Annotated in this window: 222 protein-coding genes, 4 tRNA genes, 1 rRNA gene, 2 pseudogenes and 1 riboswitch (2 of these 230 cut by a window edge); of the genes and pseudogenes, 152 read left to right on the top strand and 77 right to left on the bottom strand. The window is 64.2% G+C overall.

Translation table 11 applies throughout. The features are described from left to right. Positions 1–341 carry the 5' portion of an LLM class flavin-dependent oxidoreductase gene (locus tag ABIB90_RS01520; RefSeq protein ID WP_354200006.1) on the bottom strand. 682 nt of this gene lie to the left of the window's left edge, so the window shows 341 of its 1,023 coding nt (coding positions 1–341); it begins with the start codon at positions 339–341; its stop codon lies beyond the left edge, outside the window. Positions 342–616: 275 nt separating this feature from the next. Here ABIB90_RS01520 and ABIB90_RS01515 point away from each other — a divergent pair, with 275 nt between their 5' ends. Next, on the top strand, positions 617–1,126 hold the full coding sequence (locus ABIB90_RS01515; RefSeq protein WP_354200005.1) for a DUF2867 domain-containing protein: 510 nt from the start codon (positions 617–619) through the stop codon (positions 1,124–1,126). 765 nt (positions 1,127–1,891) lie between these two features. Here the strand turns inward: ABIB90_RS01515 and ABIB90_RS01510 are convergent. Next, positions 1,892–2,575, bottom strand: a complete 684-nt coding sequence (locus tag ABIB90_RS01510) for a class I SAM-dependent methyltransferase (protein ID WP_354200004.1) — start codon at positions 2,573–2,575, stop codon at positions 1,892–1,894. Between the two features lie 27 nt (positions 2,576–2,602). Then, positions 2,603–3,061 carry an Rrf2 family transcriptional regulator gene (locus ABIB90_RS01505; RefSeq protein ID WP_007597663.1) on the bottom strand — a complete coding sequence of 153 codons (459 nt, stop codon included), beginning with the start codon at positions 3,059–3,061 and terminating at the stop codon, positions 2,603–2,605. Between the two features lie 141 nt (positions 3,062–3,202). Here ABIB90_RS01505 and ABIB90_RS01500 point away from each other — a divergent pair, with 141 nt between their 5' ends. Both ABIB90_RS01500 and ABIB90_RS01495 read left to right on the top strand, forming a co-directional pair. Then, positions 3,203–3,544, top strand: coding sequence for an MFS transporter (locus ABIB90_RS01500; RefSeq protein ID WP_354200003.1), 342 nt, complete (start codon positions 3,203–3,205; stop codon positions 3,542–3,544). Positions 3,545–3,546: 2 nt separating this feature from the next. Continuing rightward, positions 3,547–4,452: an MFS transporter gene (locus tag ABIB90_RS01495; RefSeq protein ID WP_354200002.1), complete on the top strand. Its 906-nt coding sequence runs from the start codon at positions 3,547–3,549 to the stop codon at positions 4,450–4,452. A gap of 91 nt (positions 4,453–4,543) precedes the next feature. On the opposite strand, the gene ABIB90_RS01490 is transcribed toward ABIB90_RS01495, so the two are convergent. The 3 genes from ABIB90_RS01490 to ABIB90_RS01480 form a co-directional block, all read right to left on the bottom strand. Next, entirely contained in the window at positions 4,544–4,924 is a 381-nt protein-coding gene (locus tag ABIB90_RS01490) for a helix-turn-helix domain-containing protein (RefSeq protein ID WP_007597661.1), read from the bottom strand. Continuing rightward, on the bottom strand, positions 4,911–5,126 hold the full coding sequence (locus ABIB90_RS01485; RefSeq protein WP_007597659.1) for a type II toxin-antitoxin system HigB family toxin: 216 nt from the start codon (positions 5,124–5,126) through the stop codon (positions 4,911–4,913). The genes ABIB90_RS01490 and ABIB90_RS01485 overlap by 14 nt, the downstream gene beginning before the upstream one ends. Before the next feature lie 87 nt (positions 5,127–5,213). Continuing rightward, on the bottom strand, positions 5,214–7,235 hold the full coding sequence (locus ABIB90_RS01480; protein WP_354200001.1) for a YgiQ family radical SAM protein: 2,022 nt from the start codon (positions 7,233–7,235) through the stop codon (positions 5,214–5,216). 266 nt (positions 7,236–7,501) lie between these two features. On the opposite strand from ABIB90_RS01480, the gene ABIB90_RS01475 reads away from it, so the two are divergent. Beyond that, positions 7,502–7,666, top strand: coding sequence for a hypothetical protein (locus ABIB90_RS01475; protein ID WP_007597654.1), 165 nt, complete (start codon positions 7,502–7,504; stop codon positions 7,664–7,666). 6 nt (positions 7,667–7,672) lie between these two features. Here the strand turns inward: ABIB90_RS01475 and ABIB90_RS01470 are convergent, their stop codons facing one another. Together ABIB90_RS01470 and ABIB90_RS01465 are read right to left on the bottom strand one after the other, a co-directional pair. Next, positions 7,673–8,338: a GntR family transcriptional regulator gene (locus tag ABIB90_RS01470; RefSeq protein WP_354200000.1), complete on the bottom strand. Its 666-nt coding sequence runs from the start codon at positions 8,336–8,338 to the stop codon at positions 7,673–7,675. An 8-nt stretch (positions 8,339–8,346) separates the two neighbouring features. Next, positions 8,347–9,759 carry an FAD-binding oxidoreductase gene (locus ABIB90_RS01465; protein WP_354199999.1) on the bottom strand — a complete coding sequence of 471 codons (1,413 nt, stop codon included), beginning with the start codon at positions 9,757–9,759 and terminating at the stop codon, positions 8,347–8,349. Positions 9,760–9,939: 180 nt separating this feature from the next. Here ABIB90_RS01465 and ABIB90_RS01460 point away from each other — a divergent pair, with 180 nt between their 5' ends. The 3 genes from ABIB90_RS01460 (at position 9,940) to ABIB90_RS01450 (ending at position 14,612) form a co-directional block, all read left to right on the top strand. Then, complete coding sequence (locus ABIB90_RS01460) at positions 9,940–10,824, top strand: dihydrodipicolinate synthase family protein (RefSeq protein WP_354199998.1); 885 nt, start codon at positions 9,940–9,942, stop codon at positions 10,822–10,824. 206 nt (positions 10,825–11,030) lie between these two features. Continuing rightward, on the top strand, positions 11,031–13,355 hold the full coding sequence (locus ABIB90_RS01455) for a TonB-dependent siderophore receptor (RefSeq protein WP_354199997.1): 2,325 nt from the start codon (positions 11,031–11,033) through the stop codon (positions 13,353–13,355). A gap of 63 nt (positions 13,356–13,418) precedes the next feature. Further along, positions 13,419–14,612 (top strand): PepSY-associated TM helix domain-containing protein, encoded by a 1,194-nt coding sequence (locus ABIB90_RS01450; RefSeq protein WP_354199996.1) that lies wholly within the window; start codon positions 13,419–13,421, stop codon positions 14,610–14,612. A 57-nt stretch (positions 14,613–14,669) separates the two neighbouring features. Here ABIB90_RS01450 and ABIB90_RS01445 read toward each other — a convergent pair whose 3' ends face one another. Then, on the bottom strand, positions 14,670–15,338 hold the full coding sequence (locus ABIB90_RS01445; protein ID WP_354199995.1) for a hypothetical protein: 669 nt from the start codon (positions 15,336–15,338) through the stop codon (positions 14,670–14,672). 182 nt (positions 15,339–15,520) lie between these two features. On the opposite strand from ABIB90_RS01445, the gene ABIB90_RS01440 reads away from it, so the two are divergent. The 3 genes from ABIB90_RS01440 (at position 15,521) to ABIB90_RS01430 (ending at position 19,836) form a co-directional block, all read left to right on the top strand. After that, entirely contained in the window at positions 15,521–16,753 is a 1,233-nt protein-coding gene (locus ABIB90_RS01440) for a rhodanese-like domain-containing protein (protein WP_354199994.1), read from the top strand. Between the two features lie 99 nt (positions 16,754–16,852). After that, positions 16,853–18,097, top strand: coding sequence for a phosphoglycerate dehydrogenase (serA, locus tag ABIB90_RS01435; RefSeq protein WP_007597639.1), 1,245 nt, complete (start codon positions 16,853–16,855; stop codon positions 18,095–18,097). Between the two features lie 77 nt (positions 18,098–18,174). Beyond that, a complete protein-coding gene (locus ABIB90_RS01430; RefSeq protein ID WP_354199993.1) occupies positions 18,175–19,836 on the top strand; it encodes a tannase/feruloyl esterase family alpha/beta hydrolase in 1,662 nt (553 codons plus the stop codon). Between the two features lie 25 nt (positions 19,837–19,861). Here the strand turns inward: ABIB90_RS01430 and ABIB90_RS01425 are convergent, their stop codons facing one another. Beyond that, entirely contained in the window at positions 19,862–21,580 is a 1,719-nt protein-coding gene (locus ABIB90_RS01425) for an ATP-dependent Clp protease adaptor ClpS (RefSeq protein ID WP_354200372.1), read from the bottom strand. A gap of 154 nt (positions 21,581–21,734) precedes the next feature. On the opposite strand from ABIB90_RS01425, the gene ABIB90_RS01420 reads away from it, so the two are divergent. The 6 genes from ABIB90_RS01420 to ABIB90_RS01395 all read left to right on the top strand — a co-directional run bounded on the left by ABIB90_RS01420 (position 21,735) and on the right by ABIB90_RS01395 (position 28,646). Continuing rightward, positions 21,735–22,208 carry a MarR family winged helix-turn-helix transcriptional regulator gene (locus tag ABIB90_RS01420; RefSeq protein WP_354199992.1) on the top strand — a complete coding sequence of 158 codons (474 nt, stop codon included), beginning with the start codon at positions 21,735–21,737 and terminating at the stop codon, positions 22,206–22,208. Positions 22,209–22,219: 11 nt separating this feature from the next. Next, on the top strand, positions 22,220–22,990 hold the full coding sequence (locus ABIB90_RS01415; RefSeq protein WP_354199991.1) for an enoyl-CoA hydratase: 771 nt from the start codon (positions 22,220–22,222) through the stop codon (positions 22,988–22,990). A gap of 129 nt (positions 22,991–23,119) precedes the next feature. After that, positions 23,120–25,201, top strand: coding sequence for a methyl-accepting chemotaxis protein (locus tag ABIB90_RS01410; RefSeq protein WP_219682487.1), 2,082 nt, complete (start codon positions 23,120–23,122; stop codon positions 25,199–25,201). Between the two features lie 124 nt (positions 25,202–25,325). Beyond that, the gene (locus tag ABIB90_RS01405) at positions 25,326–26,267 is read left to right on the top strand and encodes a dihydrodipicolinate synthase family protein (protein ID WP_354162617.1); all 942 of its coding nucleotides are present in this window, start codon (positions 25,326–25,328) and stop codon (positions 26,265–26,267) included. A 307-nt stretch (positions 26,268–26,574) separates the two neighbouring features. Continuing rightward, positions 26,575–27,975: a selenium-binding protein SBP56-related protein gene (locus ABIB90_RS01400; protein ID WP_354162620.1), complete on the top strand. Its 1,401-nt coding sequence runs from the start codon at positions 26,575–26,577 to the stop codon at positions 27,973–27,975. Positions 27,976–28,052: 77 nt separating this feature from the next. Next, entirely contained in the window at positions 28,053–28,646 is a 594-nt protein-coding gene (locus ABIB90_RS01395) for a hypothetical protein (RefSeq protein ID WP_354200371.1), read from the top strand. A gap of 3 nt (positions 28,647–28,649) precedes the next feature. Here ABIB90_RS01395 and ABIB90_RS01390 read toward each other — a convergent pair whose 3' ends face one another. From ABIB90_RS01390 to ABIB90_RS01380, 3 genes are read right to left on the bottom strand one after another with little or no spacing between them, the layout of a single operon-like run. After that, the gene (locus tag ABIB90_RS01390) at positions 28,650–29,348 is read right to left on the bottom strand and encodes a DUF1045 domain-containing protein (protein ID WP_354199990.1); all 699 of its coding nucleotides are present in this window, start codon (positions 29,346–29,348) and stop codon (positions 28,650–28,652) included. Positions 29,349–29,366: 18 nt separating this feature from the next. Further along, positions 29,367–30,560 (bottom strand): alpha-D-ribose 1-methylphosphonate 5-triphosphate diphosphatase, encoded by a 1,194-nt coding sequence (locus tag ABIB90_RS01385; protein WP_354199989.1) that lies wholly within the window; start codon positions 30,558–30,560, stop codon positions 29,367–29,369. Then, complete coding sequence (locus ABIB90_RS01380; RefSeq protein ID WP_354199988.1) at positions 30,557–31,216, bottom strand: LbetaH domain-containing protein; 660 nt, start codon at positions 31,214–31,216, stop codon at positions 30,557–30,559. Before ABIB90_RS01380 ends, ABIB90_RS01385 begins: the two co-directional genes overlap by 4 nt. A 183-nt stretch (positions 31,217–31,399) precedes the next feature. Between ABIB90_RS01380 and phnC the strand changes: the two genes are divergently transcribed. From phnC to phnE (ABIB90_RS01360), 4 genes are all read left to right on the top strand, one after another. Then, a complete protein-coding gene (gene phnC / locus ABIB90_RS01375; protein ID WP_007597623.1) occupies positions 31,400–32,209 on the top strand; it encodes a phosphonate ABC transporter ATP-binding protein in 810 nt (269 codons plus the stop codon). 63 nt (positions 32,210–32,272) lie between these two features. Next, complete coding sequence (phnD, locus tag ABIB90_RS01370; RefSeq protein WP_354199987.1) at positions 32,273–33,208, top strand: phosphonate ABC transporter substrate-binding protein; 936 nt, start codon at positions 32,273–32,275, stop codon at positions 33,206–33,208. Positions 33,209–33,283: 75 nt separating this feature from the next. Beyond that, positions 33,284–34,168 (top strand): phosphonate ABC transporter, permease protein PhnE, encoded by an 885-nt coding sequence (phnE, locus tag ABIB90_RS01365; protein ID WP_007597621.1) that lies wholly within the window; start codon positions 33,284–33,286, stop codon positions 34,166–34,168. After that, on the top strand, positions 34,165–35,013 hold the full coding sequence (gene phnE / locus ABIB90_RS01360) for a phosphonate ABC transporter, permease protein PhnE (RefSeq protein WP_007597620.1): 849 nt from the start codon (positions 34,165–34,167) through the stop codon (positions 35,011–35,013). Before phnE (ABIB90_RS01365) ends, phnE (ABIB90_RS01360) begins: the two co-directional genes overlap by 4 nt. Positions 35,014–35,122: 109 nt before the next feature. Here the strand turns inward: phnE (ABIB90_RS01360) and phnF are convergent, their stop codons facing one another. Next, complete coding sequence (phnF, locus tag ABIB90_RS01355; protein WP_035993736.1) at positions 35,123–35,854, bottom strand: phosphonate metabolism transcriptional regulator PhnF; 732 nt, start codon at positions 35,852–35,854, stop codon at positions 35,123–35,125. Between the two features lie 170 nt (positions 35,855–36,024). On the opposite strand from phnF, the gene phnG reads away from it, so the two are divergent. From phnG to ABIB90_RS01300, 11 genes are all read left to right on the top strand, one after another. Next, positions 36,025–36,438, top strand: coding sequence for a phosphonate C-P lyase system protein PhnG (gene phnG / locus ABIB90_RS01350; protein ID WP_007597616.1), 414 nt, complete (start codon positions 36,025–36,027; stop codon positions 36,436–36,438). A 4-nt stretch (positions 36,439–36,442) separates the two neighbouring features. Next, positions 36,443–37,051 carry a phosphonate C-P lyase system protein PhnH gene (gene phnH / locus ABIB90_RS01345; RefSeq protein ID WP_007597614.1) on the top strand — a complete coding sequence of 203 codons (609 nt, stop codon included), beginning with the start codon at positions 36,443–36,445 and terminating at the stop codon, positions 37,049–37,051. Positions 37,052–37,053: 2 nt separating this feature from the next. Further along, a complete protein-coding gene (locus ABIB90_RS01340) occupies positions 37,054–38,157 on the top strand; it encodes a carbon-phosphorus lyase complex subunit (RefSeq protein ID WP_354126931.1) in 1,104 nt (367 codons plus the stop codon). Next, on the top strand, positions 38,154–39,050 hold the full coding sequence (locus tag ABIB90_RS01335) for an alpha-D-ribose 1-methylphosphonate 5-phosphate C-P-lyase PhnJ (RefSeq protein WP_354126930.1): 897 nt from the start codon (positions 38,154–38,156) through the stop codon (positions 39,048–39,050). The genes ABIB90_RS01340 and ABIB90_RS01335 overlap by 4 nt, the downstream gene beginning before the upstream one ends. Then, positions 39,043–39,840: a phosphonate C-P lyase system protein PhnK gene (phnK, locus tag ABIB90_RS01330; RefSeq protein ID WP_007597609.1), complete on the top strand. Its 798-nt coding sequence runs from the start codon at positions 39,043–39,045 to the stop codon at positions 39,838–39,840. Before ABIB90_RS01335 ends, phnK begins: the two co-directional genes overlap by 8 nt. 22 nt (positions 39,841–39,862) lie before the next feature. Continuing rightward, a complete protein-coding gene (gene phnL, locus ABIB90_RS01325; protein WP_007597608.1) occupies positions 39,863–40,561 on the top strand; it encodes a phosphonate C-P lyase system protein PhnL in 699 nt (232 codons plus the stop codon). An 11-nt stretch (positions 40,562–40,572) separates the two neighbouring features. After that, positions 40,573–41,727 (top strand): alpha-D-ribose 1-methylphosphonate 5-triphosphate diphosphatase, encoded by a 1,155-nt coding sequence (locus ABIB90_RS01320; RefSeq protein ID WP_354199986.1) that lies wholly within the window; start codon positions 40,573–40,575, stop codon positions 41,725–41,727. Further along, a complete protein-coding gene (phnN, locus tag ABIB90_RS01315) occupies positions 41,724–42,320 on the top strand; it encodes a phosphonate metabolism protein/1,5-bisphosphokinase (PRPP-forming) PhnN (protein WP_354126929.1) in 597 nt (198 codons plus the stop codon). The genes ABIB90_RS01320 and phnN overlap by 4 nt, the downstream gene beginning before the upstream one ends. 22 nt (positions 42,321–42,342) lie before the next feature. Continuing rightward, on the top strand, positions 42,343–42,954 hold the full coding sequence (locus tag ABIB90_RS01310) for a pyridoxamine 5'-phosphate oxidase family protein (RefSeq protein WP_007597605.1): 612 nt from the start codon (positions 42,343–42,345) through the stop codon (positions 42,952–42,954). Positions 42,955–43,434: 480 nt separating this feature from the next. Then, a complete protein-coding gene (locus tag ABIB90_RS01305) occupies positions 43,435–43,656 on the top strand; it encodes a hypothetical protein (RefSeq protein ID WP_354126928.1) in 222 nt (73 codons plus the stop codon). 21 nt (positions 43,657–43,677) lie between these two features. After that, on the top strand, positions 43,678–44,631 hold the full coding sequence (locus ABIB90_RS01300) for an aliphatic sulfonate ABC transporter substrate-binding protein (protein ID WP_007597603.1): 954 nt from the start codon (positions 43,678–43,680) through the stop codon (positions 44,629–44,631). A gap of 11 nt (positions 44,632–44,642) precedes the next feature. On the opposite strand, the gene ABIB90_RS01295 is transcribed toward ABIB90_RS01300, so the two are convergent. The 4 genes from ABIB90_RS01295 to ABIB90_RS01280 all read right to left on the bottom strand — a co-directional run bounded on the left by ABIB90_RS01295 (position 44,643) and on the right by ABIB90_RS01280 (position 48,181). Beyond that, on the bottom strand, positions 44,643–45,146 hold the full coding sequence (locus tag ABIB90_RS01295; RefSeq protein WP_354126927.1) for a DUF6496 domain-containing protein: 504 nt from the start codon (positions 45,144–45,146) through the stop codon (positions 44,643–44,645). Positions 45,147–45,215: 69 nt separating this feature from the next. Further along, positions 45,216–45,998: an alpha/beta fold hydrolase gene (locus ABIB90_RS01290; protein ID WP_354126926.1), complete on the bottom strand. Its 783-nt coding sequence runs from the start codon at positions 45,996–45,998 to the stop codon at positions 45,216–45,218. Between the two features lie 4 nt (positions 45,999–46,002). Then, the gene (locus ABIB90_RS01285; RefSeq protein ID WP_354126925.1) at positions 46,003–47,298 is read right to left on the bottom strand and encodes an O-acetylhomoserine aminocarboxypropyltransferase; all 1,296 of its coding nucleotides are present in this window, start codon (positions 47,296–47,298) and stop codon (positions 46,003–46,005) included. Positions 47,299–47,380: 82 nt separating this feature from the next. After that, on the bottom strand, positions 47,381–48,181 hold the full coding sequence (locus tag ABIB90_RS01280; protein ID WP_007597598.1) for an IclR family transcriptional regulator: 801 nt from the start codon (positions 48,179–48,181) through the stop codon (positions 47,381–47,383). Between the two features lie 131 nt (positions 48,182–48,312). On the opposite strand from ABIB90_RS01280, the gene ABIB90_RS01275 reads away from it, so the two are divergent. The 6 genes from ABIB90_RS01275 to ABIB90_RS01250 are packed head-to-tail and all read left to right on the top strand — an operon-like array spanning position 48,313 to position 52,915. After that, positions 48,313–49,278 carry a Bug family tripartite tricarboxylate transporter substrate binding protein gene (locus ABIB90_RS01275; RefSeq protein ID WP_354199985.1) on the top strand — a complete coding sequence of 322 codons (966 nt, stop codon included), beginning with the start codon at positions 48,313–48,315 and terminating at the stop codon, positions 49,276–49,278. Between the two features lie 3 nt (positions 49,279–49,281). After that, positions 49,282–49,899: a flavin reductase family protein gene (locus ABIB90_RS01270; RefSeq protein WP_354199984.1), complete on the top strand. Its 618-nt coding sequence runs from the start codon at positions 49,282–49,284 to the stop codon at positions 49,897–49,899. Positions 49,900–49,942: 43 nt separating this feature from the next. Then, positions 49,943–50,803, top strand: coding sequence for a fumarylacetoacetate hydrolase family protein (locus ABIB90_RS01265; protein ID WP_354199983.1), 861 nt, complete (start codon positions 49,943–49,945; stop codon positions 50,801–50,803). A 3-nt stretch (positions 50,804–50,806) separates the two neighbouring features. Beyond that, positions 50,807–51,610, top strand: coding sequence for a 2-oxo-hept-4-ene-1,7-dioate hydratase (hpaH, locus tag ABIB90_RS01260; protein ID WP_219682466.1), 804 nt, complete (start codon positions 50,807–50,809; stop codon positions 51,608–51,610). Between the two features lie 24 nt (positions 51,611–51,634). Next, the gene (locus tag ABIB90_RS01255; protein WP_007597590.1) at positions 51,635–52,027 is read left to right on the top strand and encodes a RidA family protein; all 393 of its coding nucleotides are present in this window, start codon (positions 51,635–51,637) and stop codon (positions 52,025–52,027) included. 12 nt (positions 52,028–52,039) lie between these two features. Then, positions 52,040–52,915, top strand: coding sequence for an amidohydrolase family protein (locus ABIB90_RS01250; protein WP_354199982.1), 876 nt, complete (start codon positions 52,040–52,042; stop codon positions 52,913–52,915). 234 nt (positions 52,916–53,149) lie between these two features. Here ABIB90_RS01250 and ABIB90_RS01245 read toward each other — a convergent pair whose 3' ends face one another. Next, entirely contained in the window at positions 53,150–54,145 is a 996-nt protein-coding gene (locus ABIB90_RS01245) for an LLM class flavin-dependent oxidoreductase (protein WP_354199981.1), read from the bottom strand. Positions 54,146–54,428: 283 nt separating this feature from the next. Here ABIB90_RS01245 and ABIB90_RS01240 point away from each other — a divergent pair, with 283 nt between their 5' ends. The 4 genes from ABIB90_RS01240 (at position 54,429) to ABIB90_RS01225 (ending at position 56,610) form a co-directional block, all read left to right on the top strand. Then, positions 54,429–54,932, top strand: a complete 504-nt coding sequence (locus tag ABIB90_RS01240; RefSeq protein ID WP_354126920.1) for a peptidase associated/transthyretin-like domain-containing protein — start codon at positions 54,429–54,431, stop codon at positions 54,930–54,932. 11 nt (positions 54,933–54,943) lie between these two features. After that, positions 54,944–55,582, top strand: a complete 639-nt coding sequence (locus ABIB90_RS01235) for a ferric reductase-like transmembrane domain-containing protein (RefSeq protein WP_354199980.1) — start codon at positions 54,944–54,946, stop codon at positions 55,580–55,582. Between the two features lie 172 nt (positions 55,583–55,754). Next, complete coding sequence (locus ABIB90_RS01230) at positions 55,755–56,219, top strand: Crp/Fnr family transcriptional regulator (protein ID WP_219682461.1); 465 nt, start codon at positions 55,755–55,757, stop codon at positions 56,217–56,219. A 100-nt stretch (positions 56,220–56,319) separates the two neighbouring features. Beyond that, positions 56,320–56,610, top strand: a complete 291-nt coding sequence (locus tag ABIB90_RS01225) for a hypothetical protein (RefSeq protein ID WP_007597584.1) — start codon at positions 56,320–56,322, stop codon at positions 56,608–56,610. Positions 56,611–57,337: 727 nt separating this feature from the next. Here the strand turns inward: ABIB90_RS01225 and ABIB90_RS01220 are convergent. Further along, positions 57,338–57,412, bottom strand: a tRNA-Thr gene (locus ABIB90_RS01220). A gap of 315 nt (positions 57,413–57,727) precedes the next feature. On the opposite strand from ABIB90_RS01220, the gene ABIB90_RS01215 reads away from it, so the two are divergent. The 5 genes from ABIB90_RS01215 to ABIB90_RS01195 all read left to right on the top strand — a co-directional run bounded on the left by ABIB90_RS01215 (position 57,728) and on the right by ABIB90_RS01195 (position 61,737). After that, positions 57,728–57,940, top strand: coding sequence for a hypothetical protein (locus ABIB90_RS01215; protein ID WP_354126892.1), 213 nt, complete (start codon positions 57,728–57,730; stop codon positions 57,938–57,940). Between the two features lie 27 nt (positions 57,941–57,967). After that, the gene (locus ABIB90_RS01210; protein ID WP_354200370.1) at positions 57,968–59,674 is read left to right on the top strand and encodes an FAD-dependent oxidoreductase; all 1,707 of its coding nucleotides are present in this window, start codon (positions 57,968–57,970) and stop codon (positions 59,672–59,674) included. 216 nt (positions 59,675–59,890) lie between these two features. Continuing rightward, entirely contained in the window at positions 59,891–60,199 is a 309-nt protein-coding gene (locus ABIB90_RS01205) for an EthD family reductase (RefSeq protein ID WP_354126891.1), read from the top strand. A 184-nt stretch (positions 60,200–60,383) separates the two neighbouring features. Beyond that, on the top strand, positions 60,384–60,893 hold the full coding sequence (locus tag ABIB90_RS01200) for a hypothetical protein (protein ID WP_354126890.1): 510 nt from the start codon (positions 60,384–60,386) through the stop codon (positions 60,891–60,893). Positions 60,894–60,912: 19 nt separating this feature from the next. Next, a complete protein-coding gene (locus ABIB90_RS01195; RefSeq protein WP_007597570.1) occupies positions 60,913–61,737 on the top strand; it encodes an alpha/beta fold hydrolase in 825 nt (274 codons plus the stop codon). A gap of 6 nt (positions 61,738–61,743) precedes the next feature. Here ABIB90_RS01195 and ABIB90_RS01190 read toward each other — a convergent pair whose 3' ends face one another. Continuing rightward, positions 61,744–62,397 carry a TetR/AcrR family transcriptional regulator gene (locus ABIB90_RS01190; RefSeq protein WP_354199979.1) on the bottom strand — a complete coding sequence of 218 codons (654 nt, stop codon included), beginning with the start codon at positions 62,395–62,397 and terminating at the stop codon, positions 61,744–61,746. 83 nt (positions 62,398–62,480) lie between these two features. Here ABIB90_RS01190 and ABIB90_RS01185 point away from each other — a divergent pair, with 83 nt between their 5' ends. The 10 genes from ABIB90_RS01185 to ABIB90_RS01140 all read left to right on the top strand — a co-directional run bounded on the left by ABIB90_RS01185 (position 62,481) and on the right by ABIB90_RS01140 (position 68,845). Beyond that, on the top strand, positions 62,481–63,419 hold the full coding sequence (locus tag ABIB90_RS01185; protein WP_354199978.1) for an SDR family oxidoreductase: 939 nt from the start codon (positions 62,481–62,483) through the stop codon (positions 63,417–63,419). A 26-nt stretch (positions 63,420–63,445) separates the two neighbouring features. Beyond that, positions 63,446–64,105 carry an NAD(P)H-binding protein gene (locus ABIB90_RS01180; protein WP_007597567.1) on the top strand — a complete coding sequence of 220 codons (660 nt, stop codon included), beginning with the start codon at positions 63,446–63,448 and terminating at the stop codon, positions 64,103–64,105. A gap of 81 nt (positions 64,106–64,186) precedes the next feature. After that, a complete protein-coding gene (locus ABIB90_RS01175; protein WP_007597561.1) occupies positions 64,187–64,624 on the top strand; it encodes a DUF2948 family protein in 438 nt (145 codons plus the stop codon). Between the two features lie 152 nt (positions 64,625–64,776). Continuing rightward, the gene (gene hisD, locus ABIB90_RS01170) at positions 64,777–66,072 is read left to right on the top strand and encodes a histidinol dehydrogenase (RefSeq protein ID WP_035993721.1); all 1,296 of its coding nucleotides are present in this window, start codon (positions 64,777–64,779) and stop codon (positions 66,070–66,072) included. Next, positions 66,069–66,566 carry a UPF0262 family protein gene (locus ABIB90_RS01165; protein WP_354199977.1) on the top strand — a complete coding sequence of 166 codons (498 nt, stop codon included), beginning with the start codon at positions 66,069–66,071 and terminating at the stop codon, positions 66,564–66,566. The genes hisD and ABIB90_RS01165 overlap by 4 nt, the downstream gene beginning before the upstream one ends. Positions 66,567–66,571: 5 nt before the next feature. Further along, complete coding sequence (locus ABIB90_RS01160; RefSeq protein WP_007597558.1) at positions 66,572–67,039, top strand: arsenate-mycothiol transferase ArsC; 468 nt, start codon at positions 66,572–66,574, stop codon at positions 67,037–67,039. A 156-nt stretch (positions 67,040–67,195) separates the two neighbouring features. Then, on the top strand, positions 67,196–67,825 hold the full coding sequence (locus ABIB90_RS01155) for a Maf-like protein (protein WP_007597557.1): 630 nt from the start codon (positions 67,196–67,198) through the stop codon (positions 67,823–67,825). Between the two features lie 155 nt (positions 67,826–67,980). Then, positions 67,981–68,163 carry a DNA gyrase inhibitor YacG gene (gene yacG / locus ABIB90_RS01150; protein ID WP_007597555.1) on the top strand — a complete coding sequence of 61 codons (183 nt, stop codon included), beginning with the start codon at positions 67,981–67,983 and terminating at the stop codon, positions 68,161–68,163. Positions 68,164–68,348: 185 nt separating this feature from the next. Beyond that, positions 68,349–68,424, top strand: a tRNA-Phe gene (locus ABIB90_RS01145). Positions 68,425–68,596: 172 nt separating this feature from the next. Beyond that, complete coding sequence (locus ABIB90_RS01140) at positions 68,597–68,845, top strand: hypothetical protein (RefSeq protein WP_354127099.1); 249 nt, start codon at positions 68,597–68,599, stop codon at positions 68,843–68,845. Positions 68,846–68,858: 13 nt separating this feature from the next. On the opposite strand, the gene ABIB90_RS01135 is transcribed toward ABIB90_RS01140, so the two are convergent. Further along, positions 68,859–70,001 carry a helix-turn-helix transcriptional regulator gene (locus tag ABIB90_RS01135; protein WP_354199976.1) on the bottom strand — a complete coding sequence of 381 codons (1,143 nt, stop codon included), beginning with the start codon at positions 69,999–70,001 and terminating at the stop codon, positions 68,859–68,861. A 377-nt stretch (positions 70,002–70,378) separates the two neighbouring features. On the opposite strand from ABIB90_RS01135, the gene ABIB90_RS01130 reads away from it, so the two are divergent. From ABIB90_RS01130 to ABIB90_RS01115, 4 genes are all read left to right on the top strand, one after another. Continuing rightward, entirely contained in the window at positions 70,379–70,879 is a 501-nt protein-coding gene (locus tag ABIB90_RS01130) for a hypothetical protein (protein ID WP_007597540.1), read from the top strand. A gap of 236 nt (positions 70,880–71,115) precedes the next feature. Next, positions 71,116–71,787, top strand: coding sequence for an FABP family protein (locus tag ABIB90_RS01125; protein WP_354199975.1), 672 nt, complete (start codon positions 71,116–71,118; stop codon positions 71,785–71,787). 19 nt (positions 71,788–71,806) lie between these two features. After that, positions 71,807–72,517 carry a RibD family protein gene (locus tag ABIB90_RS01120; RefSeq protein WP_354199974.1) on the top strand — a complete coding sequence of 237 codons (711 nt, stop codon included), beginning with the start codon at positions 71,807–71,809 and terminating at the stop codon, positions 72,515–72,517. Between the two features lie 8 nt (positions 72,518–72,525). Continuing rightward, complete coding sequence (locus ABIB90_RS01115) at positions 72,526–73,797, top strand: flavin monoamine oxidase family protein (RefSeq protein ID WP_354199973.1); 1,272 nt, start codon at positions 72,526–72,528, stop codon at positions 73,795–73,797. 57 nt (positions 73,798–73,854) lie between these two features. On the opposite strand, the gene ABIB90_RS01110 is transcribed toward ABIB90_RS01115, so the two are convergent. After that, positions 73,855–74,175: a hypothetical protein gene (locus ABIB90_RS01110; protein WP_219682448.1), complete on the bottom strand. Its 321-nt coding sequence runs from the start codon at positions 74,173–74,175 to the stop codon at positions 73,855–73,857. Positions 74,176–74,533: 358 nt separating this feature from the next. On the opposite strand from ABIB90_RS01110, the gene ABIB90_RS01105 reads away from it, so the two are divergent. Then, positions 74,534–76,093 carry an oleate hydratase gene (locus tag ABIB90_RS01105; protein WP_354199972.1) on the top strand — a complete coding sequence of 520 codons (1,560 nt, stop codon included), beginning with the start codon at positions 74,534–74,536 and terminating at the stop codon, positions 76,091–76,093. Positions 76,094–76,102: 9 nt separating this feature from the next. Here ABIB90_RS01105 and ABIB90_RS01100 read toward each other — a convergent pair whose 3' ends face one another. From ABIB90_RS01100 to ABIB90_RS01085, 4 genes are all read right to left on the bottom strand, one after another. Next, complete coding sequence (locus ABIB90_RS01100) at positions 76,103–76,678, bottom strand: hypothetical protein (RefSeq protein WP_007597530.1); 576 nt, start codon at positions 76,676–76,678, stop codon at positions 76,103–76,105. Positions 76,679–76,874: 196 nt separating this feature from the next. Next, positions 76,875–78,188, bottom strand: a complete 1,314-nt coding sequence (locus tag ABIB90_RS01095) for a tetratricopeptide repeat protein (RefSeq protein WP_354199971.1) — start codon at positions 78,186–78,188, stop codon at positions 76,875–76,877. Between the two features lie 13 nt (positions 78,189–78,201). Then, positions 78,202–79,212, bottom strand: a complete 1,011-nt coding sequence (locus ABIB90_RS01090; RefSeq protein ID WP_007597527.1) for an aldo/keto reductase — start codon at positions 79,210–79,212, stop codon at positions 78,202–78,204. Positions 79,213–79,490: 278 nt separating this feature from the next. Continuing rightward, positions 79,491–79,916: a PaaI family thioesterase gene (locus ABIB90_RS01085; RefSeq protein WP_354126879.1), complete on the bottom strand. Its 426-nt coding sequence runs from the start codon at positions 79,914–79,916 to the stop codon at positions 79,491–79,493. 67 nt (positions 79,917–79,983) lie between these two features. Here ABIB90_RS01085 and ABIB90_RS01080 point away from each other — a divergent pair, with 67 nt between their 5' ends. After that, on the top strand, positions 79,984–80,613 hold the full coding sequence (locus tag ABIB90_RS01080; RefSeq protein ID WP_376707503.1) for an NUDIX hydrolase: 630 nt from the start codon (positions 79,984–79,986) through the stop codon (positions 80,611–80,613). A gap of 70 nt (positions 80,614–80,683) precedes the next feature. Continuing rightward, positions 80,684–81,898, top strand: coding sequence for a hypothetical protein (locus ABIB90_RS01075; protein ID WP_354199970.1), 1,215 nt, complete (start codon positions 80,684–80,686; stop codon positions 81,896–81,898). Positions 81,899–82,065: 167 nt separating this feature from the next. On the opposite strand, the gene ABIB90_RS01070 is transcribed toward ABIB90_RS01075, so the two are convergent. Further along, on the bottom strand, positions 82,066–82,368 hold the full coding sequence (locus ABIB90_RS01070; protein ID WP_007597523.1) for a hypothetical protein: 303 nt from the start codon (positions 82,366–82,368) through the stop codon (positions 82,066–82,068). Between the two features lie 195 nt (positions 82,369–82,563). Between ABIB90_RS01070 and ABIB90_RS01065 the strand changes: the two genes are divergently transcribed. The 5 genes from ABIB90_RS01065 (at position 82,564) to ABIB90_RS01045 (ending at position 87,692) form a co-directional block, all read left to right on the top strand. Continuing rightward, the gene (locus ABIB90_RS01065; protein ID WP_354126877.1) at positions 82,564–83,043 is read left to right on the top strand and encodes a hypothetical protein; all 480 of its coding nucleotides are present in this window, start codon (positions 82,564–82,566) and stop codon (positions 83,041–83,043) included. A gap of 163 nt (positions 83,044–83,206) precedes the next feature. Next, positions 83,207–84,154 (top strand): TAXI family TRAP transporter solute-binding subunit, encoded by a 948-nt coding sequence (locus ABIB90_RS01060; RefSeq protein ID WP_007597521.1) that lies wholly within the window; start codon positions 83,207–83,209, stop codon positions 84,152–84,154. Positions 84,155–84,314: 160 nt separating this feature from the next. Next, positions 84,315–86,423: a TRAP transporter permease gene (locus ABIB90_RS01055; RefSeq protein ID WP_354199969.1), complete on the top strand. Its 2,109-nt coding sequence runs from the start codon at positions 84,315–84,317 to the stop codon at positions 86,421–86,423. After that, positions 86,384–86,797, top strand: a complete 414-nt coding sequence (locus ABIB90_RS01050) for a DUF1850 domain-containing protein (protein ID WP_473366877.1) — start codon at positions 86,384–86,386, stop codon at positions 86,795–86,797. The genes ABIB90_RS01055 and ABIB90_RS01050 overlap by 40 nt, the downstream gene beginning before the upstream one ends. A gap of 88 nt (positions 86,798–86,885) precedes the next feature. Beyond that, positions 86,886–87,692, top strand: coding sequence for an SDR family NAD(P)-dependent oxidoreductase (locus tag ABIB90_RS01045; protein WP_219682439.1), 807 nt, complete (start codon positions 86,886–86,888; stop codon positions 87,690–87,692). A 130-nt stretch (positions 87,693–87,822) separates the two neighbouring features. Here ABIB90_RS01045 and ABIB90_RS01040 read toward each other — a convergent pair whose 3' ends face one another. After that, complete coding sequence (locus tag ABIB90_RS01040) at positions 87,823–88,593, bottom strand: hypothetical protein (RefSeq protein WP_007597515.1); 771 nt, start codon at positions 88,591–88,593, stop codon at positions 87,823–87,825. Between the two features lie 214 nt (positions 88,594–88,807). Further along, positions 88,808–90,385 carry a cation:proton antiporter gene (locus ABIB90_RS01035; RefSeq protein WP_354199968.1) on the bottom strand — a complete coding sequence of 526 codons (1,578 nt, stop codon included), beginning with the start codon at positions 90,383–90,385 and terminating at the stop codon, positions 88,808–88,810. A gap of 95 nt (positions 90,386–90,480) precedes the next feature. Between ABIB90_RS01035 and ABIB90_RS01030 the strand changes: the two genes are divergently transcribed. The 5 genes from ABIB90_RS01030 to ABIB90_RS01010 all read left to right on the top strand — a co-directional run bounded on the left by ABIB90_RS01030 (position 90,481) and on the right by ABIB90_RS01010 (position 96,176). Continuing rightward, complete coding sequence (locus ABIB90_RS01030; RefSeq protein WP_007597512.1) at positions 90,481–91,239, top strand: tetratricopeptide repeat protein; 759 nt, start codon at positions 90,481–90,483, stop codon at positions 91,237–91,239. A gap of 132 nt (positions 91,240–91,371) precedes the next feature. Next, a complete protein-coding gene (locus ABIB90_RS01025; RefSeq protein ID WP_354199967.1) occupies positions 91,372–92,757 on the top strand; it encodes a tetratricopeptide repeat protein in 1,386 nt (461 codons plus the stop codon). A gap of 145 nt (positions 92,758–92,902) precedes the next feature. Next, positions 92,903–94,837, top strand: coding sequence for a propionyl-CoA synthetase (locus ABIB90_RS01020; RefSeq protein WP_007597510.1), 1,935 nt, complete (start codon positions 92,903–92,905; stop codon positions 94,835–94,837). A gap of 169 nt (positions 94,838–95,006) precedes the next feature. Then, the gene (locus ABIB90_RS01015; RefSeq protein ID WP_007597509.1) at positions 95,007–95,267 is read left to right on the top strand and encodes a hypothetical protein; all 261 of its coding nucleotides are present in this window, start codon (positions 95,007–95,009) and stop codon (positions 95,265–95,267) included. A 162-nt stretch (positions 95,268–95,429) separates the two neighbouring features. Beyond that, complete coding sequence (locus tag ABIB90_RS01010; RefSeq protein ID WP_354200369.1) at positions 95,430–96,176, top strand: OmpW/AlkL family protein; 747 nt, start codon at positions 95,430–95,432, stop codon at positions 96,174–96,176. Positions 96,177–96,444: 268 nt separating this feature from the next. Here the strand turns inward: ABIB90_RS01010 and ABIB90_RS01005 are convergent, their stop codons facing one another. Next, entirely contained in the window at positions 96,445–97,140 is a 696-nt protein-coding gene (locus ABIB90_RS01005) for a DUF1013 domain-containing protein (RefSeq protein WP_007597507.1), read from the bottom strand. A gap of 253 nt (positions 97,141–97,393) precedes the next feature. Between ABIB90_RS01005 and ispH the strand changes: the two genes are divergently transcribed. From ispH to rnhA, 3 genes are read left to right on the top strand one after another with little or no spacing between them, the layout of a single operon-like run. Next, a complete protein-coding gene (gene ispH, locus ABIB90_RS01000; protein ID WP_007597506.1) occupies positions 97,394–98,362 on the top strand; it encodes a 4-hydroxy-3-methylbut-2-enyl diphosphate reductase in 969 nt (322 codons plus the stop codon). 6 nt (positions 98,363–98,368) lie between these two features. After that, positions 98,369–99,352 (top strand): homoserine kinase, encoded by a 984-nt coding sequence (locus tag ABIB90_RS00995; RefSeq protein ID WP_007597504.1) that lies wholly within the window; start codon positions 98,369–98,371, stop codon positions 99,350–99,352. Then, complete coding sequence (rnhA, locus tag ABIB90_RS00990; RefSeq protein WP_007597503.1) at positions 99,349–99,813, top strand: ribonuclease HI; 465 nt, start codon at positions 99,349–99,351, stop codon at positions 99,811–99,813. The genes ABIB90_RS00995 and rnhA overlap by 4 nt, the downstream gene beginning before the upstream one ends. A gap of 165 nt (positions 99,814–99,978) precedes the next feature. Here the strand turns inward: rnhA and ABIB90_RS00985 are convergent, their stop codons facing one another. From ABIB90_RS00985 to ABIB90_RS00960, 6 genes are all read right to left on the bottom strand, one after another. Next, on the bottom strand, positions 99,979–100,464 hold the full coding sequence (locus ABIB90_RS00985; RefSeq protein WP_007597501.1) for a peroxiredoxin: 486 nt from the start codon (positions 100,462–100,464) through the stop codon (positions 99,979–99,981). 107 nt (positions 100,465–100,571) lie between these two features. Then, entirely contained in the window at positions 100,572–101,126 is a 555-nt protein-coding gene (locus tag ABIB90_RS00980; RefSeq protein WP_354199966.1) for a DUF924 family protein, read from the bottom strand. A 15-nt stretch (positions 101,127–101,141) separates the two neighbouring features. Beyond that, a complete protein-coding gene (locus ABIB90_RS00975; protein WP_354199965.1) occupies positions 101,142–102,827 on the bottom strand; it encodes a long-chain fatty acid--CoA ligase in 1,686 nt (561 codons plus the stop codon). Positions 102,828–103,017: 190 nt separating this feature from the next. Beyond that, positions 103,018–104,487 carry a D-alanyl-D-alanine carboxypeptidase family protein gene (locus ABIB90_RS00970; protein WP_354199964.1) on the bottom strand — a complete coding sequence of 490 codons (1,470 nt, stop codon included), beginning with the start codon at positions 104,485–104,487 and terminating at the stop codon, positions 103,018–103,020. Positions 104,488–104,686: 199 nt separating this feature from the next. Further along, on the bottom strand, positions 104,687–106,483 hold the full coding sequence (locus ABIB90_RS00965) for a glucan ABC transporter ATP-binding protein/ permease (RefSeq protein ID WP_354126866.1): 1,797 nt from the start codon (positions 106,481–106,483) through the stop codon (positions 104,687–104,689). A gap of 84 nt (positions 106,484–106,567) precedes the next feature. After that, entirely contained in the window at positions 106,568–107,614 is a 1,047-nt protein-coding gene (locus tag ABIB90_RS00960) for an ABC transporter substrate-binding protein (RefSeq protein WP_219680602.1), read from the bottom strand. A 224-nt stretch (positions 107,615–107,838) separates the two neighbouring features. Here ABIB90_RS00960 and ABIB90_RS00955 point away from each other — a divergent pair, with 224 nt between their 5' ends. From ABIB90_RS00955 to ABIB90_RS00925, 7 genes are all read left to right on the top strand, one after another. Beyond that, positions 107,839–108,210 carry a hypothetical protein gene (locus tag ABIB90_RS00955; RefSeq protein ID WP_007597488.1) on the top strand — a complete coding sequence of 124 codons (372 nt, stop codon included), beginning with the start codon at positions 107,839–107,841 and terminating at the stop codon, positions 108,208–108,210. A gap of 119 nt (positions 108,211–108,329) precedes the next feature. Next, the gene (gene hisE, locus ABIB90_RS00950) at positions 108,330–108,734 is read left to right on the top strand and encodes a phosphoribosyl-ATP diphosphatase (RefSeq protein WP_219680599.1); all 405 of its coding nucleotides are present in this window, start codon (positions 108,330–108,332) and stop codon (positions 108,732–108,734) included. A 45-nt stretch (positions 108,735–108,779) separates the two neighbouring features. Further along, positions 108,780–109,382 (top strand): YqaA family protein, encoded by a 603-nt coding sequence (locus ABIB90_RS00945; RefSeq protein ID WP_219680596.1) that lies wholly within the window; start codon positions 108,780–108,782, stop codon positions 109,380–109,382. A 47-nt stretch (positions 109,383–109,429) separates the two neighbouring features. Next, the gene (locus ABIB90_RS00940) at positions 109,430–109,966 is read left to right on the top strand and encodes a hypothetical protein (RefSeq protein WP_007597483.1); all 537 of its coding nucleotides are present in this window, start codon (positions 109,430–109,432) and stop codon (positions 109,964–109,966) included. A 30-nt stretch (positions 109,967–109,996) separates the two neighbouring features. After that, positions 109,997–111,397, top strand: coding sequence for an aspartate ammonia-lyase (locus ABIB90_RS00935; RefSeq protein WP_007597482.1), 1,401 nt, complete (start codon positions 109,997–109,999; stop codon positions 111,395–111,397). A 150-nt stretch (positions 111,398–111,547) separates the two neighbouring features. Continuing rightward, on the top strand, positions 111,548–112,516 hold the full coding sequence (locus ABIB90_RS00930) for an NAD(P)H-dependent flavin oxidoreductase (protein ID WP_354199963.1): 969 nt from the start codon (positions 111,548–111,550) through the stop codon (positions 112,514–112,516). Between the two features lie 11 nt (positions 112,517–112,527). Further along, positions 112,528–113,301 (top strand): thioesterase family protein, encoded by a 774-nt coding sequence (locus tag ABIB90_RS00925; protein WP_354199962.1) that lies wholly within the window; start codon positions 112,528–112,530, stop codon positions 113,299–113,301. Positions 113,302–113,337: 36 nt separating this feature from the next. Here ABIB90_RS00925 and ABIB90_RS00920 read toward each other — a convergent pair whose 3' ends face one another. Beyond that, positions 113,338–114,900: an AMP-binding protein gene (locus ABIB90_RS00920; RefSeq protein WP_354199961.1), complete on the bottom strand. Its 1,563-nt coding sequence runs from the start codon at positions 114,898–114,900 to the stop codon at positions 113,338–113,340. Between the two features lie 108 nt (positions 114,901–115,008). On the opposite strand from ABIB90_RS00920, the gene ABIB90_RS00915 reads away from it, so the two are divergent. The 4 genes from ABIB90_RS00915 to ABIB90_RS00900 all read left to right on the top strand — a co-directional run bounded on the left by ABIB90_RS00915 (position 115,009) and on the right by ABIB90_RS00900 (position 118,035). After that, positions 115,009–115,974, top strand: coding sequence for an NAD(P)H-dependent flavin oxidoreductase (locus ABIB90_RS00915; RefSeq protein WP_007597476.1), 966 nt, complete (start codon positions 115,009–115,011; stop codon positions 115,972–115,974). A 163-nt stretch (positions 115,975–116,137) separates the two neighbouring features. Next, a complete protein-coding gene (locus tag ABIB90_RS00910; RefSeq protein WP_007597474.1) occupies positions 116,138–116,386 on the top strand; it encodes a hypothetical protein in 249 nt (82 codons plus the stop codon). A 132-nt stretch (positions 116,387–116,518) separates the two neighbouring features. Beyond that, positions 116,519–117,229 carry a hypothetical protein gene (locus ABIB90_RS00905; RefSeq protein WP_354199960.1) on the top strand — a complete coding sequence of 237 codons (711 nt, stop codon included), beginning with the start codon at positions 116,519–116,521 and terminating at the stop codon, positions 117,227–117,229. Positions 117,230–117,315: 86 nt separating this feature from the next. Beyond that, positions 117,316–118,035, top strand: coding sequence for a hypothetical protein (locus tag ABIB90_RS00900; RefSeq protein ID WP_354169229.1), 720 nt, complete (start codon positions 117,316–117,318; stop codon positions 118,033–118,035). Positions 118,036–118,120: 85 nt separating this feature from the next. Here the strand turns inward: ABIB90_RS00900 and ABIB90_RS00895 are convergent, their stop codons facing one another. Further along, on the bottom strand, positions 118,121–118,345 hold the full coding sequence (locus ABIB90_RS00895; RefSeq protein WP_007597470.1) for a cysteine rich repeat-containing protein: 225 nt from the start codon (positions 118,343–118,345) through the stop codon (positions 118,121–118,123). A 235-nt stretch (positions 118,346–118,580) separates the two neighbouring features. Here ABIB90_RS00895 and ABIB90_RS00890 point away from each other — a divergent pair, with 235 nt between their 5' ends. Continuing rightward, on the top strand, positions 118,581–118,862 hold the full coding sequence (locus ABIB90_RS00890) for a hypothetical protein (RefSeq protein WP_007597469.1): 282 nt from the start codon (positions 118,581–118,583) through the stop codon (positions 118,860–118,862). A gap of 115 nt (positions 118,863–118,977) precedes the next feature. Here the strand turns inward: ABIB90_RS00890 and ABIB90_RS00885 are convergent, their stop codons facing one another. The 4 genes from ABIB90_RS00885 to ABIB90_RS00870 all read right to left on the bottom strand — a co-directional run bounded on the left by ABIB90_RS00885 (position 118,978) and on the right by ABIB90_RS00870 (position 122,539). Continuing rightward, positions 118,978–120,915 (bottom strand): ATP-binding protein, encoded by a 1,938-nt coding sequence (locus ABIB90_RS00885; protein WP_354199959.1) that lies wholly within the window; start codon positions 120,913–120,915, stop codon positions 118,978–118,980. After that, positions 120,912–121,595: a response regulator gene (locus ABIB90_RS00880; protein WP_219680579.1), complete on the bottom strand. Its 684-nt coding sequence runs from the start codon at positions 121,593–121,595 to the stop codon at positions 120,912–120,914. The genes ABIB90_RS00885 and ABIB90_RS00880 overlap by 4 nt, the downstream gene beginning before the upstream one ends. Before the next feature lie 253 nt (positions 121,596–121,848). Next, positions 121,849–122,082, bottom strand: a complete 234-nt coding sequence (locus ABIB90_RS00875) for a hypothetical protein (protein ID WP_354126860.1) — start codon at positions 122,080–122,082, stop codon at positions 121,849–121,851. 154 nt (positions 122,083–122,236) lie between these two features. Further along, on the bottom strand, positions 122,237–122,539 hold the full coding sequence (locus tag ABIB90_RS00870; protein WP_354126859.1) for a hypothetical protein: 303 nt from the start codon (positions 122,537–122,539) through the stop codon (positions 122,237–122,239). A gap of 203 nt (positions 122,540–122,742) precedes the next feature. Here ABIB90_RS00870 and ABIB90_RS00865 point away from each other — a divergent pair, with 203 nt between their 5' ends. The 20 genes and pseudogenes from ABIB90_RS00865 to ABIB90_RS00770 form a co-directional block, all read left to right on the top strand. Further along, positions 122,743–123,405, top strand: a complete 663-nt coding sequence (locus ABIB90_RS00865; protein ID WP_007597464.1) for a response regulator transcription factor — start codon at positions 122,743–122,745, stop codon at positions 123,403–123,405. Continuing rightward, complete coding sequence (locus ABIB90_RS00860) at positions 123,405–124,826, top strand: sensor histidine kinase (protein WP_007597459.1); 1,422 nt, start codon at positions 123,405–123,407, stop codon at positions 124,824–124,826. The genes ABIB90_RS00865 and ABIB90_RS00860 overlap by 1 nt, the downstream gene beginning before the upstream one ends. Positions 124,827–124,913: 87 nt before the next feature. Beyond that, positions 124,914–125,990 (top strand): ABC transporter substrate-binding protein, encoded by a 1,077-nt coding sequence (locus ABIB90_RS00855; protein WP_007597457.1) that lies wholly within the window; start codon positions 124,914–124,916, stop codon positions 125,988–125,990. Between the two features lie 278 nt (positions 125,991–126,268). Next, the gene (locus ABIB90_RS00850) at positions 126,269–127,576 is read left to right on the top strand and encodes an MFS transporter (protein ID WP_354200368.1); all 1,308 of its coding nucleotides are present in this window, start codon (positions 126,269–126,271) and stop codon (positions 127,574–127,576) included. 77 nt (positions 127,577–127,653) lie between these two features. Beyond that, complete coding sequence (locus ABIB90_RS00845; RefSeq protein ID WP_354199958.1) at positions 127,654–128,451, top strand: substrate-binding domain-containing protein; 798 nt, start codon at positions 127,654–127,656, stop codon at positions 128,449–128,451. A gap of 54 nt (positions 128,452–128,505) precedes the next feature. Beyond that, on the top strand, positions 128,506–128,766 hold the full coding sequence (locus ABIB90_RS00840; RefSeq protein WP_007597450.1) for a hypothetical protein: 261 nt from the start codon (positions 128,506–128,508) through the stop codon (positions 128,764–128,766). Positions 128,767–128,790: 24 nt separating this feature from the next. Beyond that, positions 128,791–130,110 carry an MFS transporter gene (locus ABIB90_RS00835; RefSeq protein WP_354199957.1) on the top strand — a complete coding sequence of 440 codons (1,320 nt, stop codon included), beginning with the start codon at positions 128,791–128,793 and terminating at the stop codon, positions 130,108–130,110. Between the two features lie 58 nt (positions 130,111–130,168). Continuing rightward, on the top strand, positions 130,169–131,206 hold the full coding sequence (locus tag ABIB90_RS00830; RefSeq protein WP_007597446.1) for an isocitrate/isopropylmalate dehydrogenase family protein: 1,038 nt from the start codon (positions 130,169–130,171) through the stop codon (positions 131,204–131,206). A gap of 3 nt (positions 131,207–131,209) precedes the next feature. After that, entirely contained in the window at positions 131,210–132,532 is a 1,323-nt protein-coding gene (locus ABIB90_RS00825; protein WP_007597444.1) for an MFS family transporter, read from the top strand. A 74-nt stretch (positions 132,533–132,606) separates the two neighbouring features. Beyond that, positions 132,607–134,265 (top strand): acetolactate synthase large subunit, encoded by a 1,659-nt coding sequence (locus ABIB90_RS00820; protein WP_354199956.1) that lies wholly within the window; start codon positions 132,607–132,609, stop codon positions 134,263–134,265. A gap of 72 nt (positions 134,266–134,337) precedes the next feature. Further along, the gene (locus ABIB90_RS00815; protein WP_007597440.1) at positions 134,338–134,706 is read left to right on the top strand and encodes a phasin family protein; all 369 of its coding nucleotides are present in this window, start codon (positions 134,338–134,340) and stop codon (positions 134,704–134,706) included. Positions 134,707–134,855: 149 nt separating this feature from the next. After that, positions 134,856–135,752: pseudogene (locus tag ABIB90_RS00810) on the top strand (AMP-binding enzyme); the annotation flags it as partial. After that, positions 135,749–136,276: an inorganic diphosphatase gene (gene ppa, locus ABIB90_RS00805; RefSeq protein WP_354169193.1), complete on the top strand. Its 528-nt coding sequence runs from the start codon at positions 135,749–135,751 to the stop codon at positions 136,274–136,276. The pseudogene ABIB90_RS00810 and the gene ppa, both read left to right, overlap by 4 nt. A gap of 21 nt (positions 136,277–136,297) precedes the next feature. After that, positions 136,298–136,912: an adenylate kinase gene (locus ABIB90_RS00800; protein ID WP_354199955.1), complete on the top strand. Its 615-nt coding sequence runs from the start codon at positions 136,298–136,300 to the stop codon at positions 136,910–136,912. After that, on the top strand, positions 136,909–138,081 hold the full coding sequence (locus ABIB90_RS00795) for an iron-containing alcohol dehydrogenase (protein WP_354199954.1): 1,173 nt from the start codon (positions 136,909–136,911) through the stop codon (positions 138,079–138,081). Before ABIB90_RS00800 ends, ABIB90_RS00795 begins: the two co-directional genes overlap by 4 nt. Before the next feature lie 22 nt (positions 138,082–138,103). After that, positions 138,104–138,778, top strand: coding sequence for a poly(R)-hydroxyalkanoic acid synthase subunit PhaE (locus tag ABIB90_RS00790; protein ID WP_007597435.1), 675 nt, complete (start codon positions 138,104–138,106; stop codon positions 138,776–138,778). Next, positions 138,775–139,896, top strand: a complete 1,122-nt coding sequence (phaC, locus tag ABIB90_RS00785) for a class III poly(R)-hydroxyalkanoic acid synthase subunit PhaC (RefSeq protein WP_007597434.1) — start codon at positions 138,775–138,777, stop codon at positions 139,894–139,896. Before ABIB90_RS00790 ends, phaC begins: the two co-directional genes overlap by 4 nt. Next, a complete protein-coding gene (locus ABIB90_RS00780; RefSeq protein WP_219680556.1) occupies positions 139,896–141,818 on the top strand; it encodes an acyl CoA:acetate/3-ketoacid CoA transferase in 1,923 nt (640 codons plus the stop codon). Before phaC ends, ABIB90_RS00780 begins: the two co-directional genes overlap by 1 nt. A gap of 148 nt (positions 141,819–141,966) precedes the next feature. After that, positions 141,967–142,749 carry an alpha/beta fold hydrolase gene (locus ABIB90_RS00775; protein ID WP_354199953.1) on the top strand — a complete coding sequence of 261 codons (783 nt, stop codon included), beginning with the start codon at positions 141,967–141,969 and terminating at the stop codon, positions 142,747–142,749. Between the two features lie 15 nt (positions 142,750–142,764). Next, positions 142,765–143,115: pseudogene (locus tag ABIB90_RS00770) on the top strand (aldehyde dehydrogenase family protein); the annotation flags it as partial. A gap of 215 nt (positions 143,116–143,330) precedes the next feature. Here the strand turns inward: ABIB90_RS00770 and ABIB90_RS00765 are convergent. Then, positions 143,331–143,415, bottom strand: a tRNA-Leu gene (locus ABIB90_RS00765). Between the two features lie 154 nt (positions 143,416–143,569). Here ABIB90_RS00765 and ABIB90_RS00760 point away from each other — a divergent pair. After that, on the top strand, positions 143,570–144,109 hold the full coding sequence (locus ABIB90_RS00760) for a disulfide bond formation protein B (protein WP_354199952.1): 540 nt from the start codon (positions 143,570–143,572) through the stop codon (positions 144,107–144,109). A gap of 3 nt (positions 144,110–144,112) precedes the next feature. Here the strand turns inward: ABIB90_RS00760 and ABIB90_RS00755 are convergent, their stop codons facing one another. Next, entirely contained in the window at positions 144,113–145,198 is a 1,086-nt protein-coding gene (locus tag ABIB90_RS00755) for an AbrB family transcriptional regulator (RefSeq protein ID WP_007597426.1), read from the bottom strand. A gap of 98 nt (positions 145,199–145,296) precedes the next feature. Continuing rightward, complete coding sequence (locus ABIB90_RS00750) at positions 145,297–145,581, bottom strand: PsiF family protein (RefSeq protein ID WP_007597424.1); 285 nt, start codon at positions 145,579–145,581, stop codon at positions 145,297–145,299. A 201-nt stretch (positions 145,582–145,782) separates the two neighbouring features. On the opposite strand from ABIB90_RS00750, the gene ABIB90_RS00745 reads away from it, so the two are divergent. Further along, positions 145,783–146,274, top strand: a complete 492-nt coding sequence (locus ABIB90_RS00745; protein WP_354199951.1) for a hypothetical protein — start codon at positions 145,783–145,785, stop codon at positions 146,272–146,274. A gap of 46 nt (positions 146,275–146,320) precedes the next feature. On the opposite strand, the gene ABIB90_RS00740 is transcribed toward ABIB90_RS00745, so the two are convergent. Continuing rightward, on the bottom strand, positions 146,321–146,869 hold the full coding sequence (locus tag ABIB90_RS00740) for a TetR/AcrR family transcriptional regulator (RefSeq protein ID WP_007597422.1): 549 nt from the start codon (positions 146,867–146,869) through the stop codon (positions 146,321–146,323). 110 nt (positions 146,870–146,979) lie between these two features. Here ABIB90_RS00740 and ABIB90_RS00735 point away from each other — a divergent pair, with 110 nt between their 5' ends. The 5 genes from ABIB90_RS00735 to ABIB90_RS00715 all read left to right on the top strand — a co-directional run bounded on the left by ABIB90_RS00735 (position 146,980) and on the right by ABIB90_RS00715 (position 149,782). Further along, positions 146,980–147,408 (top strand): acyl-CoA thioesterase, encoded by a 429-nt coding sequence (locus ABIB90_RS00735; RefSeq protein ID WP_007597421.1) that lies wholly within the window; start codon positions 146,980–146,982, stop codon positions 147,406–147,408. Between the two features lie 3 nt (positions 147,409–147,411). Further along, entirely contained in the window at positions 147,412–147,888 is a 477-nt protein-coding gene (locus ABIB90_RS00730) for a PaaI family thioesterase (protein ID WP_354199950.1), read from the top strand. A 44-nt stretch (positions 147,889–147,932) separates the two neighbouring features. Beyond that, positions 147,933–148,316: a CidA/LrgA family protein gene (locus tag ABIB90_RS00725; RefSeq protein WP_354199949.1), complete on the top strand. Its 384-nt coding sequence runs from the start codon at positions 147,933–147,935 to the stop codon at positions 148,314–148,316. Beyond that, positions 148,313–149,035, top strand: coding sequence for an LrgB family protein (locus ABIB90_RS00720; protein WP_007597415.1), 723 nt, complete (start codon positions 148,313–148,315; stop codon positions 149,033–149,035). The genes ABIB90_RS00725 and ABIB90_RS00720 overlap by 4 nt, the downstream gene beginning before the upstream one ends. An 87-nt stretch (positions 149,036–149,122) precedes the next feature. Then, positions 149,123–149,782, top strand: coding sequence for a DsbA family protein (locus ABIB90_RS00715; RefSeq protein ID WP_219680537.1), 660 nt, complete (start codon positions 149,123–149,125; stop codon positions 149,780–149,782). A 79-nt stretch (positions 149,783–149,861) separates the two neighbouring features. On the opposite strand, the gene ABIB90_RS00710 is transcribed toward ABIB90_RS00715, so the two are convergent. The 3 genes from ABIB90_RS00710 to ABIB90_RS00700 all read right to left on the bottom strand — a co-directional run bounded on the left by ABIB90_RS00710 (position 149,862) and on the right by ABIB90_RS00700 (position 152,221). After that, positions 149,862–150,068 carry a hypothetical protein gene (locus tag ABIB90_RS00710; RefSeq protein WP_007597407.1) on the bottom strand — a complete coding sequence of 69 codons (207 nt, stop codon included), beginning with the start codon at positions 150,066–150,068 and terminating at the stop codon, positions 149,862–149,864. 82 nt (positions 150,069–150,150) lie between these two features. After that, entirely contained in the window at positions 150,151–151,221 is a 1,071-nt protein-coding gene (locus ABIB90_RS00705) for a phospholipase (RefSeq protein WP_354199948.1), read from the bottom strand. A gap of 28 nt (positions 151,222–151,249) precedes the next feature. Then, positions 151,250–152,221 carry a S1C family serine protease gene (locus ABIB90_RS00700; RefSeq protein WP_007597405.1) on the bottom strand — a complete coding sequence of 324 codons (972 nt, stop codon included), beginning with the start codon at positions 152,219–152,221 and terminating at the stop codon, positions 151,250–151,252. Between the two features lie 285 nt (positions 152,222–152,506). Here ABIB90_RS00700 and ABIB90_RS00695 point away from each other — a divergent pair, with 285 nt between their 5' ends. The 6 genes from ABIB90_RS00695 (at position 152,507) to ABIB90_RS00670 (ending at position 159,808) form a co-directional block, all read left to right on the top strand. Beyond that, on the top strand, positions 152,507–153,925 hold the full coding sequence (locus ABIB90_RS00695) for a M20 family metallopeptidase (RefSeq protein WP_035993690.1): 1,419 nt from the start codon (positions 152,507–152,509) through the stop codon (positions 153,923–153,925). Positions 153,926–154,186: 261 nt separating this feature from the next. Then, the gene (locus ABIB90_RS00690) at positions 154,187–155,977 is read left to right on the top strand and encodes a peptide ABC transporter substrate-binding protein (RefSeq protein ID WP_354199947.1); all 1,791 of its coding nucleotides are present in this window, start codon (positions 154,187–154,189) and stop codon (positions 155,975–155,977) included. A gap of 28 nt (positions 155,978–156,005) precedes the next feature. Next, on the top strand, positions 156,006–156,965 hold the full coding sequence (locus ABIB90_RS00685) for an ABC transporter permease (RefSeq protein ID WP_007597394.1): 960 nt from the start codon (positions 156,006–156,008) through the stop codon (positions 156,963–156,965). Beyond that, the gene (locus tag ABIB90_RS00680; RefSeq protein WP_007597392.1) at positions 156,931–157,848 is read left to right on the top strand and encodes an ABC transporter permease; all 918 of its coding nucleotides are present in this window, start codon (positions 156,931–156,933) and stop codon (positions 157,846–157,848) included. The genes ABIB90_RS00685 and ABIB90_RS00680 overlap by 35 nt, the downstream gene beginning before the upstream one ends. Beyond that, positions 157,848–158,843, top strand: coding sequence for an ABC transporter ATP-binding protein (locus tag ABIB90_RS00675; RefSeq protein WP_007597391.1), 996 nt, complete (start codon positions 157,848–157,850; stop codon positions 158,841–158,843). Before ABIB90_RS00680 ends, ABIB90_RS00675 begins: the two co-directional genes overlap by 1 nt. After that, positions 158,840–159,808: an ABC transporter ATP-binding protein gene (locus ABIB90_RS00670; RefSeq protein WP_007597389.1), complete on the top strand. Its 969-nt coding sequence runs from the start codon at positions 158,840–158,842 to the stop codon at positions 159,806–159,808. The genes ABIB90_RS00675 and ABIB90_RS00670 overlap by 4 nt, the downstream gene beginning before the upstream one ends. A 31-nt stretch (positions 159,809–159,839) precedes the next feature. Here ABIB90_RS00670 and ABIB90_RS00665 read toward each other — a convergent pair whose 3' ends face one another. The 3 genes from ABIB90_RS00665 to ABIB90_RS00655 all read right to left on the bottom strand — a co-directional run bounded on the left by ABIB90_RS00665 (position 159,840) and on the right by ABIB90_RS00655 (position 162,847). Next, positions 159,840–160,487 (bottom strand): HAD family hydrolase, encoded by a 648-nt coding sequence (locus ABIB90_RS00665; protein WP_007597385.1) that lies wholly within the window; start codon positions 160,485–160,487, stop codon positions 159,840–159,842. 66 nt (positions 160,488–160,553) lie between these two features. Further along, complete coding sequence (locus tag ABIB90_RS00660; RefSeq protein ID WP_007597384.1) at positions 160,554–162,458, bottom strand: sensor domain-containing diguanylate cyclase; 1,905 nt, start codon at positions 162,456–162,458, stop codon at positions 160,554–160,556. Between the two features lie 167 nt (positions 162,459–162,625). After that, positions 162,626–162,847 carry a dodecin gene (locus ABIB90_RS00655; RefSeq protein WP_018453224.1) on the bottom strand — a complete coding sequence of 74 codons (222 nt, stop codon included), beginning with the start codon at positions 162,845–162,847 and terminating at the stop codon, positions 162,626–162,628. Between the two features lie 301 nt (positions 162,848–163,148). Between ABIB90_RS00655 and ABIB90_RS00650 the strand changes: the two genes are divergently transcribed. Next, on the top strand, positions 163,149–164,150 hold the full coding sequence (locus ABIB90_RS00650) for a glycoside hydrolase family 16 protein (RefSeq protein WP_354199946.1): 1,002 nt from the start codon (positions 163,149–163,151) through the stop codon (positions 164,148–164,150). Between the two features lie 74 nt (positions 164,151–164,224). Here ABIB90_RS00650 and ABIB90_RS00645 read toward each other — a convergent pair whose 3' ends face one another. From ABIB90_RS00645 to ABIB90_RS00610, 8 genes are all read right to left on the bottom strand, one after another. After that, positions 164,225–164,782, bottom strand: coding sequence for an HNH endonuclease (locus tag ABIB90_RS00645; RefSeq protein WP_354199945.1), 558 nt, complete (start codon positions 164,780–164,782; stop codon positions 164,225–164,227). A gap of 213 nt (positions 164,783–164,995) precedes the next feature. After that, positions 164,996–165,973, bottom strand: coding sequence for a peptidyl-alpha-hydroxyglycine alpha-amidating lyase family protein (locus ABIB90_RS00640; protein ID WP_219680518.1), 978 nt, complete (start codon positions 165,971–165,973; stop codon positions 164,996–164,998). A 126-nt stretch (positions 165,974–166,099) separates the two neighbouring features. Further along, the gene (locus ABIB90_RS00635) at positions 166,100–167,863 is read right to left on the bottom strand and encodes an NAD(P)/FAD-dependent oxidoreductase (RefSeq protein ID WP_354199944.1); all 1,764 of its coding nucleotides are present in this window, start codon (positions 167,861–167,863) and stop codon (positions 166,100–166,102) included. Between the two features lie 252 nt (positions 167,864–168,115). Further along, entirely contained in the window at positions 168,116–168,745 is a 630-nt protein-coding gene (locus tag ABIB90_RS00630) for a general stress protein (protein WP_007597374.1), read from the bottom strand. Positions 168,746–168,757: 12 nt separating this feature from the next. Beyond that, positions 168,758–169,078 (bottom strand): PepSY domain-containing protein, encoded by a 321-nt coding sequence (locus ABIB90_RS00625; RefSeq protein WP_007597366.1) that lies wholly within the window; start codon positions 169,076–169,078, stop codon positions 168,758–168,760. Between the two features lie 177 nt (positions 169,079–169,255). After that, positions 169,256–170,764, bottom strand: a complete 1,509-nt coding sequence (locus ABIB90_RS00620) for an acyl-CoA synthetase (RefSeq protein WP_354199943.1) — start codon at positions 170,762–170,764, stop codon at positions 169,256–169,258. A 22-nt stretch (positions 170,765–170,786) separates the two neighbouring features. After that, a complete protein-coding gene (locus tag ABIB90_RS00615) occupies positions 170,787–171,971 on the bottom strand; it encodes an ABC transporter substrate-binding protein (protein WP_007597363.1) in 1,185 nt (394 codons plus the stop codon). Between the two features lie 33 nt (positions 171,972–172,004). After that, complete coding sequence (locus ABIB90_RS00610) at positions 172,005–172,979, bottom strand: NAD(P)H-dependent flavin oxidoreductase (protein WP_354199942.1); 975 nt, start codon at positions 172,977–172,979, stop codon at positions 172,005–172,007. Between the two features lie 176 nt (positions 172,980–173,155). On the opposite strand from ABIB90_RS00610, the gene ABIB90_RS00605 reads away from it, so the two are divergent. Next, positions 173,156–174,043, top strand: coding sequence for a LysR family transcriptional regulator (locus tag ABIB90_RS00605; RefSeq protein ID WP_007597361.1), 888 nt, complete (start codon positions 173,156–173,158; stop codon positions 174,041–174,043). On the opposite strand, the gene ABIB90_RS00600 is transcribed toward ABIB90_RS00605, so the two are convergent. Next, the gene (locus ABIB90_RS00600) at positions 174,040–174,693 is read right to left on the bottom strand and encodes a DNA-3-methyladenine glycosylase family protein (protein WP_354199941.1); all 654 of its coding nucleotides are present in this window, start codon (positions 174,691–174,693) and stop codon (positions 174,040–174,042) included. The genes ABIB90_RS00605 and ABIB90_RS00600 overlap by 4 nt on opposite strands. A gap of 175 nt (positions 174,694–174,868) precedes the next feature. Here ABIB90_RS00600 and gluQRS point away from each other — a divergent pair, with 175 nt between their 5' ends. Further along, positions 174,869–175,741: a tRNA glutamyl-Q(34) synthetase GluQRS gene (gluQRS, locus tag ABIB90_RS00595; RefSeq protein ID WP_354199940.1), complete on the top strand. Its 873-nt coding sequence runs from the start codon at positions 174,869–174,871 to the stop codon at positions 175,739–175,741. A gap of 104 nt (positions 175,742–175,845) precedes the next feature. Then, positions 175,846–177,141, top strand: coding sequence for an ATP-binding protein (locus tag ABIB90_RS00590; RefSeq protein WP_007597358.1), 1,296 nt, complete (start codon positions 175,846–175,848; stop codon positions 177,139–177,141). On the opposite strand, the gene ABIB90_RS00585 is transcribed toward ABIB90_RS00590, so the two are convergent. Then, positions 177,068–177,961 (bottom strand): YihY/virulence factor BrkB family protein, encoded by an 894-nt coding sequence (locus ABIB90_RS00585; RefSeq protein WP_007597357.1) that lies wholly within the window; start codon positions 177,959–177,961, stop codon positions 177,068–177,070. The genes ABIB90_RS00590 and ABIB90_RS00585 overlap by 74 nt on opposite strands. A 282-nt stretch (positions 177,962–178,243) precedes the next feature. Between ABIB90_RS00585 and ABIB90_RS00580 the strand changes: the two genes are divergently transcribed. The 6 genes from ABIB90_RS00580 to ABIB90_RS00555 all read left to right on the top strand — a co-directional run bounded on the left by ABIB90_RS00580 (position 178,244) and on the right by ABIB90_RS00555 (position 182,244). Further along, positions 178,244–178,438: a twin transmembrane helix small protein gene (locus ABIB90_RS00580; protein WP_027514161.1), complete on the top strand. Its 195-nt coding sequence runs from the start codon at positions 178,244–178,246 to the stop codon at positions 178,436–178,438. Between the two features lies 1 nt (position 178,439). Then, positions 178,440–179,012, top strand: a complete 573-nt coding sequence (locus ABIB90_RS00575; RefSeq protein ID WP_354199939.1) for a cob(I)yrinic acid a,c-diamide adenosyltransferase — start codon at positions 178,440–178,442, stop codon at positions 179,010–179,012. Between the two features lie 124 nt (positions 179,013–179,136). Next, the gene (locus ABIB90_RS00570) at positions 179,137–179,886 is read left to right on the top strand and encodes an electron transfer flavoprotein subunit beta/FixA family protein (RefSeq protein ID WP_354169110.1); all 750 of its coding nucleotides are present in this window, start codon (positions 179,137–179,139) and stop codon (positions 179,884–179,886) included. Further along, entirely contained in the window at positions 179,886–180,830 is a 945-nt protein-coding gene (locus ABIB90_RS00565; protein WP_007597340.1) for an electron transfer flavoprotein subunit alpha/FixB family protein, read from the top strand. Before ABIB90_RS00570 ends, ABIB90_RS00565 begins: the two co-directional genes overlap by 1 nt. Positions 180,831–181,022: 192 nt before the next feature. After that, the gene (locus tag ABIB90_RS00560) at positions 181,023–181,904 is read left to right on the top strand and encodes a 3-hydroxybutyryl-CoA dehydrogenase (protein ID WP_007597339.1); all 882 of its coding nucleotides are present in this window, start codon (positions 181,023–181,025) and stop codon (positions 181,902–181,904) included. 145 nt (positions 181,905–182,049) lie between these two features. After that, positions 182,050–182,244: a putative motility protein gene (locus ABIB90_RS00555; protein WP_007597338.1), complete on the top strand. Its 195-nt coding sequence runs from the start codon at positions 182,050–182,052 to the stop codon at positions 182,242–182,244. Between the two features lie 10 nt (positions 182,245–182,254). On the opposite strand, the gene tlpA is transcribed toward ABIB90_RS00555, so the two are convergent. Continuing rightward, positions 182,255–182,944 (bottom strand): thiol:disulfide interchange protein TlpA, encoded by a 690-nt coding sequence (gene tlpA / locus ABIB90_RS00550; RefSeq protein ID WP_354126839.1) that lies wholly within the window; start codon positions 182,942–182,944, stop codon positions 182,255–182,257. A gap of 106 nt (positions 182,945–183,050) precedes the next feature. Here tlpA and argH point away from each other — a divergent pair, with 106 nt between their 5' ends. The 3 genes from argH (at position 183,051) to lysA (ending at position 186,122) form a co-directional block, all read left to right on the top strand. Continuing rightward, the gene (gene argH / locus ABIB90_RS00545; RefSeq protein WP_219680488.1) at positions 183,051–184,448 is read left to right on the top strand and encodes an argininosuccinate lyase; all 1,398 of its coding nucleotides are present in this window, start codon (positions 183,051–183,053) and stop codon (positions 184,446–184,448) included. Between the two features lie 94 nt (positions 184,449–184,542). Then, positions 184,543–184,833 (top strand): LPS translocon maturation chaperone LptM, encoded by a 291-nt coding sequence (lptM, locus tag ABIB90_RS00540; RefSeq protein WP_007597331.1) that lies wholly within the window; start codon positions 184,543–184,545, stop codon positions 184,831–184,833. A gap of 23 nt (positions 184,834–184,856) precedes the next feature. Beyond that, complete coding sequence (gene lysA, locus ABIB90_RS00535) at positions 184,857–186,122, top strand: diaminopimelate decarboxylase (protein ID WP_354126838.1); 1,266 nt, start codon at positions 184,857–184,859, stop codon at positions 186,120–186,122. Between the two features lie 57 nt (positions 186,123–186,179). Here the strand turns inward: lysA and ABIB90_RS00530 are convergent, their stop codons facing one another. Continuing rightward, complete coding sequence (locus tag ABIB90_RS00530; RefSeq protein WP_354126837.1) at positions 186,180–186,698, bottom strand: SRPBCC family protein; 519 nt, start codon at positions 186,696–186,698, stop codon at positions 186,180–186,182. A 182-nt stretch (positions 186,699–186,880) separates the two neighbouring features. Between ABIB90_RS00530 and ABIB90_RS00525 the strand changes: the two genes are divergently transcribed. Together ABIB90_RS00525 and ABIB90_RS00520 are read left to right on the top strand one after the other, a co-directional pair. Then, positions 186,881–187,579 (top strand): winged helix-turn-helix transcriptional regulator, encoded by a 699-nt coding sequence (locus ABIB90_RS00525; protein ID WP_007597325.1) that lies wholly within the window; start codon positions 186,881–186,883, stop codon positions 187,577–187,579. Between the two features lie 134 nt (positions 187,580–187,713). After that, positions 187,714–188,040, top strand: coding sequence for a DUF1330 domain-containing protein (locus ABIB90_RS00520; protein WP_219680482.1), 327 nt, complete (start codon positions 187,714–187,716; stop codon positions 188,038–188,040). Positions 188,041–188,441: 401 nt separating this feature from the next. On the opposite strand, the gene ABIB90_RS00515 is transcribed toward ABIB90_RS00520, so the two are convergent. Then, entirely contained in the window at positions 188,442–189,338 is an 897-nt protein-coding gene (locus ABIB90_RS00515) for an NAD(P)-dependent oxidoreductase (RefSeq protein WP_354126835.1), read from the bottom strand. A gap of 222 nt (positions 189,339–189,560) precedes the next feature. After that, the gene (locus ABIB90_RS00510; protein WP_007597318.1) at positions 189,561–189,944 is read right to left on the bottom strand and encodes a carboxymuconolactone decarboxylase family protein; all 384 of its coding nucleotides are present in this window, start codon (positions 189,942–189,944) and stop codon (positions 189,561–189,563) included. 177 nt (positions 189,945–190,121) lie between these two features. Between ABIB90_RS00510 and ABIB90_RS00505 the strand changes: the two genes are divergently transcribed. Both ABIB90_RS00505 and ABIB90_RS00500 read left to right on the top strand, forming a co-directional pair. Beyond that, positions 190,122–192,068: a TIGR02302 family protein gene (locus ABIB90_RS00505; RefSeq protein ID WP_219680475.1), complete on the top strand. Its 1,947-nt coding sequence runs from the start codon at positions 190,122–190,124 to the stop codon at positions 192,066–192,068. Next, on the top strand, positions 192,056–193,216 hold the full coding sequence (locus ABIB90_RS00500) for a DUF4175 family protein (RefSeq protein ID WP_007597314.1): 1,161 nt from the start codon (positions 192,056–192,058) through the stop codon (positions 193,214–193,216). The genes ABIB90_RS00505 and ABIB90_RS00500 overlap by 13 nt, the downstream gene beginning before the upstream one ends. A gap of 103 nt (positions 193,217–193,319) precedes the next feature. Here the strand turns inward: ABIB90_RS00500 and ABIB90_RS00495 are convergent, their stop codons facing one another. Further along, positions 193,320–193,694, bottom strand: coding sequence for a response regulator (locus tag ABIB90_RS00495; protein WP_007597312.1), 375 nt, complete (start codon positions 193,692–193,694; stop codon positions 193,320–193,322). A 27-nt stretch (positions 193,695–193,721) separates the two neighbouring features. Next, the gene (locus tag ABIB90_RS00490; protein ID WP_007597311.1) at positions 193,722–194,603 is read right to left on the bottom strand and encodes an MJ0042-type zinc finger domain-containing protein; all 882 of its coding nucleotides are present in this window, start codon (positions 194,601–194,603) and stop codon (positions 193,722–193,724) included. Between the two features lie 191 nt (positions 194,604–194,794). Here ABIB90_RS00490 and ftsE point away from each other — a divergent pair, with 191 nt between their 5' ends. From ftsE to ABIB90_RS00470, 4 genes are all read left to right on the top strand, one after another. Next, positions 194,795–195,454, top strand: a complete 660-nt coding sequence (gene ftsE, locus ABIB90_RS00485) for a cell division ATP-binding protein FtsE (protein ID WP_007597309.1) — start codon at positions 194,795–194,797, stop codon at positions 195,452–195,454. Next, positions 195,447–196,415: a cell division protein FtsX gene (locus tag ABIB90_RS00480; RefSeq protein WP_354199938.1), complete on the top strand. Its 969-nt coding sequence runs from the start codon at positions 195,447–195,449 to the stop codon at positions 196,413–196,415. Before ftsE ends, ABIB90_RS00480 begins: the two co-directional genes overlap by 8 nt. 277 nt (positions 196,416–196,692) lie before the next feature. After that, positions 196,693–197,397 carry a YdcF family protein gene (locus ABIB90_RS00475; RefSeq protein WP_354199937.1) on the top strand — a complete coding sequence of 235 codons (705 nt, stop codon included), beginning with the start codon at positions 196,693–196,695 and terminating at the stop codon, positions 197,395–197,397. A 33-nt stretch (positions 197,398–197,430) separates the two neighbouring features. Continuing rightward, entirely contained in the window at positions 197,431–198,204 is a 774-nt protein-coding gene (locus ABIB90_RS00470) for a lysophospholipid acyltransferase family protein (RefSeq protein WP_007597306.1), read from the top strand. Here ABIB90_RS00470 and ABIB90_RS00465 read toward each other — a convergent pair. After that, complete coding sequence (locus ABIB90_RS00465) at positions 198,201–198,812, bottom strand: gamma-glutamylcyclotransferase (protein ID WP_007597305.1); 612 nt, start codon at positions 198,810–198,812, stop codon at positions 198,201–198,203. The genes ABIB90_RS00470 and ABIB90_RS00465 overlap by 4 nt on opposite strands. Before the next feature lie 110 nt (positions 198,813–198,922). Here ABIB90_RS00465 and ABIB90_RS00460 point away from each other — a divergent pair, with 110 nt between their 5' ends. From ABIB90_RS00460 to ABIB90_RS00445, 4 genes are all read left to right on the top strand, one after another. Continuing rightward, complete coding sequence (locus ABIB90_RS00460; protein ID WP_354199936.1) at positions 198,923–200,107, top strand: DUF2125 domain-containing protein; 1,185 nt, start codon at positions 198,923–198,925, stop codon at positions 200,105–200,107. A 239-nt stretch (positions 200,108–200,346) separates the two neighbouring features. Continuing rightward, positions 200,347–201,690 carry a GDSL-type esterase/lipase family protein gene (locus ABIB90_RS00455; protein ID WP_354199935.1) on the top strand — a complete coding sequence of 448 codons (1,344 nt, stop codon included), beginning with the start codon at positions 200,347–200,349 and terminating at the stop codon, positions 201,688–201,690. Between the two features lie 190 nt (positions 201,691–201,880). After that, positions 201,881–202,108: a hypothetical protein gene (locus tag ABIB90_RS00450; protein WP_354199934.1), complete on the top strand. Its 228-nt coding sequence runs from the start codon at positions 201,881–201,883 to the stop codon at positions 202,106–202,108. A 286-nt stretch (positions 202,109–202,394) separates the two neighbouring features. Further along, positions 202,395–203,963, top strand: a complete 1,569-nt coding sequence (locus ABIB90_RS00445) for a hypothetical protein (RefSeq protein WP_354199933.1) — start codon at positions 202,395–202,397, stop codon at positions 203,961–203,963. A gap of 114 nt (positions 203,964–204,077) precedes the next feature. Here the strand turns inward: ABIB90_RS00445 and ABIB90_RS00440 are convergent, their stop codons facing one another. From ABIB90_RS00440 to ABIB90_RS00430, 3 genes are read right to left on the bottom strand one after another with little or no spacing between them, the layout of a single operon-like run. Continuing rightward, complete coding sequence (locus ABIB90_RS00440; RefSeq protein ID WP_007597298.1) at positions 204,078–205,016, bottom strand: prephenate/arogenate dehydrogenase family protein; 939 nt, start codon at positions 205,014–205,016, stop codon at positions 204,078–204,080. Continuing rightward, positions 205,013–206,107, bottom strand: coding sequence for a histidinol-phosphate transaminase (hisC, locus tag ABIB90_RS00435; protein WP_219680453.1), 1,095 nt, complete (start codon positions 206,105–206,107; stop codon positions 205,013–205,015). The genes ABIB90_RS00440 and hisC overlap by 4 nt, the downstream gene beginning before the upstream one ends. Before the next feature lie 34 nt (positions 206,108–206,141). Next, complete coding sequence (locus ABIB90_RS00430; RefSeq protein WP_354169066.1) at positions 206,142–206,990, bottom strand: chorismate mutase; 849 nt, start codon at positions 206,988–206,990, stop codon at positions 206,142–206,144. 204 nt (positions 206,991–207,194) lie between these two features. Then, positions 207,195–207,274, top strand: a riboswitch (SAM riboswitch). 90 nt (positions 207,275–207,364) lie between these two features. On the opposite strand from ABIB90_RS00430, the gene metX reads away from it, so the two are divergent. Beyond that, a complete protein-coding gene (gene metX, locus ABIB90_RS00425) occupies positions 207,365–208,567 on the top strand; it encodes a homoserine O-acetyltransferase MetX (RefSeq protein ID WP_007597295.1) in 1,203 nt (400 codons plus the stop codon). Positions 208,568–208,582: 15 nt separating this feature from the next. Beyond that, entirely contained in the window at positions 208,583–209,245 is a 663-nt protein-coding gene (gene metW, locus ABIB90_RS00420) for a methionine biosynthesis protein MetW (RefSeq protein ID WP_007597293.1), read from the top strand. A gap of 122 nt (positions 209,246–209,367) precedes the next feature. Here the strand turns inward: metW and ABIB90_RS00415 are convergent, their stop codons facing one another. Beyond that, positions 209,368–210,231, bottom strand: coding sequence for an alpha/beta fold hydrolase (locus ABIB90_RS00415; RefSeq protein ID WP_354169061.1), 864 nt, complete (start codon positions 210,229–210,231; stop codon positions 209,368–209,370). A gap of 209 nt (positions 210,232–210,440) precedes the next feature. Here ABIB90_RS00415 and ABIB90_RS00410 point away from each other — a divergent pair, with 209 nt between their 5' ends. Then, entirely contained in the window at positions 210,441–211,262 is an 822-nt protein-coding gene (locus tag ABIB90_RS00410) for a TIGR02594 family protein (protein ID WP_354199932.1), read from the top strand. A gap of 112 nt (positions 211,263–211,374) precedes the next feature. Here ABIB90_RS00410 and ABIB90_RS00405 read toward each other — a convergent pair whose 3' ends face one another. Beyond that, positions 211,375–212,163 carry an MOSC domain-containing protein gene (locus tag ABIB90_RS00405; protein WP_088941036.1) on the bottom strand — a complete coding sequence of 263 codons (789 nt, stop codon included), beginning with the start codon at positions 212,161–212,163 and terminating at the stop codon, positions 211,375–211,377. Between the two features lie 256 nt (positions 212,164–212,419). Here ABIB90_RS00405 and clpB point away from each other — a divergent pair, with 256 nt between their 5' ends. Next, positions 212,420–215,059, top strand: a complete 2,640-nt coding sequence (gene clpB / locus ABIB90_RS00400) for an ATP-dependent chaperone ClpB (RefSeq protein WP_354199931.1) — start codon at positions 212,420–212,422, stop codon at positions 215,057–215,059. Positions 215,060–215,243: 184 nt separating this feature from the next. Here clpB and ABIB90_RS00395 read toward each other — a convergent pair whose 3' ends face one another. Further along, positions 215,244–216,863 (bottom strand): NHL repeat-containing protein, encoded by a 1,620-nt coding sequence (locus ABIB90_RS00395; RefSeq protein ID WP_007597283.1) that lies wholly within the window; start codon positions 216,861–216,863, stop codon positions 215,244–215,246. A gap of 156 nt (positions 216,864–217,019) precedes the next feature. Beyond that, positions 217,020–219,083, bottom strand: a complete 2,064-nt coding sequence (locus ABIB90_RS00390; protein WP_007597282.1) for a M23 family metallopeptidase — start codon at positions 219,081–219,083, stop codon at positions 217,020–217,022. Positions 219,084–220,154: 1,071 nt separating this feature from the next. Between ABIB90_RS00390 and ABIB90_RS00385 the strand changes: the two genes are divergently transcribed. Both ABIB90_RS00385 and ABIB90_RS00380 read left to right on the top strand, forming a co-directional pair. After that, a 16S ribosomal RNA gene (locus tag ABIB90_RS00385) occupies positions 220,155–221,643 on the top strand. A gap of 188 nt (positions 221,644–221,831) precedes the next feature. Further along, positions 221,832–221,870: transfer RNA gene (locus ABIB90_RS00380), tRNA-Ile, on the top strand (it continues 38 nt past the right edge of the window).

Below are 221,870 nucleotides of genomic sequence, written 5' to 3'. Positions count from 1 at the left end.
GGCGAGCCGCGGCTGATGCCGAGCTGGAGGCGCCCGCCGGCGATGAGATCGGCAGAGCCGGCGTCCTCCGCCATGTAGAGCGGATTCTCGTAGCGCATGTCGATCACGGCCGTGCCGATCTCGATCTTGCTGGTCTTGGCGCCGACCGCGGCGAGCAGCGGAAAGGGCGAGGCGAGCTGCCGCGCGAAATGGTGCACGCGAAAATAGGCGCCGTCGGCGCCGAGCTCTTCCGCCGCAACCGCAAGCTCGATCGATTGCAGCAGCGTGTCCGCGGCCGAGCGGGTCTGCGATTGCGGCGAGGGCGTCCAGTGCCCGAAGGAGAGGAATCCGATCTTTTTCATGGAGGCAACATATGGATGATGAGAACAGTTTGCGACACCTCGGATCGAGGAAAAAAATGGCAACATGGGCAGGCGTGTACGCGTAAGTGCCGTTCCTCGAGGGGGAAGCGGACCGAAGCAGGCAACGCTGCAAGCGCCCCTTTTCACCCAACTGAGACAGGTGCGCCGCAGGATTGTTGCGATGCAGAGCGCGGGGATGTAAAAGGACTGCGGCGGCAAGATCGTCTGAAACGCCAGCTGCGCTAAGCCCTCTCCAGCATGCGGTACCTGATCCCATGACAAAAGCGCGCGCCGTACCCATGCCCAGCAGCAGCGTGCTTGCGCCGCTTTACGCGGGCGCGGACCTTTTGGACGCCTTTGCAATTCAACTGCCGGCGGGCGCCAGCGATGACGTAGAGGTGCTGGCACGCGCCGCGCTTGAGCGACAGGCGTGGTGGATCCGTGCGCTCACGCGTGTCCGCGATGTGGTGATGGCGGCAGTCGCCGTCAAATCGTCGCGCGCCGTCGGTCTCGCCGCGGCGGCACGTGGGCCGGTTATCGGCTTCTTCCCGGTGCTGTCAAAGACTGCGACGGAGTTGGTCGTGGGCGCGGATGACCGGCATCTCGACTTCCGCGTCACCATTCAACTTCGCGCCGATGCAGCAAATGGGCGCGAGCTGGTCGCGGGGACCGTGGTGCATTGCCATAACCGACTGGGGCGCATCTATCTTGCGACGATAGCACCGTTTCATCGCGTGATTGTCCCGGCCAGTTTGGAGCAGGCGGCAAGAGCAACGAAGAATTGAGCATGCTTTGGTGGTCGTGACTGGCTGCGGTCGACGAACGAGCCGGCTTCTGGCCCATCAGCAAAATAGCGGCGCATCGCGTTGAGGTCCGCTTGGTGAGGCAAGGCGGACTGGATCTGCTCAGGTTCAATTCTTCGCATTTTGACCCAAGGCAGACATTCAGGATTCTTTAGTCGTCGTGCGCTCTCGGTGGCTGACCTATTCCTCGCAAATCGGGTGGTTGTCCGTAATTGCCCGATGAGCGTTGGTGCAAAGTAAAGCTGGGCCTAGTTCGATCTCGGCGGATTGAACTTTATCGCGGGGCCGATCTGAACGTTCTCTTCACGAACGAGAGCACCTCCAACATTCACCACGCACCCGGCCTGCCAGTCCCAATAAGCCTTCTGTTTCATCGGCTCCCATCGTTTTCTACATTGATCATCTGACACATAAGGAATGACGACAAATGTGAGAGCGGCGATAAGTCCGCATCCAATCCAAAACATGCGCATCTTCCTTTTCTCAGCGACAGTGAGGAAGGACCCCTGACTGGCCGCTTCTTTCCATATAGTGTTGTGGCCGTCAAAGGTTGCATAAAAATGTCGCGCAACCAGTTCGATCCCGCCAACGTCGCTTTTGCCCCCGTGCTGACTCGCAAAGGCGAACTGCCATGTCCGGTTTCGCGAGAGAACGGATACCGCCGACTTCGCGAGCTATCGGGTTTATGACTACGCTCCCTGGCGCATCCGGCGTCGTATTGACGCCGGCCCGTGTTGCCGTGACGCCTCAGGCGTAGGCGACCCAGCCGCGGAAAGTGAAGCCGGTATAGAACAGCGTCGGGTCGGAGAATCCGGCCCGCCGCAAAATCGCTTCATCCTGCGCAGGCGCGAGGATTTCCAGATGGTTAGTGACGGCGTTCCGCGCGGCGGCCGCCTGGTCCGGCTCGACGCCGGACGCGGCGAGGTACGCGGAGTATCGCGAGAGCCACAGCGGGCGTTCCTCCTCGCCATTGGGCGCGCTCAAATGCGCGACCACGAAGGGCGCGCGCGGCTTGAGCCGGCGGCGGATCTCCGAGGCGATACGGCGTCGCTCCTCGACATCGACGAAGTGCAGGGTCAACAGGCAGGTGGCGCCGTCGAACGGGCCTTCCGGAGCATCGTCGATGTAGCCTTGATGAAGACGCGCGCGTGGCGCGAACGATCCGAGGGTTTGCCTCGCTAGCCCCAGCATGGCCGCGGACGGATCGACGCCATCGAAGCTCCAGCCTCCATGCGCTTGCGCAAAAGCCTTCAGCTCCAGGCCGCCGCCGGCTCCGAGAACGAGAATCCGTGCATCGTCACGCGCGCGCTCGGCCAGTAGGATCGCCGCCATGGACAGCATGGCATTGTAGCCGGGGACGAACCGTGGCGGTCCTTCGGTGTATCTCGCCACCGCTTGCGGATCGGAAAACACGTTCTGAACGTCGGTCATGATGTCGTCCTTGCTGAAATGGGCCAATCACGCGCCATGCGCGCTCATGCCCTGAAGCTTTCGCGAGCCGAGGCGCTTGCGCAGATCGTCGCCCAGCATCGCCAGCGTTACCTCGCCAAAGCGCGACAGCAGCAGCGCCTGCGCATCGCCAAACGCCTGATCGAGGGCGGCATTGACGGACTGTTCGACGAGGCAGCCCGGCGCCTCCGTCCGGTTACCAATCGCCAGAAGCGAGGGACTGCCGAGCGCGATGTAGACGTCGCGCAGCGTCACCTTCGCGAGGTCGCAAGCCAACGTCCAGCCGCCGCCGTGGCCTTTTTCGGAGCGGACGTAACCAAGGTCCCGAAGCCCGGCCATGATCCGCCGGATCACCACCGGGTTGGTATCCATTGCTTTTGCCAGGGTCTCGGACGTGAAGGGACCAGGCTGCTGTGCCATGTGCAGCAGGACGTGCAGCACGCCCGATAATCGACTGTCTCGTTTCATGTAACTTTATATGTTACATGATTTCATTCAAGTCAAGCGATTTCGGCGCGAGCCTTCCGATCTCACGCTTCGACCGGAAGCGAACTGCGCGCCGCCAGGTCTGTGCAGAATCTCGTCGCAAAGCTCAGGCGGCTGACGACGATGCGAAGCGGAACGTTCTATGGATGGCGCGTTGTCGCCGCGGCGTTCGGTCTCGCCGTTCTCGGCCTGGGGTTCGGCTTCTATGGGCCGCCGATCTTCCTGAGTGCCATTCGCGAAGCCCACGGATGGCCGCTGGCCCTGGTCTCGACGGCCGTCACCGTGCACTTCCTGGCGGGATCGATCGTGACGGCCAATCTGCCGACGCTCTATCGGCGCTTCGGCATTCCGGCTGTGACGAAGGCCGGGGCGCTGTCGCTGGCCGTCGGCGTCTTTGGATGGGCGATAGCAGCGACGCCGTGGCAATTGTTCGGCGCGACGGTGTTGAGTGGTGCAGGTGGGTGACGATGGGCGTGGCCGCGGTCAACGCCATCGTGTCGCCCTGGTTCGTCCGTCGTCGTCCCGCGGCACTCGCGGTCGCCTATAACGGCGCAAATGTCGGCGGGATCATCTTTTCGCCGCTCTGGGCTGCGGCCATTGCCAAGCTTGGGTTTGCCGTTGCAGCAGCAGCCATCGGCCTGATCTTGGTCGTGGTAGTGTGGCTGCTTGCGAGCACTGTGCTGTCGCGCGCGCCGGAGCAGACCGGATCGATGCCGGACGGCGCGGCCCCGGCCGAAGAGACTGTCTCGGCGAAGTGCGCACGGCCGCTGCCGGGATCGCCGCTCTGGCGGGACCGCAAATTCCTGACGCTCGCGGCTGGCATGAGCCTGGGGCTGTTCGCACAGATCGGCCTGACCGCACATCTCTTCTCGCTGCTGCTGCCTGCGCTCGGTGCGCAATGGACTGGGCCGGTGGTGGGACTGATCGGCGTCATGGCGATCGCCGGCCGGACGCTGCTGGGCTGGCTCATGCCTGAAAGCATCGACTGGCGGCTGGTTGCCTGCGCCAGCTACGCCGTTCAAATCGCCGGCACGATCACATTCATTGCCGCGGCCGGAACGAACATTCCGCTGTTGATCCTCGGTGTTGTCTTGTTCGGCCTCGGGTTCGGCAACGGGACGTTCCTTCCGCCGCTGATTGCGCAGCTCGAATTCGCTCCGGACGACGTGCCGCGTGTGGTCGCGCTGATCGTTGCGATGTCGCAAGGCGCCTATTCATTTGCGCCGGCGGTCTTTGGTTTGATCCGGGAATGGCTTCCGGCCGGTACGGGCGCCACGCCCGGCTTTTATGTTGCCGCGGCGCTGGTGCAGGGATTGGCGATCTGCGCATTTTGGGCGGGGCGCCAGTCGCGCCTCCGAGCCGATGCGGCTTGAAACGCCGCGCAATGGCCAATGCGTTCGATGATGCCGTTCTGCGCCTGTTTTGCCCGACGGGCCAAGAACGCGTCTTAAAATCCGCAAGTCGTCACGCCGCCTTTTTACGGCTCGGTCGGATCAGAACGTCTGCGGAAATTCCAAGACGTTCATGGAGGCGGCGGATCATCGTGATCGACAGCCCGCGCTTTCGGTTCAGAACCTCGGCGATGCGGGTGCGTGTCCCGATGATCTCTTCCAGGTCCCGCCGGGTCAGCCCTTGCTGCTCCATGCGAAACTTGATGGCCTCGATAGGATCGGGCGGATCCATCGGATCATGCTCGGCCTCGTATGCATCGATCAGCGTCGCGAGCACATCCAGACGGTCGCCTTCGGGTGTGCCGGACTTCGCGCCCCAGAGGCGCTCCACCTCCTTGAGTGCGCCATCATAGTCTTGCTTCGTCCGAATTGGCCTAATCTCAGTCGCCGCCATGCCGAACCTCCCTTACATCGACCTTGTCGTAGTCCCGGTGCGTGCCGATCCACTTGATCCACACGATGCTCTTCTCGAAATCGACTGCAACGATGGGTGCAATCCGGACGTTCGCGACGAATTCCCCGTAGCTGTGGTGTCGTCGTTGTTCTGGTCGCCGGATCAATGCTTCGTAACCGTCTAAGTCATTGATCCCGCTCATGCCGGTTACTGTGCATGGGGTTGTTTTTCGACTTTTTTGGTTTGAGGGCACGACGGTGCGAGGATGAACCGGACATCATCCGGTCCGCTACTTCATCACCCGCAGATTCTTGGTCGTGAACCGCTGCGTCTTGTCGCCGGGACGAACCGGCCGCCGTGTGCCGGCGGCCTTGCCGGTGCCGGGTGGCTGGTGCGCGGGGACCAGCTGGTCGGGGCGGGAGCCGATCAGATCGGCGCGGCCCATCTCTTTCAGAGCCTCGCGCAGCACCGGCCAATTGTCGGGGTCGTGATAGCGCAGGAACGCCTTGTGCAGGCGGCGCTGGCGCAGGCCCTTGATGGCCTCGACCTTGTCGCTGCCGCCGCGCCGCACGCCGCGCAGCGGGTTGACGCCGGTGTGGTACATCGCAGTTGCGGTCGCCATCGGCGAGGGCAGGAAGGTCTGCACTTGATCCGCGCGATAGCGGTTCTTCTTCAGCCACAGCGCGAGGTTCATCATGTCCTCGTTGGTCGTGCCCGGATGCGCCGCGATGAAATACGGGATCAGATAGTATTTCTTGCCGGCCTGTTCGGCCGCCGCATCGAACATCCGCTTGAACTGGTTGTAGGCGCCGATGCCGGGCTTCATCATCTTGTCGAGCGGCCCGCGCTCGGTATGTTCGGGCGCGATCTTGAGATAACCACCGACGTGATGGGTGACGAGCTCCTTGATGTATTCGGGGCTCTCGACCGCGAGGTCGTAGCGCACGCCGGAGGCCACCATCACCTTCTTGATGCCCTTGGTCTCGCGCACCTTGCGATAAAGCCGGATCAGATCGTCGTGCGAGGTGTTGAGGTTCGGGCAGATCTCGGGGAAGACGCAGGACGGCCGCCGGCACGCGGCCTCGACCTTCGGGTCCTTGCACGCCATCCGGTACATGTTGGCGGTGGGACCGCCGATGTCCGAGATGACGCCGGTGAAGCCGGGCGTCTTGTCGCGGATCTTTTCGATCTCGCGCAGGATCGAGCCCTCGGAGCGGTTCTGGATGATGCGGCCCTCGTGCTCGGTGATCGAGCAGAAGGTGCAGCCGCCAAAACAGCCGCGCATGATCGTTACCGAGAATTTGATCATGTCCCACGCCGGGATCTTTGCGTCACCGTAGGACGGATGCGGAGCGCGCGCGTAGGGAAGATCGTAGACCGCGTCCATCTCGTCGCTGGTCAGCGGGATCGGCGGCGGGTTGAGCCAGAGGTCGCGATCGCCGTGGCGCTGCACCAGCGGTCGCGCATTGCCGGGATTGCTCTCCCGGTGCAGCACGCGTGACGCGCGCGCATAGGCTTCCTTGTCCTGCTCGACTTGCTCCAGCGCCGGCAGCCGGATCACGGTCAAGCCTTTCGTCCGCGAAGCGCCCTCGTCGGCGGAATCGAGATCGTCGGCGTGCAGTTCGACATAGTCCTCAGGCACGCGGCGGAACAGCGCGACGCCCCTGATGTCGTCGAGCTCGCGCGGCGCCTCGCCGGCGGCAAGACGGTTGGCCACTTCGACCACGGCGCGCTCGGCATTGCCGTAGAGAAGCAGGTCCGCCTTGGCGTCGGCCAGCACCGAGCGGCGCACCTTGTCGGACCAGTAATCGTAATGCGCGATCCGGCGCAGCGAGGCCTCGATGCCGCCGAGCACGACCGGGACGCCCTTGAACGCCTCGCGGCAACGCTGCGCATAGACGACGGTGCAGCGGTCCGGCCGCTTGCCGCCTTCGCCGCCCGCGGTATAGGCGTCGTCGCTGCGTATGCGGCGGTCCGCGGTGTAGCGGTTCACCATGGAGTCCATGTTGCCGCCGGTGACGCCGAAGAACACCTTTGGCTTGCCCAGTGCCTTGAACGGCTCGGCCGAATGCCAGTCCGGCTGCGAGATGATGCCGACCCGAAAGCCCTGCGCCTCCAGCAGGCGGCCGATGATGGCCATGCCGAAGCTGGGATGGTCGACATAGGCATCGCCCGTCACCAGCACGATGTCGCAGGCATCCCAGCCGAGCGCATCCATCTCGGCGCGGCTCATGGGGAGGAACGGCGCCGGCTTGCGCGGGCGTGCCTGCGCCATCAGGGGTTTTTCGGCGGCGATGATCTGGATGTCCATGGCGCATACGCATAGGACTCCGGGACGGCGAATACAACCGACGGGCACGTGAAAGATCCGGTTCCGTGGCCGGCAGCCCAGGCGTGCGACCGCGTTAACCGTTCGCGAACGCAGCCATCAGCTGTGTGCACCTTCTCGGGTCACACGCAGGAACCAACTGCCCTCGCGAACATTCTGATGCAGGGTTTGCGCCGGCCCGGCTGGCGCGCGCTCGCGCCCGGGATCTAGTATCGCCTCGATGTTCGCCTCGGGCGGATGGGGGAGCCGTGAGTACAGTCATAGAGAACTTGCTGCTCCGAAAGCAGAAGCTCGTTGAGCAGCTCGAGAAGGCGCCCACGGTCGAGGACCGCGACAAAATCGAGCACCAGCTCGAACAGATCAACACCGCGCTGGATTTTCTGGACAGGCCCGGCACGAAAGGTGCGCGGTAGCAGCGCTCAATCCACCTGCAGTGCTCTTGCGTAGACCACGCCCGAATTGGTGACGTGCGTGGTCATCAGCGTCGCGAAGGCGGCAAACTCGCCGCGCGCGAACAGATCGAGCAGCTTGCGATGCTCGTCGAAGGACGTGCGGGTGCGCACGTCGATCGGCGAAGTCAAATTGGTGCGGAGTGCAGCGACGCGGCTGGATGCGAGCTGATAGGATTCGGCGAGATAGCGGTTGCCGCAATGGGCGAACAGCGCCTCGTGGAAAGCGGCATCGGCGCGCCCGTAGGCGATATTGTCCCGGGCTGCAATCGCCGGCTCCATCGCCGTGATCGCCTCGCTCATCGTCGCGGTCGCACCCTCGCGATCATGGTGGAAGGCGAGCTCGGCGGCCTTGGGCTCCAGCGCGATCCTGAAAGTGCAGAGCGCGGTGATGTCTTCGGCGCTTGGCGTGAAGACAAAACTGCCGACCTGCGGCCGGATCACGACGAGGCCCTGCGCCTGCAGCTGGCCCATCGCCTCGCGCACCGGGGTGCGGCTGACGCCGAAGGAGTTGGCCACCATCTCCTCGGAGATGGCGGCGCCGAGCGCGAACTCGCCGTCGATGATGGCTTGGCGCAGCCGCTGCATCACCCGCTGCGACAGCGATTTCGGTGCATCGAGCTTCAGCGATCGCATCGGCTCTCTCAGATCACCTTGCCGGGGTTGAGCAGATGATCGGGATCGAGCGCGGCCTTCAGCGTCCGCATCAGCGCGATCTCGGCCTCGCTCCTGGCATGACCCAGCCACTTCTTCTTCAAGGTGCCGATACCGTGCTCGGCGGAGACGCTGCCGCCCATCTCGCGCACGAGACCGTAGATGATCGCGTCCATCGCTTCCTTCGGCTGCTGCTCGACGGCAAGGCCGGTCACCCAGGAGACGAGATGCAGATTGCCGTCGCCGATATGGCCGTAATAGACGCTCTCGCATCCGTCGATGCCGTCCGCCAGCGCGGCCTTGCAGCGCGTGACGAACTCGTCCATCCGCGCCACGGCGAGCCCGATATCGTAGGAGATGTGCGGCCCCAGCACTTGGCCGAACTCGGCGCAGATGTCGCGCACGCGCCAGAAGCTCTGCGTCTGCCCCAGCGATTGCGCCACGGCAGCGTCGGCGAGCAGGCCGCGCTCCATCAGCTCTTCGAGCCAGCTTTGGAACCGCGGTGCGTCGAGGCTCTCGTCGGTGCCTTGCGCTTCGACTAGCACGTAGAGGCCGTGGCCTGTGGCGACCGGCGGCTTGATGCCGGCGCGAGTCGTAATGACGTCCCAATAGTCCGGCCACATCACCTCGAATGCCGACAGCAGCGGGCCGAGCCCGCTTCGCGCGGCGCCGAGCAGCGCGATCACCGCGGCATAGTCCTCGAGCGCGCAGAGCGCGGCCATGGTCGAGCGCGGTTTTGGAAACAGCCGCAGCACCACGCGGGTGATGATGCCGAGCGTGCCTTCCGAGCCGATGAACAGATGCTTCAGGTCATAGCCGGCATTGTTCTTCATCAGCTTGTTGAGGCTGGTGATGATGGTGCCGTCGGGCAGCACGACTTGGAGCCCGAGCACCAGCTCGCGCGTCATGCCGTAGCGGATCACGCGGTTGCCGCCGGCATTGGTCGAGAGGTTGCCGCCGATCGCGCAGGAGCCGCGCGAGCCGAGATCGAGCGGAAAGAAGAAGCCGGCTTCGTCGGCCGCCTGCTGGATCGTCTGAAGCGGCGTGCCTGCTTTCACCGTCATCGTCATCGAGGCGTGATCGATCTCCTCGATGCCGCTCATGCGCTCCAGCGAGATCGCGACCCAGCCTGCCTCAGGCGATGCGCCGCGGCACAGCCCGGTCAATCCGCCCTGCGGCACGAACGGCAGATGTGCCTGCCGGCAAGTCGCGATCGCATCCGCAACGCCTTGCGCGTCGACCGGGCGGATTACCGCGAGCGGCGTTTGCGGCAGGCTCGCGCTCCAGTCGTTGCAATTGCGCGCGGGCACGTCGGTGCCGACAAGCACAGCAGCCGCGCCGAGCCTGTCGCGCAAGGCGCCGAGCAACTGGGCGGGCCGCTCGACGGGGGTCACCATGTCCATGCGAGACCTCCTCGGAATCTGGCTGCGTGTCATGCGCGCCATGACGATGGAAAGGATTTGCGCCTTTGTTGTATGTAAGGTACAAGACGGAAAGTAAAGCAAAAACAAGGCTTGCCAAGCCCCTGGTTCGATCGTCCGAGATCAGAGGCGTGGTCCGAAGCCACAGCACCGGATGGTGTGATGACGGAGGCAATTCGCGGGTTCTGGGTGGCGTCGGCGACGCCGCTTGCCGCCGACGGCAGCGTGGACTCCGCCAAGCTCGCGGCCCACGCCAAGCAACTCTTCGGCAAGGGCGTCGACGGTGTCGTGCTGTTCGGCACCACCGGCGAGGGTACCTCGTTCAATGTCGCCGAGCGGGTCGCGACCATCGAGGCCGTGCTCAAGGCCGGCGTCGCGCCGGACCGAATTGGAATCGGCGGCGGCTTCCCCGCGATCAGCGACAGCATCGCACTGACGCGCGCCGTGCTCGGCCTCGGTCTGCGTCACGCGCTGTATCTGCCGCCTTACTTCGACCGCAGCGTCACCCCTGAAGGCATCGAGGATGCCTTTGCGGCGATCCTCGACGGCGTCGCCGACGATCGCCTGCGCGCCTATCTCTATCATATCCCGCAGATCTCGGGTGTCGCGATCCCGACGAGCGTCGCCGCGAATTTGCGCAAGCGCCACGGCAAGGTCGTTGCAGGCCTGAAAGACTCCAGCGGCGACTTCAAGCAGTTCCAGGCGTTCCGCGCCGCCGCTCCCGAGCTCGCCATCACCGTCGGCAACGAGGTTGACATCACCCGCGCGATCGCCGCCGGCGGGGCCGGCACCATCTGCGGCATGGCCAACATCGCGCCGGAGCTGGTCAAGGCCATGATCGACGGCAAGGATGTCGAAGCACGCATGCAGGCTGCCGTGGACATCGTGGTGAAATCGCCATCCTTCCTCACGACGCTGAAAGCCATCCTCGCGGCACAGACGGGCGATGCGAGCTGGCTGCGTGTGCGGCCGCCGCTCCGGGCCTTATCCGACGGCACCGCGCTCAAGCGGAAGCTCGACGAGCTGACGGCTCCCGCCATCGCGTGAGATCGCGCAAAACCGCGACACGTTGCCGCAAATTCGCGCGCTGCGTGTCGCGCTCGCTGCGCAATCAATCGAAGATTGCCGAACAGCGGGATCGGAATCTAGAACCCTTCAACACTAGAGCGATTCAAGTTCGCTTGCGGTTCTTTTCACGAACAGCGGCTGTTAGACGCGCCAGCTTCTGCGTCTGACTTGGAAGTGAATCGAAAGTGCGTGTCTATCTGGACGGCCAGCGCGTCAGCGGCCGTCGAACGCTTGCCGGCGAGAGCCGCGCGGGTCTTCTCATTGGAGCGGCCGTGCTGCTCGCCGAATTTCTCTCCAGCTCGGCGACCGCGCAGGCCCAATCCGCACTGCCGCCGGTGACGGTGGAAGCGCCGGCTCCGCGGCCGAAAGCGGCGCGTGCATCGGACCAGTCTCCGCGCCGCACGCAAACCGCCGCGCGCCAGCGCAATCACAATCCAGCACCCGCAGCGCCGACGCTCTCGGAGCGCGCCGCCGCGGAAGCCGCCGCGCAACAGGCCGCCAAGCTCGGCTACCGCGCGATGCCGAGCGCAACCACGTTGCGCAGCGGCGCCTCGCCGCTCGACACCTCGCAGGCCGTCAACGTCGTCCCTGCGCAAGTGTTGAAGGACCAGCTTCCGCGCAACATCGACGATGCGCTCGTCAATATCTCCGGCATCACCCAGACCAACACGCTCGCCGGCACCCAGGACGCCGTGATCCGTCGCGGATTCGGCGACAACCGCGACGGCTCGATCATGCGCAACGGCATGCCCCTGGTGCAGGGGCGCAGCCTGAATGCAGCCGTCGACAGCGTCGAGGTGCTGAAGGGGCCCGCCTCGCTGCTTTACGGCATCATGGATCCCGGCGGCATCGTCAACACCATCAGCAAGCGTCCGGAGCTCTATCAGCACGGCTCGGTCACGCTGCTCGGCTCGACCTTCGCGAACAACCGCAGCGGCGCTGACGGCACGCTCGACATCACCGGTCCGATCGGCGACGGCGGTCTCGCCTATCGTTTCATCGGCTACGGCGTCAGCGAGGACTATTGGCGCAATTTCGGCCGCCACAGGGAAATGCTGGTCAACCCGTCGCTCGCCTGGTACGGCGACACCACGACGGTCCAGCTCACCTATGAGCACCGCGAATTCATCACTCCGTTCGACCGCGGCACCGCGTTCGTCAACGGCGCTCCGCTGGCGATCCCGAAGACGCGCCGGCTCGACGAGCCCTTCAACAACATGTGGGGCACCTCCGACCTGGTGCAGGCCTCGGTCGAGCAGAAGCTCGACGACAATTGGAAGGTCACGGCGGCCTATAGCTACAACACCGAAACATATAGCGCCAATCAGCTTCGCATCACCGGCGTCAACGCCAAGAGCGGTGTGGAGACCCGCAGCAATGACGGCACCCAGAACTCGCTGAGCAACGCCAGTTACGGCACCTCCTATTTACAGGGTGACGTCTGGGTGGGCGGCTTCCGCAACGAGATCCTGTTCGGTGGCGAGGCGCTGTATCGCACGATCGATCGCCACGATTTGATCCGTCAGGCGACGGCGAGCTTCAATTTCTACAACCCGGTCTACGGACTGATCTCGCCGGGCACGGCTGTTTCGCCAACGGACAGCGAACAGACCGACAAGCTCGGCACCCGCGGCTTCTTCGCTCAGGACACCTTCCATCTGGCCCACTGGCTGTCCGTGGTCGGAGGCGTGCGCTGGATGGAATACGAGCAGCTCGCCGGAAAAGGCCGGCCGAACTTCATCACAAACACTAATTTGGCGGGTGACAAGGTGCTGCCGCTCGGCGGCGTCATCTTCAAGCTGAACGATCAGCTCTCCTACTACGTGAGCTATACGCAGTCGTTGAAGCCGACATCGGTCATCGCGGCGTTCACCTCCGGCTTTGTCGTCGACTCCACCATCGCGCCCGAAGAAGGAACGCAATGGGAGACCGGTCTGAAGTTCGATGTCAACAAGCGGCTATCGGGCACCCTGGCCGTCTACGACATCCAGAAGAAGAATGTCCTGGTGCTGGATGACATCGGCGGAGGCAAGTCGGCGGCGCGCGCCTCCGGCGCGGCCAAGTCGCGCGGCGTCGAATTGGACGTGACCGGCAAACTGACTGATCAATGGAGCCTGATCGGAAGTTATGGGTATACCGATGCCCGGCTGATCAATGATCCCGCTGTCGGTAACGCCAAGCTCCTGAACGCCGCCATGAACACGGCTTCGCTCTATCTCGTCTACGATTTCGGCGATGCGCTGCCCGGACGTCTGCGGCTCGGCGGCGGCGCGCACTATGTCGGTGACCGACCGGGCGACTCCCTCAACACGTTCTTCCTGCCGGCCTATACCGTCGCGGACATCTTTGCGACTTACGACACCAAGATCGACAATCTGCCGGTGACCTATCAATTCAACGTCAAGAACCTGTTCGACAAGGTCTACTATACGTCCACCACCGGAAACGCTCTGAACGTCGCGATCGGCGACGCGCGCAGGATATCCCTGTCGGCGACGGTGAAGTTCTAGCGATGACGGTGTGGCGCGAGGAAGCCGATTTCCCGGTCGTGCAGACCAGAAGGGCCGGCGCCGATGCATGAGTGCTGGCGCGCGATCAAGGCCGTTCTGCTTCAGGTCCATTCCATCGCGGGCCTCGCGCTCGCGCTGCTACTCGCTGTGATCGCGCTGACCGGTGCGATCATGAGTTTCGAGGACGAGATCGGCGACTATCTGAACCGCGGCATCATGCAGGTCGCGCCGCGCCAGGCAGCGGCGCTGATGCCGGACGAACTGGTTGCGCGCCTGACTGCGGCGCAGGATGTCGGCAAGGTCTCCGCCGTGACGCTAGCAAGTGATCCGTCCGCCGCGGTGCATGTGCGCTTCGCCCGCGACGAACGAGGCGCGCGGCCGTCCTCGCTCTATGTCGATCCCTATGACGCGCGCGTGTTGGGCGCACCGCGCGGCGAAGAGTTTTTCGCGACCGTGCGCAAGCTGCATCGCTGGCTGTTGATTCCCGGCGACGCCAAGGGCTGGGGGCGTCAGATCACGGGCGTGGCCGCGCTCGGCTTGATCGTGATGCTCATCTCGGGACTGGTGCTGCGCTGGCCGCGGCGTGCAGGCAGCGTGAAGATGTGGCTGAAGCCCAATGTCCGGCTCAGCGGGCGCGGGCTGCATCGGTCGCTGCATGCGGTGATCGGCACCTGGGTCCTGCCGGTCTATCTGGTGATGACGCTCACCGGGCTCTGGTACTCGTTCGACTGGTACAAGGATGGCGTCGTCTGGTTGCTGTCGCGGCCGCAAGTCGCCGCCGCTAAGATGCAGCCCAAGATGCCCACAAAGGCGTCGCGTGCCACCGGCGCCGGCGAGACGGCGCAGCCGATCTGCTTTGATCGCGCGTGGGCCGCCTTCCTGCACGAAGAGGGCAGCCGCTTCTCCAAGGCGTTACTGACGCTGCCCGCCGGTCCGGGCACGGTGATACGGATCCGGTCCTGGGGGAAAGACTCCACCCTCGATACTACCCGCGACGAACTCCGCATCGACGCCGTGACCGGTCAGTTGGTCTCTGCGGAACGCTACGCCGACAAGACGTTCGGCGAGAAGATCATCGCGAATGTGCTCGACATCCACCGCGGTGCGATTCTGGGTTGGCCCGGCAAGCTCGCGTTCATGGTCGCGGCTGCGCTGATGCCGCTGTTCGCGGTCACCGGCGTCCTGCTCTATTTGTCGCGCCGCAGGATGCGGCGCCCCGCCCAGCCACCGCTCGGGCGGCTCGTGCCGGGCGAGTGAACGGACGAACTGCTTCGACACGGCTTGGGGTCGCCCGGCTGACCTGCCGCCCTCATGTCACTTCGCCTGCATGCGCCGTTCGTCAATGACGATGTCGTTGTTGATGGCGTAGACGAAGCAGCCGCCATCTCGGCCGTTCCGCGCGGGATCGCTGTTGCATTTCGCCAACGCGGAGGTCTGGGCGTCTTTCAGGCTGGGATCCCCTGCCGAGATGAATAGTTTGCCCCAGGGATGGATCGCGATCGCCTTGGTCTCCATGGCCTTGTCGTAGTTCTGCACGTCAGGGCGCTGTCGCGTGATCCGCCGGATGATCGGAATCTGCGACAAGTCGTACTTGCCTGCATAGTGCAGCCGCGGCATGTCTCTCGACGCGAGCTCGCCTTCGGCGACGATTTCCTCGTTGACGGCCAGCAGGGCGCATGGCTTGCCGTAGCGGAGCTGACACGCTTCGAGCGAGCGGTCGCCGGTGACAGACGGGTCTTCATGCTCGCAGGAGCGAAAATAGCTTGCGCGGATGAGCTCCACGGCCTGTCCCTTGTTGGGTTTGCAGGCGAGATAGTCCTTGATCAGCGTGTCGCGAAGCGTTGGGTGTACGGCCGGCGTCGCTGCGGCCATGATCGAGGCCATTGCCCGCTCGAATTGCGATTTGCGTTCGGCATTGGTGAGCGCGGCCATGGCGACGCCCGGAAGCGCCAGAAATATCACCAGGAATTTCAACATTTTCATATTGCGCCCCCCAGACGATTTGGAAACTCTAGCCCCCAAGCGCGGCATACGAAACGATTTTTCAGCGAGGGGCCAGGGCGGGCGCGCCGCCGGGCGGGGCCATGCCCCGGATCGGGCTGGCCAACCGGCCGGCAATCATTCAAGAACCAGTCCCGTTCAAGTCTCCCAAGGTTGCCTACCCCATGAAGCTCACCACCGTCACCCCCGCCGACATTCGCCGCGCGCTGCTGCTTCGCGAGGAGATCGCGCTGCTCGATCTCAGGCACGAGGCTGGTTTCGCGACGGGACATCCATTGTTCGCCGCCAATTTGGCCGCCGATCGGATCGAGATCGAAGCCGAGGTCAGGCTGCCGCGCAAAAATGTGCCGATCGTGCTCTATGACGACGGCGAGGGATTGGTCACTGCCGGCGCCGAGCGGCTGGCCGCGCTCGGCTATACCAACGTCCGCGCGCTCGATGGCGGGCTGAAGGCCTGGCGCGACGCGGGCTATCAGGTGTTCGAGGACGTCAACTCCTACTCAAAAGCCTTTGGCGAGCTGGTCGAATCGCGCAGGCACACGCCGTCGTTCAGTGCCGACGAGGTGGCAAAACTCATCGCGGACAAGGCCAACATCGCCATCATCGACGTTCGCCGCTTCGACGAATATGCCACCATGAACATCCCGGGCTCGGTCAGCGTGCCCGGCGCGGAGCTGGTGCTGCGGGCAGGGCAGGCGGCACCCGATGCCGAGACCACCATCATCGTCAATTGCGCCGGCCGCACCCGCTCGATCATCGGCACCCAATCGCTGATCAATGCCGGCGTGCCGAACAAAGTCCGGGCTCTGCGCAACGGCACCATCGGCTGGACGTTGGCGCGGCATACGCTCGACCATGGTGCCGACCGGCGTGGCGCAATCGGACCGTTCGAGGGCGGCCCGGCCAATGCGCGCGACGTCGCCTATCGCGCCGGTGTCCGCCATATCGGCGCGAGCGAGATGACTTCGCTTGTCGCGCAGGCCGATCGCACGCTCTATCGCTTCGACGTGCGTGACGCGGAGGAATATGCCGCAGGTCATCTCCCGGGGTTTCGCCACTATCCTGGCGGCCAGCTCGTCCAGGAGACCGATATGGCAGCACCAGTGCGCGGCGCGCGCATCGTGCTGACCGACGACAGGGGCGTCCGCGCCGACATGACGGCGTCCTGGCTCGCGCAGATGGGCTGGGAGGTCTATGTGCGGGAAGGCGGCTATGACGGCGCACTCGAAATCGGTCCGCCGCACGTCCTGCCCAAGCCCGACCCAGCCCACCGCTACCGCCGCCCCTATGAGGGCACCGGCGTCGACGAGCGCGCGATGCAGGCCTATCTCGACTGGGAGTATGGTCTGGTCGATCAGTTGCGGCTTGACGGAACGCACGGGTTTTATGTGATCTGACGACCGCTCCGCCATCTTCTCCCCGTATCCGAACCCTATTGTGCTGCGCATCCCCCGCGGTCTATGAGCTGCGGCGAAGCTGTGACCCACGGAGATTTCATGCCAGTCCCAGGCCAAAGCCCTGAGCGGAGCGCGAAGGCGCTGCTGCTCGAAGGCGTCAACGACAGCGCCGTGGACCTGTTCAGAACGGCGGGTTTCACCAATGTCGAGCGCCTGACCAAGGCGCTGGACGGCGAGGATTTGCGGCGGGCGCTCAAGGGCGTGTCGCTGCTCGGCATTCGCTCGCGCACCCAGATCACCGATGAGGTGCTGGAAGCAGCCGACCAGCTTCTCGCCGTCGGCTGCTTCAGCGTCGGTACCAACCAGGTCGATCTGCTGGCGGCGCGCAAGCGCGGCATTCCGGTGTTCAACGCGCCGTTCTCGAACACGCGGAGCGTCGCCGAGCTCGTGATCGGCGAGATCGTGATGCTGCTGCGGCGCATCTTCCCGCGCTCGGTGTCGGCCCATGAGGGCGGCTGGGACAAGTCGGCGACCGGTAGCCGCGAAGTGCGCGGCCGCACCCTTGGCATCATCGGCTACGGCAATATCGGCTCGCAGCTCTCGACGCTGGCCGAAGCGATCGGCATGCGCGTGATCTATTTCGACCGCACCGACAAGCTCCGCCACGGCAACACCGAGCCGGTCGAGAAGCTGGAAGAGCTGCTGGCGCAGAGCGACGTCGTCAGCCTGCACGTGCCGGAGACGCCGGAGACCGCCGGGATGATCGGTGAGAAGGAGCTGCGGGCGATGAAGCCCGGCTCCCTCCTGATCAACAACAGCCGCGGCACCGTCGTCGATCTCGATGCGCTGGCGGGGGCTCTGCGCGACGGTCATCTCGCGGGTGCCGCCATCGACGTGTTTCCGGTCGAGCCGTCCTCGAATTCGGACCGCTTCAAGAGCCCGGTGCAGGGCCTCGGCAATGTCATCCTCACGCCGCATATCGGCGGCTCGACCGAGGAGGCGCAGGAGCGCATCGGCGGCGAGGTGGCGCGCAAGCTGGTTGACTTTTTCATCACCGGCTCGACCACGGGGGCGGTGAATTTTCCGGAGGTGCAGTTGCATCTGCGTCCCTCCGGCGCGCGCTTCAGCCACGTCCATCGCAACGTGCCCGGCATGCTGCGCCGGCTCAACGAGGTCTTCCTCCAGCGCGACATCAACATCGCCGCGCAGTATCTGGAGACCTCGGGCGACCTCGGTTACGTCGTGCTCGATGCCGACCTCGGCGGCCAGGATTCAGGCGCGCTGCTGCAGCAGATCCGCAGCCTCGAGGGGACCGTCGGCGCGCGGCTGGTGTTTGAGCACTAGCACTGCATTGACGACCGGCCGCAGGGCGCCTTGAATGCGGCCTTCTGGCGGAACGAACAGAAACTCAGGGGGAAACGATGGCGCAAATCCATGTGACACTGTGCGCATTGCTGGTGGGCGCAGCGGGCGTGCTCGGCGCGAATTCGGCTTCAGCGGCGACGCTGGCCGAGGATGCGGACACCGTCTGCAAGGGCCTCGTCGGCGGCATCGACGCCGTGAAGATCGATTCGGCGACGTTGCTGGCGCCGTCGCAGCTTGCCGTCGCCGAACGCGGCCCGACGCCGTCGCAGCGCGTCACGCCCGCCAATCCCGGCTTCTGCAAGCTGCTCGGCCATATCGATCCCAGCGATCCCAAGGCGCCGCCGATCAAATTTCAGGTCAATCTGCCCGTCGAATGGAACGGCCGCTCGCTGCAATATGGCGGCGGCGGATTCAACGGCGTGCTGATCACGGGCCTGACGCTGCCGCCGGCCTATCCCTTCGACAAGCCGTCGCCGCTCGCGCGCGGCTTCGTCACCTACGGCACCGATTCCGGTCATGAGTCCAAGCCGGGCGAACCGCCGCAGCTGTTCGCGCTCAACGACGAAGCCTTCGAGAATTTCGCCCATCGCGCCTTCAAGAAGGTGCGCGATGCCGCCGTCACGCTGATGCAGCGCGCCTACGGCAAGAGACCTGAGAAGATGTACTTCATGGGTTCGTCCGAAGGCGGCCGCGAAGGCCTCACCATGGCACAGCGCTATCCTGACGATTTCGACGGCATCTTTGCTCGCGTGCCTGTCATCAACTGGGTCGGCCTTCAGCATGCCGGCACGCGTTCCGGGCTCGTGACCATGGGTGACGGCTGGATCAACCCGGCGCAGGTGAAGCTTGTGGGCGATGCCGTGCGCGCGGCTTGCGACAAGGCCGATGGCTCCGATGACGCGCTGGTGCAGGATCCCGTTTCATGCAAGGCGGCATTCAAGGCGGAGACGCTGCGTTGCGCGAGCGGCAAGACCGGCGATCAGTGCCTCACCGACGCACAGATCAAGGCAATCGAGACCCTGCATGCGACCTACAAATTCCCGTTCGCGCTTGCCAATGGCCTCGACGACTATCCGGGCTGGGGCGTGTCGGGCGAGGACACGCCGGCGGTTGGCCCGACCGGCGGCTGGGTCGCGTGGTGGCTCGGCACGGCGCCCCCGGCGCAGCCACCCACGCCCAATAACGGCATCGCCTGGATTTACGGCGCCGGCGGCATCCAATATGTGTTCGCGCGCGATCCCAAGCTCGACGTGACGACCTATAAGCCCGAACAGCACAAGGCGCGGCTGCTCGAGGTCTCCAGCCTGATGGATTCCACCGACCCCGACCTCAGCCGCTTCCGCGCTCGCGGCGGCCGGCTGATCATGCTCGAGCACATGGCGGACTATGCGCAGAGCCCCTATGCCGGCATCCGCTATTTCGAGAACGTCGAACGCAAGCTCGGCAAGGCCGAGACGGCCGAGTTCGCGCGGCTCTACGCCGCGCCCGGCGTCGACCATGTCGGCTCCGGCGCGCCGGCCAATGTCGACATGCTGAGCGCGCTGGTCGACTGGGTCGAAAAGGGCAAGGCGCCCGGCGATTTGGAAGTCGCCGAGCAGAAGGTCGAGGCGCCGTCGTTTGCGACGCTTCGCGCGCTGCCGCTGTGCCGCTGGCCGGCCTGGCCGCACTACAAGAGCGGTCCGGTGACGGAGGCGTCGAGCTTCACCTGCGCGCCGTAACAGGCGCGCCACGTCGGAGGAAGCGTCACCCGGTGGCCATTGCCTGCGCGCCGCCGAGCAGCTGCGCGTTAAGCCGGCCGCCGGAGAACAGCATGTCGTCGAGGGCTTCGTCGATATCGGCGGAGACCACGGTGTTGCCGCCGTCCCGCGCAATGCTTCCTTGCGCCAGCCGCCGCATCAGCTCCTTGATGAAGGCGCAACTCGTGCCGTCGCTACGCCGGGCAGCCTCTGCGATGACCGCCTCGTCGAGCGGCAGTCCCTTGCCGTAGAGCCGGACCAGCTTGCCGCGGCCGGTCTCGTTGGGTAGCGGCACTTCGATGGCTTGGTCGATGCGGCCGGGGCGACCCGCGAGAGCACCTTCGAGGTCCTCCGGCCGGTTGGTGGTCAGGACGAACAGGATGTCGGCATCTTCCTTCAGCCCGTCCATCTCGTTGAGCAGCTTGTTCAGCATGGATTCCTCACACGGCCCCATGTCATCGCGGTCACGGGCGATGAGATCGACATCCTCGATCACCACCATCGACGGCTGGAGCAGCCGTGCCAGGCTCATATAGGCGCCGAGCAGACCGATCTGTTCGGCCGTGATGATCAGCGTCGTATGCCCGGGCAAATGCGTTGCGAGATAGCGGATCGTGTGGGTCTTGCCGGTGCCCGGCGGGCCGTACAGCAAGATGCCTTTGCGGGTCGATTGGCCCAACCGGCGCAATTGGTCTCGGGTGTTGACGAAGGTCAGAACGTTGCGATCGAGCAGCCGCAGGGTCTGCTCCGGCAGGATCACCTCGTCGCGCGACACCTGCGGCAAGCGATGCACCGTGATGCCGCGCGAGCGACCGCGATAGTCGGAGTCCGCATCGAGCGACAGGATCTTGCCGCGATAGGTCCGCGCAGCCTGTACGGCTTCTTCCAATTCACTGAAGCATTGCTGGACCAGAGCCGCGCCTGCGGAACCTGAAGACACCAGGATCTCGATCCGAATTCCGGGCTCGCGACTGTATTCGCGGTGTGCGCAGAGCAAAACCGCATAGCGGAGATGATCCTGCTCACACAGCCATAGTCCGTTATCCAGACACTTGACCGGGCTCTTCTCGCCTACGTCGACGTCGGAATATTGCAGCGGGGCGATCGCGATCGCATAGCGGCCCTCCTTGAGCAGCCGTGGAATCGACAGCGTTTCGTAGCGCTGCTCCTCGTTCAATCCCACCAGCCGGATGGCCTTGCCGAAGAGCCGGTCGACTGCGGCCTGGAGATCGACGCGCATGTGGCCGGGAAATTGGCGGATCGTGGTCACGAGTTTGCTGCGCGCGGTGCTGGCAAGGTGCCAATCGAGAACGTCGCAAGCAAAGTCGAAATCTTCCTCTTGTTCGTTCGAGGGCTCATCCGCCGCACGCATGCAGTCGCTGCACAGCCAGACCGTGCGGTCGCCGATACGCACGTCCATCTGTCCCTCAGGCTTCCCGCAGAGTTCGCAAGGAGTTTTGACCGCCTCAAGCGTGACCTGCAGTCGATGGCCGGCCAAGCCGATGGATTGTTGCGCAGATTTGAAAAGGGCTTCGGCAACCGATTGAGGGTAAGGTCCGCAAACCGCCTTTTCCTTCTGCTCGATCTGGGTGATCAGCGCGGTCGCTTCACGGTCTGATTTGCCGAAGACCTGCCGAAGCAGATCCATCACGAATTGGTCCGGCGTATCATCGTCATTATGAATTACGAGCTGGGTCGGCTGGTTCTCGCCACGCACACTGTTCATCACGAAAGACCTCCGGGACAATCTATGATTGAAGAGAACGAATAGGGAACATAAAAGGAGGCGACCGTCAAGCGTGTTCCTCGACGCCTGCCGCGGCACATCGACCTCACCGCTGTCCTTTGACATTTCGAACCGCTTCGATTATCTATTTCGCATGCGAAATAAAGCAGCCGGCGCGGGGCATCATCGGCTGATCTACCTGCTGAGCGTTGCGCAGCGGCGCTTGCAGCGCTGGATGGCGGCGCAGCCTTCGAGCGAGGTCACGCCGGCGCAGGCAGGGCTTCTGTTCATCCTCGGCAAGCAGGACGGCGTCCTGATGGGCGAGGCGGGCACGGCGCTCGATCTGGGGCCGGCCGGCATCTCCGGCCTCGTCGACCGCACGGCAGCTGCAAAATTGATCGAGCGGCGGGCCGATCGCGAGGACGGGCGCGCCTGGCGCGTATGGCTGACGCCGAGGGGTCGTGCAGCGCTCGCACAGGCAAAGGCCAACGCGGCACAGGTCAACGCTGCCTTGACGGACGGATTCACCAGTGCGGAGATCGATATCGTCGCGCGCTGGCTGACCAGCATTCAGGACAAGTTTCCAAGAGAACTTCCAACAGAGCCTTTGAGAGATACAGAGGAATAGAGGAGAGACCCATGACCGAGCACGTCCGGATCGAGAACGACGGCGGAATTCTTACGCTCACGCTGGCGCGCCCCGACAAGAAGAACGCACTGACGGATGCGATGTACGGCAAGCTTGCCGATGCCATCGAATCCGCCGAGTCCGATGCGTTGGCCCGCGTGATCCTGATCCGCGGCGAAGGCGACATGTTCACTGCCGGCAACGACGTCGGCGAATTCGCCGCAGTCGCAGCGGGCAAGTCGGAAGGAAGCCGCAACGTGGTGCGCTTCATCCAGTCGCTGGCGCGCTGCACCCGGCCCTTGGTTGCCGCGGTGCAGGGCCGCGCCGTCGGCGTCGGCGCCACGATGCTGCTGCATTGCGACCTCGTCGTACTCGCCGACGACGCGCAATTGTCGACTCCCTTCGTCAGCCTGGCGCTGGTGCCGGAAGCCGCCTCCAGTCTGCTGATGCCGGCCCGCATCGGCTATGCGCGGGCTTACGAGATGTTCGCGCTGGGCGAGACGGTGCCGGCCAAATCCGCGCTGGAATGGGGGCTCGCCAACCGCGTGGTGCCGCTCGACAAGCTCGATGCCGAGGCGCTCGCGCTGGCGCAGCGTCTTGCCCGTCAGCCGGCCGGCGCGCTCACCGCCACCAAGAAGCTGATGCGCAATGGCGAGGCGCTGGTCGCGCAGATGAATGCCGAAGGCGAGCAGTTCGGACTGCGCCTGCGCACCGCCGAGGCGCGCGAGGCCTTCACGGCGTTCGCGGAACGCCGCCCGCCGGATTTCACCAAGGTTGCGTGATGGCCGGGGCCGGGGCTCCTTGGGCCGGAAACTCACGCCCATTCGATTAAAACCTTAACGGAACATTGGCATGTCGCGGGGCAAGGTGGTGCCCGAAGAATAGGCCCCCGACCTCAGGCCCCCGACACCATGGCAATGTTTAAGAAATCGGTAAGTTCGCTTCTCCTGACCTTGATGGCCCTGCTGGCCGCGGGTGCGCTGGCCTCTACGGCGATCCAGATGGTTGGGGCGTTCGGCCGCTATAGCGACAGCCTGGAGACCGCGCGGCTCGCCGCCGCCGACAAGGCGATCTTCCAGGGCGTGCTGGCGCTGCGCCACAATCGCGGCGATGCGCAGAGCGCAATCCTCGGCGAGGACGACCCGCGGGCAAAACTTGGCGAGGTGGAAAAGGCTGAGCAGGGAGGTTACGACGCGATTGGCGCTGCGCTCGCCACCGTCGATTTCGCCCGCCGAGACGAACTCGCTGGCACATTGAAGCAGGGCTGGAGCGCCGCCTCGCCGCAATTCCAGCTGTTCTACGATGAAGCCAAGCGCCCGCGCGCGGAGCGCAAGATCGAGCGCACCAACTCCTGGTATGATGCCGTCACCAAGGTGATCGACACGGCCAATCTCGCCTCCACCGCGGTCTCGAACCGTGCCTGGATGAACGACCCCTTCATCGCCCGCATGATCCAGGTTCGGCGCTTCGCCTGGCAGGTGCGCGATCGTTATGGAATCCATTGTTCGTCCCTTCGCTCCAACGTCAACGCCAGCAAGCCGCTCGATGACGCTCAGAAGCGGTCAGTGGCGCAATGGGATGGCACGATCGCCTCCGGCTGGGCGGGCATGGCCGAGTTGCTGGCTGCGCCGGACGTGGCGGCAGAGCTGGTGACGGCAGCGACGGACGCAAAGGCCACGACCGACGGTGCCCTCAAGCAGATCGGCGACCTCACGAAAAATTTTGACGGCAGCGGCAAGCCCGCGATGCCCGCCGCGGAATGGAATACGCTGTGTCAGTCACCCTTCGCGTCCATCGTCGCGGTGGCGAACAAGGCGCTCGACCAGTCGATCGTCCGGGCGGAAACGGTGCAGGCCAAGGCGCTCACCAATCTCGTCGTACAGTCGCTCGCGTTCCTGCTCGCGCTGGCCGTGACCCTGGCCGGCGTGTACGTGGTCCGCAACCGCCTCATGCGCCCGGTGCGCGCCATTGTGGACGCCATCGCCAAGATCAGCGCCCGCGACTACGCAACGCCCGTCCCGCAATCCAGGTATCCCGACGAGTTCGGCACCATGGCGGCCGCACTCGAAAGCCTGCGCGAGAGCGCGGCGACCGCGGAACGCCTGGGCCGGGAGCGCGAAGCGCAGCAGGCGCTCCAGCTCGCCCGCTCCGGCACCGTCGATGCGGCTTGCCGCAGTTTCGACGACACCGTGCAAGCCGTCATTCACAGCGTTGCGGCCTCGACGAAGGAACTCGATGCCACCGCGACCGACGTGCGCTCGCTGGTTACGGAATCGAGCAGCCAGACCGCGGCGGTCTCGTCCTCCGCCGAACAGGCCACCAACAATCTCGAGACCATCGCGGCCGCGACCGAAGAACTCTCGGCGTCCGTCGGCGAGATCTCCGCGCAGGTGCAGGCCAGCGCCCGCGAGGCCCGCGAGGCCGTGTCGCAAGCAGCGCAGACCAATGCGACGGTCGAGATCCTCGATCAGACCGCTGGCCGCATCGGCGAGGTCGTGAAGATGATCAACGCCATCGCAGGGCAGACCAATCTCCTGGCGTTGAACGCCACCATCGAAGCCGCGCGCGCGGGCGAGGCCGGCCGCGGCTTCGCCGTGGTTGCCGGCGAGGTCAAGAGCCTCGCCTCGCAGACGGCGACGGCGACGGAAGAGATCTCCCGCCAGGTCGCGGAGATCCAGGGCGCGACGGGCCTGGCGGTCACTGCCATCCGCGCGATCGGCGGCGCGATCAGCGGCATCGACGAGAAGATGACGGCGATCGCCGCCGCCGTCGAACAGCAGCGCGCGGCCACCACCGAGATCTCCCGCAACTTCCAGCAGGCCGCGCAGGGAACCCGCGAGGTCACCGACACCATCGGCAGCGTCGCCAGGCTCAACCAGGAGACAGGCAATGCCGGTTCGGTCCTGTCGGTGTCCGTGACGAAAATGTCCGCCGATGCCGATCGTCTCCGCGTCGCGGTCGAGGGCTTTTTGGGCGCGGTGAGGACCGCATAGCTTCGACAATCTTCCGTCCCTACGTCGCGCGATCGGCATTGCCGCCGATGCGCGCGGCGGGTACATCTGTGACGCTGCGCGAGCGTCGCGGCAGATGTAAGAGATATCAGGGATGGAGAGTTCGATGCCGGTCACGCCTCAACACAAGGCCCAGCGCCCCTATCGCGGCGTGTTCCCGGTCGCGCCCACCATCTTCGACGAGCGCGGCGAGCTCGACCTCGAAGGACAGCGCCGCTGCATCGATTTCATGATCGACGCAGGCTCGAACGGTCTGTGCATTCTCGCCAATTTTTCCGAGCAGTTCGTGCTCACGGACGCCGAGCGCGAGACCGTGATGCATGCAGTGCTGGAGCATGTCGCGGGCCGGGTTCCCGTGATCGTCACCACCACGCATTTCAGCTCGGCCGTCTGCGCCGCGCGGAGCCAGCAGGCCGAGGCGGCCGGTGCCGCCATGGTGATGGTCATGCCGCCCTATCACGGCGCGACCTTCCGCGTGCCCGAGAAAGGCGTGGTCGAATTCTTCAAGGTGCTGTCGGGCGCAATCAAGATTCCGATCATGATCCAGGACGCGCCCGTCGCCGGCACCCCGCTGTCGGTCGAGCTGCTCGCGCGGTTGGCGCGCGACTTCTCCAACATCCGCTATTTCAAGATCGAGGTGCCGGGCGCGGCTGCAAAGCTGCGTAGCCTGATCGAGGCGGGCGGCAGCGATATCGAAGGTCCCTGGGACGGCGAGGAAGCGATCACGCTGCTCGCCGATCTCGATGCAGGCGCCACCGGCGCGATGACCGGCGGCGGCTATCCCGACGGCATCCGCCAGATTGTCGATCCCTACTTCGCCGGCAAGCGTGAAGAGGCCAAAGCCGCCTACGAACGCTGGCTGCCGCTGATCAACTACGAAAACCGCCAATGCGGCCTGATCGCCTGCAAGGCGATGATGCAGGCCGGCGGCGTGATCAAGTCGGACACGGTGCGGCATCCGCTCCAGCCGCTGCACCCCGCGACGCGGGCCGGGCTGCTGGAGCTCGCGAAAGAACGGGATGCGCTGGCGCTGCGGTGGGGGAAGTAGCCTCTGCCGGCGTCCTGGACAAGCGCGCCCGAAGGTTATGTGTTCCGCCTCCCGTGCGCGATTGCGCACTAGGCCGGGACGACACTGAGTGTGAGGCGCGCTGTGAGGTGCGCGCCCTGGCCTGATCCCGCCGGCTGAAAGCGTCGAATTAACGCGGTTCGGGCGGTTTCGCGCAGCCCGGCGATGACATATTGTTCGCTCGCCAACCAGGCCCGCGGAGCATATCAAGACATCGCGCAACAACTCTTCATTATGCCGCTATTCCGAACCAGGTTGGTGCGAACCAACGAGACAGGGAGGCAGTGCCATGACGATGAGGCCGGATCCCACCTTTCACGCATCGCCCAAGCTTGCGATGGAAGCTCCTGCGGAGAACTTTGCCTACACGTTGCTGCTCAGTCCGGATTTCTCAAAACCGGATGCTCTCGCGGTCATCGACGTCAAGCCGGGATCGCCGACCTACAGCCAGATCGTCCACACCGTGACGATGCCCAACAAGGGCGATGAGTTTCATCACTTCGGCTGGAATGCCTGCTCCTCCGCCTTGTCGCCGCTCACTGGGCATGCCTTCATCGAGCGGCGCTATCTCATCATCCCCGGGCTGCGCTCGTCGCGGATCTACATCATCGATACCAAGCCCGATCCGACCAAAGCCAAAATCCATAAAATCATCGAGCCCGAGGAAGTTTTCAAAAAGACCGGCTATTCGCGGCCGCATACCATCCATTGCGGGCCGGACGGCGTCTATGTGAGCACGCTCGGCGGCGGCGGCAAGGACGGCACCAACGGGCCTCCAGGCGTCTTCATCATGGATTGCGAGACGTTCGAGGTCCTTGGACGATGGGAGATCGACCGCGGTCCGCAGACGCTGCACTATGATTTCTGGTGGAACCTGCCGCGCGACTACATGGTGACGAGTGAATGGGCGTTGCCGCCGCAGTTCGAGAACGGAATCGTCGCGGAAGATCTGCTGGCGAACAAATATGGCCATCGTCTCCACTTTTGGGATCTTCGCGCCCGTCGCAACGTGCAGACCATCGACCTCGGCGCCAATCATCAGATGGCGCTGGAGGTACGGCCGGCGCACGATCCGGTTCGCGAATACGGCTTCGTAGGCGTTGTGGTCGACACCACGAATCTCGAAGCCTCGATCTGGACTTGGTGGCGCGAAGGCGGAAAATTCCATGCGGAGAAGACGGCGACGATCCCGTCCGAGCCTGCGCCAAAGGAGAAGCTCCCGCCGCTGCTTCAGGGCTTTGGCGCCGTGCCGCCGCTGGTGACCGACATCGACCTGTCGATGGATGATCGTTTTCTCTACGTCTCGTGCTGGGGCACGGGTGAGATGCGCCAGTACGACGTGAGTGATCCGCGAAAGCCGAAGCTTGCGGGCTCGGTTCACATCGGCGGCATCGCGCGCCGCACCCGTCATCCGAACGGCAAGGCATTTGCGGCCGGCCCGCAGATGGTCGAGATCAGCCGCGACGGCAGGCGGGTGTACTGGACCAATTCGCTCTATTCCACCTGGGATGACCAGTTCTATCCCGATGGCGTTCCGGGTGTGGAAGTCATGGCCAATGTCGGTCGCAATGGCGGCCTTGAGCTCGACAAGAACTACTTCGTGAGCTTCCCCGACGGATATCGTGCGCACCAGATCAGGCTGGAGGGCGGTGATTGTTCGACGGACTCCTTTTGCTACCCGTCGGCCTAGATTGGGCACACGCGAGCCTCGGCTGGCTGTGGCTCGCTCTTGTTGCGAGCGGTCTCTATCACGGGGTCAATCCGGGAATGGGCTGGCCGCTCGCCGTTTCGGCCGGGCTCATGGACAAGAGCCCGCGCGCGCTCTTTCGTGCTTTGTGGGCTCTGGCGGCCGGGCATCTCCTGGCAACGCTTCTCGTGCTGCTGCCATTCGCGTTCCTTCTCGTGCTGGCCGAGTGGCAGCGTTCGATCCAGCTCGGCGCGAGCCTTCTCGTCATCGGCTTCGGCGTCTATCGGCTGGTCGAGCGGCGCCATCCGCGCGCGCTGGCACGAATTCCGCCGACGCAATTGGCGCTCTGGTCATTTGCCGTTGCCATTGCTCATGGCGCCGCCTTGATGCTCGTGCCGATCTATCTCGGGCTCTGCCAGGCCTTCGAACTCGATGCCGGCCATGAGGCCGCCGGCGCGCTGATGAAGGCGAGTCTCGGGATGGCGGTGCTGGTGTCTTTGGTGCACGTTGCCGCCATGGTCAGCGTCGGCGGATGCCTGGCATGGCTGGTCTACCGCCATCTGGGATTGAGATTCGTCTCGCGAAGCTGGTTCAATCTGGATGTAATCTGGGCGACCAGCCTCATTCTGGTTGGCGTTGTGGCGCTCGGCTTCAATCTCGCGAGCTGGCACTGACGCTTACTGCGTCAAGGCCCACTCGCCGATGATGCGGAAGCGAGCTTTGGCGTCATCCTGCTTGAACAGCGCGACGCGATCGATCGCAAGCGTCTTGAGACCGAGCGCAGCAAACCTTCCCCGCAGCATGTCCAGAATCGGCCCGCGCCGCTCCGCGTCGAGCCGGCCCGTCAGCGTCATGTGGAAGCGGAATTCCTCCATCACGTAAGGATAGCCCCAGCGGTCGAGATAGTCGCGTTGCCGTTCGCTCAGCTTCTCCGGCTTGCGCCGCGCGCGGTCTTCCGCGCTCAGCGGCGCGCGGAAGGAATCGAAGTCGCGCGCGCAATCGGCGGCGAGCTGCTGGAGTTCGCCGACCGGCTCCGCCGGAATGACGGCGATGAAGCCGCTGATGGAATCGACGACCGGGCGGATCACCGGAATTGCGCGTGCCCTGCCGGCGAATGTCGCGCAGGCCGCAACAAGCTCGACCTCGCGCCTGTCGGACGCCAGCGCCATCGGCGCCTTCAGCGTGGCGTGAAAGCCGTATTTGCGGGGATCGGCGGTGACATCACGCCAGTCCGGAGCCGTGCGCAGCGCCTCGTCCGGGAACGGCAGCTCTCGGCCGGTATGCGCATCATAGCCGAGCAGTTCGGCGCCGAAGCGCGAGACGGCGCTGTCGGCACTGGCGGCATGATAGATCGCGTAGCGGGGGAAACTTGTCATCGTTCGAGCATAGCGGGTTTATGCCGCGACGACAGCTTCGCGCGGGGCAGCTGCCATGCCAAGCAACCGCGTCGCGTCGGTGAGATGCACGAGCTTGCCGCCTGATATCACGGCCATCAGCCGCGGCCGCAGCAGCACGCTGTCGTCGACGAGCAGAATGTCCGCGCGCCGGCCTTCCGCGAGCACGCCGCGATCTGCAAGACCGGTCGCGCGCGCGGGCGCGGCGGAGACCAGATTCCAGGCCTCGTTCAGCGGCAGCACGCCATCGGCGGCGAGGCGGAACGCAGCGAGCAGCTGCGCGGGATAGTAGTAGTCCGAGGCCAGCACCGAGCAGAGCCCTTTGGCGATCATGTCGGATGCCTTGGTCCAGCCGGTGTGGCTGCCGCCGCGCACGACGTTCGGCGCGCCGTAGACGATGGCGTCACCATGGCTTGCCGCCGCCCGCGCCGTCTCCTCGTTGATCGGAAATTCCGCGATCGCCACGCCCATGGCGCGAAAGCCCTGGCGCATCGCCGGTGTCGCATCGTCATGTGAGAGCATTCGCACCTCGGCGGCGCGGGCTGTCGCGGCGAGCCGCGACACGGAAGCCGGCACGTCACTGGCGCGGGAGAGCACACGCCCGACCAGCCGGTCGAAATCTTCGCTCGACAGGCCGGTACGCTCCACCATGCGGTTGCGCTTGCGGGGCTTGGCCATGTCCCCCACCGTGCCGTCCATGTGGTCGTTGAAGGCGAACAGGTCGACGCGGCCCTCAGCGAGCCACTGGCTGATCTCGGTTTCGGCATCGAGATTGTAGGTCTCGTGGCGCAGGTGAAAGCGGGTGTCGGCCGCAAATTGCGGGCGCTGCCGTTCGATCGCCTCCATCAGGCCGCGCGCATTGTCGGCGCTGCGCAGGCCCGGCTCCCACGAACAGGTCGTGGCGTGAAACACCGTGGTGATGCCGTTGCCAATCGCCTGGCGGTCGCTGTCGGCGAGCGCGACGTCGATCGGGAAATCGACCCCGGCGCGCGGCATCATCTGTCGCTCGAAGGCATCGCCATGCAGATCGACGATGCCCGGCAGGACCAGCAGATCGCGCGCGTTGATCGCCAGCCGCGCCCGGCTGCGCGAGGCATTGATCTCTGCGATGTCCGTTCCGGACACGAGAAGCGACGTTTCGGCGAACTCGGAGCCGATCAGGGCCCGCCCGCCCTCGAGGAATATGTCTGTCACGCGACCGCGCTTCGTTTGCTGGCAGAAGAGGGTGCCCCTGCTTCGTATGCCGTGAGGAAATCCTCAATCCCGAGCTTGCGGAAATTGGGCAGGGCTTCACGCAACTTGTCGTGATCCCAGTCCCACCAAGCGAGCCTCGCAAGCCGCCCCGCAACCTCTTCCGAGAACCGCCGGCGAACGATGCGCGCCGGATTGCCGGCAACGATGGTGTAGGCCGGCACGTCCTTGGTGACGATGGCGCCGGCCGCGATCACCGCGCCGGTGCCGACGTTGCGGCCCGGCAGCACGATCGCGCCATGGCCGATCCAGACGTCATGGCCGATATGGACGTGATGCTGGCGCCGCCAGTCGAAGAACTCGGTGTCGTCGCTCTCGCCTTCGAAATAGGCGCTCGAACGATAGGTGAAGTGCGCCTGCGTGGCGCGGTGCATCGGGTGATTGCCCGGATTGATCCGCGTCATCGCCGCGATCGAGCAGAATTTTCCGATGGTGGTGTAGGTGATCTGGGCGTCGTTCACGACATAGGAGTAATCGCCCATCGTCACTTCGTGCAGCATCGTGCGGGCACCGACCTCTGTGTAGGCCCCAAGCCTGGTGTCGTGCAGCTTCGCCGAGGGATCGATGGTCGGCTGGACCGAAAGAGCTTTGGCGGCCATGTTGCATCCGAACGAGAGGGCGAGCGTTTCTCTTCGAGCGGCTTGATGACAATGTCATGACGACGCGATGACAGGGGATGAACAGGGGATGAGGTGTGTAGGATCGCCGCAGCGCAACGTCCGTGTCACACAAGTGTCAAGCGCCGGCGTTAGCGGTGGGTCCCAGCTACTCTGGAGCCCTGCATGCTGGTGGTTGAAGGTCTGACGTGTCGCTTCGGCGTGAAAGCCGCGGTGGACGACGCTTCGTTTCAAGTCTCTCCCGGCGGTTTCGTCGGCGTGATCGGACGGTCCGGCGCCGGCAAGTCGACCCTGCTGCGGACCATCAACCGTCTCGCGACGCCTTCGCAGGGACGCATCCTGTTCGACGGACTCGACGTCACCGCGCTGCGCGGCAAGGAGCTGCGGCAGTGGCGGGCGCGCTCGGCGATGATCTTTCAGCAGTTCAACCTGGTCGGCCGGCTCGATGTTCTCACCAACGTCCTGATGGGACGGCTCGCGACGATGCCGGCCTGGCGCTCGCTGTCGCAGACATGGCCCGAGCAGGACAAGGCGCTGGCGATGTCCGCGCTCGAGCAGTTCGATATCGCCCCGCTCGCAGCCCAGCGCGCCGATCAGCTCTCCGGCGGCCAGCAGCAGCGCGTGGCGATCGCCCGCGCCCTGGTGCAGCAGCCCGACATCATTCTCGCCGACGAGCCTATCGCCTCGCTCGACCCGCGCAACACCAAGATCGTGATGGATGCGCTGCTGCGCATCAACAAGCATTTCGGCATCACCGTGCTCTGCAACCTGCATTCGCTCGATCTGGCGCGCAGCTATTGCGACCGGCTGATCGGCATGGCGCAGGGTCGCGTGGTGTTCGACGGCGCGCCGGCCGAGTTGACCGAGCACGTTGCGCGCGAGCTCTACGATCTCGAAGCCGCCGATGTCATGGGCGGCACGCCTGCACCGGTGCGACAGGGCATTCCGGCGCTTGGAACGGCGGCCGCCGCCTGAGCTGCGCCGCTTCAGGACTCACCAGTTTTGCGTCAACCGACCTCAACCAATGAAGAGGCTATCATGATTACTCGCAGATTGATTCTTGCCGGCGCCGCCGCGCTCGCGTTCACGACTTCCGCGTCCGCCGAAGACTGGAAGGCCAAATATCCCGAGCTGACCTTCGCGGTCATTCCGGCGGAAAACGCCTCGGGCGTCACCGAGCGCTGGGCGCCGTTCATGAGCTATCTCTCCAAGGAACTGGGCGTGAAAGTCACGCTGCGCATCGCCAACGACTACGCTGCCGTGATCGAAGGCCAGCGCGCCGGCAACATCCACATCGCGAGCTACGGCTCTGCCTCGTTCGCCCGCGCCCGCCTGACCGGCGTCAAGACCGACGCCTTCGCCAACGACATCAATTCCGACGGCTCGACCGGCTACTACTCGGTGTTCTTCGTCAAGACGAGCAGCCCCTACAAGAGCATCGACCAGCTCAAAGGCAAGAACCTCGGCCTGGTCGACCCGAACTCGACCTCCGGCAACAACGTGCCGCGCTTCGAGCTCGACAAGATGGGCATCGCGGATGCCGACACCTATTTCAGCAAGGTCGTCTTCACCGGCAGCCATGAGAACGCGATCCTGGCGCTGGCGCAGGGCACTGTCGACGTTGCCGCCAACCAGTGGACCAGCGATGACGATTCGACGCTGGCGCAGATGCTGACCAAGGGCATGCTGAAGAATGCCGACGGTTCGGCGATGAAGAAGGACGATTTCCGTATCATCCACAAATCGGCGCCGATCATCAACGGTCCCTATGCCTACAATTCCGACCTGCCGGAAGAGGCCAAGGCCGCCATCGCCAAGGCGTTCTTCGACGCGCCGGTCAAGGACAAGGCGGCTTTCGATCGCCTCCAGGACGGCCAGAAGAAGGGTTTTCATCCCGCGACCACCAAGGATTGGGATGGCACGATCGAGCTGATCAAGTTCGTCGATGCGCTGCGTAAGAAGAAGGCGTCCTGAGTTTCGGACGATGCCACTGGAGCCGGGTCGATGGACCCGGCTCTTTCTCTTTGATCGACCACCTTTCCTGATCAGATGACCGTCGCGGTTTCGATCCTTCCCGAGCAGCAGCTCGCCGTGCTCAACGCCGCCTATCGCCAGGCGGTCGCGCGCAGGCGGCTCCGACTCCTGTTTGGAGCCGTGATCTTCGCCGCTGCACTGTGTCTGGCCGCGTTCGGCGCCGAAGTGAATCTGCGCACGCTGTTCACCCATTACGGCAACTTCATCAGCTATTTCGACCGCATCCTTACACTCGACAACGGACAGCGGGTCTGGACCGATGTCGGCGAGTGGCTGTGGGGCTGGCGCAAATGGCTGAAGATGCTGGGCGAGACCGTGCTGATCTCCTATGTCGGCACGTTGATCGGCGCGGTTTTTGCATTTTGCCTCAACTTCTTCGCTGCTGAAAACACCTCGCCCGCGCCCTGGCTGCGTTTCACGGTGCGGCGCCTGCTCGAATTCGCCCGCACGGTGCCCGGCATCGTGTTTGCGCTGATCTTCGTGATCGCCTTCGGTCTCGGTCCGATGGCGGGTGTGCTCGCAATTGCGATTCACTCCACCGGCGCGCTCGGCAAGCTGTTCTCGGAGATCGTCGAGAACGCCGACATGAAGCCGGTCGAAGGCGTTCGCTCGACCGGCGCAAGCTGGCTCTCCTGTATGCGCTTCGCCATCCTGCCGCAGGTCACGGCAGGCTATGCCAGCTACGCGCTGCTGCGTTTCGAGATCAACGTCCGCGAGGCCTCCGTGATGGGCTTTGTCGGTGCCGGTGGCATCGGCCAGGAGCTCGTCGTCGCCATCCGCAAGTTCTACTACTCCGACGTCAGCGCGATCCTGCTCACCATCATCGTCACGGTCTTCATCATCGACATCAGCACCGGCTGGCTGCGCGGCCGCCTGTTCGGCAAGGAGGCGCGGACGTGACGGGACCGCAGGAGATCGACACCGCGGCGCTTCGCGCGCGCTATCCTGACGTGTTCGACCGGCCGGCCTCGGCGCGGCTCGCGATGCCGGCGATGATCGTTGCGGCGCTCGCGATCCTGATTTATGGCCTCGTCGATCTCGACTTCTCGCCCTCGCGCTTCGTCGCCGGGCTCAGCCAGCTCGGCTGGATCAGCCTGATGATGATTCCGCCGGATCCCGGCTCGTCGCTGCCGGTCTATCTGAAGGCGCTGGGCGAGACGCTGTCGATCGCGCTGCTCGGCACGACGCTGGCCGCACTGTTCGCGCTGCCGGTCAGTCTTCTTGCCGCGCGTAACGTCGTGCCGTCGAGCATTTTGCGCTTCCCGATTCGACGTTTCCTGGATTCGATCCGCGGCGTCGACACGCTGATCTGGGCGCTGGTGTGGATCAACGTGGTCGGGCTCGGCCCGTTTGCCGGCGTGCTCGCCATTGCCGTGTCCGATTTCGGCGCGTTTGGAAAACTGTTCTCGGAAGCGATCGAGGGCGCCGACCAGAAGCAGGTCGAGGGCATCCGCGCCTCCGGCGGCAGCGCGCTGCACGAGATCCGCTTCGGTCTGCTGCCGCAGGTTTTGCCCGTGATCGCCGGGCAGGTGCTCTATTTCATCGAGTCGAATACGCGCTCGGCCACCATCATCGGCATCGTCGGCGCCGGCGGCATCGGCCTCCAGCTCGCCGAGCAGATCCGCGTACTGGAATGGCAGAAGGTGTCGTTCCTGATCCTGATGATCCTGGTCGCCGTCGCCGCGATCGATTTCGTCTCGGGAAAATTGCGGTTTGCGATTATTGGGCGAAGGGCGGTGGCCTGATCACCGATTTCGTAGGGTGGGCAAAGCGAAGCGTGCCCACCACTTCAATCGCGACGTTGGATAGATGGTGGGCAGGGCGCAAGCGCGCCTTTGCCCACCCTACGATTCTTCACCCGTTCTCCACCAGAAATTCCACCCGCTCCGCGGCAAAGCGCGAATGCTTGGTCACCAGCGGCTTGCCGTCGAGATCGTGGTCGGTGGCATCGACCACCAGGATCGGTCGTCCCAGCGCCAGATCGAGCCGCGCGGCGTCGGTGGCGTCGACAATGCCGGCGGTGATCCGGGTCGCGCCGCGGCGATAGTCGCGGACGCCGTAATGTTCGAGCAATTTCGTCATCGAGCGGGTGGCAGCAAAGACGTCGCCCGCACCCGGGAACAGCTGCGCCGACAGCCACGTCGTGGAGACGCAGATCGGCGTGCGGTCGGCGAGGCGCATCGCCTCGATCCGCACCAACGGTGCGCCGGCCTTCAATCCAAGTTCCCGCGCGAGTTCGCGGGTCGCGACATCATCGGACGCCTCGATCAGCCGGCCATGCGGTTCGCGGCCGTCGGCGCCGACGATCTCGGAGAAGCGGGTCCGCGAGCGCAGTGGATAAGCGAGCTTCTGCGCCTCGACATAGGTTCCGCTGCCGCGTTCGGCCCGCACGATGCCGCGCTCGGCAAGCGCGGCCAGCGCGCGTCGCACGGTGTGGCGGTTCACGCGATAGGTTTCGGCGATCTCCACCTCGCCCGGCAGCTTGTCGCCGGCCGCAAAGCGGCCGTCGGCGATGCCGCGCTCGATGCCGTCGGCAACGAGGCGCCACAACGCCACGCCGGAGGAGGCTGTGTCCTGCATGCTCATGTGGCTCGGAAGCTACTCCAGAAATCACGCCTTTGTCACGAAACAGTCATGGCGCTCCCGTATGAAGTTGTCTAGTATCATAGACAACTTGGATTCGGCAAGTTCTGCAGAAAGTTTCGGTGGATCTGGTGACCCAGCACAACAATCAGCAAGCCCAGCGCAAGGCCGCAATGGCCGTGCTGGCGCACGCGGAGGCGGGCGAGATCGCCGCTCGCCTCCGCGCTCTCGCTTTGCCGGCGCATCAGGATCTGCGCGCGCCGGAAAACGGCCTCGTCATGCTGCGCGGCCGGGTCGGCGGCGACGGTGCGCCATTCAATCTCGGCGAAGCGACGGTGTCGCGGGCTGCGGTGCGGCTTGCGAGCGGCGAGGTCGGTTTCGGTTACACGCTCGGTCGCGACGGTGAGAAGGCGCGGCTGATTGCGCTGTGCGATGCGCTGGTGCAGTCCAGCGATTTCAGTGGCGCGGTGGAGCGGGACATCATCGCGCCGTTGCGTGAGCAGCTTATGGTCAGGCGCAAGCAAGCGGCGGCCGAGACCGCTGCGACGAAGGTTGATTTCTACACCATGGTGCGCGGTGAGGGGTGAGATCATGACCACGATTGCGGAACTGCCGCCGGGGTTCGCCGATAAGGTGCTGTCGGCGCAATCGACCTTTCGCTCGGTCATGGACGCGATGGCGCGGCCGGGGTCGGTCCAGCGCATCGTGCCGACATCAGGCGCGCCTCATGTGATGATGCGCGGCACGGCCGCGATCGCGCTGACGCTGTTCGATCACGACACGCCGCTCTGGCTCGATGCGCGCATGTCGGAAAGCACCGACGTGACAAAATGGCTGAAGTTCCACACGGGCGCGCCGGTGGTGCAGGATTCCTCGATCGTCAGCTTCGCGCTGATCAGCGAAGGCGGGGCGCTGCCTTCGCTCGAGCGCTTCGCGCTCGGCACCAGCGAATATCCGGACCGGTCGACCACGCTGATCCTTCAGGTCGAGAGCCTGCATTCGGGGCGCAGCTTCGAGCTGCGCGGTCCCGGCATCGACGGCGTCGCGACGCTCAAGGCCTCGATCAAGCCGTTCGACCTGTTCGAGCGACTTCGTATTAACGAAGCGCTGTTTCCGCGCGGCATCGATGTGGTCCTGGTCGCGGATGATGCCGTGGTTGCGGTCCCGCGCACCACGCGCGTCGTGAGCAAGGGAAGCTAAGCATGTATGTCGCAGTCAAAGGCGGCGAACGCGCCATCGAGAACGCCCATCGCCTGCTCGCCAGTGCGCGGCGCGGCGATCAAGGCGTGCCGGAAATTTCCCTCGACCAGATTTCGGAGCAGCTTGGCCTCGCCGTGGACCGCGTCATGAGCGAAGGCTCGCTCTATGACCGCGAGCTCGCGGCGCTCGCGATCAAGCAGGCGCGCGGCGATTTGATCGAGGCGATCTTCCTGATCCGCGCCTTCCGCGCCACGCTGCCGCGCTTCGGCGCGAGCGAGCCGGTCGAGACCGGCGCGATGCGGGTGCAGCGGCGGGTGTCCTCGACCTTCAAGGACATTCCCGGCGGCCAGATTCTCGGCCCGACCTTCGACTATACCCACCGCCTGCTCGATCCCTCGCTCGCCGAAGGTTTTGTGCCGGAGGCGCCGGCGACGGCCGAAGCCTCCACGGTGCCCACGCCGCGGGTGACGGATATTCTCGGCCGCGACGGCCTGATCGAGCCCTCGCCGCAGGCCGAAGAGGGCGTCAACGTCGGCGACCTCACCCGCGAGCCGCTGAATTTCCCGGCGGACCGCGACCTGCGCCTGCAAAATCTCGCGCGTGGCGACGAAGGGTTTCTGCTGGCGATGGGCTATTCCACCCAGCGCGGCTACGGCCGCAACCATCCCTTCGCCGGCGAAATCCGCTTCGGCGAGGTCGATGTCGAATTTTCGGCGGAAGACGTCGGCTTCGCCGTGCCGCTCGGCTCGATCGAGCTCACCGAGTGTCAGATGGTCAACCAGTTCAAGGGCTCCGCGACGGAGGCGCCGTGCTTCACCCGCGGCTATGGCCTCGCCTTTGGCCAGAGCGAGCGCAAGACCATGTCGATGGCGCTGGTCGACCGCGCGTTGCGCGCGCGCGAGCTCGGCGAAGAGGCACTCGCACCCGCGCAAGACGAAGAATTCGTGATGTCGCATTCGGACAACGTCCAGGCGACCGGCTTCGTCGAGCACCTGAAGCTGCCGCATTACGTCGACTTCCAGTCCGAGCTCGGCCTGTTGCGCAAGCTGCGCAAGGAATTCGCTGATGCCAATGCGCCCGACGCCATGAAGGAGGCCGCGGAATGAACGCGCCGGCCTACAATTTCGCCTATCTCGACGAACAGACCAAGCGGATGATCCGCCGGGCGATCCTCAAGGCGATCGCGATCCCCGGCTATCAGGTGCCGTTCGCCAGCCGTGAAATGCCGATGCCCTATGGCTGGGGCACCGGCGGCGTCCAGGTCACCGCTGCGATCCTCGGGCCACAGGACGTGCTGAAGGTGATCGACCAGGGGTCTGACGACACCACCAACGCGATCTCGATCCGCAAATTCTTCGCCAAGACCGCCGGCGTCGCCACGACAACCGCGACTGAAGATGCGACCGTGATCCAGACCCGTCACCGCATCCCGGAGACGTCGCTGCACGCAAATCAGGTGCTGGTCTATCAGGTGCCGATCCCCGAGCCTTTACGTTTCCTCGAGCCGCGCGAGACGGAGACGCGGCGCATGCATGCGCTCGCCGAATACGGCCTGATGCATGTCAAGCTCTACGAGGACATCGCCCGCTTCGGCCACATCGCGACGGCTTACGCCTATCCGGTGAAGGTCAATGCGCGCTACGTGATGGACCCCTCGCCGACGCCGAAATTCGATAATCCCAAGATGGACAATTGCCCGGCGCTGCAATTGTTCGGCGCCGGCCGCGAAAAGCGCATCTACGCGATCCCGCCCTATACGCAAGTCGTGTCGCTCGACTTCGAAGACCATCCCTTCGAGCCGTATCGCTTTAATGCGCCTTGCGCGCTATGCGCCGCGGAAAATTCCTATCTCGACGAGATCGTCACCGACGACAAGGGCGGCCGCATGTTCGTCTGCTCCGACACCGATTATTGCGAGGGCCGCCAGGCCGCCGGCCACCACGGCAGCATGAGCGCTGCGCCGTACAAGGAGAAGGCGCAGGGAGGCTCACATGGTTGATCAAGATATGCTCGAACACGATCAGCCGCTGCTGGTTGCGGAGTCTCTCAGCAAATCCTACGGCCGTATCGCCGCGTGCCGCGACGTGTCCTTTGCGCTCTATCCCGGCGAGGTGCTGGCGATCGTCGGCGAATCCGGCTCGGGCAAATCGACGCTGCTTCAGCTCCTGTCAGGTCAGCTCGCGGCCAGCGGCGGCCAGGTGTCCTACCGGATGCGCGACGGCGTCGCCCGCGATCTTGCCACGCTGGGCGAAGCCGAGCGGCGGTTTCTGTTTCGCACCGATTGGGGTTTCGTCCACCAGGATCCCGCGCAGGGTCTGCGCATGGCGGTCTCGGCCGGCGCCAATGTCGGCGAGCGGCTGATGGCAGTGGGCTGGAATCATTACGGCCGCATCCGTGATACCGCGTCGGACTGGCTGACCCGCGTCGAGATCGACATCGCACGCATCGACGATGCACCGCGCACCTATTCCGGCGGCATGCGCCAGCGCCTCCAGATTGCCCGCAACCTCGTCACCGAGCCGCGGCTGGTGTTCATGGACGAGCCGACTGGCGGCCTCGACGTTTCCGTGCAGGCCCGCCTGCTCGACCTCGTGCGCAGTCTCGTCGCCGAGCTGCACCTCGCGGTCATCATCGTCACCCATGATCTCGCGGTCGCGCGCCTGCTGTCGCATCGCGTGATGGTGATGAAGGGCGGCCGCGTCATCGAGACCGGCCTCACCGACCAGGTGCTCGACGATCCCCGCGAGCCCTACACCCAGCTCCTCGTCTCCTCGATTCTGCCGCCATGAGCCTTCCCGGAAGAGTTTTTCAATGATCGCCATGATTGACGTCGCCAACACCAACAAGACCTTTACGATGCACCTGCAGGGCGGCATCGAATTGCCAGTCGTCAGCGGCGTGACCTTCCACGTCAATCCTGGCGAATGCGTCGTGCTGTCGGGGCCGTCAGGCGCCGGAAAATCGTCGATCCTGAAGATGATCTTCGGTAACTACCGCTGCGACTCCGGCCGCATCGGCATCCGCCATCGCGGCGCGCTGGTCGATCTTGCCACTGCCGAGCCGCGGCAGGTCCTCAACATTCGCCGCGCGACCATCGGCTATGTCAGCCAGTTCCTGCGCGCGGTGCCACGCGTCGCCACTGTCGACGTGGTCGCCGAGCCGCTGATCGTCAACGGCCTGGCTCGTGTCGACGCACAGACGCGCGCGGGCGAGTTGTTGCATCGGCTCAATATCCCCGAGCGGCTCTGGCAGCTTCCGCCCGCGACCTTCTCCGGCGGCGAGCAGCAGCGCGTCAACATCGCGCGCGGCTTCATCTCGGATCTGCCGATCCTGCTGCTGGACGAGCCTACCGCCTCGCTGGATGCCGCCAACCGCGCCGTCGTGGTCGAGCTGGTCGCCGAAAAGAAACGCCAGGGCGTCGCCATGGTCGCCATTGTCCATGACGACGAAATCCGTCATCAGATCGCCGACCGCATCGTCGACGTCACCAGCTTCGCCGCCGCGGCCTGAAGGAAATGGATATGAACGCCAAGAAGGACATCGTGATCGCCAACGCCAGGATCGTGCTGGCGGAGCGGGTGATCGAGCAGGGCTGGCTTGCTCTCGCCGATGGACGCATTGCCGAAATCGGTGAGGGCAGGGCGCCCGCCGGGGCCGAGGATGCCGCCGGCGATCTGATCATGCCCGGCCTGATCGAGCTCCACACCGATCACCTCGAGGCGCATTACGTGCCGCGGCCAAAAGTGTTCTGGAATCCGGTCGCCGCCGTCGTCTCCTATGACGGCCAGCTCGCGACATCGGGCATCACCACGGTGTTCGACTCGCTCCGGGTCTGGCGCGAGGATGGCGCCGAGGAAGTCGACGGACGCGCCGGCACGCTCGCCGCCGCGATCACCACCGCACGCGATGCCAATTTGCTGCGTGCCGATCACTTCCTGCATCTGCGCTGCGAAATCCCGATGCCGAGCGTGGTCGAGGAGTCCATGGAGCTGATCGACCGTCCCGACGTGCGGCTGATGTCGCTGATGGACCACACCCCCGGCCAGCGCCAGTTCCGCGACGAAGGCAAGCTGCGCGACTATTATCGCGGCAAGGGCGGCGGCAAGACCGATGCCGAGCTCGACCAGCTGTTCGCGAAGCGCTTCGAATATCAGAAGGCCTATGCGGCGACCAACATGCGCGAGATCGTGGCGCTGGCACACAAGTACAAGATCCCGCTGGCGAGCCATGACGATACCACCGAGGAGAACGTCGTGGACGCCGTGCGCGATGGCGTTTCGGTCGCGGAATTTCCGACCACGCTGGAGGCCGCGCGCGGCCTGCACGAGGCCGGCATCGACATCCTGATGGGCGCGCCGAACGTCGTGCGCGGCGGCTCGCATTCCGGCAACATCGCCGCGGTCGATCTCGCTCGCGAAGGCCTGCTCGACATCCTGTCGTCGGACTACATTCCCTCGAGCCTTCTGATGGCCGCGCTACATTTGCCGGAGCATGTGCCTGCCATCAGTCTTGCGGCGGCGATCCGCACGGTGACGAAGGCGCCCGCCGAGGCAGTCGGCCTGTCCGACCGCGGCGAGATCGCGGTCGGCAAGCGTGCCGATCTGATCCGCGTGCATGTTGCGGGCAGCGTCCCCGCGGTCCGCAGCGTCTGGCGCGAGGGGAGCCGCGTCGCATGAGCGAGGCCGCGACCGTGGCGGAGGACGAGACGGATGCGATCGGCCCTGGCCGGCTCGTGCTCGTGGTCGGCCCCAGCGGTGCCGGCAAGGACACGCTGCTGCGGCTGGCGCGGGCAGCATGCATCGAGGATCACGACATCGTCTTTCCGCGCCGTGTCGTGACGCGCGAATCCTCAGCCGACGAAGACAATGTCGCGGTGAGCCCTGACGAATTCCGGCGCGCGCTCGAGCGTGGGGATTTCGCCGTGCATTGGGAAGCGCATGGGCATTGCTACGCGCTGCCGCTCGACCTCAACGATGATATTCGTGCCGGACGCGCCGTCGTGGCCAATGTTTCGCGCACGGTGATCGGCGCGCTACGCCAGACCTATGCAAACGTCGTGGTGGTCGCGATCACGGCGCCACCGGATGTGCTGGCGCAGCGGCTTGCCGCCCGCGCCCGGGACAGCGACGGCAATATCGCGGACCGGCTGACGCGCAGCGTCGGCGACGCATCGGCGCAGGCCGACGTCACCATTCTCAACGCGGGCAGCGCGGAGTATCATGGCCGCCAGCTTCTGCGCGTGATCAGAAATCAAGGCTGGCACGAATAGCCGGCACAACAAGGAGACTGGAATGTCGGTGATCGAAACGGTCGAGCAGCTGGAGGCCATCTACGGCGTCACCAATGACGCCTCGACCGTGAAAGTCGCCGACCACGTCACCCCGCTCTATCGCGTCTTCATCGAAAAGGCCCCGTTCGCCGCGCTCGCCACCATCGGACCCGAGGGGATCGACTGCTCGCCGCGCGGCGATCTCTCCGGCTTCGTCCGCATTCACGACCCGAAGACGCTGATGCTGCCGGATCGACGCGGCAACAACCGGGTCGATTCCCTGCGCAACATCGTGCGCGATCCCAGGGTGTCCCTGATGTTCCTGATCCCCGGCTCCGGCAATGCGGTCCGCGCCAATGGCCGGGCCTATGTTTCCATCGATCCCGAACTGCTCGCTTCCTTCAAGGTCGACGGCAAGGCGCCGCGCAGCGTCATGGTGATGACGGTCCACGAAATCTACTTCCAGTGCGCCCGCGCCATCGTCCGCTCCGATCTCTGGAATCCCGACAAGCGCATCGACCCCAAGACGCTGCCGACACCCGGCCAGATCCTCGCCGAGATGAGTGAGAACAAGGTCGGCGGCGCGGAGTATGATCGCGCCTGGCCCGAGCGGGCAGCGGCGACGATGTGGTGAGCTCTCTTCCCTCTCCCCCTGCGGGAGAGGGTGGCTCGCCGCGACAGCGGCGAGACGGGTGAGGGGTTCTCTCCGCGCGCGACTCTCTTCAGGATTCGCTGAGGCAACCCCTCATCCGGCGCTTCGCGCCACCTTCTGCCGCAAGGGGAGAAGGAAAGAACTCATCGCGAGATAAATTCGATTGCCTGCGCTCGCGCCCGGAGAAGTGCCGATGCGCGCCGGTGGTAATTATGGATAGCCATTTCATTGACCGATCGCGCCAAACACTCGATAGTCGAGGCATCGAAACTGCTCCTCGAGCCGAAGCCGCGATATGAGAACCGATCAGCAGCGCAATAGGGACGACATGCATGTGTGCATGACGCGGCGCTGTTTCTCGGCGGCCACCGGCGCCTGTTGTTGCTGACCGCCGTCTTCTAGCAGCACCTCACCCAGCAAATCCCGAGACAGGAACGCCGAGATCCCGGCGAACGAGCAGTCATGTCCCAAACTCAATCGAACGCTTACATCATCGAGATCCACGACCGCGCCGCCGGCATCGTCACGAAGGATACGCGCGGCTTCCGCTTCTTCTCCTCCGAGCGTCTGTTCGACAGCCTCGAAGGCAGGCAGTTCCGCTCGGCGCGCGAGGCCGAGCGTGCCGCCCGTGCCGTGTTCTCCGAACGGAGCCGGCGCGCGAATTCTCGCTTCTTTGCCAGCTGAAACCACCGAAAGGACCACATGATGATGACCCGACGATACATCCTCGCAACCAGCCTGCTGCTCGCGACGGCCTTGGCCCCACCTGCGCGCGCGGAGGACAAGCCGGCGGAAATCCGCATCGGTACGCAGAAGGGCGGCTTCTTCCCCGCGGTTCGCCAGCGCCAGACGCTCGAAAGCGCCTTCAAGCCGCTCGGCATCGAGGTCAAATGGATCGACTTCCAGTTTGGTCCGCCGCTGCTGGAGGCCATCAATGTCGGCAGCGTCGATTTCGGGTTCGTCGGCGATACCCCACCGATCTTCGCGCAAGCCGGCGGCGCCAGGATCCGCTACGTTGCGGCGGTGAAGTCGGACGGCGACACTCAGGCGATCATCGTGCCGAAGAATTCACCGATCAAATCGCTCGCAGACCTCAAGGGCAAGCGCGTTGCCTTCGCCAAGGGATCGAGTGCGCACAACCTCCTGGTCGCGTCGCTCGAGAAGGCCGGTCTCGCCTGGTCCGACATCACGCCGGCACCGCTCGCCCCGGCTGATGCGACAGCCGCCTTCATGAAGGGCTCGGTCGATGCCTGGTCGATCTGGGATCCATATCTGGCGCTTGCTGAATTGAAGGAAAGCGCCCGAGTCATCGCCTTCGACAGGGATGTCCACAAGCCGAACGCTTTCTACATCGCCGGGACGGACTTCGTAGAGAAGTATCCTTCGCTGGTGGCAAAGCTCAACGCGAGCTTCGCCTCCGAAGGCGTATGGGCGGAATCTCACCATGAGGAGGTAGCAAAGGCTCAGTCCGAGGCGACCGGCGTCGACATCGAAGCTGTCAGCCGCTTCGTCAACCGCTCCACCTATCGCGTGGTGCCGCTGGATGCAGAGGTGACCAAGAGCCAGCAGGCCGTCGCCGACCGTTTTGCAAAACTGGGCCTGATCCCGAAGCCAGTCAACGTGTCCGACATCGTCTGGAAGTGGACGCCGGGCTCCTGAGGGGACCAGACTTAACTCCGGCGGCGCGCCCTGGTGCGTGCCGCCTTCTTTGCGGCGGCGGAGCGGGCCTTGGCGCCTTTGGTCCGGCTCGCCTTGCGGGCAGTCGCCGAACGCGAAGCAGCGGATCGCTGGCTCGCGGCACGCTTGCCCTGTTTCGACAGTGCACTGCGCGATGCGGTCGAGCGCGGCTCCTTCTTCAAAACCTTTTCAACCGCTCGCGACACGCGCGGTCGGCGCTTCGGGGTGCGTTTGCCCTGACCGACCTCATAGGCATATTTGGCGCTGCGACGCGTCGCCTTCTTGACGCGTCCCTTGCGCGGCGGCGGCAGATCGACGCCGGCGCGGCGCGCTTCGGACAGACCGATGGCGATGGCCTGTTTCGTCGAGCGCGCACCATGCTTGCCCTTGCGGATCTTGTCGATCTGGTCCTTGACGAATTCGCCGGCCTGCGTGCTTGCCGATTTACCGGCACGCTTGTCTTGCCTGGCTTTGCGGATGACTTCCTGTCTTGGCATGGGTCATGTTCCCTCTGGATCTTCACAGGGATATCTGACCGCAACGCGCAAGATGGACGATTGATCCTGTCAGTTCCGTAGCGCCGCCAGCAGTTCATCCGGGCGTTCGGCCATGATCATGTGGCCCGCGCCGGGCACGACGACGGTCTTCGCATGAGGGATCGCGGCGGCAAGTGCCTTGCCGGCCTTTACCGGCGTCATCATGTCCCGCTCGCCGAGGATGAGCGTCGTGGGCACCTTCACGCTCCCGGCGGCGGCAAGCGCATTCGCGTAAGCATTGCAGGCCGACAAATCCCGGAACAGCACGCCCGGCTCGCAGTGTTTCAACACGGCCTGGGCGCCGCCATGCATCCACAGGCCCGGTGCGAGGCTGCCGCCGAGCTCGGCGCTGAAGCCGAGGCCCCAGATCGAGACCATGTCGTTTGCATCCTGCGAATTGGCTTCGGCCGCCTTCAGCAGATCCGGGCCGACCGTCATCGTCGCGGCGGTGCCGATCAGGCTGAGCGCGGAGACCTTGTCGGGGTGACGTGCGGCCGTCTCCAGCGAGATCAGCGATCCCATGGAATGGCCGATCAGATGCGCTTTCGTCGCTCCGGCCGCATCGAGCAGGGCGGCCGTCCAGTCGGCCATTTCGGCGATGCTGCCAAGCGAAGGTCCGGGGGAGCGGCCGTGACCGGGCAGATCAGGCGCTAGCACGCCAAAGCCGTGATGGGCGAACCAGCGCGTGTGCAGCGCCCAGGTCGAATGATCGAAGCCGGCGCCGTGAAGGAAGATGACGGCGGGCAGGGATCTGTCGAAGTCGCGGCCACCGGTTGCGACCAGCACCTCGGCGCCGTTGACGGAGAGCTTCATGGTGTCAGACCTTTTGCGAGATGCGCAGCGCTTGGGTGAGATCGTCGATGATGTCGCTTGCGGTCTCGATGCCGACCGAGAGCCGCACCAGCTCCTCGCCGATGCCGGAGGCCTTGAGCTGCTCGGCGTCCATCTGTTGGTGCGTGGTGGACGCCGGGTGGATCACCAGCGTCTTGGCGTCGCCGACATTGGCGAGATGACTGATCATGCGCAGCTGCTCGATGAACTTGCGGCCCGCGGGCCGCCCGCCCTTGATGCCGAAGGAGACAATCGAGCCGGCGCCGCGCGGCAGCAACTGTTTTGCCAGCTGGTAGTCCGCGTGATCTTCCAGCGAGGGATGCTGCACCCAATCCACGGCCTTGTTGGACTTCAGTGCTTCCAGCACGAGGTGCGTGTTTTGCATATGGCGGTCCATGCGCACCCCGAGTGTCTCCACGCCCTGCAACAGCTGGAACGCGTTGGTCGGGGATAGACAAGCGCCGAAATCGCGCAGGCCTTCGGTGCGCGCACGCATGATGAAGGCCGCGGTGCCGAACTGCTCGTCGAAGACGATGCCGTGATAACCGCCATAGGGTTCGGTCAGCACGCCGAATCTTCCGGATGAGCGCCAATCAAACCGGCCGCCGTCGACGATGGCGCCGCCGATCGCGATGCCGTGGCCGCCGATCCATTTGGTCGCCGAATGCATGACGATGTCGGCCCCGAGTTCGATCGGACGGCTGAGATAGGGCGTGGCAAAGGTGTTGTCGATCAGCAGCGGAATCTTCGCGTCATGCGCGATCTGCGCGACCTTCGGAATGTCCAGCACCTCGAGCCCGGGATTGCCGATGGTCTCACCGATCACCAGCTTCGTGTTCGGCTTGATCGCCGCGCGGAACGCATCGAGATCGCGCGGTTTCACGAACGTTGTGGTGATGCCGAAGCGCGGCAGCGTGTGCGCGAGCAGGTTGATGGTGCCGCCATAGAGCGAGCTCGATGCGACGATATGGTCGCCGGCGTTCAGAAGCGTCGCGATCGCCAGATGCAGCGCCGCCATGCCGCTCGCTGTGCAGATCGCGCCGACGCCGCCCTCCAGCGCCGCAAGCCGTTCCTCGAGCACGCCGGTGGTCGGATTGGAGATGCGCGTATAGATGTGGCCGGCGCGCTCGAGGTTGAACAGCGCGGCGGCGTGATCGGAGTCCTGGAACACGTAGGACGTGGTCTGGTAGATCGGCACCGCGCGGGCGCCGGTCGCGGGATCCGGATGCTGGCCCGCATGCAGGCTCAGGGTTTCGAAGGCGGGCGGTTTTGGCGCGGGCATGCGTGGCCTCGTTGCTCGGTCGGCGGGAGGCGGCCCTTGTGCCACAAAAATGCGCGCTGCGTCAGCCCATTGACTGCGTTGTCTAACCCCGGATCGCCTGCTCGATGATCCGCGCCTCCCGCAGCAGGATCTCCGCGGCCTCCTGCTCGCGGCGCGGGCCGAGCCTCGTCCGAACGGCGGAGACGGTCATCGCGGCGGCGGGGCGGCCGTCCGGGGTCTTGATCCAGGTGGAGATCGATTTCGTGCCCTGCACGAGACCAATCTCTCTCATGCCATATCCCAGCCGTCTTGCGGCGGTGACCTGGCCCAGCACCGTCGCAACATCGGTCCGGTAGGCCTCCAGTCTCTTCTCATTGGCAGCGACGATTTTCCGCGCGTCCTGGGCCGGCATCGCGGCGAGGATGGCAACGCCCGCGCTGGAGACGCCGAGCGGTCGGCGCGCGCCGACCTCGATCGACAGCACCTGGATCGGATAGACACCGATCCTGCGGTCGACGCACAGCGTGTCGTTGCCGGTCCGCACCGTCAGGAACAGCGTGTCGCCGATCTCGGTCGACGCACGTTGCAGCGACGGATTGGCGGCGATCAGCAGCCGCGACGGCCGAGCCCGTGCGAGCGCAAGCTCCGGCACCTGGTTGCCGATCGCGTAGCGGCCGGTTTTGTCATGCCGTTCGACGATACCTTCCTCGATCAGCACGTGGACGATGCGGTGCACGGTCGGGCGGGTGAGGCCGGTCGCCCGCACCACCTCTGCCAGCGGCACGCCGTCCTCGCGGCCGGCGGCAAGAATGCGCAGCACCGCGAGCGCGCGGCGGATCGCCTGCGCACCCTGTCGCGGTTCGGTGATGCGGCGTGTGGATTTCGCGGAAGCGGTCTTGTCCATAATATGGACAAGAACGCCACAATTCACTCGACAGGTAAAGCGCGCATCTGGAGATTGCGCTCCGAATCGAGATGCCGTGTACGACGTCAGGCAAATCGACGTAAAATTGGAAGCGCCGCCGGGAGGTTAACATGAGATTAATCTGGATTGCCATCGCTGCCGCAGCGGCGATGCTGACGGGACCGGCGTCCGGCCAGCAATGGCCGTCGCGCAACGTCAAGCTGATCGTGCCCTATCCGGCCGGCGGCAATGTCGACAGCGCCGCGCGCATCATCGCCGACAAGCTCCAGGAAAAGCTTGGCCAGCCCTTCATCATCGAGAACAAGGCGGGCGCCGGCGGCATGATCGCGGGCGAGGCTTTCGCGAAATCCGCGCCCGACGGCTACACGCTGTTCGTCGGTGCCAACGGCCCGGTGCTGTTCGCGACCGAAATCAACAAGCGCGACGTCTACAGCTGGAAGAAGGACTTCCTGCCGATTACGACGATCTCGATGACGCCGCTGGTGCTCGAGGTGCATCCGTCGGTGCAGGCGGCGAATTTCAAGGAATTCATCGACCTTGCCAAGCGCGAGCCGGGCAAGTTGACGATGGCCTCGCCCGGTCCCGGCACCACCAACCATCTGCTCAGTGAGCTGATGCAGTCCAGCCTCGACCTGCAATGGGTCACCGCGCACTATCGCGGCAATGCGCCTGCGGTCAACGATCTCTTGGGCGGCCAGGTACAGTTCGCGTTCGACCAGCTCACGGTCAGCCTGCAGCACATCAAGGCCGGCCTGTTCCGGGCGCTGGCCGTCACCAGCCCGCACCGCCTGAAGTCGCTGCCCGATGTCCCGACGTTTGCCGAGCTCGGCTACAAGGATTTTGACGGCCAGACCTTCACCGGCCTGTTCGCACCGGCAGGCACGCCGGCGCCCGTGATCGACAAGCTGCACGACGCGTTGACCGCGATCCTGAAGGACCCCGCCGTGGCCGACAAGTTCGAGAAGCTCGGCGGAGAAGCCGTCGCGATGACGCCCGATGAATTCAGGGCCTATCTCGAGCGCGAGGACGCCAAATGGATTCCGATCGTGCGCAAGGCCAACATCAAGGCGGATTGATCGATGCGGATCGACCCCGCCGAGCTCGGCGCCGAGCGGATCTACCGGCTGATGACCGGCATCGTGGTGCCGCGTCCGATCGCATGGGTGACGAGCCTGTCCCGCGCAGGCGTGCTCAACCTCGCGCCGTTCAGCGCCTTCACCTTCGTCTCGCAGAAGCCCCCGATGCTGGCCATCAGCGTCGGCCGCAAGGGCGCCGACTACAAGGACACCGCGCACAACATCCTCGATACCGAGGAATACGTCATCCACATCGCCGATACCCCGCTGATGCAGGCCGTGCACGACTCGTCGGTCGAGCATCCGCCTGAGATCAGCGAGGTCGCGGAGCTTGGCCTCGAGACGCTCCCGAGCGAGCGCATCAAGGTGCCGCGGCTCAGCATTGCACCGGTTGCGATGGAATGCCGCTTCCGGCAGTGCCTGGAATTCGGCGACGCCCGCAGCCGCCTGATCGTCGGCGAAGTCGTGATGTTCCACCTCCGCGACGGCCTCGTGAACGACGGCAAGGTCGAAACCGCGGCGCTCGATCCGATCGCGCGCATCGGCGGACCGCGCTACGCCCGGCTCGGCGAGATCGTGACGCTGCGCGGCGTGTTCCAGACTCCCAAATCGAAAGACTGAGCGCGCTGCCCCGGCAGCACCTCAAGACCATTGGAGAACGACCATGCGACTGCTAAGCTATCTCCTGGACGGAGAGCCGCGCTATGGTGCCGCCATCGAAGGCGGTGTCGTCGATCTGACCCGGCGGGTCGGCCGCGACTTCTCCGATTTGAGGGCGCTGATCGCAGCCAATGCGCTGGCCGACGCGCAGGAAGCCGTCGCCGGACAAAAGCCGGATTATGCGCTCGACGAGCTCGTGCTGCTTCCGCCGGTGCTGGCGCCGGAAAAGCTCTGGTGCATCGGCGTCAATTATGCCGAGCGCAATGCGGAGTATAAGGACAGCTCCGACCTGCCCAAATATCCCAGCCTGTTCGTGCGCAGCATGTCCTCGATGACGGGCTCCGGTCAGCCGCTGGAGAAGCCCACGGTATCCGATCAGCTCGATTACGAAGGCGAGCTCGTCATCGTGATCGGGCAGGGCGGCCGTCACATTCCGCGCGAGCAGGCCTGGTCGCACATCTTCGGCATGACGCTGTGCAACGAGGGCACGATCCGCGACTGGCTGCGCCACGGCAAGTTCAACGTCACGCAGGGCAAGAATTTCGATCGCTCCGGCAGCATCGGTCCGTGGATCGTCACGTCGGACGAGCTCGACCCGCGCGGGCCGCACGATATCGTCACGCGCGTCAACGGCGAGGTGCGGCAGCAGGACACCACCGAGCGGCTGATGTTTCCGTTCGACTTTCTGATCTCCTATCTCTCCACGTTCGCCACTCTCAAGCCCGGCGACATGATCGTGACAGGCACGCCGACCGGCGCCGGCGCCCGCTTCGACCCGCCGCGCTGGCTGAAAGTCGGCGATGTCGTCGAGGTCGAATCCAGCCGCATTGGCGTGCTGCGCAACACCGTCGCGGCGGAGAGTTAAACCATGCTGGATACCGCCACGATCGAACGCCTTGCCGCGCGCCTTGACGAGGCCGAGCGCACCAAGACGCTGATCACGATGTTCACCAAAGACTATCCCGATTTCAGCATCGAGGATGCCTATGCCGTTCAGCGCGCCTGGACAAAACTCCAGCTCGGACGCGGCCGGGTTATCAAGGGCCACAAGATCGGCCTGACCTCGAAGGCGATGCAGAACGCGGTCGGCATTTCCGAGCCGGATTACGGCGTGCTGTTCGCCGACATGTTCTATGCCGATGCCACGCCGATTCCGTTCGACCGTTTTCACGCGCCGCGCATCGAGGTCGAGCTCGCCTTCGTGCTGAAGGCGCCGCTGCGCGGGCCGGATTGCACCATCTTCGACGTGCTCAACGCCACCGACTACGTCACCCCGGCGCTGGAGATCCTGGAGACGCGCATGCACCGCGTCGATACCGACACCGGCAAGGCGCGAAAGGTGATGGACACGATCTCGGACAACGCGGCGAATGCCGCGCTGGTGCTCGGCGGCCGGCCGTTCCGCCCGATGGACGCGGACATGCGCTGGATCGGCGCGCTGTTGTTCCGCAACGGCGAGGTCGAGGAGACCGGGCTTGCGGCCGGCGTGCTCAATCATCCCGCCAACGGCATCGCCTGGCTCGCCAACCGCCTCGCGCCGCATGACGAGCATCTCGCCGCCGGCGAGGTGGTGCTGGCGGGGTCGTTCACGCGTCCGGTCGATATCCGCCGCGGCGACACGTTTCATGCCGACTACGGCGCGTTCGGCTCGGTGTCCTGCCAGTTCGTCTGAACCAACAATAAACGGGAGCGCATCATGACAGGCCAAACGCGGCGCAAGAGCATCCACATCGGCGGCTTCAAGCACGCCAACCCGATTCCGAACGCCTGCCGCATCGGCAATCTCGTGATGTCAGGCGTCATCCTCGGCCGCGATGCCGCCGGCGCGATGCCCGAGAGCCTCGATGCCCAATGCGCCAACATGTTCGCCCATATGAAGGCGACCGTTGAGGCCGCCGGCGGCACCACCGACGACATCATCAAGATGACGGTGTGGCTGAAGGACCGTACGCAGCGCGGCCCGGTCAACGTCGAGTGGCTGAAGATGTTTCCGGACGAGCATTCGCGCCCGGCGCGCCACGCGCTGCCGATGGACAACATGGACGGCGGCGCACTGGTGCAGTGCGACTTCACCGCAATGATCGACTAAAGGAGTTTGCGTATGCCGACCTATCTGCCGTTCGACCCGAACCCGCGCCGCCCGGTCAAGGCGCCGCCGCCCAAAACCGTCGACAGCCAGTTTCACGTGCTCGGCCCCATCGACAAATATCCGGAACGTCCCGGCGCGGCCTATCGGATGCCGACCGCGACCTGGGAAGCGGCGCTGCGCGTGCACAAGACGCTCGGCATCGAGCGCGGCATCATCGTGCAGACCACGACCTACGGCGCCGATCATGCCGTCGTGCTCGATGGTCTCGCCGCGATGGGCCCGAACTATCGCGGCTGCGCCAACGCGCTGGTGTTCGCGGAGGCGAACGACGCTTATCTCGCCAAGCTGCATGATGCAGGTGTCCGCGGCGCGCGCTTCAGCTTCCGCCAGGAGCTCGGCGCCGTGCTGTCGGATGCCGATTTCGCCCGCGCGATTGCGCGCATCCGCGAGCTCGGCTGGTACGTCAAGATCCAGCCCGAGAAGGACGGCATCGTTTCCAGCGTCGCCAAATACGAGAATCTCGACGTGCCCGTGCTGATCGACCACATGGCGCGTCCCGATCCGGAAGCCGGCAGGAACGATCCGAATTTGCGCAAGATGCTCGAGCTGCTCGCCAGGGGCAATTTCTGGGTGATGCTGTCACTCGGCGAGAAGACCTCGAAGCGCGGTGCTCCTTACGACGACGTCATCCCGATCGCGCGCGCCTATATCGAGGCAGCAGTCGACCGCTGCGTCTGGGCCAGCGACTGGCCGCATCCGGTCTCGGTCAAGCAGCCGCCCAACGACGCCGATCTGCTCGAGCTGATGTACCGCTACGCGCCTGATCAGGCGGAGCTGGAGAAGATTTTGGTGCACAATCCGGCCAAGCTGTTCGGCTTTCCGGATTAGGGCGAGATGAGCTGAAGCCGAGTCGAGTTTAACCGCGAATACCGCTCTCTCCGTTCCCTCCCCCCTTGTGGGGGAGGGGCAGGGAGGGGGGTGCCACGCGGGGATTCTTTCCTTCGCGCACCGGCCCTGAGCGCATCATCTACAACCAGCACCTTTTCCTGGGCTACCCCCCTCCCTAGCCCTCCCCCACAAGGGGGGAGGGAACGCACCTTTGTCGGGCGACAAACTCTGCGCTCACCCCGCCAGCCGGTCCCTTACCCCAGCCGCGATCTCGAACGAGTGCAGTCGCGCAGCGTGATCGTAGATCTGGCCCGTGGTCATCAGTTCGTCCGCGCCGGTATCGGCGATCAGCGCCTTCAGCTTCGCTTCGACCATGTCAGGCGAGCCGACCGCCGAGCAGGACAGCGACTGCCCGACCATCGCCTTTTCCGCCGGCGACCACAGCGCGTCCATGTCGTCGACCGGTGGCGGCAGCGGGCCGGGCGTGCCGCGGCGAAGATTGATGAACTGCTGCTGCAGCGAGGAGAACATGCGTTGCGCGTCCGCCTCGCTGTCGGCGGCGAACACGTTGACGCCGACCATCGCATAGGGCTTGTCCAGCTGCGCCGACGGCTCGAAGCGCGCGCGATACTCCCGCAGCGCCGGCATCATCATCTGAGGCGCGAAATGCGACGCGAACGCGAACGGCAGACCGAGCATGCCTGCGAGCTGCGCGCCAAAGGTGCTGGATCCCAGGATCCACAGCGGCACCTTCGTCCCCATGCCCGGCACGGCGCGGATCGTCTGGTTCGGCTGCACGTCGCCGAGCAGCGCCTGCAACTCCAGCACGTCCTGCGGAAAATTCTCGGAGCTGGTGGCGAGATCGCGGCGCAGCGCGCGTGCGGTGAACTGGTCGGTGCCCGGCGCCCTGCCGAGCCCAAGATCGATCCGCCCGGGAAAGAGCGAGGCCAGCGTGCCGAACTGCTCGGCGATGACCAGCGGTGAATGGTTCGGCAGCATGATCCCGCCGGAGCCAACGCGGATGGTTTTGGTGCCGCCCGCGACATGCCCGATCACCACCGACGTCGCCGCGCTCGCGATGCCCGTCATGTTATGATGCTCGGCCAGCCAGAACCGTTTGTAGCTCCAACCCTCGGCGTGCCGCGCGAGATCGAGCGAATTGCGGAACGCTTGTGACGCGTCGCCACCCTGGCGGATGGGCGCGAGGTCGAGCACGGAGAAGGGGATCATTTCGGTACCGAAGTGGAGGAGGATGACGCGCGGCGGCTGAGAATACATGTAGTGTCGGCGCGTAGGATGGGTAGAGCGCAGCGAAACCCGTCATGCGTCTTCATCGAACAAGGCTCGATGGGTTTCGCTGCGCTCTACCCATCCTACGAAGCTGTTCGAGCGGCCTAAACCCCATTCACAACACCGTCATCGCGCCCCGTTCCACCCCTCGCCCCAACTGGGCGTCTCGCGTCTGTTGTTGTACCATTGCCAGAGCCACTGCTCTGTTGCAGGAGGAACCGACATGACCACGGTCCTACTCAATCGCCGCAACCTCCTTGCCGCTGGCGGCTCGATCGTCGCCACCGGGATTTTGGCAACCGGCGTTCCCGGCCTGCTGTTGCCCGCCCGTGCGGACGGCCTCGCGCCGACCGAGACGATGTCGGGCGGCGCGAACAATTACCGCAAGGGCGCAGCGATCGTGGAGCGGATCGGCAAGGGCGGCTTCTGGATGAGCGGCACCGTGCGCCGCGCCGGCGACGGCGCGCCGCTCGCAAGCCAGCGCATCCAGATCTGGGCGCACACCACCGAGGGACAAGAGCACGAGCCGCAGAGTCATGGCGCCACGCTCACCGACAAGGACGGCAAGTTCCGGCTCGAGATGCCGCAGATCATTCCCATCTTCGGCCAGCCGCATGGCCATCTCGCCTATGACAGCGGCGAGTTCAAAACCGTCTTCCTGCGGCCGGTGATGCGGAGCCCAAAGGAAACCAGCCTGGAAGCGCACTTCGTGCTGCAGCCGGCCTGACCGCATTGCAAATGAAGGGGCGGAGATCGGCCCGGGCGCCCCTGATCTGGGTCGCCCTTGCCTTGGCCATCGGCGTGCCGATCGCCGCCGCCGCAACAAGCGAGCAACTCGCATGGCGCGGCGCGCTCTACATCCTCGCCGGCTTCGCGGGCATCGTCGCGCTCGGTCTCGTGCTCGCTCAGCCCCTGCTAATCGGCGGATATTTGCCGGGCCTGTCGGCCTATCGCGGCCGGCGCGCCCATCGCTGGATCGGCGGCGCGCTCGCTCTGGCGGTGGTGATCCACGTCGCCGGCCTCTGGATCACCAGTCCGCCCGATATGATCGACGCCCTGACCTATACCTCACCGACGCCGTTCTCCCCCTTCGGCGTGACCGCGATGTGGGCCATCTTCATCGTTGCGGTCCTGGCCGCGTTGCGCCGCCGCCTGGGACTGCGGCTGCGCACCTGGCGCATCGTCCATATTCCCCTCGCGATCGTCATCGTCGCAGGCAGTGTGGCGCATTGCCTGCTGATCGAGGGGACGATGGAGACGATCTCGAAGGCGGTGCTGTGCGTGTTGATCCTCGTGGCAACCGTGAAGGTCATGATTGACCTGCAAGTGTGGCGAAAGCGAAGGACGCTGCGGGGGGAAAGTGTCGCGCGGCAGTAGCTCACTGGGCTCAAGAGGCGAAGCTCTCTCAACTCGTCATTGCGAGGAGCACTTGCGACGAAGCAATCCAGAGTCCCTCCGCGGAAAGATTCTGGATTGCTTCGCTACGCTCGCAATGACGGAGCAGGCTAGCCCGCTTGCCGCAGTCAGCGACCGGGCGTAACCTTCCGCAATGGCCGTCAGTGTCCCCGACCTGAAAGCATTCCTGCTCGCCACACCGTTCTTCGGCGGTATCCCGGATCAAAGTCTCGACCTCCTGATGTCGATGCTGGTCGAGTGCCGATTTGATACCGGAGCAACCGTCGTGACGGAGGGCGAGCCCGGACGCTCGCTGTTCATCGTCAAATCCGGCCGGCTGGCGGTGAGCAAACGGGCGAATGCGGGGCGCGTGATCCCGATCTCCGTTCTGGAGCCCGGCGATTTCTTCGGCGAGATGACGCTGATCGAAATGCAGAATCGTTCCGCCACGGTGATCGCGGAGAGTCCGACGGTGCTGTACGAGCTGACGGCCCAAAAGCTCTACGCCTGCTACAAGGCCGATATCCATGCCTATGTGATCGTCCTGCAAAACATCAATCGCGAGCTATGCCGACGGCTTCGCCGGTCTGATGATCGGTTTACCGGGCACAGTGCGTAGGATGGGTAGAGCACTTGCGAAACCCATCATATTTCGTCACCGAACGAGGCCTCGATGGGTTTCGCTGCGCTCTACCCATCCTACGAGCTGAGATGTTTTCATGGGCACGTTCTATACCGACGAGCAGATACAGGAAGCCGTTGCTGCCTTAGAGGACCACACTCCCGGTATCTTCGAGAGAATGAAGAAATTGGCCTCAGTCAACGATCCGTTTAGCGATGAGCAAGAAGCAGAACTAGGAGCCGTCGTAAGAGTTCTCACTATCGTTCTGCCGAAAGTGTCGTACGTGGTGCAAGCTGAAGACAAAAATGAAGCGAGAGCGCGCCTCAGCATAGACCTGGGCGACGTTGTTCGCGCTGCACTCGCATCAGATGAAGACGATTCCCAATAACGCCCGCCATGGCCGCCTAAGGCTAACGTCGGTCATGCCAATCTGACCCGTCGGACAAAACACCCACCTTCCGCAAAATCCCGTCAATCCCCTCTCACAAAAATATTCCACTTTACCGAAATTCGGAATCGCAGTATCAATCCGCCATCCCGGTCCAGGGAGAGGGGCGATCGTCCGTCGTAACGAACGTGGATCGGGGTGCGGTGGACGCAGCAGTGTCGGGCACGCGAAGGCGGGACCAGGGCGAGATGAACCTCGTGAGGTCCTGTTGCGTGCGGACGAACGGCGCTCAAGTCCAGTGAAGCCTTCGGGCGAAGCCGGACGTGTCCGGCGAAGCCTCTTGGCGAAGCCGGATCGCTGCGTACGGCAAAATCGTGTGGTCCTGGCCGTCGTTGCTACGGTCAAGCCTTGCGGAGATGGATCGGGGCTCAACCGGGTCTTTGTCCATCGTCAATTCGCAAGGCGACGGTGACAAAAAGGAACTCGTCGCCGGGGAGAGCACGGCATAAGCCGTCAACCCACTGCGCAGGGAAGGCCGAGTGTTCGGCGTCACCTGTATGCTGCTGTGCGGTCTCTTTGCGCTACACCTTTGCGCAGCGGACCGCGGGTGCCAGCCGGCACCCGGTCTTCCCTGCGCCCTCTTCACAGAGGAGGGCTACGAAAAAAGCAAAACTCGGGCATTTGGTGCCGCGAGAAGGCTGCTTCATGTGCGATTTGAGCGAGGGAATGGTGCTGCCAGACAGGATTGAACTGTCGACCTCTCCATTACCAATGGAGTGCTCTACCACTGAGCTACGGCAGCATGTGCTGGGGTAAGAATCGGCCGCCACGAGGGGCCTACCAAGCGGGCCGATATCTGCCACAAGCCCCCCTCCTGTGCAAGCTTGCTAGCTCCGCCAAAGCGATAAAATCGGGTCGATATCGGGGCCAAAATGCCTGTTTTGGCTCGAAACGGCCGACTTTCCGCGGATTCGGTTCCGATATCCCCACCCAACTGGCCAGTTGCCCGATGCGCCGGATTCGATCCATTTCGATTTTCGCACGATCGGATCGCGCGGGCCTCTTGAGCTGCCTTATTCCTCGGGCATGTTATCGCCGATCGCTGTAATGGACCCCGATGGCAGACGAGAACGACAAGAGCACGAGGCAGGACTCCAGACAGGCGAGGGCGTCCCGCGACGACCGGCTCAAATCGGCGCTGCGCGAAAACCTGAAGCGGCGAAAGATGCAGGCGCGCGAACGGGCCGCAAGTGGCGGCCCCTCGCAGAACGAAGATGATTCCCTAGATGAGGGGCCCGCCGGCGAGATAACCGGCAAGACCGGCGACTAGAATTTTTTGGAGTGCATAGACGTGGCAATGGGGCAGGACGAGCAGCAACGACCCGAGAGTGACGCGCAGATGTCGCGGTTCACCCGCCCTGAGCAGACCTTTCCGGCGCTGACATCAGCCGAGATCGAGCGTGTCAGGCATTTCGGCGAGGTCCGCAACTATGCCGATGGGGAATTCCTGTTCGAGACCGGCAAGCCGGGACCCGGCATGTTCGTCGTGCTGAAGGGCCACGTCGCCATCACCCAGCGCGATGGCCTTGGTCATGTCACGCCGTTGATCGACCAGGGGCCGGGGCAATTTTTGGCCGAGCTGAGCCAGCTCTCCGGACGGCCGGCGCTGGTCGACGGCCGCGCCGAAGGCGATGTCGAGACGCTGCTGTTGCCGCCGGAGCGGCTGCGCGCGCTGCTGGTCGCCGAGGCCGAGCTCGGCGAGCGCATCATGCGCGCGCTGATCCTCCGCCGGGTCAATCTGCTGCAGGGCGGCGTCGGCGGCGTGGTGCTGATCGGTCCGTCGCATTCGGCCGGCGTGGTGCGGTTGCAGGGCTTCCTCACCCGCAACGGCCAGCCGCATCATCTGCTCGATCCCGCGCGCGATCGCGACGCCGCCGACGTCATCACGCGTTATTCGCCCAAGCCGGACGACTGGCCGCTGGTCGTCACTCCCGATGGTGCGGTGCTGCGCAATCCCGGCGAAACCGAGCTTGCGCGCGCGATCGGCATGATCGGCGGCCCGCGCAACGACCGCATCTACGACGTCGCGATCGTCGGCTCCGGTCCGGCCGGGCTCGCCACCGCCGTTTATGCCGCGTCCGAAGGCCTCTCGGTCGCCGTGCTCGACACCCGCGCCTTCGGCGGCCAGGCCGGCGCCAGCGCGCGCATCGAAAATTATCTCGGCTTTCCGACCGGAATTTCCGGCCAGGCCCTGACCGCGCGCGCCTTCAACCAGGCACAAAAGTTCGGCGCGGAGATCATGATCCCGGTGACGGTGAAGTCGCTCGACTGCACGCGCAAGGACGGCGCGTTTTCGGTGGCGCTCGACGGCTGTGATCCCTTGCATTCGCGCGCGGTGGTGGTCGCAAGCGGCGCGCGCTATCGCCGGCCCGAGATCGAGAACCTCGACAAGTTCGAAGGCCGCGGCGTCTGGTATTGGGCCTCGCCGGTCGAGGCGAAGCTGTGCGCCGGCGAGGAGGTCGCGCTGGTCGGTGCCGGCAACTCCGCGGGACAGGCCGCCGTGTTCCTGTCGGGACACGCCAAAAAGGTGCTGATGATCATCCGCGGCGGCGGCCTCGGCGCCAGCATGTCGCGCTATCTCATCGAGCGCATCGAAGCCACGCCGAACATCGAACTGATGTTCAACACCGAGATCACGGCGCTCGAAGGCGACGAGGCTTCGCTGCTGCGGCGCATCCGCTGGAAGAGCCGGCTGTCTGATGACGAGGATTTCGCGGATATCCGCAATCTCTTCCTGTTCGTCGGCGCCGATCCCGCCACCAATTGGCTCGACGGCTGCGGCGTGACGCTCGATCGCGGCGGCTTCGTCGTCACGGGCGCGCAGTCCGAGCAGAACCAGGGCCGACTGGTGGCGCCGCTGGAGACCTCGGTGCCCGGCGTCTACGCCGTCGGCGACGTCCGCTCCGGCTCGGTCAAGCGCGTCGGCGGCGCCATCGGCGAAGGCGCGCAGGTCGTGGCCTCCCTGCACGGCTTCCTCGGCGACGCCGCAAAACCGGCGCTTTAGTCAAGCAGAAGACGAGCGGACGGCAAGCCGAATCTGGCTTGCCATCTTGCCGGATGATGCGTGACTATCTCCCCTCATCCTGAGGAGCGGCCGAAGGCCGCGTCTCGAAGGATGAAGGCCCAGCTGCAAAAGCCGGGCCTTCATGGTTCGAGACGCGTGCTTCGCACGCTCCTCACCATGAGGATCGACAAAGAAAACTATTAACGGGAGGACTAAATGGCCGAACTCGTCGTGCTCTACAAGACGCCCAAGGATGTTGCCGCTTTCGACAAGCATTATGCCGAGACCCACATTCCGCTCGCCAAGAAACTTCCCGGCTTGAAGAAATACGCCGTCAGCACGGGCACGGTCGGCTCCCCCGCCGGGCCTTCCGGAATTCACCTTGTTGCCATTCTCACCTTCGACAACGTCGCCGCCATCCAGTCGGCCTTCGGCAGCGAAGCAGGCAAGGCGGCCGCCGGCGACGTGCCGAAATTCGCCACTGGCGGCGCCGACCTGTTGATCTTCGACACCAAGGAAGTGTGAGCCGCTTCGACTTCGCGGGCTACAACTGCCGTCGTTTGCGACAGCGTTGCAAAAATTCAGCCATGCGTTTTCGATTCGCACGATGACGCATGGCTGCGCACGCATGTGTGACGTCGCGCAGGTGGCAATCCGATGAGGACCGTAATATCAATCCGATCCCAATGCGGAGATTAGGAGAGATGTCATGGTTCTTGGGTTGAGCTTGCCCGCCTTCACGCTGGTTCATGTCATCATCAGCCTGATCGGCATCGTCGCCGGCCTCGTCGTGATGTTTGGCCTGCTCGGCTCGAAGCCGATGCCGGGCCTCACCGCGATCTTCCTGCTGTTCACGATCCTCACCAGCGCCACCGGCTTCCTGTTTCCGTTCAAGGAGCTGCTGCCGTCGCATATCATCGGCATCATCTCGCTGGTCCTGCTCGCGATCGCCTGTCTCGCGATCTACGGCATGAAGCTCTCTGGCATCTGGCGTCCGGTTTACATCGTGACCGCGATGATCTCGCTGTATTTCAACGTCTTCGTGCTGGTAATCCAGTCGTTCCTGAAGGTGCCGGCGCTCGCCGCGCTCGCACCTGCCGTGGCACCAAATCCACCGGGAGGTCCCGTGTTCGCCGTGGTGCAGGGCCTCGTGCTGGTGTTCTTCGTGGTGCTCACCATCGGCGCCTGGCGCCGCTTCAAGCCGATGGCGTTCGCCTGATCATTCAAGGAGCCTGACAATGCCTACCATCACCACAAAGGACGGCGTCGAGATATTCTACAAGGACTGGGGCTCGGGCCAGCCGATCGTGTTCAGCCACGGCTGGCCGCTGTCGGCCGACGACTGGGACGCGCAGATGATGTTCTTCGTGACGCACGGCTATCGCGTCATCGCGCACGACCGTCGCGGCCATGGCCGTTCGTCGCAGGTCGCCGACGGCCACGACATGGATCATTATGCCGATGATCTCGCGGCCGTGACGGCCCATCTCGATCTCAAGAACGCGATCCATGTCGGCCACTCCACCGGCGGCGGCGAAGTGGTGCATTACATCGCGCGCCACGGCGAGAGCCGGGTGGCGAAGGCCGCGATCCTCTCGGCGGTGCCGCCGCTGATGCTGCAGACCGCGGCCAATCCCGGCGGCCTGCCCAAGAGCGTGTTCGACGATTTCCAGGTGCAGCTCGCTGCCGGCCGCGCCAGCTTCTACCGCGACATCGCGGCTGGCCCCTTCTATGGCTACAATCGTCCCGGCGCGAAGCCGTCGGAAGCGGTGATCCAGAACTGGTGGCGCCAGGGCATGATGGGCGGCGCGAAGGCCCATTATGACGGCATCGTCGCGTTCTCGCAGACCGACTTCACCGAGGACTTGAGGAAGATCAATGTGCCGGTGCTGGTGATGCACGGCGACGACGACCAGATCGTGCCTTACGCCGACTCCGCGCCGCTGTCGGCCAAGCTGTTGAAGAACGGCACGCTGAAGACCTACAAGGGCTTCCCGCACGGCATGCCGACGACGCACGCCGAGACCATCAACGCCGACCTGCTGGCGTTCTTTAGGGAGTGAGCGGCCTCACGCCAAGATTGCCCTGATCGCGTCGAAGGTGCGCTTGACGAAAGCTTCCGGCTTCTCCCGCGCTCCTCCGGCGATCCAGCTCTCGCCGCCGACGCGCATCGCGCCGGTGGCGATCATGGCGACGAGCCGCGCCTTCAGCTGGTCCGATTTGGTTCTGGCGCGCTGGGCGAGCCCTTCGGCCAGCGCCCGCTCGAGCTTCTCGTATTTGAGTTGGTCGCGCACTCGAAGCGCGGGATTGTCGCGCTTCAGCCGCGACATTGCCGCGGCCTCCGCCGGATCGATCCGCTTGAGCGCCGCCGCGATCGCGTTCTCCGCCGCCGTCAGCATGGTTTCGCCCGCCGGCCGCGCCACGACCTCCGCGACCAGCGCGGCGGCGGCGCCTTCCTGCCAAGCCGCGACCACGTCCTCTTTCGAGGCGAAATAATGGAAGAAGCTGCGTCGCGACACGTCCGCCGCGGCCGCAATATCGTCGATGGTCGTGGCCTCGAAACCGCGCTCCAGGAATAGCGCCATCGCGGCGCGGGTCAACCGCTCGCGGGTCGCTTGCAATTTGCGCTGGCGCAGACCGGGGCCATCAGCGGATTTTGCTCCTGCCGGCAATGGCTTGGTGCGCCTGTTGACTGATTTCCCGGCAACTTTCGAAAGCTTCAAATCACTTCACCACTTGCAAAGTTGCACCCAGTGCACATTTAGACCCGTCGCGGGGCCTTTCCCAGCCCCGACGGAGCTATGGCATGACCGACTGGACCACGGCAGACATCCCCTCCCTCAGCGGCAAGACTGCCGTCGTGACCGGAGCGACGGGCGGCCTCGGCTACGAGACGGCGATGGCGCTAGCGGGCGCCGGTGCCATTGTCATACTCACCGGACGCAACGAGGCAAAGGGCCTGCGCGCGATCGAGGGCATTTGCGAGCGCTTTCCCAATGCGCTGATCGCCTACGAGCATCTCGACCTCGCCAGCCTCGCTTCCGTCGCCGATTTTACCAGGCGCTTCGCCGCCAGCAACGAGCAGCTCGACCTGCTCGTCAACAATGCCGGCGTGATGGCGCTGCCAAAGCGGCAGCAGACGGCGGATCGTTTCGAGATGCAGCTCGGCACCAACTATCTCGGTCATTACGCGCTGACGGCGCGGCTGTTGCCGCAGCTTCGCCGGGCGAAGGCGGCTCGGGTCGTCAACCTTTCGAGCCTTGCGCACCGCTCCGGGGCGATCAATTTCGACGATCTGCAGGCTAAGCATTCCTATCGTCCGTGGCGGGCTTATTGCCAGTCCAAGCTGGCGATGCTGATGTTTTCGCTGGAATTACAGCGCCGCAGCCTCGCGGCAGGCTGGGGTCTGACGAGCCTTGCCGCACATCCCGGCTACGCGCGGACCGATCTGATTTCGAACGGTCCGGGTGCGAACACGTTCCAGTGGCGTGTGAGCCGGTGGCTGCAGCCCTTCATTAGCCAGTCTGCCGCGGAAGGCGCGCTGCCGACTTTGTTGGCGGCGACCTCGCCGGCAGCAGAGCCGGGCGGCTACTATGGTCCCAACTGGTTCTTCGAATTGAAAGGGCCGCCGCGGCCGGCGAAGATCATGCCGCAGGCAAAGGATTTCGCCTCGGCGGCCATGCTGTGGGATGTCTCGGCGACGTTGACCGGTGTATCCTTCGACGAGATCGCGGCCGCCGCATGAGCCGCGAGCCTGTCGGGGAGGTCCCGATGCAGATCATCATCTTCGGCGCGACCGGCATGGTCGGGCAGGGCGTCTTGCGCGAATGCCTGATCGATGCCGGCATCGATCGCGTGCTCGTGGTCGGCCGCAGCCCGACCGGCGTCCGCCACGCCAAGCTCACGGAGATCACGCACGGCGATTTCACGGACTACTCGGCGATCGAAGCGCAGCTCACCGGCTTCGATGCCTGCTTCTTCTGCCTCGGCGTCTCCTCGATCGGCATGAGCGAGGAGCGCTACCGCCATCTCACCTATGACCTCACGCTCGCAGCGGCGACCGCGCTGGCACGGCTCAATCCGCAGATGACATTCGTCTATGTCACGGGCGCCGGCACCGATTCCACCGAGCAGGGTTCGCGGATGTGGGCGCGGATCAAGGGCAAGACCGAGAACGATCTGCTCAAGCTGCCGTTCAAGGCGGCCTACATGTTCCGCCCCGGTGCAATCCAACCGCTCCACGGTGCCCGCTCCAAGACCGCGTGGGTGCAGGCCGTGTATGCAGCAAGTTGGCCACTGTGGTCGGTACTGCGCCGGGTCTCGCCGCGGCTCGTCACCTCGACGGAGCAGATCGGCCGCGCCATGATCCGGGTTGCGCGGGAGGGGTATCCGCGAAAGGTGCTGGAGATGGAGGATATCAATAGCCTCTAGTCCAGTGGGGCGTTAGTTCTAGGGAAATTTCGCCGCCCGCGCGCGTTGAGCCCTGTCCGCCCGAAGCAGAAAGCGCCGTCGATGTCTCCCCAGCTCAAACTGATCGCACTCGACGCCGACGACCTCTCCGTGATCTCGGCCCACGTCCAGGACGCCCGCGTGCAGCCCTCGGACATCATCTGGCGGCAAAGCGAAAAGCGGCTGGTCGTCGGCATGAGCCGGTTGGACTGGGAGCAGACGCTGGACGGCGAGGCCGAGCCGCGCAGGCTGGTCGCCGCCCTCCGTTTCGACCGCGTGCTCGCCTGCAAGTCGCGCAACATCGACCTCGACGCGCCCGACACTGTCCTGGATCTCGTCGGCATCGAATTCCACGGCCAGGACGCCCCCGGCGGGAGCGCGCTGCTCCTGTTTGCCCAAGGCGGCGCCATCCGCCTCGACGTCGAATGCCTGGAATGCGAACTGACTGATCTGGGGGCGGATCAGCTGGGAGCGGGGTTGGAGGCTGAAGGGGAGGGGTGAGGTGGCATGCCAAGGCCACGCATTCCGCTTTCGCCAGGACGACGCCGGAGGGGAACGGCCCGGCCCAAGGGTTGACGCAGCTTCCCCGCCGCGCCATTGAGCAGGGGCCTGGTGAGCCAAACCGCGCCCCCAAAAACCAGTTAGAAGCCAAGATGCCCGTTCGTCTCGACCGCAGCAGCGCCGATTTTGACCAGCGATTCGGGGCCTTCCTCGCCGCCAAGCGCGAGGCCTCGGCCGACGTCGAGGCGGCCGCGCGAGCCATCGTCGACGACGTGGCGAAGCGGGGCGATGCCGCCCTGCTCGAGGCCACGGCAAAGTTCGACCGGTTGACGCTCAATGCATCCGGCCTGCGCGTCACCGCCGCCGAGATCGAGGCCGCGGTGAAAGCCTGCGACGCAGCGACCCTGGATGCGCTCAAGCTCGCGCGCGATCGCATCGAGACCTATCACAGCCGGCAACTGCCGAAGGACGAGCGTTTCACCGATTCGCTCGGCGTCGAGCTCGGCTGGCGCTACACCGCGATCGAATCCGCCGGCCTCTACGTGCCCGGCGGCACTGCAGCCTATCCGTCTTCGGTGCTGATGAATGCGGTGCCGGCAAAGGTCGCGGGCGTAGCGCGCCTCGTCATGGTGGTGCCCTCGCCCGACGGCAAGCTCAACCCGCTGGTCCTGGCGGCAGCAAAGCTTGGCGGCGTCACCGAGATCTATCGCGTCGGCGGTGCGCAGGCGGTTGCCGCGCTCGCGCATGGCACCGCGACGATCGCGCCCGTCGCCAAGATCGTCGGACCCGGCAACGCGTATGTCGCCGCGGCAAAGCGGCTGGTGTTCGGCAAGGTCGGGATCGACATGATCGCCGGTCCCTCGGAGGTGCTTGTCATCGCCGATGACACCGGCAATGCCGACTGGATTGCCGCCGACCTGCTGGCACAGGCCGAGCACGATTCCAGCGCGCAGTCGATCCTGATTACCGATTCCGCGCGCCTTGCCGCCGACGTCGAAAAGGCCGTCGAGGCGCAGTTGAAGACGCTGCCGCGCGCTGCGATCGCCAGCGCCTCGTGGGCCGATTTCGGCGCCATCATCATGGTGCAGAGCCTCAATGACGCCATTCCGCTCGCGGATGCGATTGCCGCCGAGCATCTCGAGATCATGACGCATGATCCCGACGCGCTCGCCGCAAGGATCCGCAACGCAGGCGCCGTGTTCCTCGGGCCGCACACGCCGGAGGCGATTGGCGATTACGTCGGCGGCTCCAACCACGTGCTGCCGACGGCGCGCTCGGCACGATTCTCGTCGGGGCTCTCGGTGCACGATTTCCTCAAGCGCACCTCGATCCTGAAATGCGGCCCGGATCAGCTGCGTGCGCTCGGTCCGGCCGCGATGATTCTCGGCAAGGCGGAGGGGCTAGATGCCCATTCGCGCTCGATTGGATTGCGCCTCAACCTGTCATGACCCAGCCGCTCGAACAGGACGACTCGACCAATCGCATCGTCGGCGTCACGCTCGACGAGGACTCGATCGGCCGTTCCGGCCCCGACATCGAGCATGAGCGCGCGATCGCGATCTACGATTTGATCGAACAGAACCTGTTCGCGCCGGAGGGCGCCGACGGGAAGGGGCCGTTCACGCTGCATATCGGCATCACCGGCAGCCGCCTGATGTTCGACATCCGCCGTGAGGACGGCACGCCCGTGGTCGCACATCTGTTGTCGCTGACGCCGTTCCGGCGGATCGTGAAGGACTATTTCATGATCTGCGACAGCTACTACCAGGCGATCCGCACCGCGACGCCGGACAAGATCGAGGCCATCGATATGGGCCGCCGCGGCATCCATGACGAGGGCTCGCGCACGCTGCAGGAGCGGCTGAAGGGCAAGGTGCGGGTCGATTTCGAGACCTCGCGCCGGCTGTTCACGCTCATTACTGTCCTGCACTGGAAGGGTTAAGCGCGATGGCGGGTCCGCCACGCGCACGCGATCCGCAATCGGTGCTGTTCGCTTGCGCCATGAACAGCGTGCGCTCGCCGATGGCCGAGAGCCTGCTGCGGCACATGTTTCCGCAAGGCCTCTACGTGAAGTCAGCCGGCGCAAGGCGCGGCGAGCTCGATCCGTTCGCGGTGTCCGTGATGGCCGAGCTCGGCCAGGACATCTCCACCCACAAGCCGCAGACCTTCGAGGAGCTGGAGGATTGGGAGGGGCTGAATTTCGACCTGATCATCACGCTGTCGCCGGAGGCGCATCACAAGGCGCTGGAGCTGACCCGGACGCTTGCCGCCGACGTCGAGTATTGGCCGACGCTTGATCCCACCACCATGGAAGGCAGCCGCGACCAGAAGTTGGCTGCCTATCGTGACGTCTGCGACCAGCTCCTGATGCGCATCCGCCGGCGGTTTTCGAAGGTGGGCGCGGCGAACGGGTAGCATTCGGCGCCCGTAACACCCGCGTCACAGACTGCGGGCACACGCATCCTGTACCCGTCGAATCAGTAAAGTCCGGGTTCCCGGGTTGTGAAATCAGCCCCCGTCCGATAGGTTCCGCGCGCAATTCACCCCCTGCTTCATTCCCCAAATCACCTGATGCTCGGCCGCCCCAAATTCGTTCTCGCCTCCGGTTCGCCGCGGCGCCTGTCGCTGCTCAACCAGGCCGGCATCGAGCCGGACGCGCTCCGGCCCGCCGACGTCGACGAGACGCCGAAGCGGGGCGAGCTGCCGCGCGCCTGCGCCAACCGGCTCGCGCGGGCCAAGGCGGATGCGGCGCTCAAATCAGTGCAGCTCGACGACGAGCTGCGCGGCGCCTTCATCCTCTCCGCCGACACGGTGGTGGCGGTCGGCCGCCGCATCCTGCCCAAGGCCAATCTCGTCGACGAGGCCGCGCAGTGCCTGCGGCTGCTGTCGGGCCGCAACCATCGCGTCTACACCGCAATCACCCTGGTGACGCCGCGCGAGGCCTTCCGCCAGCGCCTGGTCGAGACCCGCGTCCGCTTCAAGCGCCTCTCGGAGGACGACATCCAGGCCTATATCGGCTCCGGCGAATGGCGCGGCAAAGCCGGCGGCTACGCCGTGCAGGGCATCGCGGGGTCGTTCGTGGTCAAGATGGTGGGGTCCTACACCAACGTGGTCGGCCTGCCGCTCTACGAGACCACCACGCTGCTCGGCGGCGAAGGTTTCCCGATCCGCTTCGGCTGGCTCAATGCCACCGCCGTCTGAGCCGACAAGCCGCTCCTGTAAAAATCGCGAAAACAACCCCATGCACAGTAGAATTGCCCCGCGGGAATCTGGCCGGAACGCCTGCACTTCCGCCGGAGGAACCCCTTTGGCGACAGGCTCTTGAACTCTCTCACCTCGTGCAAGCTGAGCACCCTATGGACGACCAGGTGAAAAAGCCCGCAAGCCCCCTCAAAACCTGCCCGATCTGCGGCAAGCCGCAGTCCGAGGCCACCCGCCCGTTCTGCTCCTCGCGCTGCCGCGACGTCGATCTGAACCGCTGGCTGAAAGGCTCCTACGTCATCCCCGGCCGGGATGACGAGGCGGATGGAGAAGAATAAACAAGTAATATCAACATTCTAAGTGAATGATGCCCGCGCAGCACGCCAGCTCCAGCAAGCCCGCCCGACCTTGTGCACAGCCGGGCCGCGCCCGGCGAAGCCTCTTGGTGAAGCCGGGTGGACAGGCAGCCTTCAGCCCACTATAAACCGCCCGCTCGATGGGCTTTGGCCCCTCTTTGGAGCACGCCCAGGTAGCTCAGTTGGTAGAGCATGCGACTGAAAATCGCAGTGTCGGTGGTTCGATTCCGCCCCTGGGCACCATTTTCGCTCGCCACGGGCAACATCTTCCCCAGCGCCAGGTCTTGACCAGCCGGTTCGCGCAGCAATCCCGTTCCGGAACCAGATCGCGCCCGCCCATTGCTGGCACTCTGCTTGCTCAGCCAGGACCAAAGTCTGGCCTTGGAAGAGAGGCCGTTTCAGGTTGAGGCAAGTGATGCAGGAAGTGTCCCGTTCTGATGCTGCTGGCGAACTCCGGCTCGATGCGTTGGTCGCCGATTTGTGGTGGCGCGTTCGGCTCATGAACACAGACATTCTCGAGGAAGAGGCGAGAGCAGGGGTGTTTGACGTGCTGCAGCCGACATACCCGCTTCTTGCGCTTAATCTTCGCGCGCGACGCGACAATTTGGTCTCGACGATCGGCGTGCTCGAGCAGCGTGCGCGATCAACGTCGGAAGCGGCTTGAGCGCGGTCTTCTGTTACACCGGGAACGTCAGCGATTTCGCGAGCCTGACCAGATCGACCTGGCGTCGGCAGCCCGTCTTTTCGAAGACGTGAATGAGGTGGCTCTTCACGGTGCTGACGGAAACGCCGAGCAAGGCCGAGATCGCGTCTCGTGTGTGTCCCTCGCAGATGAGCTCGAAGATGCGAATCTCGGCCGGCGTCAGGTCATAGAGCTGGTTGAGCGCATCGTGAGGCAATCGCGGTGGCCCGGAGGCTGACGTCACGAACACGGCGGCAGCGGCGCTTTGGATCAGGCCGGATCGCGTGTGGCTGCGTCGCAACGGCAGAACGTGAATGACGAGAGCGTCACCGCCTTGGCGAGGGATCGGGATGCCGATGCCTTTTTGCCCGAGCTTCGTCTCGTCCCTTGCCGCCTGCGCGACGGCCGATTGCAATGTGGCCGTGGTCGCCGCGGATTGAACCGCGATCCTGCCATGCCTTGCCATGATCGGATCGCCGGCCGCGAGCATCGCCGCGGCTGCGGCGTTGGCGTGAACGATCTTCGAATCCTCGTCGGCCAGGACGACGCCCACCGTCAGGGCCTCCACCGTCGCCGCGAATGTGTTGGCCTCCACCGCCTTCATGTCGAACAGATTGCTGATCGTCACGGCGCGGCGGATGTGAGGCGCCAGAAGGCGCAATCCGTCGACCTGCACATCGTCAATGCGGCCTGCCGACTCATGCTGGCTGAATATCGCATTTCCAACCATCGTCCTGTCGCGTACGAGGCCGACGGCAACGGCGTCGAACAAGCCCTTGGGCAGGGCCCATTCGCGATAATAGCGGTTGCTGGAAATGATCTCCGACCGGACGGCTTCGGATTGAACGATCGGCTCGCCGAGCGGATACTGCTGAATGCGCTCGGCGCCGCCCCAGAGCTCGATGATGTCGGCGCCGTAGCCGACCCCGTTCTGGGCCATCTGGGCCAGGTCGGACCCGGAGACCGCATTGACGACGGCCTTCATATTGGTGAGGCTGGCGACCGAGAGCGCGCCGGTGGCAAAGCCGAACTCGGCGCAGATCTCATCCAGAACTTCGGTCCAGCGTTCCGGCGCGATCACACAATCATAGATACTGCCGATGAGGTCCGAGAACTTCTCGACCGAAGCCTGGTGCATTCCAAACCACTCACTTGAAAATAACGGACGTCACTTGAACGTTAGTTTAGGAGTGGCTTCATCGCCTATGATGTATTTCACAACCCTGAGGCAGTGATCTTATCATCGTGATTCCGTGGCACAAACGGGAACACCGAACACAAATGCTTGGGGTGGCTTGTTGGCGACCGCGACGAATTTCGCGCTCGTGCTTTGTCGTCGCTAGTCCAGTGTCTGTTCTGCTCGATGCCTGCTCAAAACTGCGGCAGATGCGATGCGGAGCGCGTCGGCAGGCCGTGTCAAGTTGCATGGTTCCTCTCCATGCAACCTGGATCAGGGCGTGATATCCTGGCCCTCGGGACGGAATTGACCGTCCCCGCATCTGGAAGGACATGGCCATGACGTTGTCATCACGCTTCGGTACGCGTCCCGCTGTCGCCATCTCATCGATTGCACTGCTCCTGTGCGCCCTCGGCGGCACCGCGATGTCGCAACCGACGCCCACCACGACCGCCGCCGACACCCAGCTTCCCGGCGTCACGGTCGATGCGCCGAAGCATATGGCGCGGCCACACCGGCCAGCGCATCACGCGACAGCTCGCGGGACCGCATCGCGCACGTCAGCCGCTTCGACGGCGTCACTGGCGCCGAACTCGGACGCCGCGAAGCTTGCCAAGCTCGCCGCTGCCACGGGCAGCTGCGTCGGCGGTTGTCAATCGAGCTTCAAGACGGGCGACAAGCCCTGGGTTGGTTGCAACGTTTCGGGTGGCGTCTATTCGTTCACGTGCCGTAACGTCGCTAACTACAAGACCTATGACGAGTGCAAGGAAGCAGGACGGATCACCGGCTGGCGCTCCGGCGAGACCTCGGCATATTGCAGCAGCCTTGCGTTGAAGTAGCAGTGCGGATGGCCTCTCCTCCGATTGCACGAGGCAAGTCGCAAGCGGGTCGACGATCAGCGCGTGATTGACGACACATATCATTCCAGCCGGTCAGTCCAGCCTGTTGTCAGGTGGCTCGCGTCATGGATCGTCTGCGCATGGCGCCTATGTCCATTCGCGATTGTGAGGCTTGCGAACGAGCCACGCCCGCGCTCTCATGCTATTGCTGCCTCCGCAATGACGCGAGGACACCCATGCTCCCCCTTCCCGCCGATATCTTCACCGAGCCCGAGGACGTCTCGCCCGACGGGCTTGCCAATCTCGGCCCGCTCCGCCGTCTCGCAGGCAGCTGGCAGGCCGACAAAGGTATCGATATCAATCCGAAGGCGGAGGGGCCGGAGCGGCGGACCTTCATTGAGCGCATCCGGATGGACCCGATCGATCCGCAGGCCAACGGGCCGCAGCTGCTCTATGGGCTGCGCTATCACATCCACATCAACACGCCCGAGGAAGACATCACCTTCCACGACCAGGTCGGCTACTGGTTGTGGGAGCCTGCGACCGGGCTGATCATGCAGACGCTGGCGATCCCGCGCGGGCAGGTGCTGCTGGCGTCGGGCAAGGCCGGGGCGGACGACAAGGAGATCTCCGTGACCGCCAAGCGCGGCGACACCGCATACGGGATCTGCTCGACTGATTTTCTGGAACAAGCGTTCCGCACCGATGCTTACCGCTGCGACATCACCTTCAACGACGACGGCAGTTGGACCTATCTGATCCAGACCGAGTTGTTCGTGCGCGGCGCGCCGTTCAACCATCGCGACACCAACACGCTGAAACTCGTCGCGCCGCCGAAGCTCAATCCCCTCGCGGTGATCTTGAACGATCGCGCCACGGGGAAAAAGGGCAATGAGCCGGCAGCCTGAGCGCGGCCCGGAGATACGCATGAAGCCTTACGTCATCTGTCTGATGCATTCGAGTCTGGACGGCCGCACCCATCCGAGCCGCTGGCGCCCGAAGGGGGCAGGGACGGACTGGTTCGAGAAGATCCACGACGAGCTCGGCGGCGATGCCTGGGTAATCGGCCGCGTCACCGGCTCGGAGTTCGCCAAGGGCAAGCCCTATCCCGCGACGGCGGCCGCGAAATTTCCGCGCGAAAATTGGTTGGCACGACGTGACGCGAAAACCTATGGCGTCGTGCTCGATGCGAAGGGCAAGATCGGCTGGGGCCGCTCCGATATCGGCGGCGATCCGATCGTCGTCGTGCTGACCGAGAGCGTCTCCGATTCGCATCTCGCGGGGCTCCGCCGCGAGGGCGTGTCCTATATCTTTGCCGGAAAGTCCGAGATCGACCTCGCGCGGGCGGTGGACATTCTCAACCGCGAGCTCGGCGTGAAGCGCCTTCTGGTGGAGGGCGGGGGCGTCGCCAACGGCGCGTTCCTGCGTGCCGGCCTGATCGACGAGTTCGATCTGATCCTTAGCCCCGCGATCGACGGCGCCAAGGGCGCGCCCTTCGTGTTCGATTCCACGGATGCCGATGGCGACCGGCGTGCACCGCTGAGCGCGATGACGCTGGAGAGCACGCGAGATCTCGGCGGCGGCGTCCTGCTGCTGCGCTATCTGATCCAGAACGATCCGCAGGCCGTGGGCAAGTAAGCACCGACATGTCGGCAACATCAGAGCATATCGTCATCGTCGGTGCCGGCGCGGCCGGCCTGATGGCGGCGCGCGAGCTGGCGTGCGCGGGCAGGACGGTGACGATCCTGGAGGCGCGCGAGCGCTGCGGCGGCCGCATCCATCCGCTGTCTGTTTCGGAGTTCGGCTACCCCGCCGATGGCGGCGCCGAATTCGTCCACGGCGAGGCGCCGGTCACGCGCGCGCTGCTGCATGAGGCCGGGCTGTCCCTTCAGGAAATCGAAGGCGAGCGATGGGGCTTTGACGGCGCAGACATCGTGCGCGAGGACCGCCACGATCCGCTTGAGGCTGAGCTGCACGCCGTGGTTCGGGAATTGAATGACGATCTCACCATCGCCGATTTCCTGCGCCGGCATTTTGCCGGCGATGAGCATGCGGGGCTGCGCCATTCGATCGAGCGAATGGTCGAGGGCTACGATGCGGCCGATCCCGAGCGCGCCTCCACGCTGGCGCTGCGCGAGGAATGGATGGCTGGCGGGCACTCTCCGCAGGCGCGCATCAAGGGAGGCTATGGTGGGATGATCGACTTCCTGGCAGCCGAGTGCCGCAAGCTTGGCGTGATGTTTCGCTTGGGCTGCGTGGTGTCGGCGATCGAGGAGGAGGGTGGCGCGACCGCCGTTCGCTGTATCGGCGGCGACGTGCTTGGCTGCAATCGCGTGATCCTCACTGTTCCGTTGCCGCTATTGCGCGAGATCGGGCTGCCGAGCCGCGCGCGCGCGAAGGCGGCGGCGGCCGACGACATCGGCTTCGGTAACGTTATAAAGATCCTGCTGCGCTTCGGGCGGCCGTGGTGGCGCGAGCGCAAGGAAGAGCTCGCGGACATGAGCTTCCTTTTGTCCGACCAGACCGTCCCGGTGTGGTGGACGCAATATCCGAACCGGCATCCCGTGCTGACCGGATGGTTCGGCGGCCCGCGCACGGCAGCGCTGTCGCACCTCGGCCCGCAAGCGCTGATCGATGCCGGGCTCGATTCGCTTGCGACCGTCTTCGGCCTGTCGCGTGAGGACCTCGCGCGCGAGATCATCGCGGCCGTTGCGACAAACTGGGCGCACGATCCCTATGCCCGCGGCGCCTATTCCTGGGCGACGCCGCGAACGCGCGAGGCGCAAACGATCCTCGCGCGCGCCGACGGTCCGGTGTCGTTCTCCGGCGAGGCGCTCTATCGCGGAGCCGACATGGGCACGGTCGAAGCGGCGCTGGCGAGCGGTCTGGAGACGGCGGGATTTATCTTGCAGGGATAGCTGACAGTCAAGAAAAAGGCCCGCATCCCGCGGGCCTTCGTCTTACCAGGGACCGTCTTACCAGCGGCTGCCGCCGAAGCCGAACGTCACGCTGGGACCGCCGCCGCCGTAATATCCGTACGGTCCGCCGCCGTAATAGCCGTGGTGCCGCGGGTAATAGCCGTAGCTCCGGTAGTGCGGACGATGAAATCCGTGATGGTGGTGAGGACGCCAGTGATGGCGATAGCCGTGATGATGGTGCCTGTGCTGCGCGCTGATATCGGTCGACTGGCCGGCTGGCGCGTTGTGTTTCGCGCTTGAATTGTTGGCCGCGTTCGCCGCGGATCCGCCTGCAAGCGCCGCAGCACCGACGGCTATCGCGACAATGAGATACTTCATGTCATTACTCCAGTTGAATGTCGTGTGACAACACGTGGTCATCCGGCGCGTTCCGGTCAGTGCGGGCGTCGAAACGACGCAGTTTCATTGGCGTTCGATTTGCGCGGCTGCGTGCGTCTCGTGAGATTTATTGTCGCATCGCGGGCGTCGATCGCAACTCTGCCATCACTCTGCCGCGAATGACGCAATCACGTCATCGGTGGAGAGTCGCGAAAGGCCGCCATGCCGGGGGCTGATCAGTCAATCGCTCAACTCAACGTGATCCTCATGCGCGTTGCGCTTGATCCAGCGCAACTCCGGCCAGTGTCTCCCCATGCAATGTCGCCGCGACAATTCGAATTGCAGATCGAGGCAAGACATGAAGGCGTATTTCATCGGTGGCGGCATTGGATCGCTCGCGGGCGCGGCGTTCCTGGTTCGTGACGCGCAGCTGCCGGGGCGGGACATCGTGATCTACGAGGCGCAGCCGCTGGTCGGCGGCAGCCTCGACGGCGCGCTGCTCGCGAACGGCGCTTATTCGCTGCGCGGCGGACGCATGCTCACGACCGATCACTACGAATGCACCTGGGACCTGCTGTCGAGCATTCCCTCGCTCGAACATCCCGGCCTCAGCGTGCGCGAGGAAACCGTCGCGTTCAACACCGAGAACCCGGCGCATTCGCAGGCGAGGTTGGTCGATCGCAACCGCTTCAAGCTCGACGTCTCGCATATGGGATTTTCCGCGCGCGACCGGCTCGAGCTGCTGCGGCTCACGGAGGCGTCGGAGGAGACGCTCGGCAACAGCCGCATCACCGACTGGCTGTCGCCCAAATTCTTCGAATCCAATTTCTGGTACATGTGGCAGACCACTTTCGCCTTTCAGCCCTGGCACAGCGCGGTCGAGCTGAAGCGCTATCTGCATCGCTTCATGAACGAATTCCCGCGCATCGAGACGCTCGCCGGCGTCAAGCGCACCGTCTACAACCAGTATGACGCGATCGTGCGGCCGCTTGCCGACTGGCTCAAGGGTCAGGGCGTGCAGTTCGTGCGCGGGACCGCCGTCACCGACATGGCGATCGAGAGCGAGGACGGACGCTTGCGGGTGCGCCAGCTCGTACTCGACCGCGACGGCCGCATCGCCAATGTCCAGATCGAGGACGGCGACCTCGTGTTCTTTCAAAACGGCTCGATGACGGATGCCTCGAGCCTGGGCTCGATGACCGAGCCGGCTCCGCGCCTGACCAAGTCCGACAGCCGGGGTTGGGCGCTGTGGGAACAAATCGCGGAGGGACGTCCCGAATTCGGCAAGCCGTCCGCGTTCAACGCGTCGATCCCGGAATCCTATTGGCTGTCATTCACGGTCACCTGCCGCGATCCGCGCTTCTTCGACAAGATGGAGGCGTTCTCCGGCAACAAGGCCGGCACCGGCGGCCTCGTCACGTTCAGGGACTCCAACTGGCTGATGTCGGTGGTGCTGTATCACCAGCCGCATTTCGCCGGACAGCCGAACAACGTGCAGGTGTTCTGGGGCTATGCGCTGCGTCCCGACCGCGTCGGCAATTTCGTGGCCAAACCGATGTCCGATTGCAGCGGCGCCGACATCCTGAAGGAGCTTTGCGGCCATCTGAATTTCGAGCTTGGCGTCTTCGAGGATGCGATCTGCGTTCCCTGCCGCATGCCCTACATCACCAGCATGTTCATGCCGCGCAGCGCGACCGACCGGCCGCTGCCGGTGCCCAGGAATTCCGTCAATCTCGCCTTCGTCAGCCAGTTCGTCGAAATCCCCGATGACGTCGTGTTCACCGTCGAATATTCGGTGCGCGCGGCGCAGACGGCGGTCTATCAGCTGATGAAGATCGATCGCCCGGTGCCGCCGGTGACGCGGCACGACAAATCGCTCGCAGTGATCTTCGCAACGCTGGAAAAGGCGTTCACGTGACGGGTCGAGTTATTTGAACGGATCCTGGATCGATGGCGCCGACTGCCTGATACGACGCACGCTCACGGGCGTGCCGTCGGAAACGAACAGCAGTTCGTAGCGGCGGCCCTCGCTGTCGGTGGCGGAGCAGGTGACATCAGTCACCTTCTTGGCGGCGAAATTGCCGGTCTGGCGGCAGAGGCCGGTGGAGGTCTGCTCGGCCGGCACTGGCAACCCGTCGACCTTGGGGCGGTCCTTGGAGTTGAGCAGCATGCGATCGATCGGCAGCTCGTAGGAATTGTCGTCGGCGCGCTTGCCGTTCTCGCCGGAGAACGACACGACGTGATTGTGATCGGCGGGATCGTCGACCGCGACCGCGAAATTGACCCGGCCCTTGTCACCATGGGCGTAGGCCACCGTCTTGCAGGCGAAGGTGCGCCCGGCGACCTTCAACGTCTTGCAGTGGCCGGACATCAGCGCCAGCAGGTCGACGTAAGCGTTTGCGGCCGGAGGGTTGTTGACGGGAATCGACAAGGAAGACTCGGCAAAACAAGGGCTTGCCAGGCTGATAAGGGCGGCGGTGAGGACTGGTCGGCAGAGGCGCATCGGGAGGCTCACATGCCAGGGAACCACGGAAAAGTTCCGTCCGATAACCAGCGAACCGCAAATTGGTTGCGATCCCGTTTGTTCTACCGGATTCGTCTGAAATACCACCGCGCCACCCCAACGGCGATTCGCCCGTATCGCCCAACCATTCCCGGCCGGCACTTGCCGCCCGGCCGGTGTTTTTTTCGTGGCGGAGCTACCCCATTGCCGCCTGCCAGCGCGTATCGCGCAGGGAGGGACGGCGGTGCAGGCGCGCGTCGAGCAGCGCGCGGGCGCGCGGCAGGTCGCCGCTGCGCATGAGGGCAACGACAAAAGTGTCCTCGATCAACTCGCGCTGGGCATGGCTGCCGCCGACGCGCACGACCTCGCCGAGGACCGGCGCGAGCATTTGCACGCATGCCGCGTAATCCTCTTCCGTAAAGGCTGCCAGCGCACGGCAGACCGCGGGCACCACGGGACCGGCCGGAAGCTTGCCATCGGCGAGCCGCTGCTCGATCGCGGCAAGACGTATGGCGAGCGCCTCGCGATTTTGCGTCGCAGCCGCGAACAGCGCCATGTGGATGTCGGCGAAGGGCAGGCTCGATTTCGGAAACAGCTTTTGCGCGGTGGCATCGGCTTCGACCCAGAGCGCTTTCGGCACGGCGTGGCCGTAAGCCGACAGGCGCCAGAGCAGGGACGCGGCGTCGGTGACGACGTTGAGCGGCGGCGCCTGCGTCGCCTGCGGCTGCAGCACGTCGGCATAGATCGCGAGCGCCCGCGCGGCATCGCCATGCTCCAGCGCGCCGAGCGCCTGATGCCAACGGATGTGGCCGTGCAAAATTCCAGCCCGGTCGTAAGAGGGTATCCAGTCGTCGACGAGTCGGTCGGCCGCCTCGATCGAACCGTCCTCGAACATCGCATGCAGCACGGCGTGCGCGGCGTGGGCATTCTGCAGGCGCAGGTCGAAGCCGCGCTCGGTGATACCGCGACCGCGACCGACCTTGCCGTTCTCGGTCATCGCCCAGCCGTACATGGTGAGGAACCACCAATCCTCGCCATAGTGATGCGCCACGCGCTCGCACAGCTCCTGCCGCGCGCGGTCGTGATCGGCCATGCCGGAGAATGCGAACAGGCCGAAGGCGCCGAGCGGCAGCGACAGCACCAATGCATCGCGCGGCCACGCCTCGACGTGCTTCATCGTCGCCGCGATCGCCTCGGGCAGCCGGCCCTCGATTGCGAGCGCCAGCGTCTCGACATGCGAACGCTCGCGTTCCGTGCCGCGTGTCGCCACGAGCTCACGCGCGAGTGCCGCCTTCTGCCGTGCCAGATCGCCTTGCTGATAGAAGCCATGCAGGCGGCCGCGGGCGATATGGGCCATCGCAAAATCCGGATCGGCCGCAATCGCGCGCTCCAGCGTTTCCGCCGTACCGGTCCAGCCCGCGAGCATGAGGTCGACGCCCTCACGATAAGCGGATGCCGCCTCGGGCGAAGAGGTAGAGAGCGGCAGGCCGTAGCGATCTTCGAGGGCCATTCCTGTCTCCGGCTTAAGCCGTCCGCGCGCGACGTCCTTCAATCGGATAGGCCGGGTCGTTGTAGCCCGGCGTCGAGGGATGCCCCGGCACGACGAGCCTGTCGATCAGCGCCTCGTCTTCCGCAGTGAAGCGATAGTCGAGCGCGCCGGTGTAGCCGTCCCATTGCTCCTCGGTGCGCGGCCCGGCAACGATCGAGGAGACAAAGGCGGAGTTCAGCACCCAGGCGACCGCGAACTGGCCTGCGGTGATGCCCTTTTTCTCAGCGTGGGCCTTGATCTCCTGCGCCAGCTGAAGCGATTCCGGCCGCCATTCGGTCTGCATCATGCGCGTGTCGTTGCGGCCTGCGCGCGTCTCCTTGTCGGGAGCCGCGTCGGGCTTGTATTTGCCGGTCAGCACGCCGCGCGCCAGCGGGCTGTAGGGCACGATGCCGAGGCCGTAATAGGAGCAGGCCGGGAAGTGCTCGACTTCGGGCATGCGGTTCATGGCGTTGTAATAGGGCTGGCTCACCGCGGGCCGGTCGATGCCGAGCCGGTCGCAGATGTTGCAGATTTCGGCGACGCGCCAGGCGCGGTAGTTCGAGACGCCGAAATAGCGCACTTTGCCGGCGCGGATCAAATCGCCCATCGCGCGCACCGTCTCTTCGAGCGGCGTCGCATGGTCTTCCTTGTGCAGATAATAGATGTCGATGTGATCGGTGCCGAGCCGCTTGAGGCTCTCATCCGCCGCCTGCAATACCCAGCGTCGCGACAGGCCGACACGGTTGGGATCGTCGCCCATGGGATTGGCGAGTTTCGTCGCGAGCACCCAGGCGTGACGGTTGTTGCCGATCGCGCGTCCCACGACCTCTTCGGATGCACCCTTCGAATAGGCATCCGCGGTGTCGATGAAATTGATCCCGGCCTCGTGCGCCTTCGCGATGATCCGCTTTGAGGTGGCTTCATCGGTCGGCCCGCCGAACATCATCGTGCCCAAGCAGATCGGCGACACTTTGATGCCGCTGCGGCCGAGTTGGCGATATTGCATGGGCACGTCCTTGCTGCTTCTTGTGGCATCAGCATAGCCGTCTCATGCCGTCATTGCGAGCGCAGCGAAGCAATCCAGAGATGCATCCGCAGAAAGAGCCTGGATTGCTTCGCTGCGCTCGCAATGACGAGGTTGGGGGAGCAGCTTGCTACGCTCTCAGCTGTCATCGCCCGGCTTGACCGGGCGATCCAGTACGCCGAGAGGATAGTGATGACCGGAGAAGCCTCGGCGTACTGGATTCCCCGCCTTCGCGGGGAATGACAGCGTTGGGTGTGGAGTTACCCCGGCCCCTTCAAAATCTTGAACACACCATTGGCCATCACCACGCAGCGGCCGTCCACGCTGACCTCGGTGCTCATGAAGATCAGGCTGCGCGTCGAGCGCACCACGCGCGGGCGGGAGATCAGGATGTCGCCGATCTGGCCGGCTTCGACGAAATGGGTGTCGAGCTGCACCGTCGCCATGAACTCCTTGCCGGAGACGTAGCGGGCGGTCATGCCGCAGGTACGGTCCGCGAACGTCATCATCACGCCGCCCTGGACCATGCCGCGGCGGTTGTGGTGCTTGTCCTCGGTCGCAAGTGCGAATTCGTGTTGGCCGTCGATCTTGCGCTCCCATAACGGGCCGATCAGGTGCATGAAGCCCGTGGTCTCCAGGATGGTCCAGCCGTCTGATTTCAGCCGTGCGGCGGCTCTGTTGGTCATGTCTCGTCCATTCCTGAGCGGGTCGTGCGATCTCATTTCATCGGGGCCGGACGTGGTGTAGTCAAGCATCATGAGATCGTTCGACGATGCCACACGGCGGAATATCGCGGCCGCCTGCGCGGCCTTCACGCGGCTGCCGGAGGACGAGGCGCCGGCGGCGTTGAAGCGCGCCGCGGTGGCAGTTGCGCTGACTGCGGCCAGCGAGAGCGATGACACAGCGTTGCTGCTCACGCTGCGCGCATCTCATTTGCGCGCCCATCGCGGTCAATGGGCCTTGCCCGGTGGACGCTGCGATGCCGGCGAGACGCCGGTCGAGGCGGCGCTACGCGAGCTCGACGAGGAGCTCGGCCTCCAGCTCACCGGCGCGGAGGTGCTCGGGACGCTCGATGATTATCCGACCCGCTCCGGCTATCTGATCACGCCGGTCGTGGTCTGGGCCGCCGACAGTGCCGCGATCAAACCAAACCCCGACGAGGTCGCCTCCGTCCATCGCATCGCGCTTGCGACGATCGAGCGCGAAGATGCGTTTGATTTCGTCGGGATCCCCGAGAGCACGCGCCGTGTGATCCGCTTCCATCATCAGTCGAGCTTGATCCACGCACCGACGGCGGCGTTGATCTACCAGTTCCGCGAAGTGCTGGCAGGACGGCACACCCGCGTCACCGAGTTGGAACAGCCGGTATTCGCCTGGAAATGACGCGAGGGGCGAAAACGAGGTAAACGGCGCGTTAACGTGACAGTTACCGGATGCCTGCTAAGAGGGCAGCATGCATCGATCGATTCGAAATGCCGTGAGACTGGTTCCACTCGCGCTCGTCCTGCTCGCGCCTGCCGCGCGCGGGGGCGAATCCGACGCGCTGCCGCCAGCCGTCCGCAATGCCAAAGCCCAGCTGTTGTCGCAATTTTTCGCGCAAGGCGGCGCGTCGCCGGCCGTGCTCGAATATCGCCGCAAGCTGCAGGAGTATCAGGCGGCGCGTGCTGCGTTCGACGAGGAAGCCGGCGCATATTGGAGTCAGATCTCCGAGAAGCGGAAAGGTCGCAACGCCAAGCGGCGCAGCGGGCAGCAGATCACGCTCGACGATTACGTGCTGGAGCATCCGCCGCTCTATAACGGGCCGAAACGGCCGGTGAATCCGGAGCCGGAGGAAACCCCGGACCGCCCGACGAAAAGGCCGATCCCCGTGGCCGCCGATCTGCTGCGTGCGGCGCAGGAACTCTACCAGTTCACGCCGCAGCGACCCTCCAGCGAAGTCGAATTCAAGCGCGTCTATGCGCGCTACGCGGTGGCCTCGGGGCTGACGCGCGAGCAGGCGGTGCGGGTCTATGCGTTCGAGACCGGCGGCACCGGCAGTTACGACGTGCAGGCGGGAATCGAGCATGGCGGCAAGCGCGCCATTTCGACCGCGATGGGCTACAACCAGCTGCTGACGACCAACAGCGTCGAGCTGCTGGCCGAGCAAGGCCATGAATTCATCCGCGCGCTCTCCGACAGGGTCGCGCGGACCTCGGGCCCGGCGCGACAGTCGCTCGAGCACAAGCTCGCCGTTCTGAAGAAAATGGTGGCACATGCCAAATCGGTGCCCGACACCTGGTCGGAGCACGAGAAGATCGGCAACACCGCGCAGGGCTGGGCCATGCATGCCATGGTGCTCGACATCGACATCGGACCGATGCTGCAGACCCACAAACTGCTCACCTCGGTGCTGTTTGCGCGCGCCAAGGGCTATAGCCGCCCGCTCAGCGCGGCCGAGCTCGAGATGATGAACCTCACCGGCGACGGCACCGGCCTCGACATGGTGACGATGCCGCAGGCGATGCGCGAGCAGGTGCCGACCTCGAACTTCTTCCAGCGCGGCGGCTACGAGCGCAACCCGGTCGCGATCCGCCACAACACGGTGGCGAAGCTGCTGGCGGTGACGGATACGAGGATGGACAGCAACAGCAACAACGCCGGCGCGCGCGAGCTGGCGGGGGCGTTCTAGCCGTTCGCCCTGCCACACCTTCCGCTGTCATGCCCCGGCTTGACCGGGGCATCCAGGACGCCGCGGCCTCTCGATTCAATCACGACGGCCTCTGGAATACTGGATCACCCGCTTTCGCGGGTGATGACACCGAGTGTGTGGTGGCGCCGTCGCCCGCCATCCCCGCCCTACTGATCCGACCCGAACTTGAACTTGCCGTCGCCTTCCAGATACGGGCCGCTGCGCATGTAGAGCTGGCCGTTGTGGCCGATGAAGAACAGCGTGCCCTTTGGCACCTTCTTGGCGCCCTTCAGAAGTTCGCCGGCATTGCTGGTGCCCATCTTGTAGGAGAAGGTCTTGCCGTCCTTGTCATAGGCGTAGCCGGTGTCGGGCTTGAGCTCCCAAGGTGTCGCAGCGGTCTGCGCCAATGCGGGTGCAGCCAACGCGCCGAGCATGGCCGTCACCAGAAAAATCCTTGTCGAAAATGCCATCACCCTATCCTCCCCATCGAGGCGCCCCGGCTTGAACAAATCACGAACGGCGCTTCCAGGTCAATTTGCGAAAGCGCCGCAGCGCATCACGTCTTGCCGAGCAGTTTGTGATTTTCCCTTCGTCCCCGCGCGACTATGTTCCGCTTTCCGTCTAGAACGCAATTCGACAAAAACATTGGGTAGGGGATGATTCGAATGAACCTCGTCATTAAAGCTTGCTGGGCCGCCGGCCTGTTGCTGACGGTGCTCGCGCCGGCCGCCCGGGCCGATGATTACCAGCTCAGCCACAACCAGAGGATTTCGTGCAGCCGCGGCCTGGCCCCAGGCAAGCTGAACACCGCGACCTGCAAGTCCTACACATATCTCTTCAACACCAAGACCTCGGAATATTTCCGTTGCCAGGTCTCGCTGGCGCTGACCCGCGACAACAAGGAAGTCATCAACGTCCAGACCGACGGCGCCTGCACCAAGAAGCCGCGCATCTTCGAGACCGACGGCCATTACGATTTCGACGCCACCGAGACCGAGCCGCCGAACACCAATTCGTTCTTCGGCCCCGGCGGTTACTCGGTCTGGGCCGCCGACGTCGGCGCGCAGAAGGTGCGCGGCTGCATCATCATCTCCTCCGGCCTCGGCTCCGACATCTCCAAATGCCTGGACATGACTTTCCAGTGAGGGGCTGTCCACGCCTGGCTGCGCCACCTCGCCGCACCCGCCGAGTTCCCCAAAAATCGAGCCAGGACAGCCATTTACCGCAGTCCTGTTTTGACTTTTGGATGGGTTGACCCGCCCCCCTCATCCGGCCAACTTCCCGGCCGGTTTGGGGAGTAGAAAGATCATGAAACGAACGATTTTCGGCGTGGCCGCGGCTGTTGCTCTGGCGGCGTCGGCGCCTTGCGCGCAGGCGCAATCCTTCATCAACGTGCTGACCGGCGGCACCTCCGGCGTCTACTATCCGCTCGGGGTCGCGATCGGAAAGATCTACGGTGACAAGATTCCGAACGTGAAGACGCAGGTGCAGGCCACCAAGGCGTCAGTCGAGAATCTGATCCTGCTCCAGCAGGGCCGCGGCGAGCTGGCGTTCACGCTGGGCGACTCGCTGAAAGCGGCCTGGGACGGCGAGGAGGAGGCGGGCTTCAAGTCCAAGCTCGACAAGCTCAGGACCATCGGCGCGATCTATCCGAACTACATCCAGATCGTCGCGACCGCCGAGAGCGGCATCAAGACGCTGGCGGACCTCAAAGGCAAGAGCCTGTCGGTCGGCGCGCCGAAATCGGGCACGGAGCTGAATTCGCGCGCGATTCTGGCGGCGGCGGGTATGAGCTACAAGGATCTCGGCAAGGTCGAGTATCTGCCGTTCGCCGAATCCGTCGATCTCATGAAGAACCGACAGCTCGGCGCGACCCTGCAATCGGCCGGGCTCGGCGTGGCCTCGTTGAAGGATCTGTCGACCTCGAGCCCGATCACGGTGGTGTCGGTACCGAAGGAGACCGTCGACAAGATCGGCCTGCCCTTCATCGCGGCGACCATTCCCGCCAACACCTACACCGGGCAGGACAAGGACGTGCCGACCGCGGCCGTGGTCAACTATCTCGTCACCAGCTCGGCCGTGTCGGACGATCTTGCCTACCAGATGACAAAACTGGTCTACGAGTCGCTGCCCGAGCTCGCCAACGCGCATGCGGCCGGCAAGGAGATCAAGCTCGAGACGGCCGCCAGCGGCAGCCCGGTTCCGCTGCACCCCGGCGCGATCCGCTATTACAAGGAAAAGGGGCTGATCAAGTAAGGTCGGCCGTCACTATCGGACGTCATGGCCGGGCTTGTCCCGGCCATCCACGTTCTAAGGCCAGGCGAGAAAGATCGTGGATGCCCGGGACAAGCCCGGGCATGACGGTCTGAATACGCGGCGCCAATGCTATAAGCGCTGGACGGTTGGGGACATATCGATGTTGCAGGCAGAGGGCAGCGAAGCGCCCATCAAGGTCGAGTTCGACAATTTCGAACACGGTTTTCCGGAAGGCTTTGGTCCGGGCTGGTGGGGCACGCTCGCGTACTGGATCGGCATCGCCTTCGCGACCTTCCAGCTTTATGTCGCGGCCTTCAACTATCTGCCGAGCCAGGTGGTGCGCGGCGTCCATGTCGGATTCCTCATCCTCCTCACCTTCGGCCTGATCGGCAACTTCACCGCCAAAAGCAATGTCGGCCGCGGGCTCGGCTGGCTGATCGGCAGCGCGGGCTTTCTGTGCGGGCTCTATCAATGGATCTTCTATGCGGATCTGATCGCACGTGACGGAGATCCGACGCGCCTCGATCTTGTGGTCGGCACGCTGCTCGCCGTCCTGATCTTCGAGGGCACGCGGCGGCTGATGGGCGCGGCGCTCCCGCTGATGTGCGGCGCCTGTCTCGTCTACTGGTTCTTCGGCCAGTATCTGCCGTCACCGCTGAACCATCGCGGCTATGATTTCGACCAGATCGTCACTCATCTCTCCTTCGGCACCGAGGGCTTTTACGGCGTGCCGATCTACGTCTCGGCGACCTACATTTTCCTGTTCATCCTGTTCGGCTCGTTCCTGGAGCGCGCCGGCATGATCCAGCTCTTCACCGACGTTTCTCTTGGGTTGTTCGGCAGGACCCGCGGCGGCCCGGCCAAGGTCGCGGTGTTCGCCTCGGGCATGATGGGCACGATCTCGGGCTCGGGCGTCGCCAACGTCGTCACTGTTGGCCAGTTCACGATTCCGCTGATGATCAGGTTCGGCTATCGCCGCGCGTTCGCGGCCGGCGTCGAGGCGACGGCCTCGATGGGCGGGCAGATCATGCCGCCGGTGATGGGCGCGGTTGCCTTCATCATGGCGGAGACGCTCGGCGTCCAATATTCGGAGATCGTGAAAGCGGCGGCGATTCCCGCGATGCTCTATTTCGCCTCCGCCTTCTGGATGGTGCATCTGGAGGCCGGCAAGCACGGGCTCACCGGGATGAAGAAGTCGGAGACTCCGAGCGCCTGGAAGGCGCTGGTGACGCGCTGGTACCTCGTGCTGCCGCTCGCAGCGCTCGTCTACATGCTGTTCGAAGGCTTTACGCCACTCTATGCCGGCAGCATGGGCCTCGCGCTCACAGTGGGGCTGATCCTCGGCACCGCCATCACGACGGGCGCACCTTCGATGGCTATCCGCTATATCTTCTGGATCGGGCTTGCGCTCGTGGTCGCGGCGCTCTCGCGCGACGGCCTTCAGATCGTGCCGGTCGCAGGCGTCGTCGTCGCGTTGATCGTGATCACTGCGTTCGTGCGCGGCGGATTTTCCGCCCTGCGCGCCTGCCGCGATGCGCTGGCTGAAAGCGCGAAATCCGCCATCACCGTCGGCATGGCTTGCGCCATTGTCGGCGTCATCATCGGCATGATGTCGCAGACCGGCGTCGGCACCATTTTCGGCGGTTGGGTGATCGGCCTCGGCGAGAAGAGCCTGTTCCTGGCGCTGATCATGACCATGCTGCTGTCGATCCTGCTCGGCACCGGGATCCCGACCATCCCGACCTACATCATCACGGCGGCGCTCGCGGCGCCCGCGCTGGCGAAACTCGGCGTACCGCTGATCGCGAGCCACATGTTCGCGTTCTATTACGGCATCATGGCCGACCTCTCGCCGCCGGTGGCGCTGGCTGCGTTAGCCGCGGCACCGATCGCGAAGGAGAATCCTGACAAGATCGGCTGGGAGGCGATGCGTATCGCGCTGGCCGGCTACGTCATCCCCTTCATCTTCGTCTATTCGCCGGCGCTGATGCTGCAGGCCGGCGATCCCATGGCAGCCAAGCTCGGCTTCTACGGCGCGGTGGCGTTGGCGACCTTGAAGGCCCTGGTGGCGATCGCCCTGTTCGGCATGGTCGCCATCGGCTTCCTGTTCACGCGCCTGACGTTCCTTGAACGTTTGGTCGCGCTCGGTGCCGCGATCTGCCTGCTCGGCGATTTCCCGTTCAGCGACACCGCCGGCTTCCTGCTCGCCGCGGCAATCGTGCTGTGGCAGTGGCGGCGGCGTCCGCCGGCGCCGGTCGAGGCGGTGTGAGCCTCTGCTTCGTCACAGCCTCAGGCGTGAAGGCGCTGGCGCTGTCCGCGTTCACGCTGGTGTGGACGCATTCCATCGCGAAGGTCGACTGGCAGGAAGACTGGCGCGTCACCCCCGCCGGGCTCGAACTGACGCAGGCACGCGTGAAGGGCACCGGCCCCGGCATGGAGCCGCCGCCCGAGGCGCGCCTCGTCGACGGCTGGTTTCAGTGGAGGCCTGCGCGTGCGCCGATGCCGGAGGTGGTGCTCGGCAATTCGGGCGCGGCTGGCGAATGGCGGCTATGCCATGACGGCAAGTGCCGGACGTTGTCCGAGATTGTCGGTCATCCCATTGGTGCTAACGTCACCACGATGAAGATTTGCGACGATCCGTAGCCCGGATGAGCGAAGCGACATCCGGGAGCGGCGGCCCCGGATATCGCTACGCTCATCCGGGCTACAAGAAAAATAAAGGAGAAACGCGATGGGTCGGCTCAAGGGCAAGGTTGCGATGGTGGTGGGCGCGGGCTCGATCGGCCCCGGTTGGGGCAACGGCAAGGCCACCGCGGTCACCTTTGCGCGCGAGGGCGCGCAGGTGTTTTGCGTCGATCGCAACGGCGCGGCCGCCGAGGAGACCGTGAAGATCATCACCGACGAAGGCGGCCAGGCGATCGCGTTCACGGCCGAGGTCTCGCGTGCGCACGAGGTCGAGGCGATGGTCGCCGCGTGCCTGCAGGCCTACGGCCGCATCGACGTCCTCGACAATAATGTCGGCATCGCCGAGATGGGCAGCGTGGTCGAGGTGACCGAGGAGAGCTGGGACCGCGTCTTCAGCGTCAACCTCAAGAGCGCGTATTTCGCCATGAAGCACGTCATCCCCGTGATGGTGAAACAGGGCGGCGGCTCCATCATCAACATCTCCTCGATCGCTTCGATCCGCCACATGGGTATCTCCTACGTCACGTACGGCACTTCGAAAGCGGCGATGAACCAGATGACGCGCACCACCGCGATCGAATTCGCGCGCCACCATGTCCGCGTCAACGCGATCCTGCCCGGCCTGATGAAAACGCCGATGGTGGAGCATTCCGCCGGTCTCGCCGCCAGTTACGCCAAGGGCGATGTCGAGGCGATGTGGCGGGCGCGCGATGCGCAAGTGCCGATGGGCCACATGGGCGACGCCTTCGACGTCGCTAACGCCGCACTGTTCCTGGCCTCGGACGAAGCGAAATATGTGACGGGGATCGAGCTCGTGGTGGACGGCGGGATCACGTGCAAGGCGGGGGCGTAGCTCCTTGCTCGTCGCCCTGGCGTAAGCCAGGGCCCATTACCACAAGGCTCGGTTGGCGAAGACTGCCGGCTCCAGCTTCTTCAACAATCAGCATTCGGGGTAATGGGTCTTGGCTTTCGCCAGGACGACACTATTGCGCCAGCGCCAGAATCCCGCCGGCGAATGAATGCCATGCCGCCGTTTCGCTGATCGGCCAGTTCAGCACCTTCACCGCCAGCATCGCGAGCGTGCCGGTGATGTAGACCGGGTGCACGCGGCCTTCGGTGCGCCAGTCGCGTACCATGGCGACGACGAGCAGCAGCGAAGCGACCATCGCGGGTGCGATGGTGACGGGCACCGGCGGCGGCCCGGGCGGTCCCGGAGGCGCGAGGAAAGTGAGAAACCAGCGCGCGATCGCGGCATCGAGGATGGAGACCGCGGCGAGCAGCATCAGGCGTTTGTGAATCTCCGGCTTTCGCGTGTTCATGATCGCGAGCACGAACACCATTGCAAAGAACGCAATCCCGCTCATCGGTACGATCGAGAAGGCGATGCCGGCCTCTTTCTGTCCGAGCGCCGCGGAATGCTGCATCACATGGACGGAGGCGAGGAAGCCGAAGATCGTCATCGCGGTCGCGAGCGAAACGCCGGCGATGCCGAGCGCACGGTGATTGACCACGCGGCCTGAGGCGGCGAGCCAGGTCTGGATCACGAAATAGAGAGACCAGGTGAAGAACAAGAGACCATGGAAATGAATGACGGGGCTTGCGGACAAGGTCCGTTGCGCGAGCGGCACAAAATAGGTCGGTGCGAAGCCGAGAAAGGCGGTGGCCGCGCAGGCCAGCGCCATGTGGAGATAGAAATATCGTGCGGGCGACGCATCTCGCGCGCGCACACGACGGTCGTCGATCAGGGTCGTCATGAGGGATGAGTCTGGAGAGGCGGCGTTTGGTTCAAAGCAAACCGTCCCTGCACCGTCGTCCCGAGGCGCGCACAGCGCGAGCCCGGGACCCATAATCACAGGGCGCGGTTTGGCGCGAAGCTGGTAACTCCGAATCTTCGCAAAACACTTGCTGCGGCGTATGGGTCCCGGATCTGCGCTTCGCTTGTCCGGGACGACAGCGGTGTTTGCGGATCTAACCCCCCGCGCTCAATTCCGCGCGATCGAGCTCCTCCTCGATTCTGTGAAACGCGTCGTCGCCGATCACCTCGGTGGCGCGGAGTTCGAAGATCGACTTGCGCGCGGCCGCGATGCCGCGGCGGCGCAGGGGATCGGCCGGCAGTTCGCCGTTGGTGATGCCGCCATGGGGATCGTCGTCGGCCTGCATCAGGATGGCGCGATATTCGAGCCGCAGGATTTCGGCTTCCTCCGACGGATCGTCCTCGATCGCGTCGAGCGCCGCGCGATAGGCGACGGCGCGGGCACGCGCGACCTCGATGCCGACGGGATCGTCGTCCTTGAGGCCGAACGCCAGGATCAGCGGCCGCAACGTCAGGCCCTGCACGACCAGCGTGCCGAGCACGACGGCAAACGCCGAGAAGACGATGAAGTCACGATGCGGAAAGCTCTCCGGCAGGGCAAAGGCGGTGGCGAGCGTAACCAAGCCGCGCATGCCGCACCAGGAGATGATGAGGCCGCCCTTGGCCGAGGCGACCTGCTTCGGATCCTTGGGGTGATAGATGCCGTGCGCCACCAGCGTGCGCAGCGTCGTGCGGTAGAACGTGATCCAGGCCAGCCGCACCAGGACCACGGTGAGCAGGATCCAGGCGGCCGCCACGCAATATTCCCAGCGCACGTCCGCATCGAGGCGCGTCCAGATCGGCCGCATCTGCATGCCGATCAGCATGAAGGCGAGCACGTTGAGCACGAACACCATGGTTTCCCACACCGCATAGGAAGGTACTCGCAGCCGCGCCGGCATGCGTGTCCCAGCCGTGCGGGCGATGGTGATGCCGTAGACTACTATGGTGAGGATGCCAGAGAGACCGAGATGCTCGGCGGCAATCCAGACCATGAAGGTCGTGGCGAATTGGATGATGATCGAGCTGGGGGCCTCCTTCACGCGTTCCATGAACAGCGGAATGACGCGGCCTGCGACCAAGCCCGCGACGACGCTGCCGACCAGGGCCAGCGCCATGGTCGGCGCGACCTGGCTCCATGCCAGATGCTCGGTTGCGATCGCTCCGACCGCGATGCGATAGATCAAGAGCGCGGTCGCGTCGTTGAGCAGGCTCTCGCCTTCCAGGACCTTGACCATGCGGTGAGGCAGCTTCACCTGGCTCAGGATCGCGACCGCAGCGGCCGCGTCCGGCGGGGCCACGATGGCGCCGAGCGCAACCGCGGCGGCCCAGGGCATGTCAGGCATCAGCCGGTGGGCGACGTAGGCCACAGCGGCCGTGGTCAGGCCGACGGCGGCGACGACCAGAGTGGAGACCGGAACCCAATTGTTGCGGAGATCGCGCAGCGAGGTGTCGAAGGCGGCATCGAGCAGGACCGGTGCGACAAAAAGAGCCAACGCCAGGTCGGGCTCCAGCGTCCAGGACGGGCTCGACGGCACAAACGCGATCAGCGCGCCCCCGATCGCGAGAAAGGTCGGATAGGGGACCTTGATCCGCCGCGCCAGCGCCGATAATCCAACGGCGCCGAGCAGAAGCACGATGATCCATTCGAATGTCGACACGTTGATCCCCGAAACCGATTTGAGCGGCGCCACAAGCTAGCACCAATCCGGCCGTATGATGGATAGTGCGGCCCCCAGGCAAGACCTCAACCCGGACCTTAACCCAAGATTTTCCGACTGTGACGAGCATGCGTTTTCTCATTCAATGGTCCGGCGCCGGGGTGCTCTTCGCGCTCTCGTTCGTCGTGGCTCATGCCGCGACCGGCGGCGAACCGGCCGCGGTCCCGCAGGTCGACATCGCGCCGTGCCTCGCGGCTGCCGCGGCCGACGACATCGACAAGGCCGCCACGGCCTGCGCCGCCGTGATCGACAACGAGAAGACGGCGAAAGGCGATCTGATCAAGGCGCTGATCGCGCGCGGCGGGCTTTATGCGCGGCACGACCAAGTCGACCGCGCGATCGCCGACGACAGCCGCGCTCTGGAACTCGATTCCGGTCTCGCCGATATCTTCAACGCGCGGGGCGAGCTCTGGCTGAGGAAGGGCGACAAGCCCAAGGCGGTGCAGGATTTCGGCGCGGCATTGAAGATCGATCCGAACCACGAGCAGGCCAAGGCCAATCACAAGGCGATGGCGCGCGAGATCGAGCGGATCGGCGCGCAGATGGCGGTCGCGGGCAAGCCCAGCTTCATTTGCAAGGGTGCGCGCCGCCCCGTCGAGAAGGCGATCTGCGTCAACCGCGAGCTCGCTGATCTCGACCGTGAGGTCTTTGCCGCCAACGCGCGCGTGTTGCGCGAAGCCCGCAATGCAGGCGAAGCGAAGGCGCTTCAGCGCGAGCAGGACGATTTCATCGCCCGCCGCAACGCGGGGTTCGGCCGGCCGGGGTACGATTTGAAGAAGGCGATGCAGGAGCGGCTGCAGCGGCTGAACGGGGTGGACGGGTATTGAGGCTGCTCATCTCGCCCGTAAGAGCGGGTCGAAAAAGGGAAGGATCGGTGCGCCGCTGGCACGCCTCGATTTGAACCGATTCTTTGGCCGCCGCGACAATGGTGAAAGCCTGATGTCCCGGAGCTCTATGCCATGTGCGGCACGCATCCTTCCGCGCAAATGCTCTCGTTTGCAAAAATCTCGTTTCGCTCGCTCCTGCTCAGCGCGGCAATGAGCGTCGTCCTCGTCGCTCCTGCCTTGGCCGGCGTCGATTGCGTGATGGAGAGCAAAGCCGCTCCGGCTGAGCTGATCCCGGCCTGCAGCGCCACCATTGACCAGGCCTCAATTCCATCCTCCGATCGCGCCGCGGCGTTGCTGGTGCGCGCCGACGCCAATGCGCGGACCTCGGGCGGCCTCACGCAGGCGCTGCGGGACATCGACCGCGCCATTGCGCTCGATGGCAAGAACGCAAAAACCTGGCGCCTGCGCGGCGATCTCCTCCGCGAGGCCGGCGGCGATCTCAACCGCGCCGCGGCGGACCTCAGCAAGGCCATCGAACTCAATCCGCAGGATTCGGAATCTTACGAGCTGCGCGGCGTGGTCTACACCAACCAGCGCCGGCTCGACCGCGCGCTTGCCGATTACGACCAGGCGATCAAGCTGAAGCCTGACAATGCACAGGCCTGGTCAGACCGCGGCGTGACCTATTATCTCGGCGGCGACAACGAGAACGCGATCCGCGATCTCAGCGAGGCGTTGCGGCTCGATCCGAATCGGCCGCGCAGCTACACCAATCGTGGCGCCGCCTACAAGAAGCTCGGCCAGCTCGAGAGGTCGGTTGCCGACGACGGCGAGGCGATCAGGCTCGATCCGAAGGTGCCCGAATATTACGACAATCGCGGGCTGTCCCTGGCCGCGATGGGCGAGTACGACAAGGCGATTGCCGATTACGATCAGGCGCTGCGGCTGGCACCGCGCCCGAACTTCTTCGCTAACCGCGGCGACTCCTACCACCTCAAGGGCGAGCTTGGCGCGGCGCTGAGCGATTACGAGGCCGCGCTGAAACTCGAGCCGAATTTCGCGCAGACCTACAATAACCGCGCCGTGCTCTACAAGAAGATGGGCGAGCGCAAGAAGGCGCTGGCCGACTACGAGACCGCGCTGCGGCTCGATCCCGGCAACGACAACGCTGCCGCCGGCCGCCGCGCCATGATCGCGGAGATCGTGAAATTCGGCGGCGAGCCGCTGCGGCCGCTCGCGGCGAATTCCGGCAAGGGCCCGTCGTTCGATTGTGCCACTGCGAAGCGCGAGGTCGAGAAGGTGATCTGTGCCGATCCGCAGCTGGGTGTGCTCGATCGCCAGATCGCCGAGACTTATGAGCGCGTGCTGAAATCGGCCGGGTCCCGCTCGGCCGGCGACCTCCGTCGCACCCAGCGCGACTTCCTCGCCACCCGCAATACGAGCTTCGGCCGCGCCGGCTATGATCTGAGGAAGGTCATGCAGGACCGCCTGCAGCGGCTGAACGCGATGGATAGCTGAGCACTGTTCTTTTCAGCTTGAACCGCGGCCCATTCCCGGGAAAATAGCCCTCAAACATGGCCGGTACTTGATCCCTGTCATGGCGGGACGTTTGTCCTGCCACAAGGTCAAGGCCAGGCGAATAAAAGGGAACGGGAGCGCGGGAATGAACGTCCGAGGAAACGTCCAAGGAAACATCGACGGAAAGAGCCTCTATCACGAGGTTTATGCGCGCTCGCTGGCCGACCCTGAGGGCTTTTGGGCCGAGGCGGCCAAGGAGATCGACTGGATCGAGCCACCAAAAAAGATCTTCGATCCCTCGCCGGGCGTCTACGGCCGCTGGTTCAGCGGTGGCATTGTGAACACCTGCTACAACGCGCTCGACCGCCACGTCGAACGCGGCCGCGCCGACCAGATCGCGCTAATCCATGATTCGCCGCTGGCAAATAGCGTCACCAGATTCACCTACGCCGAACTGCTGGCCGAAGTGCAGGCGCTCGCCGCCATCATGCAGGACTTTGGTGTCGCCAAGGGCGATCGCGTCGTCCTCTATATGCCGATGGTCCCGGAGGCCGTCGTTGCGATGCTCGCCTGCGCGCGCATTGGCGCGGTGCACTCCGTGGTGTTCGGCGGCTTTGCCGCGAAAGAGCTCGCCACCCGCATCGACGATGCGCAGCCAAAGTTGATCCTGTCGGCGAGCTGCGGCATCGAGCCCGGCCGCATCGTGCAGTACAAGCCGCTGCTCGACGAGGCGATCAGGCTTGCGGGCGCAAAGCCGAAGGCCTGCATCGTGCTGCAACGTCCGCAGCTCGTCTGCGCCCTCACGCCCGGCCGTGACTATGATTGGGCGGGCCTGCGCCGCAAGGCGATGAACGACGGCAAGCAGGCGCCTTGCGTGCCCGTCGCCGCCACCGATCCGCTCTACATCCTCTATACGTCAGGCACGACCGGCATTCCCAAGGGCGTCGTGCGGGACAATGGCGGCCATCTCGTCGCAGTGAAATGGTCCATGTTCAACCTCTATGGCGTCAAGCCGGGCGAGGTCTGGTGGTGCGGCTCCGACATCGGCTGGGTGGTCGGCCACAGTTACATCGTCTACGGCCCGCTGCTGCACGGCGCGACCTCGATCATGTATGAGGGGAAGCCGGTCGGCACGCCCGATGCCGGCGCGTTCTGGCGCGTGATCAGCGAGCACAAAGCTGTCGCCTTCTTCACTGCGCCGACCGCGTTCCGCGCGCTCCGGAAAGAAGATCCGGAAGGAAAATTCATCCGGCAGTACGACCTCTCGACGTTCCGCACGCTGTTCCTGGCCGGCGAGCGCGCCGATCCGCCGACGGTGGAATGGGCGGAGCAGCAGTTGAAAGTGCCTGTCATCGACCATTGGTGGCAGACCGAGACCGGCTGGTGCATCGCCGGCAATCCGGTTGGCTTAGGCCAGCTGCCGGTGAAGCACGGATCGCCGACGGTGCCGATGCCGGGCTACCAGGTCGACGTGGTCGACGAAGCGGCAAAGCCGGTCGGTCCGAACACCATGGGCTCGATCGTCATCAAGCTTCCGATGCCGCCGGGCTGCCTGCCGACACTGTGGAATCAGGACGAACGGTTTAAGGAAGCCTACCTCACCGAATTCCCCGGCTACTACAAAACATCGGATGCCGGCTACAAGGACGAGGACGGCTATGTCTTCGTCATGGGCCGCACCGACGACATCATCAACGTCGCCGGCCATCGGCTCTCCACCGGCGGCATGGAGGAGATCCTGGCTTCGCATCCCGATGTCGCCGAATGCGCCGTGCTCGGCGTCAAGGACGCGATCAAAGGTGAGGTACCCTGCGGCTTCCTGGTGCTCAAGGCGGGTGTGAAGCGGGCCCCCGCCGAGATCGAGAAGGAGATCATCGCGCTGGTGCGCGACAAGCTCGGTCCCGTTGCCGCGTTCAAGCTCGCCATCACCGTCGGGCGCCTGCCCAAGACGCGCTCCGGAAAGATCTTGCGCGGCACCATCAAGAAGATCGCAGATGGTGAAGCCTGGACCATGCCGGCGACGATCGAGGACCCCAAAGTGCTCGACGAGATCGGCGATGCACTGAAGGGGCGGGTGTGAGGTTTGCAATGGGGCTTGAATAGGCCGCATTTTTCCGCTCAATCCTCATCCTGAGGAGCGCGCCTGGCGCGCGTCTCGAAGGATGAAAGGCCCCGCTGCTCCAGCTTGGCCTGCATGGTTCGAGACGCCCGCTGCGCGGGCTCCTCACCATGAGGATGAAGGGCCTGCCATGAATTCGAAGCCGTTTCTAGCGATTGCATTTGCGGGCCTCATTCTCTCCGCCTGCTCCGCGCGCTACCAGACGCCGGTGGCGATGGGCGGCGATGATGACGACGCGGTCTGCCAGAGCCGCGGCTATGCGGCCGGCTCGCCTGAATACGTGGCCTGCCGCAAGGACCGCGACGTCCAGCGCAGCGCCGCGACCACCCGCGCCGACCGCCGCCAGCGCGACCTCGGCGAATACATGCTGAACCATCCGGACCGGCCATGATGTAAGCCGTGGCATTATCCTGCCGCGACAGATCTGCAACGCCGCAGCCAAATCGCAATCGCACTTGTCCTGATTTGATCGGCATCAATCCTTCACCACTGCCTTTCTGCTCTGACGCTGATGTCGCGCAACGAAGCGCGCAAATGGCTGAATGGGAATGCAATGGACGGAATAATAAGAAACATGGCGCGGCTCGCGACGCTAGGTGCGGCGCTGGCGGGGGCTTTTGCCTCGGCACAGGCCGCCGATTTGCCGGTCTACAAAAAGGCGCCGCCGCCGGTAGAAGCCTTCAATCCCTGGATGGTGCGTTTGCGGGTGCTTGGCGTGTTGCCGGATGCGGGCGGCTCGACCGTCAATGTCGCCGGCGTTCCGTCACTGTCGTCGCCGAATTCGGGCCTCTCGATCAGCGACCAGGTCGTGCCTGAGCTCGACATCAGCTATTTCTTCACCAGGAACATCGCGGCCGAGCTGATCCTGGGCGTAACCCGGCATTCGATCAGCGGCACCGGCTCGCTCGCAAATCTGCCGATCGGCAAGACTACGCTGCTGCCGCCGACGCTGACCCTGCAATATCACTTCGACAATTTCGGCGCATTCAAGCCGTATATCGGTGCCGGCGTGAACTACACAATGTTCTTCAGCAACTCCGCCGCCAATACGCCGGCCGTCATCGCAGGTCCGCCCGCGATTGTCGCCACCACCACGAGCCTGCATGTCAGCAACGCCTTCGGTGGCGCGGTGCAGTTCGGCTTCGACTACATGCTCGATCGGCACTGGGGCCTCAACGTCGACGTCAAGAAGCTCTGGTTGCGGCCGGACTATTCGGCGACGGTCAGTGGGCTGCCGGTTATCGGCACCGCGCATATCGACCCGTGGCTGGTCGGCGGTGGTGTGACGTATAAGTTCTGAGATTGTTGTTGTGTTAGGGAGGCACACTGTCTCCCTAACGTCGTCCTGGCGAAAGCCAGAACCCATACCGCGGAATCTATCGACTGGGCGCGATAGGAGAACCGAGCGACGAGACTTCGCCTAATTCCTCCTTGGGGTAATGGGTCCTGACTTTCGCCAGGACGACGCCGGAGGGTATGCGTTGTCAGTCGTTTTGCAGATGCAAAACAAAAACGCGGCAGGTTTCCCTGCCGCGTTTTTGTTGCGTTCACGAAGGAAGAGAGAAGGATTACTCCTCCTCCTGGTCCTGCTTCTTGCCGCCGAGCGTCTTCAGCTTGGCGAACACGGCATCGACGTTGAGATCGTCGCTGGACCGCTCCGCGGGTTCGTACTCGTCCTTCTTGGTGGTTTCGGAGGCCGGCAGCAGGGTGGCGCCGCCATAGGCTGCGTCGATCGGCTTTTCCTTGGCCGCGCGCGCGACCTCGAAATCGAGCTCGATCTGCGAGCAGAGGCCGAGGGTGACGGGGTCAATCGGCGTCAGCTGGGAGGTGTTCCAGTGGGTGCGATCGCGGACGCTGGCGATCGTGCTCTTGGTCGTGCCGACCAGGCGCATGATCTGGGCATCCTTGAGCTCGGGATGGTTGCGCAGCAGCCAGAGAATGGCGCTCGGGCGTTCGTGGCGGCGCGAGACCGGGGTGTAGCGCGGGCCCTTGCGCTTGGGTTGCGGCGGCAGCACCACCTTGCTCTCCTGGAGGCGGAGCCGGTAGTCCGGGTTGTTCTCGCCCTTCTCGATCTCCTCGCGGGTCAGCTGGCCGTTGGAGAGGGGATCCATGCCCTTGATGCCCTGGGCGGCGTCGCCATCGGCGATCGCGCGCACCTCGAGGGGGTGCATTTTGGTGAAATCGGCGACCTGATCAAAGGTCAGCGCGGTGTTGTCGAGCAGCCAGACGGCGGTCGCCTTGGGCATCAGAGGTGCGTTGCTCATGGCAAATCTCCTTTGTGCTTCGCCCACCCCTTTGGAGGCGAAACCGGTGGTCATCAGCGATGACTGGGAATTCGCGCTATATAAGCCCGGAGGGGGTAGCCACGCAATGGTTCTGCTATAGATAGTGCCTTGACAGCGCCCGAAAGGGGGCCCAATTCCCTCTGAAGTCCCTGTAAGACCGTACCCAAGCCCTATTCATTCATCGACCGCTTCCCGCCCATTTGGCGAGGTGATTCGGTCCCGAGATCGCTCAATGTCAGCCAAACCAGACCTCAAGATCGTGCTTTGTTCTCCCCGTGGCTTCTGCGCCGGGGTGGTCCGGGCGATCGACACCGTGGAACGGGCGCTCGATAAATACGGCGCCCCCGTCTATGTTCGCCATGAGATTGTGCATAACAAATACGTCGTCGATGGGTTGAAGAAGAAGGGCGCGATCTTCGTCGAGGAACTCGCCGAGATCCCGGAAAACACCACCGCGCCGGTGGTGTTCTCGGCCCATGGCGTGCCGAAATCGGTTCCGGCCGACGCCACGTCCCGCAATTTGTTCTCGCTGGATGCGACCTGCCCCTTGGTCACCAAGGTCCACCGCGAGGCCGCGATCCATTTCAAGCGCGGCCGCGAGATCTTCCTGATCGGCCATTCCCATCATCCGGAGGTGGTGGGCACGCTCGGCCAGCTCCCGACTGGCGCCGTGACCCTGATCGAGACCGCCGAGGACGCGAAGACCATCGCCCCGAAGGACCCGAACAACCTCGCCTTCGTGACCCAGACCACGCTGTCGATCGACGACACCGCGGAGATCGTGGCGCTCCTGAAGGAGCGCTTCCCGAACATCAACGGGCCGCACAAGGAGGACATCTGCTACGCCACCACCAACCGCCAGCTCGCGGTGAAGAAGGTGGCGCCGGTGGTCGACGCCCTGATCGTGGTCGGTGCGCCGAACTCGTCGAACTCGCAGCGCCTGCGTGAGGTCGCCGAGCGCGAGGGTTGCCCGATCGCCGTGCTGGCGCAGCGCGCCACCGAAATCGACTGGAAGCGGTTCGAGAACATCACCAGCCTCGGCATCACCGCGGGCGCCTCGGCCCCGGAAGTGATCGTCGAGGAGATCATGGACGCGTTCGCCGAGCGCTTCACGCTGCATGTGGAGACGGTCTCGGCCGCGGAAGAGAACGAGTTCTTCCCGCTGCCGCGTCAGGTGCGCCCCGAAGCCGCCGCCGAGTAGACCTTCATGGCGGTCTACACCGACGTTGCCGCCGACGAGCTTGCGGACTTCCTCAACCAATACGATCTCGGCGAGTTGCTCTCGTACAAGGGCATCGCCGAGGGCGTCGAAAATTCCAACTTCCTGCTGCATACGACCAAGGGATCGTTCATCCTCACGCTTTATGAGAAGCGCGTGGCGAAGAACGATCTGCCGTTCTTCCTCGCACTGATGACGCATCTGGCCGAGCACGGCGTCAACTGCCCGCTGCCGGTGAAGGGAACGGACGGCGAGGCGTTGCGCGAGCTGTCGGGCCGGCCGGCCGCGATCATCACCTTTCTCGAGGGCGTCTGGCCGCGCAAGCCGAACGCGGCCCATTGCGCCGGCGTCGGCGAGGGGCTCGCCAGGATGCATCTGGCGAGCGCGAATTTCGCGATCAGGCGTGCGAACGCGCTGTCGGTCCCGGGCTGGCGGCCGCTGTTCGATGCCGCGTCACAGCGGGCCGACGAGGTGCAGCCCGGCCTGCGCGCGTTCCTGAGCCACGAACTCGACTACCTCGAGAGCGGGATCTGGCCGACGCAGCTGCCTGAAGGCGTGATCCACGCCGACCTCTTCAACGACAACGTCTTCTTCCTCGGCGACAAGCTCTCCGGAATCATCGACTTCACTTTCGCCTGCAATGATATGCTGGCTTATGACGTCGCGATCTGTCTCAACGCCTGGTGCTTCGAGCCGGATCATTCCTTCAACGTCACCAAGGCGCGGGCCTTCCTCAACGCCTATGGCCGTGTGCGAAAGCTGTCCGAGGCGGAAGAGGCAGCGCTGCCGCTGCTCGCGCGCGGCGCCGCGATGCGGTTCCTGCTGACGCGGCTGGTCGACTGGCTCAACGTTCCGCCCGGCGCGCTGGTTCGGCCGAAGGATCCGCTGGAATATGTCCGCAAGCTGCGCTTCCACCAGAGCGTTTCCAGCGTGCGCGACTACGGGCTGATGCCGTCGGGGCTGGTGGCGTGAGCGAGCTTCCGATTGTCACGATCTACACCGACGGCGCCTGCTCGGGAAATCCGGGGCCCGGCGGCTGGGGCGCGATCCTGAAGTTCGGCGACAAGGAAAAAGAACTGAACGGTGGTGAGCGCCACACCACCAACAACCAGATGGAATTGATGGCGGCGATCTCCGCGTTGGAAGCGCTGAAGAAGCCGTGCACGGTCGATCTCTATACCGACAGCCAATATGTCCGTCAGGGCATCACCGGCTGGATTCACGGCTGGAAGCGCAACGGCTGGCGCACCGCCGACAAGAAGCCGGTGAAGAATGTCGAGCTATGGCAGCGCCTCGATGCTGCGCTGAAGGCTCATGACGTGCGCTGGCACTGGGTCAAAGGCCACGCGGGGCATCCCGAGAACGAACGCGCCGATCAGCTCGCGCGGGACGGCATCGTGAAGGCGCGGTTGCAGGCGCGGGTGGCGGAGTAGCGCGGATCCGCGCTCCTTCCTCATGTTCCGCCGTCATCGCCCGGCTTGACCGGGCGATCCAGTACGCCGCGGCCTCTCGATTCAACAACAACTGTCTCTGGAATACTGGATGCACCGCTTTCGCGGGGCATGACAGTGTCGTTTGTGGCTGAAAGCGGTGGCCGCTTACAGCTGCCCGAGCAGCGTATCGCCGCCGGACACCTCGACCTTGCCGGGCATCGCCTCGAGGTTCAGCTTCTTGACCACGCCGTCCTCGACCAACATCGAATAGCGCTTGGAGCGGATGCCGAGACCGTTGCCGGAGGCGTCGAGCTCCATGCCGATCGCCTTGGCGAAGTCGGCATTGCCGTCGGCGAGGAAGATGGCCTCGTCGCGCTGGTCGGTGTCGCGCTTCCACGCGTTCATGACGAAGGCGTCGTTGACGGAGACGATGGCGATGGTGTCGACGCCCTTGTCCTTCATGGCGTAGGCGTTGAGGAAGATGCTCGGCAGATGCATCTTGTGGCAGGTGCCGGTATAGGCGCCGGGCACCGCGAACAGCGCCACTTTCTTGCCCTTGAAGATGTCGTCGGTGGTCTTCACCTGCGGGCCTTCGGCCGTCATCACGCGGAATTTCGCCTCGGGCAGCTTGTCGCCAGTCTGGATCGCCATCGTCAGTCTCCCTGAAAATCGGTCCCGCTTTTTAGACCGTGCGGCGGCGCTGCACAATGTTGCCGGTAGGGCAGGCGGTGAGGGCGGGACCCTTCACCATTATGTCATCAGCCGGCGAACCCGCCGCCGTCGAGGAAGGCCTGCTCGTCCGGGGTGGTGTCGCGGCCGAGCAGGCGGTTGCGGTGGGGGAAGCGGCCAAACCGCCGGATGATGTCGGCGTGCTCACGCGCGTATTTCAGGTTTTCGGCATTCTCGGTGTTTTGAAACAGCGCGACGCAGTGCAATTGGTCGGGCAGGTGCTCGGAATGCATGAAGGGCAAATAGAGGAATTCGAGCAGGACCGGATCGATCCTTTGATCTGCACCCCGCGCAATGGCGCGGCGGGCGACGTCGCGCGCGAGCGCGTCGCTGGCAAAGGCCTGCGCCGTGCCCCGGAACATGTTGCGCGGAAACTGGTCGAGCACGATGACGAGCGCGAGTGCGCCCTCGTCGGTCTCCTCCCACGACGAGAGCTCGCCGGCGACCGCCTTCTGCCACAGCGCGAGAAAGCGGCGCCTGACCTCCGCGTCGAATGCGTCGTCGCGCTCGTACCAGGCATCGCGGCCGGCCTCGCGCCAGAAGGCGAGGATGCCGGCCGGACTGATATTGCCGAAATCAGTCATGAACGAAAGAGGCGCCTACGCCGCCTCCGCCTTCTTCTCGTCGCGGAGCTGCCGGCGCAGGATCTTGCCGACATTGGTCTTCGGCAGGTCGGTGCGGAATTCGATGTGCTTGGGCACCTTGTAGCCCGTCAGCTGCTCCTGGCAGAACTTGACCAGGGCCTCCGCCGTGAGGTCCGGGTCCTTCTTGACCACGAACGCCTTCACCGCCTCCCCCGACTTGGAATCGGGAATGCCTATGACGGCGCATTCGAGCACCCCGGGGTTGCTCGCGATCACTTCCTCGATCTCGTTCGGATAGACGTTGAAGCCGGAGACCAGGATCATGTCCTTCTTGCGGTCGACGATCTTGGTGTAGCCTTTCTCGTCCATGATGCCGATGTCGCCGGTGCGGAAATAGCCGTCTGCGGTCATCACCTTGGCGGTCTCCTCCGGCCTGTTCCAATAGCCCGACATCACCTGCGGACCCTTGGCGCAGATCTCGCCGGGCTGGCCGAGCGGCATCTCGTTGCCGTCGTCGTCGCGGATCGAGATCCAGGTCGAGGGCACGGGGATGCCGATGGTGCCGTTGAACTCGGGATCGGTCGTGGTGTTGCAGGTCAGCGTCGGAGACGTCTCCGACAGGCCGTAGCCTTCGGCGATCGAGCAGCCCGTGATCGCCTTCCACTGCTCGGCGACGGGGCGCTGCACCGCCATGCCGCCACCGTTTGAGATCTTCAGCTTGGAGAAGTCGAGCTTCTTGAAGTCGGGATGATGCATCAGGCCGTTGTAGAGCGTGTTCACGGCCGGGAAGTTGTTGACCTGGTACTTCGCCAATTCCTTGATGAAGCCCGGGATGTCCCGCGGGTTGGGGATCAGGAGATTGCAGCCGCCGGCGCGCACCGCGAGCAGGTAGCAGGCCGTCAGCGCGAAGATGTGATAGAGCGGCAGCGCGCAGACGACCATGAGTTGATCGACATGCGGCGGCGCGGCCATCGCCGGCTGCAGCCAGGCGTCGTTCTGCAGGACGTTGGCGACGATGTTACGATGAAGCAAGGTGGCACCCTTGGACACGCCGGTGGTGCCGCCGGTATATTGCAGGAAGGCGACGTCGCCGGGCGACAGCTTCGGCTTGTTGAATGCCAGAGAGCGGCCGGCGGAGATCGCGTCGTTGAAGGACACCGCGCCTGGCAGCGACCAGGCCGGCACCATCTTCTTGACGCGGCGGACGACCAGATTGACGATCACGCCCTTGAAGCCGAGCAGGTCGCCCATGCTGCCGACGATGACGTGCTTGACTTGCGTCTTCGCGATCACCTGCTCGACGGTGTGGGCGAAATTCTCCAGCACGATGATGGCTTCGGCGCCGGAATCCTTGAGCTGGTGCTCGAGCTCGCGCGGCGTGTAGAGCGGATTGACATTGACCACCGCGAAACCGGCGCGCAGTACGGCTGCGGTCGCGACCGGATATTGCAGCACATTCGGCATCATGATCGCGACGCGGGCGCCGCGTTGCAGGCCTTGCCCTTGCAGGTAGGACGCCATCGCCAGCGACATCTGGTCGAGGTCGCGATAGCTGATCGACTTGTCCATGCAGATGAACGCCTTGCGGTCGGCGAACTTGGCGAAGCTCTCCTCCAGGAGGTCGACCAGCGATGAATATTGCGTCGGCTCGATATCGGCGGGGACGCCGGGCGGATATTGCTTAAGCCAGATGCGCTCCATGGAAACTCCCCTCATTGACCAGAGCCCGTTGTGTCTCGGGCTTGCCTCATTGCCGTCAGTATCGAGCCTGCCGGAACGGGTGGCAAGCGGTCGAGGCTTAGGATAAACGCCAGGGAGTGGCTACCGGAATCCTCGCAAACGGCGCTGCCGCAAGTGCGAAGTGCGGCGCGGTCTCGTCTCGCGTCGGCCGTTAACTGTTGTTGGCCGGCTTGGCGGGCTTGGTCGCGGCCTTGGGCTTGGCGGGCTTGGTTGCCTCGCCGCTCACCGCAGGCTTTGCCACCGCATCGGGCTTGGCTGCGGCATGCTTGGTGCCGGCCGGCTTGACTGCGGACTTGCCGTCGGCCGGCTTGGCGGCCGCCACCGGCTTGGCATCGGGCTTCGCCGCCGCCGTCTTGGCATCCTTCGGCTTGTCTGCTGGCTTGTCTGCTGGCTTGTCTGCCGCGTCGGGCTTTTTGGCGACGCGCGACTTCTTGCCACGCGGCTTTGGCGTGGCCTGCTGGTCGGCATCGGCCGCGACCGCCGCGATCAGGGCGGTCCCGGTGCGGGTCGGACCGGTATACACCAGCACGGGCTCGGCCGCCGCCGGGGCCGAGGCCATCAGCTCGGAGGCCTTCATCAGGGGCGGCTGAAGCCCGGCCGTGAAGAAGGTGACCTGGGCTTCGCCGCCCGTGGCCGAGGCGGACCCGGACGTGCCGCCATTGGTCGCGATCAGCGCGTCGTCATCGTCGCTGGCCGGCCGCTTGCGATGGCCGCCGCACATGTCGTCACGCAGGTTCGGCGGCGAGGCGTCGACCGGCACCAGCTTGTCGACCGTGCCGAGCGAGGGCCGGAGCCAGGTGAGATTGTCTTGCGAGAAGCCGCGCTCCAGCAGCTGCGCTGCTTTCACCGCGCGCGCGGTCCCGGAGTTGGCGCCCAGCACGACGGCGATCAGCCGGCGGCCGTTGCGGGTGGCCGATGCGACGAGGTTGTAGCCGGAGGCGCAGATGAAGCCGGTCTTGAAACCGTCGGCGCCGGGATAGCGGCCGATCAGCTTGTTGAAATTGCCGGTGACGCGCTTGCCGAAGCGGATAGCCGGAATGTGCACGAAATACTCGTACTCGGGCAGGTCGCGCAGGAACGAGCGCGCGAGAATGCCGAGATCCCGCGCGGAGGTGATCTGTCCGTCGGCGGGCAGGCCGTTCGGATTGACGTAGCTTGTCTGCGTCATGCCGAGCTTCTGCGCGGTGTCGTTCATCAGCGCCGAGAAGCCGTCGATCGAACCGCCGACGCCTTCGGCGAGCACGACGGCCATGTCATTCGCCGATTTCACCATCATCATCTTGAGTGCGTTGTCGACGGTAAGCTGCGTTCCCGGTCGAAACCCCATCTTCGAGGGCGACTGCGAGGCTGCCGTCGGCGACACCGTGAGCAGTGTGTCGAGTGTGAGCTTGCCGTCCTTGACCGCCTTCAGCGTCACATAGGCAGTCATGATCTTGGTGACGGAAGCCGGATACCAGGGAATGGTCGCGTTTTCCGCCTGCAGCACCTTGCCGCTATCGGCCTCGATCAGGAGCAGCGCTTCGGCGCTCGCCGCGCGCGGCACGAGCAATGCGCCGCATGCGAGTGCCGCGGCGAGCAGGTTGAACAAGGATTGACGAAGCAGCGGGCGAAGAGCGTGCACTATCCGATTCCGGTCCTTGGAGACCCGCCGGTTCCGGTCGGCTCTCGTGATCTGATGTTCGGTTCTGAAATCCAGCGCCGCCGCTTGCGGCGCCGCAAACCTATACCGGCTGGTGCGTCGGGAATAGGGGCATCAGCGGGGTATTCCGCAATGAAATGGGCCGAATTTCGACGATACGATGGGGACTTGCCAAGGCTTGCTAAGGCGATTTGGCGGCAGTCGCAGCAGCCTCAGCCGCTGTCACGCTGGCCCGTGCGCTCTCCTGAACCATGAACTGGGCCCTGGCGAGGTCGGCGAAATGGCCGCCTTTGGCCACGAGTTCATCAAAAGTTCCGCTTTCGATCACACGCCCGTTCTCGAATACCAGGATGCGCGTGGCATTGCGGATGGTGGAGAGACGGTGGGCGATCACGAAGGTGGTGCGGCCCTTCATCACTTCGTCGAGAGCGGTATTTACCTTCGCCTCGGTGACGGCGTCGAGTGCGCTGGTCGCCTCGTCCAGGATCAGGATCGGCGGATCCTTCAGCAGTGCACGGGCGATCGACAGCCGCTGGCGCTCGCCGCCGGACAGCATGCGGCCGCGCTCGCCGGCATTGGTCTCGAAGCCGCCGCTGCGCTCGATGAATTCGAGCGCCTGCGCACGCTCCGCCGCCTTGCGCATCTCGGCCTCGGTGGCATCAGGCTTGCCGACGCGCAAATTCTCCGCGATCGAGCGGTTGAACAGCAGCGCCTCCTGAAAGACCACGCCGATGTTCCGCCGCAGCGATGTCAGCGTCACCCCGCGCACGTCCATGCCGTCGATCCTGATGAAGCCGGACTGCGGATCGAAGGCGCGATGCAACAGCGCAATCGCGGTGGATTTTCCGGCGCCGGTCGCGCCGACCAGCGCGATGGTCTGGCCGGGAAGCGCGGTGAAGGAGAGATCCTCGACCGCCGGCCGCTTGCCGTCATAGGAGAAGGTGACGTCGTTGAATTCGACGAGGCCGGAGAGCCGACCCGCATCGATCGCGTCGTGCCGGTCGTGCACCGCAGGCACCGCATCGAGCACGTTGAAGAACTCGCGCAGGCGCGGGGCTTCCATGAACACGTTGTTGATGAAGCTCACGACCTGCTCCAGCTTCTGGATCAGAAGCGTCGCGAAGCTCACGAACATCACGATCTCGCCGACCGAGGTCAGCCCCTGGTCGTGCAGCGCGATGCCGAAAGCGAAGATCGCGAGCACCGTGATCGTGGTGGAGGCGCGCGTGATGACGGTGACGAGCGCCCACCACGACAGCACCGGCATCTGGGCTGCAAGCAATTGGTCGGCAACGGAGCGCAAACCCTGTACCTCGGATTCGACGCGGACGAAGCTCTGCACCAGCGCGACATTGCCGAGCGCATCCGAAGCGCGTGCGGAGAGCTCGCTGTATTGCTCTTCGACGTCCATCTGCATGCCGAATGTCTTGCGCACCACGAAGGTGGTCAGCGCGGTGAAGACGATGCAGAGCACGAACAGCAGGATTGCAAGCCGCCAGTTGAGGTAGAGCGACAGCGGCAGCAGCACCACGACTGAGAGGATCGCAGCAAAATGCTCGCGGAAGAAGCCCAGCCACAGCCGCCACAGCGCATCGGTGCCGTTGAGCATGACCTTCATCAGCCGGCCCGAATGGGTGCCGGAGTGGAAGGTCAGCGGCAGTTGCAGGATGTGCTCGAAATAATCCGTCAGGACCGCTTGCCGCTGCCGGTGGGAGAGCCGGTCGGCCTGCAACGCCACGAGCGCGCTGCAGGCGATGGTGAACAGTCCGAACGCAACCCATGCAACCAGGAACGGCCAGGCCGAGTTGGAGCCTGCGACCGTCTTGCCGGAGAGCACGTCGACGATCCGGCCGAACAGCACCGGCTCGGCGAATTGCGAACCCGCAAGCAGGAGATTGACGATCGCGAGCAGCCAGCCCAGCCGTGCCTCCTTGCCGAGCAGCTCGAGAACACGGGTGTAGAGGCGGAGAATGGGCATGGGCGAGGAGCTCGGGCGGCTGGAGTGAGCCCATACTCTAATCAGGGATCGGCTGCGAGATATAGCGGAAGCTGTCGGTTTTGCTCAGTTGATCAACCGCCCTGCGAGCGGCGGCAGGAAGCCGCCGTCGAAGATATCGTCCGCCGCCGGCCGTTTGCGGAATTTGAAATCCTGCCCGATCTGGTCGATCGCGCGATCCATGCGCGCCGGGTCGATGTCGCCGAGGCCGTTGCGACGGACCTCGTCGGTCAGGATGTTGTCGACGAGGACGGTGCGCAGGCGCTCCAGCTCAAGATCGCGGTCGCCGTCCTCAATGCGGCTCGCGGCCTCGTCCGCCGCGCGCGCCGGGTCCTTGACGGTCGCGTTGATGCCGGCAATCAATGCGCGGACGAATCCCTTCACGCTGTCCGGCCTGGACGCGGCGAAAGCCGGGTTGACCACGACGGCAAAGCCATAGGCCTCGCAACCATAATCGGCATAGCGAAGCGCGACGAGATCGCCGCCTGGCACGCCGCGGTCGCGCAGGTTCACTGCCGAGAGATAGCTGAAGCCGGCGACGGCATCGACCTGTCCCGCGGAGAGGATCGGCTCGCGCACCGCGGCGCTGATCTTGTGGAATTTCACGTGAGCCGTGTCGATGCCGTTCTGCTGCGCCAGCGCCGGCCACAGCCGCATCGACAGATCGCTATCCGCGACGCCGACGGTCTTGCCGTCCAGGTCGGGCATGAGGTGGATGCCACGGCTCCTGCGGGCGACGATCGCGTAGGGCGCGCGGTTGAACAGCACGAACACCGACTTGACCGGTGCCGGATCCTTGTCGCGGAAGCGGATCAGCTCGTTGATGTCGACGAGCGCGAACTCGCTATCGCCCTTGGCGACGCGCGCAAGCGCCTCCGGCGATCCGGCCGCGCTGCTGAAGGAGACGTTGAGACGTTCGGCGCTAAAGCTGCCGTCCTTTGCGGCAAGAAAAAACGGCGCCATGCTCGCATCGATCGGGCGGTCGAAGGTGAAGTGGATTGCAATGGAGGGCGCGACGGTCTCGGCCGCGGTAGCATCGCGCGCAGTCAGCGCCGCAAGCAAGATTGCAAGGGCCGGCAGGCAACGAAGGGCAGTGGTCCTGAATCCGAACATCAGTGGCGCCGGTCCCGCATTGTGGTTCGTGACGCTCGCAGCGCCGGCGGGCGTAGCAGTCTGTTTGCGCCAATATGAACGGCGGATGAGCGGCGGTTGCGTCACGATCACGCAACCCCGTTCAGCTTGTGTTGGGGTTGGGGAACCCAACATGGGATGCAGGTGTTTGAGAGACACGAGCCTGTCATCAGGCACCATTCGAGGTCCCAAGGAGGGTCCAGGACATGTTTGACAGATTTTCAGGATTTGCCGGCCGTAAGGCCCTTCTCGCTACCGCCGCGGTGCTGGCGCTGACCGCAATGACCCCGACCGCTTCATACGCGGGCGGCCGCCATTGGCATGGTGGCGGCGGCGCGGCCTTTGCCGGCGCGGCCATTGCCGGTGCTATCGGCACCGGCCTCGCAATCGCCGCGACCCGCAATGCCTACGCCTATGACGACGGCCCTTATTATGGCGGTCCCGCCTATTACAGCGGCCCTGCCTATTACGGTGATGGCCCGTATTACGGACCCGGCCCGAACTACCAGTATCAGCGCTACGGCGGCACCGCTCCGTCGGAGCTTTGCGGCCAAGGCTACCACACCAACTGCTACTAGGTTTGGCCGCAAAAGGTTGACCACAAACGGGCCGTCGTGCTTGCCGCGGCGGCCCATTTTGGGCTTTTACTATCGCGCGTTAACGCGCTCGCCATGGGTTTAGAGTAGTTTCGAGTACCATGAGTGATTCGCTTGAGCGGCTATATCTGGCTGTGCTCGCGGCCAGGGACCTTGATCCGGCAACATCGCGCACCGCGCGGCTGTTTCAGCGCGGCCCGTCAAAAATGGCGAAGAAACTGGCTGAAGAGGCCATCGAGGTCGTCATCGACGCGGTCAACGGCGATAGCGAAGCCGTGATCCGGGAAAGCGCCGATCTACTCTACAATCTGATCGTGCTATGGGCCTCGGCCGGCGTGCGCCCCGAGGACGTCTGGCGCGAGATGACGCGGCGTGAAGACATGCTCGGCATCGCCGAGAAGCTGCCGAAGTCGGCGATGAAGCTGCCCAAAGTTGCGTCACCGCGGGTCGCCGCCAGGCGGCCTATCGTCGCGCTCGAAGGCCGCAGCGCGCGCAAGCGCCACTAGTATTGGCACAAATCGGTCCCATCTCGGCATGGACAAATCCGTCCCATGGTGCTTCATCGCGGCGCCATGCTGAAACGTATCTACGACTGGTGCATCGACGCCGCTCACAAGCCTTACGCGCTCTGGATCATGGGCGCCGTGGCTTTCGCTGAAAGCTCCTTCTTTCCCGTCCCGCCGGACGTGATGCTGATCCCGATGTCACTGGCGCGCCCGCAACGCGCCTGGGTCTATGCGGCGATCTGCACTGCGACGTCGGTGCTGGGTGGTCTGTTGGGCTACGCCATCGGTGCGCTGCTCTTCGACTCGGTCGGCCATTGGCTGATCGAGGTCTATGGCCTCGGCGGCAAGGTTGACGCCTTCCGCGCCTCCTATGCCGAATGGGGCGCCGTGATCATCCTGCTCAAGGGCCTGACACCGATCCCCTACAAGCTCGTGACCATCACGTCCGGCTTTGCCGGCTACAATATCGGGCTCTTCATCCTGTGCTCGATCGTGGCGCGTGGCGGGCGCTTCTTTATCGTGGCGATCCTGCTCAACCGCTACGGCGACTGGATCCGGGTCAAGATCGAGAAGCATCTCGGATTGGTGGTGGCAATCGGCGCTGCGGTGCTCGTGCTCGGCTTTGTCGTCGCAATCAAGTTGATCTAACTCCAAGGCGCTTTGCCGCCGCGCCTCGTTCGGCTACGGTTGCCGTCATGATGCTTCGATCCGGCAATCCGGTCCTGCGGCTGGGCACGCTGACATTTGCGGTGCTTTCGCTCCTGCTCGTTGCCGGCGGCACCGGATGGCCGCAATCCGCGCCGCCGGCGCTCGGCTTGCAGGAGCAAGGACCGCAGGCCGCACCGGCGCCCTCGACAGCTCCTTCGTCGCCGCCGGCGCATGAGGAAAATCCCGGGCTGATCAACGAAATGGGCAAGCTGTTCGACAAGCTGCCGTCGATCCTGCCGCCGATCAAAAGTCCGAGCGAGACCATGAACGATTTGTCGCGCCTGGCGAAGCCGTCGACCATGGTGTCGGGACGCGTCGCCTGTCCGGCCTCGTCGAACGGCGCGCCCGACTGCAAGCTCGCCGCCGACAAACTCTGCCAGAGCAAGGGCTACACGGAAGGCAAGAGCCTGAATGCCGATTCCGCGGAAAAGTGCTCGGCCAAGGTTCTGATCCCGGGCAGGCAACGCAAACCGGATGACTGCCGCACCGACACCTTCGTCACCAGCGCGCTGTGCCAGAACTAAGGACGTCGCGCGAGCAAGCAAGGAGCGCCCATGAGTCGCACGGAGCAGGACTTCCTCGGACAGCGTGAGATCGCCGACGACATCTATTACGGCGTCCAGACCATCCGCGGGAAGGAGAACTTCCACATCACCGGCATTCCGATGAACCAGGAGCCTTACTTCGTAAAGGCGCTTGGTTACGTCAAGAAGGCCGCCGCCATGGCCAACCGCGATCTCGGCGCGGTGGACACCAAAGTCGCGGAAGCCATCATCGTGGGCTGCGATCGCGTCATCGCCGGCGATATGATGGACCAGTTCGTCACCGACTTCATCCAGGGCGGGGCCGGCACCTCCACCAACATGAACGCCAACGAGGTGATCGCCAATCTCGCGCTGGAATCGCTCGGCTTTGCGAAGGGTGACTACCAGCACGTCAGCCCCAACGATCACGTCAATTACGGCCAGTCGACCAACGACACCTATCCGACCGCCTTTCGGCTGGCGCTGATCCTGCGGCTCGAGAGCTACATGACGGCGCTGCGTCAGCTCCAGGAGGCGTTCTTCGCCAAGGGCAGGGAGTTCGAGCGCGTGCTGAAGATGGGCCGCACCCATTTGCAGGACGCGGTGCCGATGTCACTCGGCGCCGAATTCCGCGGTTGGGGGACCACCATGGGCGAGGAGGTCGATCGAATCTCCGAGGCCCGTGCGCTGCTGCGCGAGATCAATCTCGGCGCCACCGCGATCGGCACCTCCGTCACCGCGGCGCACGGTTATCCCAAGCTCGCGGTCCGGCATCTGAGCGCGCTCACCGGCGTCGACTTCATCCTCGCCGGCGATCTCGTCGAGGCGACGTCGGATACCGGCGCCTATGTGCAGCTCTCCGGCGTTCTCAAGCGCACCGCGAGCAAGCTAACGAAGATCTGCAACGACATCCGCCTGCTCGCCTCGGGCCCGCGTGCCGGCTTCAACGAGATCAACCTGCCGCAGCTTCAGCCGGGCTCCTCGATCATGCCCGGCAAGGTCAATCCTGTGATCCCCGAGGTCGTCAACCAGACCAGCTTCCTCGTGATCGGGCTCGACACCACCGTGACGCTCGCGGCGTCCGCCGGTCAGCTCCAGCTCAATGTGATGGAGCCGGTGATCTCGTTCGCGCTGTTCTTCTCGATCCGCACCATGGAGCGCGCGGTCAACAGCCTGCGCGAGAATTGCGTCGTCGGCATCACTGCCAACGAGGAGCACACCCGCAACATGGTGCTGAATTCGCTCGGTATCGTCACGGTGCTAAAGCCGCTGCTCGGGTACAAGCAATGCGCCGAGATCGCGCGCGAGGGCTACAAGAGCGGCAAGTCGCTGCACCAGATCGTCGTGGTCGAGCGCAAGCTGCTGACCCAGGAGAAATGGGACGAGATGTTTTCGTTCGAGCGGCTGATCAATCCAGATTTGCTTGCCTGATGTCGTCGGTCCGCCCTGAATTCCGCGCGTTGGAATTGCGGTAACGGCGTCCTCCACGGCGCCAAAACGCAATACTTGACAGTGGAAAGATTGCCTTGTTGGTATGGCTCCCAACCTTCAATGCGTCTGCCAACAAAGGATCGTTCCGCAATGTCCATGCCTGCCTTGTTTAAGGGACGCCTGTCGATCCCCGTGATTGGCTCGCCGCTCTTCATTATCTCGGTGCCGGATCTCGTGATCGCGCAGTGCAAGGCGGGGGTGGTCGGCTCGTTTCCGTCGCTGAACGCGCGGCCGCCGGAGCTGCTCGACGAATGGCTGGCGCGGATCACCGAAGAGCTCGCCGCCTATGACCGCGCGCATCCGGACAAGCCGTCGGCGCCGTTCGCGGTCAACCAGATCGTGCACAAGTCGAATAACCGGCTCGATCACGACATGCAGCTTTGCGCCAAGTACAAAGTGCCGATGATCATCTCCTCGCTCGGCGCACGCGAGGAGCTGAACCAGGCCGTGCACGGCTGGGGCGGCATCGTCTTCCACGACGTGATCAACCAGAAATTCGCGCACAAGGCGATCGAGAAGGGTGCCGACGGCCTGATCCTGGTCGCAGCCGGCGCCGGCGGCCATGCCGGCACCATCTCGCCGCTGGCGTTCGTGGCCGAAACGCGAAAATGGTTCGACGGTCCGATCGCGCTGTCGGGCGCCATCGGCAACGGCAAGGCGATCCGCGCCGCGCGAATCCTCGGCGCCGACTTCGCCTATATCGGCTCGGCTTTCATCGCGACCAAGGAAGCCAATGCGGTCGAGAAGTACAAGGAGATGATCGCCGGCGCGACGGCCGACGACATCGTCTATTCCAACCTGTTCACCGGCGTGCACGGCAACTATCTGAAGCCGTCGATTCTCGCCGCCGGCATGGATCCGGAGAACCTGCCGACGTCCGATCCCTCGAAGATGAACTTCGGCACCGACGCCTCCGGCGAGCGCGCCAAGCCGAAGGCCTGGAAGGAGATCTGGGGCTCCGGCCAGGGCATCGGCAGCGTCGACGGCATTCTTCCCGCCGCCGAGCTGATCGCGCGCTTCAAGAAGGAGTACGACGAAGCGATCGATCCGCCGTTGTAATGGCCCTCCCAATGACGGCCATCTACCGCGTCGACGGCAACAGCGTCATCACCAGCCCGGATGCCGCCGGCCCGTGGGACCAGCGCATGCAGCACGGCTCGGCGCCGGCGTCGCTGGTGACGTGGGCCGCCGAACGCATCCCGACGCCAGTTGCAATGGACATCGCGCGCGTCACCATCGACCTGATGCGCCCGGTTCCGGTGGCGCCGCTCACGATCGCGACCGAGGTCTTGCGCGAGGGCCGCAAGATCCAGCTCTGCGGGGTCAAGCTGCTCGCCGACGGCGTACAGGTGGTCGGCGCCACCGTGCTCAAGATCAAGCGCCAGGCGCTGACGCTGCCCGATGACATCAAGGCACTGCCGGTTACGCTGCCGTCGCCGGAGGATTCGCTGCTCGAGGACGGTCATGCCGCCACCAGCCCGTTCGTGCGATCGGTGTCGATGCGCGCCGCGCGCGGCCGCTTCGGGCAAGCCGGCGCCGGCGCGATCTGGTTTCGCGTCGACCATCCCCTGATCGCAGGCGAACCGCTCTCGCAGGCGATGCGCGCCGTGGTCGCGGCCGATTTTTCCAACGGCACCGCCTCGTCGCTCGATTTCCGCGCCTGGACCTACATCAACGCTGACCTCACCGTGAGCTTTGCGCGCCAGCCGGTCGGCGAATGGATCCTGCTCGACGGTGATTCCTGGATCGGCCCCGATGGTGCCGGGCTTGCGATGTCGCGGCTGGCGGACCGGACGGGGTATTTTGGCCGCGCGGTGCAGAGCCTGGTGATCGAGAAGCGGTGAGGGCTGCGTGAGACTGCGCCGCGGCCGGGGCAGGAGCTACCCCACCATCCGGTCCCGCCCGCTCCAGAATTCCGCGCGCAGCACCTTCTTGTCGACCTTGCCGACGCCGGTCATCGGCAATTGCCTGACGAACTGGATCTGCTTGGGCGCGTGAGCCGAGCCCTTCCGCGTTCTCACCATGTTGATCAGCTCGTCGGCGTCAGGCGTAGCGCCCTCGCGCGGCACGACGATGGCAGTGACGGCTTCGCCCCATTTCTCGTCAGGGATGCCGACGACCGCGACCATGGCCACGTCGGCGTGCTGTGACAGCACGTCCTCGATTTCCCGCGGAAAGATGTTGAAGCCGCCGGAGACGATCATGTCCTTCTTGCGGTCGAGGATGAACATGTAGCCGCGTTCGTCCCTGCGCGCGATGTCGCCGGTATGGACCCATCCGTTCCGAAGCGTCTCGGCGGTGATGTCGGGCCGCTTCCAGTACTCCGCCATCGCGTGCGGGGCGCGCACGCAGATCTCACCGGCTTCGCCCGTCTTCACTTCTTGATCGTTGTCGTCGAGGATCCGGACCTCGCAGGCCGCGATCGGGAAGCCGCAGGACAGGAACAGTTCGGGCGTCCTGGGATCGTGATCCGCCTTGCGCAGCACCGAGATTGGATAGCATTCGGTCTGGCCGTAAAGCTGCGAGAACACCGGCCCGATCCGCTCGATGCCCTCGATCAAGCGGCTCGGCGACATCGCCGAGGCGCCGTAGAGCACCAGCTCGAGCGAGGAGAGATCGGTCCTGCTCAATGCGGGATGATCGAGCAGCACGTAGATCATGGTCGGCACGAACAGCGTGAAGTTGATGCGCTCGCGTGCGATCGTCGCCAGCACCGCCTCGGGATCAAAACCCTTCAGCATGTGCACGGTGCCGCCACGCATCAGGGTCGGCAGCACCTTCGTGCCGGCGACATGGCTGATCGGTCCCACCGCGAGGTAGCGCGCGCCATCGGGGATCTCGAAGTCGGCGAGGATCGCGGCCGCGGCCCCGGCATTTTCGCGGTGGTAGCGCAACGCGCCCTTGGATTTGCCGGTCGTGCCACCGGTATAATTCAGCGTGGAGAGATCGTCGGGGCCGGCGAGGCAATGCGCGCTGGCATGGCCTTCGATCTCGATCGCCTGCAACAGGTCGACGCCATAGGCGGCCGGTCCCATGGTGAAGACCGCCTTGAGCCACGCCGCCTGCGCGGCGAGTTCGCCGCCGCGATCTCGGAAGGCGGCCGCATCGACCACCAGCACCTCGGCCTCGGAATCCTCGAGCTGAAACAGCTGGTCTGCCCGCGATCCCAAAGGATGCAGCCAGGTGACGCAGAGCCGCGACAATTGCGCGGCGACGCCGGTGCACCATGTGTCGGCGCGGTTCGCGGTGAGGAAGGCGACCCGCGCGCCGGGCTGCAATCCAAGCCGCATGAACACGCCCTGGATGCGCCCGATCAGGTCGATGGTGCCCTGATAGCTCAGCGATCCGCCGGGCCACGCGAACGCGGTGCGGCCCGGATAGCGCGACAGCGCCCGCAGCGCCTGCGCGCAAGTCGGGGACGATGCGTAGAGCGGATCGGACATATGTTTCCTCGCTGCTTTGTCATCGGCTTCTGGCGTGCCAATGTTTATCGCGACGCTAGCACAGGGAATGCGGGATGGAACGACTAAGCCCGCGCGAGGGAGGCATGCGTGACGTCAGATCGGCTGCAACATTTCCACGGTCGTCTCGCCCTGCCGCTGATTGCCGCGCCGATGTTTCTCGTGTCGGGCGTCGAGCTCATGGTAGCTGCCTGCCGCAACGGCGTGATCGGCAGCTTCCCCAGCGCGAATTGCCGTAGCACCGAACAACTCGATGAATGGCTCACCGACATCGAAACGCGGCTGCTGCGGCACGAAGATCAAACCGGCCGCAAGGCCGCGCCGCTTTGCCCAAACCTGATCGTGCACCGCTCCAATGCACGGCTGCAGCAGGATCTCGCCGTGTTGCTGCACCACAGGCCGGAGATCGTCATCACTTCGGTCGGCTCCCCCACGCCGGTGCTGAAGCCGCTGCACGACGCCGGCGCATTGGTGCTTGCGGATGTTGCCTCGATCCGCCACGCCGAACGCGCGGCGGAAGCAGGTGCCGACGGGCTCGTGCTGCTCACTGCGGGCGCGGGCGGCCAGACCGGCTGGCTCAACCCGTTCGCCTTCGTCCGCGCGGTGCGCGCGTTCTACGATGGCATCATCGTGCTCGCGGGGGGCATCAGCGACGGCTACGCATTGCGCGCGGCCGAAGTCCTCGGCTGCGATCTCGGCTACATGGGTACAAAGTTCATCGCGACCCACGAGAGCATGGCGGATGATCGTTACAAGCGGCTTCTGGTCGAGAGCAGCGCCGACGATATCCTGCTGACCACCGCATTCACGGGACTTCAAACCAGCATGCTGAAGCCGTCGATCGTCGCCGCGGGTCTCGATCCCGACGATCTGCCGGCGCGCGGCGCGATCGACATCGGCAAGGACATCGACGTTACCGCACGAGAGAACCGGCCAAAGCGCTGGCGCGATATCTGGAGCGGTGGGCACTCGACATCCGGCGTGACCGATGTGCTCGCGGTTGACGACCTCGTCGCATCAACGCTCGCGGAATACCGTGAGGCGGTGGAGCGGTAGACCCGGGCCCCTTTTCCGGAAGACCCGGGAGAGGGAAGGAGATACCGTCGCATCGGTCACAGTTAATCCCGCATGGCTCCGCAGCCCCACACTTAACGGCAGATTAACCATCGATCGCCCAGAATCCCCCTCAGGCGCCAATCAGGACCGAGAGGGACAGGCGATGGACTTCGACTTTCTCAACACCAAGACGGCGGCTTCGCTGGACGAAATTCGCATTCGCGTAGCCCATGCGCTGGCCCGCCATCCGCTGTGCCGCAACGTGCGCTTCGACATCGTCAGCGTCCCCCGCACCCGCCGGGGCGGCAATTGGACGGTGGCGCTGCAGTCGGTCGAGCCGCGTGGAGTTTGGGAGGCCTCGGAGATCGTGGCCGACATCCAGGACGCTTACGATCTGGCGCTAGCTGCCTGATTTTGTTGATCTTTCTAGGTGATGTCGCCGCAGTCCGCGCGATTGCCGCCGCGATGGCACGGTTAAGCCTTAATTTTCGCCCAGTTTCCGGGCAGTGATCACGTGGACTTGAAGCCGGTTGCGGAGAGACGTTTGTCGAAAGCCATCACCATCGTCGTGCTGACCTGCTTCCTCGTCCTCGGCGCCGCCACCACCGCCATTCTCGGCCGCGACAGCGTGCCCAGCGTCAGCGCCGAAATGATCACGCAGGCGCCGCCACCCAAGCCGCTTGCAACCAATCGGGCGGCCAAGGCTGACCGTCTGGTTCCGACGCTGGCGCTGGCCTCGGCCGCCATCGACCCGGTCCAGGTTCCGGCCGACAAGCTCTCGCAAATGCCCGTGCTGACCGAGCCGCTGCGCCAGGCGTTTGCCGCCGCCACGCCATCCGATTTCCCGATGCCCAAGGCGAGCGTGAACGAGGCTCCGGCCGCTGCAGAGATTCCTGCCGTCGAAGTCCCGGCCAAGCCGAAGGTCGTTGCCAAGCCGCAGCCGCAGAAATCCTATTCGCTCCTGTCCGACGTGCAGATCGCGGGCATCAGGGACCGTCTGAAGTTGTCGTCGTCGCAGGAATATTACTGGCCCTCGGTCGAAACCGCGCTGCGCAACGTCGTCCGCAAGATCTCGGCAAACAAGCTGTCCAATCCGAACGTGCAGGGCGTGCCGATCGATCCCAATTGCGACGAGGTCCAGCAGTTGAAGTCGGCCGCGATGCCGCTCCTGTTCCAGCTGCGTGACGACCAGAAAGAGGAAGTGCGCAAACTCGCCCGCATCATCGGGCTCGAGAAGGTCGCGCAGCAGATCTGACGCGCAAGTTCCTTCCGGAACTGCGCCTGTATCGGGAACATCAGGCAATCGAGAAGCGTTGCCCGCTCCAAAGAGGGAGTGGACCAATGCGCGCCTCGACAGCCTATTTCGTCGGTGCAGGAACCATCGTCGCAGCCATCGCCATTGGTCTCGGCGGCGGCATTGTCGCCGGCAATATCATGAATCCGGTCTCGCCCAAGCAGGGGCCTGATACCAGCAAGATCGCGCAGCGCGCTGACGCCAAGCCCGCCACGACGGACGCGCCATCCGAGCGCCTGCAATATCTCACCGGCTCGCAAGCATTCGGCGCCATGGTCGCCGCGCCAGCGCAGGCCGAAGCCAAATCCGACGCCAGATCCGACGCGAAGGCCGAGTCCAAGCCTGAGGCAAAGTCCGAAGCGGTGAAGCCCGACACGCAGACCACTCAAGCCAACGCTGAACAGCCAGCGCAACAGCCTTCGCAAGCGGCCGCGGTGGAGCCCCCGAAACCGCCACCGGCGTCGCCTCCGCAAGTCGCAAAGCCTGCCGAGCGACAGGCATCGACAGAGCCGTCATCCGACAACGCCTATGCCAAAGCCAGGGATTCTGACGTCAAGCGCGCCACGTCTGAACGGCGCCGGACGGAGCGCCGTGAGCGCTGGGCCGAGCGCCGTCATTACGATTTCCGCGAGCCGCGTGGTATGCGCGACCGCACCGATTGGGACGACGTCGCGCGCAACATCCGCGAAGATGCCGATGCACGCGACGTCCCGAGCCGGCCGCACGGCGGTTTTCCGCAGATCAGGCTATTCGGAGACGACGATTAGCGTCCATCCTCTATGACCGGCGCATCGACGTCTATAGCCTGACGGCATTGGCGCCGGCGAGGTTTGTGCTGTGGATGGCGAGCACTTACCCGCCGTGTGACTCCACGACCTTGCGGCAGCCGTCGGAAAGCTTCGACTTGTTCTCGCGCAGGCAGGCATTCATCTGCGGCGGCTTGCCGATGTGTTCGGCGCAGAATTTGCTCGCGTCGCTTCGGCAGGTCATCTGCTCCTGCGGCGTCGGACCCGATTGTGCAGCGGCGGTCTGGGCGGTAGCGGCGAGCAGCAGCACGGCAAGAACCGAAATCTTCATAAAACACCTCCTTGGGAATGTCGTTGGTCCCTCCTGGGATCAAGTGGGCCGGACCATCTCGCGAGCCCCGGGCGCAGGTCCATGCCATGTTCATGGCATCGGCCAGCCCGTCCCGCCGCCGTACCCCCATTTTCATGGCATATATCAGCGCGCCGTCTTTTGTCATTCAGGCTGCACGTCGGCTGCGAGACCCGGTGATTGCATCGGGCCGCCGAACGGGAAGCAGGAGAGCAAGATGTCGAAAAGAGCGGGAGCGCTGAGCGCCGGGCTGACGATTTTGGCGCTGGCAGGTGCGGCGATGGTTTCGTTGGGCACGAGCCCGGCGCAGGCGGTGGTCTATTGCAAGACGGTCGGCATACCCAAGGGCTGCGTGGTGCGGCCGACAGCGGCAGTGGTTGTTGCGCCGGCCGCCGCGGTCGCGGTCGCGACACCCGGGGTCGGTGCGCCCGGTGTCGGCGTGCGCGCGGGCACGCCGATGAATCGCGGTGGTCCGGTCAATCGCGTCGGCGTGCGCTGAGAAAGACAAAGAGTTCGGGCGAAGGAGCATTGCGGACGACCCCCCGTCCTCCGCAGGCAAATCATCCGGCCCGTCCCTCTCTCCGCGCGTCCCACACGTTCGGAGAGGGGGCTTTTCAGCCGACGGCGGCATCGCTGTCGGGGAAAACCTGCGGCAATTGCAGCCGCACGCGCGTGCCTGAGGAATCCGAGCTCAGATCGAGCATCGCCCCGCAGCGCGCGGCACGGCTCCTCATGTTGCGAAGGCCCCGCGCGGTCTGGCTCGCGTCGGTGGCTCCGCCGCTGCCGACCGGCGCAGAACCGTTCGCAAAGCCCTTGCCGTCATCCGCGACCTTGATCACACCGTACGGTCCCTGACCTTCGTCGACCGTCTCGATGGTGACCGCGATGCGGCGGCCCTCTGCGTGCTTGACCGCATTGGTCACGGCCTCGTCGAGGATGCGCACGATCTGGATGACATGCCATGGCCTGAGCTCGGGATGCAGCGGTAGCCCCTGCGGCGTGGCCACGTGCCAGTCGAGTGCGATGTCGTGCGGTCGCAATTGCGCGGTCGCGCGCTCGCGCCAGGAGCCGAGTGCGAGCATCAGGTCGCCGCCGATGTCGTCCATGGAATCGATGACGAGGCGGAGGTCCTTCAGCGCCGCACGGGCGGCGTCGGTGATGGTCGCGCCCTCGTGCCCGCGCTCGGACAGTGCCACGATGCTGATGAGCTGGCCGCCGAGGCCGTCATGCAGGTCGCGCATCAGCCGCGTGCGCTCATTGGCGAGCGCGGCGGCCCGTGCACGCTCCTCCTCGCGGGCAAAGCTCGCCTTCAGCCGCTCCTCAGCCTCGCGTACGCGCGTCACGAGCTGGTCGGCAAAGCTGTCGACCTGGTTCAGCGCGCGCGCGAACCGCCAGGTCAAGCCGGCGCCGATCGCGACCAGCATCGCCGAATAGGACAGGCGCGAGAGGAAGATGCGCTCGTTGGTCACGATCTCGAACACCGACAGCATGTCGTGGACCCAGCAGATCAGCACGATGGTCACCGCGCAGCCGAGCGTGAAGCTTGCCGCGTCCTGCCGCCGCACCACCGCGGCAGCGGTGACGCAGGCCATCAGGAGCAGGCAGAGACCGACGGTGGGAATGCCAAGCAGGAGAAACAGAATGCGCGGCAGCGGCGGGCCGGCGATCAGTCCGACACCGAACACGACGAGCCCCGGTGCGAACAGCAGCATGCCGTAACGCGGCCAGCGCCAGCCGAAGAACAGCACGCCGAAGACGACGACCAGGGCGCTCTCGATCGGTGCGGACGCGAGCAACACCGCGGCGAGCCGGGACGTGTTGACGGGGGGCACCGGTGGCGGCGCGAAGGCCTGCACCACGCCGAGTACCATCGCCACGGCGAGGACGCCGTAAACCGGCTCGCGGCGGCGCATCAGCCACATGATCGCCAGGATGACGGCGAGGATCGACTGCCAGGCGGAGAACACCACGGGCAACGTGACGAACATCAGCGTGCGTGTCTCGTAGGCCGGCCGCAAGGCTGCATCCGGGCCGACATAGACGGTGTCGAGAAAGCCCTTGAGCGGTCCCCAAACCAACAGCCGCACCGTGATCTCGTTCGCGCCCTCGCGCAGCAGCGAGGACGGGATTGACGCGATCTGGGGAGTGTTGCGGTCGGGCCGGTTGGCGTTGGCATCGCGTCGGGAATCCAGGATGACGACGCCGTTGATTGCGACTTCCACCGCGTTGCTGAAGCGCGGCAGGAATACCGACCATCCCGACGCCACGTCGCCGCGGCGGAACGTGAAGGTGCCGGTGTAGAGCGGCGGGTCGGCCAGGGAATAGCGTGACGACGTGAAATGCGGCAGCGTCACCGGACGTGCCACGCCGTCCTCGCGCAGCGAGAATTCGCTCAGGGCAAAGTCGTCGGGGTCGCTGGGCTGGAGCAGCCGCAGCCCGAGGACGGTCGCGACAACTATGAGCGCCTGGAGCAGCAGATAGGGTACGAGGCGCGAGACCAGCAGCCGGCGCCGCGCGGGTTTGACCGGTGCCTTGGCCGCGATCTCGCTCACAGCTTGATCAGGCCCTGCTGCACCGCTTCGAACACCGCTTCGCTGCGGGTGTGCACTTCTAGCTTGCGATAGATGTTCTTGATGTGGCCGGGCACGGTCTGCCGGGACAGGCCGAGATGGCTCGCGATCTCGGCGTAGCTGAAACCTTTGGCGATGCCCCAGAGGATGTCGATCTCGCGCGGGGTGAGCCTTGCGGTGTTGAGCGCGGGACCAGGCGGAGGCTCGGCCGCATTCTGCGCGGAACCTTGCGTTCTGCGCACGATGAAGCGGGCGATCGAGGCCGAGATCGGCGAATGGCCGGCGACCAGATCGCGCACGGTGGTGGCGATATCAGTGGGGAACGCATCCTTCAGGAGATAGCCGGTGGCGCCGACCGTGATCGCGGAGATCACACTCTCTTCGTCACCGAGCGCCGAGATCACCATGATCTCGGTGTCGGGAAAGCGTTGCCTTGTCTCGCGGATCAGCTCGACGCCGTGGCCGTCGGGTAGCCGCAGATCGGTGAGCAGCACGCGCGGTGCCCGCTCGCCGAGCCCGGCGCGGGCCTCTGCGAGCGTGCCGGCGCTGCGCACCTCGTAGCCGGCCTTGACCAGCGCGTCGTGGAGCCGCCAGCAGGTCGGCGCGTCGTCCTCGACGAGGAGGATGGTGATGGCCTCACCCGTCTCGCCCTGTTCGGTCATGATCATCGCCCTGCACCGCGTGTCCCCCGCGGCGCAGGGCCAAGTTTAGCCGCGGTGCCGGCGCCGCGACACCCATAATCATGGGGGCGCATTGTCACTCTTCCGCGCCGTCGCGGACGCCGCCTACCGCTTTGCTGCGGCCGATAGCGTCGGCGGCGCGGGCAGATGCTGCACCCTGACCCGCGCCGTGCGGCGTTGCTCGCCCTGGGTTGAGGGGCTGGTGAGATCCTCGCGTCCGCCCAGGATGGCCCCTCTACGAAGCCTCTCCCCGCGGCGGCGGATATCGCCGGGCCAGCGCCGACAACGGCAAGTGTCGCTCGCCCTCCGGCAGCTCCAGATAGGCGAGCACGAGCGGCCGTTTCCAGTCACCGACGCCGAGATCCATCGTCATCCATTTCTGCGGTTCGGGGCCCTCGAGGCCGCGCACCCAGACGAAATAGCGGGGGAGATCGTCGGCTTCCGTTTCGGTCGCGCGTCTCCTGGCCATCAAAGCTGCTCGCTGCATCGATGCGTGTTGCCACACGATATAGGGACTGGCCCGGCGAAGTCGAACCGCCGAGCGTGGGCGTGCCGGAAGCACGCGGTCCTCTGGCGAAGTGTCCCAAGGATGCGGATGCGAGCCGTACGGCCGCCCGCGCTTGTCACTGCCAGAGTTCGCAGGTCGCAACCCGGTTGATGTCCGCGAGCCGCCGGCTGGTGTCGCCCTCGAGGTCGAGGCTTGCGACCAGCGTCAGCAGGCGATGATAGGCGTCGTCAGCGACCTCGACGGGCAGCGGGGCCTCATCGAACGTCTCGACATAGCTGCCGACGAGGCCGCTCAACAGACGGCACAGGCCGCGCTGTTCGGGGTCGTCGCGGCCGAGCGTCTCGAGCTTTTGCTGAAAGATCCGGAACGTCCGCAGGCCGTGGTGCTGTTGCGAAAGCCAAGTGTGCAGGTCGTTCATATGAGCTCCTTCGAGTTGCGGAAGAAGCTACCGGTTTATACAGGCGGGATGTGACGATTGCTAGGGAGGGCGAGGGACTGGACGCGTTGACCCAGTCCGCTAGCCTCCGCGAGGAAGCTCCGATTTGATCTTTCGATACTGTGCTTCTAGCCTCACGGTAACGTCTCCCTCGCACGGGTGGTGCGAACGCAAGGGTTTGTTCAGTGAGGATTCTGATTGTCGAGGACGATGCCGCCATGGCGCGGGGCCTTGCCGAGCGGCTCAAGCTGTCCGGGTTCGCCGTCGATATCGAGTCTGACGGGGCTTCGGCGGCGCAGACCGCCTTGCTGGAACCCTACAGCCTCATCATCTTGGACATCAACCTGCCGAACGTGTCGGGTTTCGGCGTCCTGCACAAGATACGGCAAGCCGGGTCGACCGTTCCGGTCATGATTCTGACTGCCCGTTACGCGACCGGCGATAAGGTCAGCGGCCTCGATCTTGGCGCCGACGATTATCTCTCCAAGCCATTTGATATCGCCGAATTTGATGCCCGCGTTCGTGCGCTCGTGAGAAGGGGACAGGGGCTTCCCAATCCAACCTTGATCTGTGGCCCGCTCGCGTTCGACCGCGCCGCGGGCACGATTACATTGAGCGGCCGGCCGCTTGAATTGCGACGGCGCGAGTTCGCCGTGCTGGAGGTGCTGATGACCCGCGCCGGCAAAGTCGTCTCCAAGGAGCGCCTGATCGCGGAGGTGTTTGGCTTCGACGAGGCGGTCGCGCCGAACGCGGCGGAACTCTATGTTGGTCGCGTTCGCCAGAAACTCGGTCCCGACGGGCCGCGGATCCGCACCGTCCGCGGGCTAGGGTATCTGCTGGAGGTATAGTGATCGCCACCTGGCGGCCGTCGTTGAGGCGAACACTCCTCACCAATCTGGTGGCGCCCGCCATTGTATTGGCGATGGTGCTTGGAATCGGCGGTATGTTGCTGATTCAGCGGGTTGTCCAGACAGTCCATGACCGGTTGCTCGATGGGTCGATTCTCGCCATCGCCGAACGTGTCGGCGTGGAAGATGGCGAACTGACCGTCGACTTGCCGCAGGTTGCGCTCGGCATGCTGGAGAGCCAGTCGCACGATAGCATTTACTACAGCGTGACTTACCTCGGCGAATTGATCACCGGTTACAAGGATCTTCCGCTCGCCGGGTTCGATCGATTGAAGGCTGGCGAAACCGGACATCGCGATGGCGCGTATCGCGGCAAAACGGTTCGTATCGGCGCGCAGGCGCGGCAGGTCTACGGCAGGCCAGGGCTGGTCCTCGTCGCAGTGGCCGAAACGGTGCAGGCGCGCCGCGTCGTCGAACGTGAAATGCTGATCGGACTGGCGATGCTCGAGGCAGGCTTGATTAGCCTCATCGCTTGCCTCGGCTGGTACGCGGTCGATCGAGGCCTGAGGCCGCTTGGCGAACTCAAACAAGAAATCGACGCGCGCGGCATCCAGGGCGGTCCAAATCTCAGTCCGCTTGACCTTTCCCGGGTGCCGCAGGAAGCTTTAGCACCGGCGCTCGCGGTAAATTCCCTGCTACAGCGGCTGGATCTGGCCATTGGACTGGTGCGCCGATTCACCGCCGATGCCTCGCATCAGATGCGAACGCCGTTGGCGATATTGCGAACGCATCTCGATCTGGTGCGACGCCTGGGGTCGGAGACGCCGGCGGGCCAATCTGCCCTCGACGAGGTCGATAACGCCATCAACCGCCTTGAACGGCTGCTCGAGCAGCTCGTGACACTGGCTCGGGTCGACGAGCAGAACATTGCGCAACCGGCCGCGGAGAACGTTGACCTGAACGAGGTCGCCTTCAATGTCCTGTCGGAGCGTGCCCCACAGGCGTTCGCGCGCGACATCGACGTCCAGTTCGATCGATTTGACGGTCCCGCGGTCATCGCCGGCAATACCGTCCTGATTGGCGAATTGCTGGCAAACCTGATCGACAATGCCATCCGCTACAACCGACCCGGCGGGTTGGTCCTGGTTCGCGCGGTTGTTGACGCCACGACCGCGCGGATTGAAGTCGAGGATACCGGTCCGGGAATTCCGGAGGCCCATCTGGCCCGTGTCTTCGAACGCTTTTATCGGATTCCGACGGCGAACGGCCCTGAGGGTAGCGGCCTTGGACTGGCCATCGTGAAAGCGTTGTCGGACCGTCTCGGGGCTCAAATCGTGCTTGCACCTGGCCCGGAAGGCCGGGGCCTGCGGGTTTCCGTGAGCTTTCCTCTTGCCAAGCGTGATGGTGAAAGCTCAAGTTGAGGCCTGATTGTGCGCCGCTGTAGAAGTGGCTGCAGTCCTGAACAAACTAAAGTCCGCAAAGCGGCTCATGGACGAGGAAGCGTCACGATGGGGGCTGCCAAAGCCTTGGCCTTGTGCGTTGGAATCTTGCTGGCGTGGCCTGCCATGTCGGAGCAGGCGCAGCTCGGCCCTCTCAAGGGGCAAGCATCAGTTCCCGCCGCAACTCGAGAGCAACTCAACATCGTATCGACGACCCAAGACGCGGACGTCGCCGACTTGCTTGCCGATTTCCGGGCAGGTCATCCGGACATCGAGATCGTCCATACAAAGATCAACTCGAACGAAATCTACAATCAAGTCGTGGATCCCTCGACCTCCAGCGCAGCACCCGGAGATATTGTCTGGAGCTCCGCGATGGATCTACAGATCAAGCTCGTCAATGACGGCTATGCCCAACCCTATGTCTCGAAGGAAATTGCGCATATCCCGGATTGGGCAATCTGGAAAGACGAAGCCTATGCCATCACGGCGGAGCCGATTGTCATTGTTTATAACAAGAACCTCGTCGCGGAGGGCGATGTTCCTCGAACCCGCGCGGATCTGAAGAGCCTTCTGAGCCGGAAGCCCGATACCTATCGGGGCAAGATCGCAACCTATGACCCGGAGCAGAGTGGGACCGGTTTCCTGTTCATCACGCGCGATGCCGGAATCACCAGGACAACGTGGGATTTGGTCCGTGCCTTTGGCGGCGCCGGTATCAAGCTTTACTCGACCACCGGAACGGTGCTTGATCGAATTTCATCCGGCGAACATCTGATCGCCTACAATATGATAGGGTCTTACGCGATCGAACGGGCCAAGGAAGATGCCTCTATCGGAATCGTGTTTCCTGCCGACTACATCACCTTGATGTCGCGAATAGCCTTCATACCTGTCACTGCGCCGCACCCGGAATCCGCGAAACTGTTTCTTGATTACTTGCTTTCGGAGCGCGGCCAGAAATTTCTCCTGGCCCGGTCGGTTGGTCCTGTGCGCCTCGGTCTCGGCGCACAAGGCGTGATACCTGCGGATCGCAGCGGCGCGGTCAAGCCGATCCATATTGGTGCAGAATTGCTCACCTATCTCGATCAGTCGAAACGAGCGAGCTTTCTCAAAGAGTGGCGCCGCGCATTGCAGGATCGATAGAGATCCAGGGATTTGGATTTCAAACGGAATAACATCCGAGAGAAATCCCCATATCTGCCGGCTCGCCAAGCGCGCCGTCTTCACCTCCGGCTTCGACCAAATTTCCTGCAGGGTGCATCAGCGACAGGTTGATGACAGGCAGCTGATATACGGTGAGGCAGCCTAGCTTGAACGATAGCGCCTCGCGTATCGGTCAATCCGGCCGCGATCAAGTTTGCAACACCTGCCTGACAGGTGAACAAGACGAAGAATCACAAACGATAAAAAGGGAGGACGGCATGACGGCTACCACCGGACAGTCGAAGCTTGGCATGGTGCTCCGCGTCACCAGTGGCAACTTTCTTGAGATGTTCGATTTCTTTCTGTCGGGCGTCTACGCATCGTACATCGCCAAGGCATTCTTCCCGCTTGAAAATGAATACGCGTCACTGCTGCTGACGTTTGTCGCGTTTGGCGCAGGCTTTCTGATGCGTCCACTCGGCGCCATCATCCTCGGCGCCTACGTGGATCGGATCGGGCGGCGCCAAGGCCTGATCGTTACATTATCCATCATGGCTGCCGGAACGGTGCTCATCGCGTTCGTGCCAAGTTACGCAACCATTGGCATATTGGCCCCGATCCTCGTCTTGATTGGGCGCCTGCTGCAGGGCTTCTCGGCTGGCGTCGAGCTTGGTGGTGTTTCCGTCTATCTCTCGGAAATGGCCACACCGGGAAAGAAGGGTTTTTACGCCAGCTGGCAATCGGCTAGTCAACAGGTCGCGATCATCGTCTCGGCCTCGCTGGGGTTTGCTCTGAATGCATGGCTTGCACCGGCGCAACTTAACGATTGGGGCTGGCGCATTCCGTTCTTCATCGGCTGCCTGATCGTTCCTTTCGTGTTCTTCATTCGACGCTCGCTGCAGGAAACCGATGAATTCCTGGCGCGGAAGCATCATCCGACACCCCGCGAGATCTATCGCTCCATCCTCGCAAACTGGAGCGTTGTTCTTGCCGGGATGATGATGGTGATCATGACCACGGTGTCGTTCTACCTCATTACCGTCTACACGCCGACATTCGGCAAATCGGTCCTCAAACTCACCGCGGCCGACGGCCTGATCGTGACGATTTGCGTGGGAATATCGAATTTCATCTGGCTTCCCATCATGGGCTCGTTGTCCGATCGGATTGGTCGTCGGCCGATCCTCATCGCCTTTTCGACTTTGGCATTTCTGACTGCATATCCCGCGCTTTCCTGGTTGGCCGCAGGCCCGACGTTCCCGAAGATGCTGACGGTCCTGCTTTGGTTGTCGTTCATCTACGCCAGCTACAACGGCGCGATGATCGTCGCATTGACCGAAGTCATGCCGGTAGGCGTACGAACGTCGGGATTCTCCCTCGCATATAGTCTGGCAACGACGTTCGGAGGGTTTACGGCAGCGATCTGCACCTGGCTGATCGCTGCCACTGGTGACAATGCATCGCCGGGATATTGGATGAGCGCGGCAGCGCTCTGTGGTCTGGCCGGGACGTACCTCGTTTACAGGCCGCAGGAACGACGCGCGCTATCCGGCGCTAGTTCGGTTGAGACGGCGATAGGGACGTGACCACCAAAGTGCTCGATGATTTCGACCGTCAACGAGCAAGCACAGTCCCCGAATAATAGCATCGAAGGAAATTGCCGATGAGCGTGACGATCGTCGTGCGCAGGCTAGTTGCGCTGAGCTTGCTGATTGTTTTGACGGCCGCGGCGGGAATCGCCGGGGCGTCCGAGGTCAGGGTCATGCTCTCGGGAGGCTTGGCGACGCCTTACAAGGAGCTCGTACCGCAATTTGAACGCGCGACGGGAAACACGGTCGTCACGGCCTATGGCCCTTCGATGGGTACGACGGAGAACGCTATCCCAGTGCGACTGGCACGTGGGGAGGCAGCGGACGTGCTCATCATGGTCGGCGACGCGCTGGGCGAGATGATCAAGCAGGGCAGGGCGGTCAGAACCAGCCGCGTCGACCTGGTGCGCTCGCCGATCGGGATCGCGGTACGCGCCGGGACGCCAAAGCCTGATATCAGTACGTCCGACGCATTGAAACAGGCACTGTTGAACGCGAAGTCGGTTGCATACTCCGATAGCGCCAGCGGCGTCTATGTCGGCAACGAGCTGTTCAAGCGTCTCGGGATTGCGGCCGAGATGAAGGACAAGGCCAAGATGATTCCGGCCGAGCCGGTCGCCAGTGTTGTTGCACGCGGTGACGCCGAACTCGGCTTTCAACAGATCAGCGAACTCCTGCCGATCGCTGGAGCCGACCTTGTCGGGCCGCTCCCGTCAGACGTCCAGAAAATTACGATCTTTTCTGCAGGCATAACCTCCAGCGCCGATCAGCCAGAAGCCGGACGGGCTCTCATTGCCTTCCTCGCTTCAGCTGCAGCCGCTCCGACTCTGAAAAAAGCGGGTCTCGATCCCCTTGCCGCATCGGAGAAATAGACCGGCTTCAGATCTGCGGGACGCGCACGATTGCAGCGAAGGGGGGACTTGATCATGAAGCAGTATCTCAACAGCTTCGGCGCACGCCAGACACTTGTCGTCGGTGCAAAGACCTGCGCCTACTATTCGCTTGCCGCAGCGGAAAAAGAATGGCCTTCCCAGCATCTCCAGAAGCTCGCGATCGAGATCCGCGAGTCCGATGGTGCGAATAAGGCCATCATTCCCTTGACCTGCCGCATCGATACGCTCGACGAGCTCGAATATTTCCGCAACGGCGGAATTCTTCAATACGTCCTGCGCCAACTGGCTGCCTGACCGTCAACCCGAAACGAGGACGCCATGCCAATGAATTCCGCGCCGCTACCGAGGATCGAAGCGGAAACCATGCGCCGCATTACATGGCGCCTGCTTCCGTTTTTCATGGTTTGCTATTTCATTTCGTACGTCGACCGCGTCAATGCCGGGTTTGCGGCCCTGCAAATGAACAAGGATCTGGGCCTGACGCAGGCTGCTTTCGGGGCGGGCGGGGCGCTGTTCTATATCGCCTACATTATTTTCGAGGTCCCCAGTAATCTGGCGATGCAGAAAGTTGGCGCGCGGATCTGGATCGCGCGCATTATGATCACATGGGGGATGGTCGGTATTCTCTCCGCTTTTGCGGTAGGGCCGGTTACTTTTTATCTGAGCCGGTTTTTGTTGGGTGCAGCGGAGGCCGGGTTCTTTCCTGGTGTGATCCTGTATCTGACCTTCTGGTTTCCGGCGGCTTATCGCGCACGGATCGTTGCGGTTTTCATGGTGGCCATACCGCTATCGAGCTTTCTGGGATCGCCGATATCCGGCGCCTTGCTGGCGATGGATGGCTTGCTGGGTCTGCGTGGTTGGCAGTGGCTTTTCATCGTTGAAGCCATCCCAGCCGTCCTGCTCGGCCTGGTCTCGTTCTTCGGGCTTCCGAACAAACCCGCTGATGCAAAGTGGCTCGAGCCGGAGGCGCGCAATTGGCTCGACGCGCGCCTGCAGTCCGAGCGATCGATGGCGAAGCAGGGCGGCCACATGTCGCTGTGGCAAATCCTGACTAACAAATATGTGCTCATCCTCGGTTTGATCTATGCGGGGAGCTCGGCCACGAGCAACGCGTTGTCGCTGTGGCAGCCTCAGATCGTGAAATCGTTCGGGATGTCCGACATGGAGACCGGATTCCTGAATGCCATCCCGTTTGGCATTGCCTCCGTCGCGATGATCTTTTGGGGAAGATATTCGGACAGGTCGAACGCCCATGCTCAAAACACCGCAATACCGCTTGCGTTATGCGCAACCGCGCTGCTTGCGACCATGCTCACGAGTTCATTACCCGTGACGCTCGCTATTCTGAGCGTAGTCTTGATCGGCAATTATTCGATCAAGGGACCATTCTGGGCCTTGGCGACGGGGACACTTTCTCCGGCTACGGCTGCGGCCGGAATTGCCGGCATTAATACCCTGTCGCACATCGGTACTTCGGGCGCGGTGTGGCTGCTCGGTATCATCAAGGAGGCGACGGGTAGCTTCCCCATGGCCTTGATTCCGCTGGCTCTGCTTCAAATCGCGGGAATCGTCGCGGTGCTTTGGATCAACAAGCAGGAAATGCTCCCCGCCACTTCCGCCGCAAGCCCCGTACATTGAGCGCAGGCAACATGTCTGACATCCACAAATCCCCGCGGCTCTCCACCAGGATATAAAAATGTCTGCTCAATCCAAAACGAAGCGGCCCGCCACGCTCATTCCAGGCGATGGTATCGGCCCCGAGATCGTGAAATCGGCCGTAGACATTCTCGAAGCGCTCGGCTCTCCATTCGAATGGGACATCCAGCAGGGGGGCCTGGCCGCGATCGAGGCAAGCCGTGATCCGCTGCCGCAGGCGACGCTGGACAGCATCCGACGCACGCGGCTCGCCCTGAAGGGCCCGCTGACGACGCCGGTGGGGGGAGGATTCCGCTCGATCAATGTTCGTCTGCGCGAAGAATTCGGCCTTTACGCCAATTTGCGGCCGGTTCGAAGCATGGTTCCCGGAGGACGATTCGACGACATCGATATCGTGCTGGTGCGAGAGAACCTCGGCGGCCTCTATGTCGCTTTCGAACACTACATCCCGATCGGGGACGATCCGCACGCGGTCGCCATTTCGACCGGGGTCAACACCCGCGAAGGATCGCGCAAGATCATCGAATTCGCATTCGACTACGCGCTCAAGAACGGTCGCAAGAAGGTGACCGTCGTGCACAAGGCCAACGTGCTGAAGGCGCTGACCGGCATCTTTCTCGAGGTCGGGCACGAGGTTGCAAAGAAGTACGAGGGCAGGGTCAAAATGGACGATCGCATCGTCGATGCCACGGCGATGCAGCTCGTCATGAATCCCTGGCAGTTCGACGTCATCGTCACCACCAATTTGTTCGGCGACATCCTGTCCGATCAGCTCGCCGGCCTGGTCGGCGGTCTCGGGATGGCTCCCGGTGCCAACATTGGGCCGGATGCGGCGATCTTCGAGGCCGTGCACGGCTCGGCGCCGGATATCGCCGGCAAGGGAATCGCCAATCCGCTGGCTTTACTGCTGGCGGTCGGGCTGATGCTGGAGCACATTGATCAGCCTGATCTTGCAAACCGTCTTAGAGCGGCAATTGATCAGGTCCTGCGCAAGGACGGCGTTCGCACGCCCGATCTGGGCGGCAAGGCGTCCACTGGCGACTTCACGCAAAGCATCATCCGTCGATTGGGAGGGTAAGCAATGACCGCTATTGTTGCATCGCACGCGGCAATCCCCGCTGATAGCACGGCGCAAAAGCTCTCGCGTATCAAAGCGATCGTGGCAGCCTCATCGGGAAATCTTGTCGAGTGGTACGACTTTTATGCTTACGCATTTACCTCGATCTATTTCGCCGCCGCGTTCTTCCCGTCGGGCGACCAGACCAGCCAGTTGCTGGCGACGGCCGGCATTTTCGCCGTAGGGTTCTTCATGCGGCCGCTCGGTGGCTGGCTGTTCGGTTGGATCGCCGACGCGCATGGCCGCAAGAATTCGATGGTGCTGTCGGTGCTCCTGATGTGCGCCGGATCGCTGATGATCGGGATGCTACCCACGTACCAAACAATCGGCGCCGCAGCGCCGGCTTTGCTGCTGTTTGCGCGCATGGCGCAGGGCCTGTCGGTCGGCGGCGAGTATGGAACGGCGGCAACTTATATGAGCGAGATTGCCGGCAAGGGCAACCGCGGGTTCTATTCGTCCTTCCAGTATGTCACGCTCATCGGCGGGCAACTTCTCGCGCTCCTCGTGGTGGTGGTTCTGCAACAGACATTGTCCCTCGACGAGCTGAAGGAATGGGGCTGGCGAGTTCCGTTCCTGTTCGGAGCCGTCGCAGCGGTTGTGGCGTTGTATCTCCGCCGCTCGTTGCAGGAGACGGCGTCGGCCGAGACCATGCATCGCAAGGAGGCTGGTTCTCTCTCCGGTCTCTTGCGTCACAAGCGCGCGCTCCTGATCGTTCTCGCATTTACCATCGGCGGGTCGCTCTTCTTCTATACGTTCACGACCTACATGCAGAAGTTCCTTGTCAACAGCGTGAAGCTCGATGCCAAGGTGGTCAGCTCGATCATGACCGTGGCGCTGATCGCTTTCATGCTGCTGCAACCGGTGTTCGGGGCGCTCTCGGACCGGATTGGTCGCCGCAACAACATGCTTCTGTTCAGCGGATGCGCGACGCTCGCCGCGGTGCCGCTGTTGATGATGTTGTCCGGCACGACCAACGTCTATGCCGTTTTCGGCCTGATCATGGTCGGCCTCATGATTGCATGTTTCTACACCTCGATCAGCGGCGTCGTGAAGGCCGAGCTGTTTCCGCCCGAGGTGCGCGCGCTTGGGGTCGGGCTTCCTTACGCCATTGCAAATGCGATGTTCGGCGGAACCGCCGAATATGTTGCGTTGTCACTGAAATCGTCCGGATACGAAACGGTATTCTTCTGGTACGTCGCGGCGATGGCTTTCGTCGCCTTCATTGCCTCGCTCTGGATGCCAGATACGAGGACGCGAGGCTATCTCGAAGGCGATGGCCGGATCTGAATCGAACACCACGGGCTTCGTCCATGCGTGGGACGGTGTCTGCTGAGAAGTGAATTGAAAAAGGAGACGCGCTAATGCCGAAGGGGTCAGATCTATTGGTTGCCGCACTCGAGAACGAGGGCGTCGACCGAATTTTCGGCGTTCCCGGTGAAGAGAATCTCGATGTCGTGGAAAGCTTGCGCAACTCGTCGATCAAGCTGATCCTGACGCGCCACGAGCAGGGCGCGGCCTTCATGGCCGCGACTTATGGACGGCTGACCGGCAAGCCCGGCGTGTGCATCACCACGCTAGGCCCGGGCGCATTGAACCTGACGACTGGCGCCGCCTACGCGCTGCTCGGCGCCATGCCCATGATCATGCTCACGGGCCAGAAGGGCATCATGAGCAGCCGGCAGGCTAAATTCCAGATCGTCGACGTGGTTAGCGCTTTCAAGCCGTTGACCAAGCTGTCGCTCCAGATCGTCAGCACAAGCGGCATTCCGACAATTGTCCGCGATGCCTTCCGAATCGCCATGGAAGAGCGTCCGGGTCCGGTTCTGCTGGAACTGCCCGAGGACATCGCGGGCGAGGAAGCCGAGGACGTCGCGATGGTGGCGCCGCATCCGATTGAGATCCCGGTCGCCCATCGTGCCTCGCTGGACCGCGCCGCCGACATGATCCTCAAGGCCAAGCGGCCCTTGATCATGCTCGGCGCCGCCGCGTCCCGGCCGCGCAGCACGGCTGGCATCGGCGGATTCGTCCGCCGCACAAAAATTCCGTTCTTCACCACACAAATGGGCAAAGGAACGGTACCCGGCGGCAGCAATCTCTACATGGGAACGGCGGCGCTCAGCGAGCGCGATTACGTGCACGAGGCGGTCGACCGGGCCGACCTGATTATTGCCATCGGTCACGACACCATCGAGAAGCCGCCATTCATCATGGGCCCGAAAGGTCCTCAAGTCATCCACGTCAGCTACACGCCAGCCAACGTGGAGCGGGTCTACTTTCCGCAGTGCGAGGTGGTCGGCGATGTCGGGCCGAGCCTGGAGTTGCTGGCGGACCGTCTCGAGGGGCGACTGCATCATGCCGGCGCGCTGTTAAGCCTTCGCGAAAGTATTTTGGCCCGGATCGGCGATCGCGCCACCGAGGAGCGCTGGCCGCCGACGCCGCAACGCATCGTGCACGATGTGCGAAAGGTCATTCCCGAAGACGGCGTCGTCGCGCTTGATAACGGGATGTACAAGATCTGGTTTGCCCGCAACTATCGCACCTATGTGGCGAACACGCTGCTGCTGGATAACGCGCTGGCGACAATGGGCGCCGGGCTGCCATCCGCCATGATGGCGGCGATGCTGCATCCGGAACGTCGCGTGCTCGCGGTCTGCGGCGACGGCGGTTTCATGATGAATTCGCAGGAGATGGAAACCGCGGTTCGCCTTAAATTGAATCTCGTCGTGCTGATCTTGGAAGATTCGGCCTATGGCATGATCCGCTGGAAACAGGCGGTCGATAGTTTCCCGGATTTTGGCCTCACGTTCGGCAATCCGGATTTCGTCAAATATGCCGAGAGCTACGGCGCGAAAGGCTCGCGGGTCGAAAGCACGGATTCACTGATTCCGACACTCGAGAACGCGTTCAAGGGTGGCGGTGTGCACCTCGTCGTGGTGCCTATCGACTACAGCGAAAATACGCGCGTGCTGGTGGATGAACTTCGCGAGAAGCTGAAACAGGTCGTTGAGCCGACGGTGTGAGCCGTCGGCAAGGGTCATTGATTGGCTGAGCTGAAATTGGCGTGATCGCAAACGCCGGCAATGGAGAGTGCAATGAGTGAGCAGATCAACGAGCAGGCCGAGAAGATGCGGGAAATGGCGCAGACCACGCTCGATAAGGCGAAAGAGGCTGTGTCGAAATACATAACCGAATCCCAGAAATTGAGAGAGAAGGCCGATTCCAGCGTTCGCTCAACCTATTCGGCTGCGAAGGAGATGAACGAAAGGGCCGTCGCGTTCGCCGAGGAAAATGTGGCTTCGGGTTTCGAGCTTGCGCAACGGCTGTTGCATGCCAAGGACCCGCAGGAAATGAGTGCGGTTTACCAAAGCCATCTCAAGGAGCAGATGGACAAAATGAACGCGCAGTTTCGCGAGCTTGCAAGTGCGATGAGCCCGCCGTCGACCGTTGACCTGAATAAGTAGGACCGCTCGCCTCAAAGCGACGATCGTATCGCTTGATAACAGGATGGTGCCTGCACGCGGTCGGAGTGCGGACGGTGCATCATTCGCTCAAGACAATCGCATCATGATGCGTCGGGAAGGGCTGCAAAGTGGGCGTAGACAAGTCGGATACCGCGCCGACCGCCATCCGTTCGTTGATGGGTGCGGGCGAAGGGCCGGTTAAACAGACCAGCCGTGCATCGCTGCGGTTGCTCGGCTCGGTCGGCGAACCGATCAATCCGGAGGCCTGGGATTGGTATCACCGCGTCGTCGGCGATGGACGTTGTCCGATCGTCGATACCTGGTGGCAGACCAAGACCGCTGGCATTCTGATCTCGCCGCTTTCCGGCGCGACCGCTTTGAAGCCAGGTTCGGCAACCCTGCCGTTCTTCGGGGTGATGCCGGAAGTTGTAGACGCAAATGGCGCCGTGCTGACCGGCGCGTGCGAAGGCAATCTCGTCATTGCCGATTCCTGGCCGGGCCAGATGCGCACGGTCTACGGCGATCACGAGCGCTTCATGCAAACCTATTTTGCGACCTATCCGGGCAAGTATTTCACGGGCGATGGCTGCCGGCGCGACGCCGACGGCTACTACTGGATCACCGGCCGCGTCGACGACGTGATCAACGTCTCCGGCCACCGCATGGGGACCGCCGAAGTCGAAAGCGCGCTGGTGGCACATCAGAAGGTTTCCGAAGCCGCTGTCGTCGGCTTTCCGCACGACATCAAGGGGCAGGGCATCTACGCTTACGTCACCTTGATGTCCGATGCGGAGCCATCCGGGGAATTGCGCAAGGAGCTGGTGGCCTGGGTCCGCAAGGAGATCGGACCAATCGCCGCACCCGATGTCATTCAGTTTGCGCCGGGCCTGCCCAAGACCCGCTCTGGAAAGATCATGCGTCGGATTTTGCGCAAGATCGCCGAGAACGAAGTTGGCGCGCTCGGCGACACCTCGACCCTAGCCGATCCCGCCGTGGTCGATGATCTCATCAAGAACCGCCATAGCCAAAAGACGGGGCCGAAATGAATATCGAGGCGATCTCGATCGGCGACAATCCTCCTGAAGACGTCAATGTCATCATCGAGGTCCCAATCGGCGGTGAACCGATCAAATACGAAATGAACAAGGCTGCGGGCGCGCTGTTCGTCGATCGCTTCCTGTATACGCCAATGCGCTATCCCGGAAATTATGGCTTCGTGCCGCACACGCTTTCGGATGATGGGGATCCGATCGACGTGCTCGTGGCCAATTCGCGGCCGATCGCTCCTGGTGCCGTGATCAATGTCCGGCCGATCGGCGTACTCAAAATGGACGACGAGGGCGGCGGCGACGAGAAGATCATCGCCGTGCCGATGCCAAAACTGACAATGCGCTACGCCCACGTCAACGGGATCGCCGACATGCCGCAGATCGCGATCGAGCAGATCCAGCACTTCTTTGAACACTACAAGGATCTGGAGCCGGGGAAGTGGGTCAAGGTGATCGGCTGGGGGGACAGTGCCGAAGCGCGCCGACTGATCGTCGAGGCAATCGCCCGGGCAAAGAGCTAAAACCGAGATATGGGCAAGGATATGAGACTGGTTCTGTTGGGGCCGCCAGGCGCAGGCAAGGGCACGCAGGCGACGAGGATCGTGACTCGATTTGCGATTCCGCAATTGTCGACCGGTGACATGCTGCGCCAGGCGGTCGCGGTAGGCACGGCTGCGGGATTGCGCGTCAAGCACATCATGGATCGCGGTGAACTTGTGCCCGACGATGTCGTGGTGTCCGTGATCGCCAACCGTATCGATCATTCCGACGCGGCAAACGGCTTTATCCTTGACGGCTTCCCGCGCACGGTCGCCCAGGCCGAAGCGCTCGATCGGGAACTGGCCAGTCGGGACATTAAGCTCGATGCGGTACTCGAGCTCAAGGTCGATGAAGATGCACTGCTCGACCGCATCAAGGGGCGCGCCGACGAGGCGGCAAGCCGAGGCGCGCCGGTGCGCCGCGACGATAATCCGGAGGTCTTCAAGACCCGGCTCGACGTTTATCGCGAGCAAACCGCGCCGGTCACGGAATACTACCGGTCGCAGGGACTGCTCAACATCGTCGACGGCTTGCAGCCGATTGACGCCGTGACCGAACAGCTCGCCGCGGCGCTTGCGGCAGTAACGTCCGATCAGATCAGGAGTGATGTCAGATGAAAGCCTTTACGTTCCAGGCACCGCCCAACATCCTGTTCGAGGCAGGCGCATCGAAGAAGTTGGCGGAGTTGGTCGCGGGATACGCGGCAAAACGTGTCCTGCTGGTGACCGACAAGGGTGTACGCAATGCAGGCCTGACGAAAAATGCCGAGGCTGGCCTGGTTGCCGGCGGCTGCGAACTGACCATATTCGAAGACGTGGAGGCGGATCCGCCGTCCCATATCATCGAGCGGGCGGTCGCACTTTGCCGTGACAAGGACATCGAGCTGGTTGCCTCGATCGGCGGCGGCAGCGCGCTCGATACCGCGAAGCTGGTGGCTTATCTGGCCAAGACGCCTGATCGCCTGGAGGATATCTACGGCGTCGGCCTTGCCAAGGGCGAACGCCTTCCGCTGTTGCTGGTGCCGACAACGGCCGGAACGGGCTCGGAGGTGACCCCGATCGCGATCGTCACCACGCCGACGACCGAGAAAAAGGGCGTTGTTGCACCCCGCCTGCTCCCCGACTGGGCCATCCTCGATCCGGAATTGACGCTCGGCCTGCCCGCGCATGTCACCGCTGCAACCGGCATCGACGCCATGGTGCACGCAATCGAAGCCTATACCAGCAAGCACCGGAAGAATCCGATGTCGGACCAGTTGGCACGGCAGGCTCTCGCCCTGCTGTCGGCGAACGTCCGCACGGTCTGCACGGACGGATCCAATCTGGAGGCGCGGTCGCAAATGCTGCTGGGTTCGATGCTGGCAGGCATGGCCTTCGCCAATTCCCCGGTCGCCGCCGTGCACGCGCTGGCCTATCCGATCGGCGCGCTGTTCCACGTGCCGCATGGCTTATCGAATGCCTTGGTGCTGACCCAGGTGCTGCGGTTCAATTTGCCGGAGGCAGAAGGGCTCTATGCCGAACTGGCGCCGATCGTCGATCCCAAGTCGGAAGGAATGAGTGTCAGCCAGCGCGCACGTCTGTTCGTCGATGCGATCGCGGCGATCTGCCGGGATTGCAACGTGCCGGCCTCGCTGGCCGACGTCGGCATCGCGAGGGGCGACCTGAAGAAGCTCGCCGAGGACGCGATGAAGCAGACGCGGCTTCTGGTCAACAATCCCAGGGAATTGAGCTTCGACGATGCGCTTGCGATCTACACCGAGGCGTTCGGCAACCGCGCGGCAGCCTGAACGGGCACAAAGAGTGAGCAGCATGAGCGAGAACGACAAATCGGCTTCCGTTGATTCCGATCCCGGCCTGGAATGGGCGAAGCTTTGGCAGACGATGGCCGAATCCTCGAACCGCATGGTCGAGGCGTGGTCAGGGTCGATGGCACCGTTCATGCTGGCGCGTCTGTCGGAGAAACCGGGTGGTTTTGGCGACGGCAACGAATTGTCGGCAGCGATCGAGCGAATGGCGCAGGGGCCGCGGCTTGCCGACGTCTGGGACATCGACCGGAAAATGGCGTTGGCCTTTGGCGCCTGGATCGAGATGCGTCAGCGGCTTGCGAGCTACAATGCGGTCGCTGCCGCGCCGTGGCCTGAAGCGTCGAAGCGGTTTTACGAGACGATGTCCGCAACGGCTAGCGGTGGCTCCCCGCATCCGGAGTGGCGCGAGGCGTTCGCCAAATGGAGCGAAATCTCCAACGAGGAACTGATCCGTAACCAGCGCACCGACGGGTTTTTGCAAGCTCAGAAAGAGCTACTCCAGGCGGGGCTCAAATTGCGGAGTCGGCAGGATGACGTAGCTGAAGCGGCGTCAGCCATGTTGGGCCTGCCGACTCGCAAGGATTTCGACGACGTGACGCGGCAATTGACCGAACTCCGCCGAGAAGTCCGTACGCTCGCCCGCCAGATCCGCGACCAGAAGAGCGAAGGCGCACGATGAGCGATCAAGAGGATCAGACCTTGCGCGTCGCCCGCGACATGGCGGCCAATGCCGAGAAAATGTTCAAGGCGGCACAGCTGATCGCCAATACGCGGGATGAAGACGTCGCCATCGGCACGACGCCGAAGCATCTCGTCATGCGCCGCGACAAGGTCGAGCTGTTCCATTACGAGCCGATGGCGGAAGCGACCGCGAAGACGCCCGTCCTTTTGGCCTACGGCCTGATCGGGCGGTATACCATGGCCGATTTACAGCCCGACCGTTCGCTGGTGCGCAGCCTGCTCTCAAAAGGGCTCGATCTCTGGCTGATCGACTGGGGCCAGCCGGGCCGAACCGAGCGATGGCTGAAAATTGATGATTACGTCGATGACTACATCGATGCCGCAGTCGACCGCATCGCGCAGGAAACCGGCCATGACAAGATCACGCTGCTCGGCATCTGCGAAGGCGGCGTCTTTACGACGTGCTACGCCGCTCTGCATCCGGAGAAGGTAAAAAATCTCGTCATCACCATCACCCCGATCGACTTCCATGCCGATGTCAAGGACAAGGCCGCGCACCACGGCTTCCTCAACCTCTGGACCCGCAGCCTCGATCCTGATGACATCGACAAGCTGGTCGATACCTACGGCGTGCTGCCGGGCGAGTTCATGAGCTCGGTGTTCTCGATGATGACGCCGATGCGGTCACTGACGAAATACAATGTCGATCTCATCGACGTCGTCGATGACGAGGCGAAGTTCATGAATTTCCTCCGTATGGAAAAGTGGCTCGCGGACCGTCCGCATCATCCTGGCGAAGCGGCGAAGCAGTGGCTGAAGGATCTCTACCAGGAGAACCGCCTGGTCGATGGCAGCTTTGAACTGTCCGGCTGTCGGGTCGATCTGAAGTCGATCACGGCTCCGGTGCTGAATGTTTTCGCGCTGGACGATCATATCATTCCGCCGGACTGCTCGCGTGCGCTCGGCGCGAAGATCGGCAGCACGGATTATACCGAAATTCCGCTGCCCGGCGGCCATGTCGGCCTGTTCGTCTCCAGCAAATCGCAGGGCAAGCTGAGCCAGAGCATTGCCGACTGGCTGGTCGCCCGCGACGCCAATCCCGGAAGTGAAGCCTGATGCGCAACAAGATCGTCGACGCCGCCGAGGCGGTGGCCATCATCCGTTCCGGTGACACCGTCGCCTCGTCCGGCTTCGTCGGCGTGGGAACGCCCGACGAGATCATCAAGGCGCTGGAGCGGCGCTTCGTGCAGACCGGAGAGCCGCGGGACCTTTCGTTGGTGTTCGCGGCGGCGCCGGGGGATGGCGCCGATCGCGGTCTCAACCGCCTGGCGCATCCCGGCCTGATCAAACGCCTGGTCGGCGGACATTTCGGCCTGGTTCCGAAGCTCGCACGGATGGCGGTCGACAATCACGTCGAGGCCTATAATCTGCCGCTCGGATGCGTATCGCATCTGTTTCGCGAAATTGCGGGGCGCAAGGCCGGGCTTCTCTCCAAGGTCGGGCTCGGCACCTTCGTCGATCCGGCCAATGGCGGCGGAAAGCTGAATGCGCGCACCACCGAAGAGCTGGTGCGGCTGATCGAAATCGATGGCGAACAATGGCTCTTCTACAAGGCATTTCCGATCAACGTTGCGATCATCAGAGGTACCACCGCCGACCACAACGGCAACATCTCGATGGAGAAGGAGGCGTTGACCCTCGACAATCTGGCACTGGCAACGGCCGCCAAGAACTGCAAGGGGTTCGTCATCGCGCAGGTGGAGCGCATCGCCGCCTCCGGTTCGCTCAATCCGCGTCATGTCAAGATTCCGAGCGTGCTGATCGACTGCGTCGTCGTTGCCCAGCCCGAAAACCATGTCCAGACCTATGCCACCGGCTACAACGGCGCATTCTCGGGCGAATTGCGCGCGCCGGCCGATCGCAATGTTCCGATGGCGCTGGATAACCGCAAGATCATTGCGCGCCGCTGCGCCCTGGAACTGCCGATGGGCGGCGTGGTCAATCTCGGCATCGGCATGCCCGAGGGCGTTGCGTCGGTTGCCGCCGAAGAGAAGCTGTTCGACTTTGTGACGCTGACTGCCGAGCCCGGCATCATCGGCGGTATTCCGCAAGGCGGCCTCGATTTCGGTGCTTCGATCAATGCAGAATCGATCATCGACCAGAACCAGATGTTCGATTTCTACGACGGCGGCGGGCTCGATCTGGCCTGTCTCGGCATGGCTCAGGTCAATGGCCGCGGCGACGTCAACGTCAGCCTGTTCAATGGCCGCCTGGCCGGCGCCGGCGGCTTCATCAACATATCCCAGAATGCGCGCCGGCTGATCTTCGCAGGCACCTTTACCACCGCTGGGCTCAAGACGTCGGTCGTGGATGGTCAGCTCAAGATCCTCAGCGAAGGCAAGTCCTCGAAATTCATCGGCAAGGTGGATCAGATCACGTTTTCGGGCCAGCTTGCCGCAACCAACAGGCAGCCCGTTCTCTATGTGACGGAGCGATGCGTGTTCCGCCTGACCCCTGAAGGTCTCGAACTGATCGAGATCGCGCCGGGTATCGATATGGAGCGCGACATTCTCGCGCTCATGGGCTTTCGGCCCATCATCCGCGCGCCGAAATCCATGGATGTTTCGCTGTTCAGCGAAGCGCTGATGCAACTCGACGACCGGCTGCTCAATCGGCCGCTGGCGGAGCGGCTGTCGTACGATGCCGATCGCAACACGCTGTTTCTCGGACTTGACGGCTATCGGGTCCATAGAGATGCCGACGTCGAGGTAATCCGGGCGTCGATTCTCGAACTCTTCCATCGTGTCGGACGCCGGTTTTCCGCAGTCGTCAACTACGATTCGTCTTACATCGCTCCCGACATGGCGGAGAAATGGTTTTCAATGGCCGCCGAGGTCGAGCGGACCTGCTACGATCATGCCTCGCGCTACACCACCAGCGCATTCATGCGCCTGAAGCTCGGCGACGCGCTGGCCCGCCGCGACGTCGCGCCGCATATCTTCGAAACCTCGGCCGACGCCCACCGGTTTGTCGAATAGACCGATGGAGCTGAAATCCACCGAGTTGCGCCCCGCGGACTGGCCTGAAGGACGGCAGAGGGCGCCCGACCGCACCGGATCGGTGCGCGGGCTGACCCGGCGCAGCTTCCATCGCATCGCATTCACGGATTGGGGGCCCGTGCCCGCGGTGCGGCCGGTGCTCTGCGTCCATGGGTTGACCAGAAACGGCCGGGACTTCGATCACCTCGCCGCAGTTCTCGCCAGCGCGGGTCGGCGCGTCATTTGCCCGGATTTGCCTGGCCGGGGACAAAGCGAGCGGCTGCATGACAGCAGCGATTACGCGTTGCCGCAATATTGCAGCGACATGACCGTGCTGATGGCAGCGCTTGATGCAACGGAAATCGACTGGGTTGGAACGTCGCTGGGCGGCTTGATCGGGATGGTGCTGGCTGCCCTTCCGGGCAGTCCGATCCGTCGCATCGTCATCAACGATATTGGGCCTTATCTGCCCTGGACCGGATTGCTTCGCCTCGGCGCCAATCTCAACGATGCGCCAAGATTCTTTGAGACGATCGAACAGGCCGAAGGCTACTACCGGCGGGTTCTGGCTCCGTTCGGGCGATTGGAGGATGCGCACTGGCGGCATCTGACAACGCATAGTGTGGTCTGGAGCGCGGAGGGACGCTGTTTCAGGCCGCTGTGCGATCCGAATATCGCCCATGCCTTTCGAAATCCTTGGCACTACAGCGTCGATCTCTGGAAATACTGGGACGCGATCGACGTCCCCATTCTTGTGATACGCGGGCAGCAATCGGATTTGCTTTCAGAGGGCGTCCTCAAGGACATGATGCGGCGCAATCGCAATGTCCGCGTTCACACCGTCGCGGACTGCGGCCATGCGCCGGCCCTGATCCCTGACGAACAGATCGAGGTCGTGACACAGTTTCTGAGCGGCAACGACCCCACTTAACGCTGAGCGCTTCAGGTGTTGGCGGATGCCACGTCGGACATGTTGGTCTTCCGCGAGGAAACTTTCGGCCCGGTCGCGCCTGTATTGCGCTTCAAGACTGAAGAGGAAGCAATCAGGCTTGCGAACGATACCGAGTTCGCACTTGCGGCCTATTTCTACGGCCGCGATATCGGACGGGTCTGGCGCGTTGCCGAAGCGCTCGAGTACGGCATCGTCGGTATCAACGAAGGCCTGATCTCGACCGAGGTTGCACCGTTCGGCGGCAAGGAGAGCGGCAACGGCCGTGAGGGTTCGAGATACGGCATCGAGGACTATCTGGAAATCAAGTACCTCTGCATGGGTGGAATCCAGAGTTGTGCCACTTGAGCGGCTGCCGGCATCGCGGATCACGCAAGGGCGGCAAAATTCCCGTTTCCGGCCCTAGCTTGAGTGAGGAGCGAGCAGCCACCTAGGGAATTAGTCGCAACATTCAGCGATCAGTTTTCTTCATTCGGAATATCAAAATTCGCGGCGAAAATTTTTCCGAGAATCCGGAATCGAGGCTGCCGAATAAGTCATTGTTATAATTTATATTCTAGACTTGGTGCCCCTGGCCGGAATCGAACCAGCACTCCTTGCGGAACTCGATTTTGAGTCGAGCGCGTCTACCAGTTCCGCCACAGGGGCCCTCGGTCGGCCCTAAGCAGGCGTCGCGAAGCCGGCGGACTATAGCCATGGACAAAGCGGGGTCAACCCGCGCCAAAGTGATCCCGGCCGTTCTCGACAGCCGCATGAGCCGGCGTTACAGCCTTGGAAAGCGACCCATCGAAAAGAGGCTGCCGTGACGACCCAGAGTGCCGCAATACCTGCATTCAAATCGGCGGCCACCAGCCCGGCTCTGACTGCCTCGCTCGCTGTGACCCTGATTGCGGCCGCCACGATCGCGGGCGCCTGGTTCTTCCAGCTGGTGCTCGGGATCGTGCCCTGTCCGCTCTGCCTGGAGCAGCGCTACGCCTATTACCTCGCGATCCCGCTCGGCCTGCTCATCGCACTCGCGGCGCGGGCCGGTGCGCCGCGACCGCTGCTGCTCGCGGGCCTTGCGATCCTTGCGCTGGCGAGCCTCGCCAATGCCGGGCTCGGCTCCTATCATTCCGGCGTCGAATGGGGCTTTTGGAAGGGACCGACCGACTGCTCCGGTCCCGTCGTCAATCTCGGCAGCGCCACCGATCTGCTGTCGCGGCTCGACACCGTGAAGGTGGTCCGCTGCGACGAGGTGCAGTGGCGCTTTCTCGGCCTCTCGCTTGCCGGCTACAACGTGCTGATCTCGCTGTTGATGGCTGCAATCGCCGCGTGGGGATTCGTTGCGACGGCGAAGCGCTGAGGCTCAATCGTCCACATCGTCCTGCGTCCGGCCGAACAGGTGCACGATGCCCGGCGTCGCGATCGTCACGAAGACGAAACGCGAGAGGTGATGTGCGCCGACGAAGATCGGGTCGATGTGCAGCGTCAGGGCCAGCGCCAGCATGGCGTCCATCGCGCCGGGGGCGTAGGCGACCACGACATCAGAGAATTTCACCTGCGTGGTGAGCGCCACGATGCCGACGAAGATCGCGGAGACGGCGATGGCGACGGCAAACGAGCCCAGCGCCGCGTTGATGTGGCCGGCGAGCGTCTTGATCCGCATCCGCGCGAAGCGGCTGCCGATCAGGGCGCCGATGCCGACCAGCGCCACGCCGCGTACCCAGTCCGGCAGGCCGCCCTCGACCCAGCCGGCGCCATGCAGCACGCTTGAGCCGATCATCGCACCGAACATCCAGCTCGCCGGAAACCTGATCAGCCGCAGGAGGAGTGCCGCGGCCAGCGAGGCCGCGACGAGTTCGACCAGGTCGAGCGGCGAGGCAATCGTCGTCGTCAGCGACGGCGCGACGGAGGGTGCAACGCCCGCGAACGCCAGCACCATGGGCAGTGCCGCGGTGAGGATGATGACGCGCATGGTCTGCACCACCGCGATGCCCGGCAGGTCGGCGCCGCGCTCGACCGCCAAGATCGTGATCTGCGACAGCGCGCCGGGGCTGCCGGCGAGGAAGGCCGAGGTGCGGTCCCAGCCGTGGATGCGCTGGAGATAATAGCTGGAGCCGAAGGTCGAGCAGAAGGTCGCGAGCGCGAGCAGCCCGATGGTGAGCGGATAGGCACTGACCTGTTGAAGCAGGTGGCGCGAGACGACTGATCCTAACGAAATGCCGAGCAGCACCAGCACGGTCTGGGTCAGGATCGGCGGCAGCGTCAGCTGGCGACCGGCGATCGCGGCGACCCCGACCGCGATCATGGAGCCCGAGATCAATCCCCCCGGAAGGCCCGCGAGCAGAAACACGAGGCCTCCGGCGGTGCCAATGACGAGCGTTTCCACCGTGCTCAAGATCTTGGCACGGCTCGGCCATTCGAACGGCAGGGAGGCGGTGATTTGCTTCACACCACCTTATCGCAAATCAGCGAGAGGCGCACAATTGCGGCCACGTCATGCCGCAATGCGCGCGCCTCTCGCCGAAGCCGCGAGCAGGGGGGAAGGACTTACTTCTTGTCCGCAGCCGGCGCGGCCATGCCGGCCTTGGCGGTCTTGATGCATTCGGAGCGGAATTTCTTGCGCTCCTTGCCGTGCAGGCCCTTGGCGTCGGCCTGCTTGGAGCATTCGAGCGACTCGGCCGAGTGCTCCTTCGGTGCCTTCTTGTCCATGGGGGCGGCGGTCGTGGTCTTGGTGTCGGTCTTTGCTGCCGGCGCGGCGGTCTGCGCGAAGGCAGTGCCGGTGGCGAGAAGGGAGGCGAGAGCGACGACGGCGAGGCGAGATGTGAAGGTCATGGTGCTGCACTCTTCTTGCGGGAATTGCGAAGGGCGCGAAAGTCGGCTGGCGTTGCTGAACGCGACATGAATAATTCGAACGTGGAGGGTCACTATATTTTGGCGGCAGCAGCCATCGCTTCCTTGTCGCGAGCGGGCAGCACGCTAGGATAGCAATCCTCGGTTCACTTCCCTCGGGGGAAGATCAAGGAGGAGACAAGGATGACCATTCAATCAAAGTTGCTGTGTGCAGTTGCGCTGTCGGGCTTTGCCGCGCTGGTGGCAAGTGCGCCGGCGCAGGCGCTGACCTCGCAGGAGTGCAGCGCGAAATACCAGGCCGCCAAGAAGGACGGCTCGCTCGGCACCACGAAGTGGAACGACTTCCGCAAGGCCCAGTGCGGCGCGGACGCGACGCCAGCGGCTGCGCCGACCGCGGCCGCTCCTGCTGCGCCCGCCGTTCCTGCCGAGCTGAAGCAGGCGAAGAAGGAGGCCGCCCCGGCTGCTGCGCCGACCCTGCCGGCCGGCCCCGCGATCTATCCGAACGCGGTCGATCCGAAATACGCCAAGGAGACCCCCGGCAAGGGGCGCCTGCACACCTGCGTCGACCAGTACAACGCCAACAAGACCACCAACGGCAATGGCGGCATGAAGTGGATCGAGAAGGGCGGCGGCTATTACAGCGAATGCAACAAGAAGCTGAAGGGCGCCGCCTGACGCTTCAAGACGACACAGAGGCCGGGGCCAAGCTCCGGCCTCTTGCTTAATCCAGTAGCTTCTCGGCCGATTTCGCCACGAGCTGCGATCGCTTGCGCGGGCCGCGCTCGACGAACAGCAGGCTCTGGCCGAAGATGAAGCAGTAGAACAGGAAGGCCTGCGCTTCGGCTGCCTCGGTATCGAGGCCGGTCGCGCGATAGAGTTCGGCGACGTGCTTCAGCCGCGCCGCGTCCACGTTCGCCACCGCTGTCGCGGCGCCCTCGTCCGAGCGGGCCCATTGCCGGATCGCAAGCTCGATTGCCATCCCGTCCGGATTGAGCCGCTCGGAATAGAGTTGGATCACCGCCCTCAACCGTTCACGGGGGTCTTGGCCATCGAGGCTCGTCTGCTGCGCGATCGCCGTTGAGCGCCCCTCGCGCCAGCGTTCCAGCATGGCACCGAGCAGCGCGGCACGGTCGGCGAAGCGGCGGTAGAAGCCGCCCTTGGTGACGCCGAGGTTCTTGGCGAGCACCTCGACCCGCACCCCCTCGACCCCCGATCGGGCGAGCTCGGTGAGCCCTGCCTCGACCCAGACATCGCCTTTGCCGTCACTCATGCGGGAAGCCTCGCCGATTCTTGATACGGTGCCGTATTGCTAACGCGGGAGGAGGTTGATACGCTACCGTATCAATAACCAAAGGTGGGAAAGAGCCAGGGAGAATTGCGATGGAGCAGGAGGCGACCTATCGCGGCACGGTCTATCCGTGGCAGTGCGATCACGTCGGCCACATGAACATCATGTGGTATGTCGGCAAGTTCGACGAAGCCAACTGGAATCTGTTCGCCCGCCTCGGGCTCACGCCGAGCTACCTGCGCGGCTCCGGCCGCGGCATGGCCGCCGTGCAGCAGAACATCACCTACAAGCGCGAGCTGCTCGCCGGCGACATCGTCGAGATCCGCAGTCACCTGCTCGAGATCCGCGACAAATCGATCCGCTTCCGGCACGACATGACCAATGCCGAGACCGGCGAGATCGCCGCGTTGTGCGAGATCACGGGCGTGCACATGGACCGCAGCCTGCGTAAATCTGTGCCGTTCACGGATGCCATTCGCGAGCTCGCTTTGAGGCATCTCGCCGAGCCCGCGGAGGCCTGAGCCATGGCCGCATACGAGCCGAAGAACCCGGGTTATCGCGCGGCTGCCATCGCCATGTTCGACGGCCAGCCGGCGATGCACACGCTCGGCATCGTGATCGTCCGCCTTGCGCCGGGCGAGGCTGAACTCGCCATGCTGCATTCGCCGGCCCTCACACAGCAGAACGGCTTTGTCCACGCCGGCATCATCACCGCAGGGCTCGACAACGCCTGTGGTGTCGCTGCCTTCACCCTGATGCCGCGCGAGGCCGATATCCTCACCGTCGAGTTCAAGACCACGCTGCTCGCGCCGGCACGGGGCGAGCGTTTCGTCTTCAAGGCAGAGGTGGTCAAGCCCGGCCGCACGCTGACCTTTTGCGAGGCGAAGGCGTTTGCCGAGCACCAGGGCAAGGTCACGTTGATCGCAACGATGACCGGGACGCTGATGGCGATGCTGCCGCGCGTTGCCGCTTCGCACGAACCGCGCACGCCCGCTGCATAGCGGTGATTGACAAGACGGCCGGCGCATCCCTTGATGCCAAAATCATGCTTGCAAGTCTTGGTCTCATTCTGCTCTGCCAGTTGATCGGCGAAGCTGTCGTACGCGGCCTCGGCCTGCCGATGCCAGGCCCGGTGCTTGCCCTCTTGCTGCTCCTCATCCTGCTGCTCGCGCGCGACCGCTTTGCGCTTCTCGCGCGCGGGCCGCTGCGCGATGATGGCGTCGAGACGGCCGGCAAGGGTCTGCTCGCGCATCTGTCGCTGCTGTTCGTGCCGGCCGGGGTCGGCGTCGTGCAGAAGCTCGATCTGCTCGCGTCCCACGGCATCGCCATCATTCTCGTGCTCGCGCTGTCGGTGGTCGTCACGCTGCTCGCGACCGTACTCACCTTTCGCCTGGTCAGCCGCCTGTTGAGGCAACAGGACGCGCGATGAAGGACAATCCGTTCTCGCTCTGGGTCTATCTCTCGCAGTCGCCGTTGCTTTGGTTGACCGTGACGCTGCTGGTCTATGCCGGCACGGACGCCGTGTCGCTGGCGACTCGGCGTCATCCCCTCGCCAATCCCGTGCTGCATGCGATGTGGATCGTCGGCGCCTTCCTGCTGCTAACCGGCACCTCCTACACGACCTATTTCGCCGGCGCGCAGTTCGTACATTTCCTCTTGGGGCCCGCGACGGTCGCGCTGGCCGTTCCCCTCTACGAGAACCGCAAGCGCGTCCTCGCCTCGATCGCGCCGATGCTGGTGGCGCTGGTCGCGGGATCGGTCACCGCCGTGGTGTCCGTGGTGTTGCTGGCCGAGTTCGCCGGTCTGCCGCGCGACGTGGTTTTGTCGCTCGCGCCGAAATCCGTCACGGCCGGCGTTGCCATGGGCATCGCCGAATCCCTGCACGCCGATCCCTCGCTGGCCGCGGTTGCGGTCATCCTCACGGGCATCATGGGCGCGATCATCGTAACGCCGCTGATGAACCGCACCGGTATCAGCGATTTCCGCGCCCGCGGCTTTGCCGCCGGCCTTGCCGCGCACGGGATCGGGACCGCGCGAGCGTTCCAGGTCGACGAGATCGCCGGCGTCTTCTCCGGGATCGCCATGAGCCTGAACGCTTTGGTGACCTCCTTCCTGGTACCCTTGGCGGTCACGCTGCTGGTGCGATGACATCGGCGCCGCGACACTCTATATGATTTGTAACAATTCCCAGTCTCGAACCGTATCGACGGAGATGGGACCGAAATGGAACGAGATATGGTTGGATTCAGGAACAAGGGCCTTGTGCCGACGCGGCGCGCGGCGCTGACGCTGATCGGGGCGGGCGCCCTTGTCGCCGGTGGGATCACCGCGGCGCGCGCGGCGACCGACGAAGACGAGGTGCTGACCGAAGCCAAGGTGCTGCGCGACCCAGATGTTCCCGTCGCCGGCAATCCTGACGGGAATATCAGCATCATCGAATGGTCCGACTATAACTGCCCCTATTGCCGCAAGCTCGAGCCCGAGTTGCGTCAGGTCATCCAGGACGACGGCAAGGTCCGGCTGGTGATGAAGGACTGGCCGATCCTCGGTCCGGTTTCGGTCACGGCGGCGCGGACCGCGCTCGCGGCGAAATTCCAGGACAAATACCACCAGGCCCATGACGCCATGATGGGCGTCAGCTCGCGCCTGACCGATCCACGCATCAACGAGTTGCTCGCGGCCGCCGGCGTCGACATGGATCGGTTGAAGCGCGATCTCGGAGACCACGCCAAGGACATCGACGCCGTGCTCAAGCGCAACAACGAGCAGGCCGAAGCCTTCGGTTTCCGCGGCACCCCGTCCTTCATCGTCGGCAAGTACCGCGTGCCGGGCGTGCTCAGTATGAACGAGTTCGAGCAGGTCATCGCCGACGCCCGCAAGGCCAAGATGAACTGAGCCGAGCGATATTCACCGCATACGAAGGCGCCGCCGCGGACCCGCGACGGCGCCTCATTTCATTCATGATACCACGTCGTTACTTCGAGGAGATGCGGACCCAATCTTTGTGCGCGCGATCGCGCAGCGCTTCCCAATCGGCCTTTGCGACATCCCAGTTTACGATGGTGCGATTGGTCGTCGCAACCTCGCCATTAGCAACCGACGACGTCTGCATGGAGTCATAGACATACACGCTGCAGGCAAGCAGCAGCGCGCCCAAAATCATTCCAAGAAACATCCGCATGGCGAAACCTCCGATGACGGGCGATAACGTCGGCCCGGAATGATAGTTCCGCGGCAGTACGGCGCAGGTAAGGACGATCCGTTCACGCTTCATTCAGCCACTGCACCAGCTCCGCGTTGATCTCGCGAGGATAGGTGTGGCTGAGGTCGTCGATCTCGCGATAGGTGACATTCGCGCCGGCGGCGGCGAGGGCCGCCTGCGTTTGCCGCGCGGTCTGTACCGGAAACATCCAGTCGAGCTTGCCGTGTGCGATGAAGATCGGCAGCCGCTGCAGGCGTGTGGCGTCAGCCATCTCCGCCATCAGCGGATGGAAGGTCGCCGACACCGGCGCGAGATGCGTGAAGGGCGAGGCGCCGTCGAGCCCGGTGACGTAGCAGAAGGTGCCGCCGTCGCTCATGCCTGTCAGCAGCATGCGCGAGGCGTCGACGGTCCAGCGGCTGCGCACCGTATCGAGAATGCGCATGAAGTTGGGCGTGTCGGAATCGTCGCCCATCAGGGCCCAGGTCGGGCCGGTCGCGGTCGGCGCCACCAGGATCGCACCAAGACTGCGGGCATCGCGCAGCCAGCTCCACAGAAAGCCGCGGCCATTGCCGCTGCCGCCATGCAACGCCATCACCAGCGGCATGGCGAGATCGGGCGTGTAATATTCAGGCACGTAGACCGAAAAGCCGCCGCGGCTGCCGGGCTCGTTGTGATCGTGGATGATGCCGGTGTGCGCGTCCGCGCCGGCTTCGAGTCGCGACAACAGGTCGGCATTCTCGCGATTGGCGGCGTTGAGGAAGAAGCTGCTCACGGGCGGAAACTGCACTGCCAACGGATAGAGTTCCTCCTGCGCGCGCGGGACGTGGCGCAGCGCGCGGAAGACCGCAACGAGATCGCCATTGCGACGCTCAACCTCGCGCAGGCCGGCAAAGGCGGCGAGCGTCTCGTCGCAGGCCCGATCGAGCCGCTGGCGCAGTCCGGTGAACTGTTCCGGCCATTCTCCGATTGCCGCGCGCACCGTTTGCAACGCCTCGTCGGGAGCGCCGATCGCGTTCATCACCGAGCCGAAGGCCGGCGGGTGCAGGTTGCGCTGAAAGAAGGCGAGCGCCTCCAGCGCATTGAGCAGCGGCGGCAGCACGGCCACGATATCGTCAACGACGGCCTCGCTCATCGTCGTTTCCTTGCTTCAGTTCGGCTTGTCAGTGCAGCTTCGGCGCCTTCAAGAGCTTGAAGCGATCGGTCGAGGTTACCGTGACGTCGAAGGTGACGCCTTCATGATGTACCGTCAGCGGCACGTCGACGCCGGCAGCGCCGAGGCTCCACAGCTTCTTGTAGAAGCCGGTCTGGCTCGTGACCTTCTCGCCGTCGACCGCGAGGATGACGTCGCCGGTCTTGAGCTCGGCAAGGGCGGCCGGACCGTTGGCGGAGATCCCGATCACCACCACGCGGTTGTCGATCTCGGTCGAAAAGAGTCCGAGCCACGGCCGTGCCGGCTTGTTGACGCGGCCGAACTTGCGCAGATCGTCCAGGATCGGTTTCAACAGGTCGATCGGCACGATCATGTTGACGTGCTCGGCCTTGCCGTCGCGCTCGCGTTCGAGCTGGAGCGAGCCGATGCCGATCAACTCGCCGCGCTCGTTGAGGAGCGCCGTGCCGCCCCAGTTCGGATGCGCGGGATGGGTGAAGATGGCCTCGTCCAGCAGATATTCCCAGTAGCCCGCGAATTCCTGCTTGGCCACGATCTGGCTCGCGACCGAACGCGTGCGTCCGCCGGCGCCGCCGACCACGACGCGGTCGCCGAGCCGGGTCTCGGCCGAGATGCCGAGCGGCAAGGGGTCGACCTCGAGCTGGCCGAGCGCCTGCACCAGGCCAAAGCCGGTGACGGCATCGAAGCCGAGCACATGTCCCTCCACCACGCGCCCGTCTCCGACATGCAGCCACACCGACTCTGCTTCGGTGATGAGGTAACCGATGGTGAGCACCAGCCCGTGGTCGATCACGACGCCGTTGCCGGCGCGCTCGGTCCCCAGCGTCTCGGCACTGAAGGCGTCCGGCGGGATGATGGCATGCAGGCCGACGACGGAGGCGAGCGCGCGGTCGAGATCGAAATCATAATCGCTCGCCCGCGGCTGATTGGCCGGCGGCACTCTCCATTCGGTCAGAGCGGGCATGGAGTTCTCCTGGCTGAGAGCATCGCTCCGCCGTGGCTAGCGGAACGACACGCGAAGCACCGATAATTTAGGCCGGAGGAGGCCGTCTTGAAAGCCTCGTTCCCAACTATTCCAGAGAACGCCGTATGAAATCTTTGAAAGGCACAGGACCGGTTCATGCACGGGTCGGTCGGGCGGCTCTCCGGCATTGACCGCATGGCTGCTGTCCGGCGAGGTGCTAGGCGCCGTACATTGAAGCTGCTAACCATTGCCGCTTCGTTTGACCCAGGGATCACGGACCGAAGCATGGACAACCGCAGCGACATCTGGCGTGGCATCGACACGATCAAGGCACGTTTCATCGACCTCAGCGACAAGGTCTGGGGCATGCCCGAGGTCTGCTACACCGAGGCGCGGTCCGCCGCAGAACATCTCGCCGAGTTGCGTCATCAGGGTTTTCGCATCACCGAGCAGCTCGCGGGCATTCCGACCGCGGTGATGGGCGAATGGGGCGAGGGCGGACCGGTCATTGCCTTCATGGGGGAATATGACGCGCTGCCGGGCCTGAGCCAGGAGGCGGGCGTCGCGGAGCATCGTCCGGTCGAGACCGGCGGCCACGGTCATGGCTGCGGCCACAATCTGCTCGGTTCCGCAGCTCTCCTCGCCGCGACCGCGGTGAAGGACTGGCTCGCCGAGAACAAGGTGCCGGGCCGCGTGCGCTATTACGGCTGCCCCGCCGAGGAAGGCGGCGCGGCAAAAGCGTTCATGGTACGCTCCGGTGCATTTGAAGACGCCGACATCGCCATCACCTGGCATCCGCACAGCTTCTGGGAAGTCGCGGTGACGCCGTCACTCGCCAACACCCGCGCCGATTTCATCTTCACCGGCCGCACCTCGCATGCGGCAGCCTCGCCGCATCTCGGCCGCTCCGCGCTCGACGCTGTGGAGCTGATGAATGTCGGCGTGAACTATATGCGCGAGCACATGCCGAGCGACGCGCGCGTGCACTACGCGCTGCTCGACACCGGCGGCATCGCCCCGAACGTGGTGCAGGCGCATGCACGCGTGCGCTATTCGATCCGTGCCCGTGATCTGCCCGGCATGAACGAGCTGGTTGGACGCGTGAGCAAGATCGCGGAGGGCGCGGCGCTGATGACCGAGACCAAGGTCGAGATGAAGATCATCTCCGCGGTCTCCAACATCCTGCCGAACACGCCGCTGGAGCAGGCGCTGCACCGGGTCATGGAAGAACTCGGACCGCCGCATTTCGACGACGCGGACAAGGGCTTTGCCACGGAGATCCGCGCGACGCTGAGCGACAAGGACATCGAGTCGGTCTATTACGCGATCGGCATGGAGCCGACCGACCGGCCGCTGGCTGACTTCTTGGTGCCACTCGATGCCAAGCGCAATCCGCTGGTCGGCTCGACCGACGTCGGCGACGTGAGCTGGGTGGTGCCGACCGTGCAGGTCCACGCACCCACGGTTGCAATCGGCACGCCCTTCCACACCTGGCAGGTGGTCGCGCAGGGCAAGAGCGCGCATGCTCACAAGGCCATGGTGCAGGCCGCTAAGGCGATGGCCGGCATCGGCATCAAGGCGCTGACGGACCCGGAGCTGATCAAGGCTGCCAAGGCTGACCTCGAGAAGCGGACGGCCAAGACGCCTTACGTCTGTCCGCTGCCAGACCACGTCGCGCCGCCGCTCGACATGTCCGTGGCGTAGAATTTCGCCTCGATACTTCGTCTGATGCGGCGACCAAATTTTCTGCAGTGCAGCGCGGAATTCAGCGTGTTTTGATGCTGGATTGCCGAACGGATGGGCTGCGGAATATGGTTTTGCCCAACAGACAGTCAGTAGACCGTTTGCATACACACGGTCGCAGTTGACGCGCACCCCATTCGGTGTGCCATCTACCGCCAGCCAATCCCGGTGGTCGCCTCGCGCGACCGCCTGCATTCATACGGGAACCAGACGGGGACAACCATGCTGGATAAAGAACTGCGTTCGATGATCGGTGACGTGAAGGACGGGCGGATGGATCGCCGCGGCTTCATTCAGCGCCTGGCTGCCGTGGGTCTCACCGCGCCTTTGGCCAACCAGATCCTCGCGCTTGGTGGCGTCGCCATGGCTGAGGGCGCCTCGACCTACAAGCCGACCAAGCGCGGCGGCGGTGGTGCGCTCAAGCTGCTGTGGTGGCAGGGGCCCACCCTGCTCAATCCGCATTTTGCCACCGGCACCAAGGACCAGGACGGCGCGCGCCTGTTCTACGAGCCGCTCGCCTGTTGGGATCCCGACGGCAACATGAAGCTGGTTCTGGCCGCCGAAATTCCCTCGATCCAGAACGGCGGCCTCGCCGCTGACGGCAAGTCGGTGACCTGGAAGCTCAAACCCGGCGTCAAATGGCATGACGGCACGCCGTTCACAGCCGACGACGTCGTCTTCAACTGGGAATATGCCAAGGATCCGGCGACCTCCGCACTGACCATCGCGACGCTCCGCGACATCACGGTCGAGAAGGTGGACGACCTCACGGTCCGCATCCTGTTCAACAAGCCGACGCCGTTCTGGGCCGACGCTTTTGTCGGGGCTCCCAATACCATCATCCCAAAACATCTGTTCAAAGACTATATGGGGTCCAAGTCGCGGGAGGCGCCGACCAACCTCTCGCCGGTCGGCACCGGCCCCTACAAGTTCGTCGAATTCAAGCCGGGCGATCTTGTCCGCGGCGTGATCAATCCCGATTATCACATGGCGAACCGGCCCTATTTCGATTCGATCGAGATGAAGGGCGGCGGCGATGCCGTCTCTGCCGCGCGCGCGGTGATCCAGACCGGCGAGTATGATTTCGGCTGGAACATTCAGGTTGAGGACGACGTGCTGCTGCGCCTGGAGAAGGGCGGCAAGGGAAAGACCGTCTACGCCGTCGGCGGCGACACCGAATTCATCGCGCTGAACTTCACCGACCCCAACACCGAGGTCGATGGCGAACGCTCCTCGATGAAGACCAAGCACCCGCTGTTTTCCGATCCGGCGGTGCGCAAGGCGCTCTCGCTGCTGATCGATCGCGAGTCGGTCAAGAAGGCGATCTACGGCCGCGCCGGTCGCACCACCGCCAACTTCCTCAATGGGCCCGAAAAATTCGTGTCCAAGAACACCTCGTGGGAGTTCAGCGTCGAGAAGGCCTCGAAGATCCTCGACGATGCCGGCTGGAAGCCGGGCGCCGACGGCATCCGCGAAAGGGACGGCAAGAAGCTCAAGCTCGTCTATCAGACCTCGATCAACGGGCCGCGCCAGAAGACGCAGGCGATCGTCAAGCAGGCCTGCCAGAAGGCGGGCATCGACGTCGAGCTGAAATCGGTCGTCGCCTCCGTGTTCTTCTCCTCCGACGTCGGCAATCCCGATACCTATTCCAAGTTCTACGCCGACATGGAGATGTTCCAGATCCCGCTGAGTCAGCCCGATCCGTCGCAGCACATGCGTCGCTACCTTTCGAACCTCGTTGCCACCAAGGAGAACAAGTGGCAGGGCACCAACTTTCCGCGCTGGGTCAACAAGGAGTACGACGCGACCATCCAGGCCGCCGACGGCGAGATGGATCCGGTCAAGCGCGCGGCGCTCTACATCAAGGCCAATGATCTCATGTACCAGGACATCGTTTTCATCCCGGTGCAGCACCGCCTGAAGGTCGAGGCGGCCGCCAACAATCTGCGCCCGGTGGTTTCGGGCTGGGCCAACGAGACCGACAATTTGTTCGACTGGTACCGCGAAGAATGATCACGCACGCCTAGAGCGGTCCTTCTTCATGAGCCAGTATGTCCTGCGTCGCCTCCTGATCGCGATTCCGAGCCTGCTCGGAATTTCGCTCGTGCTGTTCGTCGTGCTCGCACTAGCCCCGGGCGATCCCTTCTCGGAGCTGGCGACCAATCCGAACGTGCCGCCCGAAGTCGCTCTCGCGCTTCGGGCGAAGTTCGGCCTCGACGATCCGATCTACCTTCGTTACCTGCACTGGCTCAACGCCATGCTGCACGGCGACTGGGGTTTCTCCTTCGTCAGCCGGATGAACGTCGACACGCTCATTCTCCAGCGACTGCCAACGACGCTCTATGTGATCGGCTCGGCGCAGATCCTGGCGCTCCTGATCGCGATCCCGGTCGGGGTCTATGCCGCAACGAAACCTTATTCGCTGTTCGACCAGGTCGCCAACACGCTCGCCTTTGTCGGCTTCTCGCTGCCGACCTTCTTCACCGGCATCCTGTTCATCCTGATCTTCTCGGTCACGCTGGACTGGCTGCCTTTCGTCTACACGACCGACATCAAGGGCACGGGTATTCACTGGGTGCTGGAGATGATCCGTCAGGCGATCATGCCGGTGGCGGTGCTCGGCCTATTCCAGGCTGCCTCGATGACGCGTTTCGTGCGCTCGGCGATGCTGGACGTCATCCGGCTGGACTACGTCACCACCGCGCGCGCCAAGGGCATCGGCCAGCGGCGGGTGATCATCAAGCACGTGATGCGCAACGCGATGATCCCGGTCGTCACGCTGATTGCGTTGCAAATCCCGGCGGTGTTCGGCGGCGCCATTGTCACCGAGCAGATTTTCCGCATTCCCGGCATCGGCTCGCTGCTGATCTCCTCCATCCTTTCCAACGACACGCCGGTGGTGATGGCCGTCACCTTCGTCTTTGCGTGCCTGGTCGTGCTGTTCAACCTCATCGCGGACGTTCTTTATGGCTGGCTTGACCCTCGCATCTCCCTCCGCTGAGCGGCGCGTCTACTCGCCCTGGCGCGAGACGTGGCGGCGCTATAGCCGCCACAAGCTTGCCGTCGTCAGCGCGTTCCTGCTCCTCGTTCTGATCCTGGCGGTGGTGGTCGGCCCCTTCATCTGGCGGGTCAAGATCGACGACATCGACATCGTGGCGGGCATGCAGGGGCCGTCGCTGGCCCATCCCTTCGGCACCGACGATCTCGGGCAGGACATCCTCGCCCGCATGATCTATGGCGGGCGCATCTCGCTTGCGGTCGGCCTCGCGGCGATGCTGGTCTCGGTATTTGTCGGGGTGCTGATCGGCGCGCTCGCCGGCATGTCGCGCGGTGCGCTCGGTCATGGGCTGATGTGGCTCACCGATCTCTTTTTGTCGCTGCCGCAATTGCCCCTGCTGCTGCTGCTGATCTATCTCTTCCGCGATGGGCTGAAGGCCGCTTTCGGCCCCGAGGGCGGCATTTTCATCCTGATCGTGCTCGTGATCGGTGGCTTGCGCTGGATGCCGGTCGCGCGCCTCGTCCGCGCCCAGTTCCTGTCGATCCGGGAGAAGGAATTCGTCGAAGCCGCGCGCGCGCTCGGGGCAAGCCCGGTGCGGCAGGTGGTGCGCCATATCCTGCCCAATGCGCTGGGTCCGGTGATCATCGCCGGAACCATCGACGTGGCCGCAGCCATCATCGCGGAATCGACACTGTCCTTCCTCGGCCTCGGCTTCCCTCCGGATACGCCGACCTGGGGCCGGCTGCTTTATGACGCGAAAGACTTTCTCGACATCGGCCCGCACTGGGCGCTGTTTCCGGGCGGCGCGATCTTCATCGCGGTGGTCGCCATCAACTTCATCGGCGACGGCCTGCGTGACGCGCTCGATGCGCGGCGGGTGATCTGATGGCGCCGTTGCTCGAGATCAAGGGACTGAAAACCCACTTCTCCACCGACGACGGCATCCTCCAGGCCGTCGACGGTGTCGATATCTCCATTAACCGCGGCGAGACGCTCTGCGTCGTCGGCGAATCCGGCTGCGGCAAGACCGTCACCGCGATGTCGATCCTGAAGCTGATCGCGATGCCGCCGGGCCGCATCGCGGCAGGCGAGATCATTTTCGAAGGCCGCGATCTCGTGCCGCTGACGAGCAGTCAGCTCGACGAGATCCGCGCCAAGGAGATCGGCTTCATCTTCCAGGAGCCGATGACCTCGCTCAATCCGGTGCTCACCATCGGCGAGCAGATCGCCGAAAGCCTGCGCCGCCATGAGAACGTCACCAGGAAACAGGCGCTCGAGCGCACCATCGAGATGCTCAAGCTGGTGCAGATACCCAATGCCGAAGGCCGCGTGCACAACTATCCCCATCAGTTCTCCGGCGGCATGCGCCAGCGCGTGATGATCGCGATGGCGCTTGCCTGCAAGCCGAAGCTGATCATCGCCGACGAGCCCACCACGGCCCTCGACGTCACCATTCAGGCGCAGATCCTCGATCTGCTCCAGGACATGAAGGAACGTTTCGGCATGGCGGTGATGCTGATCACCCATGCCATGGGCGTCGTCGCCGAGACCGCGCAACGCGTCGTCGTGATGTATGCCGGCAAGGTCGTGGAGGAGGCGTCTGTCGACGAGCTCTTCGGTAATCCCGGCCATCCCTATACCCAGGGACTGATCCGCTCGATCCCGCGCATCGATCTCGACAGCGAGCACAAGGTGCGGCTGGAGGCGATCGGCGGCTCGGTGCCGATCCTGATCAATCCGCCGGTCGGCTGCCGCTTCGCTCCACGCTGCCGCCACGCCATGAGCGTCTGCACCGAGAGGGAGCCGCTGCTGCGCGAGATCGCGCCAGGCCACCGCATGGCCTGCCATCTGGGAGATACGCAGTTGGGAGGCACAGCATGACCGAGCCCTTGCTCCGCGTCAGCGGCCTGAAGAAATATTTCCCCGTGCACGGCGGCCTGCTGTCGCGTCAGGTCGGCAGCGTTTATGCCGTCGATGGGGTCTCGTTCTCGGTCAACCGCGGCGAGACGCTCGGCCTCGTCGGCGAATCCGGCTGCGGCAAGTCGACGACCGGACGCTGCGTGCTGCGCCTGATCGAGCCGACCGACGGCGAGGTCGTTTTCGACGGTCAGGATGTCCGCCAGCTCGGCGGCAACGATTTGCGCGCGATGCGGCGGAACATGCAGCTTGTGTTCCAGGATCCGTTCGCCTCTCTCAATCCGCGCATGACGGTCGGCGCCATCCTCGGCGAAGCCCTCGTCATCCATAAGCTCGGCTCATCGGCCAAGGAGCGTGAGGATCGCGTCGCGAGCCTGCTGGTGAAGGTCGGGCTCAAGGCCGAGCACATGCGCCGCTATCCGCATGAATTCTCCGGCGGTCAGCGCCAACGCATCGTGATCGCGCGTGCGCTCGCAGTCGAGCCGAAACTGATCGTCTGCGACGAACCGGTGTCTGCGCTCGACGTCTCGATCCAGGCGCAGGTCATCAACTTGCTGGAAGATCTCCAGGCCGAGCTGAACCTCACCTATCTCTTCGTCGCGCACGATTTGTCGGTGGTCGAGCACATCTCCGACCGCGTCGCGGTGATGTATCTTGGCCGTATCGTCGAGCTCGCCAAGGCCAGCGACCTCTACCGCAATCCGCAGCATCCCTACACGAGGGCGCTGTTATCAGCGGTGCCGGTGCCCGATCCCAAGCTCAAGCGCGAGCGCATCCGCCTCAAGGGCGACGTTCCGAGCCCGATGAAGCCGCCGTCGGGCTGCCACTTTCACACCCGCTGTCCCATCGCCCAGCCGCGTTGCGCAGAAAGCGCACCGGAGCTGAAGGAAGGAGCGGGCGGGCACTTCGTGGCGTGCCATCTCGCCTGACGCCTGACGCCGAGAAATGCGGAGCACGCATTCATGCTTGAAGCAGGCCGTGCTCCGAAAGGGCCTGCCTGAAAGCCTCAACCGAGGTGTGGTGATGCGCGAACAGACCCGCCTCTCGCGCGCCGGCGACATTGGGCATGAGATCGTCGACGAACAGGACGCTCTCCGGTTTGACGTCGAGCTCCGACAGACAAAGGCGGAAGCAGCGCGGGTCCGGCTTCGCCGTCTTGAACCGGGCCGAGGCATAGATTCGGGAGCCGAACAGCGGCGGCAATTCCGGCAGCAGCGCAGCGATATGGTCGGCGACCAGCGTGGTGTTGTTGGTCAGGACGGCAATGTCGATGGTTTGCCGCAAGCTGCCGGCAATCTCCAGCATCGCACGATCGGCCTGCATCGAACGGCGTCGCGCCTCGATCCACTCGTCCAGTGACAGCGGATAGCCGATGCGGTCGCCGAAGCCCCGCAAATAGTCCGCGGCGTCGAGAGTGCCGGAATCGCCGAGCAGCTCGAAGCCGCTGTCCCAGATCGCCTTGTGGACGGATTCGCTCGTGGTCCCCGCAAGCTTCGCCAGCCATGCGACACGCTTTGCCCTGTCGTAGTCGCAGAGGACATTGTCCATGTCGAAGAGGACGAGTTTGATTTTACCAGTCACAGCAGCACTCTCGGATTGGCCGACCATCCGGCCGTGATCCAAGCCATACCGCGCTGGAGCGCGGGCGACAAATCCGGGGCAACGGTCGATCCGTCACGCGCTCCTGGCGGGCCAGGGAACGACCTGTCCCGACATCACCAGCCGGTCACGGCCGTTGTCCTTGGCGGCGTACAGCGCGCGGTCGGCGGCGGCGACCAGCGTGCTGCAGTCCGTCGTGGTTTGGGATGGAAGGCTCGTCGCGCCGCCAATGCTTGCAGTCACCAGGCGGGAGGGGGGACTTTGCGCATGCAGCATGGCGAGATCTTGCAGGGCCTTGCGAATCCCATCGCCGACCTCGGCGCAGCCCTCGGGACCGGTGTTCGGCAACAGCACGGCGAATTCTTCGCCACCATAGCGCGCCGCGAGATCGGCCGGGCGCTTGGTGTGCGCTGATAGGATCCGGGCCAGCGCGCGCAGGCATCCGTCACCCGCCAGATGGCCATATTGGTCGTTGAATTTCTTGAAATGATCGACATCGATCAACAGGAGCGAGAGCTGCGAGCCGTCGCGCCGGGCCCGCGCCCATTCATCAGCGAGGCGCTCGTCGAATGCGCGTCGATTGGCGAGCCCGGTGAGGCCGTCGGTCGTCGCAAGCGAGGCGAGCTTGTCCTGAAGGTCCTTCTGCTCGGTCATGTCGCGCACCACCGCGACGACGCCGTCGATCTCGCCGCTGTCCGATGCCAGGGTCACGTGCAACGCCGCCTCCGCCCAGATCTCGCCCTTGTCGCGATGACGCTGGCGATAGACGAACCGCGCCTCCTCGGCCTCGCCATTTTTAAGCGCGGCGATGGCCTGCTCGACCCGCTCGATGTCGTCGGCGTGAATGCCGGCCAGGGCCGAGGTGGCCAGCAGTTCGTCAGAGGACCAGCCCGTGATGCGTACGCAGGAAGGGGAAACGTAGAGCAGCCGGTTGTCGAGCCCGATCCGGGTCACCATGTCGCTGGATTGCTCGGCCAACAGGCGGAAGTTTGCTTCGTTGACGACGAGGGCCTGGGCCATGCGCTGCCGCTGCACGAGTTGACGGACCAGGTAGAAGCCAATCACCGCGATCAGCAGCACGAGGCCTAGGACGAAGGTGCTGCGCGCAGCCGCGGCTTGCCGCCAGGGCGCCAGCACGTCGTCCCGCGACTTGCTCGCCAACACCATCAGGGGATAGCGGCTGCTGCGTTGGTAATAGCTCAGCCGCTGGACGCCATCGAGCGGCGACTTGAAGTAGTAGACTGCTGCGGCGGGACGGCTTTCCCATCCCTTGAATAAGGGCGCATTGGACAGGTCGCGTCCGACAAAGGCGCCGCTCTCGTCGCGGCTGCGCGCCAGCATGATGCCGCTATCGTTGAGCAGCGATGCCGAGCCGTTCGTACCGATGTCAAACCGCTCGTAGAACGTAACGAAATAGCTGACATCGATCGTGAGCAGGGCAACGCCGGCGAAGCCGCCGTCCGCATCGTTGATCCGGCGGGACGCGGTGACGACCCATTGGCCCCCGGCTCGACTCTTCACGGGCGATCCGATCAACGTGCCCATCTCGGGCGAGTCACGATGACGCTGGAAATATTCGCGGTCGCTGTTGTTGAGCTTGGAGAAATCGAGGTGCTCGGTCGTAGCCAGCCACTGCCCGGTCGCGTCGTAAACGAAGATGCCGCGGATGCGGTCCGATGATTTCCGTGTCGGCAGATAGGCCTGAAGCTTGGTGATCGTGTCCGGACCCGTCCCGTCGAGTTCGAGCCGATGGACCAGGCCTACGAGGATCGTATCAACGAGTTCGAACGTGTCGTCCGCGTGCTGGATCAGCGAATGCGCCAGATTGGCGACATCGATCTCGGCGTTCCTGAGTTCGGCGTTGCGGGTTTCCCATTCGCGCCAGCCGCTCAAGCCGAGGATGGCGAAGCAGGTCAGGATGACGAAACCCGCCGCCCAGAGCGGAAGGCGCGTCTTTCCGAGTTCTCGGCCCGTGGTCATCAGGCTTGCTCCATTTCGGCGCAAACCTCTCACTTTGGCCTTAACGGGCTGTTGCAACATCCGCGCGGATTGTGCGCTTCCGGTCGGAACAGTCCTCGACAACTGACGGGCTATTGTCGAGCTAACCAGGCTGGCCTCAGGTGTCGGCTTCGCCCGGGCTTTCTGCCTCACTCATCCAGCGTGAAGCCGACGCGCAGTGTCACCTGGTAGTGGCGCACGGCACCGTTCTCGATATGGCCGCGCGTTTGCACCACCTCGAACCATTTCATCTCGCGAACGGTCTTGGCGGCACGGCTGACCGCGTTCTTGATCGCATCCTCGATCGAGGTCTCGGACGATCCGACCAGTTCCAGGATCTTGTAGACGTGATCCGTCTCGCTTGTGGCCATGACTATTCTCCCCTCGAGCTGTGGCGGGACCGGATATGTCTGTCGCGGACAACTGGCGCCCGCGCGACATCCGGCCTCAACTCTGAACGGATGCCGGCGCTCCGAGTTCCGTCCCCGGCAGGAGCCTGCCGCTCGCCTTCCGGGCGCTGCCTAGGCGTCCCATTTTGTAAGTGCACGAAAATCTGGATCGCGTGTGCAAGCGGCGCTCCTGAATTGGCGCGCGGTCGCGGGCCTGCTCTTGCCGGTTCCGATATGAGCAAGCTAACCTCGGCCTTTCCTCTGGCATCTTCGAAGTGCGGTGATGATGGAGCGTTTGACGAGGGGCGCTCTGGCTGCGATCGGTCTCTGCGTTGTGCCTGCGCCGGGCATCGCGCAGGACGATCTCGATGCTGCCCCGGTGAGCATGTCGCTGCAGGTCACGACTGATCCCTCCACCATCGAGTGCCGCCGGCTGGAGACCGTCAATCCGGCCTCGCTGGTCTTCTTGCCGCTGCGCCGGACCTTCAACGAGGATTTTGACGAGCATCCGCTGGCGAACGGACGCTGGGTGTCGCACTACGCCGGTGGTGCGGCCTGGCCGGAGGCGCGCTACTGGGGCGGCGACGGCTCCGACTTCAAGCGCAAGACCAGCGCCAATGGCGAGCAACAGATCTATGTCGATCCGCGCTACGCCGGGCGCGCCTTGGCGCCGCTCGGGCTCGATCCGTTCAAGGTCAAGGACGGCGTGCTGTCGATCGTCGCCAGCCGTACGCCGCCGGGGTTAAAGCCGGTGCTGTTCAACAACGAGTACATCTCCGGGATCCTCACGACCCAGGGCACGTTCGCGCAGAAGCACGGCTATTTCGAGATTCGCGCCAAGGTGCCGGTCGGGCACGCTGTGTGGCCGGCGTTCTGGATGCTGGCGGATGACGGCGGCTGGCCGCCCGAGGTCGACGTGCTGGAAGGCCGCGGCGAAAAGCCGGGTGATCTCGTGATGACGACGCATTGGCGGATTCCCTCGACCCAGAAGATCCAGTCCTGCGGCTTCGACTTCGCGGTCGGCGACGCTTCGAGCGCGTTCCACACTTACGGTGTGCTGTGGGAGGAGGATCGCCTGGTCTATTTCATCGACCGCAGGCCGGTGTCCGACATCAAGGTGCCGATCGGATTCGACGATCCCATGTACATGATCGTCAATCTCGCGATCGGATCGAAATTCTTTCTCGGGGTCGGACCTGTCGACGCGGAGTCGCCGCCTACCGTCGCATTCGAGATCGACCGGATTTCCGTCTACCAGATCGATTTGGAGCAGGCGCGCAGATAGCGAAGCTCGCTGATCTGTCCCGGCGTTGAGCGGCGCGAGTCAACGATGGACTGCCGCGGGCCTGCACGCCGACGCTACGGATCCAGCTCCGTATCCCAGTAGAGATAGTCCAGCCAGCTGTCGTGCAGATAGTTCGGTGGGAACAGCCGGCCGTTGCGGTGGAGCTGGTGCACCGTCGGCGCGAACGCGTGCTGGCGTGGAAACATCTTGGCCTGCACCGGCGTCAGATTACCTTTGCGCAGATTGCAGGGCGAGCACGCCGCGACCACGTTCTCCCAGGTGGTCTGGCCGCCTTTGCTGCGCGGGACGATGTGGTCGAAGGTGAGGTCTTCGGGCGAGCCGCAATATTGGCAGGCGAAACGATCGCGCAGGAAGACGTTAAATCGGGTGAAGGCAGGGTGCGTGGTCGGCTTGACGAACGATTTGAGCGAGACGACGCTCGGCAGCTGCATTTGCAGCGTGGGACTATGGACCGCCTGATCGTAATGCGCGACGATGTTGACGCGGTCGAGGAATACCGCCTTGATCGCGTCCTGCCACGACCACAAAGACAGTGGGTAGTAACTCAGCGGCCGGAAGTCCGCATTCAGCACCAACACCGGCCAATGGCCTTGCGAGACATGTGCGTTCAAGTAACGCTCCTGGCCTCCAATGTACGCTGCGAAGCAGCACGTACTGACATACTACATGCAGCGTGACGGGATTGTGAAGCCCGTTGAGCGACTTATTCCGGCACAAGCAATGCGGCCGGGGGGTGGCAAACCGCGCAAAACACCGTGATTTCCAGGTCCGAGGCTATGGAGGCCGCGCCGTCCTGACAGCGCGACGGGGATGTGCCGAGGCAGCTACTCCCGCACCCGCTCCAGCTTCTGCAAGCACCGCGTCGCGCGCAGCACGGCCGGCATCTCCTCGTCCGGAAAGCTGGTCTTCCAGTCGGTGACGCCGACCTCGCCGACATAGATGTCACCCTTCGAATCCAGCGCGATGCCGTGCGGTGCCAGGAATTTTCCGCTGGCAACGCCCGGGCCTGACTCGCCGCCGAGCCGCGCGATGCGGTTACCCTTGGCGTCCACGATCGACAACCGCGGGCCGAGATTGGGCACCTTGCGGTTGACGGCCAGGCCAGGGCCGAGTTCCCCGATGACGAAGGTCGGGCTCTTAGCCCCACCGCAACAGCACAGCGCACAGGGGCGGTGCAGATTGTTCCACTGCGTCTCGTACCTGCCGTTGCCGTCGAACACCTGCACGCGGTGGTTCTCGCGGTCGGCGACATAGACAAAGCCGTCTGCGTCGGTGGCGATGTTGTGCACGATGTTGAACTGGCCGGGATCGGTGCCGGGCTCGCCCCAGCTTGTCATCAGTGTGCCATCGGGCGTGAACTTGTGCACGCGCGCATTGCCATAGCCGTCGGAGACGTAGATTTCGCCCTTCGGCGACAGTGCAGTGTGGGTACAGCGGTGGAACGGATCGCCGCTCATGAACGGCGACGGTTTTTCGGGGATGCCGATCGTCAGCAGCACCTTGCCGTCGGTGGTGCACTTGCGCACGGTGTGGTCGCCGTCATCGGTGCAATAGAGATTGTCGTCGGCATCGATATGCAGGCCATGGGCGCGCGAGAACAGGCCTTCGCCCCAACTGCGCAAGAAATTGCCGTCGCGGTCCAGCACCACCATCGGATGGGCCCCGCGATTGAAGACGTAGACGCGGTCCTTGCTGTCGACTGCGACCGAGGCGACGTCGGTGAGCTGCCATCCGTCCGGCAGCTTTGCGAAGTTCTCAACGACGCGGTAGCGGTGCTCGCCGGTGCCGAGAATGGCTGGCATTGAATGTCCTCTCTTGTTGTCATTCCGGGGCACGCGAAGCGTGAACCCGGAATCCATCGTACGGCATTTTCGAGGTGGAATGGATTCCGGGTTCGCGCTGCGCGCGCCCCGGAATGACGGCTGTGTTCATGTCCGCCCCAGAATCCCTTCCTCGATCGCCTTGATTTGGAGCGCGAGATATTTCGAGTTGATCCGGCATTGCGCGAGGCTGCCGGCGATGAACCAGAGGCCGGGTTGCCTGGTGCGCGCATACATGTTGCGCAGCTCGAGGCCGTCGCCAAAACCCCAGATCGGGCCGACTCGCTCGGCGACGCGGTCGCCGAACAGTTTCCGCACCAGATATTCCTGCGTCTTGTAACCGGTCGAGAGCACGATCAATTCGGCCGGAAGGCTTGCGCCGTCCTTCATCCGGACGCCCTCGGTGACGAAGCCCTCGATGTCGGAAAACTGCCTGAGCTTGATCGCACCCTCGACGATGAGGTTGGAGCAGCCGACATTGAAATAATAGCCGCCGCCACGGGTGAGATATTTGAACTGCCAACCGGTGCCGGCCTCGCCGAAATCGAGTTTGAAGCCGACGCGCCGCAATCCGTCGAGCAGCTCCTTGTCGAGCTCCTTCGACTGCTCCGTCAGCATCACATGGGTCTTCTTCGCCAGCGGCGTCGGCATCGAGGTGGCGATCAGATCATTGTCCTCGAGCGTGCCCTCATTGTAGGTCGCATAAGCGAGTTGGGCCGACGGCTCGATATTGGTGACGAGCGTAGGTGAACGCTGCACCAGCGTCACGTCGGCGCCACTGGAGTGAAGATCCTGCGCGATATCGTGACCGCTATTGCCGGTGCCGATGACGATGGCGCGTTTGCCCGTCCAGCTCTCGCCGTCCTCGTAGCGGCTCGAATGCAGCAGCGTGCCCTTGAAGTTATCGAGGGTCGGAATAACAGGCACATTGGCGATGCCGCTGACGCCGGTTGCCATCACCACATGGCGGGGGTGCATGATACGCTCACTGCCGTCGGTGTGCCGCAGTGTGACCGTCCAGTGGCCTTTCGCATCGTCGTAGGCGCCGCCCTCGAATTCGGTGCCGGTCCAGAAGTTCAGCTCCATCGCGTCGACGTAAGCTTCGAACCAGTTGGCGAGCTTGTCCTTGGGGATATAGGTCGGCCAGCTCGGCGGAAACGGCATGTAGGGCAAATGATTGACCTGCACCTGGTTGTGCAGGGTCAGCGCGTGATAGCGCTTGCGCCAATTGTCCCCGATCCGTGCCTCGCGATCGACGATCAGTGTGTCGATCTTCAACTGCTTCAGCCGCGCCGCAATTGCGAGCCCGGCCTGGCCGCCGCCGACCACCAGCACGGTGGGATCGCGATCGGTGTAGTCGCGCGAGGCGCTGCGCAGGTCGAGCCAGTTCGGTCCACGGAAGTCGCGTGAATAGGCCTGGCCGCGCGGCCGCGAGGTGCCGAGCTGCTCCTCGAAGCCCTTAAGCTCGTCGAGCGCGGTGAGGAGCGTCCACGCTTTCGGGCGGTCGCCGTCGTTGGCGTCGGGCACAAGCCTGACGATGCCGCTGCCGCGCCCCAGTGCGGTTTCGAAATTGAAGATCGCTTCGATATTGTTGGTCCCGGCACGCGTCACCCAGCGCGGTGGCGGGCGGTTCGGCGCGATCTTGAAGCTGCCCGGCGCGACCTTTGCGGCGAGCGTTGTCAGCTCCCGCTCGATCGAGCCGCCGCCGGCGATCGTTTGCAGGTTCCAGCTGAATGCCAGCGCGTCGCGCCAATAGCAGTCGGCGAGGAACAGACGATCCAGCCCAGCGCCATCGGGTGCGCCAAGCGTGCGCTCAAATTCATCGAGCCAGGCTTGCGCGGATGCGGCAATATCCTTCGTCCTGTCCAGCATGCGCGACCTCGTGCCGTCTTCGCGGCGTTTCCTCTAGGGTCGAAAGCTATACTGTTTCGCAGACGGCCAATAGCCGATTACCCGAGCAGTGAGAACATGTGCCCCTGCTTCAGCGGAATGCACCCGTTGAGAGAGACCTGCGGCACCCTCGTGGTTTCAAGGAGGGGGCACGCGAAAAAGGCTCCACCTTGGTGGAGCCTCCCTCGCGCTCTTAGGATTCACAGCCGCTCGCGTAGCGGCGAGCGAACATCCCTACCTACCCCGCATCCCAGTGCCGTACAGCTCGCGCTCACGGCCGATATCGTCAGGAGACAGCGGTGGGCTTGCGGCATCGAAGCCATTCCAGCCGGACTTCTGCCAGGCGGTGCTCCGTTCCTGCAGGTTCACGGCCTTCTCGTGCAGAAGGGCATCGAGACGCGTGCGGTCCTGGTCGGGTACCCGGGCCGATACCAGCGTTCCGCCACGACGGACGCCCTCCGCGTAGCGCGACGCATCATCCTTGGAGACGCCGGCTTCGGTCAGCGCGCCAACGATGCCGCCCGTCGCGGCGCCGGCCGCGGCACCAACTGCGGTCGAAGCCAGCCATCCGGCGGCAACTACCGGTCCGAGCCCCGGAATGGCCAGCAAGCCGAGTCCTGCAAGCAGGCCCGCCGCGCTGCCGATTCCAGCGCCGATGCCGGCACCCGTGCCGGCGCCTTCGGCGCGATCGTCGACGCCGTCGCGATCGCGGTCGACCTTGGCGGTGGAGGAGCCGTACCAATTATCGGAATTGTTCGCGACGATGCTGATGTCGGAGTGCGGCACGCCCGCGGCCTCCAGACGCCTGACCGCACGTTCCGCATCCGGATAGGTGTCATAGAGTCGAGAAATGGTGGTGGTCATGTTTGATCCTCCTTACTTGGCGGGGTTCACGTTGCCCTGGAAGTCGACGCTCACGTCCGCCTTGGTCCCGGACTTGTCGGCCTTGCCGCGCCAGACGCCATTGTCGTCCTTTTGCAGGCCGGAAACATTGGAATAGCCCGCGCCCTCGATCTTCGACTTCGCCTGTCCCTCGGTGAAGCTGTTGCGGCCTGCAACCGGTGCGTTGGAGTTGTTGTGATCAGAGCTGTTGACGGCGTTGTTGCCCGGGCCGCTTTGTGCCTTTTGCGACTGTGCGCTTACGGGCATTGATCCGAGCAGCAGGACAGCCGCAGCGAGCGAAACTAGACGTGACATAGTTTATCCTCCGGCAGTGATTGTGCCGGTCGACAACAGACGAGATTCGAATTGGTTGCTCTGCCATTTGCGACGGAAGCGCGGGTCTTCAAACTGGTCGATATTGAAGAGGCCCAGGAACGATTGCCACTCGTTCCCGTTTATACGGTCGCGCTCTCTCGGACGCGTCGCCTGCTTTCACGCCGCCCAATAGGGCTCCCGCAGTTTGCGCTTGAAAATCTTTCCCGTTGCCTCGCGCGGCAGAGCGTCGCGGAATTCGACGTCCTTTGGCACCTTGAAATTGGCAAGCCGCTCGCGCAGGAACGATCGGACAGCGTCGGCCGAGAGCTCGGCATCGGATTCAGGCTCGACAAAGGCGCACAGCCGTTCGCCGAATTCCGCGTCCGGGATGCCGAACACGGCACAGTCGCGCACGCCGGGCATTCCGATCAGCACGTTCTCGATCTCCGCGGGATAGATGTTGACGCCGCCGGAGATCACCATGTCGCGCTTGCGGTCGCACAGGAACAGATAGCCGTCCGCGTCGAGGTAACCGACGTCGCCGACGCTGACGAGGCCGTCACGGCCGGCCTCGGCCCTTGCCTGCGACCTGCCGTGATAGTCGAAATCGGGCACTGCCGTCTGGCGCATGTAGATTTCGCCGACTTCGTTGGCACCGCACTGGCTGCCGTCATCGCGGAAGATCCTGACGATGCCGCCTTCGATGGCGCGGCCGACCGTGCCGGGCTTCTTCAGGGCTTCCTCGGCCGAGTGCCACACCGGGATCCCGGTCTCCGTCGAGCCGAAATATTCATTGATGACCGGTCCCCACCATTCGATCATAGCGCGCTTGACGTCTGGCGGGCAGGGCGCGGCGCCGTGCACGACGAAACGCAGGGACGACAGGTCGTAACGTTGCCTGACCGCTTCGGGCAACCGCAGCAGCCGGACGAACATGGTCGGTACCATGTGAATGTGCGTGACGCGGTGGCGCTCGATCAGCGCCAGCAGCTCCTCGGCATCGAACCGCGCCTGGAGGATGATGGTGCAACCGCTGCGGAACGCCAGCATGCCGTAGGAATGCGGCGCCGAGTGATACATCGGCCCGTTGATCAGCACGATTTGGTCTTCCCGCGGCTTGATGCCGTAGGCGATCCCGCCCACACGTTCCGAGGCGGCCGCCTGTTCGGGCTGCATCGGCATGCGCCGCACGCCCTTCGGCATGCCCGTTGTCCCCGATGTGTAGATCATTGCTGCCGCGCGCCGCGGCGGCTCCTGCGCTTGCGGATGGTCGTCGCGCCAGCGGTCCCAATCGGTCAGTCCCACCGGGATCTCGGTCAGCTCCCGAGGGATCGAGAAGGTCGCTGCGAGTTCGGGCGGGGTCGCGACGACCAGGAGGAGGACATCGGCAGGTATGCCTTCACGGATCTGCGGCAGCAAATCGGCATGGCAGACCAGGATCTTCGCCCCGCTGTCGGCCAGAATGTAACGGACCTCCTCGGCTTTCAGATGCCAGTTGATCGGCACCACCGGACTGCCCAGCGCGGCGGAGGCCGCAACCACCTCGAAGAGGGCGAAATCGTTGCGTAGCATCATCGCGACCGGCGCGGCCTCGGCAAGCCCCAGGGCGCGGAAGCCGCTCATCGCCCGCTTGATCCGGGCCCGAATGTCGTCGTAGCTGATCTGGCGTTCGCCGCTGATGATCATGGCGTCTCCTCATTCCGCTCGTCTAGCGATCATCCAGCACGTCGCCGAAGCTGACCCAGCTCTTGCCATTGAAGCGCCGGAGCTGAAGCTGCTGGAACGGCAGATAGTCGTCGGGGCCGGTCGCAACAGCCATTCCCGGCAGCAGCAGCGGCAACGTCACGTCCTTCAACGAGGCCGCCTGGCGCATGATGTTGTCGCGGCTGATATCATCCTTGCACGCCTTCAGCACCGTCATCAGCAGCGTGGCATAGTGATAGCCCGCGGCGTAGTTGGAGTTGGAGAGGTCCGCGGTCGGCATGTAGCGCTTCATGAAGGCGAAGTATTCCTTCACGCCGGGATCGTCGGCCCATTGCGGATCCATCGTGTCCTTCTGGTTGCTCGACGAGATCAGACCAACGGCGTTGTCGAGGCCCGCCGGCTCCAGAAACGAGATCGACGACGCCGAGGTCGGCACGAAGAACAGCTCCGGCTTCCAGCCGATCTCGGCCACGCCCTTGACCATCTGCGAGGTGAACTTGCCGAGCACGACGCCGAACAGCACGTTGGCGCCTGACGCCTTCAGCGTCGAGAGCTGCGAACTGATCGTCGGCGCGCTGGTCTCGTAGCTCGCCTCCGCGATGATCATGCTTGCGGCCTTGGGCCCGAGCGCTCGCTTGAACCCCGCCACATAATCGCGGCCGAAATCATCGTTCTGCGACAGGATCGCGATCTTGGCGTCGGGCTTGGCCTGCAAAATATATTTGGCGTAGACCACGCCCTCGGATTCGTAGGCCGCCATGCCCGGCATCGTCCACGGGTTCTTCTGTGGATCGGCCCATTTGGTGGCGCCGGAGAGCACGAATAGCTGCGGCACCTTCTTGGCGTTGAGATAGCGCTGCACGGCGCTATTGGTGGCGGTGCCGAGCGAGCCGAACATCATCAGCACCTCCTCTTGCTCCACCAGCTTGCGGGTCTGCTCGACGGTCTTCGGCGGCGAATATGCGTCGTCCAGCGTGATGAACTTGACCTTGCGGCCGTTGATGCCACCTTCGGCATTGACCTTCTCGAAGAACGCTTCCTGCGTCCGTCCGATCGCGCCGAAGCCAGAGGCCGGACCGCTGTAGGGCAGGGTCTGCCCGATGCGGATCTCGTCGCTGCCTTCGGCGTGGGCGCTGCCGCCAGCGAGCGTCAGCAGCGACATGCCGATCAGTGCGGCTGCCAGCTTCATGGTGTCCTCCCGTTTTATTGTCGGTCCGAGACGTCAGGCGCTGACGCGCATCAGAAAATCCTGTCGGGCCTGGTCGAATTCCTGTTTCATCCGGTCGACGAGCTCGGCGACCGGCGGCGCGTCGGCGATCTGGCCGATACCCTGGCCGGAGCCCCAGATGTCGCGCCACGCCTTGGACTTCATGTTGCCGCCGGAGCCGAAGTTCATCTTCGTCTTGTCGGCGGCCGGCAGATTGTCCGGATCGAGCCCGGCCGCAGCGATCGAAGGGCCGAGATAGTTGCCGTGCACGCCGGTGAAGAGGTTGGTGTAGACGATGTCGTGCGCAGCGTGCTGGGTCAGGGCGGATTTGTAGGCTTCGTCAGCGTTGGCTTCCTTCGTCGCGATGAAGCGCGTGCCCATATAGGCGAGGTCGGCGCCCAGTGTCAGCGCGGAAGCGATTGCGAATCCGTCGCTGATTGCGCCCGACAGCAGGATCGCGCCGTCGAACCATTGCTTGACCTCACGTACCAGCGCGAAAGGCGAGAGCGTTCCTGCATGTCCTCCAGCGCCTGCGCAGACCAGAATCAGGCCGTCGACGCCTTGCTCGGCGGCCTTGCGCGCGTGCTTGACGTTGATGACGTCGTGGAACACGAGGCCGCCGTAGGAATGCGCGGCCTCGACGAGTTCGGCGGGCGGCCGTAGCGAGGTGATGATGATGGGCGCCCTGTGCTTCACACAGGTCTCCATGTCCTTCATCAGCCGGTCGTTCGAGGCGTGGCAGATCTGGTTGACGGCGTAGGGCGCGACCTTCTTGCCGGGATTGCGCGACTTGTATTCGCCGAGTTCGTCCTCGATGCGGTTCAGCCACTCGTCGAGCTTTTCCACCGGACGGGCATTGAGCGCCGGAAACGAGCCGACGACACCGGCCTTGCACTGGGCGATCACCAGCTCGGGACCGGAGACGAGGAAGAGCGGCGAGCCGACCACGGGCAGCTCGAGCGACTCCTTCAAGAGAGCGGGCAGCGCCATGATGTCCTCCCGGAAACGCAGCCCGCCGGCAGGCGGATGACGAGGCGTTTCCCTGTTGGTCGTCGCGGGCGAGTTGCCGCCCATGTTTCATTTGACACCATTATAGGGGTTGGAGTGCGGCCTCCGATCGTTCAATGTTGAACGGACGACTATTCAGATTTGAACAGAGGCCGCTTATGGACTGGGACCTTTGCAAGACCTTCGTCGCCGTCGCCGAAACCGGCAGCTTCACCGGCGCGGCACGCCGGCTGCACAGCAGCCATCCCACCGTCAGTCGCAAGATCGCGGCGCTGGAAGCCCAGCTCGGCACCAGGCTGGTGGCACGCGCCGCCGACGGCCTGGCGCTGACCGCGGATGGACGGACATTGCGCGAGCACGCCGAGGCGATGGCGGCGGCCGCGCTGCGGGCGGAGACGGCAGTCTCGGCCGGAGGGCATAAGGCGCGCGGGACCGTCAAGCTGTCGATCGGGGCGACGCTGGCGTCGCATTGGCTGATGCCGTGCCTGCCTGCTTTCCTGCGCGCGCATGATCACGTCCAGCTCGAGATCATCACCCATCCGTTTCCGGCGAGCGTGCGCCGGCGCGAGGCGGACGTGGTGCTGCGGCCCTTCGACAGCGGCGAGGAAAATCTGGTCGGCCGCAAGATCGGCCGTCTCGGCACCGGGTTCTACGCCTCGCGGGACTACGCCGGCGGGCGGTCCTTGCCGGAACGGCGCGGCGAGTGGAAGGGGCACAGCGTCATCGGTTTCGCCGACCAGACCTCCAACATCCAGCTTGCGCGCTGGAGCGACGTCGTCACGCGTCAGGCCAGGGTGGTGATGCGCTGCTCGTCGCAGGGCGACATGCTGGCGGCGGTCCGGGCCGGACTCGGAATCTCCGCCCTGTCGTGCTTTGTCGCCGAAAGTTATCCCGATCTCGTGCGCGTCGCGCCGCAGAAGCTCGCCAGCGTGGCGGACCTGTGGCTGCTGGCCCATCCCGACCTCGTCGAGCTGCCGGCGGTGCGGGCCGTGGTCGACTTCGTCGCCGATTGCGCCCGGACCGATCGCGTTAGGCTGCGGGGCTAAGCTGATCCGGCGAGCACGCCTTCGCGTTTTTTCACCGCGCGATAATAGCTCCACCACAGATGCGCCGCCGCACCACGCAGGGGACGCCAGGGTTCGGCGAGCGGCGCCATCTGCTTCTCCGTCGGCCGCGCCTGCAAGCCAAGCCCGATGCGGATGCCTTCCTGCACGGCGAGATCGCCGGCCGGCCAGGCGTCGCCATGGCCGAGGCAGAACAGCAGATAGACATCCGCCGTCCACGGTCCGATGCCGGGCAGTGCGATCAACGTGTGATGCGCGGCATCGGCGTCTTCTTCGGCGAGCACGTCGAGGTTCAGCCGCTGTGCGGTGATCTCGCGCGCGAGATGTTTCAGCGTCTTGATCTTGGCGGCGGACAGGCCGAGCCGCCCCAATCGGTCGGTGCGGGCGCGGCGGACCGCCTCGTGGTCAAACGGATCGAACGCGGCCGACAGCCGCCCCCAGATCGCCGCAGCGCTCGCAGTCGAGAGCTGTTGCCCGCACACGATGTGGGCAAGCCCCGCAAAGCCCGGCTCGCGCCGCCGCAACGCCGGCATGCCGGCGATTGCGAGCACGGGCTTGAGGCGCGGATCGCGCTTGACCAGCGCGTGGACGGCTTCTTCGAGGTCGGACTGGGTCTCGAGGTGGATGGTCATCGCTTGCTCAACTTGTCATGCGCGGGCTTGACCGCGTACCGAATATCTTACTCCGTCATTCCCGGGGCGATGCGAAGCATCGAACCCGGAATCTCGAGATTCCGGGTTCGGTCCTGCGGACCGCCCCGGAATGACAACCGTAACGGTGAAGCCCGGCCATGATGAGTTCCGAAGCATGTCGCCACCCGTTTTCCGATTTGCTCCCAGTCCGAACGGCTACCTGCATCTCGGCCACGCTTATTCCGCTCTGTTGAATTCCGACCGCGCGCGCGAGACCGGTGGGCGGCTATTGCTGCGGATCGAGGACATCGACGCGACGCGTTGCCGGCCGGAATATGAGACCGCGATCTACGAAGACCTCGCTTGGCTCGGCATTGCCTGGGAGACGCCGGTGCGGCGGCAGTCGGAGCATTTCGACGCGTATCGCGCGGCACTGGACAGGCTCTCGGCGCTCGGCCTGGTCTATCCCGCCTTCGAAAGCCGCGCCGAGATCGCAAGGCAGGTTGCGGCGCGTGAAGCGGATGGGCCGTGGCCGCGCGATCCCGATGGCGCGCCGCTCTATCCCGGCGCCGCCAGATCGCTGTTCGCCAACGAGCGTGACCGCCTCATCGACACCGGCGCGCCTTATGCGCTTCGGCTCGACATGGCGGCCGCCTGCCGCCGCGCCGCCGGCCTGAGCTGGAACGAACTGGGCGTGGGGCCCGATGGTGAGCGTGGCGTCGTCCCGGCGCGGCCAGAAGCCTGGGGGGACGTCATTCTGGCCCGCAAGGAGACGCCGACCAGCTACCATCTGTCCGTCGTTGTCGACGATGCGCTCCAGGACGTCAGCGAGATCGTGCGGGGCCAGGACCTGTTCCACGCCACTTCGGTCCACCGTCTGCTTCAGGTTCTGCTCCGCCTGCCCGAACCCGTCTACCGTCACCATGGGCTACTTCGTGACGAGGCCGGCCGGAAGCTGTCGAAATCAACCAGCTCGACCGGCCTACGTGAATTGCGCGCTGCCGGCGCCATGCCGGCCGGTATCCGCCAGCTGGTGGGATTAGGTTAAGTTTCTCTGGGGGTTAGCCAAACGCCGCCGTGACTCCGGGTGTTCCGCCGTGCCATGCTCACCTCACGGCCCGGGTTCGAAGGGGGATACTTCGAAGGGGAGTTATGGCGGCGAAAACGCGCGGAGCGCGCACTACGGGGACGTCCAAGCGAGTGGCTCGGAAGCGCTCCGGGCCGACCGCCCGGTTGCGCAAGCGCAGCATCAAGCGGGCCGAGCCGGACGTCGTCCAGGCCGCGCTTGCCGCCTTCGCCCATGAGGTCCGCACCCCCCTGACCGGCATTCTCGCGATCAGCGACTTGCTCGCGACTTCGGATCTCGGCGAACGGGAAAGACGCTGGGCCGACACGATCAAGGCCGGTGCCGAGCATCTGGCGAACCTTGCCACCCTGTTCGTCGATGCCGCCAGAACCGGCAAGGGGACCGGCAAAAGCGTCGGAGGTGGAAGCTCGCTGCGGCAGGATTTGTTCGACCTGCGGACCCTCGCCCGCAACGCCGGCGATTCGCTGGCCGGTCGCGCCGCGGCCAAGGGTCTCCAGGCCGAGGTCGATATCTCGGAGAAGCTGCCGGGGCTGGTGGTCGGGGATCCCGTCCGCCTGCGCGCCGCGCTCGAGAACCTGATCGACAATGCCGTGAAATTCACCGAGCACGGCGGCGTGGCGCTCACGGTCGCGCCTTGGCGTTCCGTCAAGAGCAAGACCAAGAGCAAAGGCAAAGCAAAGGGCAAAGGCAGCGTCGGTGTCGCCTTCGCCGTGTCCGACAGCGGCATCGGCCTCACCATGGCCGAGATCAAGCGCTTGTTCCGGCCGTTTACCCAAGCCAATGTCACCATTGCCTCGCGCTTTGGCGGCGCCGGCCTGGGTCTGTCGTCGGTGAAGCAACTGGCGCGCGCGATGGGCGGCGACATCACGGTCGCCCCTCGGCCCGGCGGCGGCGCCACCTTCACGTTGACGGTGTCGGTGTGTGCCACGGGATCGGGCAAGTCCCGCAAGTCGAAGGGCGAAGCCGAGATGGATGCGGTCCCGGCGCTGCGCTTGCTCAGCGTCGAGGACAATCCGTTCGGGCGCGTTGTGCTCAACACCATCCTGACCGAGCTCGGTCATCATGCCGAGTTCATTGGGCGCGGCGAGGACGCGGTGAACCGGCTCGCGCAGGGCGCCTTCGACGCGGTGCTGATGGATATGGTGCTGCCGGGCATTAATGGCGTCGAGGCGATCAGGCGGATCCGCACCATGGCGACGCCGCTGGCTCAGATCCCCATCATCGGGGTGTCAGGTCGCGGCGAAGACGAAGTCGCCTCACGCGAGGCCGGCGCCGACGCATTTCTGGTCAAGCCTGTGTCTCCGCGGGCGCTAGCGACTGCGCTGCTTGCAGCGACACGCCGTGAGGAAGCCGCGACTTGATGATCGCGGCGTTGAGCTCGCCGCCGAAAACGAAGATCGCGGCGATGAAGTACAGGAACACCAGCGCGATAATCACCGAGGCGAGCCCCGCATACATCGTCACGTAATTGTTGGCGAAGCGCGCGAGGTACTGGCCGAACACGATGCCCGAGATCAGCGACGCCACGATGGTGAAGACGATGCCGGGCAGGATCTGGAGGAACCGGCGCCGTCCCGCCGGCAGCCAGGTATGCAGGATGATCAGCGCCACCACCAACGCGGCGACGGTGATGCCGTAGCGCAGCCAGGTGAGGATCCTCTCGTTGGATTCAACGAACAGCGGAATGTGCGCACGCGCGGCCTCGATGAGCAGCGGCCCGAGCACGATCAGGAATGCCATGGCGAGCGCGGTGAAGGCCGCAATCAGCGTGTAGGCGATCGATTCCAGCCGTAGCCAGTACCAGGGCCGCATCTCCACCACCGCATAGGCGCGGTTGAGCGCGACCCGTAGCGCCTCGACGCCGTTGGAGGCGAAGTAGACCGACAGCACCGCACCGATGGTGAATAGGCCGGTGCGGGTCGTGGTCAGCACGTCGTGGACTTCCCCCGAGATCGAATCCGCGACCTGCTTGGGCCAGACCTGGAGCATCAGGCTGGCAGCCTGATCGGCGAGTTCCTTGGAGCCGAAGAAGCCGGCGAGCGAGGTCAGCACGATCAGGAACGGGAACAGCGCCATCAGTGTCGACAGCGCGATATGGCTCGCGATCGCCCAGCCGTCATCGGCGAGGAACGTGTAGAACGCGTCCATCACGACGACGTAGATGGTGCGGACGGCTTTCACGGCTGGCTCTGTCCTGCTCCCTCTCCCCGCCTGCCGGGAGAGGGTTGGGGTGAGGGGGGCTCTCCGCGGGGACGGTGACCGTTGAGCTCGTGGAGATTCTCCCTCACCCGTAAGCCGCGCTGCGCGCGCATTGCGGCCTCTCCCCACAAGCGGGGAGAGGCGAAGAAGACAGACCACGCGCGCAAATCGGAAATCATCCAGCTAGCTTCTGATATTATTGGCTTAAAAGCCAGATCGGGAACGCCATGGCGGACCGGCGCGGAGGGTGTTATTTACCCTTCAATGGCATCTCTCCTGAGTACTTTCATCCTGCCGATCGCAGTCGGCGCCGTGGCGTTGGTGCTGCTGCTCGGTCTCATCAACATGATGCGCGGCGGCTCGCCCAACACCTCGCAGAAGCTGATGCGCTGGCGCGTGCTGCTTCAGTTCGTGGCGATCGTCATCGCGATGGTCGCCGTGTGGGCGATGGGGCGTTAACATGGTCGTGCTCAACCGCATCTATACGAAAACCGGTGACGACGGCACGACAGCGCTCGGCTCGGGTGAGCGCCGGCCGAAATATGATCTGCGCATCGAGGCCTATGGCACGGTCGATGAGACCAATGCCGCGATCGGCGTCGTCCGTCTGTACACAAAGGATGCGCCCGAACTCGACGCAATGCTCGGGCGGATTCAGAACGACCTGTTCGACCTCGGCGCGGACCTCGCGGTGCCCGAACGTGAGGGCAAGGCGGAGCGGTTGCGGGTCGTGGCGAGCCAGGTCGAGCGGCTCGAGCGCGACATCGACGCGCTCAACGACAAGCTGGCTCCCCTGACCTCCTTCGTGCTGCCGGGCGGCACGCCAGCCGCCGCCTACCTCCATGTCGCCCGTACGATTTGCCGCAGGGCGGAACGTGTGATGGTGGAACTGGCGGCCCGGCCGGACGAGCCCGTTGGTGCCGCTGGCATCCAATATATGAACCGCCTGTCGGACTTCCTGTTCGTGGCGAGCCGCGCCGCCAACGATGACGGCGCCGGTGACGTGCTCTGGGTTCCGGGCCAGAACCGCTGACCCATTGGGCCGCGCATTTCTGGGCGCCAAAATTAGACCCCTTCGCGCGTTGACCGGGCCGGATCAGGCCTTTAGGTTCCGCGCCAGTTGATAACCCCCTCCCAGATTGAGTGAAAGAGGATCGATGAAGGTCTTGGTGCCGGTAAAGCGGGTGGTCGATTACAACGTCAAGGTCCGCGTCAAGAGCGATGGATCGGGTGTTGAACTCGCCAACGTCAAAATGTCGATGAACCCGTTCGACGAAATTGCGGTCGAAGAAGCGCTGCGCCTGAAGGAAGCCGGCAAGGCGACCGAAGTCGTGGTGATCTCCATCGGACCGGCGCAGGCGTCGGAGACGATCCGCACCGGTCTCGCCATGGGCGCCGATCGCGGCATCCTGGTGAAGGCCGAGGGCGCGGTCGAGCCGCTCGCTGTCGCCAAGATCCTGAAGAAGATTGCGGACGAAGAGCAGCCGGGCCTGATCATTCTCGGCAAGCAGGCGATCGACGACGACAGCAATCAGACCGGCCAGATGCTGGCCGCGCTGCTCGGCTGGTCGCAGGCGACCTTCGCCTCGAAGCTCGAGGTTGAAGGCAGCGACTTCAAGGTCACCCGCGAAGTCGACGGCGGCTTGCAGACCGTGAAGCTGAAGGGACCGGCCATCGTGACCACCGATCTCCGTCTCAACGAGCCGCGCTACGCCTCGTTGCCGAACATCATGAAGGCCAAAAAGAAGCCGATTGCGGACAAGACCGCCGCCGATTACGGCGTCGATCTCACCGCGCGCCTCGAGGTTCTCAACACGACCGAGCCGGCGGGCCGCAAGGCGGGCGTCAAGGTCAAGGACGTCGCCGAGCTGGTGTCGAAACTCAAGAACGAAGCCGGGGTGCTCTGATGACGACGCTTCTGATTGCCGAACACGACAATGCGTCGCTCAAGGATGCGACCAACAAGGCCCTGACCGCAGCGGCCGCGCTCGGCGCGGATGTCGAGGTTCTGGTGGCCGGCGAGAATGCGAAGGCCGCGGCGGACGCGGCCGCAAAGCTTGCCGGTGTGAAGAAGGTGCTGCTCGCCGACGGCGCGCTTTACGCGCACGATCTGGCCGAGCCACTGGCCGCGCTGATCGTCTCGCTGGCTCCCGGCTACGACGCCATCGTCGCGCCCGCGACCTCGCGCTTCAAGAACGTGATGCCGCGCGTCGCGGCCCTGCTTGACGTCATGCAGGTCTCGGAAATCACCAAGGTGGTCGCCCCCGACACCTATGAGCGTCCGATCTACGCCGGCAACGCCATCCAGACGGTGAAGTCCAAGGACGCCAAGAAGGTCATCACGGTGCGCACCTCCACCTTCGCTGCAGCGGGCGAAGGCGGCAGCGCGTCGGTCGAGAGCGTCGCGGCGGCGGCCGATCCGGGCCTGTCGTCCTTTGTCGGCGAGGAAGTCGCAAAGAGCGACCGTCCCGAGCTGACCTCGGCCAAGATCATCGTCTCCGGTGGCCGCGCCATGCAGAGCCGCGAGAACTTCGCAAAGTACATCGAGCCGCTCGCCGACAAGCTCGGCGCCGGTGTCGGCGCTTCGCGTGCCGCGGTGGATGCGGGCTATGCGCCGAACGACTGGCAGGTCGGCCAGACCGGCAAGGTCGTGGCCCCCGAGCTCTATGTCGCGGTCGGCATTTCCGGCGCGATCCAGCATCTGGCCGGCATGAAGGACTCCAAGGTGATCGTCGCGATCAACAAGGACGAGGACGCGCCGATCTTCCAGGTTGCCGATTACGGCCTGGTCGCCGACCTCTACCAGGCGGTTCCGGAGCTGACCGCCGAACTCGGCAAGCTCGGCAAGTAAAACGCGCTAAAACACCGGCCGGAGCTATAAACTCCGGCCGGTGTTGCTTTTTGAGGCGTTTTCTTTGGCGTGGGACACGCCTTCGAAGCGATCCAATCTAGGTTTCGAGGCCGGGTTCTGATTAAATCGGATCTCCCGGCTCGGGGGATAGGCAGGCGCGGTTGATAGCGCGCCGTTCCGGTGGATGACATTATGGCGGCAGTAATCAAGAAGGTCGGCGTGATCGGCGCGGGGCAGATGGGCAATGGCATCGCGCATGTCGCTGCGCTGGCCGGCTTCGACGTGGTGCTCAACGACATTTCGACCGACCGCCTCAAGTCAGGCATGGCCACGATCAACGGTAACCTGACGCGCCAGGTCTCCAAGAAAGCCGTTAGCGAGGACGACAAAGCCAAGGCGATGGCGCGTATCGTGGCCGGCGAAAAGCTGGACGATCTCGCAGACTGCGATCTCGTGATCGAGACCGCGGTCGAGAAGGAAGAGGTCAAGCGCAAGATTTTCCACGATCTCTGCGCCGTGTTGAAGCCGGAGGCGATCGTTGCCTCCGATACCTCCTCGATCTCGATCACCCGGCTCGCCGCCGCCACCGACCGGCCCGAACGCTTCATCGGCATTCACTTCATGAATCCGGTGCCGTTGATGGAACTGGTGGAGCTGATCCGCGGTATCGCCACGGACGACCAGACCTTCGAGGCGTCAAAGGAATTCGTCGGCAAGCTCGGCAAACAGGTCGCGGTCTCCGAGGATTTCCCGGCCTTCATCGTCAACCGCATCCTGCTGCCGATGATCAACGAGGCGATTTACACGCTGTACGAAGGCGTGGGCAACGTGGAGGCGATCGACGCGGCGATGAAGCTCGGGGCGCACCATCCGATGGGCCCGCTGGAGCTCGCCGATTTCATCGGTCTCGATACCTGCCTGTCGATCATGCAGGTGCTGCATGAGGGCCTCGCCGACTCCAAGTACCGCCCGTGCCCGTTGCTGGTGAAATACGTCGAGGCGGGCTGGCTCGGTCGCAAGACCCAACGCGGTTTCTATGACTATCGCGGCGCCAAGCCGGTTCCGACGAGATAAGCGGTCTCGTGCCCCGGCTCTGCGGTGCGTCACTTCGTGCCGCCCGCGTCCGGAACACGGACAAAGCCCCCTACAGCGCTTCGTGACAATTCATGTCCCGTTAACCGCTCGCCTCTAGGTTACGCGCGGTACGAGGGTTTGCGTAATGGACATGATGGCGATGGTCAGCAGCATGCTGGCCTCTCAGCAAGGCGCGCTGCAGTCGAATATCTCGGCGACGCTGATGAAGCAGAACGCGGATGCGGAGAAATCCACCGTCCTGACGCTGCTCGGCGCCGGACAGCCCTCGCTCGCCAATGTCGGCGCCGGCGTCGGCGGCAACATCAACGTCACCGCCTAAACATCATCGCTTAGAACGACGCGGCGGCTTTGCCCGTCGCAGCCCGGATCAGCTTGAGCGCATCCTCGCTCGCCCATTCCGCCGGCCCCGCGATCGTCGCGATCTCGCAGCCTTGAGGATCGACCAGCACCGAGGTGGGCATGCCCAAGGCCCGGCCTATCGCCTTAAGATCCTGAAAAACCTTGGCTTTCTGATCGTTGAAATAGCCGAGCCTGATAAGATTGGCCTCTTTCAGAAACGTCTTAGGCTTCTCGGGGTCGCGGGTATCGATATTGATCGCCACCACCTCGAAATTCGGGCCTGACAGCTTGCCCTGGAGCTCGTCCAGCGCCGGCATCTCTTTTCGACATGGCACGCACCAGGTGGCCCAGAGGTTCACCAGCAGCGTCTTGCCGCGGAAATCTGACAGCTTCTTCGGCTTGCCGTCGGCGTCCTCGAAGGCCAGGTCCGGCAGCTTCAGCGGTGCGGTCGCCATGGTCAGCGCCGCTACCTCGCCATGGGCGAGCGGGGCGATCTTCTGTGCGGTGTTCACCGCCGTCCGGCAGGCGGGATCGCCGGATGGGGCCCGGCCCAGGCCCAGCCCGTACAGCGCGGCAAAGCCAGCCAGGCCTCCGACCACCACGGTGGCGATGACGGCGGGGATACGGCGCGTGGCCGACCGTGCTGTCCGTTGGTCGAGCCTGTCGTTGGGGTCGAGCATATCGTTTGTCATCCGGTCGCAGATATGGCTATCAGAGGCCTCTTAATACGGCTGGCAGCCGTCAGCAAACGTGCGGCGGCGACAGGCAAGGCGTGAGCAGGGGATCATGAGCAACAAGATGTGGGGCGGCCGGTTCTCGGAACGCCCCGACGAGATCATGGAAGAGATCAACGTCTCCATCGACGTCGATCGTCACCTCTTTGCCCAGGACATTGCCGCGTCCAAGGCCCACGCCGCGATGCTGGCCGCGCAGGGCATCATCACAGCCTCTGATGCGAAAAATATCGGCAAGGGTCTAGACACGATTTTGTCAGAGATCGGCAAGGGCGGCTTCGAATTCAAGCGCGCGCTCGAGGACATTCACATGAATGTGGAGAGCCGGCTGTCCGAGCTGATCGGCCCCGCCGCCGGCCGCCTCCACACCGCGCGCTCGCGCAACGACCAGGTCGCGACCGATTTCCGTCTCTATGTCCGCGATGTCCTCGATGAGACCGACGCCTCACTCGCCGCGTTCCAGCAGGCGCTGGTCGAGCGCGCGCTGGAGCATGCCGGAACGGTCATGCCCGGCTTCACGCACCTGCAGACCGCGCAGCCGGTGACCTTCGGCCACCATCTGCTCGCCTATGTCGAGATGGCCGCGCGCGATCGCGGCCGTTTCCAGGACGCGCGCAAGCGGCTGAACGAATCCCCGCTCGGAGCTGCGGCGCTCGCCGGTACCTCGTTCCCGATCGATCGTCACGCCACGGCGAAGGCGCTCGGTTTTGATCGTCCGATGGCCAACTCGCTCGATGCGGTTTCCGATCGCGACTTCGTGCTGGAGACGCTGTCGGCGGCCTCGATCTGCGCCGTGCACATGTCGCGCTTCGCCGAGGAGATCGTGATCTGGACCTCGCCGCTGGTCGGCATGATCCGCCTCAGCGACAAGTTCACCACGGGATCCTCGATCATGCCGCAGAAGCGCAATCCTGACGCCGCCGAGCTGGTGCGCGCCAAGACCGGCCGCGTGATCGGCGCGCTCAATGGGTTGCTGATCGTGATGAAAGGCCTGCCGCTCGCCTATCAAAAGGACATGCAGGAGGACAAGCAGGGCGCCATGGAAGGCTTCGCCGCGCTGTCGCTCGCCATCCGCGCCATGACCGGCATGGTCCGGGATCTCGTGCCTGATGAAGCGAAGATGAAGCTTGCTGCAGGCGAGGGCTACGCCACCGCGACCGATCTTGCCGACTGGCTGGTGCGGACGCTGAAGATGCCGTTCCGCGAGGCCCACCACGTCACCGGCCGCATCGTCGCGAAAGCCGCCGAGGGCGGCGTGGCGCTGCACGAGCTCCCGCTCAAGGAGATGCAGGCAATCGAAGCGAAGATCACGAAAGACGTGCTCGGCGTGCTCTCGGTCGAATCGTCGGTGAAGAGCCGGACCAGCTTCGGCGGCACCGCACCGAAGAACGTGGCATCGCAGGCCAAGGCCTGGCTGAGGCGGCTGGAAAAAGAGCGAAAATTGGGCTGAGGGGCAAAATTTCGCTTATGTTTCATGATCATCCGGGTCTCGCCAGAGCGCGCCAATCTCTGTATGGTGCGCCGCGCGTAGTGGGGATTTCGTCGTGACGTCAAAGTTTCGCCCGGCCGGCTCGGGGTGGGCCATCATTGTCTTGAGCCTGACGGCGCTCGCGCTTGCCGGCTGTGGCCGCAAGGGCCCGCTGGATCTGCCGCCGACCGCCTCCAGCGCGTCCACGGCGAACATCGCGCCACCGACCGACACCGAGACCGAAGCCGAGAGGACGCCGAGCGTGTTCAATCCCACCTATGGCGCGGACGCCGCACCGGCGGCGACCAAGGGCAAAAAGAGACCGTTCATCCTCGACCCGCTGCTGGACGAAAGACCCAGCCGATAGGCTGGGGCAACTGAGCCAACGCCATGAACCATTTTGACTATCGCAACGGCGTGCTGCACGCCGAGGCGGTGAATCTGTCCGAGCTGGCCGCAACCGTCGGCACGCCGTTCTATTGCTATTCGACCGCGACGCTCGAGCGGCACTATCGGGTTTTCACCGACGCTTTCGCCGGCGAGAAGGTGCTGGTCTGCTACGCCATGAAGGCGAATTCCAACCAGTCGGTACTGCGCACGCTGGCCAGGCTCGGCGCCGGCGCGGACGTGGTCTCCGGCGGCGAATTGAAGCGCGCGCTGGCCGCCGGCATTCCCGCCAATAAGATCCTGTTCTCCGGCGTCGGCAAGACGGAAGCCGAGCTGCGCGCCGCGCTGGCCGCCGACATCCTCTGCCTCAACGTCGAATCCGAGCCCGAGCTCGAGCTGCTGTCGCGCCTTGCGACCGAGACGGGCAAGACCGCGCGGATCTCGATCCGTGTCAATCCTGACGTCGATGCCGGCACGCATGCAAAGATCTCGACCGGCAAGTCCGAGAACAAGTTCGGCATCCCGATTACGCATGCCCGCGAGGTCTATGCCCGCGCCGCGAAGCTGCCGGGCATCGAGGTCACAGGCACCGACGTGCATATCGGCAGCCAGATCACTGACCTCTCCAAGATGGAGATCGCGTTCCGCATCCTCTCCGAATTCGTGCAGACGCTGCGCGCCGACGGCCACAACATCTCGCATGTGGATTTCGGCGGCGGCCTCGGCATTCCCTATTACATGGACCGCGAGGCGCCGCCGGCGCCCGACGCCTATGCCGCCATGGTCAAGCGCGTCAGCCACAATCTCGGCTGCACGCTGATGTTCGAGCCGGGGCGCATGATCGTCGGCAATGCCGGCATTCTGGTCGCCAAGGTGATCTATGTGAAGCACGGTGACGGCAAGAATTTCGTCATCATCGACGCCGCCATGAACGATCTGATCCGTCCGACGCTGTACGAGGCCCATCACGACATTCTGCCGGTGACGCAGCCTGCGAAGGGGGCCGCGACCATCATGGCCGACGTCGTCGGCCCGGTCTGCGAGACCGGCGACTACCTCGCGCTCGACCGCACGCTGCCGACGCCAAAGCCCGGCGACCTGATCGCCATCATGACCGCCGGCGCCTATGGCGCGGTGCAGGCCGGCACCTACAATACGAGGCCGCTGGTGCCCGAGGTGCTGGTGAAGGGCGACCAGTACGCCGTCGTGCGTCCGCGCATCGAGGTCGAGCAATTGATCGCGATGGATACGCCGGCGCCGTGGCTGTGAGGCTGTGATTGTCCACGATGAGCGCAGCTAGCGCTGCGCCCATCGCTGCATTGACCCCTACTTCTTGAACCGGTCCCTGATCGCGGCGAGGCCGGAATCATAGACGCCGCCGAGGGCATCGACCGCTTCCTTCTCCCGCCCCGGGTCGGGCGTGTAGATGCCGGTCCATGTCACCACCGACGCGCCTTCACCCTTTGCTGTGACCTTGATGGTCGACTTGTACTGGCTCACCGGCAATGGACTCGACAGGAACGCGTAGGAATAGCTGAAGTCCTTGTCGTTCCGCGCAGTCTGCGTCTCCACGAACGAAGCCTTGCCGTCCCTGGTGACGAGCGTCCGGGTTGGCGGCGACTTGCCGTCCGCAATGCACTGCCCCACCGGCGGCAGCCAATCCTTGATCGCGCAGAACGGCCCGATGACGGACCACACCTCGGCCGCAGCACTGCTGACCTCGATGCTCCTCGTCAGATTGGCTGCGGATGCCGGCATGACGCCGACGCCCAGGCCGAGGGTGCAAATCGCGGCGCTGCGAACCGAAACGAGCAATCTGGAAGCCGCTGAATCGTATTTCTTCATGGTAATCTCCTGTGTCCGGCGGGCCGTGATTGCGGCGGCCGGCTTGCCAATGCCGGTCGAATAGACGCTCACCACGGTCCGCGGCCAGTTCAGAGAATGAATCGCTGCTGATACAGAAACTGAACTAGGAAGCCGCGCGCCGCGGCCCTAAGCTTGCGCCTTCGCTTGTCACGGAGGCCCGCATGACCATCGGCAGCTACAGGCAGTTCTGTCCGGTCGCGATGGCGGCCGAGATATTATGCACGCGCTGGACCGTCGTACTGCTACGTGAACTCGTCGCCGGCTCGACCCGGTTCAACGAGTTGCGCCGCGGCGTTCCCCGCATGTCGCCTGCGCTGCTTTCCCAGCGCCTGAAGGAACTCGAAGCTGCAGGCATCGTGATCCGCCAGCCGTCGACTTCCGAGCGCGGCGTGATCGAGTATCAGCTGACCGCCGCCGGACGCGAACTCGGCCCCATCGTCGAGGCGTTCGGCATCTGGGGCCAGCGCCGCATCGAGTCGCATCTGTCGCTTCAGCATCTCGATGTCCAGCTGTTGATGTGGGACATGCGGCGGAATCTGAACACGACCCCGATGCCGACCCGCCGCAGCGTGCTGCAGTTCGCCTATCCGGAAATGCCTTCGACGCAGCGATTGTGGTGGCTGATCGTCGATCCCGACGACGGCGTCGACCTCTGCTCGATTGATCCCGGTTTCGACGTCGACCTTTACGTGTCGGTTGATCTGCGCACCATGACGGCGATCTGGATGGGACTCGATACCGTGCGCGCGGCCGTCGCAAGCCGGCGGATGCTGCTCACCGGCGACCGGCAGCTTGCCGCGGCCATGCAAAGCTGGCTGGGCCTCAGCCCGTTCGCCAAGGAACGCAAGCTGGCGAGCTGATCCAGGGCGGCGCAATTCAGTATTTGTATCGCCCCGCTACAGTTCCCGTACTGGCGAGCCCGCGCCGTGTTCTGGCACCCAAATGATGCCCGCCTGTATCAACGCGGAGCTGAACTCGAGCCAGGAGACACGACATGACAGCGTATCTGATCGCGGACATCAAAGTGACTGACGGAAAGTGGGTGCCGGACTACGCAGCGTCCGTCCACGAGTTGGTGCACAAGCATGGCGGCAAGTATCTTTCCCGCAGCGGCAATGTGAAAACCCTTGAAGGTGCCCCTCTCGACACATCGCTGATCGCGATCATGTCGTTTCCAACCGCGAAGGCAGCGGAGTCCTTCGTCGCTGATCCCGCCTACGGCCGCTTCGCGGCAGCGCGCAGGGGCGGCAGCGAGAGCCGCTTCCAGTTGATCGACGATACGGACTTGGCCGGCACGATCCCCTATCTCGCCAAGGCTTGAACTGCGTCTTCGTCAAACACTCGGCCGCAGGCGCAGACGTGCCCGGCCAACACAGGAGATTGGAATGAACGGTTCACTCGCCGGCGCTGGCCTGCTTCGCATGCTTTTCGTAGCTTGCAGCGTGGCCTTCCTGCTCGGACTTTCCGGCGTCGCGTCGGCCCGGGTCACGCGGTGCGACATCACATGGGTCAGCTGCAACAACACCTCTGCGAAATGCTCGAGCGAGAGACGGTGCATGCGCAGGTGCGACGAGAAGTACATCAAATGCAGCGGGGGCTCGGCCTCCCTGCAACTGGAGCAGCCGATCGACCTTCCGGACCTTGGCAGACGCCGCACGTAGCAGATCGATCCAAGGAGGACAGCGCAGCGCCGGTCGTCGGCGCTGCGTTCTCGTGTTGGCGCTAGCTGGGTGGCCTGCCGCCAACCACGACGCCCGCCTTCTTCTCGATCGGCTTGATCGCCGCGGTGAAATCGGACTCGGCGCCTTCCGCGCTGAGGACCGTCTCCCACAACCGCCCGACCGCATCTGCGACCTCCATCGACAGGCCGAGCTGCTTCATCTCCTCCAGCGCCAGCCGCACGTCCTTCACCATCAGTCCCGTGGCGAAGCCGAAGTCGAAGCTGCGCGGCAGCACCGCGCGCGGAAACTTGTCGCGGCTTGCGGTGTTCATGCCGGAGCCGGCATTGATGACGTCGATCATCACGGCAGGATCGAGCCCTGCCTTGACGCCCATCACCACCGCTTCCGAGGTCGCCACGATCGCGGTGGCCGACAAGAAGTTGTTGGCGAGCTTCATGGTCTGCGCCGCGCCGGGCTTCTCGCCGATGAAGAACACCTTTCCGATGATGTCGAGCGCGGGCTTGAGCAGCTCGAACTCGGTCTTCGGCCCCGAGACCATCACCGCGAGCGTGCCCTTCTCGGCGCCGCCGACGCCGCCGGAGACGGGGCAGTCGATCTGCACGATGTCATGCTTGGCGAGCAGGCCGTGAATCTTCACTGCCATCGCCGAGCCGACGGTGGAGAGATCGATGAAGCGTTTGACGCGGCTTCCCTCGATCACGCCGTCCGGTCCCGTCGCAACCGCGAGCGACGCCTGCAGCGAAGGCAGGCTCGCCATGACCGTCTCGACCTGGTCGGCGACCTCCTTCGGCGACATCGCCGCGATGGCGCCGCGCGCCACCAGCTTGTCGACGGCCTCCCGGCGCGTGTCGAACACGACGAGCCGGTTGCCGGCCTCGATCAGCCGCCGCGCCATCGGGAAACCCATGTTTCCGAGGCCGATGAATCCGATGTCCATGGTGTTTCCTTGTGTTGAATGTTCGTTGTTGTTGATCGCGCGCATCCATCCTCGGTGTCGTCCTGGCGAAAGCCAGGACCCATTACCCCAGGGAGAGGTTGTGGCGCGAAGTGGCAACTCCGAGTCCCCGTAACCACACCTGCCGGGGGCTATGGGTCCTGGCTTTCGCCAGGACGACGTGGGAGAGGGACGTCGCGTCCCCGTCCCTCACGCCGGCACCGCTCACGCCTTGCCGTCGATCTCCGCGAACACCTCGCGCGCGATTCGAAAACTGTCGACCGCGGCCGGCATGCCACCATAGATTGCGACCTGCATCAGGATCTCGCGGATCTCGTCGCGGCTGACGCCGTTGGTGAGGGCGCCCTTCAGATGCGCGCGGAATTCGTGCTGACGATTGAGGATCGCGATCATCGCGATGTTGAGCATGCTGCGGGTCTTGCGCGGCAGCTCCTCGCGGCCCCACACGGTGCCCCAGCAATATTCGTTGAGCATCTCCTGGAACGGACGGTTGAAATCGTCGACGGTCTTCAGGGCGTTGTTGACATAGGCCTCGCCCAGCACCGCTTTGCGGACTTCCAGGCCCTTGTCATGCATCTTCTTGTCCATGGCGTTTCCTTTGCTTCTCTTGCGTTTTTCTTGGCTGGCGGCGCGGAAATTACGGGGTTGCGGCGGGTCAGTCACGTCCTCGTGTTATGCGGGAAAAGGGGTGTCTCCCGTACAGGAACGGATGCCTCAGTGCTGCCGTTGTGGTACGCTTCTCTACCGGGCAACCTGGAGAGTTGATTGAACGGCGTCACCCCCGACCCGTCAGACCCGATCCGCGATGGCGACGCTCTGTCGCGGCTGAAGCTGGCGCAAGCCCTGCAGCGGGCCACTTATGCCATCGCGTGGGAGCGTGCCTGGCCGAATTTGGCGCGGCTTCTCACTGTCGTCGGCCTGTTCCTTGTGGTGTCCTGGGCCGGCCTCTGGCTGGCGCTGCCCTTCATTGCCCGCGCTATCGGGCTCGTGGTTTTCGCCGGCATCGCGATTGCCGTCCTGTTCCCGTTGAGTCGCTTTCGCTGGCCGAGCCGCGAGGAGGCGCTGGCCCGGCTCGATCGCGGCTCCGGCATCCGTCATCGGCCGGCCACCACGCTGACGGACACGCTGAGTTCGCAGGACCCGGTTGCGCAGGCATTGTGGCGGGCGCAGCGTGAGCGCACGTTGGCTTCGATCAAGCGCATCCGCGCCGGTCTGCCGAGGCCCCGGCTCGCTCTGCATGATCCCTGGGCGCTGCGCGCGCTGGTCATGGTGATGCTGGTTGCGACGTTCTTCGCCGCCGGCGACGAGCGTGCGATGCGGCTCGGAGCCGCCTTCCACTTGAACGGCATGCTGGCCCCGGCGAATGTTCGCGTCGATGCCTGGGTCACGCCGCCGCTCTACACCGGCAAGCCTCCGGTCATCCTGTCGGCCGCGAACAAGGAGGCCGCGGCGCTGCCGGCCAGCGGCCCGCTTGCCGTTCCCGCTGGTTCGACCCTGATCGTTCGCTCCTCCGGCGGCAGCCTGGATGTTGCCGTCTCCGGCGGCCTCAAGGAGGTCGCGCCTACCGAAGCTGCGCCCAAGGGCACCAACGAGAAGCATTTTACCATCAGCGGCGACGGCACCGCGCATGTCCGTGCGCCCTCTGGCCAGCCGCAATGGGCGTTTGCGGCAACGCCGGATCGTGCGCCGACGATCGCGCTGGCCAAGGATCCCGAGCGCCAGGCCCGTGGCGGACTCCAGCTCACCTACAAGGTCGAGGACGATTACGGCGTCACCGGCGCCGACGCACAAATCGGCCTGCGTCCCGCCGACGCCAAAGATGGTGTCAAGGATGGCAGCAAGGAGGCCGACACCAAGGCTGCCGCGCGGCCGCTATTCCAGCCTCCGCAATTCCCGCTCGTGCTGCCGAATGCGCGCACCCGCAACGGCGTCGGCCAGACGGTGAAGGATCTCAGCGAGGATCCCTATGCCGGCGCCGATGTCACGCTGACCCTCACCGCCAAGGACGAGGCCGGCAACGAGGCCCGGAGCGAGCCCTTCAACATGCGCCTGCCCGAGCGACTGTTCACCAACTCGCTCGCGCGCGCGCTGGTCGAACAGCGCCGCATCCTCGCGCTCGACGCCAACAAGAATTCGGATGTCTACGCCGCGCTCGACGCGCTGATGATCGCGCCCGAATTGTTCACGCCGGATGCGGGCTGCTATCTCGGCCTGCGCAGCCTGGCGCTGCAGCTGGAAGCCGCCCGCACCGACGACGCGCTGCGCGATGTGGTGGGAAGCATGTGGGCGTTCGCGGTCACCATCGAGGACGACGGTGTCGCCGGCAGCGTCAACGCCGCGCTGCGCTCGGCCCAGGACGCGCTCAAGCGGGCGCTGGAACGCGGCGCCAGCGAGGACGAGATCAAGGCGCTGACGCAAAAGCTTCGCGAGGCGATGGCCGGCAAGGTGCGCGATCTCGCCCGGCGCGCCGAGCAGAATCCGCTTGGACCGCGGCAGCCTTTCCCGGCAGAGGTTCAGCTCATCCTCGACAAGTCTGTCGAGCTGAAACAAAAGACCCAGAACGCCACGCCCGAGCAGCTCGAAGAGCTGGCGAAGCAGCAGGACGCGTTGCGCGAGCAGCTTCAGGCCTATCGCAAGTCGGCGAACAACCGGGCGAAGCCGGGCAACGACGGTGCCAACCAGTCGACGCGAGACCGTAAATGCGGAAGCTAGCACGCGTGCCAGTCTTGAAGGCGATCTCGATCGCCTGCCTCGCCTTCCTGTTGGGAGGCGTCTCGCCCGTGGCTGCCCAGCAGGATCAGGATGTCGATGCCCTGCTCGATGGCGCTGAAAAGGCGATGCAGGATTCCGGCGACAGCCTCAGGCAGAAGGAATCCGGCAAGAGCCTCAACAATCAATCCGATGCGATTCAGAAGCTCGAGGACTACAAGCGCGCGACGGAAAAGAGCCAATCCTCCAATCGCGATCGTTCCGTCATCACGCAGCGCGACCTCGACGAATTGCTGAAGCAAATCGAGAAGGCGGCGCGCGAAGGCAACAAAGAAGCGGCTCAGCGCATGCTCGAGCAGCTCGCGCAGATCATGGAAAATCTCCAGATGGCGCAGCCCGGGCAATCCGGCGACAGCGACATGGAGCAGGCGCTCAACGAGCTCAGCGACATGATCCGCAAGCAGCAGCAATTGCGCGACAAGACTTTCAAGCAGGGCCAGGATTCCCGGCGTGAGCGCTCGCGCGGCAAGCAGCAGGGCGACCAGTCGATGTCGGACCTCCAGCAGGATCAGCAGTCGCTGCGGGATCGCCTGAAGAAGCTGCAGGACGAACTCGCCAAGCGCGGCCTCACGCAGAAGGGGCAAAAGGGCCAGAAGAGCCAGGGCCAGAAGGGGCAAAAGGGTCAGCAGGGCGAGCAGGGACAGCCGGGCCAGGATGGCGATCAGGACGGCGACCAGGGCGATGACGACGGCAGTCTGGACGCCGCCGACGGGGCCATGGGCGATGCCGGCTCGCAGCTCGGCGAAGGCAATTCGGATGGTGCCGTGGACGCGCAGGGGAAAGCGCTCGAGGCCTTGCGCAAGGGCGCGCAGAAGATGGCCGAGGCGATGCAGCAGGGCGATGGCGACGGGCAGGGCGATGGTCCCGGCAACCGGCCCGGCCGCCAGCAGAGCGGCGGCAATCAGACCGATCCGCTCGGCCGCCCCCTTCACGGCCGCGATCTGAGCGACGACTACACGGTCAAGATCCCCGGCGAGATCGACGCCCAGCGCGTCCGGCGCATCCTCGAGGAGCTCCGCCGCCGCTTGGGGGATAGCTCGCGCCCGCAGATCGAACTCGACTACATCGAGCGGCTGCTGAAGGATTTTTGAGGTTGTCGCAGCTTTCGTAGCCCGGAAGAGCGAAGCGATATCCGGGGCCGCCGGTCCCGCACGTCGCTGCGCTCATGCGGGCTACAAGCTACGACCCCGCCTGCTACCCCTTCTTCGCCGCCAGCGCATCCGCCACCGCCGTGCGGATGTCGGCGACCGAGAACGGCTTGGTCACGACGTCATGCACCAGCGCATTGAGATTCGAGGCGCGCTCGCGCTGGTCGGCAAAGCCGGTCATCAGCAGAATGGTCAAATCGGGGAAATCGCGTGCGACGGAAAGCGCCAGCGCGATGCCATCCATCACCGGCATCTGGATGTCGGTGAGCAGCAGGTCGAACTGGCCGCCCGCGCGGGTCAGGATCTCCAGCGCCTCGGCGCCGTCTTGTGCGGTGACGATCTCGTGCCCGTCCATGGCGATGGCGCGTGCCACCAGCTGGCGCATCGAATCCTCGTCGTCGGCGATCAGGATTTTGGACATGAGACGAACCTTGACCTGCGAAATCGATTATACGCTGCCGCCGGCGATGTCGCGCCGGTTGAAGAAGCGAACGTCGATATTGCGGCCCTCCGGGGGCGGCGAGGCCAGGCGCGAGCGGAAGAAGGCGCGCTCGCCGGGCTGTAGCACGGTCTGTTCCAGAACGGTGTTCCAGGCGTAGATTTCCGCGCCTTGCGCGTCGCGCACCGCGAAGCGCAACCGGGGAATGTCGAGCGGCTTCTTGCCCTGGCCCACGATCACGCCCTCGATCACCAGCACCTGCTTACCGTCCACGGTCTCGCTGGAGAGCTTGACGTCCTTGAAGGCCAGTGCGCGCAGGTTAACTTCGAGGCCGACCATCCTGTAGAAGGCGGCCGTCTGCGGCAGCAGTCGCACCATATCGCCGCGCCAGATCACCAGCGCCAGCACTAGCGCGCCCATGGCGGCGCAGGCGGTTGGCAGGCCGAAATGGGATTTTCGCGGGGCCGCGGTGGCGACTTGACGGCGCACTCGGGCGCCGCGGCGACGGCCGAACAGGCCTTGGAACCAGGACTGGTGCTGTTCGCCGACGACTTCCTCCTCGACGGACCGGGCAGCCGCCGACCATTCGTCTTCGGTGTCGCTGGTCTCCTGGTCCGGCCAGTCGCTGGCGATCGAGGGGCTGTCAACGACAGGCGCGTCAGCTGCGCCGTCGTCCTGGGCAAATGAGTTCCACTGCTCGGCGAGATCGGACTGGTCGTCGGCCCGGCTGGCTGCGGCCATGGCCGGGACAGATGCCTCCTCGATGGCATCCTCGGCATGGGCGACCCAGGTTTCCTTGCAACGGGAACAGCGCACGGTCCGGCCGTTCGCCCCAAGGCTCGCGGGCTTGATGGCGTAGGATGTCGTACAATGAGGGCAGACGATATGCATGGACGAGCCTTGATGCATGGACAAGTCTTGACGGTGACACGGTCGCGGAGAACCGAGAGGGAAAGATGCTACCAATTATGCTACAGGACGACCGTTAACGAACCGGAAACCATAACGGCCGCAAAACCCGTTGATCGCGCGGAGCGGAGCACAGCCGTGCGGCCCGCGGCCTCTCTCGAACGGAGCTGAGCTTGGTTCGGTTCGAAAATGTCGGATTGCGTTACGGCCTGGGGTCCGAGGTCCTGCGCGACCTCAACTTCCAGATCCCGGCGCATTCTTTCCAGTTTCTCACTGGCCCGTCCGGCGCCGGCAAGACCTCATTGCTGCGCCTGTTGTTCCTCTCGCATCGACCGACGCGGGGCCTCGTCAATCTGTTCGGTCACGACATCTCGCAGCTCGGCAAGGACGAAATCGCAAACTTGCGCAAGCGCATCGGTATCGTGCTCCAGGATTTCCGCCTGCTCGACCACATGACGACCTATGAGAACGTCGCGCTGCCGTTCCGCGTCATGGGCCGCAGCGAATCGAGCTACCGCAAGGAGGTCATCGACCTCCTGAAATGGGTCGGGCTCGGCGAACGCATGGACGCGCTGCCGCCGATCCTGTCCGGCGGCGAGAAGCAGCGCGCGGCGATCGCGCGCGCGGTGATCTCGCGACCGCAGCTGCTGCTGGCCGACGAGCCGACCGGCAGCGTCGATCCGACGCTCGGCCGCCGCCTGCTGCGGCTGTTCATCGAGCTCAACAAGTCAGGTACCGCCGTCATCATCGCCACCCACGATATCGCCCTGATGGACCAGTACGAGGCGCGACGCTTCGTGCTGCACCAGGGACGGCTGCACGTCTATGAGTAGGCCCGACGAGCGCGGCGTGCTGGTCGATCTCGGACAGGAGGGTCCGCCGCTTCCGGCCAGGGCGCGCAACATGTCGCCGATCGTGCCGCGCGCCTCGATCCACGGCCGCGCGCTGGTCGCAGTCGTCGCCATCATGACCTTCCTGGCCTCGATGACGACCGGCACGGTGCTGCTGGTGAGCGCCTCCGCCGCCGAATGGCAGTCGGATGTCGCGAGCGAGATCACCATTCAGGTCCGCCCGCAGACGGGCCGCGATCTCGAACGCGACACCGCGGCGGTGGCCGAGGCGATGCGCGCGCAAGCCGGCATCGTCGAGGTCAAGCCGTTCACGAAGGACGAGAGCGGCAAGCTGCTCGAACCCTGGCTCGGCACCGGGCTGTCGATGGACGATCTGCCGGTGCCGCGCATGATCATCGCGCGCGTGCAGCCCGGCACGGCGCTTGATCTCGGCGCCTTGCGCGCCCGCGTGACCCAGGTGGCGCCAAGCGCCAGCGTCGACGATCACCGCGCCTGGATCGAGCGCATGCGCTCGATGACCAACGCCACAGTGCTCGCCGGCCTCGGCATCCTCGCGCTCGTCATCGTCGCCACCATCATCTCGGTGTCGTTCGCGACCCGCGGCGCCATGGCGGCGAACCGTCCGATCGTCGAGGTGCTGCATTTCGTCGGCGCCGGCGACCGCTACATCGCCAACCGCTTCCTGCGTCATTTCCTCAGGCTGGGGCTGGAGGGCGGCGTGATCGGCGGTGGCGCCGCCATGCTGGTGTTCGGCTTCTCCGAGTCGATTGCAGGCTGGTTTTCCGGCACCCCCGTCGGCGACCAGTTCGCCGCGCTGCTCGGCACCTTCTCGCTGCGGCCGTCCGGCTACATCGTGCTCGCGGTGCAGGCCGTGCTGATCGGCGCCATCACCGCGGTCGCCTCGCGCCAGACGCTGTTCGCGACGCTGAATGATGTCGATTGAAATGGTTTTTTTCCTTCTCCCCTTGTGGGAGAAGGTGGCGCGAAGCGCCGGATGAGGGGTTCTATCCACGTGCACGAACGTCGAGGCGAGTTTGCGGAGACATACCCCTCACCCGTCTCGCCGCTATCGCGGCGAGCCACCCTCTCCCACAAGGGGAGAGGGGAAATCTGGTTCGCGGCCCCAGTGCTTCGCCACATCGATTGAGGCCGACAAACCGGACTCCACTTCGCCTCAAAACGTCCTAAAATCACCTCTGGGAAGGGATCACTGACATCGCATGACCGCGCCGACCGACGATCGATCGCCGAAACTGCCGCGCGGCTGGCTGCGCGCGGCCGTGATCTCGACGGTTGCGCTTGCCTTCGTCGGCGCGGCGGCGGGCTTCATCGCGTTTCTGTCGCAATTGCGCGGCGCCGAAATCGCGCCGGACCGCAAGGCGGACGGCATCGTGGTTCTGACTGGCGGCTCCTCGCGGGTCTCGGATGCGATGGAGCTGCTCGCTGCCGGCTACGGCAGGAGGCTCCTGATCTCCGGCGTGCACCCGACCTCGACGGCGAGCGACATCTCCCGGACGCTGCCGGAGAACCAGTCCTTCATGCGTTGCTGCGTCGATCTCGACCGCACCGCGGTCTCGACCCGCGGCAATGCCGCGGAAGCGCGGCGCTGGGCCGCGGGACGCGGCTTCAAATCGCTGATCGTGGTCACCTCGAACTATCACATGCCGCGCGCGCTGGTGGAATTCTCGCATGCGATGCCGGAGACGACACTGATCCCGTTCGTGGTGGTCGGCGACAAATGGCGCGAGGAGCCGTGGTGGACCTCAGCGTCCACCTTGCGGCTGCTGCTGTCGGAATATGTCAAGTACATCGCGGCCGAGCTCAGGGTGCGGCTGGAGGATTTCGGGATTGACCTTTCGCCCGAGATGTCGGAGCAGCCTTCCGGGCTGCAGCCGAAGCGGCCCGCCACCGCACAGGCCAATTGATCGGCAACTGATCGGCAATTGATCGGATCCTCGATGTTCTTGATTTTCCTGCGATCGCTCGTGTTCAACGTGCTGTTCTACACCGTGCTGGTGTGCCTCGCGATCGTGGCGCTGCCGACCTTCGCATTGCCGCCGCGCGCCATGCTCACGGTCGCGAAATGGTGGGCGAAGGCGACGCTGTTCCTGATGCGGGCGGTCTGCAACATCAAGGTGGAATTCCGCGGCCTCGACAAGATTCCGACGGGACCATTGGTCGTCGTGGCGAAGCACCAGTCGTTCTGGGAGACGTTCGTCTTGCCGGGCTTCTTCGACCGTCCGATTTTCATCCTCAAGCGTCAGCTCATGCAGATCCCGGTGTTCGGTCAATTCCTGGTCAAGACCGGGATGATCGCGATCGACCGCAACGCCGGCGTCAAGGCGCTGCTGGACATGACGCGGCGGGCGCGTGAGGCGGTGCGCAGCGGCGGGCAGCTCGTGATCTTTCCCGAAGGCACGCGCCGCGCCCCAGGCGCGCCACCGGACTACAAGAGCGGCTTCGCGCAGATCTATTCGTCCTGCGGCGCGCCGTGCCTGCCGATCGCGCTCAATTCCGGCCTGTTCTGGCCGCGCCGCACCTTCATGCGCTATCCCGGCACGCTGGTGGTGGAGTTTCTCGATCCGCTGCCGCCGGGCTTGCCCAAGGACGAGTATCTTTCCCGTGTGCAAACGGCGATCGAAGACGCGACCGGCCGCCTGGTCGAAGCGGGTCGCAAGGAGCAGGAGCAGCTGATCGGCTCGGCGCCGAGCTATGCGCCGTCGGAGAGCTAGCGGTTTTCCCGATCGTCCACCGGAGCCGGCGCGTGCTGAGAATGCGCATCACCATGCAGCATCATGGCAAGCTGATGCAATGGCGCATCGCGAAAACCTTCGGCCTCGATCGCCTTCACCGTCGCGGTCACGTAGTCGCGGTTGGCGCCCGACTGGCCGTGGCCCTGGAGCACGTGCCGATGCTGGTCGGTGAGCGACAGCCGGCCGGCATATTGCACATGGCCACGGTCGACGACATAGGCGAGCGCGGAGACGCGCTGCCGTGCGTCGTTCTCCAGCCACACCGAGCGCATGACTTCGCGATAGACCGACGTCACCTGCTCGCGCGCGCGCAAATAGGCAACGACATCGGCGCGTTTCTTTTCGGCGACGCGGAAGGCGATGCCGCGGCAGGCGCCGCCGCGGTCGAGGCCGAGCACCAGACCCGGCTTCTCCGGCGTGCCACGGTGGACGAAGGAATAGACACAGAGCGCGCGATGCTCGCCGACCAGCCGCGCCGGGACGCGCTCCTCGAATTCGAAGCCTGGCCGCCACATCAGCGAGCCGTAGCCGAACACCCAGAGGTCGCCTTTGGCAGTGGTGACGGAGGGGAGGGTGATTTCCGACATTTCGGGCACGGCTACCAGAACCGCGCCCCCAAGCGAAGCGAATTCTCCGCCTTTCGTCGCAGACTTACCTCGCTTACATTTGACAAAATCAGGGATCAAAGGGTCGCCGCATGTCCGATATGACCGTTGCCGCAGGCCGGCGCTCCCGTTGGGGCCTTTTCATCGCCCCTGTCATCCTCCTGATCCTCGCGGTGGCGTGGAGCGGCTTCTGGTTCTATGCGGCGTCGCAGGCCGAAATCGCCGCCGACGCCTGGCGCGCGCAGGAGGCCAAATCCGGGCGCATCTATGATTGCGCCAAGCGCTCGATCGCGGGCTTCCCCTTCCGCTTCGAGGTCCAGTGTTCCGGCGCCAGCGTCGCCCTGGTGTCGCAGAACGCCAGCAAGACGCCGTTCACGGCGAAGCTCGACAACATCCTGGTCGTCGCCCAAGTCTACGACCCCAAGCGCATCATTGCCGAGTTCACCGCACCCGCGACGCTCACTGACGGCGTCACGCAAAGCACCTTCGTCGTGAACTGGAGCAAGGGTCGCAGCAGTGTCGTCGGCCTGCCCGCCGTGCCGGAGCGCGCCTCCATCGTGTTCGAGGATCCCACCGTCAATCGCGTCGACGGCAGCGTGCAGGTGCCGCTCGCGCGCGCGAAACAGGTCGAGCTGCATGGACGCCTCGCGGATGGATCGCCGTCAGATCATCCCGTGATCGAGACCGTGCTGCAGATCGCGCAGGGCAGCATCCAGGGCGTTCATCCGCTGCTCGCCGAGCCGTTCGAAGCCGATACGCGGGCGAAGATCACCGGACTGTCCGACCTCACGCCAAAGCCGTGGCCGCAGCGCTTCCGCGAGATCCAGGCCGCCGGCGGCCATATCGAGATCGTGCAGTCCCGGATCCAGCAGGGCGAGATGATCGCGGTTGCGGCCGGCACGCTCGGGCTCTCGGCGAACGGCCGTCTCGACGGCGAACTGCAGATGACGGTGACGGGCCTCGAGCGCGTGATCCCCGCGCTCGGCATCGAGAAGATGCTGGAGGAGGGAGTGCCGCAGGCAACCCTCGATCGCGTCGCGCCCGGCGTGAAGTCGCAGGACCTGAACAATCTGTTCGGCGCGCTCGACCGCGCCGTTCCCGGCCTCGGCAAGGTCATCAAGCAGAACGCCAATGCCGGCGTTGCCGCCGGCATCAATTCGATCGGCACCGAGAGCACGCTGGAAGGCAAGAAAGCTCGCAGCTTCCCGCTGAAGTTCGTCGACGGCGCCGTGCTGCTCGGCCCGGTCAAGGTCGGTCAGATCCCGTCGCTTTATTAGTTCGTGAATTCATCAATCTGCCGGGCGGACAGCTCGGTCCGCCTGACGCTTCCGAAGCTGTGAACAGATCGCTTCCGAAGGGCGTCTTGTCGTCGCCGGTGACGCAACCTGCGAGGTCCTCTCCTGCGTCGGGCGAGGAGTGCGTCAGCGCGTCTGGACAGGAGACGTTCTGCCGCCCTATTGAAGACCAACTGACGGCTCTAAGGTCGCGCCCAATTATCTGAGGTTCGGGGGAAACAATGCACGCGTTGAATTGTCTCGTGGCAGCATCGCTGCTCGTCGCCTCGCTTCAGACCGCAACCGCCAAGAATGGCGAGCATTGGGTGGTGTCCTGGACGGGCGCGGTTCAGGGCCCATACCCCGTCGGCAATCCGTCTGCCCAGCCCGAACAGAAATTCGCGTTTCCCGAGCCTGCGGCCGGTGCGCGGGATCAGACCTTTCGTCTGATCGTGCGACCGGATATCTGGGGCCGTCAGGCCCGCATCCGGCTCAGCAACGCCTTCGGCACCAAGCCCGTCACGTTTGACGGCGTTTTCGTCGGCCTGCAATCGGGCAGTGCCGCGTTGATCCGCGGCTCCAACACTCCCATTACGTTCGCCGGCACGGCTTCCGTTACGGTGTCACCGGGGAATTCGGTCTGGAGCGATGCGATCGCGCTGCCGTTTGCAAAGCGGCCTGATGACCTCGCCGGCCGCCGGCTTGCGGTCAGTTTTCATGTTGCCGGCCAGAGCGGTCCGATGACCTGGCACGCCAAGGCGCTGACCACCTCCTATGTCAGTGCGCCCGGCGCCGGCGCGAAGGGCGCCCTCGAAGACGAGGCTTCCTTCCCCTATGCGACTGCGTCGTGGTTCTTTCTCGATGCGATCGAGATGACTGCGCCTGCCGATGCCTTTGCCGTCATGGCGTTTGGGGATTCGATTACCGACGGGACCGCTTCAACCATGAATGGCGACGATCGCTGGCCCAACGTGCTGTCGCGTCGCCTGAAGGCGGTCTACGGCAACAAGGTCGCCGTCGTGAACGGCGGCATCGGTGGCAACCAAATCGCAGGCCCCGCCGAATATGGTCCCGACAAACCGTACGCGGGCGGCCCCGCTTCGGGCCAGCGGCTCGATCGCGACGTGCTGTCGCTGTCCGGCATATCGAGCCTGATCTGGCTGGAAGGCATCAACGATTTCAGCAAGAACGGCAATTTTACCGCCGACCAGGTCATCGCCGCGATGAAGGACGGCGTCGCGAGGCTACGCGCAAAATGGCCACAAGCCCGGATCATTGGCGCCACCGTCGTTTCGGCACTGGGCAGCACCAGCGCGGCACATGGTTTTCCCGAGCAGGATGACAAGCGCAAGGCGCTCAACGCATTTATCCGTAGCTCGGGGACATTCGACGGCGTGATAGATTTTGATCGTGCGACGCTCGATCCGGCCTCGGGTGGCCTCAAGCCGGAGTTCGTTCCCGAAAGCACGACCGGCGGCGCCGGCGACAAGCTTCATCCCAACCGCACCGGATATCTGGCGATGGGACAGGCCATCGACCTCGATCTGTTCAAGCCGGGAAAGTTTGATCGCAGCGCGAAGCAGTAGGATGAATTCAGAGTTGCCTGTCTCCATTCATCGCCCTCAGCTGTCGTAACTCCCTCCATGCAGGTTACGAGCTGAACTCACGGCCGCTTCGCCGGATCGTGATGACCCGCCGGGAATGCGGAGCCGCAAAGTCCGCTCTCTCTCCATGTCGGCCGCACGTTGAGGCGGTCGCCCAGGCAGGAGAGATATCATGACGAAGTCCAGGCTGTTCATTGCCGCTATCGCCATCTCGACCACGCTCGCGACGCCCGCGTTCGCGCAGTGGGAATGGCAGTCGCAGGAGCCGGCCGCATACGCCTCGATGTATCCTAATGGTGATCGCAACATCTCGAATCCCACGACGTGGGAGACGATGGCATTCGTCCCCTCGCGGAAATCACCGCGCCCCACGGTGATGCGCGCGACCAAGGGCAAATAGTCGCCATCCACCACTTGCCCGTCGCGAACTGGGCCTGGTCATGCCCCGGCCGGGCCCAATGCGCATTACCTTGAACGTGGCCTTGGACAATCGCGACAGTCGCGCGTGCGGATCGGGGACCAACGAAAATATTCCGAACAGGATCGTCAGGAAAACGTGATGCAGAAGATGCACCTCGCCGCGAATAACCGCAGCCGCATTCAAATCACTCCACACCAGGGAAGCATGCAGGCGCCGGAGACGGCGCGCGGAATCCAATCCGCTTCCCAAATGGAGGAAGCTTCAAGTGCGGATCATCAATTGCGGACTGATGCTGGGTATTCTCGCTGCCTGTTCAGGGCAGGCGCGTGCCGACGACAATGTCACAACCGAAATCCAGTCGCTGAAGGCGAAGCTGAAGGAGCTCCAGCAGCGCGTGGACTCTGAGGCGCGCAAGACGCGGCAGGTTGAAGCGCAGGCGAAGGCCGTTCAGTTACCGGCAAGTTACAAGGCGCTCGCCGCCGATCCATGTGCGGCCGGCAAGGTCTGCTACAAGGGCGTGACGTTGACATTCGGAGGCTGGGTCGATCTCACCGGCATCTACCGCTCACGCAATCTCGCTTCCGATACCGGCTCGGTCTACAACTTCATCCCCTATCAGCAGAGCCGCAATTTCAACATCCCGGAAACGCGCTTCTCCGCGCGCCAGAGCAGGTTCTCGGTGTTGGCCGAAGGCAATGCCGATGCCGACACGCACCTCGCTGGTTACGGCGAGATCGATTTCGAAGGTGCGGCTCAGACGGCGAACTCGGTGGCGACCAACTCATTCAATCCGCGCATGCGGCAGCTCAGCCTGGAACTGGACCGCACCGATCTCGGTCTTCACTTCCTCGCCGGGCAATCCTGGTCGCTCAACGCGCCGACCAAGTCGGGCATCGATCCTCGCGGCGTCGATGCGCCCGGCGTGATCGACTTCGAATCCGTCCCGGGATTTCTTGCGGCACGGCAGCCCGGGCTGCGCGTCTGGCAGGACATCGGACCGGAGTTCAAGCTGGCTGCGTCGGTCGAGAATGCCCAGACCGCGTTCTTCGGCGGCAACGTCCCGGCGGTCGGCACACCCGCCATTGGACCCCAGGGCGTGCTGAACCCGAACCTTCAGGTCAATCTGACCGGTCCCGGCGGCAGCTTCTTCAACAACCTCAACAATGTCAGTCTGAATCAGGTGCCCGACGTCACCGTCAAGGCAGCCTGGGACCCGCGGCTCGGGCCCACCAAGCTGCATGTCGAGGCGTGGGCGCTCTACCGCCAGCTGTTCGATCGCTTCAACAACGCCAACCACACCTACGACACCGGAAGCTTCGGGGGACACATCTTCGCCGAACTGATTCCGAAAACCCTCGATCTTCAGCTCTATGGCTCGCACGGCGTGCTGGGCCGCTTCACGGCAACGCCGTTCCCCGACGCGGCGGTGGCGCAGGACGGCACCATCCTCCCGCTGACGATCACGGCGGCCGCCGTCGGCCTGATCTGGCACGCGACGCCCAGCCTCGATGTCTACTCCTATGCAGGCCTCGAAAAGGCCAAGGCGAATTTCGCCAATGTTGGAACGGTGCCCTTCGGCTACGGCAATCCGCTCTACAACAACACCGGCTGCTTGACCGAGAATTCGCCGGCCGCGACCTGCAACGGAAACACCAGGGAGGTCCGGCAGATCACGGCCGGGATCTACGACACCATCTACCAGGGCAATTTGGGTACGCTCAAAGCCGGCCTGCAATATTCCTACACGCAGCGGTTCGCATTCGCCGGCGTCGGCGGCGCCCCGAAGACGGACGACAACGTGGTCATGACGCAGATCCGCTACTATCCGTTCTAGTCACGGAGCCACGCGGGCTCGTAGCCCGGATGGAGCGAAGCGCAATCCGGGAATCTTGCCTCAAGCGACGGAGGTCCCGGATTACGCTTGCGCTCCATCCGGGCTACTTCAGTGCTACGGCTTGTTGCCGAGCTGCGCATGCGGCCGGCCGAAGTCGGGCGCCGCCGAATCCTGGCCGATCTCGACAATGCCGCGGCGGATGGCGCGGGTGCGGGTGAAGTGGTCGAACAGCGCCTCGCCGTCGCCGCGGCGGATCGCGCGGGTGAGCTTTGCCAGATCCTCGGTGAAGGTGCCGAGCATCTCCAGCACGGCTTCCTTGTTGGCGAGGAAGACGTCGCGCCACATCGTCGGATCGGAGGCGGCGATGCGGGTGAAATCGCGAAAGCCGCCGGCGGAGAACTTGATGACCTCGGACTCCGTCACCTGCGCCAGTTCGTCGGCGGTGCCGACGATGGTGTAGGCGATCAGATGCGGCAGATGGCTGGTGATCGCGAGCACGAGATCATGATGATCCGGCGTCATGATTTCGACCTTGGCACCCATCGCCGCCCAGAACGCACGCAGGCGATCGGTGGCAGCCGCATCGACGCCCTCCGGTGGGGTGAGGATGCACCAGCGGTTGATGAAGAGCTCGGCGAAGCCCGAATCGGGACCCGAATGCTCGGTGCCTGCGACGGGATGCGCCGGCACGAAATGGATGCCTTTCGGCAGATGCGGCGCCATATCCCTGACGATGGCGCCCTTGACCGAGCCGACGTCGGAGATGATCGCGCCGGGCTTGAGATAGGCGGCGATTTCCTGCGCCACCGGCCCGCAGGCGCCGACGGGAATGCAGAGGATGACGAGATCGGCATCCTTCACCGCTTCCGCATTGGTCGCCACGACCTGATCGACAATGCCGAGCTCCATCACGCGTGCGCGCGTCTTCTCCGAGCGCGCGGTGGTGACGATCTCGCCAGCCAAGCCCTGGAGCTTCGCAGCGCGCGCGATCGAGCCGCCGATCAAGCCGAAGCCGATCAGCGCGACGCGCTGGAAGTGCGGGGTCGCGCTCATGTTCCGGCCATGAAGTCGCGCAGGCCCTCGACGACGAGGCGGTTGGCCTCCTCGGTGCCGATGGTCATGCGCAACGAATGCGGCAGGCCGTAGTTCTTCAAGCCGCGCAGCACCAGCCCGCGCTTGGTGAGGAAGGCGTCGGCTGCATCCGAGGTCTTGCCCTCGGTCGGGAAGTGGATCAGCACGAAATTGGCGACGCTCGGCGTCACCTTCAGGCCGAGCTTGCCGATCTCTTCGGTCAGCCAGTTGCGCCAGGTCTCGGTGAACTGCTTCGACATCGCCTGATGCGCGGTGTCCTCGATCGCGGCAACGGCAGCGTACATCGCCGGCGTCGACACGTTGAAGGGACCGCGGATGCGGTTGACCGCGTCGATGATGTGTTCGGGGCCGAACATCCAGCCGATCCGCAGCGCCGCAAGACCATGGATCTTGGAGAACGTGTGGGTCACGACCGTGTTCTCGGTGGTCGCCACCAGCTCGATCCCCATCTCGTAATCGTTGCGCGAGACGTAGTCGCAATAGGCTGCGTCCAGCACCAGCAGCACGTGCGAGGGCAGGCCGGCGCGCAGGCGCTTGACCTCGTCGAACGGCAGATAGGTGCCGGTCGGGTTGTTGGGGTTGGCGAGCCAGACCAGTTTTGTGCGCGGCGTGACGGCTTTCAGGATGGCGTCTACATCCGCGGTGAGGTTCTTCTCCGCCGCGACGACGTTCCTGGCGCCGACCGCCATGGTTGCGATCGGGTAGACCAGGAAGCCGTGCGTGGTCGAGATCGCCTCGTCGCCATGGCTGAGATAGGTGTGGGCGAGCAGATTGAGGATCTCGTCCGAGCCGGCGCCGCAGATGATGCGGTTGGGGTCGAGCCCGAAGGTGCGCCCGATCGCTTCGCGCAGCACGCGCGAGGTCCCTTCCGGATAGTCTTCCAGGTGATCCGCCACGTTCTTGAACGCCTCGATCGCCTTCGGCGAGGGCCCGAACGGCGTCTCGTTGGCCGAGAGCTTGAACACCTTGCGACCGGGCTCCGCCACCGGAGTCTTGCCGGGCGTATAGGGCGCAATATCGAGAATGCCGGGATTCGGCACTGGGCGGGACATCTTCAACTCCGGAGTGGCTTAAGCAGTTCGCGACTTACGATTTCGGCCCGGTCGGGGGCACCGTATAGCGCGTTGCGTGGCTGCCGACGAGGGCCGTGGAGCGCACCGAGGCCCCCGCTTCGATCAGGGCAGCCTTGATTTTGTCGAGGCTGCTCGTCGCGGTGACCGAGACCAGCAGCGCGGCGCCGTCGAAGGCGGTGTCGGGCACCGCCACGATCTCGGCGAGCGGCGACAGGACGCGCGCAACTTCGGCGTTCCACCCTGACACGCGTACGCTGAAGGTCTCGACCTCCGTCACCAGGGCGCTGTCGGCGACGCGCGAGACCGCGAACACCGGCAACGCCGCCGGATGGTCGGCGCGCTCGACAAAGGGCAGCCGCGCGATGATCTTTGGCGCGCCGGCTTCTTCCAGCGACAGCCACCACGGCGTGCGGCTCGAGGTTGCCGAGACCAGCGCAAGGTCGCCCTTGGATTTCGCGACGGCCTCGACCGCCGCCTGCGCGCTGAAATGCGCGACGTAGGGCACGGTGAAGCCGAAATGGAATCGCGCGGAATCGCGCATGGCGGGCTCGCTCGCCGAGATGTCGGCGTGTACCGAGAACGGCGCCTGGACATAGGTGAACGTCGCGATGATGACGCGCCAGATGCTCTCGACCGTGTCGAGCGGCAGGATGCCGCGATGACGCTGCACGAGGTCGCGCATCATGGAGGCCTCGCGTGCCGGGCGGAACGCCGAGCCGACCTCCTGGGTCTGCTTCACCTGGATCAGGCGGTCGATGATGTCGCCGCGTTGCATCAGCAGGCGATGCATGCCCTCGTCGATCGCGTCGATCTCCTTGCGCAATTCCTGGAGCGATGGTGGCGCGGGCGGACGTTGGGACATGTCTGACAGGTGCTGTTGAGAGGCGTTCCAATGCGGCTCAGTCGAGCCGTCACCGCTGTGATGGATATCCTGATTAGGCAGTCGGGGCTGCGAAAGCAAAGAGAAATGCAAAGGGAAATCGGGCCCTTTCCGCCGGCGGCGCGACAGGCGAATTTGGTCGATCCGGGCCGCGACTTGACGAAAACCGTCCAAGACGGTAGTTTTTATCCGTTCCGTGGTCATTTGAGCCGGCCGGCTTGCAGCCACGTTAAAAAACTCGCTAAACAGGCCGGGGACGCTTTCGATCCCGGCCGAACCTATCGTTCAGGCCGGGTTTTTCATGGCCTGATGTCAATGCGGTCACTTCTACGATCGCAAACGAGGTCGATGGTCAGATGGTTGGCGTCCAGTCAATTCCCAGTCCCGCGATCACTGCCGACGAGCGGTCGCACGAGGTGGATCGTCCGAGCTCGCAGGTTGCGCAGTTCGGCACGGAGCAGCCGCTGCAGCTCGATTGCGGTGTCGATCTCAGCCCGTTCCAGATCGCCTACCAAACCTACGGCGAGCTCAATGCCGATCGCTCCAATGCGATCCTGATCTGCCATGCGCTGACCGGCGACCAGCACGTCGCCAATGTGCACCCTGTCACCGGCAAGCCCGGCTGGTGGGAGACCTTGGTCGGCCCCGGCCGACCGCTCGATCCCAGCGAGTATTTTATCATCTGCTCCAACGTGATCGGCGGCTGCATGGGCTCGACCGGTCCGGCTTCGATCAATCCCGCGACGGGCAAGGTTTGGGGCCTCGATTTCCCCGTCATCACCATCCCCGACATGGTGCGCGCGCAGGCGATGCTGATCGACCGGCTCGGCATCGACACGCTGTTCGCAGTCGTCGGCGGCTCGATGGGCGGCATGCAGGTGCTGCAATGGACTGCGGCGTATCCGACCCGGGTATTCTCCGCGCTGGCGATTGCCTGCTCGACACGACATTCGGCGCAGAACATCGCGTTCCACGAGCTTGGCCGTCAGGCGGTGATGGCCGATCCCGACTGGCACCAAGGCGGCTATGCCGATCACGGCATCCATCCGCATCGCGGGCTCGCTGTCGCTAGGATGGCGGCGCACATCACCTATCTTTCGGACGCCGCGCTGCATCGAAAATTCGGCCGGCGCATGCAGGACCGCGAGCTGCCGACCTTCTCGTTCGACGCCGACTTCCAGGTCGAGTCCTATCTGCGCTACCAGGGCTCGTCCTTTGTCGAGCGCTTCGACGCCAACTCCTATCTCTATCTGACCCGCGCGATGGATTATTTCGACATCGCCGGCGACCATGGCGGCGTGCTGGCGAAGGCGTTCGCGGGAATCCAGACCCGCTTCTGCGTGGTTTCTTTCACCAGCGACTGGCTGTTCCCGACCTCGGAATCGCGCGCGCTGGTGCACGCCCTGAATGCGTCGAGCGCGCGGGTGTCCTTCGCCGAGATCGAGACCGATCGCGGTCACGACGCGTTCCTGCTCGACGTGCCCGAGTTCTTCGACATTGCCCGTGCCTTCCTGCAGTCGGCAGGCAAGGCGCGCGGGCTCACTGCCAAGACTGCTTAACAAGGACGGCTAGCCATGTCTGTACAGGAAGCGTTGCCGCTGGGCGGCCTTGCGACCGGGCAGCCCGGTGATTTTCGCGCCGACCATGTGCTGGTCGCCGAGATGGTCAAGCCGGGCTCGAAGGTGCTGGACGTCGGCTGTGGCGAGGGCGACCTGCTCCAGCTGCTGGAGACCCGCGGCATCGACGGCCGCGGCATCGAGCTGTCACGCGAGGGCGTCAACCGCTGCGTCGCCAAGGGTCTTGCGGTGGTGCAGGGCGATGCCGACACCGATCTCGTGAATTATCCCGATGACGCCTTCGACTACGTGATCCTGTCGCAGACGTTGCAGGCGACCCGGCAGCCGAAGGTGGTGCTGGAGAATTTGCTGCGCATCGGCCGCCGCGCCATCGTGTCGTTCCCGAATTTCGGCTTCTGGAAGATGCGGCTCCAGCTCCTGATCGGCGGCCACATGCCGCGCACGGAGAATCTGCCGGCAAGCTGGTATGACACCGCCAACATCCATTTCTGCACCATCAAGGATTTCGTCGAGCTCTGCGACGCGATCGACGTCAAGATGGAACGTGCCGAGGCGCTCGACCTCTACGGCCGCCCGCTGCGGCTGCGGATGCCCTGGTGGGTGTGGAATCTGTTCGGCGAGCAGGGCGTGTTTCTTCTGACGCGAGGCGGCAGGAAGTAAGATTCCCGTAGCCCGGATGAAGCGTAGCGCAATCCGGGATTCTATCCGCGGAGGCGAAGGCCCCGGATTACGCTTTCGCTCCCTCCGGACTACGCGACGGAGTGTGTGGCGACGCCTTCGCGCTAATGCGCCGGCAACGACCGCGCATCGCGCGCCGGCCATCTTCCCGCTTCCACCAGCGTGACGAACCGTTCCACCGTTTCGTTGAACAGCGCGGGCTCTTCGAGATTGAGCACGTGGCCGGACTTCGGAAACATGGCGAGCCCTGCCGCAGGCAGGTGCTTCTTCAGGAACAGGCTTGCGCCGACGCACGGATCGTCCTCGTCGCCGCAGATGATGAGTGCCGGCGTCGTGGCGGCTCTGATCGCGTCTGTCATCGTAAAGATCGAGGGACGGCCGGCCTGGAAGCCGCGCATCGTGCGCGCCGATCCCTTGGCGTCGTGCCGCGCCAGGGCGGCGTAGAAATCGGCGTGGCCGCGCGGGTCCTTCACCAGGAAGGGAATCCGGCTCGGCGCCTCGCGCGTGACCTTTGCGACTTCGGCCGAGCCGAGCATCTCGAATTGCTCCGCGTTGGCGCGGCACTGCTGGCGCCAGGCGTCGAGGTTCTCGATCTCCGAGCCTGAGCCGACGCCGGCGAGCGTCATCGACAGGGCACGTTGGGGCGCGTTGAGCCCGATCTGGAGCGATGAATAGGCGCCCATCGAGAGGCCGACGAAGTGCGCGCGATCGATCTTCAGATGATCGAGCACCGCGAGCGCATCGGTGTAGAAATGCGTGTAGCCGTAGACCTCGCCATCAGGCACGTCCGATGGCGTGTAGCCGCGCGCGGAATAGGTGATGCAGCGATGGCCGCGCGAGAAGTAGCGCATCTGCGGCTCCCAATTGGTGTAGTCGGCGGCGAATTCGTGCAGAAAAATAATTGGCGTGCCCGTGCCTGCTTGTTCGAAATAGAGCCGGCAATTGTCCTTCGTGAGGGCGTGAGGCATCCGGTTTTCTCCCAGAGGTGGCTGCGACATTGGAATGCCGTCCTGCGGTTAGCGCATACGAACCTAACACTTATTAATCATCTTAATCATCGTCCAAAATCTCCGCGACCGCGTCTTGTTCTCGCCACATCAGGATATTGATACAGCCCGCGGATGTCGGCCACCGCACGGGCCGATTGGGAAGTGGGGGTGTCAACGAAGGATGAAGAATGTTCGAGTTGTTTGCGTCTCGCCTGTCGCGCTGTGTCGTCGCGCTGGCTGTTTTCTTCGCGGCGGTCGCCGCCTTCACCTCTCCGGCGTCAGCACGATCTCATGGTCATAGCGCAGAGCGGCACGCTTACGCGCATCACGCCAGCAGATATCATCATTACCGGCATGCACGCAGTTCGCGCTTCGAGCGCGGCGCGGCGCAATTGCAGGCGAGCGGCTTCGGCAACACCTTCGCCAGCTATGACCCGAACGCCAATAGCGGCGGCATCGCCATGAGCGGCAGCGGTGGAATGGCTATGAGCGGCGGCGGTGGAATGGCCATGAGCGGCAACGCTGGAATGGTTACCAGCGATAGCGGTGGGATGACCACGCGCGCCAGCCGTCGAACCATGAGGCGTGGCGGTGGGATGGCCACTAACGCGAATGTTGGCGGCGTGGCCAATACCGCGACGAGCAGCGGCGGCTTCGGTGGCGGGTCGGGCCTCGTGTCCGAGGCACGCCGCTATGTCGGCGGCAATCCGACCGGCCGCGGCAGCCTGTGGTGCGCGCGCTTCATGAACATGGTGCTTGAAAAGACCGGTCACCGTGGCACCGGCTCCGACATGGCGAACTCGTTCGCGCATTACGGCACGCGTGTCTCCGGTCCTCAGGTCGGCGCCATCGCGGTCATGTCGCGCGGCGGCCGGGGCGGTCATGTCGGCATCATCACCGGCGTCGATGCGCAGGGCAATCCGATCATGATCTCCGGCAACAACGGCAACCGCGTCCGCGAAGCGCCGATCTCGCGCGGCCGGATCTATGCCTATGTGATGCCGAATTGAGGCGCGTCATTGCGAGCGCAGCGAAGCAATCCAGAATCCCTCGCGGAGACAGTCTGGATTGCTTCGTCGCTTCGCTCCTCGCAATGACGGAGTTTGCCGAGAAAGCGCCCCGTCACACCAGCTTCGGCTGTTCCACCGCAACCGCGTCGCCCACGCCGATGTCGCCGTCGGCGATCACCTCGGCATAGATGCCGCAGTCCATGTGGCCGAGATTGCTCGAGAGCGTGGCCGGGATTTCGAGATCGCGCCTGGCGGTCTGAGGATCGACATTGGTGGCCGGGCAGCGCTTGATGCGCTTGACCACGTTCAGCCGGGCCTGTCCGATCGCCAGCGTCTGGCCGACGAGGTCGAGCTCGGACCAGGCCGGCCAGCCCTTCACGTAGAGATTGGCGCGGAAGCGCAGCGGGTGGACGGCGGCGCCGCCGAGCATGGTCTCGAGTGCGCGGACGCTGTCGAGATTGATGATGGACACGACCTTGCGGGCGACGTCGGAAAAGCTGTGGTCGCGGCCGGACAGGACCTTGGGCGGGCCCTTCAACTCCGGCTGAAAGTTCTGGCTGAAATAGTCCTCGATCGCGGCACGCCCGGCGGCGGTCTCGAGATCGCCGACGGCGACGATCTGGCCATCCTTGCGGATGGTCAGGCGATGGGTCGCGTCCTCGAACTGGCTGTCGAGCGAAGCCAGCCGCTCATTGCGCGCCAGCATCAGGAACTGGATCTTCGGCTTCCACTGCGGCTCTTCCGGATCGAAGCCGCTGGGGCCGTTCTCGATGGCATAGCGGCGGTCGGCGGGCAGTGTCTGGCCGGTCTGCAGGGAGACGCGGGGCAGGGGCTCCGGCGTCAGACCCTTGATCGGATAGCGGTAGAGGCCGGTGATCTCGGCGGTCTGGTTGGCTGTCATTGCGCTCGGTGTCATGCCGCTACTTAGGGGATTCGGCCCAGCGGCGCCAAGCGGGCGGATCCGCGCACGAAATTGTGAACTCGCCTCTTCCGGTCCGAGGCCTCGCTTCCCACATCTGGGTCAGGCCGGCGCCAGCGCCGGCTGATAACGACCGTTGCCGGTTGAGAAACGTCAATGCGGTCATCGGAAACCCAATGAAGATGTCGTTTGGAGTGCCTTAGAGGGCTCCAGGGGCAGGCCGAGGGACAGAGAAGATATGAACATCGAGAAATATACCGAACGCTCCAGGGGCTTCGTCCAGTCTGCGCAGTCGCTTGCGGTGCGCGAAGGGCACCAGCAGTTTTCGACCCTGCACGTCCTGAAAGTGCTGCTGGACGACAATGAAGGCCTCGCTGCCGGCCTGATCGACCGCGCCGGCGGCAATTCCCGCGCAATCCTGAAGGCGACCGAGGACGCCCTGAACAAGGTGCCGAAGGTCTCTGGCGGCGGAGCCGGCCAGATCTATCTGGCGCCCGAGCTCGCCCGCACCTTCGACGCCGCCGAAAAGGCCGGCGAGAAGGCCGGCGACAGCTTTGTCACGGTCGAGCGGCTGCTGCTCGGCCTCGCGCTGGAGAAGACCGGCGAGGCGGGTGCGATCCTGGCCAAGGGCGGTGTCACCCCGCAGAACCTCAACGCGGCGATCGAAGCGCTGCGCAAGGGCCGGACCGCGGACTCCGCCACGGCCGAGAACGCCTATGACGCGCTGAAGAAATATGCCCGCGACCTCACCCAGGCGGCGCGCGACGGCAAGCTCGATCCGGTCATCGGCCGCGACGAGGAGATCCGCCGCACGATCCAGGTGCTGTCGCGCCGGACCAAGAACAATCCCGTCCTGATCGGCGAACCCGGCGTCGGCAAGACCGCCATCGCCGAGGGCCTGGCGCTGCGCATCGTCAACGGCGACGTGCCGGAGAGCCTGAAGGACAAGAAGCTGCTGTCGCTCGACCTCGGCTCGCTGATTGCAGGTGCAAAATATCGCGGCGAGTTCGAGGAGCGGCTGAAGGCCGTGCTGCAGGAGGTGACCGGGAGCGAGGGCAATTTCGTCCTGTTCATCGACGAGATGCACACGCTGATCGGCGCCGGCAAGGGCGACGGCGCGATGGACGCGTCCAACCTGCTCAAGCCTGCGCTCGCCCGCGGCGAGCTGCACTGCATCGGCGCGACCACGCTCGACGAGTACCAGAAGCACGTCGAAAAGGACGCGGCGTTGGCGCGGCGTTTCCAGCCAATCTTCGTCAGCGAGCCCTCGGTGGAGGATACGATCTCGATTCTGCGCGGGCTGAAGGACAAGTACGAGCAGCACCATGGCGTGCGGATCACCGATTCCGCGCTGGTCGCCGCCACCACGCTGTCCAACCGCTACATCACCGACCGCTTCCTGCCGGACAAGGCCATCGACCTCATGGACGAGGCGGCCGCGCGGCTCAAGATGCAGGTCGATTCCAAGCCGGAAGAGCTGGATTCGATGGATCGGGAGATCATCCGGCTGAAGATCGAACAGGAAGCATTGAAGAAAGAGAGCGATGCCGGTTCGAAGAGCCGCCTGCAGACGCTGGAGAAAGAGCTCGCCGACCTCGAGGAGAAGTCCGCGGCGCTCACCGCACGCTGGAGCGCGGAGAAGAACAAGCTCTCCGACGCCCAGAAGCTGAAGGCCGAGCTCGACGGCTTGCGGGTCGAACTTGCCAACGCACAACGGCGCGGTGAATTCCAGAAGGCCGGCGAGCTGGCCTATGGCCGGATCCCCGAGCTCGAAAAGCAGCTTGCAGACATTGAGGCCAAGGAGAACTCCGGCGAGATGATGGAGGAGGCGGTCACCGCCAACCACATCGCGCAGGTGGTCTCGCGCTGGACCGGCGTGCCCGTCGACAAGATGCTGGAAGGCGAGAAGGACAAACTGCTGCGGATGGAGGACTCGCTCGGCAAGCGCGTCGTCGGCCAAGCCGAGGCCGTACGTGCGGTCGCGACCGCCGTGCGCCGCTCGCGCGCGGGGCTGCAGGACCCGAACCGGCCGACCGGCTCGTTCATGTTCCTGGGACCCACCGGCGTCGGCAAGACCGAGCTGACGAAAGCGCTCGCCGAATATCTGTTCAACGACGAGACCGCGATGGTCCGCCTCGACATGTCCGAATACATGGAGAAGCACTCGGTCTCGCGGTTGATCGGCGCGCCTCCGGGCTATGTCGGCTATGACGAGGGCGGTGCGCTGACCGAAGCGGTGCGGCGCCGGCCCTATCAGGTCGTGCTGTTCGACGAGATCGAGAAGGCGCATCCCGACGTCTTCAACGTCCTGTTGCAGGTGCTCGACGACGGCCGCCTCACCGACGGCCAGGGCCGCACCGTCGATTTCCGCAACACACTGATCATCATGACCTCGAACCTTGGTTCGGAGTTTCTGGTGAACCAGCCGGAGGGCGAGGACACCTCGGCCGTGCGCGAGCAGGTGATGGGAATGGTGCGGGGACATTTCCGCCCCGAATTCCTCAATCGCGTCGACGAGATCATCCTGTTCCATCGCTTGCAGAGAAGCGAGATGGGCCGGATCGTCGAGATCCAGTTCGCGCGGCTGCAAAAGCTTTTGACAGATCGCAAGATCGTGCTGACGCTCGACGCCGCGGGCCGCGACTGGCTCGCCGCCAAGGGCTGGGATCCCGCCTACGGCGCACGGCCGCTCAAGCGCGTGATCCAGCGTCACGTCCAGGATCCGCTCGCCGAGATGATCCTGGCCGGCGACGTCAAGGACGGTGACAGCGTTGCGATCTCGTCCGAAGGCAACGTGCTGACCTTCAACGGCAAGGCGCCGCAGACCGCGGAGATCACCCAGTTCGAGGCGCCGGTGTCGAAGCGGAAGTTGAACTGAGCGCCGGCATTCGAAGCCTGAAGCAACAAGCCGCCCCGGAGAGTTCAATCTCTCCGGGGCGGTTTCTTTGTGGGTTATTGACGATTTTGCTGCAGCCGGAGTGTGGTTTGTCTAGGTCGTGCAATCTTTACGGTGGGGCCCTACCGGCATATGCAATCCAATCCACATTTTTGAGCGCGGGGACTTATTTCTTCGTGACCTTGTAGATCGCGTTCTCGATGTCAGACGAGAAATAGATCGTGCCGGATTCCCCGATGCCGACGCCCGTCGGAATATGCGTTGGCAGTCCTCCGGGCGCGCCCACCAGGCCGATCGGGAGATTGGCCGCGATCTCGGTGACCGTGCCGCTCTCAGGTGCGATCTCGATCAATCGCTTGGCGCCGACCTCCGCCACGATCAGCTTGCCGTCGCCGGCGCGTGCGATCCCTTCGGGCATTTTCAGGTCCTTGGCGACCACCGTCTTTTCGCCGTTGCTCTCGATCATCGAGACGACGCCGGAAAAGGCTTCGGTGACATAAACCTCGCCACGCGATCCCGCGACGAGCCCGACCGGGCCCTCGAGGCCGCCGATCAGTGTGGTGCGGTCCTTGCCGTGCTCGCCGCTGACGCGGACCAGCGATTTGGTGCCGAGCTCGGCCACCAGAATGCTGCCGTCCGCGAGCACGATCGCGTCGTGCGGCGCCTTGAAGCCATGCAGCATGTCGCGGGTGGCGCCGGTCTTGCCGTCGATCACCTGCACCGTGCCGGTGAACCAGCTCGACAGGACCACGTCGTTGCCCTTCGCCGTTGCGCTCATCGGGTATTCGAGCGTGACGCCGGCGGCGTGCATGCGGGCCTTCTCGGTGACCTCGCCAGTAGCACCGTCCACTGTGCGATAGGCGAACACGTCGGCGACGTGGATCGTGTCCTTGCTGTTCTCTGACGTGACGCCGATGCCGCCGGGCAAGGCGAGCTTGCCGATGATGACCTGCCGCGCCTGGCCGGTCGCCGGATCGACCTCCTGGATGCCGTTGTCGGCCATGTTGGAGACGTAGATCCGGTCCTTGCCGTCGATCGCGAGATTGTCCAGCGACGGCTTCAACTGCGCGACCATGGTCTTGGTGCCCGACTTGGGATCGACCTGAACGAGCTGGCCGAGCGCGGTGTCGACCACCCAGAGATTGCCCTTGGAATCGAAGTTCACCGCGGCCGGGACCTTGAAGCCGTCCGCGACGACGGTCAGATCGGCCTTGTCAACGTCGACCTTTGCGACCTGTCCCTTGAACCAGAGCGGACCGTAGAGCTTGTCGTCGGGACCGAACTCGAAGCCGTTGAGGCCGCCCATCTTCTCCATGATCTGGCGCGGCGGTTTGACGCCCTCGACGTCGATCTCATAGAGCGTGTCACCGAGAAAGACGGTGGTGGCGTAGAGCCTGCCGTCCTTGCGGAAGGCGAGCGAGTTGATGCCGGGAAGGCCGGAAGCGAGCTTCGTGATCGGGCCGTCGCCCTTGCGCGAATAAAGATCGCCGGCCAGAAATCCGGTCCAGGCCATGGTGCCGTCGGGGGCGAATGCGATGTCGTCGGCCATTCCGATCGGGGCGGGGATTGCAACCTTGGCGGTACCGCCGGCGATGTCGACCTCGTAGAGCGCCGCGCCCGCGACGCTGCCGGCAAACAGATGGCCGGCCTTGTCGATCGCAAGCCCGTGCACGCCGTGGAACGCCGAGCCGGGGACGAGCCGGGTGACCTCCCAGTTTTCGGCCGAAACGCTGGTGGCGGAGACAATCGCAGCGACGAAGGCTGCGCAGGCGAGCCTGTTCTTCATGGCGAGACCTCCTGTTTTTTGGAAAGTATTCGCTCCCCACGCCGCTTTGGCAAACGAAACTTGACGTTGTGATGGCGCCAAGCGGGCCTCGCGCATCGACGTCAAATCCGGATCGTGTTTGAAGATGACCGGCCGATCTCGGCCGGTTCGCCGGCTTTACCGGTTGGTGACCTGCAACGGTCCGCCGGTTGCGTCCGACATCCGGGCGATGGCGCCGGCGCGGCCGCTCATCATGCCGTCGAGCCGGTCGCGCTCCTTCTCGAAGCCGGCCAGCATCGGGCCTTCCAGTGAGCGGCCGCGCGGCAATTTCACACGCAGCGGATCGACGAAGCGGCCGTTGACCAGGATTTCGTAGTGGACGTGCGGGCCGGTCGACGCGCCGGTCGAACCGACGAAGCCGATCACCTGGCCCTGCCGCACCTTCTTGCCGGGCTCCATGCCCTTGGCGAAGGCCGACATATGGCCATAGGCGGTCTCGTAGCCGTTGTTGTGCTTGATGCGGATGTATTTGCCGTAGCCGCCCTCGGGGCCGGCCTTCTCGATCACGCCGTTGCCGGAGGCGAAGATCGGCGTGCCGTAGGAGGTGGCCCAGTCGACGCCGGTGTGCATCTTCACAAAGCCGAGGATGGGGTGACGGCGGCCGCCGAAGCCGGAGCGCATGATGGCGTTGTTGACCGGCTTGCGCACCAGGAACTTCTTCGCGCTCTTGCCGGTCTCGTCATAGTAGTCGACGACGCCGTCGTCGGGGCTCTGGTAGCGGTAGTATTTCTTGGTTTCGCCGCCGAGCGTGAGCGAAGCGAACAGCACGTCGTTCTTTTCGCTCGCGGTCACGCCTTCGTCTTCGCCGGCGTAGAACACGTCGAATGAATCGCCCGGCGCCACCTTGCGCTGGAAATCGACGTCGTAGGAGTAGATCTTGATCATGTCGTCGATGACGGGCATCGGCACTTTGTTGCGCATCGCGGTCTCGTAGATGCTCTGGTAGAGCCGCACGCCCGTGCCGTCATCGTCGTCATCGTCGTCGCTGTTGGCGTTCGCCGCCGCATCGGCGACGGTATTCATGCTGGAGACGTCGACGGCGACGTATTTGCCGAGATCGGACAGCGCCGCGATCGCCTCGACCATGGTCTCGTTGGCGATGACGACGCGGTAGGGCTGCAGACGGGCGCCGGGGCTTGCGGGCGCCATCAGGATGCGCAGCTTCTCGCCTTCCTTCACGCCGCCGTCTCGGCCGCGCGGACCGAGCGTCGCGGTGATCGCCTTGATCTCCTCGGCCGTGGCGCCGAGATCGCGCAGCACGCCGGCGACGCTGTCGCCCTTCTTGACCACGTGGACGCGTTCACCGTTGGGATTGCCGCCGGTGATCTGTTCCTTGGTCTTCGGCAGCAGCGTGACGTTTTCCGGCACCACGCGCGTCTCGAAGCCGGCATAGGGATCGGACGGCGACACTTCGGTGGCGTAGGCGCTTCTGATCTCGGACGGGGCGGTCGCGCCGGAGACGTCGGCCGCAGCATTGGAGAGCGCGGCATAGCGCACCCCGCCATTGCCGCGCCAGTTGGCGGCATCGCGCACCCGCATCAGGATGTCGTCCAGCGCCACCACTGCGGTAATCTTGGCTTTCGGCAGCACCTGGGAGAGGTCCTTGGTGACGAAGGATACCTCGGCGTCGGGTTCGACGGCCTCCGGATTGTTCGGATCCTCGGATGCCGTCTTCGGATCGGAGCCGACATCGGTGAGAAGGCGCTGGGCGTTGAACGGCGGGATCTTCGCCGACAGGTCGCTCGTCGTCATCGACAGATTGCCGGCAATCCGGATGAAGGGACGCACCCGCATCACGTCGCGGTTGCCGACGCGGGCGACGGTCGAGACGCGCACGATGTTGCGCGAGGCCGTGGCTTCGTTCGGCGGCGGCAGGCGGTCGCTCTTGTGCAGCGTGGCGGCGCGGTCGGCTGCGCCGAATGCGCCGCGCAGCGCGCCTTCGACGCGCTCCGGCACCTTGGCGAAGGTCATCTCGCCGTCGAGCGAAGCGAAAACGGCGCCGCCGATCAGGGCTGCGCCGCAAAGTCCGGTTAGAATAGTCCCGCTGAACCATTGCACCGAGACGCGGCGCCGATCGATGACAGCGGCTTCGGAACCATCGACGGACAGCGGCGGCTCGTGGCCGAGATCGATGATCCCGGTCTCACGCCCGTAAGCGCCGCGTGACGTCCTGTGGTTCAACCCAAGTCCCCCAATCAACGACCCAAGAGCCCGATTTCGAGCAGCCCGTTCCGGACAGTCCTGTTTCGAGCCCTCCTTACGCCGCCCTCTCTGGGGCGTCTCTGGAAAAGGCAAGCCGCATAGGCGTCCGCGGTCAGAAGGCCCAGATGACGGACCGGCCGAAATTACGAACAGCTAAGCGGAAAAAGATCTCTCGATGTGTCTCGAATGTCTGAAGAAGGCTGCTTCATCGGATGATCGCCTTCCTCTGACCCCACACAAACCGCCGGCAGCCCCCACTGGCATCCATGCGATTCAAGCTTCGTCTGTACCAGAACGCCGGGGGATTGTGGCTCAAGTACGGCGCCTAATATGGAAAAGTTTCCGGAACGGCAGGGGGGCCGAGGGCCTTCCAGGGGCGGGCGCCCCAAGCCGCGGCCAAGCCGCGGCCAAGCCGCGCCAAGTCACGTCCAAGTCACGTCCAAGTCACGTCCAAGCCGCTTCCGGAGCCCGCTCAGGCCCAATCTTTTTTTGGGTTTTTTCTCAGCGTCGGCCCGATCCATCCGCTCAGCGCCTTTCTAACATACTGTAATCACGTGTATTTTTTGAATAATCCACCGTGCGACGATTTTCTGACAATCGGCGTTGACAACCCCGATGGGTGGGGCCTATAACCCGACCACTGAGCGCGGCGCCGCCGGGTCACTGACCAAGGCGAGCGAACGCGCCACTGATGCTCCTCACCTTGTTGAGTGACACAACAGTCGACGTAAGTCGATTGGAGTTCATCCATCGTCGGTAAGGGTGTCGGAACCCTTCCTCTCTGGAAGGTTGGGGCCTCCTGGTCCCGGGCTGTTTGACAAGTGAAGATGAAGAAAGAGAAACGTGGACGGCGGAGTCCTTGCGGGTCTCGCATTTAAAGAGCTTCGGCTTTTTGGATCGGGACCGGACGAAAGACTTCGGCGGTACACGTTTTAAGGTTACACCATCGTTGCCAGCGATGTGAATCGCGGGCAGCTCATCGACTTCGGTCGATGAAAAATGGTGGGACCTCGTCAAAACGTTGTGATCAGCCGGTTCAAAGTTCAAGTCCAACTTGAGAGTTTGATCCTGGCTCAGAGCGAACGCTGGCGGCAGGCTTAACACATGCAAGTCGAGCGGGCGTAGCAATACGTCAGCGGCAGACGGGTGAGTAACGCGTGGGAACATACCTTTTGGTTCGGAACAACACAGGGAAACTTGTGCTAATACCGGATAAGCCCTTACGGGGAAAGATTTATCGCCGAAAGATTGGCCCGCGTCTGATTAGCTAGTTGGTGAGGTAATGGCTCACCAAGGCGACGATCAGTAGCTGGTCTGAGAGGATGATCAGCCACATTGGGACTGAGACACGGCCCAAACTCCTACGGGAGGCAGCAGTGGGGAATATTGGACAATGGGCGCAAGCCTGATCCAGCCATGCCGCGTGAGTGATGAAGGCCCTAGGGTTGTAAAGCTCTTTTGTGCGGGAAGATAATGACGGTACCGCAAGAATAAGCCCCGGCTAACTTCGTGCCAGCAGCCGCGGTAATACGAAGGGGGCTAGCGTTGCTCGGAATCACTGGGCGTAAAGGGTGCGTAGGCGGGTCTTTAAGTCAGGGGTGAAATCCTGGAGCTCAACTCCAGAACTGCCTTTGATACTGAGGATCTTGAGTTCGGGAGAGGTGAGTGGAACTGCGAGTGTAGAGGTGAAATTCGTAGATATTCGCAAGAACACCAGTGGCGAAGGCGGCTCACTGGCCCGATACTGACGCTGAGGCACGAAAGCGTGGGGAGCAAACAGGATTAGATACCCTGGTAGTCCACGCCGTAAACGATGAATGCCAGCCGTTAGTGGGTTTACTCACTAGTGGCGCAGCTAACGCTTTAAGCATTCCGCCTGGGGAGTACGGTCGCAAGATTAAAACTCAAAGGAATTGACGGGGGCCCGCACAAGCGGTGGAGCATGTGGTTTAATTCGACGCAACGCGCAGAACCTTACCAGCCCTTGACATGTCCAGGACCGGTCGCAGAGATGTGACCTTCTCTTCGGAGCCTGGAACACAGGTGCTGCATGGCTGTCGTCAGCTCGTGTCGTGAGATGTTGGGTTAAGTCCCGCAACGAGCGCAACCCCCGTCCTTAGTTGCTACCATTTAGTTGAGCACTCTAAGGAGACTGCCGGTGATAAGCCGCGAGGAAGGTGGGGATGACGTCAAGTCCTCATGGCCCTTACGGGCTGGGCTACACACGTGCTACAATGGCGGTGACAATGGGACGCTAAGGGGCAACCCTTCGCAAATCTCAAAAAGCCGTCTCAGTTCGGATTGGGCTCTGCAACTCGAGCCCATGAAGTTGGAATCGCTAGTAATCGTGGATCAGCACGCCACGGTGAATACGTTCCCGGGCCTTGTACACACCGCCCGTCACACCATGGGAGTTGGTTTTACCTGAAGACGGTGCGCTAACCAGCAATGGAGGCAGCCGGCCACGGTAGGGTCAGCGACTGGGGTGAAGTCGTAACAAGGTAGCCGTAGGGGAACCTGCGGCTGGATCACCTCCTTTCTAAGGATGGTTCTTCAGAAGCTTGCTTCTATCGAACCGTTTTAGAAACATCAGTGGCCAACGGTCGTCAGGATCGTTGAGCTGCATTGGCGGGATTTCGCCGTCTTCGTTTCTCTTTCTTCGCGGACGAACACGCGCTGGGGCTGCAACCTTGCAGAATCCCTGGTCCTTGACTGGATATGCGTTAGGGGCTTGTAGCTCAGTTGGTTAGAGCGCGCGCTTGATAA

Source organism: Bradyrhizobium sp. JR4.1 (assembly GCF_040548605.1).
Classification (GTDB): Bacteria; Pseudomonadota; Alphaproteobacteria; order Rhizobiales; family Xanthobacteraceae; genus Bradyrhizobium; species Bradyrhizobium canariense.
Note: the sequence above shows the minus strand (reverse complement) of the source record. Positions and strands in the feature narration are given on the sequence as shown.

What these genes read in the sequence shown, in the direction of transcription:
- ABIB90_RS00555 (WP_007597338.1), top strand. Translation starts at nt 182,050, where the DNA reads ATGGACATGATGGCGATGGTCAGCAGCATGCTGGCCTCTCAGCAAGGC.
- ABIB90_RS00670 (WP_007597389.1), top strand. Translation starts at nt 158,840, where the DNA reads ATGACCGAGCCCTTGCTCCGCGTCAGCGGCCTGAAGAAATATTTCCCC.
- ABIB90_RS01270 (WP_354199984.1), top strand. Translation starts at nt 49,282, where the DNA reads ATGCGGATCGACCCCGCCGAGCTCGGCGCCGAGCGGATCTACCGGCTG.
- ABIB90_RS01100 (WP_007597530.1), bottom strand. Translation starts at nt 76,678, where the DNA reads ATGCGCCTCTGCCGACCAGTCCTCACCGCCGCCCTTATCAGCCTGGCA.
- ABIB90_RS00895 (WP_007597470.1), bottom strand. Translation starts at nt 118,345, where the DNA reads ATGAAGATTTCGGTTCTTGCCGTGCTGCTGCTCGCCGCTACCGCCCAG.
- ABIB90_RS01390 (WP_354199990.1), bottom strand. Translation starts at nt 29,348, where the DNA reads ATGACAAGTTTCCCCCGCTACGCGATCTATCATGCCGCCAGTGCCGAC.
- ABIB90_RS00450 (WP_354199934.1), top strand. Translation starts at nt 201,881, where the DNA reads ATGACGAAGTCCAGGCTGTTCATTGCCGCTATCGCCATCTCGACCACG.
- ABIB90_RS00405 (WP_088941036.1), bottom strand. Translation starts at nt 212,163, where the DNA reads ATGACAGCCAACCAGACCGCCGAGATCACCGGCCTCTACCGCTATCCG.
- ABIB90_RS00705 (WP_354199948.1), bottom strand. Translation starts at nt 151,221, where the DNA reads ATGAGCGAGGCCGTCGTTGACGATATCGTGGCCGTGCTGCCGCCGCTG.
- ABIB90_RS01295 (WP_354126927.1), bottom strand. Translation starts at nt 45,146, where the DNA reads ATGCCAAGACAGGAAGTCATCCGCAAAGCCAGGCAAGACAAGCGTGCC.
- ABIB90_RS00890 (WP_007597469.1), top strand. Translation starts at nt 118,581, where the DNA reads ATGTCGAAAAGAGCGGGAGCGCTGAGCGCCGGGCTGACGATTTTGGCG.
- ABIB90_RS01095 (WP_354199971.1), bottom strand. Translation starts at nt 78,188, where the DNA reads ATGGCCCTCGAAGATCGCTACGGCCTGCCGCTCTCTACCTCTTCGCCC.
- phnD (WP_354199987.1), top strand. Translation starts at nt 32,273, where the DNA reads ATGATTACTCGCAGATTGATTCTTGCCGGCGCCGCCGCGCTCGCGTTC.
- ABIB90_RS01025 (WP_354199967.1), top strand. Translation starts at nt 91,372, where the DNA reads ATGTGCGGCACGCATCCTTCCGCGCAAATGCTCTCGTTTGCAAAAATC.
- ABIB90_RS01480 (WP_354200001.1), bottom strand. Translation starts at nt 7,235, where the DNA reads ATGGACATCCAGATCATCGCCGCCGAAAAACCCCTGATGGCGCAGGCA.
- ABIB90_RS01490 (WP_007597661.1), bottom strand. Translation starts at nt 4,924, where the DNA reads ATGGCGGCGACTGAGATTAGGCCAATTCGGACGAAGCAAGACTATGAT.
- ABIB90_RS01040 (WP_007597515.1), bottom strand. Translation starts at nt 88,593, where the DNA reads ATGACGACCCTGATCGACGACCGTCGTGTGCGCGCGCGAGATGCGTCG.
- ABIB90_RS01235 (WP_354199980.1), top strand. Translation starts at nt 54,944, where the DNA reads ATGAAGGGGCGGAGATCGGCCCGGGCGCCCCTGATCTGGGTCGCCCTT.
- ABIB90_RS00790 (WP_007597435.1), top strand. Translation starts at nt 138,104, where the DNA reads ATGAGCGAGAACGACAAATCGGCTTCCGTTGATTCCGATCCCGGCCTG.
- ABIB90_RS01020 (WP_007597510.1), top strand. Translation starts at nt 92,903, where the DNA reads ATGAACGTCCGAGGAAACGTCCAAGGAAACATCGACGGAAAGAGCCTC.
- metX (WP_007597295.1), top strand. Translation starts at nt 207,365, where the DNA reads ATGGTTGGCGTCCAGTCAATTCCCAGTCCCGCGATCACTGCCGACGAG.
- ABIB90_RS01255 (WP_007597590.1), top strand. Translation starts at nt 51,635, where the DNA reads ATGACAGGCCAAACGCGGCGCAAGAGCATCCACATCGGCGGCTTCAAG.
- ABIB90_RS01125 (WP_354199975.1), top strand. Translation starts at nt 71,116, where the DNA reads ATGCTCCCCCTTCCCGCCGATATCTTCACCGAGCCCGAGGACGTCTCG.
- ABIB90_RS01160 (WP_007597558.1), top strand. Translation starts at nt 66,572, where the DNA reads ATGGCGGGTCCGCCACGCGCACGCGATCCGCAATCGGTGCTGTTCGCT.
- ABIB90_RS00695 (WP_035993690.1), top strand. Translation starts at nt 152,507, where the DNA reads ATGGACAACCGCAGCGACATCTGGCGTGGCATCGACACGATCAAGGCA.
- ABIB90_RS00715 (WP_219680537.1), top strand. Translation starts at nt 149,123, where the DNA reads ATGGTTGGATTCAGGAACAAGGGCCTTGTGCCGACGCGGCGCGCGGCG.
- ABIB90_RS00820 (WP_354199956.1), top strand. Translation starts at nt 132,607, where the DNA reads ATGCCGAAGGGGTCAGATCTATTGGTTGCCGCACTCGAGAACGAGGGC.
- ABIB90_RS00735 (WP_007597421.1), top strand. Translation starts at nt 146,980, where the DNA reads ATGGAGCAGGAGGCGACCTATCGCGGCACGGTCTATCCGTGGCAGTGC.
- ABIB90_RS00725 (WP_354199949.1), top strand. Translation starts at nt 147,933, where the DNA reads ATGCTTGCAAGTCTTGGTCTCATTCTGCTCTGCCAGTTGATCGGCGAA.
- ABIB90_RS01340 (WP_354126931.1), top strand. Translation starts at nt 37,054, where the DNA reads ATGTATGTCGCAGTCAAAGGCGGCGAACGCGCCATCGAGAACGCCCAT.
- ABIB90_RS00530 (WP_354126837.1), bottom strand. Translation starts at nt 186,698, where the DNA reads ATGAAGAAATACGATTCAGCGGCTTCCAGATTGCTCGTTTCGGTTCGC.
- ABIB90_RS00825 (WP_007597444.1), top strand. Translation starts at nt 131,210, where the DNA reads ATGACCGCTATTGTTGCATCGCACGCGGCAATCCCCGCTGATAGCACG.
- ABIB90_RS01300 (WP_007597603.1), top strand. Translation starts at nt 43,678, where the DNA reads ATGATGACCCGACGATACATCCTCGCAACCAGCCTGCTGCTCGCGACG.
- ABIB90_RS00655 (WP_018453224.1), bottom strand. Translation starts at nt 162,847, where the DNA reads ATGGCCACAAGCGAGACGGATCACGTCTACAAGATCCTGGAACTGGTC.
- ABIB90_RS00495 (WP_007597312.1), bottom strand. Translation starts at nt 193,694, where the DNA reads ATGTCCAAAATCCTGATCGCCGACGACGAGGATTCGATGCGCCAGCTG.
- ABIB90_RS00470 (WP_007597306.1), top strand. Translation starts at nt 197,431, where the DNA reads ATGTTCTTGATTTTCCTGCGATCGCTCGTGTTCAACGTGCTGTTCTAC.
- ABIB90_RS00630 (WP_007597374.1), bottom strand. Translation starts at nt 168,745, where the DNA reads ATGACCACCACCATTTCTCGACTCTATGACACCTATCCGGATGCGGAA.
- ABIB90_RS00525 (WP_007597325.1), top strand. Translation starts at nt 186,881, where the DNA reads ATGACCATCGGCAGCTACAGGCAGTTCTGTCCGGTCGCGATGGCGGCC.
- metW (WP_007597293.1), top strand. Translation starts at nt 208,583, where the DNA reads ATGTCTGTACAGGAAGCGTTGCCGCTGGGCGGCCTTGCGACCGGGCAG.
- ABIB90_RS00750 (WP_007597424.1), bottom strand. Translation starts at nt 145,581, where the DNA reads ATGACCTTCACATCTCGCCTCGCCGTCGTCGCTCTCGCCTCCCTTCTC.
- ABIB90_RS01140 (WP_354127099.1), top strand. Translation starts at nt 68,597, where the DNA reads ATGCAGGAAGTGTCCCGTTCTGATGCTGCTGGCGAACTCCGGCTCGAT.
- ABIB90_RS01305 (WP_354126928.1), top strand. Translation starts at nt 43,435, where the DNA reads ATGTCCCAAACTCAATCGAACGCTTACATCATCGAGATCCACGACCGC.
- ABIB90_RS00600 (WP_354199941.1), bottom strand. Translation starts at nt 174,693, where the DNA reads ATGACCATCCACCTCGAGACCCAGTCCGACCTCGAAGAAGCCGTCCAC.
- ABIB90_RS01165 (WP_354199977.1), top strand. Translation starts at nt 66,069, where the DNA reads ATGACCCAGCCGCTCGAACAGGACGACTCGACCAATCGCATCGTCGGC.
- ABIB90_RS01115 (WP_354199973.1), top strand. Translation starts at nt 72,526, where the DNA reads ATGTCGGCAACATCAGAGCATATCGTCATCGTCGGTGCCGGCGCGGCC.
- ABIB90_RS00410 (WP_354199932.1), top strand. Translation starts at nt 210,441, where the DNA reads ATGTTCGAGTTGTTTGCGTCTCGCCTGTCGCGCTGTGTCGTCGCGCTG.
- ABIB90_RS01495 (WP_354200002.1), top strand. Translation starts at nt 3,547, where the DNA reads ATGGGCGTGGCCGCGGTCAACGCCATCGTGTCGCCCTGGTTCGTCCGT.
- ABIB90_RS00690 (WP_354199947.1), top strand. Translation starts at nt 154,187, where the DNA reads ATGCTGGATAAAGAACTGCGTTCGATGATCGGTGACGTGAAGGACGGG.
- ispH (WP_007597506.1), top strand. Translation starts at nt 97,394, where the DNA reads ATGTCAGCCAAACCAGACCTCAAGATCGTGCTTTGTTCTCCCCGTGGC.
- ABIB90_RS01420 (WP_354199992.1), top strand. Translation starts at nt 21,735, where the DNA reads ATGCGAAATAAAGCAGCCGGCGCGGGGCATCATCGGCTGATCTACCTG.
- yacG (WP_007597555.1), top strand. Translation starts at nt 67,981, where the DNA reads ATGGACGACCAGGTGAAAAAGCCCGCAAGCCCCCTCAAAACCTGCCCG.
- ABIB90_RS01400 (WP_354162620.1), top strand. Translation starts at nt 26,575, where the DNA reads ATGACGATGAGGCCGGATCCCACCTTTCACGCATCGCCCAAGCTTGCG.
- ABIB90_RS01405 (WP_354162617.1), top strand. Translation starts at nt 25,326, where the DNA reads ATGCCGGTCACGCCTCAACACAAGGCCCAGCGCCCCTATCGCGGCGTG.
- ABIB90_RS01310 (WP_007597605.1), top strand. Translation starts at nt 42,343, where the DNA reads ATGTCGGTGATCGAAACGGTCGAGCAGCTGGAGGCCATCTACGGCGTC.
- ABIB90_RS01005 (WP_007597507.1), bottom strand. Translation starts at nt 97,140, where the DNA reads ATGAGCAACGCACCTCTGATGCCCAAGGCGACCGCCGTCTGGCTGCTC.
- ABIB90_RS00430 (WP_354169066.1), bottom strand. Translation starts at nt 206,990, where the DNA reads ATGTCCCAACGTCCGCCCGCGCCACCATCGCTCCAGGAATTGCGCAAG.
- ABIB90_RS00455 (WP_354199935.1), top strand. Translation starts at nt 200,347, where the DNA reads ATGCACGCGTTGAATTGTCTCGTGGCAGCATCGCTGCTCGTCGCCTCG.
- ABIB90_RS00580 (WP_027514161.1), top strand. Translation starts at nt 178,244, where the DNA reads ATGGCATCTCTCCTGAGTACTTTCATCCTGCCGATCGCAGTCGGCGCC.
- ABIB90_RS01335 (WP_354126930.1), top strand. Translation starts at nt 38,154, where the DNA reads ATGAACGCGCCGGCCTACAATTTCGCCTATCTCGACGAACAGACCAAG.
- ABIB90_RS01410 (WP_219682487.1), top strand. Translation starts at nt 23,120, where the DNA reads ATGGCAATGTTTAAGAAATCGGTAAGTTCGCTTCTCCTGACCTTGATG.
- ABIB90_RS00740 (WP_007597422.1), bottom strand. Translation starts at nt 146,869, where the DNA reads ATGAGTGACGGCAAAGGCGATGTCTGGGTCGAGGCAGGGCTCACCGAG.
- phnN (WP_354126929.1), top strand. Translation starts at nt 41,724, where the DNA reads ATGAGCGAGGCCGCGACCGTGGCGGAGGACGAGACGGATGCGATCGGC.
- phnK (WP_007597609.1), top strand. Translation starts at nt 39,043, where the DNA reads ATGGTTGATCAAGATATGCTCGAACACGATCAGCCGCTGCTGGTTGCG.
- ABIB90_RS00830 (WP_007597446.1), top strand. Translation starts at nt 130,169, where the DNA reads ATGTCTGCTCAATCCAAAACGAAGCGGCCCGCCACGCTCATTCCAGGC.
- ABIB90_RS01225 (WP_007597584.1), top strand. Translation starts at nt 56,320, where the DNA reads ATGGGCACGTTCTATACCGACGAGCAGATACAGGAAGCCGTTGCTGCC.
- clpB (WP_354199931.1), top strand. Translation starts at nt 212,420, where the DNA reads ATGAACATCGAGAAATATACCGAACGCTCCAGGGGCTTCGTCCAGTCT.
- ABIB90_RS00415 (WP_354169061.1), bottom strand. Translation starts at nt 210,231, where the DNA reads ATGCCTCACGCCCTCACGAAGGACAATTGCCGGCTCTATTTCGAACAA.
- ABIB90_RS00480 (WP_354199938.1), top strand. Translation starts at nt 195,447, where the DNA reads ATGAGTAGGCCCGACGAGCGCGGCGTGCTGGTCGATCTCGGACAGGAG.
- phnH (WP_007597614.1), top strand. Translation starts at nt 36,443, where the DNA reads ATGACCACGATTGCGGAACTGCCGCCGGGGTTCGCCGATAAGGTGCTG.
- ABIB90_RS01010 (WP_354200369.1), top strand. Translation starts at nt 95,430, where the DNA reads ATGGACGGAATAATAAGAAACATGGCGCGGCTCGCGACGCTAGGTGCG.
- ABIB90_RS00980 (WP_354199966.1), bottom strand. Translation starts at nt 101,126, where the DNA reads ATGACTGATTTCGGCAATATCAGTCCGGCCGGCATCCTCGCCTTCTGG.
- ABIB90_RS01245 (WP_354199981.1), bottom strand. Translation starts at nt 54,145, where the DNA reads ATGATCCCCTTCTCCGTGCTCGACCTCGCGCCCATCCGCCAGGGTGGC.
- ABIB90_RS00660 (WP_007597384.1), bottom strand. Translation starts at nt 162,458, where the DNA reads ATGACCACGGGCCGAGAACTCGGAAAGACGCGCCTTCCGCTCTGGGCG.
- ABIB90_RS01200 (WP_354126890.1), top strand. Translation starts at nt 60,384, where the DNA reads ATGGTTCTTGGGTTGAGCTTGCCCGCCTTCACGCTGGTTCATGTCATC.
- ABIB90_RS00515 (WP_354126835.1), bottom strand. Translation starts at nt 189,338, where the DNA reads ATGGACATCGGATTCATCGGCCTCGGAAACATGGGTTTCCCGATGGCG.
- tlpA (WP_354126839.1), bottom strand. Translation starts at nt 182,944, where the DNA reads ATGCTCGACCCCAACGACAGGCTCGACCAACGGACAGCACGGTCGGCC.
- ABIB90_RS01485 (WP_007597659.1), bottom strand. Translation starts at nt 5,126, where the DNA reads ATGAGCGGGATCAATGACTTAGACGGTTACGAAGCATTGATCCGGCGA.
- ABIB90_RS01120 (WP_354199974.1), top strand. Translation starts at nt 71,807, where the DNA reads ATGAAGCCTTACGTCATCTGTCTGATGCATTCGAGTCTGGACGGCCGC.
- ABIB90_RS01395 (WP_354200371.1), top strand. Translation starts at nt 28,053, where the DNA reads ATGGGCTGGCCGCTCGCCGTTTCGGCCGGGCTCATGGACAAGAGCCCG.
- ABIB90_RS01090 (WP_007597527.1), bottom strand. Translation starts at nt 79,212, where the DNA reads ATGCAATATCGCCAACTCGGCCGCAGCGGCATCAAAGTGTCGCCGATC.
- ABIB90_RS01015 (WP_007597509.1), top strand. Translation starts at nt 95,007, where the DNA reads ATGAATTCGAAGCCGTTTCTAGCGATTGCATTTGCGGGCCTCATTCTC.
- ABIB90_RS00795 (WP_354199954.1), top strand. Translation starts at nt 136,909, where the DNA reads ATGAAAGCCTTTACGTTCCAGGCACCGCCCAACATCCTGTTCGAGGCA.
- ABIB90_RS00570 (WP_354169110.1), top strand. Translation starts at nt 179,137, where the DNA reads ATGAAGGTCTTGGTGCCGGTAAAGCGGGTGGTCGATTACAACGTCAAG.
- ABIB90_RS00845 (WP_354199958.1), top strand. Translation starts at nt 127,654, where the DNA reads ATGAGCGTGACGATCGTCGTGCGCAGGCTAGTTGCGCTGAGCTTGCTG.
- ABIB90_RS00745 (WP_354199951.1), top strand. Translation starts at nt 145,783, where the DNA reads ATGACCATTCAATCAAAGTTGCTGTGTGCAGTTGCGCTGTCGGGCTTT.
- ABIB90_RS00700 (WP_007597405.1), bottom strand. Translation starts at nt 152,221, where the DNA reads ATGCCCGCTCTGACCGAATGGAGAGTGCCGCCGGCCAATCAGCCGCGG.
- ABIB90_RS01425 (WP_354200372.1), bottom strand. Translation starts at nt 21,580, where the DNA reads ATGAACAGTGTGCGTGGCGAGAACCAGCCGACCCAGCTCGTAATTCAT.
- ABIB90_RS01045 (WP_219682439.1), top strand. Translation starts at nt 86,886, where the DNA reads ATGGGTCGGCTCAAGGGCAAGGTTGCGATGGTGGTGGGCGCGGGCTCG.
- ABIB90_RS01110 (WP_219682448.1), bottom strand. Translation starts at nt 74,175, where the DNA reads ATGAAGTATCTCATTGTCGCGATAGCCGTCGGTGCTGCGGCGCTTGCA.
- ABIB90_RS00925 (WP_354199962.1), top strand. Translation starts at nt 112,528, where the DNA reads ATGACGGCCATCTACCGCGTCGACGGCAACAGCGTCATCACCAGCCCG.
- ABIB90_RS00625 (WP_007597366.1), bottom strand. Translation starts at nt 169,078, where the DNA reads ATGTCACGTCTAGTTTCGCTCGCTGCGGCTGTCCTGCTGCTCGGATCA.
- ABIB90_RS00875 (WP_354126860.1), bottom strand. Translation starts at nt 122,082, where the DNA reads ATGGCCAGGAGACGCGCGACCGAAACGGAAGCCGACGATCTCCCCCGC.
- ABIB90_RS01460 (WP_354199998.1), top strand. Translation starts at nt 9,940, where the DNA reads ATGACGGAGGCAATTCGCGGGTTCTGGGTGGCGTCGGCGACGCCGCTT.
- ABIB90_RS00500 (WP_007597314.1), top strand. Translation starts at nt 192,056, where the DNA reads ATGCGGAAGCTAGCACGCGTGCCAGTCTTGAAGGCGATCTCGATCGCC.
- ABIB90_RS00520 (WP_219680482.1), top strand. Translation starts at nt 187,714, where the DNA reads ATGACAGCGTATCTGATCGCGGACATCAAAGTGACTGACGGAAAGTGG.
- ABIB90_RS00440 (WP_007597298.1), bottom strand. Translation starts at nt 205,016, where the DNA reads ATGAGCGCGACCCCGCACTTCCAGCGCGTCGCGCTGATCGGCTTCGGC.
- phnL (WP_007597608.1), top strand. Translation starts at nt 39,863, where the DNA reads ATGATCGCCATGATTGACGTCGCCAACACCAACAAGACCTTTACGATG.
- ABIB90_RS00910 (WP_007597474.1), top strand. Translation starts at nt 116,138, where the DNA reads ATGGACTTCGACTTTCTCAACACCAAGACGGCGGCTTCGCTGGACGAA.
- phnC (WP_007597623.1), top strand. Translation starts at nt 31,400, where the DNA reads ATGCTGGTGGTTGAAGGTCTGACGTGTCGCTTCGGCGTGAAAGCCGCG.
- ABIB90_RS00870 (WP_354126859.1), bottom strand. Translation starts at nt 122,539, where the DNA reads ATGAACGACCTGCACACTTGGCTTTCGCAACAGCACCACGGCCTGCGG.
- ABIB90_RS01430 (WP_354199993.1), top strand. Translation starts at nt 18,175, where the DNA reads ATGGCGCAAATCCATGTGACACTGTGCGCATTGCTGGTGGGCGCAGCG.
- ABIB90_RS00855 (WP_007597457.1), top strand. Translation starts at nt 124,914, where the DNA reads ATGGGGGCTGCCAAAGCCTTGGCCTTGTGCGTTGGAATCTTGCTGGCG.
- ABIB90_RS01085 (WP_354126879.1), bottom strand. Translation starts at nt 79,916, where the DNA reads ATGACCAACAGAGCCGCCGCACGGCTGAAATCAGACGGCTGGACCATC.
- ABIB90_RS01105 (WP_354199972.1), top strand. Translation starts at nt 74,534, where the DNA reads ATGAAGGCGTATTTCATCGGTGGCGGCATTGGATCGCTCGCGGGCGCG.
- ABIB90_RS01290 (WP_354126926.1), bottom strand. Translation starts at nt 45,998, where the DNA reads ATGAAGCTCTCCGTCAACGGCGCCGAGGTGCTGGTCGCAACCGGTGGC.
- ABIB90_RS00395 (WP_007597283.1), bottom strand. Translation starts at nt 216,863, where the DNA reads ATGAAGAACAGGCTCGCCTGCGCAGCCTTCGTCGCTGCGATTGTCTCC.
- ABIB90_RS00720 (WP_007597415.1), top strand. Translation starts at nt 148,313, where the DNA reads ATGAAGGACAATCCGTTCTCGCTCTGGGTCTATCTCTCGCAGTCGCCG.
- ABIB90_RS01280 (WP_007597598.1), bottom strand. Translation starts at nt 48,181, where the DNA reads ATGGACAAGACCGCTTCCGCGAAATCCACACGCCGCATCACCGAACCG.
- serA (WP_007597639.1), top strand. Translation starts at nt 16,853, where the DNA reads ATGCCAGTCCCAGGCCAAAGCCCTGAGCGGAGCGCGAAGGCGCTGCTG.
- ABIB90_RS01215 (WP_354126892.1), top strand. Translation starts at nt 57,728, where the DNA reads ATGGCAGACGAGAACGACAAGAGCACGAGGCAGGACTCCAGACAGGCG.
- ABIB90_RS01075 (WP_354199970.1), top strand. Translation starts at nt 80,684, where the DNA reads ATGCATCGATCGATTCGAAATGCCGTGAGACTGGTTCCACTCGCGCTC.
- lysA (WP_354126838.1), top strand. Translation starts at nt 184,857, where the DNA reads ATGAACCATTTTGACTATCGCAACGGCGTGCTGCACGCCGAGGCGGTG.
- gluQRS (WP_354199940.1), top strand. Translation starts at nt 174,869, where the DNA reads ATGTCGCCACCCGTTTTCCGATTTGCTCCCAGTCCGAACGGCTACCTG.
- ABIB90_RS00975 (WP_354199965.1), bottom strand. Translation starts at nt 102,827, where the DNA reads ATGGAGCGCATCTGGCTTAAGCAATATCCGCCCGGCGTCCCCGCCGAT.
- ABIB90_RS01470 (WP_354200000.1), bottom strand. Translation starts at nt 8,338, where the DNA reads ATGCGATCGCTGAAGCTCGATGCACCGAAATCGCTGTCGCAGCGGGTG.
- ABIB90_RS01230 (WP_219682461.1), top strand. Translation starts at nt 55,755, where the DNA reads ATGGCCGTCAGTGTCCCCGACCTGAAAGCATTCCTGCTCGCCACACCG.
- ABIB90_RS00965 (WP_354126866.1), bottom strand. Translation starts at nt 106,483, where the DNA reads ATGCCCATTCTCCGCCTCTACACCCGTGTTCTCGAGCTGCTCGGCAAG.
- ABIB90_RS01030 (WP_007597512.1), top strand. Translation starts at nt 90,481, where the DNA reads ATGCGTTTTCTCATTCAATGGTCCGGCGCCGGGGTGCTCTTCGCGCTC.
- ABIB90_RS00620 (WP_354199943.1), bottom strand. Translation starts at nt 170,764, where the DNA reads ATGATCATCAGCGGCGAACGCCAGATCAGCTACGACGACATTCGGGCC.
- ABIB90_RS00955 (WP_007597488.1), top strand. Translation starts at nt 107,839, where the DNA reads ATGTTTGACAGATTTTCAGGATTTGCCGGCCGTAAGGCCCTTCTCGCT.
- ABIB90_RS01415 (WP_354199991.1), top strand. Translation starts at nt 22,220, where the DNA reads ATGACCGAGCACGTCCGGATCGAGAACGACGGCGGAATTCTTACGCTC.
- ABIB90_RS01065 (WP_354126877.1), top strand. Translation starts at nt 82,564, where the DNA reads ATGAACCTCGTCATTAAAGCTTGCTGGGCCGCCGGCCTGTTGCTGACG.
- ABIB90_RS01450 (WP_354199996.1), top strand. Translation starts at nt 13,419, where the DNA reads ATGCATGAGTGCTGGCGCGCGATCAAGGCCGTTCTGCTTCAGGTCCAT.
- ABIB90_RS01500 (WP_354200003.1), top strand. Translation starts at nt 3,203, where the DNA reads ATGCGAAGCGGAACGTTCTATGGATGGCGCGTTGTCGCCGCGGCGTTC.
- ABIB90_RS01505 (WP_007597663.1), bottom strand. Translation starts at nt 3,061, where the DNA reads ATGAAACGAGACAGTCGATTATCGGGCGTGCTGCACGTCCTGCTGCAC.
- ABIB90_RS00565 (WP_007597340.1), top strand. Translation starts at nt 179,886, where the DNA reads ATGACGACGCTTCTGATTGCCGAACACGACAATGCGTCGCTCAAGGAT.
- ABIB90_RS01320 (WP_354199986.1), top strand. Translation starts at nt 40,573, where the DNA reads ATGAACGCCAAGAAGGACATCGTGATCGCCAACGCCAGGATCGTGCTG.
- ABIB90_RS00590 (WP_007597358.1), top strand. Translation starts at nt 175,846, where the DNA reads ATGGCGGCGAAAACGCGCGGAGCGCGCACTACGGGGACGTCCAAGCGA.
- ABIB90_RS00465 (WP_007597305.1), bottom strand. Translation starts at nt 198,812, where the DNA reads ATGTCGGAAATCACCCTCCCCTCCGTCACCACTGCCAAAGGCGACCTC.
- ABIB90_RS00510 (WP_007597318.1), bottom strand. Translation starts at nt 189,944, where the DNA reads ATGGACAAGAAGATGCATGACAAGGGCCTGGAAGTCCGCAAAGCGGTG.
- ABIB90_RS01130 (WP_007597540.1), top strand. Translation starts at nt 70,379, where the DNA reads ATGACGTTGTCATCACGCTTCGGTACGCGTCCCGCTGTCGCCATCTCA.
- ABIB90_RS00850 (WP_354200368.1), top strand. Translation starts at nt 126,269, where the DNA reads ATGACGGCTACCACCGGACAGTCGAAGCTTGGCATGGTGCTCCGCGTC.
- ABIB90_RS00575 (WP_354199939.1), top strand. Translation starts at nt 178,440, where the DNA reads ATGGTCGTGCTCAACCGCATCTATACGAAAACCGGTGACGACGGCACG.
- ABIB90_RS01060 (WP_007597521.1), top strand. Translation starts at nt 83,207, where the DNA reads ATGAAACGAACGATTTTCGGCGTGGCCGCGGCTGTTGCTCTGGCGGCG.
- ABIB90_RS00835 (WP_354199957.1), top strand. Translation starts at nt 128,791, where the DNA reads ATGCCAATGAATTCCGCGCCGCTACCGAGGATCGAAGCGGAAACCATG.
- ABIB90_RS01465 (WP_354199999.1), bottom strand. Translation starts at nt 9,759, where the DNA reads ATGGACATGGTGACCCCCGTCGAGCGGCCCGCCCAGTTGCTCGGCGCC.
- ABIB90_RS00710 (WP_007597407.1), bottom strand. Translation starts at nt 150,068, where the DNA reads ATGCGGATGTTTCTTGGAATGATTTTGGGCGCGCTGCTGCTTGCCTGC.
- ABIB90_RS01175 (WP_007597561.1), top strand. Translation starts at nt 64,187, where the DNA reads ATGTCTCCCCAGCTCAAACTGATCGCACTCGACGCCGACGACCTCTCC.
- ABIB90_RS01210 (WP_354200370.1), top strand. Translation starts at nt 57,968, where the DNA reads ATGGGGCAGGACGAGCAGCAACGACCCGAGAGTGACGCGCAGATGTCG.
- ABIB90_RS00985 (WP_007597501.1), bottom strand. Translation starts at nt 100,464, where the DNA reads ATGGCGATCCAGACTGGCGACAAGCTGCCCGAGGCGAAATTCCGCGTG.
- ABIB90_RS00945 (WP_219680596.1), top strand. Translation starts at nt 108,780, where the DNA reads ATGGTGCTTCATCGCGGCGCCATGCTGAAACGTATCTACGACTGGTGC.
- ABIB90_RS00840 (WP_007597450.1), top strand. Translation starts at nt 128,506, where the DNA reads ATGAAGCAGTATCTCAACAGCTTCGGCGCACGCCAGACACTTGTCGTC.
- ABIB90_RS00560 (WP_007597339.1), top strand. Translation starts at nt 181,023, where the DNA reads ATGGCGGCAGTAATCAAGAAGGTCGGCGTGATCGGCGCGGGGCAGATG.
- phnF (WP_035993736.1), bottom strand. Translation starts at nt 35,854, where the DNA reads ATGAGCATGCAGGACACAGCCTCCTCCGGCGTGGCGTTGTGGCGCCTC.
- ABIB90_RS00960 (WP_219680602.1), bottom strand. Translation starts at nt 107,614, where the DNA reads ATGTTCGGATTCAGGACCACTGCCCTTCGTTGCCTGCCGGCCCTTGCA.
- ABIB90_RS00730 (WP_354199950.1), top strand. Translation starts at nt 147,412, where the DNA reads ATGGCCGCATACGAGCCGAAGAACCCGGGTTATCGCGCGGCTGCCATC.
- ABIB90_RS00475 (WP_354199937.1), top strand. Translation starts at nt 196,693, where the DNA reads ATGACCGCGCCGACCGACGATCGATCGCCGAAACTGCCGCGCGGCTGG.
- phnE (WP_007597621.1), top strand. Translation starts at nt 33,284, where the DNA reads ATGACCGTCGCGGTTTCGATCCTTCCCGAGCAGCAGCTCGCCGTGCTC.
- ABIB90_RS01070 (WP_007597523.1), bottom strand. Translation starts at nt 82,368, where the DNA reads ATGGCATTTTCGACAAGGATTTTTCTGGTGACGGCCATGCTCGGCGCG.
- ABIB90_RS01380 (WP_354199988.1), bottom strand. Translation starts at nt 31,216, where the DNA reads ATGGCCGCCAAAGCTCTTTCGGTCCAGCCGACCATCGATCCCTCGGCG.
- ABIB90_RS01440 (WP_354199994.1), top strand. Translation starts at nt 15,521, where the DNA reads ATGAAGCTCACCACCGTCACCCCCGCCGACATTCGCCGCGCGCTGCTG.
- ABIB90_RS01265 (WP_354199983.1), top strand. Translation starts at nt 49,943, where the DNA reads ATGCGACTGCTAAGCTATCTCCTGGACGGAGAGCCGCGCTATGGTGCC.
- ABIB90_RS00640 (WP_219680518.1), bottom strand. Translation starts at nt 165,973, where the DNA reads ATGCCAGCCATTCTCGGCACCGGCGAGCACCGCTACCGCGTCGTTGAG.
- ABIB90_RS01185 (WP_354199978.1), top strand. Translation starts at nt 62,481, where the DNA reads ATGACCGACTGGACCACGGCAGACATCCCCTCCCTCAGCGGCAAGACT.
- phaC (WP_007597434.1), top strand. Translation starts at nt 138,775, where the DNA reads ATGAGCGATCAAGAGGATCAGACCTTGCGCGTCGCCCGCGACATGGCG.
- ABIB90_RS01445 (WP_354199995.1), bottom strand. Translation starts at nt 15,338, where the DNA reads ATGAAAATGTTGAAATTCCTGGTGATATTTCTGGCGCTTCCGGGCGTC.
- ABIB90_RS01180 (WP_007597567.1), top strand. Translation starts at nt 63,446, where the DNA reads ATGCAGATCATCATCTTCGGCGCGACCGGCATGGTCGGGCAGGGCGTC.
- ABIB90_RS01205 (WP_354126891.1), top strand. Translation starts at nt 59,891, where the DNA reads ATGGCCGAACTCGTCGTGCTCTACAAGACGCCCAAGGATGTTGCCGCT.
- ABIB90_RS00490 (WP_007597311.1), bottom strand. Translation starts at nt 194,603, where the DNA reads ATGCATATCGTCTGCCCTCATTGTACGACATCCTACGCCATCAAGCCC.
- ABIB90_RS01135 (WP_354199976.1), bottom strand. Translation starts at nt 70,001, where the DNA reads ATGCACCAGGCTTCGGTCGAGAAGTTCTCGGACCTCATCGGCAGTATC.
- hisC (WP_219680453.1), bottom strand. Translation starts at nt 206,107, where the DNA reads ATGTCCCGCCCAGTGCCGAATCCCGGCATTCTCGATATTGCGCCCTAT.
- argH (WP_219680488.1), top strand. Translation starts at nt 183,051, where the DNA reads ATGAGCAACAAGATGTGGGGCGGCCGGTTCTCGGAACGCCCCGACGAG.
- ABIB90_RS01240 (WP_354126920.1), top strand. Translation starts at nt 54,429, where the DNA reads ATGACCACGGTCCTACTCAATCGCCGCAACCTCCTTGCCGCTGGCGGC.
- ABIB90_RS00675 (WP_007597391.1), top strand. Translation starts at nt 157,848, where the DNA reads ATGGCGCCGTTGCTCGAGATCAAGGGACTGAAAACCCACTTCTCCACC.
- hpaH (WP_219682466.1), top strand. Translation starts at nt 50,807, where the DNA reads ATGCTGGATACCGCCACGATCGAACGCCTTGCCGCGCGCCTTGACGAG.
- ABIB90_RS00635 (WP_354199944.1), bottom strand. Translation starts at nt 167,863, where the DNA reads ATGCTGGACAGGACGAAGGATATTGCCGCATCCGCGCAAGCCTGGCTC.
- ABIB90_RS00800 (WP_354199955.1), top strand. Translation starts at nt 136,298, where the DNA reads ATGAGACTGGTTCTGTTGGGGCCGCCAGGCGCAGGCAAGGGCACGCAG.
- ABIB90_RS01285 (WP_354126925.1), bottom strand. Translation starts at nt 47,298, where the DNA reads ATGCCCGCGCCAAAACCGCCCGCCTTCGAAACCCTGAGCCTGCATGCG.
- ABIB90_RS00680 (WP_007597392.1), top strand. Translation starts at nt 156,931, where the DNA reads ATGGCTGGCTTGACCCTCGCATCTCCCTCCGCTGAGCGGCGCGTCTAC.
- hisE (WP_219680599.1), top strand. Translation starts at nt 108,330, where the DNA reads ATGAGTGATTCGCTTGAGCGGCTATATCTGGCTGTGCTCGCGGCCAGG.
- ABIB90_RS01055 (WP_354199969.1), top strand. Translation starts at nt 84,315, where the DNA reads ATGTTGCAGGCAGAGGGCAGCGAAGCGCCCATCAAGGTCGAGTTCGAC.
- ABIB90_RS01275 (WP_354199985.1), top strand. Translation starts at nt 48,313, where the DNA reads ATGAGATTAATCTGGATTGCCATCGCTGCCGCAGCGGCGATGCTGACG.
- ABIB90_RS00780 (WP_219680556.1), top strand. Translation starts at nt 139,896, where the DNA reads ATGCGCAACAAGATCGTCGACGCCGCCGAGGCGGTGGCCATCATCCGT.
- ABIB90_RS00665 (WP_007597385.1), bottom strand. Translation starts at nt 160,487, where the DNA reads ATGGTCGGCCAATCCGAGAGTGCTGCTGTGACTGGTAAAATCAAACTC.
- ABIB90_RS00460 (WP_354199936.1), top strand. Translation starts at nt 198,923, where the DNA reads ATGTCCGATATGACCGTTGCCGCAGGCCGGCGCTCCCGTTGGGGCCTT.
- ABIB90_RS00650 (WP_354199946.1), top strand. Translation starts at nt 163,149, where the DNA reads ATGATGGAGCGTTTGACGAGGGGCGCTCTGGCTGCGATCGGTCTCTGC.
- ABIB90_RS00940 (WP_007597483.1), top strand. Translation starts at nt 109,430, where the DNA reads ATGATGCTTCGATCCGGCAATCCGGTCCTGCGGCTGGGCACGCTGACA.
- ppa (WP_354169193.1), top strand. Translation starts at nt 135,749, where the DNA reads ATGAATATCGAGGCGATCTCGATCGGCGACAATCCTCCTGAAGACGTC.
- ABIB90_RS00880 (WP_219680579.1), bottom strand. Translation starts at nt 121,595, where the DNA reads ATGACCGAACAGGGCGAGACGGGTGAGGCCATCACCATCCTCCTCGTC.
- ABIB90_RS01155 (WP_007597557.1), top strand. Translation starts at nt 67,196, where the DNA reads ATGCTCGGCCGCCCCAAATTCGTTCTCGCCTCCGGTTCGCCGCGGCGC.
- ABIB90_RS01510 (WP_354200004.1), bottom strand. Translation starts at nt 2,575, where the DNA reads ATGACCGACGTTCAGAACGTGTTTTCCGATCCGCAAGCGGTGGCGAGA.
- hisD (WP_035993721.1), top strand. Translation starts at nt 64,777, where the DNA reads ATGCCCGTTCGTCTCGACCGCAGCAGCGCCGATTTTGACCAGCGATTC.
- phnG (WP_007597616.1), top strand. Translation starts at nt 36,025, where the DNA reads ATGGCCGTGCTGGCGCACGCGGAGGCGGGCGAGATCGCCGCTCGCCTC.
- ABIB90_RS00995 (WP_007597504.1), top strand. Translation starts at nt 98,369, where the DNA reads ATGGCGGTCTACACCGACGTTGCCGCCGACGAGCTTGCGGACTTCCTC.
- ABIB90_RS01195 (WP_007597570.1), top strand. Translation starts at nt 60,913, where the DNA reads ATGCCTACCATCACCACAAAGGACGGCGTCGAGATATTCTACAAGGAC.
- ABIB90_RS00930 (WP_354199963.1), top strand. Translation starts at nt 111,548, where the DNA reads ATGTCCATGCCTGCCTTGTTTAAGGGACGCCTGTCGATCCCCGTGATT.
- ABIB90_RS00685 (WP_007597394.1), top strand. Translation starts at nt 156,006, where the DNA reads ATGAGCCAGTATGTCCTGCGTCGCCTCCTGATCGCGATTCCGAGCCTG.
- ABIB90_RS00900 (WP_354169229.1), top strand. Translation starts at nt 117,316, where the DNA reads ATGCGCGCCTCGACAGCCTATTTCGTCGGTGCAGGAACCATCGTCGCA.
- ABIB90_RS00610 (WP_354199942.1), bottom strand. Translation starts at nt 172,979, where the DNA reads ATGGCGCTGCCCGCTCTCTTGAAGGAGTCGCTCGAGCTGCCCGTGGTC.
- ABIB90_RS00815 (WP_007597440.1), top strand. Translation starts at nt 134,338, where the DNA reads ATGAGTGAGCAGATCAACGAGCAGGCCGAGAAGATGCGGGAAATGGCG.
- ABIB90_RS01515 (WP_354200005.1), top strand. Translation starts at nt 617, where the DNA reads ATGACAAAAGCGCGCGCCGTACCCATGCCCAGCAGCAGCGTGCTTGCG.
- ABIB90_RS00920 (WP_354199961.1), bottom strand. Translation starts at nt 114,900, where the DNA reads ATGTCCGATCCGCTCTACGCATCGTCCCCGACTTGCGCGCAGGCGCTG.
- ABIB90_RS01250 (WP_354199982.1), top strand. Translation starts at nt 52,040, where the DNA reads ATGCCGACCTATCTGCCGTTCGACCCGAACCCGCGCCGCCCGGTCAAG.
- ABIB90_RS00615 (WP_007597363.1), bottom strand. Translation starts at nt 171,971, where the DNA reads ATGAAGCTGGCAGCCGCACTGATCGGCATGTCGCTGCTGACGCTCGCT.
- ABIB90_RS00605 (WP_007597361.1), top strand. Translation starts at nt 173,156, where the DNA reads ATGGACTGGGACCTTTGCAAGACCTTCGTCGCCGTCGCCGAAACCGGC.
- ABIB90_RS00935 (WP_007597482.1), top strand. Translation starts at nt 109,997, where the DNA reads ATGAGTCGCACGGAGCAGGACTTCCTCGGACAGCGTGAGATCGCCGAC.